This window comes from Nonomuraea helvata, assembly GCF_039535785.1.
Taxonomy (GTDB): domain Bacteria; phylum Actinomycetota; class Actinomycetes; order Streptosporangiales; family Streptosporangiaceae; genus Nonomuraea; species Nonomuraea helvata.
The window spans coordinates 2126066-2356751 of sequence record NZ_BAAAXV010000009.1 but is presented as its reverse complement, the minus strand read 5'-3'; the positions used below and the strand labels follow the sequence as shown (position 1 = coordinate 2356751).

The window sequence follows — 230686 nt, the reverse complement described above, 5'->3', positions numbered from 1 at the left end:
CGAACTCGGCACCGACCCCTCGCCCGAGCTGGCCGACCTGCACCTGGCGATCCTGCGCGCCGACAGGCACCAGGTCCGGCGGGTCGCGCCGCCGGCCCAGCTGAACCGGCTGGTCGGACGGGAGGAGGAGCTCGCGCGGCTGGCCGCTCTGCGCGGCGCCCGCCTGGTGACGCTCGTCGGCCCCGGCGGCATCGGCAAGACCCGCCTGGCCGTCGAGACCGCCACCCGTCACGACCGGGAGGCGTGCTTCGTGGACCTGTCCCTGGTGGAGGGGACCGGGCAGGTGGCGGGGGCGGTGCTGGCGGCGCTCGGGTTGCGCGAGTCGGCGCTGCGCGGGCTCCCCGACCCCACGGAACGCCTGCTGGCCGCGCTGGCCGAGCAGGACCTCCTCCTCGTCCTCGACAACTGCGAGCACGTGCTCTCCGAGGTCGCCGTGCTGGCCCGCCGCCTCCTCGCCGCCTCTCCCGGCCTGACGGTCATCGCCACGAGCAGGGAGCCCCTGGGCATCACCGGCGAGCACCTCGTCCCGCTGGCGCCCCTGCCCACCGACCCGGCCGTCAAGCTGTTCGCCGAACGGGCGGCGTCCGTGCGGCAGGGATTCGCGGTCGGGCCCGGCAACCTGGACGCCGTGCTCCGGATCTGCGCGGCGCTGGACGGCGTGCCCCTGGCCATCGAGCTGGCGGCGGCCCGGACCCGTACGTTCGGGGTGGAGGAGATCGCCACCCGGCTGGCCGAGGACGACAGGTTCAGGCTCCTCTCGCGCGGTGACCGTACCGCGCCCACGCGCCACCAGACGCTGCACGCGGTCGTGGAGTGGAGCTGGAGCCTGCTCGACGCCGAGGAGCAGGCGCTGGCCAGGAGGTTCTCCGTGTTCGCCGGAGGGGCGAGCCTGGAGGCGGTGGAACGGGTCTGCGGCCCGGACAGCGCCGAGCCGCTGGCCGACCTGGTGGACAAGTCGCTGGTCGAGACCGACGGCGAGCGCTATCACATGCTCGACACCATCCGCCTGTTCTGCGCGGAGCGCCTGGGCGAGGCGGGGGAGGAGGGACGGCTGAGGGCGGCCCACGCCGCCTGGTTCCTGGAGTTCGCGTACCGCGCCGACGGCCACCTCTACAGCGCCGAGCAGCTCCAGTGGCTGGCCCTGCTCTCGGCCGACAACGCCAACCTGCAGGCGGCGCTGCGGTGGAGCGTGGAGCACGACAGGGCGACGGCGGCGCGGCTGCTGGGGGCGCTGGCCATGTACTGGTGGCTGAGCGGGCGGCGGGGCGAGGCGACCGAGCACGCCCAGCGGCTCCTTGACGCGATAGGACCCGAGTCGGGCGAAGAGTACGCGCTGGTGGTGCTGCACGCCGTACCCGACACCGGATCGCCGCACTGGAAGCAGGCCCGGACCGCCCTCCACGCGCTCGACCGGCCGATGCGGTGCCGGTTCGGACCGGCCCTGTGGGGGATGCTCGCCGGGCCGCCCGAGCCCGGGGAGCCGGTGTCCGAGCATGTGATGGGGCCCGATCCGTGGAGCAGGGCGCTCGATCGGCTCAGCGGCGCGCTGCTGGCGCTGCTGGGCGGCGGTGTCGCGGGTGCGGAACGGGAGCTGGAGTCGATGCTCGCCGAGTTCGGCGCCCTGGGCGAGCGCTGGGGGATGACGCAGGGGCTCGACCTGCTCGGATTGATCGCGAGCTGGCGCGGTGAGTGGGGCCGTGCCATGGGGCTGTGGCAGGAGGGGGTGCGCCTGCTCGAAGAGCTCGGGGCGCTGGAGGAGCTGGCGGACGTGCTGATCCGGCGGGCCGAGGCGCGCTGGCGGGCCGGGGACCTCCGGGCCGCCCGCGCCGACTGCGAGCGGGCAGAGGATCTGGCGCGCCGGCTCGGACGGCCCGAGTTGATGGCGTCGATACGTCTCCGGCAGGGCGAGATCGCCCGCCACGAGGGCGACCTGGCGGAGGCGTCCCGTCATCTGGACGCCGCGCTCGCCGCCTCCGGGATCGACCTGCTCAAGGCGCACGGGGCCAGGTCGTACGTGCTGACGGCGCTCGGCCGCCTGGCCGAGGCGAGCGGGGACGCCGGTGAGGCCGCGCGCAGGCACGCGGAGGCCGTGGACACGGCGGTGAGGTCGCCGCTGGCCACCGACCTCGCCTGCGCCGCGGAGGGCCTGGCGGGCCGGTGGCTGCTGGACGGCGCGGCGGCGGAGGACGGGGACCCGGCGGAGCGAGCCGCGTTGCTGCTCGGCGTGGGCGTGGCGCTACGGGGCATGGCCGTCGCCGGGGACCGGGACGTCGCCAGGGTCGCCGCCGCCGCCACGGAGGTACTCGGACCGGACGGGTTCGCGGCGGCGTTCTCCAAGGGTGCCTCGATGAGCAGGGACGACGCGCTCGCCGTCCTGGGTAGGGGGCGCTGACAGGGCCGGGCGCGGCTGTCAGCCGGTCGTCTCCCCGCTGTCAGCGCCGCCCGTGAAGCTACAGGGCATGAAGAACACCAACGTCCTCATCTCCGGCGCCAGCATCGGCGGTCCCGCCCTCGCTCACTGGCTCACCCGCTACGGCTTCAACGTCACCATCGTCGAGAAGGCCCCGGCCCTCCGCCTGGGCGGGCAGGCCGTCGACTTCAAGGGCGAGACCCACCGCACCGTCCTGACCCGCATGGGGATACTCGAGGACGTCAAGGCGCTCCAGACCGGCGGCGCCGACCAGGAGATCGTCGACGCGAACGGCCACAGCCTGGCGGTCATCCCCGGCGAGTTCACCGGCGGCGACATCGAGATCAGGCGCGGCGACCTGACCCGGCTCCTGTACGAGAAGACGGCGCCGTACTGCGAGTACATCTTCGGCGACTCGATCACCTCGCTGACCGAGACCCCCAGCGGCGTCCACGTCACCTTCGAGCGCTCCGCCCCCCGCACGTTCGACCTGGTCGTCGGGGCGGACGGGATCCACTCCAACGTCCGCCGCCTCGCCTTCGGCCCGGAGGCCGACTACGTGAAGTTCCTCGGCCACTACTACGCCCTGGTCGACGTGCCCGCGGCCTTCGGCGCGGTGCCGAGGATGTACAACGAGCCCGGCAGGATGGCCGCCGTGGGCGGACCGAAGGCGCCCGCGTTCTTCGTCTTCGCCTCCGAGCGCCTCGACTACGACCGGTACGACATGCGGCAGCAGAAGGACATTTTGGCCCGCGCCTACGCGGGCATGGGCTGGAAGATCCCGGCGGTCATGGAGGAGGTGCGCCACTCCCAGGACGTCTACCTCGACTCCATCAGCAAGGTCACGATCGACCGCTACAGCCAGGGGCGCGTGGTGCTGCTCGGCGACTCCGCGTACGGCAACACCCTGGGCGGCTTCGGCACGGGCCTGGCCATGGTCGGCGCGTACGTGCTCGCGGGCGAACTGGCCTCGGCCGGCGGCGATCACCGCGTGGCCTTCGCACAGTACGAGGAGCAGATGCGCGGGTACGCCAAGGTGGCTGACAGCGGCAACGCCGGCCCCTTCCTCGCCCCCGGCACCCCGGCCAGGCTCCGGATGCGGAACTGGATGTTCAAGTACAGCTTCCTGCTCGGTCTGATGATGAAGCTGACCGACAAGTTCGCGACCGACATCACGCTCAAGAGCTACTGAACCTTTCTCACATCTGTCGCATCCAACTCCGATATGAACAAGATTCAGCGGCTCGCCGCTCTGTCCGTCCTCCCCGTCGCCGCGGCTCTGGTGGCGCTCCCGGCCCAGGCCGCGGAGCGCCCCACCTGCCCCACCCCGACCAAGGCGGACGTGAAGCAGTCGTCCGACAGCAAGGTCGACCAGCCGCCCAGGGGCGCCACCGCCATCAGGGGAGTCCGCGTCAACCACATCCCGAAGGGCTTCACGTACGGCGGAGTCCTCGTCAGCAAGCACGGCGGCATCAGCGAGTACAGCTACCAGTGGGGGGACGACCGCCCCAACGCGGATCCCAAGCAGCGGTCGCTGTGGATCAGGGTGGTGTGCTGGCCGAAGGCGAGCAAGCTGGCACAGCTCAAGAACGGGCCGTTCGACATGGGGACGTTCTCCGGCGACACGAAGACCATGAAGATCGGCAGTCGTCAGGTGCTCACCCAGGAGGGCGACGGCGCGCTGGGCGACGGCCGGTACGCGGGCTGGGTCGAGCGCAAGGGAGTCGTCGTCACCGTGATGGCCAGCACGCCCCTCGTACCCGAGCTGGCGCAGATCATCGAGGGCATCAAGCTCTGAGCCGGCCGACCCCGCCCTCGATGCGGAGCCGCGACATGTCGTCCAGCAGGGGGATGTGGGGCTCCTCGCCGAGGTGCCAGTCCTGGACCGGCACCAGGCCGGGCCCGATCAACTCGAACCCGTCGAACAGCCGCAGCACCTCCCTCCGCGTCCTGAACCGCGCCTGCGCGGGGGTGCCGGCCGTCGACTTCGTGAGCTGGGCGATCGCCTCGGGGTCGCTCTCCGCCATCGCGTGGGTGAGCGCCAGATGGCTGCCCGGCGCCATGCGCTCCCTGAACGCGGCCACGATGCCCTCGGGGTCCTCCTCGTCCATCACGTAGTGCAGCACGCCGACCAGCAGCACGCACACCGGCCGGCCGAAGTCGATCAGATCGCTGACGTGGGGGTCGGCCAGCACGTCGGCCGGGCGGCGCAGATCGGCCTGGATGCTGGCGATGCCGGGCGAGTCGGCCAGCAGCACCTGGGCGTGCAGCCGCACCACCGGGTCGTAGTCGACGTAGACCACCCGGCAGGAGGAGTTCACGGAGCGGACGGTCTCGTGGATGCTGGGCGAGGTCGGGATGCCGGTGCCCAGATCGATGAACTGCCGCACGCCCTGCTGCGCCAGATGGCGGACGGCCTCGACCTGGAACCTGCGGTTCGCCCTGGCCACCATGCGCGTTTCCGGGGCCACCGCGAGCAGCCTCTCGGCCACGGCCCGGTCGACCGCGACGTGGTCCTTGCCGCCGAGCAGATAGTCGTACACCCGGGCGGAGCTGGGAACAGTCGGGTCCACGCCAGGCGGAACGCGTTCTAGCTCGGTCACGGGGGGGCCGTCTCCTTCTGCGCGCACAACTCGAACGCCATACTACTCGCCGCTCATTCGCCAGACGCCTGAATCAGGCGAAGAACGCTCCAAACGGAACGGCAGCCGAAACAGAACACGTTCTCGGTTGCTGCACCTGGTGGTCAGCTGTCCGTGAAGCGCGTCAGGAGCCGCTCGGCGGCGGCGAAGTCGGCCACCACGTCGGCCGCCGTGCGCCGCTCGCGCACCATCCCCACTCCCTGCCCCGCGTAAATGTAGGCGGTGTCGAAGTCCCCCTCGCGCCGCGCCTCCTCCAGCCGGGCGCGAGCGGAGTCGTCCGCGGCCAGCTCGTCCTCGCGGCCCGCCCAACGGTCGAAGAACTCGTTACGCAGCGCCCGCCCGCCGTACTCCGGCGGCCACCCGAGACGCTGGGCGATGTCGAAGACCCGGCCGTACGCGGTGCCTGTCTCCTCCGCGGCCAGCAACCGGTCGCCGGCCGCCGCGGAGAGCGCGGTCTCCACACACCCCATGAACGCCGTGCCCACCCACGCCCCGGCGGCGCCGGCGGCCAGCACGGCGGCGAGCCCGCGCGCGTTCGCGATGCCGCCCGCCGCGAGCACCGGGATCCGCACCGCGTCGAGGACGCTCTGCAGCAGCGGCAGGGTGCCCACCTCGTCGCGCCCGTGCCCGCCGGCCTCGGCCCCGCGCGCCACCACCGCGTCCACCCCGGCCTGCTCGGCGGCGCGGGCCTCGTCGGTGGTGCCCGCCTGGGTGACGACCGTGATGCCCGCCTGCCGGAGCTCCTCGACGTAGCGCGCGTACGGCCCGAAGCTCACGGAGACCATCGGGGGACGGAGCTCGAGCACGGCCTCGAACTGGGCCGGGTTGCCGGGCAGCGCCCAGGCCATGAGCCCGATCCCGTACGGCCCGCCGCCCGCGACGGCGGCCTCCTTCGCGATCCACTCCCCCGTGACGGCGGCGGAGGCCCCGATCACACCCAGCGCCCCGGCCTCGGAGATCGCGGCGGCCAGCCGGCCCGCCCCCACGCCCGCCATCGGGGCACCCACCAGGGGCACCTTCAGGCCGAACCGATCAGTGAGCCAGGTGTGCAAGATCACTACCTCCGTAACCCCTGCTGAAACCAGTCTTCCATGACCATTCCTACCCAGGAACGGAATTTGAGCCGGATGACCGATGCGCTCATGACACACACCTGTGCATCCTGGTGGGGAACGGATTCCGTTCCGCAGCTGAGAGGAGTCACGAGGGCATGGACAATGCGGCAGGCCGCCCGACCGTGATCTTGGATAATGGCGTGGTCGGCAGGGTCATGCTGGCTCATCCGTCCAGGCGCGATCTCGTGCTCGTGCTCGGCATGGACGGCACCTTGCTGAGCTGCCAGCTCGACGACATCGCCTGCGTGGTGGGCGGCAAACCGCTCTGCCGCGACGGCTGACGCCGACGGCCGTCAGCTGGTGGCCGTCCTTTGAAGAGAGGCGGGAGCTCGTCAGGCGGCTTTGACGATGGCGCTGATCAGGGAGACGGCCGCGAAGTCGTTGGTGAGGCGGTTCTTCGTGAGGGCGAACGCGGTGCCGGTCGCCGTGTCGGCCCAGGCCGCGCTGCCGCCCGCGCCCGGCACCCCGAAGACCGTCGGGGTCGCCTCGGCCGTCGAGTCGGGGGCGCCGATGCCGTACCCGAGCCCCCAGGCCGAAGGCATGCCGAACACCTCGTCGATCCCGCTGGAGGCCACCGCCGTCACCTCGCGCAGCCGGTCGGGCGAGATCAGCCGCGTCCCGTCCACCTCGCCGAGCAGCGCCGCGTACATCCGCGCGATGGCCCTGGCCGAGGTCTTGCCGCCAGCGGGGATGTCGGCGGACAGGTAGTCGGGCCTGTTGCCCAGGTCGGCGGTCGGCATCAGGCTCATCGGCCCCGCCTTGAACATCGGCAGGTCCGCCGGCATCTCGCCCCACGCCGACATGTCCATCGGCGCGTCCTCCAGCCTGGCCAGCCGGGCGTGCTCCTTCTCCGGCATCCCGAAGTAGAGCTCGTCGGCCACGCCCAGCGGCCCCGCCACGTCCTCGAGCAGCACCTGCGAGATGGGCTTGCCGGTGACCCTGCGGACGATCTCGCCGACCAGGAACCCGAACGTGTACGCGTGGTAGCCCATCTTGGTGCCCGGCTCCCACCACAGCTCGGCGTCCTCCAGCGCGGCGACCATCTTCTCCCAGTCGCAGACGTCCTCGGGCGTCGTGTCGAGCGGCACGCCGGGCACACCCGCCGTGTGCGACAGCACGTGCCGTACGGTCACGCCCTGCTTGCCGTGTCGCCCGAACTCCGGCCACAGCTCCACCACCGGCGTGTCATAGCCGAACAGCCCCCGCTCGGCCAGGATGTGGGCGATGGTCGCGGTGGCGCCCTTGCCGATCGAGTAGTTGTAGAAGGGCGTGCCGGACGTCACGGGCCGCCCGGTCTCGGGGTCGGCCACACCCGCCACCACGTCCACGACCTGGACGCCGTCTCGATAGACGGCCACCTGGAGCCCGCGTTCGTCGCCTGACTCCACGAGCCTGTCCGCGGCTTCCTGCACCTGCTTCTGAAGATCACTCATAGTCTCAATCCTTGTCCGCCTCAGGAACTAGACGGTACAGTACTCACATCAGTACGGAACTGTCTAGTACTCTTTTCCGTAAGAGGGCGAAGGGGTGGTCATGGCACCGGATGAGGACGGCCGCACGGCACGCAAGCGCAGGCAGATCATGGACGCGGCGCGGCCGGTCTTCCTGCGCAACGGCTACGTGGGCGCGAGCATGGACGAGGTGGCGGCGCTGGCGGCGGTCTCGAAGCAGACCGTCTACAAGCACTTCACCGACAAGGAGCAGCTGTTCACCAGCATCATCCTCGACACGACCGGCCAGGTGGGCGGGCTGGCCACAATGATCGCGAAGGCCCTCGACGAAAGCCACGACCTGGAGAAGGACCTGGGCGCGCTGGCCCGCCAGTATCTCGACGCGCTCATGCGGCCGGACGTGCTCCGTCTGCGACGGCTGATCATCGCCGAGGCCGACCGCTTCCCCGATCTCGGCCGGACCTGGTACCAGCAGGGCTTCGAGCGCTCGCTGAAGACCCTGGCCGCCGCCTTCGAACGCCTCGCGGAGCGCGGTCTGCTCCGCCTGGACGACCCCCAGCTGACCGCCGAGCACTTCGTGGGCCTGCTGCTGTGGATCCCGGTGAACAAGGTCATGTTCTGGGGGGCCGGCGACCACTACACGGAAGCCGACCTGGAGCGGCTCTCCGAGGCCGCCGTCGCGGCGTTCCTGCGCGCGTACGGGACCGCTAGCTCAGGTACTTCGTGAGCCCGCCGGCCAGTGCCTTGGCCATCCGCTCGCGGAAGGCGGGGTCGGACATCTTGGCGGCGTCCCCTCGGTTGCGCATGTTGCCGCACTCGATGAACACCGCAGGTCGCGTGGAGAGGTTGAGCCCGCCCAGGTCGGTGCGGGTCTGCAGCCCGTCCGTGCCGGTGTAGGTGGAGTACGGGAGCCCCGTGCCGGCGTGGTAGGCGTTCCTGACTGCCACGCCGAGCCGGCGGGACGGCTTGATGATCGCGTCGTTGTGCCCCTCGACCGGCCCCGGCATGATCACGTGGAAGCCGTGCCCGCCCGGCGCGGCGCCGTCGCCGTGGATCGACAGGACCGCGTCCGCCCTGGCCTCGTTGCCGATGGCGGCCCGCTCGGTGACGCACGGGCCGACGCCTTTGTCGTTGGGCCGGGTGAAGACGACCTTGGCGCCCATCTTCTCCAGGATCGGCCTGAGCCTCCTGGCGACGTCCCAGGTGAACGCGTGCTCGGGGTATCCGGCGTCGGTCTCGGTGCCGGTCGTGTTGCACGCCTTCCTGCCGGTGATGATGTCGACCTGGCGGTTGATCTCTTTGGGGTGCGCGGCGTTCCCGCCGTTGTGACCGGGGTCGATCACGACGATCTTGCCGGCCAGCGCCTGCCCGGCCTGCTCCGTGGGCTCCGGGCTGTCGGACGGCGACGCGGGCAGCGCCGCCTCCGGTGCGCTGGGCGTGGCACCGCCGCACGCGGCCAGCGCGGCCAGCGCGGCGAGCGCCACGAATCCGGTCCGGTACGCGTGCATGGTCCCGACCGTACCCGGTGCCGCGCGGCAAACCCAGTACCTCATATGACCTGCGCTTTCGCGTCCAACTAGGTGGCCAGCCGGGCTGCCCGTCGGTGGTCGTACGGCGTGGCGAGGCGTTCCGCGGCGGCCATGGCCTGCGCTGCCGCCCTCCTCGCCGCCTTCTCCCTGCCCGCCGCGGCCAGCACGAGGGCGCGGGCCCAGCCGATGCGGGCCGCGGCCCCGGGGTGCCGCGCCAGGTACGCGCCCAGGTGGGCGTGGAGCTGCCGCGTCGTCGCCCGGTCCGGCCGGGGGCCGAGCGACCAGAGCAGCTCGGCCAGCCCCGTCCAGCACTCCAGCATCCCGCGCTGCGCCGACGGCAACCCCCGCGCCAGTTCGAGCGCCCGCGCCAACGCGTCGCGCGCCACGCTCCGGTCGGTGTCAGCGGCGCGCACGTCCAGCCGCACGTCGGCCGCGACCAGCCCGCTCGTGCCCGGGACACGGAGGTCCAGTCGTGCGGACGCCGTGATGATGCGCATCTCCTGGATCGCCCGCGTGACCGGCCCGTCCCGCAGACCCAGCTCCTTCTCGTACGTGCGGCGGCGGTCCGTGGACGAGCGGGCGGCCGCCAGCACCTCCGCGATCCGCTCCGGAGCCACTCCGTCCATCCGCAGCAGCGCCTCGGCCCGGCCGGTCAGGCACCAGTGGCGGCCGATCTCGTCCCCGCCCACCCGGCGCACCGCCAGCTCCTCCGTCTCTGCGAACAGATCCGCCGACGCCGCGAAGTCCCCCTGCCACAGGGCGGTCTCCGCGAGCATGCCGGCGCAGTTCTCCGCCATCCGCGGGTCCAGGGTCCTCGCCCGGCCCTCGGCGAAGAACTGCCGGGCTCTCTCGAACGCGCCCGCATGGAGCTGGTCCAGCCCCCGGGACAGCCTGGCGCGGTTCGCGGCGTCCGTGGGGTGCCGGAGCTCGGCCAGGGCGGTGTCGGAGAGCGTGCCGTAGCGGCGCGCGACGCGGTGGCGGCCGGCTATGCGGGCGATCGCGGCGAAGTTCGCGTACGCCTCGGCCCGCAACGAGGGGTCGGTCGTCCGTTCGGCGGCGTTGAGCTGGCGGAGCGAGGCGGCCAGCATCGTGGGCAGGTCCTGCTCGTGGTAGGCGAGCCTGGCCAGCAGAGCGAGCGCCTGCGCGGCCTCCGTCCCGGCCGCCTCCGAGAGGCAGGAGGGCACGACGCGGCGACCGGCCTGCCGGGCGGCGGCGGTCAGCGTGGCGGTGGCGAGGCCGGTCGGTGCGGCGGGGAGCGGCTCGCCCAGGGCGTCGAGCGCGGCCCTGGCGAACTGCGTGGCCTCCGCCACCCTGGCCAGCTGGTACGCGCTCACCCCTGCCATCCGCAGCCAGCGGGCACGCAGGTGCGGCGCCTGCGTGCCACGCGCGAGGCGGCGCCGGACGATGGCCGCCGACTCCTCATAGAGGCGTAACCGCAGGCAGAGCGTCCAGTAGCGATCGAGGAACCGCGATTCGCCCGACGTCGCCCAGGCCAGGCGGATGTTGTCCATCTCCGCCCCGAGCACGCGGGTCACCTCCGTGTCCGAAGCGTCGTGGAGGGCGGGTGCGTGGTGGTCGAGCAGCCCGGCGAAGTGGGCGGCGTGCCGCTCGCGTACGGACCGGTGGGCCACAGGGTCCTCGCGCAGGTGCGCGGCGGCGAACTGCTGGATGAGCGGGTGGAGGGCGTACCGGCCGGACGGGGTGAGGTGGATCATGCTCTGATCGACCAGGCGGACCAGTACCTGCGGGGTGGTCGCGGCCACCTCCAAGGCCGAGCACAACGTGCACCCGCCCCCGAACACCGACAGCGCGGCCAGCGCCGACCGGCAGGCCGGGTCCAGCAGACGCCAGGAGGTCTCGAACACCGTACGCATGCCGGCGTGCCGTGGCCTGGCGGCGGGTCCGGCGGTGGAGAGCAGGGCACCGGGATCGGCGCGCAGGCGCCGGGCCAGCTCCGCGCACGGTATGGCGCGCAGCAGACCGGCCGCGAGCTCGACGGCCAGCGGGAGCCCACCGGTGACAGCGCAGATCGCGGCCACGTCGGCGGCCTCGCGGTCCGCGTCGAACGACGGTTGCGCCCTGAGCGCCCGCGCCGTGAACAGCGCCTCCGCGGCCAGCCCCGACAGTCCCTCCACCTGGACGACCGCCTGGCAGGCCAGGTCCGGGCGGCGCCTGCTCGTCGCCAGGACCCGCACCTCGGGGGCCGTGCGGAGGATCTCGCCGATGACCCGGTCGAAGGCCGGGAGGTGGTCGAGGTTGTCGAGCACGAGGAGGGTCGTGCGGTGGGCGAGCGCGGCGAGGAGGAGGTCCGTGGCGGGGCGCGGCGGCGAGAGGTCCACGCCGAGGCGGCGGGCCAGCGTGGTGACGGCCGCCTCGGGCCGCACGCCCGCGAAGGACACGAACGCGACCGGGTGTGGGTCGGGGGCGCTCGACGCTGCGGCGACGGCGAGGCGGGTCTTGCCGATCCCGCCCGGTCCCAGCAGGGTGACCAGGCGCTCGCGGGCCATCAGCGCGCGCAGGTCCCGGACGTCGGCGTCCCTGCCGATCAGCTCCGTGCCGGGCACGGGCAGCGCCACGCGCGAGGTGGGCAGCGCCCTGGGCACGAGCTGCCGCCTGACCTCCAGGGTCTCCGGCGCGGGTTCGACGCCCAGCTCGGCGGTCAGCCGGCGGCGCAGCTCGTCGTAGCAGGTCAGCGCCGCCGCCCGGTTGCCCGCTCCGGCCAGGGCTCGCATCAGCAGCCGGTGCGCCTCCTCGTCGTACGGGTCGAGCCCGGCCACGATGCGCGCCAGCCGTACCACGTCGTCAGAGGAGCCGGAGGACCCGGAGGCGCAGGAGGTGCTCGAGTGGATGAGAAGACCGCGCAGCAGCAGCCGCACCCGCCGGCGCTCCGACTCCAGCCAGTCGGCGAAGCCCGGCGCGTCGCCGAAGGAGACGCCGTCCAGGAAGTCGCCCCGCCACAGCCGCAGCGCCTCCGCCACCGTCGGCGCCTGGGTGAGACGCCGGTGGTCCACGAAGCAGGCGTGGTCGGCGCGGAGGCTCACGTGTTCGCGGGTGATGTCGAGCCAGCCGCCCACCTCCTTGCGCAGCTCGGACAGCGCGAGCCGCAGGCTGCCGCGCGCGTTGACGTCGGGGCGCTCGCCCCACAGCAGCGCGGCCAGCTCGGCGCGCGGGCGTGGGCCCGGCGCGGCGGCCAGGTAGCAGAGCAGCGCCCGCGTCTTGGCGGAACGGATGCCCACGGGCGCTCCTCCGACGGCCAGGTCGGGCGTCCCCAGCAGGAGCAGGGTCAGCGAGTCTCCCATGGACCCAGGAGAGTAGGCGCGCAGCTGCGGCCTCGCTGTGGAAAAAGGCGCGGATGGCGCGTGCCGTACATGACTGACGTGGGCTTTAACGATGCACTCACGATGCCCGCCGCAACCTGATGCCGCGCTTCGCGAGGGCCGCGAGGCGTACCGACATCAAGGAGAAGACAGCATGCGCTCTCACAAGCTGATCGCCGGGCTCGCGCTGGCCACCGGTCTCGCCGCGCCGGCGGCGCTGGCCGCGAGCCCGGCGCAGGCCGCGCCCGGGTCGTGCCGCGTGGACCTGCACAAGATCGTGGCCAACAACGTGGCGGAGCGGGACGGGAAGGACGAGCTCCGCTTCAAGGTGGACGGGAACCTGTTCCCGAAGTTCGGCGACAAGTTCCACGCCATGAAGAGCGGTGACTCGGCGGACGGCGCCGACTTCGGCAACCCGACCACGCTCGTCGTCCTGGACAGCGGGAACAAGAGCTTCAACCTGCGCGAGGTCACCCCGCCCATCGTGGGGGACGGCGACAGCCTCGGCTCGGCGACGGCGCACGAGTCCACCTGCCGGGGGCTCTCCACCGGCCAGCACGCCGATGACGTGACCATCATCTCGGGCAGTGACGAGACGCAGTACACCTACACGGTCACGCTCCGGCAGACCCGCCAGTAACCACCACCGTGGAAGTGCCCGCGGCGGGGCTACCCGTCCGCGGGCCGCCACATCGGCCAGAACAGGGTCCCGTCCGGCAGCGCGAACGGCTCCCGCGCCCGGTAGCCGTGGCGCGCGTACAGGTCGCGGTTGCGCGGGTCGCTGGCCTCCAGGTACGCGGGCACGCCGCCCAGCCGGGCGTGCTGGTGCCGCAGCAGCGCCGAGCCGAGCCCCTGGTTCTGGCAGCTCGGGTGGACCGCCAGGAAGGCCAGGTGGTGGTACGGCTCCGCGGGATGGTTCGCCGCGAACAGCGCGTCGAGCACCCGGAAGCGCTCGGCCCAATGGCCCGTGGCCTCGACCAGCCGCCGGTCGTAGTCGGGCGGCTCGGGCAGCGGCGCGGTGTGGGGGAACCAGACCGCGACCGCGGACCCGTCGTCGACGAGGTGGATCTCGCCGTGCTCGACGGCGTGGTCGACGAGGATCCGGAAGTTGGCGGTCATGACCTGGTGACGTTCCCTGCGGACGGGCACGAGGTAGTGCATCGCCCTCAGCCCGGAGAACGCGGTCGCGATGAGCTCCGCCACCTTCGCCGCGTCGTCGGCCGTCGCTCGCCGGATGACCGGCCGCATCGTCCAGGATTCTGCCATCGTGTCACGCCCCATCCCGGATCGCCGCCTTGGCGCCCAATCCAACGAGAGAGTAAACGGCGGGCTGTCCGGCGCGAAGTACCAGAGCCCACATCACTCCGATCACCGCGGCCACGCCGTAGACCGTGGGCAGGATCCACGCCAGCGGATCGCCCTCGGGCACCCCGAGCAGCGCCCCGAAGTTCTCCACGGCCAGCCACACCATCACGGCCAGCGCCAGCGCGGCGGGCACGGGCGCGGCGACCCGCCGCGAGAACGTCTCTCCGCTCGGCTCCCTGGCGAAGAAGACGATGATCGCGATGCTCGTCACGAAGACCAGCAGCAGCACGCCGAACCCGCCGAACGAGCCGCCGTAGAAGAAGAGCTGCACCAGCGGATCGAGCCCCAGCAGCGCGTAGGCCAGGATGACGGCCAGCCCGAACACGCTCTGGGCGATCGAGCCCGCCTTGGGTGCCCCGCTGCGCGCCCTCGTCCTGCCGAAGACCGACGGGAGCACCCGCTCCCGTCCGAGCGCGAAGAAGTAGCGGGCGGTGGTGTTGTGGAACGAGATCATCGCCGCGAAGAGGCTGGTCACGAAGAGCACCCGGGCGACGTCCACCACGGCGCCGCCCAGGTGCGCGCCGGCGAGCTGGAAGATGGTGTCGGCCTGGTCGCGCCTGGCCGTGGCCACGATGTTCGCGGGTCCGGTGGCGACCGTCATCGCCCATGACGACAGCGCGTACACGACCGCGATGATCGCCACCGCCGAGTACGTGGCCAGCGGCACCGTACGGCGCGGCTCCCGGCTCTCCTCCGAGAACACCACGGACGACTCGAACCCGACGAACCCCAGCGTCGCGATCACCAGCAGCGCCCCCACGCCGGGCACGAACAGCGCGCTCGGCGACAGCGTCTCCGCCGAGAACCCGGAGGTCGCCGGGTTGACCAGGTCCGCGAGGTCGAACAGCAGGATGACCGCCACCTCCGCGGTCAGCAGCACGGCGAGCAGGCGTCCGTTGACGTCCACCCGCATCATGCCCAGGGCCGCGACCAGGGCCCAGGCGACCAGCGAGATGATCCACCAGGGCGGCGTGACGCCCAGCCAGCGTTCGATCAGCGGCGTGGCCGCCGTCCCGAACGCGCCGTACAGGCCGACCTGCAGGGCGTTGTACGCGATCAGCGCCACCCAGGCGGCCGCGATGCCCGCGGGCCGGCCCAGGCCGCGGCTGATGTAGGTGTAGAACGCGCCGGCGTTCGCCATGTGCCGGGCCATCGCCACGTAGCCGACCGCGAAGACCGCCAGCACCACCCCGACCACCAGGAACGCGATGGGCAGCCCGGTGATCCCGGTGACCGCGTACGCGGTGGTCACCACCCCGGCGACGACGGTGAGCGGTGCGGCGGCGGAGAGCACGAAGTAGACGACCGAGGGCGCGCCGAGCCGGTCGGCGGCGAGCGCGCCGGTGATCGGGTCGGGCCCGGTCTTCACGAGACGCATCGGGTTCCTTCCGGGGGGGGTGTCGGGGGGTCACGTGCGATAGGTCAGTACGGCGTCGCCGACCGCGGCGCTCACCTGGCGGCTCAGGTCGCCCAGCGGCCGGGGGATCGCCTCCTGCAGCCGTGCGAGGTACTGGCGGGCCAGCCGCCGGTCGGCGGGGTCGTCGAGCACGGTGTCGGTCATGTCGCAGGCGTCCACCAGCGTGGCCAGCGCCATGTCCTGCGGCGACAGCGGCTCCCAGCGGACCAGCGCCAGCCGTAGCCGGGTGGCGGGCCACATGGCCTTGCTGAAGTCGGTGGAGAAAAAGCGACGTTGTTTGCGTTTGAGCAGTTTCGGGGTTTCGCGCTCCAGCAGCCCGGTGGCCACCAGCCGCCCGCTCACGTCGTCCACCGAACGCCGGGCGAGGTACGCCAGCCACGTACGCACGTCGGTATGGTGCGGCGAATTGCCGATATCGGCCAGCGCCCTGTCGGCCACGTTGTCGGGCACGTTCTCCATGGCCTGCCGCGGATCGACCACGGTGAGCCGCATGCCCCGCACGACGACCCTCTGGTGCAGCACCAGCTCGCCGATCAGGGCTCCGGCCAGGCCGAGCGCGATGCCCTGGACGTGCAGACGGGGCCTGCCCGAACCGGTCGTGTCCCACGAGACGAGAAAGAAATCATCGGCAAGCACCTTGAATCGGTCCGCTCACTATCGCCTTTAAAGGACAACCGTCAGGCGACCGGGCGTGGCCACCAGCCGCAATTTCTACCAAGAACATCATCGCCCGGCTAGGCCCATTTCCCGATAAGTTCGAAAACTGACGATATTAACGATGAAATCGTCATTTATCCGCATTGCTTGCGGGCGTTGACGGGGCGGCGGTGAGACAGGAGGATCAGATGGCTCCGCCTCTTGGGAGCGCTCCCACCCCCCGAAGGACCTCCATGCCCCGAAGCCGGGCCGCCATACTGGCCCTCCTCACCATGGTCGCCCTGTCCCCCGCCACCACAGCGCAGGCGGACGAGGGTCCCGAGCAGATCGTCAACGGCACCTTCGACACCGGCACCGCTCCCTGGTGGAGCACCGGCAACCTCACCCTCACGGTGGACGCCGGCCGGCTCTGCGCCGACATCCCCGGCGGCACGGCCAACCCCTGGGACGTCATCATCGGCCAGAACGACCTCCCGCTGGTGGCGGGCGACACGTACGCGTACCGGTTCAGCGCGTCGGCGAGCCCCGCCAAGGTCGGCAAGGCGCTGATCCAGCTCCCCGTGGACCCGTGGACGCAGTACCTGTCGGCCAATCCGGAGCTCAGCGTCTCCGGCAACGCCTACTCCTACACCTTCACCGCCCCCGTGTCGCTGCCCAACGCCCAGGTCGCCTTCCAGCTGGGCGGCAGCGCCGAGCCGTGGCGCTTCTGCCTGGACGACGTCTCGCTCAAGGGCGGCGCGGAGCCCGAGACGTACGAACCGGACACCGGACCGCGCGTCCGCGTGAACATGGTCGGCTACCTTCCGCAGGGCCCCAAGAAGGCCACCGTGGTCACCACCGCGACCACGGCACTCGGCTGGGAGCTCAAGAACGCCGCCAACCAGACGGTCGCCAGAGGCAGGACCACTCCCAGAGGCGTGGACGCCAGCTCCGGCCAGAACGTGCACACCCTCGACTTCGGCACCTACCGCAGGCCGGGCAGGGGTTACACGCTGACGGCGGACGGCGAGACGAGCAGGCCGTTCGACATCGCCGCCGACATCTACGACCAGCTCCCCGCGGACGCGCTGAAGTTCTACTACACCCAGCGCAGCGGCATCGAGATCCTCGACCGGCTCAGGCCGGGCTACGCCAGGCCCGCCGGGCACGCCGGCGTGGCGCCGAACCAGGGTGACGCGAACGTCCCGTGCCAGCCCGGCGTCTGCGACTACTCGCTCAACGTCAAGGGCGGCTGGTACGACGCCGGCGACCACGGCAAGTACGTCGTCAACGGCGGCATCTCGGTCTACCAGCTCATGGCCGCGTACGAACGGGACAGGTCCGCCTTCAAGGACGGCCAGTTGAACATCCCGGAGAGCGGCAACGGCACGCCGGACATTTTGGACGAGGCCCGCTGGGAGCAGGAGTTCCTGCTGAGCATGCAGGTGCCGGAGGGCAAGCCGTACGCGGGGATGGCGCACCACAAGATCCACGACCAGAACTGGACGGGTCTGCCGCTGCTGCCGCACCTGGACCCGCAGCTCCGCGAGCTGCACCCCACCTCGACGGCCGCCACCCTCAACCTGGCCGCGACGGCGGCGCAGGCGGCCAGGCTGTTCGCCCGGTACGACCCGGCGTTCGCCGTCAGGAACCTCAAAGCGGCCCGCAGGGCCTGGGCGGCCGCCAGGGCCAACCCGGCCAGGTACGCCGACCCGAACGACGGCACCGGCGGCGGCGCCTACAACGACAACGACGTGAGCGACGAGTTCTACTGGGCGGCGGCGGAGCTGTACATCACGACCGGCGGGAAGGAGTTCAAGGACTTCCTGCTCGCCTCCCCGCACCACACCGGCGACGTCTGGCGCGACAGGGGCTTCGACTGGGGCAACACCGCCCAGCTCGGCCGCCTCGACCTGGCCACCGTGCCCAACGCCCTCCCCGACCGGGCGCGGGTGCGGCGGTCCGTGGTCGAGGGGGCGGAGAAGTACCTGGCGGTCCAGCGGGCGCACCCGTACGGGCTGCCGTACAACCCGCCGGACTTCGACTGGGGCTCGAACAACCTGGTGCTGAACAACATGGTCGTCCTGGCCACGGCCTACGACCTGACCGGGCACGAGAAGTACCGGGCGGCCGTCCGCGAGGGCATGGACTACCTCTTCGGCCGCAACGCGCTCAACCAGTCGTACGTGACCGGCTACGGCGAGGTGGCCTCGCACAACCAGCACAGCCGCTGGTACGCGCACCAGCTCGACCCCGCGCTGCCCAACCCGCCGCGCGGCACACTGGCCGGCGGCCCCAACTCCGGTATCCAGGACCCGCTCGCGCAGCGACTGCTCAAAGGCTGCAAACCCCAGTTCTGCTACATCGACGACATCGAGTCCTGGGCCACGAACGAGCTGACCATCAACTGGAACTCCCCGCTGGCCTGGGTCTCCGCGTTCCTGGCGGACAAGGGCAGGTGATCCTCGTGAACGGCGTTGCGAACGCTCCGTTCAACGGAATACTGTCTGCGCATGCCCAGGGGAACCTCTGAAGTGAGTGAGCCGATGTACTTCGTGCTCACCGCCCTACGCGCGGGCCCGCTGCACGGCCACGCGATCAGCAAGTCGATCAAGGAGCTGTCCGGGGGCCGGGTCAAGCCCTCGGTCGGCACCCTCTACGGCATCCTGGAGCGCCTGAATGAGCGGGGCGTGATCAGCGTGGACAGAGAGGAGACGGTCAACGGCCGCAACCGGCGCTACTTCCGGATCACCGACGAGGGTCAGGCGCTGGTCGAGGCGGAGGCGAGGCGCATGCACGAGGCCGCCCAGCTCGTGCTGCGCCCCATCACATGACCGCCACCGCGCCCCAGCCCCCGACCGCCCTCGAACGTCGCTACCGCAGGCTGCTGCGCGCGTATCCGCGGAAGTACCGCGCGGCGCACGGCGACGAGCTGCTCGACGTCCTGCTGGAGTCGGCCGACGCCGGCAGGACGGTCCCCGCGCTCAGGGAGGCGTGGGGCCTGCTGACGGGCGGCGTGCGCAGCCGCGTCGCCCACCAGGCGACAGGCAGCGCCTGGGTGGACGGCCTGCACCTGGGCATCACGGCCGTGGCGGCGGCGAACCTCGCGGCGCTGCTCCCCTATGCGGCTGCCATACCGCTGTGGACGCTGCTGTCGGCACTCGCGTTACTGGCCGTCCTGCGCGGACGGGTGCTGGTGGCGTTCCCGCTCTCCCTGGTCACGGGCGTGAAGGCGGTCGCCGTCGCGGGCGGATGGCAGGCGTTCAACCGGACGCTGCTGCCGGTCGAGCCCTCCTTCCTCACTCCCCAGGGCCTGTTCGCGGACAGCAGCCCCTTCGCCGTCGCCGCGACCTACGCGGTGGTGCTGATCGGGCTGCTGGTGCTCGCGTCGAGACGGCGGGAGGCGCTGCGGATCCGGTCGTGGTGGTGGTGGCCGGCCGCCGTGGCCATCGCGTGGGCGGGCCCCCACTGGATGGAGGAGGACACGATTTTCCCGCTCAGCCTGAGCAGGCTGGCGGTGGAGGCGACGGCGCTCGGGCTGGCCTTGGCGTGCTGCTACCTGACGCGCGACCACCGGTGGGCGCTCGCGGCGGGCATCTACCTGCTGGTGACGTCCATTGAGCTGACCACGCACGCCGAGGAGCTGACCAGGCAGCACCTGGCCTACTGGGGCGTGCTGACCGTGCTGACCCTCGGGGCCACCTCCGCGCCGTTCCGGAGGCGGCGGCACTGTCTGGATTGACCATACTTCGTTAAACAGAGTATGGTTCCCCGCCATGACGAGAAAGACGCTGCCTACTGCGCTGCTCGCCCTCGCCGTCCTCTGCGGCTGCGGGGGCGCCGCAGAGACCGCCGCCCCGCCCTCTCCCAGCGCGGCGGCGGCCAAGGACAAGAAGCACCAACTCGAAGCGGCCAAGGCCGACTGCATGAAGCAGAAGGGCTTCAAGTACGTCGCGTGGGTGAAGCCCGAGTTGCCGGAGACCGAAGAGGACCGCAGCCGGGCCGCGGGCGACTACCAAGCCATGCGGAAATATCGCGAAAAATACGGTTTCGGGATCTTCGCCGAGTTCATCTACCCCAAGGAGATGGACACCACGGAGGCCCAGGGCGAACGCGGCGCCGCGGACCCGAACGCGAAGATACAGGAGGCGCTCTCCGACACTCAGCTGGGCGCCTACTACAAAGCCAAGGACGCCTGCATGGTCACGGCGGGCAAGCAGGTCCTCGGCGTGACCCTGAAATCGAACATCGACTACTACAACCAGATAGCGCTGGCCAGGAAGCGGGCGACCTCCAGCACGCTCGACACCGACGCCAAGCTGATGGAACTGGCCGCCACCATGGCCACCTGCCTGAAGGGCAAGGGCTACACCGTCGGTGACACCACGCCGACGGCCATGGCCAAGCGCGGCGAGAACGCGTTCTTCGAGCAGCTGGACAAGGTGGGCCGGGAGCAGGACGACAGCGTGCCCAACGTCCCGCCTCCGACGAAGAAGGGCCAGAGCCAGCCGATCAACATGCCGAGGCTCACCGCCGAGCAGGCCAGGCCGTACCTGGCCAAGGAGATCAAGGCCGCGCTCGACGACCTGGAATGCGGCAAGGACTTCTACCCGGCCTACACGCCGCGGAAGTCGGCGATCGACACACAGATCAGGGCCCAGTTCGCCTACTGACACCGCCGGCCCTGCCCCATGGACTAAGGACGACCTTCGCCATGCTCACCAGACTCCCCGTGACCGCCGCCGCCCTGCTGGCTCTGGCCGCGCTCTCCGGCTGCGGGAGCACCGCAGAGACCGCCGCCCCGCCCTCGGCCGGCGCGACGGCGACCAAGGACAAGAAGCACCAGCTCGAAGCGGTGAAAGCCGACTGCATGAAGCAGAAGGGCTTCAAGTACGTCGCCTTCGTCTATCAGGACCCGCCGGAGACCGAGGAGTCGAAGAAGCGCTCATCCGGCGACTACCAGGAGATGCGGAAATTCCGCGAAAAGTACGGGTTCGGAGTGTTCCGGGAGTTCGTCTACCCGCAGGAGTCGAAAAGCGAAAACGCCACGCCGGAGACCAACCCGAACGGGAAGATCCAGGGCTCGCTCTCCAAAGCCCAGTTCAAGGCCTATGAGAAGGCCATGACTGTCTGCGAGGCCACGTCCTACAAGCACGTGCTCGGCTTGGACGTGAAGTCGGAGATGGACTACCTCGGCCAGGGGAAGAAGGCCCGCGATCGGGCGCTCAAGAGCGGACTCAACGCCGACCCCCAACTGGTCGAGCTGGCCTCGGCCATGGCCACGTGCCTGAAGGGCAAGGGCTACACCATCGGCGACACCACCCCGGTCGCCCTGTCCGATCGCGGCTGGAGAGAGTTCTTCGCCCAGATGGACAAGCTGGGCCGCGCGCAACGCGACGACGTGCCCGACGTCGCGCCCCCGGTGAAGGAGGGCGAGATCGCGATGTCCTACTGGCCGACCCTCACACCGCAGCAGGCCAGGCCGTACCTGGACAAGGAGATCAAGGCGGCGCTCGACGACATCGAGTGCGGCAAGGACTTCTACCCGGCCTACAAGCCGAAGGAGTCGGCGATCCAGCAGAAGGTCAACGAACAGTTCGGTATGTGAGATAAGGACGATCTTCGCCATGCTCACCAGATTCCCCGTGGCCGCCGCCGCCCTGCTGGCTCTGGCCGCGCTCTCCGGCTGCGGGAGCGCCACTGAGACCGCCGCCCCGCCCTCGGCCGGCGCGACGGCGGCCAAGGACAAGAAACACCAGTTCCAAGCGGCCAAGGCCGACTGCATGAAGCAGAAGGGCTTCAAGTACATCCCGTACGTGTATCCGCGGCCGGAGGGCACCGAGGAGGGGCGCCTCCGGGATGCTGGCGATTACCAGGCGATGCGGAAATATCGCGAAAAATACGGCTTCGGGGTCTTTGCCTTGTACGTCTACCCCAAAGAGCTGGGCAACCCGCAGGTCAAACCCGACAAACCCCAAGCAGTGGACCCCAACTTGAAGATCCAGTCCTCGCTCTCCAAGGCGCAGAACCAGGCGTACCGGAAAGCTATGGAGGCCTGCGAGATCACGACGGCCAACCAGCTCTACGGCCTGAATCTGAAGCAGGGCGTCAACTTCTTCAACGAGGCGGGCAAGGCCTCGAACCGGGCCGTCAGGACCACGGTCAACAGCGACCCCAAGCTCGTGGAGCTGGCCACCGCCATGGCCACCTGCCTGAAAGGCAAGGGCTACGCGATCGCGGACACCACGCCGATGGCCATGGCGGAGCGCGGTTCGACGGAGTTCCACGCTCAGGAGGACAAGCTGGGCAGGGCGCAGATGAAGGATGTGCCCGACGTCGCCCCTCCGAAGAAGGCCGACGAGGTCCCGATGTACTACGCACCGACGCTCACTCCAGAGGACGCCAGGCCGTACCTGGCCAAGGAGATCAGGGCGGCACTCGACGACGTGGACTGCGGCAAGGACTTCTACCCCGCCTACCTCCCGAAGGAATGGGCGATCAGGGCGCGGGTCGACGAGCAGTACGGCATGTGAATGAGACCACGTAATCTCCTCGCCGGCGTCATCGCCGGTGTCGTGCTCGTCGCCGGGGCGGGGTGGGCGGTGAGCACCCGGTTACGCTCACCCGCAGACGAGGCGGCCCGCCGGGCCGCGCCCAGAGCGTCGCTGATCACCGCCGCCGTCGAGCGCCGCAAGCTGGTCAGCACCGTCGTGCTCAGCGGCACGCTGGAGTACGGCTCGCCGCTGCCGATCAGCCTGGCCGGTGTGGTCGGCGGCACCTCCGAGCTGCAGCGCGCCACGCGAGCCCCGCACCGGGGCAGGCTCAAGGAGGGCGCGGTGCTGATGGAGGTCAACGGCCGCCCGGTGTTCGCGCTGCGCGGGTCCGTGCCGATGCACCGCACGATCGCCCCCGGCACCAAGGGGGACGACGTCCGGCAGCTCCAGCGGGCACTGCGCCGGCTGGGTTACGGCGCCCCCGCCACGGGCGTGTTCGACCGGGCCACGATCTCGGCGGTCACCCGGATGTACACGAAGAAGGGGTACGAGGCCCAGCAGCCCACGCTGCTCGACCGGCAGCAGTACGACACGTTGCGCAAGGCCGTACAGACCGCCCAGGAGACCTTGGCGACCGAGCAGCAGACCCTCGACCAGGGACGCGACGTCCTGCCTCTCAAGATCAAGCTGACCAACGCCAAGGTGGACCTGAAGTCGGCCGAGCGGGCGCTGAAGGAGGCCGAGTCGCAGGAGGCGACGCCCGAGGACGAGACCAAGCTGGCGGCCGCGGACGCGGCCGTGCGCGCGGCGGAGGAGAAGCTCGCGCAGGCGGAGCAGGAGCTCGCCGCGGCCAGGAACCCGCCGACCCCACCGGCCTCGGGGGCCACCCCGGGGCCCACTGCCGCGCCGCAGCCCACCACCTCCACTGACACGAGCCTGCTGGAGATGCGGGTCGAGAACGCGAGAGCGGACCTGGCGGCGGCACACGAGGCCCGCGACCGGGCCTCGGAGGAGGCGCGGCAGGCCAGGGACAAGCGGCTCGAAGAGCTGCGCAAGGCCGTGCGCACGGCGAAGGAGGCCAAAGCCACCGCCGAGCAGGCACTGCGCCAGGCCAGGCAGCTCTCCCCCACCAGGCTCAAGGTCACCGGCGCCAGGAAGGACGTGGCCGCGGCAAGGGCGATGCTGGCCGAGTTCGCGCGTACGTACGGGACCTCCATCCCGCCCGGCGAGGTGGTGTTCCTGCCGAAGCTGCCGGCACGGGTGGAGAAGGTCTCCGTGAAGGCGGGGCAGCAGGTCCAGAACGAGATCGCCACGGTGACCGGCTCGACGTTCATGGTGACCGGGTCGGTCGAGGCGACGGAGTCCGACCTGCTGCGCACGGGCATGGAGGCGAGCATCGAGCTCGACAGCGGCAAGACGTACAAGGCGGCGCTCACCGCGGTCGGCGACCAGGCCAAGGTGCCCGGCGCCGAGGAACCCGCGAACGGGGCGGAGCCGGTGCTGCTCACGCCTGCCTCGACGAAGGGGCTCAAGGCCGGCACCGCGGTGACGGCCCGCGTGACGGTGGGGGCGACCAAGAGTCCGGTGCTGGTCGTGCCCGTGGCCGCCGTGATCACCGCTGCGGACGGGAAGGCGCGGGTGCAGGTCGAGTACGCGGCCGACAAGACCAAGGAGGTCGAGGTGCGTACGGGCCTGACCGCCGACGGGAACGTCGAGGTCACCGGCGCGCTCAAGGAGGGCGACCGGGTGGTGGTCAGCGGTGCCTGAGCCGGTGATCTCGCTGGTGGACGTCGGCAGGGAGTTCCCCTCGCAACCGCCGGTCCTGGCGCTCGACGGCGTCACGCTCCGGGTGGACAAGGGCGACTACCTCGCCATCGTGGGCCCGTCGGGCTCCGGCAAGTCCACCCTCCTGAACGTGCTCGGCCTGCTCGACCGGCCCACCTCAGGCAGCTACCGGCTCGACGGGACGGAGACCACGGCCCTGCGCGACGGGGCCAGGACCCGGCTGCGCGGCGACCGGATCGGCTTCGTCTTCCAGGCCTTCCACCTGCTCTCCCACCGCAGCGTGGTGGAGAACGTCATGCTCGCCGAGATCTACCGGAAGCAGCGGCGTGGCGGCAGGCGGGAGCGGGCCCTGGCGGCGCTGGAGCGAGTCGGCCTCGGCCACCGGACGGGCTTCCTCCCCGACCGGCTGTCCGGCGGCGAGCGCCAGCGTACGGCCATCGCCAGGGCCCTCATGGGCGAGCCGTCACTGCTGCTGTGCGACGAGCCCACCGGCAACCTCGACAGCCGCAACACGGAGGCGGTGCTGGACCTGTTCGACGAGCTGCGGGGGCAGGGGCTGACGATCGTGGTCATCACCCACGAGCAGGAGGTCAGCGAGCGGGCCGGCCGGCGGGTGCGGATCACCGACGGCCTGCTGGTGGAGGAATGATGCACGTACGCGACCTGATCGGCGAATCCGTCGCCGGCATGCTCGCCAGGCCGGTGCGTTCGGCGCTCACCACGCTCGGGACCGTGCTCGGCATCACCACGCTGGTCATCACGCTCGGCGTGGCCGCCACCGCCGGCAACCAGATCGTCGGCCGCTTCGACGCGCTGGTGGCCACGGCCATCACCGTCGAGGTGCCGGAGTCGCCGGGTGCCCCGCTCGTCGAGTGGGACGCGATCGACCGGCTGACCAGGCTGCGCGGCGTCGAGTCCGCCGCCGCGGTGGCCGACTCCAAGGACGGCGAGAACGTGTCCGTGCGCTCCAACGACATCGTGGACCCGACCCGGGTCACCACGCAGACCCTCACCGTGCTGGCCGCGACGACCGGCCTGCCGGAGGCGGCACGCGGCCGGATGGTGCAGGGCCGCTTCTACGACGCCGGGCACATCGCGCGGCGCGACCGCGTGGCGGTGATCGGCGACCAGGCGGCCAAGATGCTCGGCGTCACCCGGCTCGACCGGGCACCGGCGATCTTCATCGGCAAGCACGCGTACACGGTCATCGGGATCCTGGGTGACCTGCGCCGCGAGCGCAACCTGAGCACCGCCGTGCTCGTGCCGCCCACTGTGGGCAGGCAGTTCGGGCTGAGCGACGTCACCAGGGTGCTGGTCAACACGAGCCTGGGCGCCGCGGGGCTGATCGCCCGGCAGGCGCCCACCGCGCTCAGCCCGGGGAACGGCGACATGCTGCAGGTGGTCGCCCCGCCCAGCCCGACCAGGGCACGTGACCAGGCGCAGGACGACGTCAACGCGCTCTTCCTGATCCTCGGACTGGTCTCGCTCGTGGTCGGGGCGGTCGGCATCGCGAACGTCACGCTCGTCACGGTGATGGAGCGCGTCCCGGAGATCGGCCTGCGCCGCTCGCTCGGCGCCGCCAGGCGGCACATCGCGGCGCAGTTCCTGCTGGAGTCGACGCTGATCGGCCTCACGGGCGGCGTCATAGGCGCCGCCCTGGGCATCGTCACGGTCGTCGCGGTCTCCGCCGCCAAGCAGTGGACGCCCCTCCTGGACCTGCGACTGGCGGTCGCGGCCCCGGTCGCGGGCGCCGTGGTGGGCCTGCTGGCCGGGCTCTACCCGGCGCTGCGTGCGGCCAGGATGGAGCCGGTGGACGCGCTCAGGTAAGGGCCGCTCAGTCCGGAGCCCAGTACTTCTGCATGATCTTCTCCAGCTCCTGCACCACGGGCTGCCAGCTCGGCGGCAGCGTGTAGCGGGTGGCGCGCTGCTTCTTATAAGCAAGCGTGTACTTGAGGAAGTCCGCCCCCTGCGGCGGGGGCTCGGAGCTGCCGATCTTCAGGCTCTTGAGGTACGTCTGGAGCGTACGCTTCTCCTTGCCGGTGAGGCACTTGTCGACGGCCGGCCCGGTACGGCGGCTCAGCCGGACGCAGAAGTTGTCGTAGACGATCACACGGTCGTGGAACCCGACAAACCCCCCTTCCTTGCTGAAGTCGACCAGCACCTTCTTCCGCGCGGCCGCCTGCGCGGGCGTCATGGACGCGGTCAGCGCCAGCAGGAGCACCGGCAGGAGCAGGATTCGCCATATCTTCACATCTCCATTGACGTACAAGAGGGCCGGACGGCTCAAGCGCGACACTCCTCAGCGCACATCACGGTGCGCAACGGCGAGCACCAGGAGCGGGAGCGGCATCGTCGCCAGCCACCATGCGTGGACCGTGTCCCACTCGGCGCTGGTGGGCACCGGCCAGGCGCCGGCGCGCTGCGTCACCACGTACAGGACGAGCACGACGACGGCTCCGGCCAGCCCGGCCGGCCTGGCGTGGTTCCGCCGCACCGCGGGCGCCGCCCCGGCGAGTCCGACGAGCACGCAGAGCGCCGCCTCCACCGCCGCACCGGCCAGCGACGGGCTGCCGGGCGGCACCCGCAGGGCGACGACCGCGTACGTGGCGGCCCAGGCGACACCGACAGCCGTGCCCGCCATGATGGTCCTGGCCCACTGCCGTACCCAGCGGGGCACCGGCACCGCCCCCGTGCTCACTTCCATCCCGTCCACCAGGGCGAACGCGGCGGCCGCCCCGAGCAGCACGCCGGCCATCCTGAGCAGCAGCAGCCCGTGGCCGGCCTCGAGGTCCGCACCCGGACTCACCACGACGGCCAGCAGCAGGGTGAGCGCGGCGGCGACCGCGACCGGCAGCCAGTCGATGGCGCGGGCGAGCGGGCGCAGCAGGGCGATCACGGGCACGGGACCTCCTTCACCGGGAACTCCTCACGCAGGCCCAGCAGCGGCAGCGCCTGCTCGATGGTGGTGCCGGGGGCGGTGAGCGCGTCCCAGTGGGCGCGTACGCGCTCGGCCGCGTCCGGCCGCTCCAGCAGGCGGCGGGCGTACCCGACCTCGGCGGCCCCGTACCGTGAGCCGTGGAGCTGGCCGGGCACGGCGAGCGAGCCGTTGGCCCCCATCGGCACCTCCACCACGTAACGATCCCCGCGGCCTTCCCATGCCTCCGGTGGCGGGGCGTCGAGCAGCGGACCGGCCCGCCCGACCAGATAGAGCGCCACCATCGCCTGGGCCCGGCCGGCGTGGCACCCGGCGGTGTTCAGGCCCGTAAGCGTTCCGGCCACCTCGCCGAGGAGCAACGCCTGGTGCTGGGCGGGATCGGTGGACCAGACGGTCCAGGTGGCAGGCCCTTCCACTTCCGACAAGGCGCGGAGAGTAGGCACCCGCTGGCGGACCACCGGGATCCGGGCCCGGACGCGTTCCGGCACGGCGGACAGGACAGGGTGCAGCGCCCTGCCCCAGACCGGGATCCACGCCACGTAGTCCGGATACACGCAGTAGGAGACGCCCTCGTACGTCCGGCACACCTGTGCGGGCAGCTTGGTTCCGCTCCTGGCCGAGGCGGTGGCCGCCATCCCCGCGGGCACCGCCACGGCCAGCGCCGCCAGCAGCGCCACGGCCCGGACCGGGCGCAGGCCGTGCCTGAGCAGCGCCGCGGCGGCCAGGACGACCCCGACCGCCACGAGATAGGCCAGGTGCTGTCTGGACGGCCTGGGTCCCCACTCCAGGCTGTGGTTCATCACCAGCGGCAGGAACCCGCCCGCGTACTCGCCCCGCGGGTTCACGGCCACGGCGAAGGCCAGCAGGCAGATCAGCAGCGGCGGCATGACCAGCCACGGTGTCCAGCGGGCCAGCGCCGCGCCGACGCCGGCGGCCAGCATCGCCAGGGCCACCCCGCCCAGCGCCTCGTAGACGTCGATCCGCCCGGCCACCGGGCCCGTCGCCCACACGTACCCCAGGTGCGCGGCGATCATCACGGCCGCGACGAGCGCGCCCACGGCGGGAGCCGCCAGCACCACCGCCCTCGTACGGGTCACCGCCCGCCCCGGCAGCGCGCCCAGCGTCTCCGGCAGGCCGTGGCGGCGGTCGCGCCCGGCGGCCAGGTTGGCGGAGATCATGATGGCGGCCCCCACGATCGTCGAGGCCGTGACGGAGCCGATCGTCACCATCGTCATGTCGGGCAGCCAGGCGCTGCCCCCGGCGACCGCCGCGGCCAGCGCCAGCACCGCCGCGCCCCACAGGACAGGGCTGCGCAGCAGCCGCCGCGCCTCGAAGAGCGCCAGCGAGCCGGTCACGCGGTCACCTCCACGGGCTCGTCGAGCAGCAGCAGGTAGCCGTCCTCGACGCCCGGCTCCGCGGGCACGCCGCCCGGTGGCCGGTCGCCGAGCGCGCGGTAGCGGCCGTCTGCCGTCCGCCAGAACAGCCGCGCCGCGTCCGGCGCCCGGTCCGACAGCCAGACCTGCCCCCGCGCGGCCCCGGCCAGCTCTCCCGGCGTGCCTTCGAACACGCTCCTGCCGCCCTTCATCACCACGACCCGCTCGCACAGGGCGGCGACATCCTCGGTCTGATGGGTGGACAGCAGGACGGTACGGCTCTCGCCGAGCCTGGAGACGAGCGCCCTGAACCGCATCCGCTGCTCCGGGTCGAGGCCCACGGTCGGCTCGTCGAGTATGAGCAGATCAGGGTCGCCGAGCAGCGACTGCGCCAGGGCCAGCCGCTGGCGCATGCCTCCCGACAGCTTGCGTACCTTGGTCTTCGCCCGGTCGGCCAGCTCCACCTCCGCAAGCACCCTGCGTACCTCGCGGTGCCGGTCCCGCCTGTCGGTCAGCTCTTTCAGGATCGCGACGTACTCCACCAGCTCGAACACCGTGAAGTGCGGGTAGAAACCGGGGTTCTGCGGCAGGTAGCCGAGGCGGCGGCGCAGCTCGGTGCGCTGCGCGCGGTCGGCGGGATCCAGCCCGAGCGCACACACCTGCCCGCCGTCCGGCGCCAGGGTGGTCGCCAGCGTGCGGAGCAGCGTGGTCTTGCCCGCGCCGTTCCGGCCGAGCAGCCCTGTCACGCCCTTGCCGAAGTCCAGGTCGAGCGAGTCGAGCACGAGTCTGCGGCCGAAGCTCTTGGTCAGGCCGCGAACGGTCAGTTCCATACGGGTCCTCCAGGGTCGAAGCGGGCGCGCCGCAGGTAGACGAGGGGAATCAGGATCAGCGCGGCGAGGGCGTACCCGATCTGGGCTTCGAGCGAGAACGCCAGCTGCTCGCCGCCCACCACCGCGCAGATCCACCCGGCCCCGAACACCGACGCGGAGATCGGCGGCGACACCCACGTCGAGAGCGCGAGCATGGCGACGATCAGGGCCAGCGCGGGCAGCAGCCACGCGGCGGCGAGCCCGGGCCGGCCCGGCAGCAGCGGCGTGGCCAGCCCCGTCAGCACGAGCGCCGTGGTCAGCACCGCGATCGCGCGCAGCAGCAGCGACCTGACGCCGGCCATGGGCGTGGCGGCCTGCAGCTCGTAGACGGGATCGACGTGCCTCCCGTAGGCCAGCGCCACGCCGGCCAGCGGCAGCACGGGCGCGACCGCCAGGAAGGGCAGCATCGCGTACGGCTCCAGGTCCGGGTGGCGGGCGGCCAGCTGCCCGGCGCCCACCGCGAACACCAGCGTCGAGGCGATGGCCACCAGCCATCCCCTGGCCAGCGCGGGTGTGGCCGCGAGGAACACCGCCACGTGCTCGGGCACCCCGACGCGCCGCAGCACCCGCGCGAGCGGTCGCGGCCGCGGCCGGTCGACCACGTCCTCGATCCCGGCCCAGCTCGCGTCGAGCCACTCCACGCTGTACGGGACCGCCGCCCGGCAACGCGCGCATCCGGCGAGATGGCTCTCGACGGACATGACCTGGGCGGGTTCCAGATGGCCGGTGACGTAGTGCTCCATGAGCTCGTCCGGCAGGTGCCATTGACTGTTCATGCCAGAAACCCCCTGAGCTGTGCCTTGGCCCGCATGACGCGGGTCTTCACGGTCCCCACGGGCACGCCGAGCAGCTCGGCGGCCTCTCTGGTGGTGAGCCCGTCGAGTACGGTGGCCTGGATCGCGGCGCGCAGCTCGGGCGAGAGCCTGGCCAGCGCCTCACCCAGGCGGCCGTGCTCCACCCCGACCAGGACCGTGTCCTCGGCCGACTCGGTGATCAGACGGGCGTCGGGCTGAGGAACGGCCGGGGCCGCCGGGCGGCGCAGGGCGGAGATCAGGCGGCGGATCGCGATGGTCCAGATCCAGGCGGCCGCTTCGCCTTCCGAGGCGCGGAAGCGGCGGGCGTCCCGCCAGACGGACACGAACGTGTCCTGCAGCGCGTCGTCCACCAGGTCGGGGTCGGCGCAGCGGCGCGCCAGCCGGGCCCGCAGCCAGGGGGCGTGCCGCTGGTGCAGCAGCCGCAGCGCCTCCACACGGCCGGCGGCCACCCCCGCCAGCAGCTCGGCGTCGTCGCTGTCCGGGCCGATGGGAGGTGGCTCTCGGCGCCGTACCGGGAAGAGGTGCATGTCCGATCTATCGCATCGTGAGGCGGGATCGGTTCATTTGAGTGGCCCGCAGCGTCTCGGGCAGGAGGAACACGTGGCACTACGGATCGGGGCGCCCGTGTCGCTGTCAGGCAGGCACGCCCGTTTCGGCGAGCAGGTCGAGCTCGGGCTCACGACCTGGCGCGCGCTCGACCCGTCCGTGGAGCTGATCATCGAGGACGACCGCAGCGAACCCGGAACCCTGGACGTCGTGCTCCCCCGGTTGGCGGGGCAGTGCGACCTCCTGCTGGGGCCGTACTCGACGCAACTCATGCGGCGGGCGGCCCGCCTCGGCGCCGCACTGAACCACCTGATCTGGAACCACGGCGGTGCCGGGGACGACGTCCAGGCGGCGCGCCCCGGACATGTCGTCTCGGTGCTCACCCCGGCCAGCCGGTACGCCGAGCCGTTCATCCGCCACCTCGTGGAGATCGGCGATCTCAGTCCGCTCCGGATCATGTACGGCAAGGGCGGCTTCGCCCGGCAGGTCGCCGACGGCGCCGCGCGGGCCGCGAACGAGCAGGGCATCCCGGTGGTGCGCGGCGGCCCGGTGGAGGACTCCTGGAATCTCCTGTGCGCCGGGTCCTTCGACGAGGACGTGGCGGCCGTCGGGCGGGCCGGCCGCTCGCGGGTGGTCTGTGCCGTGGCCGCGGGGGTGCGGGAGTTCGGCACGGCCGTGGGTGATCCCCGGGGGGTTTACGGGATCGCGCAGTGGTTCCCCGGTCTTGGGGGCGAGCCGGCCGTGGGGATCTCCGAGCGGGACTTCCTCGACGCGTACCGGGAAAGGGCCGGGAGGCCGCCCGACTATCCCGCCGCCCAGGCGGTCGCCGCCGCGATCATCGCGGCCCACTGCGCCGAACGGGCGGGCGGCACCCGGCGCGCGGAGCTGTGGCCGGCCGCCGCCGATCTGCGGACGGCCACCTTGTTCGGCGATTTCGCGATCGACCCGCGCACCGGCGCGCAGACCGCGCACAGGACGGTGCTCATCCGGTGGGAGAGCGACGGGCCCGTCGCGGTCTGAGGCTCGGGTCAGACTTCCGTCCGTTCCTGGCCGATCAGCGTTGATCGCCCTCGCGCAGTCGCTCCAGCCGTTCTTGGGCGAACGAGCGGATCGCCTCTTCCTCGACCATGGCCGCGTGCTCCAGGAGGTCCGTGTCCTCCTCGCCAGACAGGCTCGCGGCGGCCGCCGCGGCGAACAGCCGGGTCACCGGGTCGCCTGCCTCCAGCCTGATGACGATGCCGGCCAGGTCGGGCTCCTCGCCGTCCTGGAGGATCAGCCACTCGACCAACTCCTTGACCTGGCCGGGGGGCAGACACGACCGCCCTGCCTCGAGTTGCTCGAGCGAGGCATCGGTCAGGAACTCCAGCATCTTGTAGCGGATGGCGCTGTCGGGATCCAGGCACAGGTTCAGGACCTGCGCGATGACGGGCCCGTGACGCTCGTCGGCGTTCTCCAGCGCGACGGTGATCGCGCTGTACCGGGTGTTGCGGACCGGGCTGGACAGCAGGGCCGGGAGCTCGGCCATCATCGGGGCCGCGAGCTCGGCCAGCTCGGAGAGCAGCCACGAGGCTACGCCGACGACCACCTCTTCGCCGCTGTGAAGGAGCCTTGCGAGGTTCTCGACGGGGTATCCCGCATACAGCTCACTCAGCAGGTCGTTGGCGGCCTCGCCCATGATCTTGTCGTGGGCCGGATGCGTGCGAATACGCTCGATCAGAGCGTCGCCTGTTTGCGTCTGCATCGACTACTCCCAGTATTCGCCGTTCCAGTACGGCTTCCGCCCCATACTCTTCTCAAAATCACTGAGATCCTGACCCCCTCCGGCGCTGGGGCTGCTCCCGTGATCCTGGTGGTACTCCCGCCGCTGCATGCTCTCCTTGAACTGCCTGAGGGCGTCCTTTTCTCTCTTCAGTTTCTCCTCGTGCCCGACCTCAGAGCCGAGCCGATCCAGTTCTTTCTCCCTTGTGTTGATGCTCCTCTCTATCTCCCTCCGCGTTCTGTCCGCTTCTGCTTTCGACATTCCCCTCGCGCTGGTGGGAGGGTTGCCGTGAATTCTTCCGTCGTTCGTTACCTCGTACCCCCGCCCCCCATTGCCGCCGTTCCCACCGCGGTTTCTTCTCCAGCCGCCACGGCGGCCGTTGCCGCTCCTGCGGGGAGACATCCGGGCGATGCCGTTCTCGGCCGAGCGGGGGCCGGACGAAGCCCTCATGCCGGCAGGCCGCACGGGCATCCCGCCGCGCGGTCCGGCCAGGGCCAGGCGCCCGCCGGGGCTGCCCCGACGGGGGAGGTCATCCAGGATGCGGCGCATCGGCCCAGTCACCTTCTTGACGATCACCTCCCCCAGCCGCTTGCCGGTGATCTCCATGCCCTCGGCCTGGGCCTTCCTGAGCTGGGTCTGGGCCAGCCTCATCCGCGCCACGGCCAACGAGGCTCCGGCCGCGCCCCCGAACGCCAGCAGCTTCGCCACGGAGACGGCCGTGGCCGCCGCCTGCATGCCTGAGACGACCTTCACCGCCGACACCACGGAGGCGGCGCCTTCCAGGCCCGCGGGTGCCACGTTCAAGGCCTGACTGGCTTGCGCGAGGGATCCGCCGTTGACTCCGAGCCTGTTCCACTGGGTCTGCATGGCTTCGGCGGAGCCGCCGCGGTAGTTCTGCTGCGCGCCGCGGACCGTCGTCTCCGCCTGTGTCGCCGACGCGAGCTGGGCTGCGGCGGCGTTGCGCGTGGCGCCGGCCTCGGCCCGCATGTCGTCCTCGTTGATGTTCGGCCAGTGGCCGATCATCTGCATCATCCCGGCTGCGACCGGGTCGAGCATCACCGCCATATGCCATCGGCGTTCTGCGCGTTGGCGGCCTCAGCTTCGGAGGTGTTCCGGACCACGCGGGCGAGCCCGTCGCCGGTTTCGCCGACCGTCGTGGACAGGGCCGTGAGCGCGGCCATCGAGGTCTCGCGGGCATCCGCGTAAATGGCGGTGAACATGCCGAACATGCCGTCGTCCCCCCAGGACGAGACTCCGTCCCCCCGTTGCACGAGAGGGTTGAGCGCGGCGTTGTGCTCTTCTGCGTGGGTTCTGATCCGGGAGGCGTCCTGCCCCACAGCCCCCAGAGCGATCTCCAATCCCGTCATGCCCATTGACCATACATTGACAAATCTGGACAACAGGCAACTTCCCATTCATGAGATCTACGTCTCACGGAACCGCGTGCGGAACGGAAGAAAAACGGAAGAAGAACGGAAGAGTGGCCTCGTAACATCGTCCGGCATCGGCCACGACCAGGTAGGCGAAGCGATGACCGAGTGCCTGGGTCAGTAGCAGATAGACCACCCGGTTCACCGAGATCGCGCCGAGAGCGTCGTCGGTCAAGCGGAAGCCGGGCCCCCTTCACTGAAATCCGCATGGAGTCGACATGCCTGTACCCGCACCAGAGCAAGACGCGGCATTCCTGGCCGAGTACACGAAACGCTGTCAGGAGGTGATTCGTGACCTGCACGCGGCGCAGACGGCGATCGGCCAGCTCGAGGGGCGGGCGGAGAGCGCCGACGGTCTGGTGTCGGCGACCGCCAACGGTCAGGGCCGGGTGACGGGGCTGAACATCGACCCGCGGGCGCTGCGAATGAACGAGCGGGAACTCAGCCGCGTGGTGACCGCGGTGCTCCAGACGGCCCAGGCCGACGCCACACGGCAGGCGCAGGAGATCGCGGACGAGGCGTCGAGGCGCGCCGACGCCCTCCCCGAGCCGCTCGACGAGACCTTCGTCCGCGCACGCGGCGAGCAGGCCATCCGCGATCTGATCTAAGAGGCACAGCGTGTTCCATCCGGAGAACGACTTCGGCGTCCGGGACGTGGACGGGCCCGCCCGCGAGGGCGCGCAGATGCTGGACGCGTTGGAGGCGACCCAAGAGGACATCGACAAGATCGTCGGTACGGCCAAGGGCCGGTCGGGCCACGTCGAGGCGTCCGTGAATCCCGAAGGCAGCGTGCTGAATGTCTCCCTCGCCCCCCGCGCCCTACGCATGAGCAGCCATGACCTGGGGGAGGAGGTCGTGGCGGCCCTCGACCTGGCATACGCCGACGCCGACCGCCAGGTCGACGCCCTCCTGAGCGAGGCCCTTCCCGGGTTCGACCTGGAGCAGGCCGCCGCCGACCTCCAGCGCATCATCGGCGACTGGCGCTGACCTACGAGGCCGGCAGGACGGCCTCGACGCGGAAGCCTCCGTCGTCGTCCTCGCCGGCCTCCAGGGTGCCGCCGGCCAGCTCCACCCGCTGCCGCAGATCCAGCAGCCCCATGCCAGGCCCGCCGGATGCGATCCAGGCGGCCGGCCGGCCAGGGGTGTTGCGGACGGTGATCCGTACCGATCCGGGGAGGTAACGGACCAGCACCCGCACCTCCGCGCCGGGCGCGTGCTTGCGGACGTTCGCGAGGGCCTCCTGGACCAGCAGGTACGCGGTACGCCCCACACAGCCGGCCACGGGCACCGGCGTCCCGTCCACCGCCAGCTCCACCGGGACCCCCGCCTGCGCCGACTCCGTGACCAGCGGCCGCAGGTCGGGCAGGGGCAGCCCCAGGTCGAACCCCTCTCCTGTGCCGCGCCGGAGCAGCAGCACCATGTGACGCAGCTCCTCCAGCGCCTCGCCCCCGGTGGCGCGTAACTCCTCGGCGACCGCCCTGGCACGCTCGTCGCCCGACGTCATGGCCAGGACTCCGGCCTGCAGCACCATCCGGCTGACCCGGTGGGTGACCACGTCGTGCATCTCACCCGCCAGCCGCTCGCGCTCCAGCCGCTCGGCCCGCTCGGCCAGTTCGCGGCGCAGACGTTCGCTGACGGCCACGTACATGCCGTAGAGAGCGGCCAGCGCGATCGCCGTGTCGGTGCGGAGGATCAGGGGGAGCCGGTCGGGGACGGCCAGGACGGCGAGGGCCAGGACGATCACCGGCAGCCACCGCTGGGCGGCACGCCGGCGCTCCCCCGCGTACGCCATCGCGCCGTACGCGGCGAACGCGCACGTGGGCGGCCAGATCAGCGCCCCGGCCGGCGGCGGCACGCCCACGGCCACCGCCAGCACGAGGAGGGCGACCGCCGTGCCCGCACTGGTCCAGGCGACGGTGAGCGGCATCCTGCGCATCCACAGCACCGGCACCGCCGCCGCCAGCAGGACCACGAGGACCGGACCGGTGTAACCGGTCGCCAGCGTCAAGCCCCCAGCGACGAGGGCCGCGACCGCGTCGATGGGCCGCGGACGGACACCGTCCACCGGCCCATCGTACGATCATCGTCCCCTGACGGCTATGTCTTGGTGATGCGTACGGCGTCGGCGATCACGTAGCCCGTCGTGGAGGTCCAGCGGCTCACCCCGACCACGTTGTACGTGCCCGCCGCCAGCGTGTACGTCCCCAGCACCCGCCACTGCCCGCCGCCGCTGCGCTGGTCCACGGTGACCGTCTGGTTGCCGCCGGAGGCCGCGACGATGTACGGGGTCGCGCTGTTGTACCCGGAGTTGGCCGGATACCACACCTCCACCCGATAGCTCCCGGCGCTCGGAATGGTCGCCTGATACCAGGCGGGGTCGCTGGCCGAGACCGGATTGGCGAAGCGGTAGTCGATGCCGTGCAGCTGCGAGGAGTAGGTGGACGTGCCCCAGTTCGAGCCGGCGGTGAAGCCCGCGTCGGAGTTGTCGACCACCACGCTGAAGGCGGAGCCTCCTCCTCCCACCGCCTTGCCCGCGCTGGGCGAGCTCTCCTGGTGGGTCCCGGTGAGCGCTGTCACGTAGTACGTGTAGGACCCGGACGCGGCGGTCGTGTCCGTGAAGGACGTCTGCCGGGTCGTGGTGATCAGGTTCCGGGCGTCGGCGAAGAAGCACGGGTCCGCCGTGGACTGTGCCCCGGCCACCCGGTACACCGCGTACGACGTGCCCGAGCCCGTCCACGCGAGCTGGACGCCGTTCGAGCCCTGGACGGCCGAGGTGAGCGCGGGCGCGGACGGCGCGGCCGACGAACCCCGGGCCGGTAACAGCGCGGGCCGCGAGTAGTGGGTGTTCACCAGCTTGGTGATCGCCCCGATCCGGTCGGCCTTGACGTCCTTGGCGCTGAAGAAGATGTCACCGACCACCTCGGGATGCTGCCGGTTGTCGGTCAGGTGGTCGCTCAGCTCCGCCGGGTCCTGCCAGGCCGCGTCCTGCCCGGAGGCCCCGGCGCGGTAGGCGGCCTGGCCGACGACGAGCTGCACGCCGGTCCCCCGGACCACGTCGGACCACCAGGCGGTGAGCACCTCGTACGCGGCCGCGGAGTAACCGATGTTCCAGTAGATCTGGGGCGACAGGTAGTCCACCCAGCCCTGCTTCACCCATTGCCTGCTGTCGGCGTAGATCGCGTCGTACGACTGCAGCCCCGAGGTACGCGAGCCGAGCGGGTCCGTCGCGGCGTTGCGCCAGATGCCGAACGGGCTGATCCCGAACGACACGTGCGGCTTGGCCGCGTGGATGCGCTGGTCGAGCTCGCGGACGAGCAGGTTGACGTTGTTGCGCCGCCAGTCGCCGACGTTGGTGAACGAGCCGCCGTACTGGGCGTACGCGGCGGAGTCGGGGATGGTCTGGCCGCTCACCGGATAGGGGTAGAAGTAGTCGTCGAGGTGCACGCCGTCCACGTCGTACTTGGAGACGGCGTCCATGATCGCGTCCTCGATGAAGTCCCGCACCTCGGGGATGCCGGGGTTGTAGTAGAGCTTCCCGCCGTACGCGAAGCGCCAGTCGGGGTGCTGCCGGGCCGGATGCGTGGACACGAGCTTGCTCGGGTCGTCGTTGTTGGCGACCCGGTACGGGTTGAACCAGGCGTGGAACTCCAGGTTGCGGGCGTGAGCCTCGTTGACCATGAAGGCCAGCGGGTCGTACCCGGGGTTCCCGCCCTGGGTGCCGGTCAGCCACTGCGACCAGGGCTCGTACGGTGACGGCCAGAACGCGTCGGCCGTGGGCCTGATCTGCACCACGACGGCGTTCATGCGTTTCTGGACGGCCAGGTCCAGCCAGGCGCGGAACTCGGCCTGCTGCGCCGAAGCGCTCAGCCCGGTGCGGCTGGGCCAGTCGATGTTCGCGACCGATGAGATCCACATGGCCCTGAGCTGCCGCTTCGGGGTGGCGGGATCGGTCGCGCAGGCCATGGCGGCGGCTGGGGAGGCGGTGGGGGCCACGATGCTGACGAGTGCGGCGGTGAGGGCCGCCAGTACGGTACGCACGAGCGCGGTCACGAAGAGAAGTTTCAGCGCGATCACCGGAAAGCGCAATAGTTTTCTTCTCTGAGATCCACCGGCGTCCCAAATGAGGGCGAAAAGTTTCACCTAACTCCCGAGTAATGTCAATTATCGACATATGTCAGGAGATGTCTTACGGTGCAGCCGTCCCCCCTTTACGAGGAGCACCGATGACCCCCGCCCGTACGGGATTAGCCGCTCTCGCTACCTCAACCCTCGCCGCCCTTCTCATCTCCGCAGGCCAGCCCGCGCTGGCGGTGACCAAGGACAGCCCGCTCCAAGCCGCTTTCGCCAAGGCGGCGGCCGCGCAGGACGTGCCCCGCGACCTGCTCGTCTCGCTCGCCTACGCCGAGACCCACCTCGACGGGCACAAGGGCCAGCCCAGTGCCAGCAACGGCTACGGCGTCATGCACCTGGTCAGTAACCCGACCAACCACTCGCTCGAGAAGGCCGCCGAGCTCACCAAGCTCCCGGTCGACAAGCTGAAGGCCGACGACGAGGCGAACATCCTCGGCGGCGCGGCCGTGCTGCGTGCCCAGGCCGACGCGCTGGGCCTCGACGAGACGGCCAGGAAGGACGTCGGCCGCTGGTACCAGGCCGTGGCCAAGTACGGCAACGCCTCCTCGCCCGAGACGGCCCGGCTCTACGCCGACGCCGTGTACGAGCAGCTCGGCCTCGGCATCGACACCAGCGGCGTGCGGGTCAAGCCACAGGAGGTCACCGCCGACCGCGGCGACCTCGCCACGGCCCCCCAGCTGAACGCGCAGGCCCAGGTGGCCAGCGCCGACTACCCGCCGGCGTCCTGGGTGGCCGCCAGCTCCAGCAACTACACCGCCTCCAGCCGGCCGTCGAGCTACGCCATCGACCGGGTGATCATCCACGTCACCCAGGGCTCGTACGCCGGCACCATCTCCTGGTTCCAGAACTCCAGCGCGCAGGTCTCGGCCCACTACGTGGTCAGGTCCTCCGACGGCGCCATCACCCAGATGGTGCGTGAGAAGGACATCGCCTGGCACGCCGGCAACTGGACCTACAACACCAGGTCCATCGGCATCGAGCACGAGGGCTATGTCAGCCAGGCCTCGTGGTTCACCGACGCGATGTACCGGGCATCGGCGGCCCTGACCAGGGCAATCTGCGACAAGTACGGCATCCCCAAGGACCGCACCCACATCATCGGGCACGTCGAGGTGCCCGGTTCCGACCACACCGACCCGGGCCCGTACTGGAACTGGACCACGTACATGAACTACGTGACCGGTGGCAGCACCCCGTCGTGGTCCACGACCATCGACAACAGCACCTCCGGCCAGTTCACCGCCAGCACGAACTGGGGCACCTCCACCTACTCCAGCCAGCGCTACGGCGCCGACTACCGCTTCGCCGACCCCCTCGCCACCAGCGACCCGGCGTGGTACTCGGCCACCATCCCCAGCGCGGGCACGTACCGGGTCGAGGTCTGGTATCCGGACGATCCCGGATACAACAGCTCGGCGCCGTACATCGTGGCGGCGTCGGGCGGCAACCAGACGGTCTACGTCGACCAACGCTCCGGAGGAGGGGCCTGGAAGAGCCTCGGCACCTTCTCGCTCAACGCCGGCACCTACAACGCCGTCGGCGTGAGCCGCTGGACCTCGGGCACGGGCCTCGTGATCGCTGACGCGGTCCGTATCAGCCGGGTCTGAGAATCACCTCGTACGGCCCGCGTCCTCTCCGCAGCGGGGGCGCGGGCCGTACCTCCGCGTCAGGGGCAGCGGCTCGAGCACGCATGTCGAGTCGCACGTCCACCCCTCTTACCCTTGACGCGCGGAAAGTCCGGTGACCGGCTCCGGGGGTGGGAAGAGGCGTAGAAAGCGCTCCGCGGCGGCCCGCGGCCCGGTCAGCGTGAGGTCGCCCTTGGTGAGGACGTCGTCGAGAGTGCGGGCGCGGCCGAGCACGGCGGCCAGCGCCTGCGGGCTGGTCTCGATGACCAGGTCCGCCTGTGCCGGGCTGGAGTCGACGCGGGCCAGGTGGAGGCCATCGCCGTCCATCCGCAGCAGGAAATGGTGCTCACCGAGCCGCAGGCCGACGATGAGATCGAGCGCTTCGCCGGCGGCCGGCGTGAACAGGGCCTTCAGTGACAGGGCGGCGGAGTCGGCGCTCAGCGGGGCGTCATGTGGCAGTGCGGGAGAGCGGCTGCTCCATCGGGCGAGGTTGGTGACGATGGGCTCCAGCTCAGCGCCCCAACCGGTCAGTTCGTAGATCCAGGAGCCGGCGGTGTTCCTACGCGTTTACGGCGTGCTGTGTGTGATCTTCGTGCCGCTCTTCACCGGGTTCATGGAGTGCGGTGGCGGCGCGCTGACTTCAACGCCCAAGCCGCGCACCGGCTCACCCGCAGGTACGGGCACGTGGTCATCGAAGACCTGGACACCAAGGGCATGAGCGCGGCCGTCAAGCCCAAGCCCGACCCCGGCCGACCGGGCAGGTTCCTGCGCAACGGCGCGGCCGCGAAATCCGGGCTCAACAAGGCGATTCTCGACAAGGGCTGGTACGGCCTGGAAGTCGCTCTGCGCGCCAAGGCGCGCTACACCGGCAGCGTCATCCATAAGATCGACCCCGCGTACACGTCCCAGACGTGCCCGGAACCTGCGTGCGGGAAGGTAGACGAGAAGAGCCGCAAGAGCCAAGCGATCTTCTCCTGCACTTCTTGCGGGCACACCGGGCACGCCGACATCGTCGGGGCCAGGAACATCAAGGCCAAAGGACAGGCGGCCGGGCTGGTCGTCTCAGGGCGTGGAGACCCATCTGGGTCCGCGAAACGTCAAGCACCCCGTTCCACAGCACGAGCCGCGCAAGCGGCACGAGCTGCCGCATAGCGGCACGGGAATTCCCGTCCCTTTAGGGCGGGGAGCAGGTCAAAGAGCCAAGGCGTGCTGTAGCGCCCGGCCGACGTCCATCATCGTGGGCATCGAGAGCGCCCCTAGATCGGCGACGATCTGGTCTCGGTACAGAGGGCCAAGGTCGTCGCAGTTGACGTAGCCGGCGAGTGGGTCACCAGCGCGCAGGGCGGCCCAGGATGGCAGATCGCGGCGAGTGGTGGTGATCCGCGCTACCAGGCAATCATCGATGGCGTTGTTGCGGGCATTGTTGGAGACCACGAGCCATGGCTTAAGCCCGAAACCGAGATCGGCTCGATAAATCCGGCCGCGGACGGGGACGATATTGGGGGCAGCGTTCACGCTCGCGTTCCACCGCCCATCGCGTTGCCGCGGTCCCAGCCACGGCGAGCGGTGCGGTAAGCGTGGTCCTCGTCGTCCATCTCGGCCGCCCACGCCGCATACCCGGTGGCTGCCACCTGATGAGTGACGGCATCCCGTCCTGCGCGGACCAACGCGGCGAGGATCTCTGCGTCTGAGGCGCTGGCGCTCAACTCCTGGCCGGTGAGCTGCGCCAGGGCCTGGCGCTCGGGGCTGACAGGAGCGTGCATGCGCTCCAGAGTGTTGACATCCTCAGGTCCCATCGGGACGCTCTTGCGAACACTCATGCAGCCAAATGTACAGCAGAGGGTGCAGCAAAAAATGCTGCACCCTATGTTGCATGAATGTATGAGTGCTGATCGTCATGCCATCAGGCAGTGGCGCCGCCGTCGATCACGTGGTCCTGGCCGACGACGAAACTCGACTCCGGCGACGACAGCCAGAGCGCCGCGGCGGCGACCTCCTCCGGCGTGGCGACCCGGCCGATCGGCAGCGCGCCCTTCATGCGCTCGTCCCGCTGCTCCGGGGTCTCGCCGGGGCGCATCGACATGGGCGAGTCGATCGGGCCGGGGCTGACGGCGTTGATCCGTACCCCGTCGGCGATGTGGTCACGGGCCGCCGTGCGGGTCAGGAAGCTCACCCCGGCCTTCGAGGCGGCGTACGCGGCCGCACCGGGCAGCCGCCAGTGCGCGCCTAGGTTGGAGGAGACGTTGACGATGACGCCCCCGCCGTACGCGCGCATGTGCTCGATCTCGTGCTTCATCGACAGGAACACGCCCTTGAGGTTCACCGCGAGCACCTGGTCCCAGGTGTCCTCGTCGTAGTCGGCCAGCGGCGCCAGCATGCCGAAGATCCCGGCCGCGTTGAGCGCGACGTGGAGCCCGCCGTACCGGGCGAGCGCCGCTTCGACCATGGCGGCTACCTCGGCCGAGCTGGTGACGTCCACGGCGAACGCGCTCGCCCGGCCGCCCTCCTCCTCGATCAGCTTCACGACGTCGGCCAGCTTGGCGGCGTCGCGGCCTGCGGCCAGCACCGCCGCGCCCTCTCGCGCGTACGCCAGCGCGGCGGCACGCCCCAGGACGCCGGTCGCACCGGTGACCACAGCGACCTTGCCTTCGAAACGGTTCATGTATTCCATACCAATCGTTCTCAAATTTGCACGGCAACCATGGCTTGTTCGACCGCGTCACGCAGTCGGCGCGGGTCCGGATCGGCCCTGCCGAGCACCCTGAGGCCCTGAAGGAGCACGAGCAGGAACCTGGCCAGCGCGTACGGGTCCTTCTCCGGCGGGATCTCCCCTTGGGCGCGCGCCCTGACCAGGGTGGCGGCCAGCATGGTCTCCAGCCCCGCCCAGCTCTCCGTCACCTTGCGGGACACGGCGGCGTCGCGCGAGGCGAACTCCACCGCCGTGTTCACCACCATGCAGCCCCGCCGCTGCTCGTCGGCCAGGCACTCCGCGACGTACGAGTCGAGGAAGGCCCGGACGGCGGGCAGCGCGGGCCCCGGCCGGGACAGCCGCTCGACCACGTTGTGCTGCTCCAGGTAGCGCTCCAGCGCCTTCAGGTAGAGCTCGTGCTTGCCGCCGAAGGTCGCGTAGATGCTCGCCCGAGCGATCCCGAGGTGCTCCACGAGGTCCGCCATCGACGTGGCCTCGTACCCGCGCTCCCAGAACAGCTCGAGCGCCTTCTGCAACACGACCTCGGGATCGAACTCCTTGCTTCTCGCCACGGCGACAAGCTAACACATTCGAGAACGATCGGTCTAGTTACCTAGGAGTCAGCACCCATCGCCAGGCGCCGTCCTTCTCGGAGTCACGGTTGGCGCCGAGCTGGGTCATCCGCTTCCCGTCCACGCTCACCAGGACCAGCCCGTTGTTGAACTCGCTCTTGCACGCCCCGGCGCAGCCCAGCGCGATGATGTTGTCGTCGTCCGCCCACGCCTGCAGCTGGAGCACCCGCTGCTGCCCGACGACCTGGCCGGTCGCGGCATCGGTGACCTTGGTCGGCAACCCGTCGGGGCCGAGGACCAGGCGGCCGTTCGGCGAGGTCGCCGAGATGCGGGAGTAATCCACGTACCGGGCCCCCTCGGGCGCTTCGCGCTGCTCGCCGTCGAGGGTGTAGAAGACCCGGTCCGGCATGGTGGCCGTGGGCGCCCAGAGCATGGTGCCGTCCAGGCTCCAGCCGAGGTCCTGACGGCCGTTCATGTTGAAGATCTTCTGGTCGGGGCTCATCTGGTCGGTCATCGGCGGCAGCTCGTGGTAGTCGGCCGTGCCCGCCTCGACGTCCACGATGTAGTAGCCGGTACGCGGGCTGGTCCCGGGCCGGGCGGCCACTTGGCTACCCTTGCCCTCCAGGATGTCGGGGTAGCTGGAGTAGGCGGTGGCCAGGACCTTGGTGCCGTCAGGCGACCACGCGACCGACCCCACCGGGTGCTCCAGGTCGAACCACTTCAGGACCTGCCGGGTGTTCATGTCGAGGATGCCCAGCCGCTTGCTGATCAGGTCCCCCTCCAGCACGGCCGCGACCTGCAGCCCCGGAGCCACGTCCACCCAGGCCCACTGGGTCTCCTCGTAGCCGTCGGTCCGCGGGTCGTACAGCGACCAGGTGCGCCTGATCCGCTGCTCCTTCTCCGAGAGCTGCTCACGCCTGTCGGTGTAGTAGGCGGACACGGCCATGCGACCTGCGGCGATCAGCTTGGCCGGCGGGCTGTGCTCGGTGTCGGTCCGCACGTCGGTCGGCGCGGGCGACGGGCGGGCGGGCAGAGTGATGCCGCTGGCCGGGCGTACGGTGTCCGCCGCGTTCTGTGCGGCTCCCAGGCCCACGGCGGCGGACACGGCGATCGCCGCCACCAGCCCCACGGCCAGCACCACCATGCCGACGGGCTTCCAGGCGCGCCTCCGTAGCGCCCGGTCGGCCAGGTCGTGCGGCACCCTGGTCTCGTCGGCCCATTCATGCAGCGTGTCGCGCAGCAGCCTGGTCACTTGACGACCTCCAGTTCCTGGGCCAGCTCGGGGGCTATCTCGCGCAGGCGGGCCAGCGACCTGTGCGCCGTGCTCCTGACCGTGCCGACGGAGCAGCCCAGCACCCGTGCGACCTCCTGCTCGGGCAGATCCTCGAAATACCTCAGCACCACCACCGCGCGCTGCCGCGCGGTGAGCCTGGCCAGCGCCGTCCGCAGCACCATGCGCAGCTCGCTCTGGTGGTTGGCATCCCGGTCCGCCAGTTCGGGCGGCGTCGCCTGCACCACCTCGCCGCGCCGCGTGCTCGCCCGCCACCAGCTGATCTGCTGGCGGTACATGATCTGCTTGGTGTACGCCTCAGGCGTCTCCACCCGCCGCCACCTGCTCGCCAGCTTCGCCAGCGCGATCTGCACCAGGTCCTCGGCCGCGTGCTGGTCACCACCGGTGAGCAGGAACCCGAGCCGCATCAGGGCGGGAGAGCGGGCAGAGACGAACTCGCGGAAACGTTCTTCGTCCGCGGCGTCCACGGTCACCTCCAGGGGATTGACATCACCCTCTCAGACGCCCGCGCGCGCCCCTCGCTATGCGTCGTCCAGCAGATCGCGAACCTGCTCCGTCACGCTGTCCACCGACACGTCGGTCACCCATGGCAGGTCGTGCGGGCAGCGCTCGGCACGTGGGTCCATGCCGTCGGCGCCGCAGACCGGGCAGGCCGTGGTCCAGGAGATCAGCGGCCGGTGCCTGACCCTGCTGAGCGGCCCGTAGTTGATCAGGTTGCCGCACCAGTAGACGGCCACCGTGGGCGTGCCGACGGCGGCGGCCAGGTGGCGCGGGCCCGTGTCGTTGGCGATCACCAGGTCGCAGCGCTCGTAGAGCGCGGCCAGGCCGCCGATGCCGAGAGCGCCCACGACGGGGATCGCGGGCCGGCGCATCGCGCCGACCACGCCCATGACGAGGTCCTTCTCCTCCGGAGTGCCCGTGACGGCGACGGGGCGGCCGGTCCGGTCGGCCACCTCGGCGAAGCGCTCCACCGGCCAGCGCCGCCGCGGGTCTTTCGCGCCCGGGTGCACGGCCACCAGCCCTCGCGGCGGCTCGCCGAGCGCCTCGGCGAGCTCCGCCCGGTCGGCTCCGGTCACGGCCACCCGCGCCTCCAGGTCGCCCGTGACCGCTCCGACCAGCGCGGTGACCTGGAGGAAGCGCAGGGTCTCGTGGTGGTAGTCCGTGTACGGCACCCAGCGGTCCAGGCTCTCCGCCCCGGGGGCGCGCATTCCGGCGGTCACCCTGGCGCCCAGCCGGCGGATGAACGGGTTGGAGTGGCGGCCGCCGCCGTGGATCTGCACCGCCAGGTCGAACCGGCGCGCCCGCAGCCGCTCGCACAGCTTCTCCGGCGCCGCCCACCCACTGGCCTGTGTCGACACGCCCGAGATCGGGGGCAGCGCCACCACGTCGTCCACCGGCCCCGGGCGGCCCTCGAGGAAATCGGCGTGCCACGGGGTGCCGAGCAGGGTCAGGCTCGCCCCCGGATAGGCGTGCTTGAGCGCCTTCAAGGCAGGGACGGCGAGCAGGAAGTCGCCGAGCGCGTTGGCGCGCAGCACGGCGATCCGTTCGACCTCTTCGATCAGACCGGATGTGCCTCGCATAGCCGCCCGTGCTACCCGGCGGGCTCACAGGTTTAACCCGCCGCGCTTCGGTCGGGACGCCCTGGACGGGCCGCGGCGCGGGGCCGCGAACCTCCGCAGGGGCGGGCGGTTGCGAGCACACCGGGTTTGAGCTGGCCTTTCTCAGGTATTCGCTCCCCATGGCCACTGACAGGACCATCAGCGCCGTGGTCGTCGGCGACGTCATGCTGGACTCCTGGCTGCGCTGCTCGGCCAAGCGCCTGGCACAGGAGGCGCCCGTGCCCGTGATGAGCCTGGAGGCCACCGAGGAGGCCCCCGGCGGGGCCGCCAACACCGCCGCCAACCTCGTCGCGCTCGGCGCCCGCGTACGGCTCCTGGGCGCCGTGGGCGACGACGCCTGCGGGGACAAACTCATGCAGTCGCTCCACCTGCTGGGCGTGGAGACGGACCTGGTGACCGTGCCGGGCCGGCGTACCGCGCACAAGCGGCGGCTGGTCAGCGGCGGCCAGCTCACCGCCCGCTACGACGAGGAGGACCTCGACGTGCTCTCCGAGCAGGCCGAACGGGAGCTGCTCGGCCGGCTGGGCGAGGCCGTGCGCGCCGCCGACGTGGTGATCGCGTGCGACTACGGCGGCGGCGTGTTCACCCCGGCCGTGCGCCGGGCGCTCGCCGGGTCCCCGCTGCTGGTGGTGGACGCGCACGCGGTGGCGCCGTGGGGCGAATGCGCTCCCGCCGCCGTGCTGCCGAACTACGCGGAGGTCGTACACCTGCTGGGCGACGCCGGCGAGCCGGTCGACCGCCTGGCGTACCTGACGGCCCGCTCCGACCGGCTCATGGAGCTGACCCGCGCCGCGATCGTGGTGACCACGCTGGACGGCGAGGGCACGCTGCTGCACAGGCGCGGCCGCCCGCCGTACCGCACCTACGCCCGGCCCGCGCCCCAGCACATGGCCACGGGCGCGGGCGACACCTACACGGCCGCGTTCGCGCTCTGGCTGGCCGGAGGCGCGTCGCCGGAGGAGGCCGCGGAGGCGGGCCAGGCGGCGGCCGGCGTCGTCGTACGCCGCCCGGGGACGGCCGTCTGCACCCGGTACGAGCTGCTGCGCGCCCTGCGCAGCCAGGAGGGCGCCGTGCAGCCGGCCGAGCGCCTGGCCCAGCTCCTGGACGGGCACCGGCGCAGGGGTGAGCGGGTGGTGTTCACCAACGGCTGCTTCGACGTGCTGCACCGGGGACACGTGACGTACCTGGAGCAGGCGGGCCGGCTCGGCGACGTGCTGGTGGTGGCGGTCAACAGCGACGCCAGCGTGGCCAGGCTGAAGGGTCCGGGCCGCCCGCTCAACCCGTGCGACGACCGCATGTCCGTGCTGGCGGCGCTGAACGACGTGGACTACGTGACGGAGTTCGACGAGGACACGCCCGAACGGCTGCTCAGGATGATCCGCCCCGAGCTCTATGTGAAAGGCGGCGACTACACCGCGGAGATGCTGCCCGAGGCGCCGCTGGTCCGCTCGCTGGGCGGCGAGGTGCGCGTGCTCGGCTACCTGTCCGACCACTCGACCACGGCCATCATCGGCCGCATGCGCTCGCTTCCCTGAGACGGCTCAACGGGTTGGGCACGGGCACGCACCGCATGTCCCCGCCGGGGGCGTCCAGCCAGCGCAGCAGGAGATTGGCCTTGGCGGGAATGTGCGCGGCGGACAGCAGGTCACGCAGCTCGTCCGGATCGCCGTGGTCCGCGCCGCACGCCGAGAACACCTCCCTGGCCCGCGCCCACAGCTCCTCCCGCACTCCCGGACGGCGCTCGGCGAGCGCCCCGGCGATCTCGCAGAGGTTGTTGGTCACCAGGCAGTACACCAGCCGCTCCCATGCCCGCGAGCCGTCCATGCCCGGCAGCGGCGGATGCCGGTCCGCGAGCACCTTGACGCCCTCGTGATCGCGGAAGATCGCCTGCGCGGGGCTGCCGTGCCCGTCCACCGCGATCAGCACGTTCTGCAGGTGGCATTCGAGCACGATCCCGTGGCGGAAGTAGGCGTGCAGGACCGGGGGCACCACGTGGTCGAGGTAGCGCTCCCACCACGCGAGCGCCTGGTCCTCGCTCAGCCCGTCGATCGGGTTGCCGGGGAAGCCCTCGCTGATCCCCGCCGCCAGCAGCGGCGTCAGCCCCGGGCGCAGGTGCTCGCGCAGCCCGTCGCGGACGATGACCGCCAGCGCCTCGCCGCCGTCCCGGCCCAGCTCCGCGCTGCGGTAGCCGCGGTCGCGCAGCACGGCGGGGCGGGGCACATGCGCCGGGAGGTCGTCGAACGCGCGCCCCACGAGGTCGGCGATCGCGGCCAGCTTCTTCAGGTCGTGCAGCCAGAGCCGGCGGACGTCGTTCGTGATCCGTACGTCCAGGCTGAACTTGCAGAACAGGTCCGGCTCCGGCAGGTACACCGTGCGGATCGACGAGGTCGGCCACGCCACGACCGGCGTGACGCCCAGGCGGCGCAGCGGCGGGCCGCCCAGCAGCTCCACCTGCCAGGGATGCGCGGGCAGCAGGGCCAGGCCGTCGCCCGGCGGCGGGCCCAGCCGGTCGAGCGCGCTCGCGTCCCCCTCCTCCACCAGCTGCTCCGCGGGCACGCCGAACAGCGGCAGCACGAAGCTCGCGTGCGCCTCCGGCGAGTACCGGAGCCACGCTCGCGGGTCCGAACCGCCGCGGGCCTTGGGCGCGGGGTGGTAGCGGTGGCCCGCGACGAGGGCCTGCTCGGAGCGCAGGTAGACGTCCGCGGGGGGTGTCGCGGACCGCCTGGCGGCCAGCAGGGCGGCCATGACGTCCCGGCTGTGCGTGATCTCCGCCGGCAGCGCGTCGTTGGCGACCCCCGTGCCGGCGCGCAGCTCGGCGGCCGCCAGCGCGACCAGGTCGTCCAGGGACAGCGGGCACCAGCCGTCCGGCGTGTGGAGCGCGGGCCTGCCGGGGAACCGCCCGTCGTCGGCACGCAGGACGTGTCCGGTCGCGGGCAGCAGGAACGTGCCGTCCCACGCGGGACGGGCCACCTCGCGTATGAGGCAGTTGAGCAGTGCCGTCATGGCGAGGGCTGCGGCGTCTCTTCGCGCCTCTCTGGAGAGAGGGAGAAAGCCGTCGGTAGCGGTCATGGCGACCTTATCCATACCCTTTGTCCCCATTGGTGCCAACAAGGGCAGCTATCAGCAGGTCTTATCTGGAAATAGTGTGAAATATGAGGCGCTCTGAGGCGGAGTTCGCGGCCGACCTGGCCCTCGTGCGCCCTGAGCTGTCCGCAGCGTACATGGCGGCCCTTCCGGACGCCCGCGCCGCCGTCCTGGGCCGCCTCTGGCGCAGCCTCCTGTACGAGCCCCTGCCCGGCCTGCTGACCTCCTCGGAGTGGCGCCCGGCCGCGCGGGTCCAGGTCGCGCTGGCGGACGGGCGCAGGCTCATGGGGCGGGCGCGTGAGCCGTACGACCTCGGGCGCGAGCCCGCGCTCTGGCTGAACGGCCACCCGTACACCCACCCGGCCGAGCTCCTGGCTGCCCTCGGCCTGCCGGGCACGGACCAGCTGGTGGCGGACCTGGACAACAGCGTGGCCTCGCTGGCGCTGTCCCGCGCACAGCCCTTCCACACCCCTGGCACCCCGGAGGAGCACGAGCAGAGCGTGGTGGACGGCCATCCGTACCACCCGGGTTGCCGCAGCCGTCCCGGCGTCTCCGTGGCCGAGCAGCTGGCGTACATGCCGGAGCACCGGCCAGTCGTCCACCTGGACCTGCTCGCGGTCCCCGCCGCTGACTGCCTCGTCTCGGGCCCGTGGCCGGACTCCCTCAGGGACGGCGACCGGCTCCTGCTCCCCGTGCACCCCTGGCAGAGCGCCCACGTCCTGCCCGGCCTGGGCCTGCGTCCGCACGTCACCGCCGCCGTCCCGGCCCGTCCGCTCATGTCCGTCCGCACTCTCGCCCCGCTCGACGGCGGCCCGCACATCAAGACGGCGTTCAGCACCCGGATGACGTCCGGCGTCAGGGACATCTCGCCCGGCTCCGTCCGCGACTGCGTCCACCTGTCGCACCTGCTCACCGTCCTGTCCGCGCGGCAGGGGGGACGGCCGCGGATCGCCCGCTACCTGGCCGGGGCCGCAGCCATGGTGAACGGCGAGCACAGCCCCGACCTGGCGGCCATGCTCCGCGAGCCGACAGGGTCCGCCGTCCCCGTCGGGGCGGTCACCGCCGCCATGGTCCGCGACCCGGCGGCGTGGCTGGCCGCGTTCGCCCGGCCGGCCTTCCGTGACCTGCTGGGCCTGCTGGCGCTCGGCGTGGCTCTCGAGGCGCACGGCCAGAACCTGCTGGTGGAGCTGGACCGGGACGGCATGCCGTACCGGCTGGTCTACCGCGACCTGGCCGACGTCCGAATCAGCCCCGCCAGGCTCGCCCGCAACGGCGTCGAGCTCCCGCCGGTCAGCGCCCGGCTCCTCGCGGACGATCCCGGAACCCTGCACGCCAAGCTCTTCGGCGGGCTCGTCGGCACGACGTTCGGCAGCCTGATCGCGCTCTTCGGCCGGGGCGACCGGGCCGAGGAGTCCCGCCTCTGGGACGTCGTGGCCGCCGCGGCCAGGGACGCGTCCGACGAACTGCCGCGCACGGAGGACCGCAAGGCGCTCTTCGGGCCGCACCTCACGGTCAAGGCCCACCTGCTCGCCCGCCTGGAGAGCGCCCCACCCGGCGACAGCTGGACCACCCTGCCCAACCCCCTCGCCACCTGAGTCAGGGGGTCAGCTCGGCGATGGGGATACGGCGGAAGGCGATGGATTCGTACGCTCCGAAGTCGCCGGTCTCGAACAGCAGTCCCACCGTGTCCCCGTCAACCCGCACCAGGTCGGAGTAGGCCGCCGGCAGCCCCGACACCGTGTGCACGGCCCGCCAGGTCACCCCGAGGTCGCCGCTGGCCCGTACGGTCATCAGCGCCCGGGCGTCCGGCGCGGCAGGACCCGAGAACAGCAGCACGTCCGGTGACGAGCACCACAGTGCACTGCCCTCCACCACCGGCCCGACCAGGCCCGCCTGGGGGCGGAAGGGGCGGTCGAGCGTCTGGCCGCCGTCGGAGGAGTACGCGTCGGCCCTGGTGCCGGGGGCGGTGGAGTCGGTGCGGGCGTTGACGTAGAGGCGGCCGTCCGGCAGTTCGGTGGCGGTGGTCTCGTTGACGTTGACGTACCCGTCGGGGTTGTCGTCGACGTACCCGAGGCGCCACGTCTGGCCGCCGTCGTCGCTCAGCAGCGCGTGGCCGCCGTCGTACTTGCCCTCTGTCCCGGTGTCGGACCCGGACGGCGGCAGCGAGTGGTTGCCGGGCACCACGATCCGACCGCTGCGCAGCGCGACGGCGTGCCCGGGAGCGGTCGCGTACCAGCGCCACTCGGCGCGCTTCACGCTGCCGGTGATCTCGCGAGGCGCCGGCCAGGTGATCCCGTCGTCCGAGCTGACCTGTACGAACACCCGCCGCCCGTCGGCCGCGGCCACCTGGCCACGCCGGATCCTGTCCTCCGTGACCGACGGCCCCTGCCTGACGTGGACCAGGACGATCCGGCCGTCGGCCAGTGCCACGGGCGCGGGGTTGCCCGCGGTGCCCCGGCGCGGCTCCGTGGCGACCACCTGGAGCGCGCCCCAGGTCCTGCCGCCGTCCGTGGAGCGCTTGAGCACGATGTCGATGCGGCCGGAGTCCCCGGCCGAGGCGTGCCGCCCCTCCGCGAACGCCAGCACCGTGCCCGCCCCGGTCACCACCGCCGCGGGGATCCGGTACGTGTGATAGCCATCCGTCCGCTGCCGGTACGGCACCGACGTCGGGTAACGATCAACCATGCGGGCACGGTACGGGCCCCGGGTGAACGCGGCGTGAAGTCCGGCGAACGGGGCGCGACGAGGTGGTCCCAGGCCAGGCATGAAAGAGTGCCATGCATAGGCGAGTGCTTCTGGAGGCAGGGTGGCTGACGAGTTCGACGTCATTGTGATCGGCGCCGGTCCCGCCGGCGAGAACGTCGTGGACCGGGCCGTGCGCGGCGGGCTGACCGCGGCGATCGTCGAGGAGCGGCTGGCCGGCGGCGAGTGCTCCTACTGGGCGTGCGTCCCGAGCAAGGCGCTGCTGCGGCCGATCGATCTGATGGGCGAGGTGGCGCGCGTCCCGGGGCTGTCGCTCGGGCCCGTCGACGTGGCGGCCGTGCTGGCCAGGCGTGACGAGGCCATCGGGCACTTCGACGACTCCGGGCAGGTGCGGTGGATCGAGAGCGTGCCGGCCGAGTACGTACGGGGGCGCGGGCGCATCGACGGCCCCAAGCGCGTACGCGTCACCACCGAGGACGGCGGCGAACGCGTGCTGACCGCCCGGCAGGCCGTCGTGCTGGCCACCGGCAGCACGCCCGCCATCCCGCCCACTCCGGGCCTGGCCGAGGCGGAGCCCTGGACCAGCCATGACGTGACCGTGACCGATTCCATCCCCGAGCGGCTGATCGTGATCGGCGGCGGCGTGGTCGCCTGCGAGATGGCCCAGGCCATGCACGGGCTCGGCGCACGCCAGACCACCGTGCTGGTGCGCGGCCGCGGGCTGCTGCCCAGGATGGAGCCGTTCGCGGGAGAGCTGCTGGCCGAGTCGTTCGCGGAGGCCGGCATCGAGGTGCGCGACCAGGTCGAGGCCGTCAGGGTCGAGCGCCCGGAGCCCGGCGGGAAGGTGACGGTGCACCTGCCGGACGGGCCGCCGCTGGAGGCCGACGAGCTGCTGGTGGCGACCGGCCGCCGGCCCGCGACCCGCGACATGGGGCTCAGCACGGTGGGCCTGCCCGACGGCAAGTACGTCGAGGTGGACGACAGCATGCGGGCCACCGCGATCTCCGACGGCTGGCTGTACGCCGTGGGCGACGTCAACGGACGCGCGCTCCTCACCCACATGGGCAAGTACCAGGCCAGGATCTGCGGTGACGTGATCGCCGCGCGGGCCCGCGGTGACGAGCTGCCCGGGATGCGGGATCTGGCGGACGGGTACGGCGCGCCGCAGGTCGTCTTCACCGATCCGCAGATCTGCGCGGTCGGCCGCACCGAGGCGGTGGCTCGGGCCGACGGGTTCCGTGTGCGCGTGGTGGACTACGACATGGGGAAGGTCACCGGCGGTTACCTGATGGGCGACGGCTACCGCGGCCGGGCCAGGGCCGTGGTGGACGAGGACAGGAAGGTGCTGCTCGGCGTCACGTTCGCCGCGCCGGGGGCGTCCGACCTGCTGCACTCGGCCACGATCGCGGTCACGGCCGAGGTGCCGCTTGACCGCCTCTGGCACGCGGTCCCGTCCTTCCCGACGGTGAGCGAGGTGTGGCTGAGGCTGCTGGAGGCCTACGGCCTGTGATGTCTGCCGGCCGCCGCCCTGGCCCCATATGTCGCGGCGGCGGCCGCTCTCGACTGCAGCGTCAGCTCCGCCACCGTGTCGTCGACGCTGCCCCGCAGCTCCACGTGCGACAGCAGGTCGGTCAGCCGTAGCACCGACAGCAGGTGGGAGGAGGGCCGCACCACGATGATGCGCCCGCTGCCCTCTTCCTCCATCCGCTGCATGGCCATCGCGAGCACCCCGATGACGGACGAATCGTAAAAGTCCAGATCAGCGAGGTCGAACACGAGGACGGGCCCCTGCGTCCAGTCCCACACAGCGTTGATGCAGGCGCTGAACCGGACCCGGCCCGCGTGGTCCAGCTCGCCGCTGGCGCGCAGGACCGTGCAATGGACGTGCCGGATGGTCTCGATTCGCAAGCCGCTCCTCACACAGGAGAAACTTCCCGCTGAGCGGCGTTATCACCGGCAATGGCCATTTTTCCCGCCGCATTACACTCACCTGCCCCCAGGGTTACCAAGCGGCGAGCAGCTTGACTAGTGCGCGACGGCCGACTCCAGCGTGGGCATGGCGCCGAGGCAGGGTCCCATGATCACCAGGAACGGCGAGTTGGTGGGGCTGGGCAGGACGAGCTGGGTCACGTTGCCGTCGACCCGCTGCTCGGGCACTCCCATGTTCCCGTCCCTGATGCTGAGCACCCGCTTGACGGGCGGCGCCGCCATGCCCAGCAGCTTCCTGGTGGCGTGGCGCATCCAGCGCAGCTCGCTGTTGACCCGTCCCCACGTCGCGGGGATGACGCTCGCGGGCTCCGCCTTGGTGCCCAGCCTGAGCGTGAGGCGGCCGCTCGACCCGAACGTGTCCTTCAGCGGCGGGTTGACCACGAACAGGCCCGAGCGCAGCACGCGCACGCCCTGCCGGTTGAAGTTCACCAGGCCGCCCGCGCTGATCAGCGAGGAGTGCTCACAGCGGAGGCCGTCGAGAGTGTCCGGGTCGAAGTCCACCGCCGGCGGCTCCTCGAACACCACCTTGTTCAGCCGCACCCCGGCCACCCCGTCGGGCATGACGCGCCCCGACACGGCCTGGCGCACCTCCGGGCAGACTCCGTCGCCCTCCATGATGTCGAGCAGCTCGACGCAGATCAGCCCGTCGTCCGGGATCTCGTCGGGCGACAGGTCGAAGGTCACGCGGGCGTGCGCCCGCTTCCCCCTGAGCACCACGCACTGGCGCAGCCGCCCCTGGGAGCGGACCTGCACCAGCCGGGGCAGCAAGGTCGCGGTCTCGGCCTTGCCGTCGTGCCAGCCGGTCAGGGACCGCTCGTCCAGCGACAGCGTCAGCAGCACCCGCAGCGAGCGCCCCTGCGCGGAGACCTTGAACCCCGCCAGCCCCGAGGTCTCGAACCTGCCCACGATCTGGGTGCCCCGGTGGAACCCGTCGGTCACCTGCAGCGCGGAGACCTGGCCGTTGTTGAGGTGGACGGGCGGGATGGCGGGAAGAATCAGCTGGTCGAGCTCGGTGGCGGATCCTGGGCTGGTCATGGGGTGCTCCTGGGGACGAACGGCCCTTCCGGGTCGGGAAAGTCATGGTGCGGAACGGCGTGGCCGAGTCGGCGGAACCGATCGTGGGCACTCCTGATGTACGGCCCCGCCGGGTCGTGGAAGTCGAAACGGGTGAGCATGGGCTCGCGCCGGTCCCACATGCGTGCGACCGCGCTGTAGAGGGGGTCGCCGTCGCGCTCCACGTGCCAGAGGTTGACGGCGAGCGCCCGCGCGTAGTCGGCGCCGTGCTCCCAGTGCGGCAGGAGCCCGGTGGGCACGTCCGCGCCGCAGCGGCGCAGCCAGAGCCACAGGCGGGCGCGCTCACGCTGCTCCGGCTCGAGGATGGACTCCCCCTTGTCGTGCTTGGCGATGACCTCGTCGAGCAGCAGGCGGATGTCCGACGGCTGCAGCGCGACGTGCGTGGTGCGGCAGGCCCTGCCCACCGACCAGCCTGCCTGGATGACGGGGATGCCGAACGCGGGCAGATCGCTGTTGCCGAACGCGACTCCCGCGTCGGTCATGCTCCAGAGCAGATTCGTGGACAGGGCGCCGGCCACGCACCTGATCCGGGAGTGCGACCTGGTGACGGGGTCGAGGAAGAGCCAGTTCGCCGACACGTCGGATGCGGCGTAGTCCACCGTCGCCTGGAACAGCTCCGTGTCCTGCTCCGGCTGGTGGCCGAGGACCGCGAACGTCGGCAGGCCGGGGTCGAGCCCCAGACGGGCACAGCCGTGCTGGCGGAGCTGGCGGCGCTCGGTGTCCGTACGGACCTGGTAGCCGCTCTTCGCCCGCCAGGCCGTCCGCTCCGCGTCGGGCGCGATCACGTGCCTGTGCGGCCAGACGTGCCGCTCGAAGAAGGCTCCGACCCGGGCCGGCAGCTCCTCGTGGAACGAGCAGGGACCCTGATCGGGGAAGAGCGCGTACGCCTTCAGCGACCCCTTCCCGTGGACCTGCACGACCGGGATGTCCCTGGGCACGCCGGGATCCACCCGGCTGGTGACCAGCGCGGCCGGCGGCACCCGCGGCCCCCCGTCCGCCTCGGCCCCGAACACCTCGGCCAGCCCGCGCCACTCCGGATCGACCAGCGCGAACAGCCGCGCCGACAGCAGCTCGCAGACAGCCTTCGCGACCATGAGCGTGCGCACCACGACCCGGATGTCCTGGTCGAACGCCTCCGCCACGACGCAGCTGTCACCGCCAGGGCTCTCACCCCAGTATGTTCTAGCGGCGGCGAGCAGCCGATCGAAGTGCTCGCCATCCCCGACACGTCGCATATGACCCCCCACCACGACCGGTAGGAACCCGACATTGCCAGAGCTGCCGACACCCACCCGCACGTCAACACGCTTTCTTTGACGAAAACTGAAGATCGCCACGGCTGGCGCCGAGGCCACGGGCAGCCTGAACGCCGATTAAGCGGGCAGAGACGGAGAAACCCCGCCTCCCGCGCGAACAAACCAGCCCCAAGCAGGGTCCAAGATTTTACATAGAGCACGTCATGGCGGGGTTTAGGATGCACCCAAATGCCAAGAAGGGGAGGTTTTACCACCATGGGTTCCCGTGTGTCGAGTATCGCGCGCCTGACCGGGGCAGCGATCGCGGCCGGTGTGGTGGCCGCGGCCATCGCGCTACCCGCGGTCGGTGGGACAGGAGCGATGTTCGTCTCGGCATCGGAGGACCTGGGCATCAAACCCCAGGAGCTCAAGGAACCGCCCCTCGCGCAGAAGACGACGGTGCTGGACGCCAAGGGCAAGCCCATCGCGACGTTCTACGAGGAGTACCGCGAGAACGTCAGGCTCGACCAGATCGCCGACATCATGAAGACGGCGATCATCTCGATCGAGGATTTCCGCTACTACGAGCACGGCCCGATCGACATCGAGGGCACCGTCCGCGCCCTGGCCAAGAACCTCAGCTCGGGCGGCATCGCCCAGGGCGGCTCGTCCATCACCCAGCAGTACGTCAAGCAGGTGCTGCTCAACTCGGGCACCACCAAGAAGGAGAAGAACGCGGCCCTCGAGGCCAGCTACGCGCGTAAGCTCAACGAGCTGCGGTACGCGATGGCGATCGAGAAGAAGTACACCAAGGACCAGATCCTCGAGAAGTATCTGAACATCGTGTACTTCGGCGCCCGCGCCTACGGCATCGAATCGGCCGCCAGGCGCTTCTTCGGGGTGCCCGCCGCCAAGCTGACCCTGCCGCAGGCCGCCACCCTGGCCGGCGCCGTGCAGGACCCGCTGCAGACCGACCCCGACCGGGGCAAGGAGTACAAGGAGCGGCTGCTGGCCCGGCGCAATGTCGTGCTGGACAGGATGGCCGAGCTGAAGAAGATCACGCCGGAGCAGGCCGCCGAGGCCAAGGCCACGAAGCTCGGTTACAAGGGCACCCCGCTGCCCGGCGGCTGCGAGTCCAGCGACTACCCGTACTTCTGCATGTACGTCCGCAACGAGATCCTCAGCAACGTGGACTTCGGCAAGACGAAGAAGGAACGAACCCAGTTCCTCAACCGGGGCGGCCTCGAGATCAGGACCACGATCGACCCGAAGATGCAGGCCGCGGCCGAGAAGGCGATCAAGAAGCACGTGTTCGCCTCGGACAACCCGGTCGCCTCGGAGGCCCTGGTGCAGCCCGGGACCGGCCAGATCAAGGCCATGGCCGCCAGCCGCAAGTACGGCATCCGCAAGAGCAAGAACGAGATGTCCTACAACGTCGTCGCCGACGCGGTGCACGGCGGTGGCGTCGGCTTCCAGGCCGGCTCGACGTTCAAGCCCTTCACCCTGCTCACCGCGCTCAAGCAGGGCATGAAGATCAACGACGGAATCTCGGTGGGCGGCGGTTACCGCGCTCCGGCCTTCTGGTCGTTCAAGAACTGCAAGGGCAACAACGTGGGCGATCCCAGCTTCACCGTCACCAACGCCGAGGGCGGCGACGGGGGCTTCGAATCGCTGGCCACCGGCACCTGGGGCTCGGTGAACACCTTCTTCATGGCGCTGGAGCAGAAGGTGGGCCTCTGCAACGTGGTCAAGACGGCCAAGTCGCTGGGCATCAAGCGCTCCGACGGGCTGGACCTGCAGGAGTACGAGACGTTCACGCTCGGTATCAACGAGATGGACCCCGTGACCGTCGCCACCGCGTACGCCGCCATCGGCGCCCGCGGCAAGTACTGCACGCCGATGGCCATCACCTCGATCAAGGATCGCGACGGCAAGGTCACCAACTACAAGCCCAAGTGCAAGCAGGCGATCGACCCTGAGGTGACCGACGCCGCGGCGAGCATCATGTCCGGCGTGTTCACCAAGGGCACCATGAAGGGCGTCGGCGGCATCGGCCGGCCGGCGGCCGGCAAGACGGGCACCACGGACGCCCAGTCCACCGCCTGGTTCGCCGGTTTCACCCCTGACCTGGCGGGCGCGGTCAGCATCGGCGACCCGCGCGGCGCGGTCACCCACAAGCTGAACAACATCCGCATCGGCGGCCGCTACTACGGCTCGGTCTTCGGCGCCTCCATCCCCGGGCCCATCTGGAACGACACCATGAAGGCCGCCCTCAAGGGCATCCCGGCGACCGACTTCACGCCGGTCAACACCTCTCGCTTCGGTGGCTGCGGATCGAGTTGCGCGCCCCGGCGGCAGGAGCCCAGGAACGACCGCCCGGATAACCAACTGGACGAGGCGGACATCGACACGACGTTTAACCACTGATCAACAGCGGCGGAAAACTGGGAAAACTCAGAAAGGCCCGCCGGGTGCCAATGCCTCCTAGCTGAGGAAATTCGGGGTGCGTCCGCACAAGCGGACGCACTCCTAGCAAAGGCCCTATTAACAGCGACGAAACATTGGTAACGTGGGAGCGCTCCCAGGATCTTCCCGCGAGGTGCTCCATGACCGAGCAGCCCACACTGGCACAGGTGGCGGCCGCTGCAGGGGTTTCCCCCGCGACCGCATCTCGAGTCCTCACGGGCTCGGTGCGGGTCAGTACCTCGACCCGCCGGCAAGTCTACGACGCCGTCTCCCGCATGGGATACGTGCGCCAACGCGCTCCACGGGGAACGGCCGCCAAGACCATCGCCGACGGAGTCACGGCAGTGATCTGCGACCATCTCCCCCGCCTTTTCTCCGAGCCCTACTACGCCCGGCTCCTGTCCGCGGCAGGTGCCGTGCTCGCCGAGCACGGCACCCATCTCATGATTACCACCGTCACCCCCACGTCATCCACCCTGCCGGCGCTGTCCGGCGCGGTGCTCATCGTGGGCGCCAGAGAGCGACATCCTCTGGCGATCAAGTTATCCACCTCGGGCGTCCCCGTGCGCAACATCGGCCGCCCGCCTCACGACCTCAAGCTCCCGTTCGCCGACGTGGACAACCTCGACGGCGGGCGCCAGGCGGCCGAGCACTTCCTGCTGTCCGGCCGCCGCAACGTCGCCGCCATCGGCGGCCCACCGTCCCTGCCCGGCGCCCGAGATCGCCTGGAGGGTCTGATACGCACGCTCCAAGCAGCCGGCCTGCCGGACGTGCCCGTGGCGTACGGCGACTTCACCGCGGCCTCCGGCACGCACGCCATGCAGTGGCTGTTACGCCACGCCCCCGGGCTGGACGCCGTCTTCGTGGCGTCCGACCTGATGGCGGCGGGCGCGATCCAGGCATTACGCAGGGCGGGGCGCAAGGTGCCCGCGGACGTCGCGGTGATCGGATTCGATGACGCGCCGGTCGCGAGGCACACCGTTCCCGCCCTGACCACCATCCGCCAGCCCGTCGAGGAGCTCGCCACGGTCGCCACCCGGCTGCTCCTGACGGGGGCCGCGGGGATCGACCCCATACTCCCCACGGAACTGGTCATCCGTGAGTCGGCTTGAGCCGGGGGATGTGCTGGCCCGCAGGTATCTGTTGCTGGATCCGCTGGCCCGCGGGGGAATGTCGGTCATCTGGCGCGCTTTCGACCAGTCACTGCACCGGATGATCGCGGTCAAGGTGCTCACGGCCTCACTGCACGCCGGCGACTGCGAGCGGGTCAGCGCGCGCAGTGAGGCCCGCGCCGCCGCCAGGTTCATCCATCCCGATTCCATCGAGATCTACGACTACGGCGAGACCGTCACCACGAACGGCGGCGTCGCGGCCTACGTGGTGATGCCGCTGCTCGACGGCCCACCGCTGGCCGAGCGCATCGAGCAGGGCCCGCTGCCGTGGTCCGAGGCGGCGGCCATCGCGCTGAGGCTGGCGCGGGTCCTGATGGCCGGGCACGCCCGCGGCCTGGTCCACCGGGACGTCACGGCCGAGAACGTGCTGCTCACCGCCGACGGCCCCAAGCTGCTCGACTTCGGCATCGCGGCCTGGGCCGGAGATCCCGACGACGACCGCGGCACCCCTCCCTACGTCGCCCCCGAGCGGCTGTTCGGCGCGCCGACCCATCCCGCGGTCGACGTGTACGCCCTGGGCGTGCTGCTGTACGCCATGCTCACGGGGCACACGCCGTACCCGGAGACGACGTGGGAGGAGATCGAGGCGGCCCGCAGGATCTATCCTCCGCCCCGCATCCCCGGCGTGCCGCACTCCGTGGCCTCGCTCTGCCAGCGCTGCCTGGCGTACCGGCCGGAGGCGCGGCCGACCACGGCCGAGATCGTCTCGGCGCTGACCTCAGCGCTCGGCACGGCGACGCTGGGCCGGCAGGTCAGGCGCGGTCTCACGGTCGCCGGGTCGGCGGCCATCGCGCTCTCCGCCCTGCTGTGGCTCCAGCGGACGGGGTTCCAGGACCTGGAGGGAATGGTCATGCCGTCGCCGACGGCGATCATGCCCTCGCCCACGGCGGTCCTGCCCTCGCCTCCGGCCAACCACATCGAGAGCAGGCCGGCGCTCGTGGAGAGCACGCCGGTCACGGTGGACACCGTGGAGCAGGCCGTGGACGACTTCAGGACCGTGCTGGAGGCCAGGACGCCGTGCGGCGCGACCGACGCCGACGTCGTGCTGGACCTCAAGCAGGTGCTGCACGCCGCGGTGTCGCCGCACGGCCCGTCAGCGTCGACGACCGCGGGCGTGCGCAGGAAGCTCTCCGACCGCATGGCCGAGGGCCGGCTCGCGCCCGCCTGCCTGAGCGAGTTGCAGGCCAGGCTCGACGAGATCGACGCCGCGCTCGAGCGGGATTGATGAGGGGTACGGCAGCACCCGCCGTACCCCTCTAACGTCGTCCGCGCCCCTCGCTGGCACGACCGGCGCCATGTCCCTGAATGGGAGCGCTCCCAATCATAGGGCACGGTGACCAAGATCGGATGAAACTTTCACAGCGCGTTGTCGGAGCCGTCCGGGGCGTGATTCAATGCGCTCACCGGGCGGGCAGGTCATGGGGCAGGTTTTTCCTCTGTCGTCAGCGCAAGGGAATCCCCATGAGGTTATTCAAGTCGGCGGCGATCACCGCCGTCACGGTACTGATCGCGACTGTCCTGATCGTGCCCATGCAGGCACAGGCGCACGGGGTGTCGATGTTCCCCGGCGCCAGGACGTTCCTGTGCTGGAAGGACGGCCTGCGGGAGAACGGCCAGATCACCCCCTACAACCCCGCGTGCGCGGCGGCCGTCGCGCAGAGCGGCTCGACCCCGCTGTACAACTGGTTCGCGGTACTGCGCTCCGACGGCGCGGGCCGTACCTCCGGATTCATCCCCGACGGGCAGCTCTGCAGCGGCGGCACCGGAGGTCCCTACGACTTCACGGCCTACAACGCGGTGCGCAGTGACTGGCCGGTGACCCACCTGACCTCGGGCGCGACCATCCAGATGCGGCACAGCAACTGGGCCAAGCACCCCGGCTCGTTCAACTACTACATCACCAAGAACGGCTGGAACCCGAACGGGCCGCTGAAGTGGTCGGATCTGGAGCCGTTCGGCAGCGTCACGAACCCGCCCGACACCGGCCCCGCCGGCGCGCTCAACTACTACTACTGGAACGCCCAGCTCCCGTCCGGCAAGACCGGCCGGCACATCATCTACACGCACTGGATCCGCTCCGACAGCAACGAGAACTTCTACAGCTGCTCCGACGTCGTCTTCGACGGCGGCAACGGCGAGGTCACCGGCGTCGGCCCGGGCCAGAGCACGCCCACCGCCACCCCGACGGTGACGCCGACGGTCACCCCGAACCCCGGCGCCTGCACCGCCACATGGAAGGCCACCGACACCGGCTGGGCCGGCCACTTCCAGGGCGAGGTGACCGTGAAGAACACGAGCGCCTCCTCCATCAACGGCTGGACGGTCAAGTGGACCTACAGCGGCGGCCAGGGCTTCGACGGCTCGCCGTGGAACGGCGTGCTGTCCGGGCAGCCGCCCAACGTGGTGGTCAAGAACGCCACCTACAACGGGCAGCTGGCGCCGAACGCGACGACCACGTTCGGCTTCAACGCCACGGGTTCGATCCCGAACCCGGCCCCGGCCCTGACCTGCACCAGTCCGTGATCAAGTCACGTCGCGGGCTGGTCGCGGCGATCGTCACCCTGGCCGGCCTGACCCTGGCCGGGGTGATGTTCTTCGCCGGCCGGCAGCCGTCGTCGCAGCTGTACAAGGAGCTCGCCGCCCAGGTGACGCTGGTGCTGGAGCAGTCCTCGCTCGACGAGCACCACGCGCACGGCCACGACTTCGACTCGCGCGTCGTGTGCGCCGTGGAGACGTTCGGGACCGAACCGGCGGACGCCACTTCCGTCGTCGAGGTGAAGTGGGTGTACGCGCGCCACATGTGCGCGGTCACCGACGCGGGCACCGACTGGGCGACCTCCGTACGGGCCTCTGGCCCGATCGCCGTCCGCATCGGCATCCCTCCCGTGGTCAGGGTGCCGGAGCCGGGCATGGGCTATCCGGACCGGGTCCGGCGGCTGATCCCGGCCCGCTACCAGGAGCAGGCCTTCGCCGAGTTCGACGACGAGGACGCGATCAACGCTGCCCGACAGAGGTTCACGGAAATCAAGAAAGCCCAGGTCCGGTAAGACAGGCGAGGGAGCGCCGTCGCCTGGACTGAGGAACGCAGGGAGCGAAGCGACCGGAGTGACGAGGGAAGGCGACGGCTTCCAGCGACCGAGCCCGCCTATGCGGAGCAGAGGCCATAGACACGGACGCGGCCGACTGGAGGTATCGGCCGCGTCCGTCCCATCCGGGCGGGATGGTGTCACTAGGCAGGGATGTTGTGTTCTCGCCTCACCTCCTCATACGCAGCGGTACGACTGGCGGTTCAGTTGGCGCAGGTGTAGCCGGAAGGGACGGCTGTGTTGCCGCTCGGACGGCCGGCCTGCACCCCGAAGCCGGTGCTGGCGTTCGGCGCGAGTGAGCCGTTGTAGCTCAGGTTCTTGGCCGTCACGGTCTGGCCGCTGACCGTCACCGCGGCGTTCCAGGAGCCGGTGACCGTGTGCCCGGCCGGCAGCGTGAAGGTCACCGTCCAGCTCGACTTGGTCGAGGTGCTGGTGTTGGTCACGGTCACGGGCTGCAGGACGTACCCGGTGCTCCACTGGCTCTGCACGGTCCCGGCGGCCGTGCACCCGCCGCCGCCGCTGCCGCCGCTCTGCGTGGTGAACGACGCCGTCGGGGACGCGGCGGACTGGTTGCCGGCCGCGTCCCTGGCCTTCACGTAGACCTGGTACGTGGTCGCCGCCGACAGCCCGGTCAGCGTGATCGAGTTCGTGGCGGTCGAGCCGAGCATGGTGCCGGTCGAGGTGTAGACGTCGTAACCGGCCACGCCCACGTTGTCCGTGGAGGCGGTCCAGGTCAGCGTGGCTCCCGACGAGGTGACACCGGAGGCGGACGGCGTGCCGGGCGTGGTCGGCGGGCTGGTGTCCGTGCTGCCGCCGCCGTAGATCGAGGCCTGCTTGGAGGTGGCCGCGATGCCGTTGGCGCCGTTGAACAGCCGCCGGCCCCAATCCGTGAGCTGGGTGACGTCGAAGTTGGTGACCTGGTCGAGGTACTCGACGCCGCCGCCGTTGCCGCTCCACGACCAGCCCAGGTAGCCGAGGCCGCGGCTCACGGACTGGGCCATGATCGTGTCCTCGTCCGGGTTCCCGTCGGAGTGGTTGAACCCGAACTCGCCGACGACCAGCGGCAGACCGGCGGTCTTGAAGGCGTCCATGTACGCGTTGATCTCCGCGGCGGTGTCGAAGACGCCGTACATGTGGATGGAGAAGATCGTGTTCTTGTTCGGGTCGCTGTCGAAGACCGCCCGCGCGTTGTCGCGCATGCCGAACTGCCAGTCCTGGCCCCAGTTGGGCGCGTCCACCATCAGCGCGTGCTCGAAGCCGTTGCTGCGCAGCTTCTGGATCGCGGCCGTGGTGGCGGCGGCCCAGCCAGGAGTGACGGCGTTGTTGCCGATCGGCTCGTTGCCGATGTTGATGATGACGTAGTTCTCCTGGCCGACCAGGGCGGACTTGACGCTGATCCAGTAGTTGGCGGCCTGGTCGAGGGTGTAGGCGCCGCTCTGCTCGCCGTACCCGGTGGTGTCGTGGTTCTCGAGCACGCAGATGAGCTTGTTCTGCTTGCAGAGGGCGACGACGTCGGCCACGTCGGAGGCGGTGTTGGCGGTCCAGCGGCCGCCGCTGAGCACGACCCGCACGGTGTTGGCCTTCAGCGACTTGATGTCGGCGAACGCCTTGGTCTGCGTCGGGTACCAGGTGTGCGCGTGACTGGTGCCGCGCATGACGAACTCCTGGCCGTTGGACTCAAGGATCTTCGTGCCGCTGACGTGGATGCCGGTGGCGGCGTTCGCGGCGGAGACCGGGGCGACGAAGAAGGCGAGGAGGCAGGCCAGCGCGGTCAACAGTGGTCTCATGTGCTGCCTTTCCCTGAGCTGTGGAACCGCCCCCGCCGCTACTGCGACGGGGGCGGGGTCTTCACTCAGGCGGGAGTGCAGGTGATCGGGTCGGGGACGGTGGGCGTGCCGTTCGCGATGAAGCCGAACGTGGTGGTGGCGCCGGGAGCCAGCGCCCCGTTGTAGGACTCGTTCCTCACGGTGACGCCGGACCCCGACTGGGTGTGCTTGCCGCCCCAGAGCTGGGTGATCTGGTTCGCCGACGTCCAGGCGACCGTCCAGCCCGTGGTGGCTGCCGTGCCGTTGTTCTTCACCGTCACCTCGGCCTGGAAGGCGCCGCTCCACGAGCTCGTCACCTTGTACGTCGCCGCGCACCCGCCCGGGGGCGGCGTCGTGTTCGTGGTGGTGAACGAGACGCTGTCGGACGGCGCCGAGGTGTTGCCCGCCGCGTCCCGCGCCACCACGGAGGCGGTGTAGGCCGTGGCAGGGGTGAGCCCGCTCAGGTCGAAGGACGCGCTCGTGGCCGTGCCTACCTTTGTGGACCCCAGGTAGACGTCGTAGCCGCTCACGCCCACGTTGTCCGTGGAGGCGGTCCAGCTCAGCTTGGCGGTCGAGCCCGTGATCCCGGAAACCGCGGGCTTGCCCGGCTTGCTGGGCGCTGTCGTGTCCTGTTCCTCCGGACCCGGGGGCTCACCCCAGATCTTGGTCGCGCCGCTGTAGAGAGTGATGTTCCCGGTCCGCACCGGCGTCGCGCCGGGCGTGGTGGGGATGTTCCGGTACGACCAGTCGTTCGCCGGGTCCCACGTGCCCGAGCTGGCGATCCTGAACTGCACCTCCCTGCGGTGCTGAGACTGTCCCGCCGGGGCGATGACCTGGCCGGAGCAGTCGATGTTCACGTAGTACGTGGTGCCGCTCGCCTGGTTCAGCGTGGGCGCCTTGCACTGCGTGTAGGCCGACGACACGGTGATCTGCGAGGCGGTCGTCGAGCCGTCGAGCGTGAAGTAGTAGCGGAAGGAGCCGTCGGACAGCACCCTGGCGGGCCAGGCCGACTGGTTGCGGACGATGGCCTTGATCTCGGTGAAGTTGGTGCCCGAGGCGTTCACGCCCGCCTCGACGAAGATCTCGGGTCCGTCCGGGGTCTCCCGCGGCGGGAAGTTCGCGGCGGGGGCGCCCCCGTACTCCTTGTAGAGCCGGGCCAGCGCGCTGGTGAAGCCGGCGTTGTAGTCGGTGGCGACCTCGTTCATGACGTAGTCGTCGCGTTTGTCGGTGTAGGCGTCGTTCGGGTCGGGCGGGCCTCCGACGAGCGCGCCGTACAGCGTGTGGCGGGTCTGCTCGGGGTTGGTGATCTGGTCGGTCCACGAGCCGTGCGCCGTGCGGTGATGCGGGTTCTTGGGCGGGTTGGCGCCGAACCCGATCACGTACGAGGAGTTGCGCGGGTTGTCGCCGAGCGCGTAGTTGATCTGCCGGACCGCGAAGTCGTGGTAGCGGGCCTTGCGCGTGGCGTCGGTGATGGTGTCGCTGTGCACGAGCGCCGCGAACGAGGTGTTGGCCGCGTACCGCAGCGAGCCCCACCGGTCCAGCACGGCCTGGCCGCCCGGCGAGTACGCCACCTTGGAGCCGTTCACGCCGACCGTCCACCAGTCGAGCCAGCGGTTGGCGTCGTCCAGGTAGCGCTGCTTGCCGGTCAGCTTGTACAGCAGCACGTACGCGCCGTAGGACTTGTCGTCCCACGCGATCGTCCACTTGTACGACTTGGTGGTGCTCTGCGGCTCGTTGCCCAGGTTGTCGTAGCCGGTCTCGGCCTTGGCCAGGTAGGAGGCGTCGTTCGTGGCCCGGTAGAGCCAGATCGCGCCCCACACCAGCTCGTCGTTGTAGCCGCTCCACGATTGGTAGTAGCCCTGGGCGTCGGTGATGCAGTCGCTGTACTTCTTCCTGACGGTGTCGGCGAAGGAGTACAGCTGCTTGGCGTGCGTGAGCAGCGTGTCAGCATAAGACGGATTTGTCGGGCGGAAGACCATCGACGAGGCCGCCATCGCGGCCGCCGTCTCGCCCGCCAGGTCCGACCCGCCGCACGACGCGTCGATCTTGTACGCGGGCCGCGCCATCTGCATGGCCTCGGCCGGCCCCCACCAGGCGTGGTCCGTGCCGCCGTTGCCGACCTGCCCGTAGAGCACGTTCGGCGACGGGTGCGCCTTGATGAAGTAGTCGTTGACGTACTTGAGGTTGTTGAGCAGGTGCGTGAGCTGGCCGGAGTTCGCGTACGCGTCGCGGTACTCGACCGCGCCCCAGGCCAGCATCGTGGTGGAGGCCGCCATCGGGAGGCCGAACTTGACGTGGTCGCCCGCGTCGTACCAGCCACCCGTGAGGTCCACGCCCACGTCCTTGCCGTCGTTCATGCCCGAGTCGCCGCGCCAGGAGACGCGGTTCCAGTCGGGCAGGTCGCCCGACTGCTGGGCCTCGTAGAACCAGAGCGACTTCTGCAGCGCCTCACCGTAGGCGAAGGCGGGTGCGGCGGCGCGGGCCGCCGGCCCCGACCCCAAGAGGGGCAGGGCCAGCGACACCGCGGCGATCAGTGCTGCCTTTCTCACGGGAAGAGCCGTCCGTACTCGGCCAGGGCGACGGCGACGTCCACCTGCGCCCAGAACCGGTGATAGTTGAAGACGGGCGCGGGGCCGGTGCCGTTGATGTAGGCGTTCACCTTCGCCCAGTCGGGGTCGTTCTTGTAGAAGGACCTGATCGAGATGAACGTCGAGCTGGAGTTGATGGCGTCGCCGTTGGGCATCTTGCCGCTCCAGCCGGACGGCACGTAGACCGGGTCGCCCACGCGCTTGTAGTCGGTCTTGGTCTCGGGGACCGACACGCCCTTGGCGTCGCGGTACTTCCACACGCCGTCGAGCAGCGCCTTGGCCATGTTCTTGGCCGCCGTGTTGTTCGCCTTGGCCGCGTAGTACATGAGCGCCTTGGCGTACGCGCCCGCCACACCCACGTCATTGGTGTAGTCGGCGATCGTCACGTGCAGGCCGGGGTTGGCCGGGGGCATCCCGGAGGTGGCGGTGAAGTCGCCCGCGGGCTGGCCGGTCCACTTCAGCGTGGACGGGATCTGGTACGTGCCGTCCGCGTTGATGGTGGTGTTGTTCATGGCCCAGGTGACCCACTTGTCGAGCAGCGCCTTCGCGTCGGCGTTGCCCGAGGCGTAGTAGAGCTCGGCCACCCGCTCCATCGTCCACGCCTGGAAGCCGAACCACTGGTTCGACGGCGGGTCGTGGTAGACGGGCTGCCAGTCGTAGGTCAGGCCGTGGAACTTCGGCAGGCCGGCCGGCGGCGTCCCGTAGTGGCCCTCCCAGCTGTTGGTCGCGCCACCGGCGATGGCGCCCTCGGCCGACTGCAGCCAGGTGTAGAACTGCAACTGCCTGGTGAGGCTGGTGCTCCAGTCAGCGGCGCCGGTGCTGCTCTTGGGCTTCAGCTCGGCCACGTTGGCCAGCGCCCAGGCCGCGAGCGGGTTCTGGTAGCCGGAGTGGTTGTGGCTGGAGCCGATGCGCCATGCCCAGCCGGCGTTGGAGTCGGTCGCGCCGCCCCAGGCGTAGTACCAGCTCAGCAGGTAGTTGGACGAGTCCTTGCCGGTGCCCGCCGCGCACGAGGGGCTCGTGCAGCCGGGCTTCTTGAAGTACTTGTCGTACATCGCGTAGCGCAGGTAGTCACCCATCTTCGCGGCCTTGGCGACCGACGCGGAGATCTGCGAGTCCTTGCCCTGCGCCTTGGCCCACGTCTCCGCCCAGTACGCGGCCTGCACGGCACGCGCGTCGGCGTCGGGGGCGTTGGTGTACCTCCACTGCTTGGCGTAGGAGTTGTCCTTGATGAACAGGTCCAGGTAGCCGTTGGGGCCGCCGAACTTCATCGTGTCGCAGGACGGCTGCGGGATGGTCTCGAAGACCGACTCCTCGGGACCGCGCTGGTAGGTGTTGATGTAGGCGGGCTTGGTGGTGCCGTCGCCACAGCGGCCGAAGCCGTAGGTGTTGTCGACGTCGAGCAGCCAGTGCATGCCGTAGATGTCACGGGTGCCGTACGCGCTCTGCAACTCGTTCGCGATCGGGTCGCTGCCCGGGGTCACGCCGGTGTCGAGCGGGCTCGGGTAGTTGCTGATCTGGTTCGACTCCGGCGCGTACGTGGCCGGCTTGTTCGGCGTGTAGAAGGAGTTCGTCGGCTGGTCGGCCGTGGCCGGGATGATGTACTTCTCCATCGACGCCCACGCGTTGTTGAACTTCGACCAGTCGCCGGTGGCCTGCCCGTACGCCGCCTCCAGCCACAGGTAGTAGCTGTAGGCCTCGGACGTGGTCTCGTGCCCGTGGTCCGGTGCCTCCACCATGAACGTCTCGATCGAGTGGTAGGGCACGCCCTCGGGCGAGAAGTAGCCGTTCGCCGGGTCGTGGATCTCGTTGTACATCTCGACGAAGCGCTGGACGTACGTGTTGTCGCCGCCGACGTCGTCGTCCGCCTCGCTGGCGGTCACGTCGACCGCGGTGTAGCCGGTGGCGCTCACCCTGAAGACGGCGGAGCCACTGGTGGTGTCGCTGTCGTTGGCCGCCGCCAGCGTGACGTTCTGCGCGGTGTTCCAGTTGGACGGCGTGAAGGTCAGGCTGGCGCCGCCCGAGACCGTGAGGTCGGTGTCGCCGCTGGCGCGCGCCGTGGTGACGGTCACGTTGGCCGAGGGTGCCTGCGACAGCTTCACGCCGAAGCTCGCGGTGCCCGCCTCCGGCACGGACAGGGTCGTCGGGCTCACGACGAGCGCCGGACCCGTGTTCTGCGAGACCGTGATGCCGACGGGCGAAGAGGTGGTGGTCGCGCCGCCGTTGTCGGTGGCCTTCGCGGTGATCGAGTAGCTGCCGGCCGCCACGTTCGTCCAGCTGTAGCTGTACGGCGCCGAGGTGTCGGTGCCGAGCAGCGTGGAGCCCTGGTAGAAGTCGACCTTGGAGATCGTGCCGTCGGCATCGGAGGCGTTCGCCGCGATCGGCACGGTGGCCGGGGCGGTGAACGTCTGGCCCGCGGTCGGAGAGGTCAGCGACACGGTGGGCGGGGTGTTGTTCCCGACGCCGCCACAGGTGGTGCCGTTCACGCTGAAGCTGGTCGGGTTGGGGTTGCTGCCCGTCCAGGTGCCGTTGAAGCCGATGGAGACGGAGCCACCCGTGGAGAGGCTGCCGTTGTACGGCATGTTCGTGGCGGTCACGCGGGTGCCCGACTGGCTCCAGTTAGCGCTCCAACCCGTCGGGGTGTATTTCTGACCCGTGGTGGGGAAGTCGAAGGCCAGCGACCAAGAGGTAATGGGATCACCGGTGTTCTTCAAGGTGATGTTCGCGGTGAAACCGCCCTGACCAGGGCTGCTCGTCCACGAGTTGGCCGCGTATGTCACGTCGCACGCCACGGACGCCTGTGCCGGACTGGCCGCCACGGCCGCGGTCGCGCCCGCCACGAGGACGAGCGTCGTGGCCACGGCGAGCCGCCTCGATAAGCGGGAGAGGAGGGAAGGAGGTCTGTACTTCACGGGATCTCCATGGGATCAGGGGAGTGGGAGCGCTCCCAAACGGGATTGTGGATGCCCTCACGCGTATGTCAACGGAATGGCGGTCCGGTAACCCCTGTGTTTCCTCTCACCAGGCTGCCCGGCATGAAAGTTTCATCCGCGTTCCGGGCCATTCAACGAGCATGTGGGGCGGCGGACACCTTTTGGAGTGACGCCCGCTGTACACGGGTGCGACTGCGACAGACCATGGGAGCGCTCCCAGCCCTCTAACACTGGAGATGATCGCTCGTGAGACTCCAACGCGGCCTCCGCAAATGGGCCGTGACCGTGACCGCCGCGAGTGTCGCGGCCTTAGGGCTCGTCGCCGGCCAGAGCACGGCCGCCAACGCCGCGGTCGGCTGCGACGTGACCTACTCTGCCAACTCGTGGACGAGCAGCCCCGGCCAGGGCGGTTTCACCGCGAACATCACCTTGAAGAACACCGGCGACCCCATCACGTCGTGGAATCTGGCCTTCGACTTCCCGACCACAGGCCAGAAGTACACTCCGACGGGTTGGAGCGCTAACTGGAGCCAGTCGGGCACCCGCGTGACCGCCACGAGCATGCCGTACAACGGCAGCCTCTCCACGGGTGGCTCCGTCTCCATCGGCTTCAACGGCACCTGGACGGGCAGCAACCCCAACCCGACCAGCTTCAGCGTGAACGGCAGCACCTGCGGCGGGGGGAACCCGACGACCCCGTCGGTGGTCACCTCGGCCAGCTCGGTCGCGGTGAACGAGGGCGGCACGGCCACGTTCACGGCCAAGCTCTCCTCGGCGCCGTCCGCCAACGTGACCGTCACCACGACGCGGACCAGCGGTGACACGGACCTGTCCGTGAGCTCGGGCGGCTCGCTGACCTTCACCCCGTCCAACTGGAACACCGCGCAGACGGTCACCCTGGCGGCGGCGCAGGACTCCGACACCACCGCGGGCACCGCCGCCTTCTCCGTCGGCGGCACGGGCGTCACCCCGGCCACGGTCAACGCCACCGAGGTGGACGACGACGCCGTGGTGGAGCAGGCGATCATCGTCACGCCGACCTCGGTGACCGTGCCGGAGGGCGCCACCGCCTCCTACACCGTGCGCCTGGCCGCCGCCCCGACCTCCAACGTGACCGTCACCTCGACGGCGGGCAGCGGCGACACCAACATCACCGTCTCCAGCGGGGCCAGCCTCACCTTCACGCCGTCCAACTGGAACACCCCGCAGACGGTCACCCTGGCCGCCTCTGAGGACTCCGACACGGCCAACGGCACCCGTCCGATCACCGTCGCCTCGACCGGCCTGACCTCCAAGACGGTCACCGCCACCGAGGCCGACAACGACGGCAACCCCAACCCCGGCGGCCACGTCGAGAACCCGTACTCCGGCGCGACCGGCTACGTCAACCCCAACTGGAAGGCCAAGGCCCAGGCCGAGCCGGGCGGCTCCGCAGTGGCCAACACCTCCACGGCCGTGTGGCTGGACCGCATCGCGGCCATCGCCGGCTCCGCCGACGTCATGGGTCTGCGCGCCCACCTGGACGAGGCCGTCAGGCAGGACGCCGCCAACGGCTCCACGCCGCTGACCGTGCAGTTCGTCATCTACGACCTGCCCAACCGCGACTGCTCGGCGCTGGCCTCCAACGGCGAGCTGCTCGTCGCCGAGAACGGGCTCAACCGCTACAAGACCGAGTACATCGACCCGATCGCGGCGATGATGAGCGAGCCGGCGTACGCGGGCCTGCGCATCGTCACGATCATCGAGCCCGACTCGCTGCCCAACCTGGTCACCAACCTCAGCTTCCCCAAGTGCGCCGAGGCCAACTCGACCGGTGCCTACGTGGACGGCGTCCGCTACGCGCTGAACAAGCTGCACGCCATCACCAACGTCTACACCTACATCGACGCCGGCCACCACGCCTGGCTCGGCTGGGACTCGAACTTCAACCCGACGGTCAACCTCTTCTACAACACCGTGGCCGGCACCACCGCCGGTGTGGACAGCGCGGACGGCTTCATCATCAACACCGCCAACTACGGCGCGACCACCGAGCCGTACTTCACGATCAACACGACCGTGAACGGCCAGTCGGTCCGGCAGTCCAGCTGGGTCGACTGGAACTACTACGTGGACGAGTCGAGCTTCGCCACGGCACTGCGTAGCGCCCTGATCAGCAAGGGCTTCAAGCAGGGCCTCGGCATGCTGATCGACACCTCGCGCAACGGCTGGGGCGGCACCGCCCGCCCGAGCGGGCCGAGCACCTCGACCAACGTGAACGACTTCGTCAACCAGTCACGCATCGACCGCCGCCTCCACGCCGGCAACTGGTGCAACCAGAGCGGCGCCGGCATGGGCGTGCGGCCCACGGCCAACGTGCCCGCCGGGTTCGACGCCTACGTCTGGATCAAGCCGCCGGGCGAGTCCGACGGCGCCAGCACGGACATCCCGAACGACGAGGGCAAGAAGTTCGACCGGATGTGCGACCCGACGTACGAGGGCAACGACCTCAACAAGCACAACAAGTCCGGGGCGCTGCCCGGCGCGCCGCTCTCCGGCCGCTGGTTCTCGGCGCAGTTCCAGGAGCTGATGCGGAACGCGTACCCGCCGATCAACTAGCCATCGGTACGGCCGAGGGCCCGGCGCCTCACCCGGGTCCCGGCGGAACCGAGGGGCCCGGACCACCCGGTCCGGGCCCCTCGCAGAAAGCCCGAGCGACCCGCCTGACCCGGGTCTCTCGGAGGGGCCCGCCTGACCCGGGTCCCTCGACCACCCGAAGGGGCCCCGCACTCCGGGGCCCCTTCTTCACCGGGATCTCCGCCACTCCGACACGATCTCGTCCACATCGAACGGCATCAGGTTGAGCGGCGGACCGGACAGCCCCGTCCTGATCGCCTCGCGGATCCTCTTGTTGATCTCCTCGAGGATCTGCCGCACCTGGGTCTCCGACCTGGCCCCGCGCGCCTCGGCCAGCGCCTGCTCGGCGTCCTTGCGCAGCGCCAGCGTGGGCGGCAGGGGCATCGAGAGCCCCTCGCTCTCGATCTTCTGCTTGATCCACCACATCTCGTCGTACGGCCGGTCGGGCAGCGGCTTCCCTGCTCCCGGCAGGTCGTCGAACGCGCCGCGCTCCTCCGCCTCGCGAATCTGCCGGTCGACCCAGCTCTCGAACGGCATGCCCCTGGGTTTCCGCTCGGTCAATTGACCTCCTCAGGCCAGATTGTGACTCGGGGTCCGCGGGCCACGCCAGCCGAGCATGGCCTCGGTCATGCGTACGGACGCGACCGTGGCGGCCACGTCGTGCACCCGGAGGATGCGGGCGCCTTTGAGGATGGCGAAGACGTTGGCGGCGATCGTGCCCTCTTTCCGCTCGTCCTGGGGGCGGTCGAGCGTCTCCCCGATGAAGTCCTTGTTGGACAGGGCCACCAGCGTCGGGTAGCCGATCGCGGTGATCTCCTCGAGCCGGCGCGTGAGCTCGAGCGAGTGGAAGGTGTTCTTGTTCAGGTCGTGGCCGGGGTCGATGATGATCCTGTCCTCGGCGATGCCGGACTTCAGCGCGTACGCGACCCGCTCGCGCAGGAACCCGGCCACCTCTGAGACGACGTCGGCGTAACTCGGCCGGAGGACCCGCTTGCCCGGGCCGCCGAGACTGTGCGTGACGATCACGCTGACCCCTGACTCGGCGGCGAACTCCGCCATGCCGGGCTCGCGCAGGCCGTTGGTGTCGTTGATCACGTCGGCCCCCGCCTCGACGGCCGCCCGCGCCACCTCGGGCCTGTGGGTGTCGACGGAGATGACGGCGTCGGTGGCCTTCCTGACCTCGGCGATCACCGGCACCACCCGCTCGATCTCCTCGTCCACGCCGATCTGTGCCTGAGCTGCGCTGAAGGCGAACCCGCCGATGTCCACCCAGTCGGCCCCGTCGTCCACAGCCCTGCGCGCGGCCGCGACGGCGGTGTCGAGCTCGAACGTGCTGCCCTGGTCGTGGAAGGAGTTGGGCGTCCTGTTGACGATGGCCATGATGGCGACCTGGCGCGCGAAGTCGAACTCCCTCCGCCCGATGCGCCGGACGGGCGAGATCATCCCGGAAGGAAGCGTTTCGCCGCTCACGTTGCGAGCCTACCTGGCCCCTGTCCAGCCCATCCGCCCCGCCCACCCGCCCCGGACCCCAGCCGTCGGGGCCCCGACGCCCGGTGCCCGTGCGTCGCTCGGGGGGCTCGTCCGCGGCGGGTGCCGGGGGCGGGGCGTCAGGCTGTGAAGCGGCCGAAGGGGTGGCGGCCGGCGGAGACCCGGATGCGCTTCATGACCCGATGGGTGGCGCGCTCCGGTAGGTGCGGCAGCCGCATGGTGAGCAGGACCGTGGTGCCGCCGGGACCGGTGTCGAAGTCGGCCATGTCGCACAGCCGGCGGATGAGGTAGATCCCCCTGCCCTCCTGGGTGAGGTCGAGCGGCTTGAGGTCGGCGTTCACGTACCCGCCGGGGATGCCGGAGCCCCGGTCGGTCGTCTCGGAGCGGATCACGCCGTTCACCGTCCACAGCTTGAAGTACCCATGCCCACCGGCGTGCTCCACGGCGTTGACGACGCTCTCATGCACGGCCAGGACGAAGTCGTCGAGCTTGGGACTGCTCAGCCCGCAACTGCCTGCCAGTTCGGCCACTGCACGACGTAGTCGGGTGACGTCGTGGAGGGTGAAGGGCTGGGCCATCAGGGTGCGCATGCACTCCTCCGTGTCGTCCGACACACAGGCCGCGCTTCAGGACCTCGCGTTGTGTCTCCAGTTCCCCGGAGCCGGGACCTTACACACCAGGCTGCACATTACGCACGGCCGCCCACGCCGGTGGCGAGCTCCTTCATCCGCTCGACCGGCCCGCCGTCGGGGGCGAGCGGCGCGGTGTCCATGCCGGCGCCGTCGTGCAGCCCCTCGACCAGCTCCCGCATGGCCTCCCACGAGGAGTACCGGGGCGTCCAGCCCAGCACCTCCCTGGCCCGGTCGGTCTTCATGACCGGGATCCGCAGGATCAGGTCGAGCAGGCCGGGCGCGGCCGGTATGAGCCTCATGTGCCAGCCCACCGCCATGGCCGCCCTGGCCACGGTGGGCGAGACCGGCACCGTACGGGCGTCGAGCAGCTTGGCGAGGTCGGCCGGGTCGAGCACGGGATCGGCGGCGATGTTGAACGCGCCCCGCACCTGCCTGGTGACCGCCAGCCGGTACGCCTCCGCCGCATCCTGGGCGTGCACCACCTGCAGCCGCAGGCCGGGGACGTCCGGCACGAACGGGATGCGCCCCGCCCTGATCAGCCGCCGCGGCACGAACGGCCCGCCGAACAGCCTGCGCTGCTCGGTCGCCGCCACCCGCTGGAAGATGAACCCCGGCCGCATCCGCACCACGCGGGTGCCCGGGTGGTCGTGCTCGAAGACGTCGAGCACGCGCTCGACGTACGCCTTCTCCCGCCCGTACGCGGCCCCCGGCCAGCCGTGCGTGGGCCAGCTCTCGTCCACCGGCCGGTCCTTGGGCCCAGGCGAGTACGCTCCCACGGACGAGGCGTGGACCAGCGCCGGCACGCCCGCCTCGGCGACGGCGCGGAAGACGCGCATGCTGCCCAGCACGTTCGCCCGCCACGTGACGGACGGGTTGCGGGTCGGCTGGAACAGCCACGCGAGGTGCACGACCACGTCCGCCCCGTCGAAGATCCGCGTCAGGTCCGCGGTCCCGATGTCGGCCTGCCGCCAGTCGGTGCGGTCGATCCGCCACCCGGGCAACCGGCGGGCGACCCCCACGATCGAGGTCACGCCGCCGTCCGTGGCCAGCGCGCGCACCACGCTGGTGCCGACGTTCCCGGTTGCTCCCACCACAACGACTCTCATGGAAGCTCCGCTGCCCGTCCTTTGGGCCCGGAAATCCCTACGACCTGGCAAGTTATGGCTGTAGGAGTATCTTGACCGCTCCGTCCGCCTTCTTCTGGAACATCTCGTACGCCATGGGCGCCTGCTCCAGCGGCATCCGGTGAGTGGCCAGGTCCATGACGCCGAGCGGATCGGACTCATCGGTCACCAGCGGCATCAGCACGCCGGTCCACCGCCTGACGTGGGCCTGGCCCATGCGCATCGTGATGCCCTTGTCGAACATGCGCAGCATGGGCATGGGATCGGTCATGCCGCCGTAGACGCCGATGACGGAGATGACGCCGCCACGCCGTACCGCGTCGATGGCCTGGTTGAGCACGGCCAGCCGGTCGACGCCCGCATGCGTCATCAGCGGCGCGGCGACCCCGGACGGCAGCATGCCGGTGAGGGTCTGGGCGACCTTGGCGGCGGGCGAGCCGTGGGCCTCCATGCCGACCGCGTCGATGACCGAGTCCGTGCCGCGCCCGGAGGTCCGCTGCCGGATCTCCCCCGGGACGTCGGGGACCTCGCTCGCGTCGATGACGTCGATCCCGTGGCGGCGGGCCATCTCCAGCCGCTGCGTCACGCCGTCCACACCGATCACCCGGTATCCCAGGTAGCCGGCGATGCGGGTGCACATCTGGCCGATCGGGCCGAGGCCGAAGACGGCGACGCTGCCGCCCTCGGGGACGTCCGCCCAGGCGACGGCCTGCCAGGCGGTCGGCAGCACGTCGGACAGGTACACGAACCGCTCGTCCGGCGGCCCCTCGGGCACCTTGACGGGTCCGAACTGCGCCTCGGGCACCCGCAGGTACTGGGCCTGCCCGCCGGGCACCTGGCCGTAGAGCTTGGTGTAGCCGAACAGCGCGGCGCCCGTGCCCTGCTCGCGCACCTGGGTGGTCTCGCACTGGGCGTAGAGCTCCATCGAGCACATGTGGCAGTGGCCGCAGGCGATGTTGAACGGGATGACCACGCGGTCGCCCGGCTTGAGGTTGTCGATCCCGGGGCCGACCTCCTCGACGACGCCTATGGGCTCGTGTCCGAGGATGTCGCCCTCGGCCATGAACGGCCCGAGCACCTCGTACAGGTGGAGGTCGGAGCCGCAGATGCCGGTGCTGGTCACCCTGATGACCGCGTCGTTGGGCTCCTTGATGGCGGGGTCGGGCACCTCCTCGACCCGGACGTCGCGCTTGCCGTGCCACGTGACTGCCTTCATGGTGTCTCCTCCCGGAAGGGGCGCCCACGAATGCCGCATACCCCCGCATATCGCATCAAACAGCTCGCCCCTCTCGACGCTCCCCGGCCGCTGGGACTGCTGAGGCAAAAGAAGTCATCCGCTACAGAAGACTCTTTACACGCTACGTATTGAGTGGATAACTATTGGTAGCGAACTTCCGACCGAAGGAGCCGCGCGCATGCCGGTGAGCTTCATTCAGCCCGACGTCGGGTCGCGCGTGGACCGGCGCCTGGCCGGCTTCCTCGAGACCTGGGGAGCCCCCGTCGACGATCCCGACGTCCAGGCCGCGTACCGGTTGCTGGCCGACTTCATCCTCAACGGCGGCAAGCGCGTCAGGCCGCAGCTGTGTTACTGGGGCTGGCGCGGCGCCGGCGGCGGCGACAGCGAGGAGATCATCACCGCCGCCGCGGCCCTGGAGCTGTGCCACGCGGGCCTGCTCATCCATGACGACATCATGGACGGCAGCGAGCTGCGACGCGGCCGGACCACCGTGCACAGGAGCCTGGCCGGGCTGCACTCCGGACCGGGCGCGGAGGCGTTCGGGCAGGGGGGCGGCATCCTGCTCGGCACGCTCAGCCTGGTCTGGTCCGACACGATGCTGTCGTCGTGCGGGGTGGAGCCGCACCGGCTGCGCGCCGCGCACCACGTGTTCGACGCCATGCGCACCGAGGTCATCAGCGGCCAGTACCTCGACATCGTGGCCCAGCTCCGTTCGGGCGCGAGCGTGGCCGAGGCGCTGACGGTGATCCGGTTCAAGACCGCCAAGTACACCGTCGAACGGCCGCTGCAGATCGGCGGCGCGCTGGCGGGCGCCTCGATGGAGGTGCTGGAGTCGTACTCCCGCTTCGGCCTGCCGCTGGGTGAGGCGTACCAGCTCCGCGACGACGTGCTCGGCACGTTCGGCTCGGAGCCGGAGACCGGCAAGTCGGCCCTCGACGACCTGCGCGAGGGCAAGCGCACGGTGCTCTTCGCGTATGCCGTGCGGAACGCCTCCCCCGCCCAGCTCGGTCGGCTCGGGAGCTGGTACGGCAACCCGGAGCTGACCGAGGAGCACGCCGCGGAGCTGCGGCAGATCCTGTGCGACACGGGAGCGCTGGCCCGGGTCGAGGAAATGATCGAAGAACGCGTGCACGAGGCCGTGACGGCACTGGCCACGGCGCGGATCGAGCCGGAGGCCGCGAGAGCGCTGGCCCTGCTGGCGGACCAGCTCGCGCACCGCACCAACTAGGGGGTTCCCAGATGGGACGGGTACTTCTCGCTGCCCCGCGCGGCTTCTGCGCGGGCGTCGAACGCGCCATCGCCACGGTCGAGGAGGCGCTGCGGCGCTTCGGCCCACCCGTTTACGTGCGCAAACAGATCGTCCACAACACCTACGTGGTCGACGACCTCACCAGGCGCGGCGCGGTCTTCGTCGAGGAGCTCGACGAGGTGCCCGACGGCTCGCTGGTCGTCTTCTCCGCCCACGGCGTCTCACCGGCGGTCAAGGAGGCGGCGGGGCTGCGCGGGCTGCGGACCGTCGACGCCACCTGCCCGCTGGTCACGAAGGTCCACAAGGAGGCCGTACGCATGGCCGAGGCGGGCTACGAGATCGTGCTGATCGGCCATGCCGGGCACGAGGAGGTCGAGGGCACCTACGGCGAGGCCCCCGACCGCATCCACGTCGTGGACCCGGCCCGCCCGGGCGAGGTGACGGTGAAAGGGCCCGTGACCTGGCTGTCGCAGACCACGCTGGCCGTGGACGAGACCATGCGGGCCGTCACCGAGCTGCGCAATCGCTTCCCCGACCTGGTCGACCCGCCCAGCGACGACATCTGCTACGCCAGCCAGAACCGCCAGGAGGCGATCACCCGGATCGCGCCGGAGTGCGAGCTGGTCATCGTCGTCGGCTCGGCCAACTCCTCCAACTCCCGGCGGCTGGTGGAGGTGGCACTGGGCGCCGGCGCGGACGCGGCGTACCTGGTCGACAGGGCCGGGGACGCCGACGAGCGGTGGCTCGACGGCGTGCGCACCGTCGGGGTCAGCTCCGGCGCCTCGGTCCCCGAGCTACTGGTCGAGGAGTTACTCGGCTGGCTCGCCGCCCGTGGATACGCCGACGTGGAGGGGGTGACCCTGGCCGAGGAGACCCTGACGTTCTCGCTTCCGCTCGAACTCCGATCCGCCCGTAAGTCGAGCTAGACCCCTCTATCGAGATTGGTGGTGCAGCACGATGACCGAAACGACCAACTCAACCGCCCCTGAGGCCGTCAACGGCAACGGACAGCTCAGCCTCAGCACCGAGGCCGCCAAGCAGCTCGCGACCACGACCAAGACGCCGCCGCAGATGCAGGAGATCACCTCGCGCTGGCTGCTGCGCCTGCTGCCCTGGGTGCAGTGCTCGGGCGGCGTGTTCAGGGTCAACCGGCGGCTGACATATGAGCTGGGCGATGGCCGCATCACGTTCAGCAACACCGGCTCTGACGTACGGGTGATCCCTGCCGAGCTGACCGAGATACCCATGCTGCGCGGCTTCGACGACACGGAGGCGCTGCAGGCCCTGGCCGGCGGCTTCGCTCAGCGTGAGATCGAGGCGGGTGAGGAGATCGTCTCCGAGGGCCGGCCCATCGACCGGCTCGTGCTCATCGCCCACGGCCGCGTGAGCAAGGTGTCCCGCGGCGCGTACGGCGACGAGCAGAGTCTCGGCATCCTGGCCGACGGCGACCACTTCGGCGAGCAGACACTGACCGACGGCGGGCGGTTCGCGTTCACCGCGCGCGCCAAGACGGCCACCACCGTGCTCACCCTGTCCAGGCAGGACTTCGAGCAGCTGGCCGACCGGTTCCCCACGCTCCGCGAGCACCTGGACCACTGGCGCGCCAACGAGGAGCACGCCCACAACGACTACGGCGAGGCCGCCATCGAACTGGCGTCGGGCCACACCGGCGAGCCCGTGCTGCCCGGCACGTTCGTGGACTACGAGCTGAGCCCGCGCGAGTACGAGCTGAGCGTGGCCCAGACGGTGCTGCGCGTGCACAGCCGGGTCTCCGACCTGTACAACCAGCCGATGAGCCAGCTCGACCAGCAGCTCCGGCTCACGATCGAGGCCCTGCGCGAGCGGCAGGAGCACGAGATGATCAACAACAGGGAGTTCGGTCTGCTCCACAACGCCGATCTCAGCCAGCGCATCCGCACCCGCACGGGCCGACCCACCCCTGACGACCTCGACGACCTGCTGGCCACCGTGTGGAAGGACCCGGCGTTCTTCCTGGCCCATCCGCAGGCCATCGCCGCCTTCGGCAGGGAGTGCAGCAAGCGCGGCGTCTACCCGCAGTCCATCGACGTACTCGGGCACAAGATGCCGGCCTGGCGAGGCGTCCCGATCTTCCCGTGCAACAAGATCCCGATCTCGGCCACGTACACGACGTCCTTCCTGCTCATGCGCACCGGGCAGGAGAACCAGGGCGTCGTCGGCCTGCACCAGACCGGCATCCCCGACGAATACCAGCCCAGCCTGTCGGTCCGGTTCATGAACATCAACGAGAAGGCCGTCATCTCCTACCTGGTCAGCGCCTACTACTCGCTGGCCGTTCTGGTGCCGGACGCGCTCGGCGTGCTGGAGGACGTCGAGGTCGGCAGGAACGGCTGACCGAGGGACCGGACGCCGGAGGCCGGCACCACATGCAGGGTGCCGGCCCGCGCACTGCGAAGGAGCGACCATGAGCCAGCCGTTCGAACTGCCGGACTTCTACCTGCCGTACCCGGCGCGGCTGAACCCGCATCTCGAAGAGGCTCGCGTGCACTCCAAGCGGTGGGCGCGCGACATGGGCATGCTCGACGACCCCGGCGTGTGGGAGGAGGCCGACCTGGACGCCCACGACTATCCGCTGATGTGCGCCTACACCCATCCCGACTGCGACGGCGCCGAGCTCTGCCTGATCACCGACTGGTACGTGTGGGTCTTCTTCTTCGACGACCATTTCCTCGAGGTGTTCAAGCGCTCCGGCGACCTGCGGGGCGGCAAGGCGTACCTCGACCGGATCCCCCGTTTCATGCCGATGGGCGATGACCTGACCATGCCCGAGCCCGCCAACCCGGTCGAGGCCGGCCTGGCCGATCTGTGGATGCGTACGGTGCCGAGCAGGTCCGCGGACTGGCGGGCGCGCTTCGCCGAGAGCACCCGCAACCTGCTGAATGAGTCGCTCTGGGAGCTGGCCAACATCAACCGGGGGCGGGTGGCCAACCCGGTGGAGTACATCGAGATGCGCCGCAAGGTCGGCGGGGCGCCCTGGTCGGCCGGGCTCGTCGAGCACGCGGTCGGGGCGGAGGTGCCCGCGCGGCTCGCGGGGACGCGTCCGATGCGGGTGCTGAAGGACTCCTTCGCGGACGCGGTGCACCTGCGTAACGACCTGTTCTCGTACGAGCGGGAGGTCGGGGACGAGGGCGAGCTGAGCAACGGCGTGCTGGTGCTGGAGACGTTCCTCGCCTGCGGCACGCAGGAGGCCGCCGACGCCGTCAACGACCTGCTGACCTCACGGATGCAGCAGTTCGAGCACACGGCGCTCACCGAGCTGGGCCCGCTGTTCGCGGAGTACGGGGTCGATCCGGTCAGCGCGGCCGGGGTGCTCGCCTACGTCAAGGGGCTGCAGGACTGGCAGTCGGGCGGGCACGAGTGGCACCTGCGCTCCAGCCGGTACATGAACAAGCGGGCCGCCCCCGCCAGGCCGCTGGGCATGTCGTCGATCGTCGACCTGCTGGGGGCCAAGCGGCTGCGCACCTTCACACACGTGCCGCACCAGCGGGTGGGTCCATCGCGGATCCCTGACCTGTACATGCCGTTCCAGGTCAGGCTGTCGCCCCATCTCGACGCCGCCCGGCGGCACACCGTGGCCTGGTGCGGAGAGATGGGACTTCTCGACTCGGGCCTGTGGGACGAGCAGCAGCTGATCGACATCGACCTGCCTTTGTGCGCCGCCGGCCTCCATCCCGACGGCACCCCTGAGGAGCTGGATCTGGCGTCGTACTGGATGGCCTGGGGAACGTACGCGGACGACTACTTCCCGGCCGTCTACGGCCGGTCCCGCAACCTCATGGCGGCCAGGATCACGGTGGAGCGGTTCTCGGCGTTCATGCCGCTGGACGGCACCCCCGCTCCGCCGCCGGCGAGCCCGCTGGAGCGGGCACTGGCCGATGTCTGGGCGCGTACCGTGGGTCCGATGCCGTTCGAAGATCGCCGCGAGCTCCGCGCACTGATCGAGCGCACCTGCACGAGCTGGCTGTGGGAGCTGGCCAACCAGCTCGGCAACCACATCCCCGATCCCGTGGACTACATCGAGATGCGCCGCCTGACCTCCGGCGCCGAGCTGACGATGAGCCTGGCTCGGCTGCGGCACGGCAGAAGGATCTCCGTCGAGGTGCGCGAGAGCGGGCCGATGCGGGCGCTGGAGAGCGCCGTCGCCGACTGCGGGACGTTGATCAACGACATCTTCTCCTACCAGAGGGAGCTCGAGTTCGAGGGGAACCTGCACAACGGCGTGCTGGTGGTGCAGAACTTCTTCGACTGCGACTACCCGACGGCTCTCGGCATCGTCAACGACCTGCTGACCTCGCGGATGCGGCAGTTCGAGCACATCGTCGAGCACGAGCTGCCGCTCGTGTGCGACGACCTCGGCCTCGACGCGGACGCCCGGCGGGACCTCGACGCGTTCGTGGACGGGCTGCGCGACTGGGTGAGCGGGATACTCAACTGGCACCGGCACTGCTCCAGGTACGACGAGGAGTCGCTGCGCCGCCACAACCGGCCGCCGCAGTTCCGGCTGGGCGGCCCGACCGGCCTCGGCACCTCGGCGGCCTGCTCGCTACGCGGGCAGGTGATGGGCGCGGGGCTCGTAGTACCAGCCCATCATGCGCAGCAGCCGGCGCTGGTGGGGCGTGACGTTGTGCAGGCGGATCCACCGCTGTGAGGGCGGGAGCGTGGGCATGACGAGCACGCGCAGACCCGAGACGTCAATGAAGCTCAGCTTGCCGATGTCGACGACGATGTACGCGCCCTGGCGGCAACTCGCCAGGGCGCCGGCCACCGCAGGGCTGTTGGAGGCGTCGATCTCCCCGATCAGCGCCACGGACGGCGGCCCGGGAGCCGCGCATACCGTAATCTTCAGCTGCCGATCCTGATAGAGCAGCCGGTCTTCGGCGCCGCTCACGTCGCACCCCCCAACACACACGCTCTGGGGGTCGTAGCTCCTGCTCTGACGATTCACCAGGTTACACGAAGTATGTTTCACTATGTAATTTTCGCCGGAAAATGACCGAATTACGGGGAAATTATGAAGGGCCGGGCATGGGCTCCGGGCGCTGGTGCGGTGGGCGTACGGCCGGCCAGGAGCGGGGCTACGGAGCCGGGCCGTCGCGCGGGGCAGCCGCCCGCCCTCGACGAGCCGGATATTCGGGAAACGGCCTCAAGCCGCCGGGCGCGCGAGTTCGACGGGGAACGCCGAAAACTCCATAAGAATGGGGAACCATGGCGGCGCCCGCGTGCCGCGATCGAGATGGCCGGCATCCCATATTCATGGGGCCATGGCCGGAGGATTGGGGGAGAGAATACGTTTGGGGTGGTCGGGGAGCCGGATGTCCGAGGAGGAAGTAGTACCGGGGGGCCGGGGGATCTGGTCTTCTACGACGGCCGTGAACGGCCACGGCCCCGGGCCCAGGTGATCCTGCAGTGATCGACCCGGGCCACGGGGCGCGGATAGCTCAGTGCGCACCAAGCCCGTGCCGTGGCCTCGCGAACGTCCACGGCCCGTTCTTCTGGTTCACCTCAACTACCAGGAAGACGACCTTTGGCCGGGCAGCCCCTCACACGGGAGCCGCGATCGGCTTCCTGCCTACGCCACGTGAGGAGCCTTCAGTCGGTGTCGACCGGGGCCACGTGGCTCATGACCGGGACGGCCAGGACAGGGGCGTCGAGGTCGCTCACGGACACCGGCACGGACACGGGGAGGACGTGGACGTCCTTGGCGGAGTCGTTCAGGATGTTGTTCAGCGCGGTCAGGTCCTCGGCAGCGGTGAGCTGGCTCAGGAGGGTCCATCCGCTGGTCTGCGGGTTGGGACCGACGTCGGCGGAGGCCGCGGTGGCGGAGAAGCCAAGAGCGGCGGCGGCGATTGCTGCACCGGCCAGAATGCGACGGATCATGTGTGCTTTCCTCCATGGATCGGCGCGGAAACATCCAGCGCCATAGTCGTTTCTGCAGGGCTGTGAGGTGCCGGAAATAACAATCGCGGGAGGCCGCCTGAATCGCAACTCATAAAGCCCTCGTGGAGGTCAAGGAGGTGCCTCGATTTCTTGGCACTCGGTTTTCGCGCTCGTCAACCATGCGCGGGGCACACACAACGGAAACAGTCCGGCGAACGAGCTTTATTTTTACCGACCGCACGCGCGATGGGGCAGCCGTTCACCGCTGTTTAGCAAATGATCAACCGAAAATGGAGAACTTCTCTTACGCCGCCGGGCGGGCGCGTGCTGGAGCACGGGACGGGGGCGGCGGTGGGGCTCGCGTGGCTGGTGAGCGCTGGAGCCCCCCACGGCTCCGGCGTCATCCTCGCGACGGCCCGCTGACACAATCGTGGAAGGATGACCTCATGGCAGAGATCGTCGGCGGGGGACATCCGGTCAACGACGCCGAGCGGAGGGTGATCGCCTATCTGCGCGACCACGCGCCCGCCGACTGGCTGCTGCTGCACAACGTCGAGGTCCAGCGCGGCCACGACGTCTTCGAGGTGGACCTGATCGTGCTGACCGGCCACTCGCTCGTGGTCGTCGACGTCAAGGGCACCAGGGGCCGCATCGAGGTGTCGGGCACGCGCTGGTTCCCGCCGCGCAGGGAGGCGTTCGGCTCTCCCGTGGCCAAGCTGCGCGGCACCGCCAAGGCGCTGAAGGGCCTGCTGGTGTCCAAGGCCACCCAGCTGGAGCGGGTCTACGTCGACTGCCTGGTCGTGCTCACCTCGCCCGACGCCGAGCTGGTCGATCCCGCGGGACGCGACGCGGTCAACGTCACCGACCTGCCGGGGCTGCTCACCACCCTGAGCGACGTCTCCAGGATCAGGCGCGGGTGCAGCCCCGACGCGAAGCCGTACCGCACCGCGATTCTCGACGCGCTCAACCAGACGGTACGCCGCAGCACCGCGCCGCCGAGGTTCGGCAACTGGGAGGTCGAGGAGCAGCTCGGCGGCGACACCAAGGTCACCGAATATCGCGCCTTCAACGTGACGCTGCCGGGCAGCGAGACCGTGCTGCTACGGGTCTACCAGGCCGACCCGCTGGCCGACAGCGAGGCGCGGGCGGCCGAGCGGCAGCGCATCGCCAACGCGTACCAGACGCTGGCCAGGATCCCCCCGCATCCGTGCGTGGTGCGCTCGCGCGACTTCTTCGCGATCGACGACGAGAGCCGGTTCGTGCTGGTGCTGGACGACGTGCACGGCGAGGCGCTGCACCTGTCGCTCGGCAGGGGCGCCCGGCTGAGTGTGATCCAGGACCTGCTGCGCGGGCTCGCGCACGCCCATGCCAACGGCGTCGTCCACCGCGCGCTGACCCCGGCCTCCGTGCTGGTCACGGACGAGGGGCACGCGGTGCTGACCGGGTTCGACTACGCCAAGCCGGGGCCGCGTAACTACACCGTCGCCCACGAGCTGGGCAACGTGCTCGACGCCCATTACGTGGCGCCCGAGTGCCAGGAGCGGCCCGACCGGATGACGACCGCCTCCGACGTCTACGCGGCCGGCGCCGTCGCCTATCACCTGCTCACCGGCCGGCTCCCGGACGGCCCCGACGCCCACGGTCCCGACGTGCCCGAGGTCGTACGCAGGATGCTCGACCACTCCCCGGCCAGGCGCCCGACCGCCGCCGAGGCCCTCGACGCTCTTGAGGGAAATGCGGCGCTCCAGGAGTCCCGCCTCAAACGCCTGGTACGTCGGCTAGTGTCCCGATCATGACCATACGCCTGCGTCCAGTCGGAGAAGATGATCTGCCCTTCCTGTACCGGCTCACGAGCGACCCCGACAGCACGGGAGAGTTCCAGTGGTACGGCTTCCAGAACCCCCACCGCCTGCGCGAACGCTGGCAGGACAACGGAATGCTGGGCGACGACGGCGGCATCCTGATCATCGCGGACGGCGGCGACGACATCGGCCTCGTGTCGTGGAGCAAGCAGGTCGCCAACCGCGCCAGCTACTACTGGTCGATGGGGCTGATCGTGGCGCCGGAGCACCGCGGCCGGGGCCACGGCACGGAGGCGCAGCGGCTGCTCGCGCGCTACCTGTTCGACCACTCGACGGCCAACAGGATCGAGGCGAGCACGGAGATCACCAACGTGGCCGAGCAGCGGGCGCTGGAGAAGGCGGGGTTCACCCGGGAGGGCGTCCTGCGCGGCGGCGGCTTCCGCGCAGGCCGGTGGCATGACGGCGTGCTCTACAGCATGATCCGCGCCGACCTCGACGAGACACCCTAGGCACGATCGCGGAGCTTCCGGCAGATCCTGTATCAGTTCTGGACGATTCTTGTGCGCCCTTTCCTGACTCTGTTGTCAGAGATCCCACGGGAAAGGATCACCCCCCATGAAGCTCAGCCGAGCCATGATCGCGTGCCTCGCGTTGGCACTCAGCCTCGGTACCGCCCCCGCCGCCATGGCCGACCCCGTGCCGGGGTCGGATCAGGCGCAGATCCTCGCGACCAACTTCCAGCTGCCGTTCCCCTGCAACCAGAGCTGGACCGGCAACTCCGGCAACAGCAGCGCACACCAGTCATGGGAGATCGACTTCAACCGCGGCAGCACCGCCGACGCCGACCTGGGTGACACCGTGGTGGCCGCCGCCGCGGGCACCGTGGTGATCTCCGCGCACCAGGGCTCGACGAACCGCTACGGCAACCTCGTCAAGATCGACCACGGCAACGGCTGGGCGACGTACTATGCCCACCTGAACACCCGTACGGTCACCCAGGGCCAGACGGTGTCGCAGGGCCAGCAGATCGGCACGGTCGGCAACACGAGCGCACCGGGCAACAACATCAGCCCCCACCTGCACTACGAGGTACGGCTGGGGACCAACTACCCGGACAACATCCAGAAGGCCGTCTTCAACGGCGTCACGTTCGGCTACCCGCAGCAGACCGTGACCTCCAAGAACTGCGGCAACCCCTACACCCCGACGTCGGTCTGCGGCTCGGGCTACGACGTGATCGACTCGGCCACGCTCGGCACCGACGGCGCCGTCTACCTGCTCTACAACAGCTCCAACGGCAACAACTGCGTCACCACGATCAAGTACAAGAACGCCGGTACGGCCACCGCCACCACGGCCTACCTGGAAGTGGAGGGCAGCGCGAGGAAGACGGACTCGGGCAGCTACGGCTACTACGCGGGACCGGTCATCGCGTCGGCCTCCGGCAAGTGCGTCAAGTGGGGCGGCAAGGCCGGCTCCTCGACGTACGACAGCGGGTTCGAACACTGCGACTGACGAGACAGACGGGATGAGGGGCCGGGTGGACACAGATTCACCCGGCCCCTTCACACGTGCGTGAACGTGTCCAACACATCTATCACGTAGAGCGACGGCTCGTCACCGAAACCGGAGACCGCGACCCTGCTGCCGACCCGGCGGCCCACGAGCGCCTCCACCCACCCGTCGGGCACGGCCCCCTCCTTCAGCGTGAACGCGCTGGGCCCGCCCCTCCGGTACGACGAGTCCACGACCGCCCGGGACGGCCAGGACGACTCCAGGTACTGGATCACCACCTTCGAGCCGGCCGCGATCTCGTCCCCCGAGCCGTCGATGAGGACCCGGGGCGGCGAACCCGGCCCGAAATCGGCCGGGACCGCCGGCAGGGTGCGGCCGACGAGCCGGGCGTCGGGCGGGTAACCGCCCAGGATGTCGAAGACCAGCACGAGCGTGTCCCCGGGCGCGACACCGGTCAGCGGCACGTCCGGCCCGAGCGCTTCCGACGCCGGGCCGACCAGCATGACCCGGCTGCCCGCCGGCCGGCCCATGAGCGACTGCCGCCAGGTCTCCGCCACCTGCCTGCCGTCGAAGACCACCGCGGTGGGCTGGTGGCCGTCATAGGTGCTCGTGTACGGCCGGTTGCCCGACCAGCGCCGGATGTCCACGTCGGCGAGCACCACGTCGCCCGGCAGCGTACGCCGGCCGCTGCCCGTCGACAGCACCGTGATGCTCGGTGTGCGGCTCGGCTTGCCCTTGGGGATGGCGACGACCGGCTTGGTGCCGAACGCACCCGTGACAACGGGCTGCGTGCCGTCCTCAGCGAGGCCACACGAGGTGGCGAGCATGAGTACGGCCGGCCAGAACAGACGCACGATTTCCTCCACGACCGGATCCTCGAGGGGCCGGACGTGTTCTTGCCGCAAAGGCCAAAAGGAAAGCTGCGAGGCTCGCCATCTCACGACAAAGGCGCGGGAGACTGGACCCGTGAGCGAGCGCAGGGAGCGAACCAATAGACACAGCAGCATGCTCACGGGGCCGACGCAGGAGGCCCCGTGAGCGAGCGCAGGGAGCGAACCAATAGACACAGCAGCATGCTCACGGGGCCGACGCAGGAGGCCCCGTGAGCGAGCGCAGGGAGCGAACCAATAGACACAGCAGCATGCTCACGGGGCCGACGCAGGAGGCCCCGTGAGCGAGCGCAGGGAGCGAACCAATAGACACAGCAGCATGCTCACGGGGCCGACGCAGGAGGCTCCGTGAGCAAGCCCAATTTGGCGCGGAGGGTCGCGGACGCGGCCGAGATCGCGTTGACCGCGCGGAAGTACGTGACGTTCATCGACGTGGTGACGGGGCTGCGCTGGCTGCACTCCAGACATGTGGACATCTGGCGGCAGGGCCGGGCCGCCACGCTGTCCGAGCTGGCGTCCGTCGACGAGGAGCGCCTGCTCACCACGGCCGGCCTGCTGAAGGAGTGGGCGCTGGCCAAGGGTCTCAAGCCGGTGGACACGCCGTACGTGGCGGGCACGCGCGACCGCCGCGAGCTGCGCTTCACCGCCGGGCACGGGCAGGAGCCGTTCCGCGTGCACTGGCTCTCACCCGACCTCAGCGAGGCCAGGGTCCGCAGGCTCACCGAGCCCAAGGTGCCCGACCTGGTGGCGGTGGCCCCGATCAACGAGTGGACGTGCGCCTCGTGCGGCGACACGGGGCCCTACCTGATCATGGAGGACGACCAGCCCCACTGCCTGACCTGCGCGGACATGGACCACCTGGTGTTCCTGCCGTCGGGTGACGCGGCGCTCAGTCGCCGGGCCAAGCAGCAGAGCGGCCTGTCGGCGGTGGTCGTCCGGTACAACCGGCGGCGCAAGGTCTACCAGCGCGCCGGCCTGCTGGTCGAGGAGGCCGCGCTGGCCGCCGCCGAGGAGCGGTGCCTGGCCGACGAGGAGGTGCGCCTGCGCCGCCGCGAGCGCGACCGGGTCCGCAGGACGGAGCAGGACGTCGAGTTCCAGGCCAGGATGGCGGCCGAGATCGCCAGGCTGTTCCCCGGCTGCCCGGAGCAGCGGGCGCAGGAGATCGCCGAGCACGCCGGACAGCGCGGCAGCGGCCGGGTGGGCAGGACGGCGGCGGCCAGGGCGCTCGACGAGAACGCCATCACACTGGCTGTCATAGCCTCCATCAGACACCTCGACACCGACTACGACCGCCTGCTCATGTCCGGCGTGCCCAGGATGGAGGCCAGGGACATGATCAGGGAAAGCATCGAGCGCAAGCTGGAGGAATTCCGCCGATGAGCGACTGGCACGACGTACGGGAAGAGCTGCGCGCGTATGCGCTCAAGCTGCCCGAGACGCACGAGGACCACCCGTGGGGCGAGACCGTCATCAAGGTGAACAAGAAGGTCTTCGTCTTCCTCGGCATCGACGAGCAGACCGAGAAGTGGAATCCGTCGTTCGGCGTGAAGCTGCTGTCTGAGGCGCACGGCCACGCGCTCACCGTCGAAGGGGCGGCGCCCAGCGGCTACGGGCTGGGCAAGGCGGGGTGGGTGACCGTGCCGTTCCTTTCGCCGCTGCCGGAGACGGACGTGCTGCTCGACTGGGTGGAGGAGAGCTACCGCGCCATCGCGCCCAAGCGGGCGGTCAAGCAGCTCGACGAGCGCCCGGTCAGGTGACCGCCAGGCGGGTGGCGTACCGTTCGTCCCGCCAGAGCTCCTTGTCCAGCACCTCGAGCAGCGTGGTCGCCGCGTGGTGGACGTCGGCGTAACCGATGTAGAGCGGCGCGAAGCCGAACCTGAGGATGTCCGGCGCGCGGAAGTCCCCCTGCACGCCCCGGTCGATCAGCGCCCGCATCACCGGGTAGCCGTCAGGGTGGCGGAAGCTCACCTGGCTGCCGCGTACGGCCGGGTCGGCGGGCGAGGCCAGCTCCAGCGCGTCGCCGACCAGGTCGACGAAGAGCGAGGTCAGCGCCATGCTCTTGGCCCGCACCAGGTCCATCGGCACCCGCTCCCACACGTCGAGCGCCGCCTCCAGCGCCGCGAAGGACAGCACGTGCGGGGTGCTCACCGCGAACCGCCTGACGCCCTCCGCCGGGCGGTAGCCGGGCTCGAACGCGAACGGCTCGGCGTGGCCGTACCAGCCGGACAGCACGTTCTCGGCGGCGGCGTGGTGCCGCGGGTTGACGTAGAGGAACGCGGGGGCGCCCGGACCCGCGTTGAGATACTTGTACGTGCATCCGACCGCGAAGTCCGCCTCTGAGACGTCCACCTCCATGGCCCCCACGCTGTGGCACACGTCCCAGACCATGAGCGCGCCGGCCTCGTGGACCCGGGCGGTGACCGACGGCACGTCGTGGCGGGCGCCGGTGCGGTAGTCGACCTCCGACAGCAGCACCACTGCCGCGTCGTCGAACCGTCCCTCCGAGAAGTCGCGCACCTCGTAGCCGCCGAGCAGCCGGGCCAGGCCCTGGACCATGTAGTGGTCAGTGGGGAAGTTCCGGACGTCGGAGACGATCACCCGGCGCTCGGGGCGCAGCCGCAGCGCCGCCGCCACCGCCTGGAAGACCGCGATCGAGGTCGTGTTGCCCACCACGACCTGGCCGGGTCCTGCGCCGATCAGCGGGGCCAGCCGGTCGCCTACGGTCAGCGGCTGCGCGTACCAGCCGGAGTGGTTCCAGCCGCCGACGAGCTCCTTGCCCCATTCGTCCTCCACCGCCTGCCGCACCCGTTCCGCGGCACGGCGGGGCAGCGCGCCGAGCGAGTTGCCGACGAGGTAGACGACTCCCTCCGGCAGCACGAACTCATCCCGGAAGTCCCGCAGCGGGTCGGCGGCGTCGAGGGCGAGGCACTCGTCCCGGTCCAATGCTTCACTCCTTTTGTGGGGGCATGGTGGCAACCACCCGATTCACCCCATTGTGGTACTCGCGGACGTACCAGTTCTGCACCGGGTTGTGCGTCGCGTCGAGCCGGAACGCCCCGCGCGGCCCGTCCAGCTCCCCCACTGCCGCCATCCCTCCCTTCTCGGCCAGCCCTCTGTCGATGAGCCGCATGGCGTCCCAGCTCTGGAGCGCCACCGCGGACGGGTTCCGGCCGGTCTTCGCCCGCCATCGGGTGACGAAGGCGGTGTTGTCCGGGTCGTCCAGCGCGGGCGAGTACATGCCGACGCTGGTGATGCCCTCGGCGTCCTGGCCGACGGCCCGCAGCACGTCCTCGTCGGCGAGGTTCTGGCAGGCCAGGAGCTTGACCTTGGAGGCGGCGTGCTGCTGGTAGCCCTTCAGGAACTCGACCGCGTCGCCGCCGGCGTAGAAGGCGTACAGGAGCTTCGCCTCCGGCGGGATCTGCGCGAAGTACGGCTCCAGGTCCGTGACCTGACCGTAGGGCGTCAGGATGCGTTTGAGCGGCTGGGCGCCGTACCCCTCGGTGAAGCCCCTGAGCGTCTCGATGCCCGCCGAGTAGTCGGAGGCCATGAGCACCACGCCCTCCTTGCCGTACCGCTCGGCGGCGTAGCGTCCGGCGGCGTAGCCGTGGTCGTGGTTGGTGTACGAGACGCGGAAGACGTTCGGACCGCCCAGCGTGTCGGCGCCCGCGTTGGCGATCACCACCGGCGTGCTGCCGGCCGCCTTGACCACCGACTCGGCGACGGGGGAGGCTATCAGGCCGGTGATCACGTCCACGCCCTCGTCGTCGATGAGCCGCCTGGCCTGCGCCTGGCCCTCCTCCGGGCTGCCCGCGTCGTCGGCCACGACCAGCTCGGCGGGCCTGCCGCCCAGGCGGCCGCCGTGGTCGTCCAGGTAGAGGCGCATGGCGGTCTCCATGTCGTCGCCGAGCACGGCGTACACGCCGGTCTGCGAGATGATCGCGCCGACCTTGACCAGCGGATCTCCCTCGCCGGACAGCGGCACGGCCCCGCCGCAGCCGGCGGCCATCAGCACGACTAACCCCAGCACGGATGCGCGCATGGCTCAGCCCAGGAACGCCTCTGCGTTGGCGGCGAGCAGCTTGGTCCGGGCCGCGCCGGACAGGAAGCCGGCGTTCCGGATCAGGTCGCCCGGTGGCGACTCGCCGAGCGGGTAGGGAAAGTCGCTGCCGAGCATCACGTGGTCCTCCCCGAGAGTGTCGACGAGCAGCCGCAGCGCGCGCTCGTCGAAGACGGCAGAGTCGACGCTGAACCTGCCGAGGTAGTGGGACGGCGGCCGTTCCGAGACGCCGACCAGGTCGTGCCTGCGGTGCCAGGCGTTCTCGAACCGGCCGAGCCAGAACGCGAAGGAGCCGCCGCCGTGCGCGAAGCAGATGCGCAGCGTGTCCGGCACCCGATCGAACACGCCGCCGAGAATCATCGCCAGGATGGACAGGTGCGTCTCCGCGGGCATCCCGACCAGCCACTGCGCCATCCACCGCTCGATGCGCGGGCCCGCGGGCAGGTCCCACGGGTGCACGAAGACAGGAACGTTCCTCTCGGCGCAGTGCTGGAGGAACCGGACGACGCCCGGGTCGTCGAGGTCGCGGTCGCCGACGTGGTTGCCGATCTCCACGCCCCTGTGACCTGAGTCCAGGCAGCGGTCCAGCTCCACGCAGGCCAGCTCCGGGTCCTGCAGCGGCACCTGGCAGAACGGGACCAGCCGCGGGTCCGCGCAGATCTCCAGAGCGAGGTCGTTGAAGACCTTCGCGATCCGCATGCCCTCGACGGCCGGCCGGTCGTAGCCGAAGAAGACGGGCGTGGGCGAGACCACCTGGCGGTCCACGCCGTCCTCGTCCATCCGCGCGAGCCGGACCCGCGGGTCCCAGCAGTCATCCTGAATCTTCCGGAAATCACGGCCGTTGACGAGGATCGTCGCTTCACGCTCCGACTCGATCCTCAGCCGGGGCGCCCCGGGCCAGCCCAGGTCGGGCCAGCCGCTGGGCACGAAATGCGTGTGGACGTCGACGGCCATCTAGCCCTTGCCAGGGTGGAGCGCGCCGCAGTTGCCGCAGGTACGGGCCTGCTCGTCGGCGTAGAACGCCTCGAAGACGGGCGGCAGGTCCTTGACGATGTCGCGTACCTGCAACTCGACCTCGTGCACCCGCTCGCCGCACTCCATGCAGTACCACTGGAACTTCTCCAGCTCGCCCTCCGGCCGGATCTTCTCCACCACGAGCCCCACGGACCCGGCCTCCGGCCGCTGCGGCGAGTGCGGCATGCGCGGGGGCAGCAGCCACATCTGCCCCTCGCGGATGTGCACGGTCTCGGGGCCGTCCTCGGTCACGACGTTGACGTGCATGTTGCCGCGCACCTGGTAGAACAGCTCCTCGTACGGATCGACGTGGAAGTCGGTCCTGGAGTTGGGCCCGCCGACCACCATCACGATGAAGTCGCTCGCCCCCTCGAAGACCACCTTGTTGCCGACCGGCGGCTTGAGCAGGTGAGCGTGCTCGTCGATCCACTTGGTGAAGTCAATGGGCGCAATCATGATCGCTCCTGCGGATGGTAGGCGACGGCTTGCATCTCGATGAGCAGGTGGGGGTGTGGGAGCTGGTGCACGGCGACGGTGGCCCTCGTGGGCCCCTCCTCGTCGAAGAACTCGGCATAGACCTCGTTGTAGCCCTTGAAGTCGTTCATGTTGACCAGGTAGGTGGTGATCTGTACGAGGTCGGCGAGCGAACCTCCGGCCGCCTTGAGGATGTCACCGATGTTCTCGATGACCGCCCTGGTCTGAGCGCGGATGTCCAGGTTCGTCGCCCCGAACTTGTCCACCTCCACGCCCACGAACGTGTCGTCGGGGCGCCGGCAACTCGTACCCGAGACGTACAGGAAGTCACCTGCCCGTTTGACGTGCGGGAACCTGCCTCGGGGGACGGCCTTGCCGGGCACCCTGAGTCCCTTGACGCGTCCGCTCACTTGGGGAACACCGCCCGCACCGAGCCCAGCCCCTCGATGCGTGCCTCGAACACGTCCCCGGGCTCGACGGGCACCACCGGGCCGAGCGCGCCGGTCAGCACCACGTCTCCGGCCCGCAGCGCGTACTCCGTGGGGCCCAGCCGCGAGGCGAGCCAGACGGCGGCGTTGAGCGGGTTGCCCAGGCACGCCTCGCCGGAGCCGGTCGAGACCTCCTGTCCGCCCCGCGTCATCGTCATGGCCGCCGCCCGCAGGTCGAGACCCATCAGCGGGACGGGCGTGCCGCCCAGCACGAACGCGCCGGCCGACGCGTTGTCCGCGACCGTGTCGGCCAGCGTGATGTCCCAGCCGGCGATCCGCGAGTCGGCGATCTCGATGGCGGGCAACGCGAACTCCACCGCCCTGAGCACGTCGGCCACCGTGAACGGCCCGCCGGTCAGGTCCCGGCCGAGCACCAGCGCGACCTCGGCCTCGGCCCGCGGCTGCAGCAACCCGTCCATCGGCACGGGAAGCCCGTCCGAGTACGCCATGTCCCCGAAGAGCATGCCGAAGTCCGGCTGGTCGATGCCGAACTGCTGCTGCAGCAGCGGGTTGGTCACGCCGACCTTCCTGCCGACCAGCCGCCGCCCCGCCTCGATCGCCCGTCGTGTGTTGATCTCCTGTACGGCGTACGCGTCGGCCGCCGTGCTGACCAGGTCTCTGATCGGCGCGCACGGTTTGCCGGAACGCGCGGCCTCGGCCAGTCGGTCGGCTGCCTGGGTCCGCGTGTCCACGGCGTCGGACCATTCGTCATACATCGGGGTGCTCCAGTTTGATGGTGATCGTGGTGGGTTCGGAGTAGAAGTCGAGCGACTGGATGCCACCCTCCCGGCCGATGCCTGACAGCTTCACGCCGCCGAACGGGGTGCGCAGGTCGCGCAGGTACCAGGTGTTCACCCAGACGAGGCCGGCCTCCAGTCGCTGCGCGACGCGATGGGCGCGGTCGAGGCTGGTCGTCCAGAGCGTGGCGGCCAGGCCGTACTCGCTGCCGTTGGCCAGGTCGATCGCCTCGGCCTCGCTGTCGAAGGGGGCGACGTGGCACACGGGACCGAAGATCTCCTCCCGATTGAACCTGGACCATTCCGACAAGCCTGTCACTACAGTCGGTTCTACGAAATATCCGGTATCGCGGGGGTCGCCGAACGTGGGCACGCCGCCCCCCGTGAGCACCTTGGCTCCCTCCGAGCGGGCCAAGGAGTAGTAGGAGAGCACCTTCTCGCGGTGCTCCTGGGAGATCATCGGCTGCGGCTCGATCTCTTGGGCGCGGCTCGCGAGCCGGGCGCAGAACTCCTCGAAGATCGGCCGCTCCACATAGAGCCGCTCGGTGCACAGGCACACCTGCCCGCCGTTGGTGAAGACCGACTTCACGGTCCCGTCGATGGCCCGGTCGAGGTCGCAGTCCTCGAAGACCAGCCCGGCGTTCTTGCCGCCCAGCTCGAACGAGACCGGCTTGACCCGCTCGGCCACCGTCCGCATGATCGCGGTGCCCGTCCTGGTGGACCCGGTGAACGTCACGGCGTCCACCCATGGGTGCTCGACCAGGAGCTGGCCGGCGGAGCCGTACCCGAAGATGATGTTGACGACGCCCGGGGGCAGCCCGGCGTCGGCGCAGATCTCCGCGAACACCGCCGCCGAGCCGGGCGTGTGCTCCGACGGCTTGACCACCACCGTGTTGCCGGCGACCAGCGCGGGCGCGAGCTTCCAGGTCATCAGCAGGAACGGCAGGTTCCACGGGACGATCACCGCGACCACGCCGAGCGGCCTGCGCACGGTGTAGCTGAGCACGCTGGACAGGTGGAAGGCGTCGTCCGGGCGCTGGGCGGCTATCTCGGCGAAGGCGCGGAAGTTCGCGATGCCGCGCGGGATGTCGAGCGTGCGGGTCTGGTCGAGCGGCTTGCCCGTGTCGGCGATCTCCGCCGTCACCAGGTCGTCGAAGCGGGCCTCGATGCCCGCGGCCAGGCGCCGCATCCACCCGGCGCGCTCGCCGACGGGCATCGCCGCCCAGTCGCGCGCCGCCTCCCTGGCCGCGCGCACGGCCCGGTCGACGACCTCGGGATCGGCCTCGTGCACCTGGCTGATCACCGCGCCCGTCACGGGGTCGTGGACCGGGAACGTCTTACCCGCGCCCACCGGCTCGCCACCGATGTAATGGGTCAGCACGACACTCTCCTCTTCTCCCCTGTATAGATCGCTGAGCGATCGGCGGACAACGGGTGATGCCTCGGGACTCTCTGATCGCATCGTCTCGCCGGAACGGCGTCAGCGCTATGAGCGATGCTGTTGCACATGCGAACCAGAACCGATCAAGTCGCTGCCTCCGACGGCACCTTCGACGTCCATCTATGGTTCCCCGACTCGGGGACGGGACCCGGCATCCTCCTGGTCCAGGAGATCTACGGCGTCGGCCGCTACATCGAGAAAGTCGCCCTCGACCTCGCCGGTCGCGGCTACGTCGTCGCCGCGCCGGACCTCTTCTGGCGCCTCCGCCCGCACTGGCAGGGCGAGCACACCCCTGAGGGCACCGCGGCCTCGATCGAGCTCGCGAGCGGGTTCGACTTCGTGAAGGGCGTGGTCGACTGCGCGCTGACGGTCGCGCACCTGCGCTCGCTGTCCGAGGTGCGCGGCGGGGTGGGCGCGCTGGGATTCTGCCTGGGCGGCTCGATCGACTACACGCTCGCCGCGGAGGTGGAGCTGGACGCCGTCCTGTCCTTCTACGGCTCCGCCGTGCCCGACTCGACCGGCCTCATGGAGCGCATCACGGCGCCCCTGCTGCTGGTCTTCGGCGGCAGCGACCCGTTCATCAAGCGTGACCGGGTGGCCGTCGTCGAGCGGGCCGCGGAGGGCCGGCCGAACGTGGTCATGCACATCGAGGAGGCGGCCGGACACGCCTTCCACAACAGTGAGGCCCCGATGTTCCACAACCCGGAGGCGGCCGAGCGTACATGGGAGGTGGCTCTCGGTTTCCTGTCCGAGCACCTGCCGGTGACCCTGTCCAGATAGACAGCTTCCGGTACCCCTGGATCATCGCCATCATGGTCGGATGGCGCGGACGTGGGAATTGTGGGGAACCGTCATTATTGCTGGTACGTTTGCACTTCCTGTCGCCTTGCTAGCAATCCTGCTTCTCTTCCGCCACCGCGTCCGCGCCGGCCATCCGGCTCCCCTGCGCACGGCGATCGCCGACATCGGCATAGTGGTCGGCACGGCTCCGTGGATCTGGATGACCCTCACGCCGTCGAGCGGTCAGACAGGAGTCGGTCTCATCCCGTTCACCGACCTTGCCGACCTGGTCACAGCGCCGTGGGAGGCGGTGTTCGTGCAGGTCGGGGGCAATCTGCTGGTGTTCGCCGCGCTGGGCGCGCTGCTGCCGGTACGCAGTCGCGCGATGTCCTCGACGGCGCGCGTTGCGGCGGTCGCGGCCGCATTTTCGGTCATCGTCGAAGTCCTTCAGTACGTCTTGCGATTGGGTCGTTTCTCGTCCGTCGACGACGTCCTCCTGAACACCGCAGGCGCTGCGATCTTTGCCCTGATTACTCGCCGCTGGTGGGCCGTTCGAATACCGGCTGAGACCGTTCCACGGTAACGGTCTGCTAAAACCCCGTCGAATTCACCACTCGGGCACGATCCGCTCAAAAGAAGCCCACGACCAAGCTTTCTATCTGTGCGATCGTGGACAAGACGGGGCAAGTTCTCTGGAGACGCCACAACCTGGTTGGTGACAGAGGGTGATCAATAGTGTCTGAATCCCCGGTACCCCACGAGCCCCCTATCTATCGCCGCATCGCCGATGGTCTCCGCGCCCGGATCCTGTCCGGCGAACTGCGCGACGGGGACCGACTACCGGGCGAGAACGCGCTGATGGCCGAATACGCAATCGCACGAGCCACCGCCAGGCAGGCGCTTGCCGTACTGATCAATGAAGGGCTGGCGGTACCCAAACGAGGTTCGGGGGTTTACGTGCGGCTGTTCAAACCGATACGCAGGCACGGCTCACGCCGCCTGTCACGAGAGCAGTGGGGTCAGGGCCGGGCCATCTGGGATGCGGACACGCGGGGCCGGCCTTTCACGGTGGACCGGGTGGAGGTGGCTCTGGAGCGGGCCGCCGAGGAGGTGGCGGGCGTCCTGGAGAGCGGCGAGGTATGGGTACGTCGGCGCCGCTACTCGGTCGACACCAGGCCCGTGCAGTTGGCCACCTCCTACTTCCCGGCGCACCTGGTCGAAGGCAGCGCGATCACCCTCGCTGACACCGGCCCGGGCGGCGTCTACGCCAGGCTGAGCGACCTCGGCGTCCCTCCTGCCCACTTCACCGAGGAGGTGCGCGCCCGCATGCCGACGCCACGCGAGATCGCGCTGCTCGACCTGCCCGGCGGGACCCCGGTGATCGTGATCGCCAGGACCGCGTACACGTCGGGCGGGTTGCCCGTCGAGCTCAACGAGATGGTGCTCGACTCGGCGGCGTACGTACTCCAGTACGACTTCGACGCCTAGTTCAAGAGCATCTGTCAAGCGATAGGTTGACCTGTCCATCTCGATCATTGAATTCTCTAGAGAAGTGCCTCATCTTCGAAGGAGATGGAACCTCGCCTGGGCCCGGGAAGGCGGACAGCAATGTCCTTTGATCGGCATCTTGCCGAGATCGCCCGGGAGTACCCCCAGTGGACCATCTGGCGGAGCGACGCGGGCCGCTGGTGGGCCACGAGACACCATCCGCTCAGCGCGGCGCAGCACGCTGCCGGATGTGCGATGACCATCGACGCGGACGACCCGGACGGTCTGCGCGACCAGCTCCGGGACCAGGAGAGGCGGGCCGGCGAGCAGCACCCCTGGCAAGCGGGGCCCGCCCCTCCCTGACGCAGGCCGTTACGCGGCCGGCGTCCACAAGCAGCCCGGTGCCGGGTCCAGCGTCTCGGCGGCCCCGGCACCGGGCCCCCAAATGCAGGAGGGGCCACGATCGCGGAAGCCTCCGACCCTATCGGGGGCGGAGGCTTCCGCCCCGCCCCGTTGCCACACGGCTGGCCCTCACGCTTCCCTCAGGCACACGCCCGGACCCGGCCCCGCTCTGCGGCCCTCCAGCCGCGCGTGACACGCCGCCCCGGGGCGGGTGGTCAGGGCCCCCGCGCGGGGCGGCATCCCGTGCGTGCGTAGCGCCCCGGGGCAAGGTGCCGTCGGAGCGGGTGGCCGGGGTTACTTGTGGACTTCCGTCAGCCGGACGACGTGGACGTCGGTGTCCTCGGAGACGTCCCCCTCGACCTTGAGCTTGACCGTCTCGTCCGGGTCCCCGCCCGTGTCCACGTCCGGGTCCACGATGACCCGCACGTCGTCCTGGGGCGACGCAGGAGGCGTGGCGGTCTCCGGGATCAGCGCCCCGGCCGTCGACTCCTTGCGCATGAGGTCGCCGAGGACGGAGCCGATCTCGGTCAGCCGCCGCACGACCTCCGTGTGCGTGTTGGTCAGGTATTCGACCCGCCGCCCCGCCTGCTCGTCCAGTGCGGCGGTGCGCTGGCGTGCGGAGGTGAGCATGGCCTCGGACTCGTCACGCGCCTCCGACACCAGCTTGTCGGCCTGCGCGTTGGCGGACTGCACGAGCTGCTCCGACTCGGCCTGGGCGGCGGTGATCAGGCGCTCGGACTCGGCGCGCGACTCGCGCAGCAGGTCCTCGGCCTCCGTGCGGGCGGCCGCGAGCTGCTCCTCCGCGTCCGTGCCCGCCTGGGCCAGCATCCCCTCGGCGGCCTGCGTGGCCTCGTTCACCCGGCGCTCCGCCTCCGCCTGGGCAGAGGTGAGGATCTTGTCGGCGGTCTCACGGGAGCTGGTCAGGAGCCGTTCGGCCTCGGACTTGGCCGCGTCGCGCACGCTGGCGGCCTCGGCCTCGGCGTCCTCCCGCTTGGCCGCGGCCTCCTCCTCGCCGAGCCGGAGGATCTGGGCGAGCCTGGGGCTGAGGTCCTCGTAGTTCTGCGGCGTCTCGACCATGCGCCGCCTGGCCTCCGCCAGCTCGATGCGGCCCTGCTCTGCCTGGTCGATGGCCCGCGCCAGCCGCTCTTCCAGATCCCTTATCTGGTTACGGGTGCGGATCATGTAGTCGTGGACCTGACGGCGGTTGTAACCGCGCATCACGACTTCGAAGGTGTCCTCTTGCATCAGATCGGGAATGCTCTCGTGCTGGTTCATCATGGGGGCTACCTAATGGTGGTTTGCGTGAGGCGGGGGAAAACTGCGCGGCTTGTGAGGGTCTGACGACGAGACGTCAGGAAACGACTTTCCTGCCATCTGCCCACGTCCGCAACCGGAACGCCTTAGCCGGACCTGGAATTACGATGTCTCGGATGTACATTGCAGCGTTGGATAACGGCGCAGTCCCGGACATACACCCTGAGGCGTACATAGCCCCTGGCGCCGTGGTGGTCGGCAGCGTGCGCGTGGGACGGGCGTCCAGCATCTGGTACGGCTCCGTTCTCAGAGGGGACGATGAGCGGATAGAGGTCGGGGAAGAGTGCAACGTACAGGATCTGTCCTGTCTGCACGCCGATCCGGGCGAGCCCGCGATCTTGGAGGACCGGGTCAGCCTGGGCCACAAGGCCATGGTCCACGGCGCCCACGTCGAGTCGGGCGCGCTGATCGGCATCGGCGCGATCGTGCTGGGCGGCGCCCGCATCGGCGCGGGCACTCTGGTGGCGGCCGGAGCGCTCGTCGGCCCGGGCAAGCGGATCCCGTCCGGCGTGCTGGTGGCCGGTGTGCCCGGGAAGATCGTACGCGAGCTCACCGACGACGATCGGGCCTCCTTCGCCCGCACGCCGGACAACTACATGGCCAAGGCGCTCAGGCACCGGCAGGCGTCATCGCTTTGATCAGGACCTCGTCCGACACCGATGCGGTGTTGAGCGGGTCGGCGTACTCGGGCAGCTCGGGCCGGAGGAAACGGACGAAATCCACAGTCAGCTTCAGGTCGGGTACCCCCTTGATCTGCTTGGCGTTGGCTTTGGTCGCGTCCTTCTTGAGCACGTTATAGCTGTCCCAGTCGGTATAGGCGGTTACACCCCATTGGAGCACGTCGGGGAGGTTGGACGGCCAGCGCCGGCCGACCTTCCACACGCCGCCGTCCTCCCGGTAGAGGGCGACGAAGGCGCGGCCGACCCTGCCGAGCGCGAGGTCCACCCACCCGGCCTTGACGGCCAGCTCCTGGGGCTTGGAGCTGCCGTCCTGGGTGTACTTCACCTCGACCTGGCCGCTCTCGTCGGCCGTGCCGGTGGTGACCGACACCCAGTTGGGCTTGGCGTACGAGCCGGGCTCACGGGCCATCAGACCCCCGAGCGAGAACTTCCGCTCCGGCTGACCGCCCTTGCCGCCCTCGGCCTTGACCCGGGCGTACATGAGGATGTCCCCCGCCAGCTCCTGATAGACGAAAGGGCCGCGGAAGCCGTCGAACCAGGTCGAGGTCCTGGGCTCCAGATACAGCGAGCCCTTCACGGTCTTGTTCACGTCGAGCTTGGCGATCCTGTCGACGTCCTTCTCCGTGTCGCTCAGCTTGGTCCACATCGACATGTCCGCCGCGCTCTGGAACTCCGTCGAGGCCTCGCCCACCTCGCCACCGGGCGTCGGCGGCTGGGCCCTGTCCAGGGTGAGCACCCCTGGTCCGGTCGGGGACGGCGGTGCGGACGTGGTCACGCCGCAGGCGGAGAGCGCACCGACGACTGTCAGCACCCCCGCCACCTTCCCCCTCATAGCGGACATTCTGCCGTGAAATGCCGATGGATGATCGGAGGCGACCAAGTACGATGACGCCCGTGCGACCCTGGGATGCGTTCACTTCTGCCGAGGCCCAGGTCCGCGCGATGGTCGCGGACCCGCGCTGGCAAGGGCTTTCGGCGCCTGATCGCGCCCACGTACTGGCCGCCAGAATACTTGTGACCCCAGATGGCGACCGGTGGCTCTTCGGCACGCACGCGCGCTGGCACCTGCACGACCCCGCCGACGGCCGCTGGTACCTCGCGCCGCCCCCGAGGGGCGTACGGGCGCGACAGGTACGGCACCCGGCGGCGGAGCTGCCTCCTGAGGTGATCCCGTACGGACCCGACTTCCACGCCGAGCCGGGCTCCACCCAGGCGTTCATCGGCCCGGACGTACCGGAGGGCCTCACCGAGCGGCTCAGGGTGCTGCTGCGGGCCAGCGGGCGCAAGTCGGAGCTGGACTACCCGCTGACGGCCTTCGATGAGATCTTCGCCTCCGACGTGCCGAGCACGGTGGCGGCCATCTGGGGCACGATCATGTGGTGCGCGTACGCGCCGGCGTTCGACGGCAACGAGCGGCTGATCACCGTGTTCGGCGAATACCTGCGCCGCCCGCTGCCGGGCGACGAATGGGTGCGCTGGCTGCCGGCGCCGCCACTGCTGGATCTCGTCACGCTCGTGGCCGAGCGGCGGCAGGCGGGCCACCCGCGCGCCGCGCTGAGGCTCGCCGCCATCATGGCCGACACGGCTCAGATCCTGATGTCCGACACCCGTTTCAGGCCGCGGGCGCTGGCGCTGCTCACGATGGTCGAGCCCCTGTTGCGGCAGCCGGGGCTCGACCTCGGAGCGGCGAGCCTGGGGCGGAGAGCGGAAGCTTGCGTGACCAGCGGAGCCCCGTGCGAGCGCGACCATCAGACATGTGCGGCGAGCCTGGGGCGGAGAGCGGAAGCTTGCGTGACCAGCGGAGCCCCGTGCGAGCGCGACCATGAACACGCCCTCATGGACGCCGAGGCGCTGCGCGCGGAGTGGCTGGAACGCTGCCCGCGGCGGCTGTGCCGGGCCCTGCTCGTCGAGAACGACGTGGCGGCGCACTTCTCACACGCCGTCTACGACCTGGTGGAGGCGCTGGCCTTCATGCCCGACCCGCCCATGGCCGCCGCGACGTTCCTGGCCGATCTGTCCGACTCCAAGGGGACGCTGCCGGCCCGGCTGGACCACCGGCTCAGGCACGCGTACGGGGAGCTGGACCGCGCCGGGCTCACCGGCACCTCCGCGAGCGAGTCGACCGAGCCCGAGGGATTCCCGGTGCCGGGCAGGGTGCTCACCAAGCCCGCGCCGACCCTGGAGGTGGCGCCGCCCGACCGGGCGAGCGCGGCGGCCGTGCTGGGGGCCGCGTACGCCACCGGCCTCGCGTGGGAGAGGCTGACGGGGGCCAAAGTGCCGCAGAGCGGACTGGCCGGGCAGACGGCGCTCGTACGGAGAGTCGTCCACGAACGCGACGACAACCACACAGACCTCACCTAAACCACAAATACCGTTATTTCTCCCTTACTCCCCCCATATCGTTCTGTCACTCGAGGCTCAGGTAATTCGCCGAATTGTGATCTCCGCTTCGGGAAATGATCCTCACGGTGCCTAGGAGGATCGGAAAGGAATGACTCCGATGGGCCATGTCGCCAGAAGGCACGCCGCCGTAACCTCGTAGAGGGTGTGGGCTGCGGAAGGAAGGACGACGCGGTGGGGCACGACGACCTGGACTCTCGGGTCCACGACCGTGTCGCGTTGGACGAGATTGCGCTCTACGCCGAGGTGCTCACGGCCGTGGCTGTCAGCGAGCGGCGGCTGACCTTGGACGAACTCGACGACGCGCTCGGATTGCGGACTTCGGCGAGCCGCTGAAGGATCAATCGCGATTACTAGCCCCGGGGACCTAGTTAACAGGTTTCCGGGGTTTCCTATAACTAGTCAATCGCGCCGACGGTGTCGTTCTCCAGGAGGACTAAGAGCGGACGAGGCGCGCGATGGCCGCCGAAGCCTCCTTGACCTTCGCGTCGGCCTCCGGCCCGCCACTGCTGATCGCATCCGCGACGCAGTGGGAGATGTGCTCCTCCAGCAGCCCCAGCGCCACCGCCTGGAGCGCCCGCGTGGCCGCGGAGACCTGGGTGAGCACGTCGATGCAGTAAGCGTCGTCATCGACCATGCGCTGCAGGCCCCTGATCTGACCCTCGATCCGCCTGAGACGCGTCAGATATGCCTGCTTGTCCCCGCTGTACCCATGCATGGTTCTACGGTACCCGGAACAGATATGGCTGGGCGCGTCCAGCGACCAGCCACAGGCAGCGATGTGTGCGCCTATCAGCGGAGGTCTGTGATCAGTTTCTCCCACTGCTCGGCCACCTCGCCGGCCGCGTGGCGCACCGCGGTGTCAAGTGCGCCCGCCGCGAGGGAGCGCCGCCTGCGCTCATCGTCGATCAGCGCCAGCAGAGCCGCCGCGAACAGCTCCAGCTCGTCCTGGGTCTCGGGCACCAGCACGCCGTTGTAGCCCGTCGCCACGAACTCCTCCGGCCCCCTGGCCCCTTCGAAGGCCACCACGGGCACCCCGCAGCCCATGGCCTCGAGCACGGCCATGCCCAGGTCCTCGGTGCGCGAGGTGGTGGCCACGATCGACGCCTTGGCGAACTCGCCCGCCAGGTCGGGCGTCATGCCCATGAAGTAGACGTGGTTGTGCAGGTCGAGGTCGCGGACCAGCGTGCGCAGCCGCCGCTCCTCCGGGCCGCCGCCGTACAGCCGCAGCCGCCAGTCGGGCCGCTTGTCCGCCACGATCGCGAACGCCCTGATCAGCCGGTCGTACGCCTTGACCGGCACCCACCGCCCGCCGGCCGCCACGATCCTGTTGTCCATGCGCGAGCGGGGCCACGGGCCGTCGGGCAGCGCGTCCAGCACGGAGTGCACGGCGGGCCCGTCGGTGAGCAGCTTGCTCCACTCCTCACCGGCCGACTCGGTGGCCGTCACGACGGCGTCCAGGCGCGGATAGAGGCGTTTCACCGGCCCTGGCACGACGGGCCTGCCCCACTCCCTGGCGATCTTCAGGGTCTCGCGCGGGGCGTGCCTGGCGGCCTGGACACCGAGCCCCGGCCTGGTGGTGATCAGCACGTCGGACTTGAGGTTGCGCAGCAGCCGCCACAGCGCCACCTCCGTGCGTACCTGTCCGCGTGGGAGCAGGTGCCTGACGCCCGGCCTGACGTCGATCACGCTGCGCATGGCCACCCTGGGCGCGACGGGGAAGAACGGCTTCTCCTTCTGCCGCCGTACGCTGATCACCTCGACGTCGTGCCGCTCGGACAGGGCGCCGGCCAGGTTGAGCGCGGCGCGCACGTCGCCGCGCATGGCGTACGCCGAGGTGAGGAGCAGGCTGACCTTCATCCGCCCACCTCGATTCGCAGCTCGTCGTCGGCGGTGTAGCAGGGTCTTATGGGCACGCCGTCCACGGTGGCCGAGGGATAGTGCAGCCGGCGTCTCTTGCCGTCGACGTCGTCGAGCCGCGATCCCAGCCTGAGCGGCGTGGGCACGCCGTCGACCTCCAGCGCGGGCTCCCAGGTCCCCGAGTCCGCCCCGGTGTCGGGGTCGGCCGCGACCACGTCCACCAGCGACACCGCGGCGTGGAAGCGCACCCCCTGCACGGTGGCCGTGGCGCGGAGGCGCGTGTTCGTCTGCCTGCGATCCAGGGTCAGCCTGGCCTCGTGGCGGGAGTCGTCGTCCTCGAGCCCCGTGTACGCCAGCAGGCCCGTCACCTCGAACCGCCCCTCCCTGAACCAGATCGCGCGCACCTCGGCGACCGGCTCGGCGTCGGAGATCTTCAGCGCCAGGTAGCCGTTGCGCGTGCGGTACGAGCGGTAGGCGAGGGTCCGCCTGCACAGGGCGTACGCGTCGAGGTGGTCGAGCGAGAAGCCGGGATCGACGCTGCGCAGCCTGCTGCGTTTGCCGTCGCGCCGCAGGTAGGTGTCCCATCGCCCGGCGGTGAGCTCCAGCGGCGCGAGCGAGACCGCGAGCGTGGCCTCGCGGGCCCGCGCGCCCGGCGTGCCGAGCCGCACGTCGCGTTCGACCCCCGTGGTGCGATGCCTGAGCACGAGCTCGGTGCCGTCTTCCAGTGGTGCGTCGATGGCGAGCCGGAGGGCGAGGACGTCGGCCAAGGTGACTTCGGCGTCCGTGACGACGACGCCCATCACGAGCCCCCTCCCCGTCGAATAGAGCCATGCGACGTTGAGGTTACCGTGATTTTCCCGTTATGTGGATGCCGGATTTCGGACACTTGGGTCGCTGACATGCGATGCTGCCCTACAGCGACGGTGAGGGAGTCCGACAGCCGGGGGTCAGGAAGCTCCCTTGACCGACTTGATCAAGAGCTGTGCCACGTCCACGACTTCGAGCGACTCCTTGGCCTCGCCGTTGTTCTTCTTCTCGTTGATGGCGTCGCCGAGCATCACCATGCAGAACGGGCAGGCGGTGGAGACGGTGTCGGGGTCGGTGGTCAGCGCCTCGTCCACGCGCTCGGTGTTGATGCGCTTGCCGATGCGCTCCTCCATCCACATGCGCGCGCCGCCGGCGCCACAGCAGAAGCCGCGGTCCTTGTGGCGGTGCATCTCCTGGGTCCGCACACCCGGCACCTTGGACATGATGTCGCGGGGCTGGGAGTAAACCTTGTTGTGGCGGCCGAGGAAGCACGGGTCGTGGTAGGTGATCTTCTCCTCGATCGGCGTGATCGGGGTGAGCAGCCCCTCGTCCACCAGCTTCGACAGCAGCTGCGTGTGGTGCACGACCTCGTACGTGCCGCCCAGCTGCGGATACTCGTTGGCCAGGGTGTTGAAGCAGTGCGGGCAGGTGGCGACGATCTTCTTGACGCCGGCCTCGTTGAGCGTCTCGATGTTCTGCTGGGCCAGCATGTTGAACAGGTACTCCATGCCCAGGCGGCGGGCCGGGTCGCCGGTGCACGCCTCCATCGGGCCGAGCACCGCGAACTTCACGCCCGCGATGTGCAGCAGCTCCGCCACGGCCTTGGTGGTCTTCTTGGCCCGGTCCTCGAGCGCGCCCGCGCAGCCCACCCAGAACAGGTACTCGGCGTCCTCGGGCATCTTCTCGTCGACGACCTCGACCTCGAAGTCCAGCTCGCCGATCCAGTCGGCGCGCTTCATCTCGGACATGCCCCAGGGGTTGCCCTTGTTCTCCAGGTTCTTCACCATCACGCCCGCCTCGGACGGGAACGACGACTCCACCATCACCTGGTAGCGGCGCATGTCGAGGATGTGGTCGATGTGCTCGATGTCCACCGGGCACTGCTCGACGCAGGCGCCGCAGTTGGTGCACGACCAGAGCACGTCCGGGTGGATCACGCCGTCCTCGCCGACCAGCGGCTTGTCCAGCAGCGCCAGCACGTCGGTGTCCTTGTGCTCGACGCCCTGCTGGGCCGCCAGCAGGTACGGGGCCACCTGGAAGGCGTGGTCGCGCTGGTCGAGGATGAGCATCTTCGGCGAGAGCGGCTTGTCGGTGTTCCACGCCGGGCACTGCGACTGGCAGCGGCCGCACTCCGTACAGGAGTAGAAGTCCAGGAAGCCCTTCCACGTCGTGTCGGCGATCTTGCCGCGCCCGAGCTTCTCCGGGTCGAGCTCCTCGTCCTCGAAGTCGACCGGCTTGCCGGCCACGCGCATCTCGGGCGCGCCGCCCAGGCCGTCGGGGCGGCGCGAGAACAGCACGTTGAGCGGCGCGGTGAAGATGTGCAGGTGCTTGGAGTTCACCACGATGACCAGGAACACCAGCATGAAGCCGATGTGCAGCAGCAGCGCGATCTCCTCCAGCAGCGCGCTGTGCGGCAGCACGTCACCGATCGCCAGCGAGACGAACGCCCCGGAGGAGTAGGGGAAGTTGCCGTTGGCGGCCGAGGCGCCGCGGGCGAGGAACAGCGTCCAGATGATGTTGAAGATCATGAACAGGACGAGCCACGCGCCGCCGAGGTGCGAGCCGGAGAAGCGGGAGGTACGGCCGAGCGTCTTGGGAGAGTTCTTGATCCGGATCGCGGCGAACGCGACCAGGCCGAGCACGCACGCGACCGCGATGAAGTCCTGCAGGAAGCCGAGGACGCCCCAGGTGCCGATCAGCGGGATGTGGAAGTCGGGCCTGCCGGTGATCGCGCCCTGGATGATCGCGCCGTACGCCTCGATGTAGACGGTCAGCAGGATGAAGAACGCCCACATGACGAAGAAGTGCGCGGTGCCCGACGGTGTCCACTTCAGCAGCTTCTTCTGGCCGAACACCTCGACGAGCTGCGCCTTGAGCTCGTCCCCCGCATGGGTCCTGGCGTACTCGATCCGCTCGGGGGCGGGCGGGCCCACCGTCGCGAGCTTGAACAGGAACAGCACCCTGCGGCCGGCGACGGCCACCGCCAGGACGGTCATCACTAGTCCGATGATGGCTACCCAGAGCACGGGTCCTCCCACAGACGACGTTGGCTGTCAGCGTACGGTCACCCGCTTCGCCGGCATCTCCCGGAAATCCTACCCGCGAGTAATATTCTCTGCATGCGGGACATACCCTAAGGTCATCGGTGTATGCAGAACAATGCTCTAGCCAGTCAAGTACCTCTGGACGGTAGGCGCGAGCAGTTCCACGAGCTCGTCGTGACCTGCGCTCGCCAGCGGCTCCAGCTTGATCACGTAGCGGCCCATGATCACGCCGTACATCTGCGCGAACGCCGCCTCGATCCGCAGGTGCGGCACGTCCAGGCGGTCGGCCACCTGGAAGAGCAGCGCGTTGGAGATGAACTCGCGGAACATCGTGGCCGCCTGCTCGTTGGTCATGGCCGAGCGGATCAGGGCCACCATCGGCTCGCGCGTCTCCGGCGCGGCGGTGACCTGGAGGATCATCCGTACCAGCCGCGCGCCGATCTCCTCGCGCGGGCCTTCGAGCAGCGTCGGGATGATCTGGTCGGGAGTGATCGGCAGCTGCATGGCCGCCGCGAACATGCCCTCCTTGGTGTCGAAGTAGTGGTGCACGAGGGCGGGATCGACCTCGGCCTCACGGGCGATGGCACGCACGGTGGCCTTGTCGAACCCCTTCTCCGCGAACACCTTCCTGGCCGCCGCGAGGATCTCTCCCCGTGTGTCGGCCGACCCCGGCCTGCGCCCGGGCCCCCTCTTGGCGCTGCTCATGGCCTCACTCCGTGAGGCGGCTCGGTCGCTCCGAGCCGCCGCCTTCCCTCGTCGCTCTGGTCGCTACGCTCCCGCCGCTCCTCAGTCCAGGCGACGGCGCTCCCTCGCGTCACCGGCCCACCGCCAGGTAGACCCGCATCGGCACGGGCAGCATGCCCTCGGGGAACTCCCGGCGCAGCTCCACGCGCTGCCGCTCGACCAGCTCGTCCGCGTACTCCGGCGGGAGCGCCGCCATATAGGAGTGTGAGCGCAGGTCGAGCAGGAAGTCCTCGATGCCCACCAGCCTGGTCCAGGGGATCCAGCGCTCTTCGATCACCTCGAAGGCCGAGGCGATGGGCGGCGCCGACCACTGCTCGACCGCGGGACCGTAGTAGGCGGGCACGGCCTCCGCCAGGCGGGCCTCGTAGGCGGCCAGCCATTCGGCCTGGGCCGCGTGGTTGAAGTTCCAGCAGCCCGCGATGGCCCCCTCGGGCCGCAGCACCCGCCTGGCCTCGGCGATCGACGCCACCGGGTCGAGCCAGTGCCACGACTGCGCGTACGTCACCAGGTCGGCCACGCCGTCGGCCAGCGGGAGCGCGTTGCCGTCCGCCAGCACGGCCGCGACGGCGGGCGGGCCGCTGTCCGAGCGTGAGACCAGGCGGGCGAGCATCTCCGCGCCCGGGTCGACCGCGATGACGCGGGAGCCGCGCGCCCTGAGAGCGCGCGTCATGATGCCGGTGCCCGCGCCGACGTCCACCGTGAGGGCGCCGTCGAGCTCGACGCCGGACAGCTCGCCGAGCGCGCGGTACGTCTCGTCGGGATAGCAGGGCCGGCCCGCGTCGTACGCGTCGGCCACCCGGTCGAACACCCTGCCCAGGTCCTTGATCGGCCCCATGTTCATGAGGTGGCCGCCATGTGCAGCCGCGCGAACGCGAGCCCCTCCGCCAGATCGTCGATCCGCTCGGTGCGGCTGGCCGCCTTGCGCGTGTTGACCTCCAGCACCACCAGTCCCGAATAGCCGGTGTTGGCCAGTCGCTCCAGCAGCGGGGCGCACGGCTGGTTGCCCCTGCCGGGCACGAGGTGCTCGTCCTTGTTCGTCACGCCGACGCCGTCGGCCAGGTGCACATGCGCCAGCCTGTCGCCGAGCTTGGTCGCCATCTCCATGGCGTCGGAGCCCGACACCGCCGTGTGCGACAGGTCGAGCGTGACCTGGGGGAAGTCGTAGTCGATCGGGTTCCAGTCGGGCGAATAGGGCACCACGTCGTTGCCCCTGGCCTTGAGCGGGAACATGTTCTCGACCGCGAACGTGACATCCGTCTCGTCACGCATCCTGGCCAGCCCGGCCTCGAAGTCCCTGGCGTACTCACGCTGCCAGCGGAAGGGCGGATGGACCACGACCGTCGCGGCGCCCAGGCGTTCGGCCGCCTTGCGCGCCTTGACCAGCTTGGCCCAGGGGTCACGGCCCCAGACCCGCTGGGTGACCAGCAGGCAGGGAGCGTGAATCGCCAGGACGGGGACGTGATAATGCTCGGAGAGCCGCTCGATCACGTCGATGTCCTGGCTCACCGGATCGGCGCCCACCATGATCTCCACGCCGTCGTAGCCGAGGCGCGCGGCCAGCTCGAACGCGTCAGGAGTGCGTTCCGGATATACCGAGGCGGTGGACAATGCGATCTTCGCATTGGGCACGCGGATGACATCAGCCACGCTGCCAGCCTAAGCCGGTGAAGCGGATCTGGCGCGAAAGCCCCTTTGGTGAGCCGCTTGGTGAGCCGCGTCCGGGGGTGTCTTAACTTTGGGGCATGCCACGGATAGCGAAAGGTGCCATCCCCAGTCCGAACATCTGGAACACGCCCCAGATCTACGAGCTGGAGAACCGCGCCGTCGATCCCGAAGGCGCGGCCGACGCGGAGATGCGCGCGCTGCGCCCCTGGGACGGCGGCACGGTGCTCGACATCGGCTGCGGCACCGGCTACCACCTGCCCGTGCTGTCCGCCACGGCGGGGACGGTGATCGGGGTGGAGCCGCACGGGGATCTCGCGCTGCTCGCCCGCCGCCGCTGCGCCGCGCTGGCCAACGTGACCGTGCACGCCGCCGCGGCCCAGGATCTGCCGCTCCCCGACGCGAGCGTGGACGTGGCCATCGCGCGGTGGGCGTACTTCTTCGGTCCCGGCTGCGAGCCGGGCCTGCGCGAGCTGTCCCGCGTGGTACGCCGCGGCGGCGCCGCCTTCGTGCTGGACCTCGACGCCACGCGCGGGTCGTTCGGCCGCTGGTTCTCGCGTACAGTGCCGACGTACTCGGCCCAGGAGGTCGAGTCGTTCTGGGTCCGCCAGGGGTGGCAGCGGCGGCCGCTCGACCTCAGGATGGCCTTCGAGCGGCGGGCGGACCTGGAGGCGGTGCTGCGCATCGAGTTCGCGCCCGAGGTGGCCGAGCAGGCCATCGCCGAGACGCCGGGCCTTGAGCTCGCCTATCCGAACGTCCTGCGCTGGCGCCACTACTGAGGTTCCGGTCGGCGGCCTTGACATTGACGTCGGTGTCAACGTTTACCGTGGAGGCATGCGCATCGGAGAGCTGGCGGAACGCACCGGAGTGAGCACCCGCTCGCTCCGCTACTACGAGCAGCACGGGCTGCTCAGAGCCCGCCGCGCGGCCAACGGCTACCGCGACTACAGCGAGGACGACGTCAAGCTGGTGTCCGAGATCCGCGCGCTGATCAAGGTGGGGTTCACGCTGGAGGACACGCGGCCGTTCGTCGACTGCCTGCGCCGTGGGCACAGCACGGGCGGTTCATGCGCGGAGTCGGTCGAGGTCTACGAGCGCAAGCTCAGCGAGATCGACGAGGAGATCCGCGTCCTGCTCGCCCGCCGCGCCGAGGTGGCCGCCCAGCTCGCGCAGTCATGCCCAGGTTGCTTCGTAAGGGGATAGACATGATCACGCTGACCACGGAGAACTTCGAGGAGCAGGTGCTCAAGAGCGACAAGCCGGTGCTGGTCGACTTCTGGGCCGAGTGGTGCGGGCCGTGCCGCATGGTGGCTCCGGTGCTGGACCAGATCGAGACGGAGCACGGCCTGACCATCGGCAAGCTCAACACCGACGAGAACCCGGAGATCATGGCCCGCTACGGGGTGATGGGCATTCCGACGCTGCTGCTGTTCGAGAACGGCGAGCCGGTCAAGCAGGTCGTCGGCGCCAAGCCCAAGCGCATGCTCGTCGCGGAGCTTGGCCTGGAGTAACCCCTCGCGGCTGTCGAGGATTGTCGGTGCGGACCGCTAGCCTGCTCGACATGGCCAAGACAGCCCAGAAGCCCGGATACCGCTGTGCCGAGTGCGGGTGGCGCACCACGAAATGGGTGGGCAGGTGCGGCGAGTGCCAGGCGTGGGGCACGGTCGACGAGGAGGGGGCGCGCGCCGGCGTCAACGTCGTCCAGGCGGGCGCCACCACCGCGCCTGCCGTGCCGATCGGGCAGGTCAAGGCCGAGGTGGCGGCCGCGCGCACGACCGGTGTCGGCGAGCTCGACCGGGTGCTCGGCGGCGGCCTGGTGCCTGGTGCGGTCGTGCTGCTGGCCGGCGAGCCCGGCATCGGCAAGTCCACGCTCCTGCTGGAGGCCGCGGCCCGCATGGCCGAGCGCGAGACGGTCCTCTACGTGACAGGCGAGGAGTCGGCGGCCCAGGTGCGGCTGCGCGCCGACCGCATCGACGCGATCCGCGACCATCTCTACCTCGCCGCGGAGACCGAGCTGTCGGCCCTGGTCGCCCATGTGGAGAAGGTCCAGCCCAGCATGCTGGTGGTGGACTCGGTGCAGACGGTCGGCTCCGCGCAGGCCACCGGCGTGCCAGGCGGGGTGACGCAGGTCCGCGAGGTCGCGGCCAACCTGGTCCGCCTGGCCAAGGAGCGCAACATGGCCACCGTGCTCGTCGGTCACGTCACCAAGGAGGGCTCGATCGCGGGCCCGCGCACACTGGAGCATCTGGTCGACGTCGTGCTCAACTTCGAGGGCGACCGCCACTCCAGGCTGCGCATGGTGCGTGCGATCAAAAACCGGTTCGGGCCCACCGACGAGGTCGGCTGCTTCGACCTGCACGAGCGGGGCATCGAGGGCATCACCGACCCGAGCGGCCTGTTCGTCTCCCGGCGCAGCGAGCCGGTGCCCGGCACCTGCGTCACCGTCACCGTCGAGGGCACGCGCCCGCTCCCCGCCGAGGTCCAGGCCCTGGTGGCCCGCACGGAGGCACAGCAGCCCAGGCGCACGTCGTCGGGCCTCGACACCTACCGCGTGCAGATGATCCTCGCCGTCCTGGAGCGCCGGCTCAACGCCCGGCTGGGCGGCTGCGACGTGTTCACCGCCACCGTGGGCGGCATCAAGCTGGCCGACCCCGCCGTGGACCTGTCGGTCATGCTGGCCGTGGCCAGCGCCGCCGGCGACAAACCGCTGCCGCCCGGGCTCGTGGCGCTCGGCGAGGTGGGCCTGGCGGGCGAGTTGCGGCCGGTCAAGGACGTACGCAGGAGGCTGACCGAGGCGGCCAGACTGGGTTTCAAGCGGGCACTCGTACCGGCCGGATCCCTCGAAGAAGGCGGCCGCAGGCGCACCGGGCAGCGGGCATTGGTGCCGGTGGGGCGGGTGGCGTTCGCACCCGGGTTCGAGGTGGTGCAGGCAGAGAACGTCTGGGACGCCCTCACACACGTGACATAGCGCGGCTAAGCTGGGCGTGACCGATCGACACGGGGGTCATGTGGATAGGAGCCTGGACGACCGCCGTCGCGAAGCCCTGGCCGCGGTGGCCCCGGGCACACCTCTGCGCGACGGCCTGGAACGGATCCTGCGCGGGCAGACCGGCGGGTTGATCGTGCTCGGCTACAACAAGGTCGTCGAAGAGGTCTGCAGCGGCGGTTTCGAGCTGGACGTCGACTTCTCGGCCACCCGGCTGCGCGAGCTGGCCAAGATGGACGGCGCCATCGTGCTGAGCGACGACGACAAGATCGTGCGCGCCGCCGTGCACCTCGTGCCCGACCCGGCCATCCCCACCGACGAGTCCGGCACCCGCCACCGCACCGCCCAGCGCGTGGCCAGGCAGACGGGCCTGCCGATCATCGCCATCAGCAAGTCGATGCGCATCATCGCCCTCTACCTCGACGGCATCCGCTACGTCCTGGAGGAGTCGGCGGTCATCCTCTCCAAGGCCAACCAGGCCCTGGCCACCCTCGAGCGCTACAAACACCGCCTGGACGAGGTCTCCGGCACCCTGTCGGCCCTGGAGATCGAGGACCTGGTCACGGTCAGAGACGTGTCCGCGGTCGCCCAGCGCCTCGAGATGGTCCGCAGGATCGCCGACGAGATCAAGGGCTACGTGGTCGAGCTCGGCACCGACGGCCGCCTGCTCTCCTTGCAGCTGGACGAGCTGGTGGCCGGCGTCGACTCGGAGCGCGAGCTGGTCGTCCGCGACTACCTCCCGGCCCCCTCCGGCCGCCGCCAGAGGCGGCTGGTCGACGCGATGCACGACCTGGACAAGCTGTCGGGCAGCGAGTTGCTCGACCTTTCGACCGTCGCCCACGTCCTGGGCCACAACGGCACCGACAATCTGGACAGCCCGGTCAGCCCCCGAGGCTTCCGTCTCCTGGCCAAGGTCCCCCGCCTGCCGGCCACGGTGGTCGATCGCCTGGTCAACCACTTCGGCGGGCTGCAGAAGCTGCTGGCGGCGAGCATCGACGACCTGCAGGCGGTGGGCGGGGTCGGGGAGTCGCGCGCCCGCAGCGTCCGCGAGGGCCTGTCCCGCCTGGCCGAATCGTCCATCCTCGAGCGCTACGTCTGAGCCGGAAAAAAATCCGCGGCGGGGATGTCAAGAACCCGTGGGCGGCTCCGACCCCTCCATGAAAGCGAAAGAGCTGACATGAGGGAGCAGGACATGCGCAAGGTCATCTACTGGGTGCACACGTCGATCGACGGGCACATCGACGGGCCCAAGGGCGAGTTCGACTGGCCGGTGATGGGCGAGGAGCTCTCGGCGTACTCGGACGCGCTCACCGAGCGGGTCGACACCCTGCTGTACGGGCGCGGCGTGTGGGAGGGCATGGTGAGCTTCTGGCCGACCGCCGAGTCGATGTCGGACCACCCGCACGTCCTGAGCTACGCGCCGATCTGGCGGAGCACCCCGAAGATCGTCTTCTCCACCACCCTGGCCGAGAGCGAGTGGACCGCCGCCGTCATCAGGACGAACGTCGCCGAGGAGGTCGCCGAGCTCAAGCGGAAGCCGGGCAAGGACCTGCTGCTGACCGGAGGCTCCCGGCTGGCCGCCACGTTCACCGACCACGGCCCGATCGACGAGTACCACGTCGCCGTGCACCCGGTCGTGCTGGGCGGCGGCAGGCCGCTGTTCCTGCCTCGGGAGGACCGGCTCAACCTGCGGCTCGCCGAGTCACGCACCTGCGACTCGAACGTCGTGGTCATGCGCTACGACCGCGCCTAGGAAGCGCTCAGCGGAGGTGGAAGACGCCCTTGGGGCTGCGGAGGTCGCCCATGTGCACCGTGGCCACGTACGTCCCCGGCAGCGCGGTGGCCGGGGTGGCCCGGCAGTCGGTGCTGGAGCGGTGCCGGTCCCATTCCAGGGCCCGGACGTACGGCACCCCGCGCTGCAGTTTCTTGATCTCCGAGCCCACCCCGCTGACGCAGTCGGCGGTGGACCAGATGCGGTCCTCCCCCGAGGTGATGCGGACCTCCATGGCGCGCGGCCCGACGTCGGTCGTGCACATCACGGGGCCGGTGTTCACCAGCGTCACCATGAACGTGGGGCGGGCGCCGGCCGAGTAGATCTCCTCCTTGCCCCCTTGGAGGCTGAGCACCAGGTCCCCTGTGGCGCAGGGCTCGCCGGGGTGCCTGGGGAGCGCCGCCGAGGTGGCCGTGGGGGTGGGGGTGGGGGTCGGCGACGGGCTGGCCGTGCCCATGGCGAGCGTACGGAGCCCCGCCAGCAGCGGATCGACGACGGGGGTAGCGCTCGGTGATGTCTGCGCGCTGGACGCGCGTTCCGGCCCGCTGCCCCCACTGGAGCACGCCCATGCCACGACGGCCACCACGACGAGGACCGCCACCAGGACGCTCATCCGGCGCCGCCAGTAAACGTCACCGCCGTCGCCACGCATAGTATCCGGATCCATACGCACAGGATGGTTCCCACGGCTGCTACCAAGAGTGACGACACGCCGAAGGCGGCCTTCTACGAATACGCTTGACCGCGTGGTTGAGCCGAACCTCCTACACGCCCCCGTTCTGGACTGGTACGAGGACAACGCCCGAGAACTCCCGTGGCGTGCCGCCGACGCGACCCCGTGGGGCGTGCTGGTGAGCGAGATCATGCTCCAGCAGACCCCGGTCGTACGCGTCCTGCCCGTCTGGCACGAGTGGATGGCCCGCTGGCCCACCCCCAAGGCGCTGGCCGCCGAGCAGCCGGGCGAGGCCGTACGCCACTGGGGCCGGCTCGGCTACCCGCGCCGGGCGCTCCGGCTGCACGCCTGCGCGCGGGCCATCACCGAGGAGCACGGCGGCGAGGTGCCCTCCGACCACGCGACCCTGCTGGCACTGCCGGGCATCGGCGAGTACACCGCCGCCGCGGTCGCCAGCTTCGCGTACGGCGGCCGCCACGCCATCCTCGACACCAACGTCCGGCGGGTCTTCGCCAGGGCCGTACGCGCCGAGGAGTACCCGCCCACGGCCACCTCAGCGGCCGAGCGGCGGCTCGCCGAGGCCCTCCTGCCCGAGTTGGGCGCCGCCCGCTGGGGCGTGGCCGTGATGGAGCTGGGAGCGCTCGTCTGCACGGCCCGCGCCCCGCGCTGCGCCGACTGCCCGATCACCCACCTGTGCGCCTGGCGGCTAGCGGGCAAGCCGCCGCACGCCGGGCCCGCGCGCAAGGGCCAGACGTACGCGGGCACCGACCGCCAGTGCCGCGGCCGCCTCCTCGAGGTGCTGCGGTCGGCCCACGGCCCGGTGCCCAAGGCAGCCCTCGATGTGGTGTGGGACGACGCGGTGCAACGCGAGCGCGCCCTGGACGGCCTCATCTCCGACGGCCTGGCCGAGCACCTGGACGACGGCACGTACCGTCTGCCGGCTACCTGACCCACGGGGGCACGGTGCGCTCCGTGCCCTTGGGTGCGAGGTCGCACGCGTCCGGATCGGAGACCCCGTCCGGGTTGTAGACCTCGATCCCGGGAGGCGCGACCACGATCGACACGAAGCCGCGCACCGGATCGGCGAACATCTGCCTGCTCACGTTCGCGGGCAGCACCATGGTGTCACCCGCGCCCACCTCGACCCGCTCGCCGCCCAGCTCGACGACGGCGCTCCCGTCGAGCCAGGTCCACACCAGCTCGGCGTCGACCGCGTGCACCGGCCCCACCATGCCGGGCCTGGCGTCCACCCGCCACATCGCCTGTCCCGCCCCGCCCTGAGTCGGGGAGGCGAGTGTGGTCATCACACCGTTGGGCGTCTCGGTCTTGCGGGAATCACCGGACAGAACAACAGACATCAGGATCTCCTTTCACGCGATCCACGGCGGGACGCCGTAGTCGGCCCCGTCGGCGGTCATGGCCCGTGCACCGGCCGGTGCCGTGACGATGGCGGTGTAACCGGCGGCGGGGTCGGCGAGGACCCGCCGCACCGTACGGGCGGGCATGACGACCGTGTCGCCCGCGGCCACGCTGAACGTGTCACCGCCCAGCTCCACGGTCGCCGCCCCGGCCACCCAGCTCCACACCTGCTCGCTGTCGAAGTCGTGCACCGGCCCCTCGGCGCCCGGCCGGGCGTCGACCCGCCACAGCGACCGCGAGGCCCCTCCCTGCGTCGGCGAGGCGAACGTCGTCATGACCCCGGCAGGAGTCTCCGATCGCCGCGCTTCCGCCGAACGTATGACAGTCACGCCTGAACCCCTTAAGATAGGCAACTACGTTGTCCATATAGTTAATCAGGTTGTCCATCATGTCAAGCGAAGGCTTCGAACTACCGCTCCGTCTGCTGCTCGCGTTCAGGATGATGATCGACGAGCTCCACGCCGAACTCGCCCGGCAGGGTCATCCGGACGGACGCCCCATGTACGGGTTCGTCATGCAGGCGATCATCCGGGGCGGCGACACGGCCGTCGAGCTGGGGCGCATGCTCGGCGTCTCCAAACAGGCCGCCGGCAAGACCATCGAGACGCTGGAACGCGTGGGCTACGTGGAAAGAACCACCGATCCCCGCGACACCAGACGCAAGATCGTCCGGCTGACCCCGTACGGGATGGACGCCCTGACCCGATCGGCCCGCATCTTCGACACCCTGCGCGCCCGCTGGGCCGAGGAGCTCGGAGAGGAGCGCCTGCAGGCCCTGGAGTCCGATCTGCGCAGGATGACGCCGGCCAACCTCTGGCGCCTCGACATCCCCGGCTGGTTCGGGACGCTCTGAGGTCAGGCGGCCAGCTGGAGGCCCAGGCTGGTGAGGTTCGTACGGGCCCAGTCCAGCTCGTCGGCCAGCAGCGACACCAGCGCCCCCGGCCCCTTGGCGCGCCCGGGCACGGTCAGGTTGTGCGTCTCGACCTCGATGTGCGCGTTCCCGCTGACCGCCCCCGACAGCATCGCCGTGAGCGTGTCGTGGAGCACGGCCCCCGTGCTCGGCGTCTCCCCCGTGTGGTTGTGCACGTGCCCCAGCTTCACCACCGGCGCGCCGGCCTCGGCCAGCCCCTTCAGCGCCGTGCCGCACTCCTCGGCGCCGCAGGCGAGGTGACAGGCGTCCAGGCAGACGCCCAGGTGCTCGGAGTCGATGCCGCACACGCGCTCGAGCGCCTGCTCGGTGGTCTCCAGCACGCATCCGGGCCACGGCTCGAACCCGACCCTGATCGTCTTGCCGGTCACGCTGTAGATGCCGCGCAGCTCGCGCGCCAGGCGCTCGAGGCGGCGGGTCGCGATCGTGTGCAGGTCGGCCGGCCAGTCGCGGCGCCACCCGATCGGGATCGTCGAGATGCTCCCGAACCGCACATCCTCCGGCAGCAGGAACGCCAGGATCTTGGCCAGGGCCATGGTGTAGCGGTAGCGCTCGGGCTTGGCCCAGTCGGGGCCGGGGACCTCCTGGTTGCGGCCTCCCGTGCCGTTGAGGCTCACGACCTCCAGGCCGCGCTCCTCCAGGGAGCGGCGCAGCCGTACGAGCTCGATGCGGTCGGCCGTCAGGTGGTCGGCGACGGTCGGCGAGAGCCACAGCCCGATGCCCATTCGCTCCACGCCCAGCCGCTTGCGCACCGGGACCGCGTAACGGGTCAGGTGGGCGATCAGGTTCTCCAGGTCCTCAGCGGGGTGGACGCCTGCGTTGTAGGCGAGGTGAACGAGCGTTCCGTCATCGTGACGTAGGCGCATCGGTTTCCTCCACGGCTTGCTCTTGGTGTTCCGTCGTCCGCCCTCGGGACGTGCCGGCCCTTGCGAGCATGCCTGCTCGATGGTGGGTCGCGCGTCCGCCCTGAGTTGATTCCGCACTACTCCCCGGGGAGCAGGCCTCAGCCTAGGAACACGCTCTTGTGAGTCGCTTGGATGAGACTTGGCGAAGCTCTACGCAGTGTAGTACTACTCGTGGTGGTGGCGGTACATCCGGTACCCCAACAATTACGCAACGGCCGGAGTGCGTGAGCCGCCGCCCTGAGCGGGCTCTCCCCGTTACGTCGCCATGCCCACTACGGCGGACGGATATCACCGGCCAGGCCGGCTCTCCCGAAGACCCCGCCTGGACAAACGCCCATCACCGAGCAGACCGGAACTCCTGGAGGCCGCCGGGCAGGGCCGCCGCGCCCACGGTAGGGGCAAAAGGGCCTGGGCGTCTTGGCGGGCATACGAAAACCCCCGTGTGAGGCATCTCACACGGGGGTTTCGCGGGATCCGTCAGTGCTGGATCGGTGCGGCGATGGCCGCGGCCGAGTCCGGGACCTGCGAGGCGGACTCGCCCTTGAAGATGAACTTGGCGTTGTCGCCCTCACCCTCGATCGTCACCTTGACGACCTGGCCCGGCCGGAGCTCGCCGTACAGGATCTTCTCCGACAGCGAGTCCTCGAGCTCGCGCTGGATCGTGCGGCGCAGCGGACGGGCGCCCATGACCGGGTCGTAGCCCCTGTCGGCCAGCAGCTGCTTGGCCTCCGGCGAGACCTCGAGCCCCATGTCGCGGTCCTTCAGCCTGGCGTCCACCTGGGCGAGCATCAGATCCACGATCTTGATGATCTCGGCCGGCGTGAGCTGGTGGAAGACCACGATGTCGTCGACACGGTTGAGGAACTCGGGCCGGAAGTGCTGCTTGAGCTCCTCCTGCACCTTGCCCTTCATCCGCTCGTAGTTGGACTCGGTGTCGTTGGACTTCGCGAACCCGACCCCGATGCCCTTGGAAATGTCACGGGTGCCGAGGTTGGTGGTCATGATGATGACCGTGTTCTTGAAGTCGACCACGCGGCCCTGGGCGTCGGTCAGACGACCGTCCTCCAGGATCTGCAGCAGCGAGTTGAAGATGTCGGGGTGGGCCTTCTCGATCTCGTCGAAGAGGACCACGGAGAACGGCTTGCGCCGCACCTTCTCGGTGAGCTGACCGCCCTCCTCGTAGCCGACGTAGCCGGGAGGCGAGCCGAACAGCCTGGAGACGGTGTGCTTCTCCATGAACTCCGACATGTCCAGGCTGATCAGAGCGTCTTCGTCGCCGAAGAGGAACTCCGCCAGAGCCTTGGACAGCTCGGTCTTACCGACACCGGAGGGACCCGCGAAGATGAACGAGCCACCGGGACGGCGCGGGTCCTTCAGGCCGGCGCGGGTGCGCCGGATGGAGCGCGACAGGCCCTTGATGGCGTCGTCCTGGCCGATGATCCGCTTGTGGAGCTCGTCCTCCATGCGGAGCAGGCGCTGCGACTCCTCCTCGGTCAGCTTGAAGACCGGGATGCCGGTGGCGGTCGCCAGGACCTCGGCGATGAGCTCCTGAGTGACCTCGGCCACGACGTCCATGTCGCCGGCCTTCCACTCCTTCTCCCGCCGCTCGCGCTTGAGCTGGAGCTGCTTCTCCTGGTCGCGGAGGGCAGCGGCCTTCTCGAAGTCCTGCGCGTCGATCGCGGACTCCTTGTCGCGACGGACGTTGGCGATCTTCTCGTCGTACTCGCGCAGGTCCGGCGGAGCGGTCATCCTGCGGATGCGCATCCGGGAGCCGGCCTCGTCGATGAGGTCGATCGCCTTGTCGGGAAGGTAGCGGTCGCTGATGTAGCGGTCGGCCAGCTGCGCGGCGGCCACCAGAGCGTCGTCGGTGATGGACACGCGGTGGTGCGCCTCGTAGCGGTCGCGCAGACCCTTGAGGATCTCGATCGTGTGGCTGAGCGAGGGCTCGGCCACCTGGATCGGCTGGAAGCGGCGCTCCAGCGCGGCGTCCTTCTCGAGGTACTTGCGGTATTCGTCGAGCGTGGTCGCACCGATCGTCTGCAGCTCGCCGCGCGCCAGCATCGGCTTGAGAATGCTGGCCGCGTCGATCGCGCCCTCGGCGGCGCCCGCGCCCACGAGCGTGTGCAGCTCGTCGATGAACAGGATGATGTCACCGCGCGTGCGGATCTCCTTGAGCACCTTCTTCAGGCGCTCTTCGAAGTCGCCGCGGTAGCGGGAGCCGGCGACCAGGGCGCCGAGGTCAAGCGTGTAGAGCTGCTTGTCCTTCAGCGTCTCGGGCACCTCGCCCCTGACGATCTTCTGCGACAGGCCCTCGACGACGGCGGTCTTGCCGACGCCGGGCTCGCCGATCAGAACCGGGTTGTTCTTGGTCCTCCTGGAGAGGACCTGCATGACCCGCTCGATCTCCTTCTCGCGGCCGATGACCGGGTCCAGCTTGCCCTCGCGGGCCGCCTGGGTCAGGTTGCGGCCGAACTGGTCGAGCACCAGGGAAGTAGAGGGGGCCGACTCCTGCGGACCGCCCGCCGCGGCCGGCTCCTTGCCCTGGTAACCGTGGAGCAACTGGATGACCTGCTGCCTGACACGGTTGAGATCAGCTCCAAGCTTGACCAGCACCTGGGCGGCCACACCCTCACCCTCACGGATGAGCCCGAGCAGGATGTGCTCGGTGCCGATGTAGTTGTGGCCCAGCTGCAAAGCCTCACGGAGCGACAGCTCGAGGACCTTCTTGGCCCGCGGGGTGAACGGAATGTGCCCCGACGGAGCCGACTGGCCCTGGCCGATGATCTCCTCGACCTGCTGACGCACACCCTCAAGGCTGATGCCGAGGCTCTCCAGAGCCTTGGCGGCCACGCCCTCACCTTCATGGATCAAGCCAAGAAGAATGTGCTCAGTGCCGATGTAGTTGTGGTTGAGCATCCTGGCCTCTTCTTGGGCCAAGACGACAACACGCCTCGCTCGGTCGGTGAACCTCTCGAACATCTCGTCGCTCCTCACAGAGCGGTCAGTCAGGCCGGTAAATCCGGTCCCGTCATCCCGCATGCTAGCCCTGGCTCGGCGAACCGTGCCCACTGCCACTGACACGCTCTATAGCAGAGACGTTCCCCGAGAGCAGGGCGTTCACCCTCCATCCAACTACTGTTCGGGGGTGACGTGTTCCCGATACGCCGCAAGCGAACGATGTTTAAGACGCTTCACCGAAGCGTCAGAAAATTGCCCCTCACGACGCATGCGGATCCACACGGATCGGCCATCGGACGCGCCGGGGCGGAGTAGGCGTTGGGGACCGCCCCTTCGCCCGCACATCTCAGATGCCGCGTCCGTATCGTTGCGTAATCATCCTATGTACGGGAGGGGCCCCCGTCCAAACGGTCGCGCTACGCCGTGAGCACAACGCGGCACGGGCCGCAACGCCAAGAGAATCGTGCCATCTGGTCAGGCCGGTTACCGGGTTGATCTCGCATCATGAGACCACTCCTGCCCCGGGACACCGCATTCGCGGCACTTCTCTGCACGCGAGATGGCCGGGCATTGTGCGAACATGCCGGGGAACGGGCTTTGTGCGAGCCCTGCTCGGGTTAGCGGTTTTTAACCCGGCACCGCGGAGCCGGCGGGCCGCCGGTATTGCCCGGCGGCGTCCATCCGGCCGGCGGCGGGTTTACTTACAGTAGCGGCGCCGGGTTTACGTTCGGGGAGATCATCACTATAGGCGCGGCGGGGGGCCGGAGATCGCCTTCAGCTATAGGCGGCCGTGATTTACGGGGGTGGCGCGTTCCATGAGCGTGCTGCTCACTCGTGACGTACGGACGCGAACGTACGTTGAATGGGGTATGACCGCCCCACCGGCTTTCCGGGCGCAGCACGGGGCGTAACCACATATGCGGGCGCCGGCCGGTGAAACGGTGCCGGACATGGACCGGAGCACCCGACCAAAACGCCCGCATATGCGCAAGGGGAAGATCGCCATCTGGGCGCACGGCATTCGAGAACCGGCCCCAGATACGATCATGCGCTTATGGCGGCCGCCGGGGTCCTAGGCGAACGGCATAAGCGCATGGTCGATAGTCGGCTCGCTCAGTGAGCCGCCTCGTACTTCTCGACGACCGTGGAGGCGATCCGGCCGCGCTCGCTGACCGGCAGGCCGTGAGCCTTGGCCCACTGCCGGATCTCGGAGCTCTTCTCGCGGCTCATCGCCCTGCTGCCGCCGCGACCGCGGCGACGCGCGGAGACGGCGCCTGCCCTGCGCGCGTGCTGCACGAAAGGCGTGAGCGCGTCCCTCAGCTTCTTCGCGTTAAGGTCGCTGAGGTCAATCTCATAGGACGAGCCGTCAATAGCGAAGCTGACCGTCTCATTGGCCTCGCCCCCATCGAGGTCATCGATGAGAATCTCCTGGATCTGCTTGGCCATCTACGCAATCCTTTCGCGGAGCATTGTTTCATTCGCCTGCCCAAACATATACCCGGAAAGGCGCGGAGACAATTCAGCGCTGCGGGGATTCTGCTGACTGGCCGCTCAGTTCTGCCCCCTCGGCCTGATCCTCACGGTTTCGGCGGCCCCCGAGGGCCTCGGATCGGACCAACTTCACTACGCCAAAGATGAAGGCGCCGCCCACCACGAGCGGGGGGATGAGCGCTGACAATACGTCTGTAAGGGCTTCCATTCGTCCTCGCCTCCACGGCTGACAGGGTTTCGGGGGCGCATTATGCGGATGGGAGCGCGACCAGGAGGAGCGACGGTGCTCCTCGTGCCGCACAAGGTGACTACCACCCAGACACGACCATAGCGGCGCAGAGATGCCCTACGGGTCGTGGGACGCCGACATCCGGCAACCCGGACGTCCCATAGCCTAATGCCAGTCTCTCCAGAGTCCTTACCGGATCAAGGGAAAATCTTCAGAATTGGCATCCTGCCTGGTTGCCCATGGCTCAGTGAAGATCTTTTACGACGCGCGTTCCGGCCAGCCTGTCGTGCGGCCCCCGCTCCAGGGGCTTGTCGATCAGGATCAGCAAGCCCACGCAGAACAGGAGCATTCCGGCGAGCAGATTGACCACGGGAATGCCCATCAGCATGACAGGCCCCGGATAGACCAGGGACCGTTTGAGCAGCGCCCCGGACGGAACGTCGTCCGGCGCCAGGCGAATCTTCATGATCGCCTTGCCGAACGTCCTGCCGCTCCTGGAATGGGCCTGCCAGTCGTAGCCCGCATAACCCAGTCCTGCGGCCAACCACGCGAACACACCCGGCAGCCGGCCGTCGAACACCTCCAGCATGCCGACAGTTCGGAAGATGCCCCAGAGCGCGATGAACAGAATGTAATAGAACACTCCGAAGACGAGCGCTTCAATCGCTCGGGCGGCGAGCCGTTCCCACCATTCCGCGGGCAGCGCGTCCGCCCACGACGGCGACCCGGCCATAACCCCCACCTCGCGTCATCAGCGGCCCAGGCTCCTATTTTGGTACGCCCTCCACACATAAAACAGGGGCCGGCACGAAGCCGGCCCCTGCTTTTACCTGGTGCGTGAACTACTTGATCTTCACCACAACGGTCTTCGCCACCTTGTCGGCGAACGACTGCTGCAGCGGCTTGTCCCAGAGCTGCGAGGCACCGTTGAGCCCCACGGCGATGTAGCCGAGCAACGAGCTGATGAAGCCCAGCGGGATAATGTTGAACGCCCAGCCGCCCCAGGTCACCGCGGCACGCTTGAGCGCGACGTCGGTCGGCAGGCCCTTCGGGGGCATGCCCTGGCCGACAGGGACGACCTTGATGCCCATGACCATCTTGCCGACGGTCTGGCCGTTCATCTTCAGCAGGAAGAAGTCATAGGCGATCCACAGCGCGGTCACGACGAGCCCTGTGATCGCGGTCACGGCACGGCCCGAGAGGAAGCCGCTGCTGGAGCCGTCGAGCGAGGAGTAACTGACCGCCAACGCCGCCACCAGGATCAAGCCGACGACGAAGTTCACGATGAAGAGGATGACGAAGTCGATGATCCTCGCCACCAGACGCTGCCACCACTCCGCCAGCGGGGCCGGCGCACCGGGCGGCTGCACGCCCACGGGCCCCGGCTGGCCGTAGGCCTGTCCGTAGCCCGGCTGGCCGTACTGCTGCGGCTGCCCGTAGCCGGGCTGCCCGTACTGCTGGTCGCCGTACTGCTGGCCGTATCCGGGCTGGGAGTAGCCCTGCTGGCCGTAGCCCGGCTGGGACTGCTGCTGCTGTCCGTAGCCCTGCTGACCGTAGTCCGGCTGGGATTGCTGCTGCTGTCCGTACTGCTGACCGTAGTCCGGCTGGGACTGCGGCTGCTGGCCGTACTGAGGCTGCTGACCGTAGTCCGGCTGGGACTGCGGCTGCTGGCCGTACTGAGGCTGCTGCCCGTAGTCCGGCTGGGACTGCGGCTGCTGGCCATACTGAGGCTGCTGCCCGTAGTCCGGCTGGGACTGCGGCTGCTGACCGTACTGCTGCTGGCCGTACTGCTGCTGCCCGTAGTCCGACTGGGGCTGCTGACCGTAGCCCTGCTGGCCCGAGGGAGGCTGCTGGCCGTAGCCGGGCTGCGACTGGGCCTGCTGGCCGTAGCCCTGCTGGCCGTAACCGGGCTGGGACTGCGGCTGCTGACCGTACTGCGGCTGCTGGCCGTAGCCCTGCTGGCCCGACTGAGGCTGCTGCCCGTACTGGGGTTGCTGGCCGTACTGCTGCTGCCCGTAGTCCGACTGGGGCTGCTGGCCATAGCCCTGCTGGCCCGAGGGAGGCTGCTGGCCGTAGCCGGGCTGCGACTGCTGTTGCTGACCGTACTGGGGCTGCTGGCCGTACTGAGGCTGCTGCCCGTACTGCTGCTGACCGTACTGGGGCTGCTGGCCATAGCCTTGCTGGCCGTAGCCCTGCTGGGGGTACTGGGGCTGCTGACCGTAGGCATCGTCCGCCCGGTAGCCGACCACAGTCACGTCGGGGTCGGGCTCGCCTGGGCGGCGACCCGCGTTCTGTTGTCCGTATTCGGGATTGCCGGCGGGGTTGTCGCCGGATTCGTCCTGCGGATACGGCGGCTGTCCGGTGCTCACCGTGTCACCTCGCTTCGAGTGCGCATGTGGCACGTGTCAGGACACATGCCTGTGCTGCCCAACGTATCGACATAGGTATCAACAATCACCTTTCCATCTGGTCAAGATCAACGTCACCCGATGTCAGATGGAGCAGCATGCGGGTGTTGCCCAGGGTGTTGGGCTTGACGTGTTCCAGGTCGAGGAACTCCGCCACACCCTCGTCGTACGAGGCCAGCAGTTCGGCGTAGACCTCGGGTGAGACCGGTGTGCCCTGGATCGGGCGGAATCCGAGCCTCGCGAAGAAGTCGACCTCAAAAGTGAGACAAAATACACGTCGCAGACCAAGATCTTTGGCCTGCTGGATCAATGCGGAGACGATCCGGTGGCCGACGCCCATCCCCCGGCACTCGGGATCCACGGCCACCGTGCGGACCTCTGCGAGGTCCTCCCAGAGCACGTGGAGCGCGCCGCAGCCGACGACCTGCCCGCCCCGCTCGGCCACCCAGAACTCCTGTACGTCCTCGTACAGCGTCACGGTGGCCTTCTCCAGGAGCCGCGGCCCCGCGCCCGCGTAGGTGTCCACGAGACGCCTGACGGTGCGCACGTCGGGCGTGCGGGCGCGCCGGACCACCACCGCGGTCTCGGGCGCTGTCAGCTCGGCCACCTGCTCCATGGTTCTCCAGAGTACAGATCTCATTACGGCTCGGCCCTAACTCCCACGTCTCGGCCCATCCTGTTACATCTCGTGGCCGGACGAGCACGGAGCCGAGCCCGCTCAGGGTTTGTGCAGAAGCATGGACATAGGGGGCATAAGGTCTCTTCTGCCCAGGTGATCACGAGATCCCCTTGTGACCCTTCGGTTGTGAAACCTCTACAGACTTGGCAGTTCTGGTTGAGCAGGAACCCGGAGTGCATTAATGTCCAGCGACAATGTCCCCCGTATGTCGTGCGGGAGACACGCTCAATTCCCGCAAGGGGAGCCGGGGATCCACCGGTGGCGACCTGCGGCGCCATCACAGGGGTGAGTCCGAGTCTCTCGGTAGGGCTGCTCCGGCCCGAACCCGTCAGCTAACCCGGTAGGCGCTCTATGAGAGGAGCTGGTAGGTGAAGCGCACGCGCAACGGTGGGGGGAAGCCGGCGGGCAAGCACGCCCGCCCTCCGGAACGGCCACGGCGGCCGCGCCACGTCGGTGTGGTGAGTCTCACAGTCGCCGCACTGCTGTTCGCCATCCCTGTCGGTTCGGCGTCCGCGGACCCCAAGCCCTCGCTGAAGGAGCTCGCCTCCCAGGCCGAGAAGCTGCACACCCAGATCGAGACGCTGACCGAGCAGTACAACGGCCAGCGGGAGAAGCTCAAGACGGCCAAGAAGGTCTCCGAGACCGCGCAGAAGACGCTGACGACCAGCGAGTCGGACCTGGCCGCCAAGCGCGCGAAGGCCGTCCTGCTCGCCCAGAACGCCTACATCACGGGCGGCTTCACCAAGACCCTGCAGTTCGCGACCTCCACGGATCCCGAGGAATTCCTCAACCGCGCCGCGACCTCGTACGCGCTGGAGCAGGAGCAGGGCGAGGAGATCAACCAGCTCTCCAAGGCCATGGAGACGGCCGCCCACGCCCAGGCGGACGCCAAGGAGCGCATCGCCGAGGTCCAGAAGATCGTCGACGACCTCGACACGAAGCGCGACAAGATCACCAAGCTGGTGACCAAGGTCGAGAGCAGCCTGTTCAAGCGGGCACTCGGCGAGGCGGGGCAGCCCGGCACGCGCGCCGTGCGCGTCAACCTGCCCATCGCGGGCGCCGGCAAGGCGGCGGAGGCCGCACGGTGGGCGCTCACGCAGCAGCTCAAGCCGTACGTCTGGGGCGCCGAAGGTCCGAGCTCGTACGACTGCTCCGGGCTCGTCATGGCGGCGTACCAGCGGGTTGGCATCTCGCTGCCGCACTACACGGGCGACCAGTGGACCGCGGGCAAGCACATCTCGCGTTCGGAGCTACGCCCGGGCGACCTGGTGTTCTTCTACGGCGACCTGCACCACGTGGGCATCTACATCGGCGGCGGCATGATGGTGCACGCCCCGCAGACGGGTGATGTCGTACGGATCGCGTCGATCGCCAGGCGGCCCTTCGCCGGCGCGGTGCGCATCGCCGACTGAGCCCCACCCCCCGACGCTAGATCAGCTGGCGGCGCGCGGCCCAGGCCACGGCCTCGATCGCCGTGGCCACGCCGATGCGGTCGCAGATGCACCGTAATCTCCGGCGTACCGTGCGTCCGCTGATATCCAGACGTCGCCCAACCCGATCGACCGTGACTCCCTTGGCCAGCTCCGCCAGCAGCGCCAAATCAGCATGGCTCAGCTCAACGTCTTCAGTGAGCACATCCATCGGGAGCCCTCCCCCCAACAGCAGAACTTGGACCTCACAGATGGGCCAAAGCCGCTCCTCGCAGACGGTAAACGCATCGCGGAAAGGTCGTCAAGCATGACAATCGCCGCACTTGACGGGCAGTATTGACATGATCAGTTATATATGACGCACTCGCGATATGTTAGGACTCCCGGTAGCCGATGAGTGATCTCTTCGGGCTTCCCAGCCGCCATCAATGAGGCCTTCGGACGTTCCCCATTTCGCTCCGTTCGGGGCGGAGTTTCGGTGTGATCCATAAGCCGGGCATTGCCGGCTGAGCGCCCGATGTGTGATCTTCCACCCGCCCGCCGAACTACCAATCGCTCGCTTTGTACGGTGATTCTCTTCTTATAGGGATATCCAGGTCAGGCCATCGGAATGACCGGCCGGATCGGCGGACCGGATCATTCGGAGACGCATGCTCCGATGGGCCCGCGGGTCACCTGTCGGCCGTCGCCGCGCTTGCCGCGTCACCGCGCGCGCCAAAGGGCCTCGTTTCCGCGTGCGCGTACCCGGTGCCCGCCATGGCGATCATGCTTGCGCTCGGGTGGCCGAGCGGGTGGAACGGCACCGTCACCGGCGACCTTGACCCGATGCTTACAACAGCCCTCCTATCGGAAAGCAGGCGAGCCAGAAGGTAGTTTCGCGACCACATCCCGTGAGGGATCAGGCATTGTCGACGTCGTAGCGTTCCCTGGCCGCCTCGACGTCGCCGATGTGCGTTTCGGCCCAGCTCTTGATCGCGGCCACCAGCGGCATCAGGCTCTCGCCCAGCGGAGTGAGCGCGTAGTCCACCCGTACCGGCACGGAGGGGGTGAGCGTGCGCGAGACCAGGCCGTCGCGTTCGAGGCCGCGCAGGGTCTGGGTGAGCATCTTCTGGCTGACGCCGGCGATGCGCCTGGCCAGGTGGCTGTAGCGGCGCGGGCCGGCCGCCAGCGCGCTGAGCACGAGGGTGACCCATTTGTCGCTGAGGCGGTCGAGGAGCTTCCTGGAGGGGCATTCGGAGAAGTACGCGTCGAAGGCCTGCCTGGCCTCGTCGCGCCGCTCCGCCGCCGTCTTCGTGACCACTCTGTCCGATCCTTCTTGTGGGTGGGTTACGCACTTCCAGGTGCCTACTTACCAGAAGAGAGTAACTCTTCCTACGCTTGCCGGCATGACGAACAACATGCGTGCACTCATCGGCGGCTCCGGCGCTCCCCTGCTGGTGGAGGTGCCGGTGCCCACCGCAGGGCCCGGACAGGTGCGGATCAAGGTCGCGGCGGCCGGGGTGAACCTGTTCGACCTCGCCGTGGCGGCGGGGACGCTCGCGGACTACGGCGTGGCCCGCAAGCTGGACTCGTACGGGCTCGGCTTCGAGGCTGCCGGGACCGTCGACCAGGTGGGCGACGGGGCCTCGTTCCATGTGGGAGACGATGTCATCGCGCTCGTGGCGCGCCTGGAACTGCCGGTGAAGGCGCAGGCCGAGTACGTGGTGGTCGACGCCTCGGCGGTGGCTCTGGCCCCGCGCGGCTGCACGGCGGCGGAGGCGGCCACGATCCCGCTCAACGCGCTCACGGCCTGGCAGTCGCTCGACCGCGCGGGCGTCGGACCCGGCCGTACGCTGCTCGTCACGGGAGCCGCCGGGGCCGTCGGGGGCTACCTGGTCGAGCTGGCCGCCCTGCGCGGCGCCCGGGTGGTGGCCGTCGCGGGGGCCGGTGACAAGGAGCTGGTGCGGAGGCTGGGAGCCGAGTGGTTCGTGCCGCGCGGCGAGGACGTGGCCTCCTCCGTACGTGCGCTTGTCCCCGGGGGTGTGGACGCCGTCGTGGACGCGGCCGTGCTCGGGCTGGCGGCCCTGGACGCGGTGCGGGACGGCGGGGTCTTCATCGCGCTCTCCGCTGGTGTCGCACCGGTGGCGCTGCGCGGGACCGACGTCGCCACGGTGTTCTTCCGGTCCGACGCGGACCAGCTCGCGGAGGTGGTGCGGCTGGTGGAGGCCGGGCGGCTGACGTTGCGGGTGGCGGACACGTACCCCTTGGAGAAGGTCGCCGACGCCCACGCCCGCATTGTCGCCGGCGGCCTCCGCGGCCGCCTCGTCCTCATCCCCTGACCCACCGACACCTTCGGAGCGGCGCTGGAGCGTGGCTGGGCGTCGCGCTCAAGCGCCGAGCACCGTCGCACCGTGGCCCGCCGACCCGGCGCCCCCGCAGCGTGGACGCGCCGGGGGGCCGAGGGCAGATCAGTGGGTGGGCTTGACCAGCGGGAACAGGATGGTCTCGCGGATGTTCCTGCCGGTGAAGGCCATGATCATACGGTCGATCCCCACACCCACACCCCCCGTGGGCGGCATGGCGTACTCCAGGGCCTGCAGGAAGTCCTCGTCCAGCTGCATGGCCTCCAGGTCGCCGCCGGCGGCCAGGAGGGACTGCTCCGTCAGGCGGCGGCGCTGTTCGATCGGGTCGACCAGCTCCGAGTAGGCCGTGCCCAGCTCCGTGCCGAAGCCGATCAGGTCCCACTTCTCCGTCAGCAGCGGGTCCACCCGGTGCTGGCGGGTCAGGGGCGAGGTCTCCAGCGGGTAGTCCATGACGAACGTGGGCTGGACGATCGTGTGCTCCACCAGCGCTTCGAAGAGCTCCTGCACCAGCTTGCCGGCGCCCCACTTCGGGTCCCAGTGGATCTCGCGGCGGTCGGCGAGCTTGCGGAGCTCCTCCAAGGAGGTCGCGGTGGTGATCTCCTCGCCGACGGCCTCCGAGACGGCGCCGTACAGGGTGATGCGGGGCCATGCCGCGATCCCCAGGTCCACCTCCACCCCGTCATGGACGACCACCGAGGTGTCCAGGGCGGCCACCACGGCCTTCTGGTACATCCGCTGGGTCAGGTCGGCCATGTCGTTGTAGTCGAGGTAGGTGCCGTACGCCTCCAGCATCGTGAACTCGGGGTTGTGCGTGGAGTCGGCGCCTTCGTTGCGGAAGTTGCGGTTGATCTCGAAGACCTTCTCGATGCCCCCGACCACGAGCCGCTTGAGGTAGAGCTCGATCGCGATGCGAAGGTAGAGCTCCATGTCGTAGGCGTTGATGTGGGTCTTGAACGGCCGGGCCGTCGCGCCGCCGTGGATGGGCTGCAGCATCGGGGTCTCGACCTCGAGGTAGCCCTCCTCGTGCCAGAAGTCGCGCACCGCGCGCACCGTGGCGCTGCGGAGGCGGGCCATCTTGCGCGCCTCGTCGTTGACGATGAGGTCTACGTAGCGCTGGCGGACGCGTGCCTCAGGGTCGGTGAGGCCGACGTGCTTCTCCGGCAGCGGGCGCAGGCACTTGGCGGTGATCTGCCAGCTGTCGGCCAGGATCGACAGCTCGCCGCGCCGCGAGGTGATGACCTCGCCGGTGACGCCCACGTGGTCGCCCAGGTCGACGTCGCGCTTCCACGCGGCCAGCGACTCCTCGCCCACCTTGTCGAGTGAGATCATGACCTGCAGGTCGGCGCCGCCGTCGCGGAGCGTGGCGAAGCAGAGCTTGCCGCCCACACGGTTGAGCATGACGCGCCCCGCGACCGCGACAGTGTCACCGGTGGCGGTGTCGGGCTCCAGGCCCTGGTATTTCTCCCTGACCTCGGCGTTGGTCGCCGTACGTGGGAAATTCACCGGGTAAGGATCGACGCCCTCGCTGCGAAGGCGGTCGAGCTTCTCCCTCCGGATGCGCATCTGCTCGGGAAGTTCGTCGCTCACACCATCAAAGAGTAGGGGATATGGCGAACTGCAAGGCATCGTCGGTCCGCTGAAGGAGCGCTGCAGGATCTGTGCAAGGGCATTCGCCTATCAATGTCTCACGAGCTCAGGGGGGAGCCGGCAGGGAGCCGGTCCAAGGGCAGCTCAAGGAGAGAAGATGTTGAAGAAGATCGCTACCGGTTTACTCGCCGTCGCCGCCACCGGCGCAGTGGCCCTTTCGCTTCCTTCGGCCGCCAGTGCCAGCACGGCCGACAACGACGACTACTCCAGCTCCTGGGGTCCCGTCTACGCCAGGCACTACCTCGCCAAGTCGCAGGGCTGGATCGGCGTCAACTGGGACGAGGACGGCGAGTCGAACGAGGTCACCGTGCGGGGCCGGCTCTACGACCTGGACAACCGCGACGCCGACGAAGGTGGCAAGTGCGCGTTCGTGAAGTTCGAGGCCAGCGACTTCGACGACGACTGGTCTCCGGTCTACTCCAAGAAGTACTGCGGCTACCCCGGCTACAAGAAGTTCTCCTTCCAGGAGAACGACGTCAACAGCGTGCGGGTGAAGGTCTGCCAGATCGGCCAGTACAGCAGCTACCCGACCAAGTGCGGCTCCTGGGCGTACATCTACACCGCCGAGAGCGAGTGACACATACGAGCGAGCGGCCCCCTCACCCGAGGCGGGGGCCGCTTCTTCGTGTCAGGCCGTGTTCCTGGTGTAGATCAGGCGCAGGCCGATGAGCGTCAGCCAGGGCTCGTGTACGTCGATCGAGCGCGACTCGCCCACCACCAGCCCCGCGTGCCCGCCCGTGGCCACCACCGTCACGTCGTCGGGGTCGTCGGCCAGTTCGGCCGCCATCCGCTCCACGATGCCGTCCACCTGGCCCGCGAACCCGTAGATGATCCCGGCCTGGAGGGCCTCCACGGTGTTCTTGGCGATCACCGAGCGCGGCCTGACCAGCTCGACCTTGTGCAGCTGCGCCCCGGCGGCGGCCAGCGCGTCGACCGAGATCTCGATGCCCGGCGCGGTGACCGCCCCGACGTACTCGCCCTTGGCCGACACCGCGTCGAACGACGTCGCGGTGCCGAAGTCGACGATGATGCAGGGGCCGCCGTACTGGTCGATGGCCGCCAGCGCGTTCACGATGCGGTCGCTGCCGACCTCTTTGGGGTTGTCCATGCGCACGGGCACCCCGGTGCGGATGCCCGGCTCCACGATCACCGCCGTGACGTCGCCGTAGTAGCGGCGGCACATCTCGCGCATCTCGTTGAGCACGCTCGGGACCGTGGAGCAGATGGCGATGCCGTCGATGTCGGCCCCCTTGAGCAGCGGCGACTGCGCCAGCAGGCCTTGGAGGACGACCGCGATCTCGTCGGCGGTGCGGCGGGCGTCGGTGGCCAGCCGCCAGTGCTCGATGACGTCCTCGCCCTCGAACAGCCCCAACACCGTGTGCGTGTTGCCGACGTCGATCGTGAGCAGCATCAATTACCCCCGCAGATCCAGTGCGATGTCCAGGGCCGGCGCAGAGTGCGTCAGCGCCCCCACCGCCAGGTAGTCAACGCCAGTTTCGGCCACACCACGAGCCGATTCCAAGGTCAATCCCCCGCTCGCCTCAAGCGCAACCCTGTTTTTCGCCCGATTTTTCACCACTTGTACGGCATGGGCGGTGTCCTCGATCGTGAAGTTGTCCAGCAGGATCTCCTCGGCCCCCTCGTCCAGCACCGCCTCGAGCTGATCGAGCCGGTCGATCTCCACCTCGATCGGCAGATCCGGGTAGCGCTCCCTGACCGCCCTGAACGCCTCGGCCACCCCGCCGGCCGCCACCACGTGGTTGTCCTTGATCAGCGCGGCGTCCGACAGCGACATCCGGTGGTTCACGCCGCCGCCACAGCGCACGGCGTACTTCTCCAGGGCCCGCAGCCCGGGCAGCGTCTTGCGGCTGTCACGCACACGCGCCGCCGTGCCGCTGATCGCCTCCACCCACCTGCCGGTCAGCGTGGCCACTCCCGACAGGTGCGTGAGCAGGTTGAGCGCCGTGCGCTCGGCCGTCAGCATGGCCCGCACCGGCCCCTCGACCGTCATCAGCACGTCCCCGGCCCGCATCCGCTCGCCGTCCTTGGCCTTCCGCTCCGTACGGGCGGCGCCCAGCCGGACGAACACCGCCTCGGCCACGGCCAGCCCCGCCACGATGCCGTCCTTGCGGGCCACCACGTCGCCCGCGCAGACCTGCTCGGCCGGGATCGTGGCCAGGCTGGTCACGTCGCCCGCCTCCTGCAGGTCCTCGGCCAGCGCCCGGTCGATCAGCGCGTCCACCTCAGCGGGGTCGAGCCCGGCGGCGGTGAGCTCCTGCGCCAGGCGCGACGGCATCGCGTCCTCGTGAGGCGTGTACGTCATGCGGGGCCCCTCCTCGGTCAGGGTCACGTCCAGATGGCCGAGCCAGTCGTTGTCGTCACGGGTGTCGTAGTCCTCGCGCCAGTGTGAGCCACGGGTCTCGAGCCTCGCCGCCGCCGCGCCGGTGAGCACGGTGGCGACGGTGAGCAGGTTCGTGGCCTCCCAGGACTCGGTGCAGGCGGCCACCTCGACCGGTGTCCAGCGGGCGTCACGCAGCGCCTTGGCCGTGGCGAGCAGCGACCCGCGGCTGCGCAGCACGCTCGCCCCCGTGCTCATGTGGGCCTGGATCCTGGGCCTGACCCTCGGATCCACCAGCCCGGTCGCCGCTCGGTCCTCGACCGGCTCGCCGGGCGTCGGGCGTACCGCGTGGACGTCCTCGGCGATGCGTTCGGCGAAGACGAGCCCCTCCAGCAGGGAGTTCGAGGCCAGCCGGTTCGCGCCGTGCACGCCGGTGCAGGCCACCTCGCCGCACGCGTACAGGCCCTCGATCGAGGTACGTCCGTGCAGGTCCGTGCGTACGCCGCCGCTCGCGTAATGGGCGGCCGGGGCGATGGGGATCGGCTCGGTCGCCGGGTCGATGCCGTGTTCGCGGCAGACGGCGTAGATGGTGGGGAAGCGGGACTCCCACGTCTCGCGGCCGAAGTGGCGGCCGTCGAGGTACATGTGGTCGCGGCCCGTCTCCTCTATCCTGCGCATGATCGCCTTGGCCACGACGTCGCGCGGCGCCAGGTCGGCCAGCTCATGCACGCCCTGCATGAACCGGACCCCCTCGTGATCCACCAGGTACGCGCCCTCGCCCCTGACCGCCTCGGAAATCAGCGGTTGCTGACCCGTCGAGCCCTCGCCGAGCCAGAGCACGGTCGGGTGGAACTGGACGAACTCGATGTCGCGCACCACGGCCCCGGCCCGCAGCGCGAGCGCGACCCCGTCGCCGGTGGAGACGGCGGGGTTGGTGGTGGCGGCGTACACCTGGCCCATGCCGCCGGTGGCCAGCACCACCGCCCTCGCGCGCACCGCGCCCACCCCGTCGCGTGCGCCCTCGCCCATGACGTGCAGCGTCACGCCCGTGGCCCGGCCCCTGGCGTCCTTGAGCAGGTCGAGCACCAGCGCGTGCTCGATCACCTCGATGCGCTGCTCGGCGCGGGCCGCCTCGACGAGCGCCCGCTGCACCTCCGCCCCCGTCGCGTCGCCGCCCGCGTGCACGATCCGGCGCCGCCGGTGGCCGCCCTCCCGCGTGAGCTGAAGCTCGCCCTCGGGAGTGCGGTCGAAGCGGGCGCCACGGGCCATGAGCCGCCGCAGCGCGCCGGGACCCTCCGTGACGAGCGTGCGCACGGCCCGCGTGTCGCACAGCCCGACGCCGGCGAGCAGTGTGTCGTTCAGGTGCTCGTCGGGGGTGTCACGGGGATCGAGCACGGCCGCGATGCCACCCTGTGCCCATCGGGTGGAGCCCGCTGAGAGCACGTCCTTGGTGACGACCAGCACCTTGGCGTGCGGCTCGAGCTCGGCGTAGCGCAGGGCCACGGTCAGGCCCGCGATGCCCGAGCCGACGACCACCACGTCCGCTTCCACGGTCCAGCCGGGTGCGGGCGCGGTCAGCCGCAGGGGAATCGCCGGTGCACTCATCAGGGGTCTCCTCACTGAGGCGATTTCGTCAATATGACGATAACGCCTGGCGCGGCATGCCCATGCCCCGGGGTCCGGGCTCTCCAGGAGACGGGATTCAGACGGGATTCAGGGTGAGGGTGACGTTGTCGATCAGCCTGGTCGTGCCGACCTTGGCGGCCACCGCGAGCACGGCCGTCCCCCTGTACGCCTCGTCCACGTCGGCGAACGTGGCCGGGTCGACCAGCGCGAGGTAGTCGACCTCGAGCCCGTGTCCGGCCGCGTCGAGCACCTCCTGCGCCGCCGCGCGGATCCTGGCCGGGGTGAGCTGCGCCGCGCCCGCCCGCAGGGCGCGGGAGAGCGCCAGCGCCACCTGCCGGTCGTCGTCGGACAGGTAGCGGTTACGGCTCGACAGGGCCAGGCCGTCGGGCTCGCGCACGGTGGGCGCGCCCAGGATCTCGATCGGCAGGTCGAGGTCGGCGACCATGCGGCGGATGAGGGCGAGCTGCTGGGCGTCCTTCTGGCCGAAGACCGCGAGGTCGGGCTGGACGAGGTTGAACAGCTTGAGCACGACCGTGAGCACGCCGTCGAAGTGGCCCGGGCGGTACGCCCCCTCGACGATCGTGCCCATGTGGCCCGCCGAGACGCTCACCTGGCGGTCGGAGGCGTACATCACCTCGACGTCCGGGTGGAAGACGACGTCCACGCCTTCCGCCCGGCACACGTCGAGGTCGGAGTCGAACGTACGGGGATAGCGGGAAAAATCCTCGCTTGGACCGAATTGCAGGGGGTTGACGAAAATGCTGACCACGACCTGATCGGCACGGGCACGGGCCTGCCTGATCAGCGACCGGTGGCCCTCGTGCAGCGCGCCCATGGTCGGCACCAGCGCCACCTCACCACCACGACGCGCCTTGACCAGGTCGTCCCGGCTCCTGGCGACGATCAGCTCCATAACCGTCCTTCCGTCACGTCCATATATTGCCCCCGAGCGCGTCGAGCAGCCGCTCCGCCTCCTCCGGCTTGAGCAGCCCCGCGGCCAGCGCCCGGTCGGCCGTGAGGCGGGCCAGCGCGATGTAGGCGTCGGCCGCCTCGGGCGCCGCCAGGATCAGCGCGTCGACGTGCTTGCGCACCGTGCCCGCGTCGCCCCGGACGACCGGCCCGGTCAGCCCGGCGATGCCCAGCCTCAGCACGTTGTCGAGCGCGGCGCCGAGCAGCGGGCCCAGCATCCGTCCCGGGTGCTCGACGCCGATGCGCCCCAGCAGTTCCTGCGACTCGGCGATGAGCGTGACCATGTGGTTGGCGGCCCCGGCCAGCGCCGCGTGGTAGAGCGCGCGGTCGGCGTCGGCGATCCAGACGGGCTCGCCGCCCATCTCGATCACCAGCGCCTCCGCGATCGGCCGCAGCAGGTCGGGGGCGGTCACGCCGTACGAGATGCCGGTGAGCTTGTTGAGGTCGTCGTCCCTGCCCGTGAACGTCATCACCGGGTGCAGCGCCAGCGGCAGCGCGCCGGCCCTGGCCGCCGGGTCGAGCACGGACAGCCCGTACGCCCCGCTGGTGTGCACCAGCATCTTCCCCTGCAGGTCGGCGCCCGTGGCGGCGAGCCCTGTGACCAGGTCGGGCAGGGCGTCGTCGGGCACGGTGAGCAGGACGAGCTGGGCCGCCGCGACCACCTCGTCGGGTCTGGACAGCTTGACGCCGAGCCGGTCGGCCGCCCATCGCTGTGAATCGTCGGATACACCGCTCGCGGCCACGATCCGGTGCCCCGCCTGCGCCAGCGCAGCCCCGAGGGCCGAGCCGACCTTGCCCGCTCCGAGCACGCCGACGGTCAGCCGTGCCGGGCGATCCCCTGCGTCCATGACGTCACACCTCTGTCGATATGGCACCGCCGACCAGCGTAACGGCCTTTGACGACTGCAGATGTGACCGCTGCTTTGCCGCATGTTGAGTTAACGACAAAAGCGACAAGGGCATACAAAACGTGCACCCCCTGTCGGAAGAGATGAGGAGAGGGGTTCCATCGCATGGCAGCGGGCGCCGAGTCCCTCATCCAGGACCGACGCCCGCGCGGATGTGACCTCTTGGAGGTGCGCCGGCTGGCCGCTCGCCGACCGGCCAGCCGGGGTAGGAGCCCGGGCCGGACGAGCGCCGGCCCGGGTTCACTTCTGTCAGTGGTGGCTCGGCGCGTAGACGTGGGCGCCGCCCTTGCAGCCGGCGAACGCGATGCCGATGACGGCCACGGCGTTGCCGCAGACGTTGATCGGGATGTTGATCGGGGCGTGGATCTGGTTGCCGCTGAGCACGCCGCCCTCGCCGCTGGTGATGTCGGCGTGCGCCGGGGCCGCGAGCGACAGCATGACGACGGCTCCCGCGACGACCATGACCTTCTTGAGCACGGTGGCTCCTCTCGATTGAGCGGCCGAAGCCGCTTTGGGTGCTCTGCTCCGGGAGAGCGACAGGCTCCGCCAATTGAGGGTTGGCGGAACGTGATCGCTCAATGACAAGGGGTAAAGCTACCGCAACTCGGCCACCATGAGTAGTCGTTTGATAACGATGCGTGTCACCCAGAAGTCATGAGATAGTCCAGGACATGTGGCTCACCTGGCGCGCCGCGACGGAGCGTGCGCTGTATGGCGAGGAGGGCTTCTACCTCCGCGAACGCCCTTCGGGCCACTTCCGCACCTCGGTCAGCGCCTCGACGGCGTTCGCCGACGCGGTGCTGGCCCTGCTGGCGGAGGTGGACGCCGAGCTCGGCGGCCCCGACGTGCTCGACCTGGTCGACATCGGCGCGGGCGAGGGCACGCTGGTCACCCAGGTGCTCGCCGCCGCCAAGCCCGCGCTGCGCGACCGGCTCCGCGTCACGGCCGTGGACCTCTCCCCCAGGCCCGAGGGCCTGCCCCAGCGGGTGGCCTGGCACCGGAGCGTGCCCAGCGGCATCACCGGCCTGGCCATCGCCAACGAGTGGCTCGACAACGTGCCGCTCGACGTGGTCGAGCAGACCGCCGACGGGCCGCGGCTCATCATGGTCGACGTCCACACGGGCGAGGAGCGCCTCGGCGGCCCGCCGTGCCCCGACGACCGCGCCTGGCTCGACCGGTGGTGGCCGCTGCCGCGCGTGGGCGCGCGCGCGGAGATCGGCCGCCCCCGTGACGAGGCCTGGGCCTCCGTCCTGGTGCGCCTCAACCGCGGCCGGGCGATTGCCATTGATTATGCACATGCTGTGGATAACCGGCCGCTCTGTGGCACGTTGACCGGTTACCGCGACGGCGCGGTCGTTGCCCCGATCCCCGACGGGACCTGCGACATCACGGCTCATGTGGCGCTCGACGCGTGCGCGGAGGCAGGATGCAGGGCCGGTGCGATATCCACAACGTTTTCCACACAGCGCGACGCGCTGAAGGCATTGGGGATCACCGGCACCCGGCCGCCCATCGACCTCGCCCATGCCGATCCGCGGGCCTATGTACGGGCTCTGGCCAGAGCCTCGGAGGAGGGCGAGCTGATCGATCCGGCCGGTCTCGGCGGCTTCGGCTGGCTCAGCCAGCGGCGCTGACGTCCAGTGACTCCAGCCCCCGGATGATGTAGCCGGGCTTCCAGGCCGGCGCGTGCCGCAGCTCCAGCGTGTCCGCCCGGTCCAGCAGCGCGCCGAACGACTCGATGAGCTCGATGCGGGCCAGCGGGGCTCCCAGGCAGAAGTGGATGCCGGCACCGAAGGAGATGTGCGGATTGTCCGCGCGGCCCACGTCGAGCCGGTCCGGCTCCTCGAAGACCGCAGGGTCGCGGTTGGCCGACCCGAACAGCAGCGCCACCTCCGACCCGCGCGGGATCTCCACGCCGTGCACCTCGATGTCCTCCAGCACCCAGCGCTCGAACATCTGCAGCGGCGTGTCCCAGCGCATCAGCTCTTCGACGGCCGTGGGCAGCAGCGAACGGTCCTCGCGCAGCCGTGCCAGCTCCGAGGGGTTCCTGAACAGGGCCCACCAGCCGTTGCCCGTCACGTTCACGGTGGCCTCGTGGCCGGCGTTGAGCAGCAGCACGCACGTGCCGACCAGCTCGTCGTCGGTCAGCTCCGGGATCCCCGCCAGCGCGCTGATCAGGTCGTCGCCGGGGGTCCGCCGCCGCTCCGTGGCCAGCGTCTTGAGGTAGCCGGCGAACTCCGACGCCGCGCGTACCGCCGTGTGCTGGGCCTCGGGAGTCGGGTTGAGCTCGTACATGCCGCAGATCTCCGACGACCAGGGGCGCAGCAGGTGGCGGTCCTGGTCGGGGATGCCGAGCATCTCCGCGATCACCGTCACCGGGAGCGGCTCGGCCACCTCGGCGATCAGGTCGCCGCCGCCCTTCTCCACGAACGCGTCCACCAGGCCCGCGGCGATGGCGCGCACCCGGGGGCGCAGGGACTCGACCATGCGGGGTGTGAACGCCTTGGAGACCAGCCGGCGCAGCCTGGTGTGCACCGGCGGCTCCACGTCGAGCATGCCGGCCCTGATCACGCGCCAGAACGGCTCCTGGAACCCGGGCTCCGGCGGCCTGCCGAACTCCTCGTGCGTGGCCACGTGCAGGTAGGACCTGCCCAGGCGGCGGTCCCTGAGCAGGGCGTTCACGTCGGCGTGGCGCGAGATCAGCCACTGGTCGGTCGGCTCGAAGTAGCTGACGGGCGACTCGCGCCTCAGCTCGTCGTACACGCGGTACGGGTGGGCCACGAAATTCGGATCCCAAGGGTCAAAGCGCACTATTTCATCTTAGAAGCGGAATCCTGCTGCTCCGGGTGGGCGCGCTTACTGCGCACCCGGATGTTCAGCAGCTCGACGACGAGCGAGAACGCCATCGCGAAGTAGATGTAGCCCTTGGGGATGTGCTGGCCGAAGCCCTCGGCGATGAGCACCACGCCGATGAGCACCAGGAACGCCAGCGCCAGCATCTTGATGCTCGGGTGCCGGTCCACGAACCTGCTGATCGGCCCGGAGGCGAACAGCATCACCACCACCGCCACCACGACCGCCGCGATCATCACGCCGAGCTGGTCCACCATGCCGACGGCGGTGATGACGGAGTCGAGCGAGAACACGATGTCCAGCACCATGATCTGCAGGATCACCGAGGCGAAGGAGGCGGCAGCGGCCTTCTTGCCGTCCTTCTCCGCGGGCGCGTCCATGCTGTGGCCGATCTCGGTGACGCTCTTGCCCAGCAGGAACAGGCCACCGAGCAGCAGGATCAGGTCGCGTCCCGATATCTCGTGGCCGAGGACGGCGAACAGCGGCTCGGTGAGCTGCACCACCCACGACAGGCCGAGCAGCAGGAGCAGGCGGGTGATCAGGGCGGCGCCCAGACCCATCACGCGGGCCCTGTCGCGCTGTTCAGGGGGCAGTTTCCCGGCCAGGATGGAGATGAAGATGATGTTGTCGATGCCCAGCACGATCTCCAGGGCGACCAGGGTGAAGAAGCCGATCCAGATCTGTGGGTCCGTCACCCAGTCCAACATCTGCCTACCTCCATGACTACGTGGGCGGGGTTTCCGGTAGCAACGAGTGACGGCGCGCAGAAGTTCGCGACTTGCGATTGAAGGTGGGGTTTCGGTTATAGTGCGGGTCGTAGGTCATGAGTGCCAGCGACAAGCCCCGGCTAGCTGGCCGGCAACCCTCGCGTCCGCGGCGGGGTGCCCCGGGTGAAGACCTGGTCCGTCACGAGGTGTGGCGGGCAAGCGCGGGCTCCGTGGCTGCTTCCAGGGGTCCCGACGACCCTGAGGGAGATGTGCAGTGTCCACCTTGACGATCTTCAGCCCCGCCCCCGCCCAGCACGCCGAGGCGGCTCCCGCCGTCACGAGCAGGCCGATCCCCACCGTGCTCGGAGCCGATCTCGAGGTGCCGGTCAAGGGCGGAAGGCTCGTCGGCTACGCCAACCTCGACTACGCCGCCAGCGCGCCCTGTCTCGAGCCGGTCAGCGCCGCCGTCACCGCCGCGCTCCCGGCCTACTCCAGCGTCCACCGTGGCGCGGGCTACGCCTCCCAGCTCACCACCGCCCGTTACGAGCAGGCCCGCCACACGGTCAGGGCGTTCGTCGGCGCCCGCCCGGACGACGCCGTGATCTTCACCCGCAACACCACCGACGCCACGAACCTCCTGGCCGGCTGCCTGCCCGCCGGCACGACCACGGTGGTCTTCGACACCGAGCACCACGCCTCGCTCCTGCCCTGGAAGAACTCCGTACGGCTGGCGCCGCCCGCCTTCCCCGGCGAGGCCGTCCGCGCCGCCGACGAGGCGCTGGCCGGGATCGACGGCCCGAAGCTGCTCGTGGTCACCGCCGCCTCCAACGTCACCGGCGAGCTCTGGCCCATCGCCGCCCTGGCCCACATCGCCCACCGGCACGGGGCCCGCATCCTGGTGGACGCCGCCCAGCTCGTACCGCACCGCCCGCTCAACCTGACCGCGCTCGACCTGGACTACGTGGCCTTCTCCGGGCACAAGCTGTACGCGCCGTTCGGCGCCGGGGTGCTGATCGGGCGGCGGGACTGGCTCGCGGAAAGTGAGCCGTACCTCAAGGGCGGAGGCGCGGTGCGCTCCGTGGGGGACGACACCGAGTGGCACGACGACCCCGAGCCGCGGCACGAGGCGGGCACCCCGAACGTGCTGGGCGCCATCGCGCTGGCCGCGGCCTGCGACGCGCTCACGGCCACCGGCTGGACCGCGCTGGTGCGGGAGGAGGAGCGGCTGATCGCCCGGCTGCGGGCCGGGCTGCCCTCGATCGAGGGCGTACGCGAGCTGTCGCTGTGGGGGGACGATCACCCGCGCGTGGGCATCGTGTCGTTCACCGTGGACGGCTACTCGGCCCGTGAGGTCGCCGAGGTGCTCTCCGGCGAGTACGGCATCGGGGTGCGCGACGGGAAGTTCTGCGCGCACCCGTTCGTCCGGCACCTGCTGGGCACCTCCGATGGAGGCTGCGAGGACGGCACCGCCTCCGCGGTGCGGGCCTCGATCGGCATCGGCACCACGGAGGAGCACGTGGACCGGCTCGTCGAGGCCCTGCGGGAGCTCGTCGCCCGCTGACCCTCAGCCCCTGTTCGGGGGCTTGTGCGGCGGCGGCGGCTCGTCGGAGACGAGGGCGTCGATGTCCCTCATGTCATCGTCGTCGATCATGCCTGCCCGGCGCTCGCCGGACTGCCTGGGCACCCGTGGCTCCTGGGACGGGTAGGGCCTCGTGGGCTCGCCGCTCACCGGTGTGACGTTCGAGGGCTCCGGAGCGGGCGCGTACCTGGCGAGCTCCTCCTCGGCGGCCCGGCGCTCCCCGCGTCTGCGGAACCTCGCGCCGAACAGGCCGTCGAGTCCGATCCGCCCGCCGCCGAGCGCCAGGAACAGCAGGCTCAGCGCCCCGAGCAGGCCGGGCAGCTCCCAGCCGCCGGTGGTGGCCAGCACGCCGTGCCCGAAGTGCACGAACGCGATCGCGCCGAGCATGTTGAGCAGCAACAGCAGTCCCATCAGCCGTACCAGCAGGCCGAGGATGAGGAGGAGGCCGCCGACGGTCTCGACGACGGTCGCGTAGGTCGCGGCGAACTCGGGCATCGGGACCCCCATACCCCTGAATGCCCGGCTCTGGGCCGCGATGCCGCCGAACCACTTCTCCAAGCCGTGAGCCAGGAAGATCACGCCGGTCACGACCCGCGCGATCAGGAACGCGATATCGAAAACAGCTCTCTTCATGGTGTTTTCTCCCCCCGTTCCCGTTATTTCTCCCCTTGTCCGGCTTAGGGATGCGCTTTCATACGATTCCTTGACCAGCCCCCCGGCTGGATCACCGTTCGGTGCGGTGGCAGCATGGCCATATGACGGAACGTGTGGTCGGAATCGGTGCGGGCGCGAAAGAGCTGGCCACCGAGGACATGATCCTCAACATCGGCCCGCAGCATCCGTCGACCCACGGCGTGCTCAGGCTCCGCCTGACGCTCGACGGCGAGCGCATCACCGCCGCCGAGCCGATCATCGGCTATATGCACAGGGGCGCGGAGAAGCTGTTCGAGGTCCGCGACTACCGTCAGATCATCATGCTGGCCAACCGGCACGACTGGCTCTCGGGCTTCGCCAACGAGCTGGGCGTGGTGATCGCCGCCGAGCGCCTGCTCGGCATGGAGCCTCCGGTCAGGGCCGTGTGGGCGCGCACGCTGCTGGCCGAGCTCAACCGGGTGCTCAACCACCTGATGTTCCTCGGCTCCTATCCCCTAGAGCTGGGCGCGATCACACCGCTGTTCTACGCCTTCGACGAGCGCGAGCGCATCCAGGCCGTCATGGAGGAGGTCTCCGGCGGACGCATGCACTACATGTTCAACCGGGTCGGAGGCCTCAAGGAGGACCTGCCGCTCGGCTGGCTCGACCGGGTGTCGGCCGCGATCGCGGAGACCCGCCGCCGGGTTCCCGACATCGAGGACCTCATCCTGCACAACGAGATCTTCATCGCCCGCACCAAGGGCGTCGGCGTGCTCTCCCGCGAGCAGATCATGCAGTACGGCGTCAGCGGCCCCATCGCCAGAGCCTCGGGGGTGGACTTCGACCTGCGTCGCGACGACCCCTACCTCGCCTATCGCGAGCTGCCCGTCAAGGTGGTCACGCGGCACGCGGGCGACTGTCATGCCCGGTTCGAGGTGCTGTTCGACCAGCTCAAGGTCTCGCTGGACCTGGCCGACGTCTGCGTCGAGCACCTGCGCTCGCTGCCGCCCGGGCCCATCAACCAGCGCCTGCCGAAGGTGCTGAAGGTGCCGGAGGGGCACACGTACGCGTGGACCGAGAATCCGCTCGGCATCAACGGCTACTACCTGGTCTCCAAGGGCGACAAGACCCCGTGGCGGCTCAAGCTCCGCTCGGCCTCGTACAGCAACATCCAGGTGCTGCGGGAGATGCTCCCCGGCCACCTGGTCGCCGACATGGTGGCCATCCTCGGCTCGATGTTCTTCGTCGTGGGTGACATCGACAAGTGAAAGCCGAGCGCGACAAGTACGTCGACTGGCTCCGTGCCCTGAGCCTCTGCGTCGTGGTGGTCTGGCACTGGGCGTTCACCATCCTGCAGTGGAAGCCGACAGGACCCGAGCCCACCAGCCCGCTGGGCTTCACCTCCGGGCTGTGGATCCTGACGTGGCTGCTGCAGGTGCTGCCGCTCTTCTTCTACGTCGGCGGCCACGTGCACCTGCTGTCCTGGGAGCGGGCCCGGGCGCGCGGCGTCGGCATCGGCTCCTTCGTCTGGCGGCGCATCCGCGCGCTGGCTTTACCGGCGCTGTTCCTGTCCGGGGCGTGGATCTCCATCGGCGCGGTGGTCACGTTCACGTTCCGGGTGGACTGGATGTGGCGGGTGGTGCTGCTGGTGCTCAGCCCGCTGTGGTTCCTCGGCGTCTACCTGGTGCTGATCGCGCTGCTGCCGCTGGCGCTCTGGCTGCACCGCCGCTACGACGTGCTGGCGCTGATCTGGCTCGGCGGCGCGTCACTGGTGGTCGACGTGGTGCGCTTCCGGTACGGGGTCGAGTGGGTCGGCTGGCTCAACATGCTCCTCGTCTGGGGGCTCGCCCACCAGGCCGGGTTCTTCTACGACCGGATCGTCATCCTGCCCAGGCGCTATGACGTCGCGGTGCTCTGGACCGGCCTCTTCGCCCTCTTCGGCCTGGTCTACTCCGGCATCTACCCGGGCTCGATGGTGGGCGTGCCCGGCGACAAGTGGTCGAACATGGCGCCGCCCACGTTCGTCATCGTCGCCCTGCTGCTGTTCCAGATCGGGCTGGTGGAGGTGCTGCGGCCGTCGATGGAGCGCGTCCTCGAGCGGCCCGGCTGGCGCCGGGTGAACGACTTCATCAACCGGTACGCGCTACCGCTCTTCCTCTTCCACACGACCGGGATGGCCATCGCGCTGGGGCTGTCGTGGTGGCTCTTCGGCAACCTGGGCACCGAGATCCCGCCTGACCTGAAGTGGTGGCTGGAGCGCCCCATCGCGATCATCGGCCCGCTGATCTGCACCACCCCGGTCATCTACCTGTTCGGGCGCCGACGTGCTTAATCCTGCTCGTCAGAGTCCTTCGGGATGCGGCAGGCGCGCTCCAGGTAGAGGGCGGCGCAGATCAGCGCCACGCAGGCCAAGAACGACCCGGTCGCGATGAAGAACTCCGATCGCGGCGTCTCCCGGTCGAACATCTGCACCGTGTAGAGACCGAACCCGGCGAACAACCCCGCGAACGCCGCCCCCACATACGCCGACGCCTTCGCCAGCGCGGCCAGCCGGGCCACCGCCAGCGGCTCCACCGGCTTGGTGCCCGGTTTCCTGGCGATCCTGGCCTTGGTCGTCCACGCGCTGTAGCCCTCGCCGATGGCCAGCAGCAGCACCGTGGGGATCGCGGTCCACGGCATGAGGGGCAGGTCGGCGTAGACGGGTCTGACCAGCGCCCACGCGATCAGCGCAACGACGATGACGATGCCGACCAGGCGGCCGGGATGGGTGAGCTTCAATCGGGCCTCTGCAGCTTCAGGTCCTCGCGCAGGCGTACCCCTTCCTTGTCGACGCCCTCCAGCAGCTCCGCCACCCGGCCGCGCCCGGGCACCACGCCGTCGGGGTCGGCCTTCACCCAGGGCACCAGCACGAACGCGCGCTCGTGGGCGAGGGGATGCGGCAGCGTCAGCTCGGGGTCGTCGCAGACGGTGTCGCCCACCACGATCAGGTCGATGTCGAGGGTGCGCGGCCCCCAGCGCTCGGTGCGCACCCGGCCGAAGGCGTTCTCCACGCTCTGCGCCCGCTCCAGCAACGTGCGCGGCGCCAGCGTGGTCTCGGCGATCACGACCGCGTTGAGGTACGGCTTCTGCCCGGCAGGACCGCCGACGGGGTCGGTCTCGTAGACCGGGGACGCCTTGACGAACTCCAGCCCGGGGGCGTCGAACAGGGTGTCCACGGCGCCCTGCAACGTCTGGAACCGGGGCCCCAGGTTGCTGCCCAGTGCCAGGACGACTTTCATACGCGGCTCCGCTCGATGGTCACGACCACGTCGTCGAACGGCAGCGGGATGGGCGCCGCCGGTTTGTGCACGCTCACCTCGACCCTGCCCACCAGCTCGCTCGCCAGGCAGACGTCCGCCAGCCGCTGCGCGAGCGTCTCGATCAACGCGACCGGCTCGCCCTCCACGACCTCGACCAGCGCCTGGGCCAGCTCGCCGTAGTGGACGGTCTTGGTGAGATCGTCGCCGGCCGCCGCCGGCGCGGTGTCGAGGAACAGCGTCGCGTCGATCACGAACTCCTGCCCGAGCTCCCGCTCGGCAGCGAGCACGCCGTGCCTCCCCCTGGCCCGCAGGCCCTTGAGAGCGATGCGATCAGCGCTCAAGCTCGCCTTCCTCCTCCTCGTCGTCGTCCCCCTGGAGCACCGGCGAGCCGTGATGCATCCACAGCCGCCAGCCCTGCGAGGTGCGGATGTAGACGTTGCTGGCCACCACCTTGCCCGCGGCGAAGCTGGCCTCGCCCTCCTCGCCGGCGGTGAGGATGTTCTCGACGCAGGTCAGCACGGCCACGTCACCCAGCACGGTCGTGTTGACGTCGGTCAGCACGAACTGGATGTAGGTGGTGTTGGCCATGATCAGGGCCCAGGACCGCAGCACCTCGGACCGGCCGGCGAGCAGCGTCCAGCCCGGATGCACGCAGCTGACCTGGTCGTCGGCGGTGTCCTCGGCCCAGACCTCGGTCATCTTGTCGAGATCGCCGCTCTCGATCGCGGCGTAGAACTCCTGGTTGACCGTCTCGATGGCGGCGGTGTCGACGCTCATGTGCCTGCTCCGGCTCTCTTCCATGCGGCAGCCACGCGCACGGCATCGGCATTGGGGGCCACGTGGTGGACGCGTACGCACCAGGCGCCCGCTTGCGCGGCCAGTGCGGTCACGGCCAGCGTGGCGTCGTCACTACGGCTGAACGGCCGGGGCGTGCCGTCGGAATCGGCCAGCAGCCGCCCGAGGAACCTCTTGCGCGAGGCCCCGATGAGCAGCGGGTAGCCCAGCTCGGCCAGCTGCGGGATCCCGTTCAGCAGCGCCCAGTTGTGCTGGGCGTTCTTGGCGAAACCGAGGCCCGGGTCGAGCACGATCTGCTCCTCCGTGACACCTTCCGCCAGGACCAGGTCGACCCGCTTGCCGAGCTCCTCGCGGACCTCGGTGACCACGTCGGCGTAGACGGCTCGGCTCTCCATGTCGTGGCTGTGGCCGCGCCAGTGCATCACGACGTACGGGATGCCGGTCTCGGCCACCACGCGCGGCATCTCGGGGTCGGCGAGACCGCCGCTCACGTCGTTGACGAGCCGCGCGCCCGCCTCGACCGCGGCCCTGGCCACCTCGGCCCGCATCGTGTCGACGCTGACCGCCACTCCCTCGGCGTCGAGCGCTCTGATCACGGGCACGACCCTGGCCAGCTCCTCCTCCAGCGACACCCTGGCCGCGCCGGGGCGGGTGGACTCCCCGCCCACGTCGACCAGGTCGGCCCCCTCCTCGACCAGGTCAAGGCCGTGCTGGATGGCGGCTCTCTCGTCGAACCACCGGCCGCCGTCGGAGAACGAATCGGGGGTCACATTGACCACACCCATGACGAGGCACCGATCCGCACCTCCCGGCACGTTGATGGGCACGCTAGTCATGGGCCAAGCCTAGGCGCTTCCCCACACATGTTGACATCGTGGGTCCCCGTTCGACCATCAGCGGCCCAGGATCAGCGCCATCGCCTCGGATCGGGTCTTGTCACTCGTGCGGAAGTCGCCGCGGACGGCCGAGGTGACGGTCTTGGCGCCCGGCTTGCGTACGCCACGCATGGTCATGCACAGGTGTTCGGCCTCGACAACCACGATGACCCCGCGCGGCTCCAGGACCCGCATGAGGGCGTCGGCGATCTGGGACGTCATGCGCTCCTGGACCTGGGGGCGGCGGGCGTACACGTCGACCAGGCGGGCCAGCTTGGACAGGCCGGTCACCTGGCCGCGGTCGTTGGGGATGTAACCCACGTGGGCCACGCCGTGGAACGGGACCAGGTGGTGCTCGCAGGTCGAGTAGACCTCGATGTCCCTGACGAGCACCATCTCGTCGTGGTCGACGTCGAAGACCTTCGTCAGCACGTCCTCGGGCGTCTGGCCGAGCCCTGAATACTGCTCGGCCATGGCTCGGGCGACCCTGGCGGGGGTGTCGAGAAGGCCGTCCCTGTCGGGGTCCTCGCCGATCGCGTAGAGGATCTCGCGTACGGCCTTCTCGATCCGGCCCAGGTCTACGTCGTGCTGAGTCACGCACTTTCTCCGGACGGGAGGGCGTCCTGGTGGCCCCCGGTGAGCGAGCCGTTGGCCGACTGCTCCTTGGGGGTCAGGATGGGCGGCCGGTCGGACGGGAGCCGCTTGCCGTAGCCCGCGTAGGACGGGCGGTGCTCCTTGACCACCACGGCGGAGAAGATCTGGAGCACCTGCTCGCGGGAGAGGGTCTCCTTCTCCATGAGCTCGAGCACCAGGTTGTCGAGCACGTCGCGGTATTCGACCAGGATGTCCCACGCCTGGTCGTGCGCCGTCTCGATCATCCGGCGGACCTCCTCGTCGATCGTGGAGGCGATCTTCTCGGAGTAGTCGCGCTCGTGGCCCATCTCGCGGCCCAGGAACACCTCGGCCTGGCCGGTGCCGAACTTACGGGCGCCGAGCTGCTCGCTCATGCCGTACTCGGTCACCATGCGGCGGGCGACGGCCGTGGCCTTCTCGATGTCGTTGGAGGCGCCGGTGGTGGGCTCGTGGAAGACGAGCTCCTCCGCCGCGCGGCCGCCGAGCAGCATCGCGAGCTGGTCCATCATCTCCGACCTGGTGGCCAGGAACTTGTCCTCCATCGGCAGCGTCATCGTGTAACCGAGCGCGCGTCCCCGGGACAGGATCGTGATCTTGTGGACCGGGTCGGAGTTGGGCAGCGCATGCGCCACCAGCGCGTGACCGCCCTCGTGGTAGGCGATCATCTTCTTTTCCTTGTCGGACATGACCCGCGACTTGCGCTCGGGCCCTGCCATGACACGGTCGATCGACTCCTCGAGGACGTCCATCGTGATCAGCTTCTGGTCGGCCCGCGCGGTGAGCAGGGCGGCCTCGTTGATCACATTGGCCAGGTCGGCGCCGGTGAACCCGGGGGTGCGGCGCGCGATGACGTCGAGGTCGACGTTGGGCGCGAACGGCTTGCCGCGACCGTGGACCTTGAGGATGCCCTTGCGGCCCTCGAGATCGGGGCGGTCGACGGTGACCTGCCGGTCGAAGCGGCCCGGACGCAGCAGCGCCGGGTCGAGGATGTCGGGCCGGTTGGTCGCGGCGATGAGGATCACGCCGCCCTTGACGTCGAAGCCGTCCATCTCGACGAGCAGCTGGTTGAGGGTCTGCTCGCGCTCGTCGTGACCGCCGCCCAGGCCAGCGCCGCGGTGGCGGCCGACGGCGTCGATCTCGTCGATGAAGATGATCGCCGGGGCGTTGGCCTTCGCCTGCTCGAACAGGTCACGCACACGCGAGGCACCGACACCGACGAACATCTCGACGAAGTCGGAACCGGAGATCGAGTAGAACGGCACGCCCGCCTCGCCGGCCACGGCGCGGGCCAGCAGGGTCTTACCGGTGCCGGGCGGGCCGTACAGCAGCACGCCCTTGGGAATCTTGGCGCCGATCGCCTGGAACTTGGCCGGGGCCTGCAGGAACTCCTTGATCTCCTGGAGCTCCTCGATGGCCTCGTCGGCGCCCGCGACGTCGGCGAACGTCGTCTTGGGGGTGTCCTTGGTGATGAGCTTGGCCTTGGACTTGCCGAAGTTCATCACTCGCGAGCCGCCGCCCTGCATCTGGTTCATGATGAACAGGAAGAGCAGCACGATGATGACGATCGGGAGGAAGCTGACCAGGATGCTCACCAGGAGGTTCTCCTGCGGCACCTCGGTGTTGAAGCTCTTGGTCTTGCCGGCGTCGTACTGAGCCTGAAGCTCGTCGGTCAGCTTGCTGCCGTAACCCGTGACCCAGTTGGACTGGATCAGCCTCGTCGGTGAATCACCGGGCTTGACCGCGACCGGGTTGACCAGTGTCAACTCGATCCGGTTGTCCTTGTCGACAATCTTGGCGTTGCTGACGTTTCCGGTGCGAATCTGCTGGAGAACCAAGGACGTGTCGGCCTGCTTGAAATTACCGCCGCCACTCCAGAGCTGAGTGACGAGGAGGAGCAGCACGACGATGCCCAGGATCCACAGCAGTGGCCCACGTGTAAATCGCTTGAGATCCATCCGATGCGGAACCCCTTGCGGGCCCGTCCCTTCCTGAACATGGCCTGGAACCCCGGGCTGCCCCGGGGCCGCGGCATCCGACACCGCGACTTCTGACTACCCGAAGGCGACACGCGGTCACCCTTCAAGAGTCTGAAGGTACACCGGCAGAGCGCACGGGGGGACCCGCCCGCTACACCGGTCTTGCCCTATCAACGTACGTCACGTTGCGCGGTGTTCCCGGCCGCGTTCCAGATTGCTACTTGTAAACATGTGGGGCCAGAGTGCCGATGAACGGCAGATTGCGGTATCGCTCGGCGTAGTCCAGCCCGTAACCGATGACGAACTCGTTGGGAATGTCATAGCCCACGTATTTCACATCGATCGGCACCTTCACCGCGTCCGGTTTCCGCAGCGCGGTGCAGATCTCCAGCGACGCGGGATTGCGCGACTTCAGGTTTTCCAGGAGCCAGTGCAGGGTCAGGCCCGAGTCGATGATGTCCTCGACGATCAGCACGTGGCGGCCCATGATGTCGGTGTCGAGGTCTTTCAGCACGCGCACGACGCCGGACGACTTGGTGCCCGCGCCGTACGACGACACCGCCATCCAGTCCATCTGCACGGGCACGTGCAGGGCTCTGGCCAGGTCGGCCATCACCATGACGGCGCCTTTCAACACGCCCACGAGCAGCAAGTCTTTACCCGCGTAGTCCTCGTCGATCCGCCCGGCAAGCTCTTTGATCTTCGCCTGGAGCTCGTCCTCGGGAATGAGGACCTTTTCCAGGTCATTGCCCATGTCGGCAGCGTCCACCTGTGGTTCCTTATGCGATGGGACTGATGGCGACTATCAGGGTGCCATATCGCCGCACGGCGGACAGACCCCCCGGCAGGTCAACGGCTTTCTGCCCGTGCCACCGCGTGACCAGCCCGTCCACGGCAAGGATATGAGCAGCGGACAGAGCTCCTGAGGGAGCCCCGGCCGCGATGGCCGCCCGCCGCAGCACCCGCCGCCTGACGGCGTCGGGCAGCTTTTCCAGCTCCGGTACGGCCAGCGTCACCGAGCCCGGAATATCGCTAAGAGCGCAATTCTGGTACGCCGATTCGGCCCACTCGTCCAGGGCGTCGGCGTCCTCGCGGGCCATCCTGGCGGTCCTGGCGAGCGCCTCGGCCACTCCTGGGCCGAGCTCCGCCTCCAGAACGGGGAGGACCCTGTATCTGACGCGGACCCTCGTGTAGCGGGGGTCCTCGTTGTGCGGGTCGTCCCAGGGGACGAGGTCCAGGGCCTGGCAGGCCCTGACGGTGGTGGCCCTGGGGATGTCGAGGAACGGTCTCCGGTAGCGGCCGCTGCGGGCCGCCATCCCGGACAGCGACCTGACGCCGCTCCCCCTGGCCAGCCCCAGCAGCACGGTCTCCGCCTGGTCGTCCCTGGTGTGGCCGAGCAGGACCACCTGCGCCTGGTGTTTGTCGGCCGCCTCCGCCAGCGCCTGGTATCGGGCCTCCCGCGCCGCCGCCTCGGGGCCGCCCTCGGTGCCCACCGTCACGGTGAGGACCTCGGCGGGGTGGAGGTCCAGCCGGGTCTTCCCGATGTCCACGACCGTCCTCGCCCGCTGGGCCGAGCCCGGCTGGAGCTGGTGGTCCACGGTGAGCAGCCCGGCGCGCAGCCCCATCCGGGGCGCCACGAACGCCAGCGCCGCCGCCAGCGCCAGGGAGTCGGCCCCGCCGCTGCACGCCACCATGACCAGCGCGTCCTTAGGGACGTCGGCCAGCGCCTCACGCACTGCCCTGCGCACGTCGGCTACGGCTGGATGTGGACCCACGGGTGCCATTGTCCCGTGCCGCCACCCCACCACCCGCACCCTGTCCCGCCGACGCGGCGCTCCGAACGCGTGGGTGCTCGCGCGGCCGGCGCGGCGACGCACAGGTCCCGTGCTCCGGGGGCACGCGTCGCTGAGCGCCGTGGTCGATACGGCGCTCAGCGAGGCGGGTGTGGTGGTTCGGGGGGCTAGGCCCAATGCCGCTTAGTTAAGGGCTTGGGCTGAGAGTCAAGGGTCTGTGATGAGGATGTCGATGCTGATGGTGGCCTTGTAGCTGGTCCGATCGACGGTGCCCTTGGCGTTGTACTTGGAGATCGCACGTTTGACGACGCGGGGTCGGGTGCGGACCCGCCGGGCGGGCATGAGGTCGGCCAGGATGTGGCTGCCGATGGTGCCGACCAGGTCGATGACGGTGTCGGCGATGATGCCCGCGGCTTGGATAACCAGGTCGCGGGCGGTGTGCAGGGCGATGGTGAAGCTGGCCCGGTCGGGGTCGATCCCGTGCTGGGTGCTGGTGGCGTCGGCCATCGCCAGGCGCAGGAGCTGGTAGGTGAGCAGCAGGGCGTACATCTCCTGGTCGAGGCCGTCGGGGGTGCGGGCGCGCAGCACGCGTCCGCCGAGGATGGTGGATTTCACCTCCAGATAGGCCGTCTCGATCTCCCACCGCTCGTGGTAGAGCGCGATCAGCTCGGCGGCGGGATGGGTGCGGTGCTCGGTCAGGGTGGTGACCAGCCGGTACAGGCCGGTACAGGCCGGTGCGGCGGCCGGTGGCCGTGGCGATGGCGATCTCGCAGTCGATGACGCGGACCGCGACCGGGCCGAGCATCGACAGGTAAGAGCCGTCGGCCAGGCGGCGCAGCACCGGCAGCCGGCGGCCGTTCTTGACCCGGACCAGCGTCTGGGCACCGGTCGCCGCGATCGCACTCACCAGCGCCTGGGCGGCAAAGTTCCGGTCCAGCAGCACGATCATGCCCGCGTGCAGGCTGCGTACCAGTCGCGGCGCGTATGTCGTCTCCCCATCGGTGGTCGTGCCGAACACCGCGTCCAGCAGGGTGCGGGTGCCGCAGGAAATCAGCACCAGCAGCCGGATCTGCGGATACCCCGAGCTGCCGTGGTTGCAGCGCTGCCGGGACAAGACCCTCAGATTCGCCGCGGTGTCGGGCACCGCGATCGTGGTGCCGTCGATCGCGCAGACCCGCCATCCCCGCCACCACACGCCCGGGGTGGCGATCCCCGCGGCCGGGCCGCGCAGCAGCTCCCACAGCCACCGCACCGGCTCGACCCCCACCCGTCGGCGGGCCTGCACCAGCGCACTGGCCGTCGGAACGGCGACCTTCAGCCCGGTCAGCCCGGCCGTCAGTCTCTGCCATACCTGCCGCCAGCCCAGCTCCGGAAACAAGCACCCGGCCAGCAGTAGGTACACCACCACTCGCGAGGGTAGATCTCGCACGCGCGTCTGCGTCCTGCCCGTCTGCGCCAGCGCCTCATCGACCATCTCGAACGGGATGAGCCGGGTCAGCTCACCCAGATGACCGGGCGCGAACGCTCCTGCGGCAACCACCACATCACGACGCATGACAGACTGGACATCCAACGGAGCTCCTGCCGAACAGTGATCTTGGTCGACACCGTTCTAGCAGGCGCTCCGTTGCTGTCTCCGCTGGCTTGACCGACTCGTCACAACGCTAACTAAGCGGCATTGGGGCTAGGCCGGGAGTGCCGGGGTGCCGATGACGCGGTTGATCCAGGCGTCCGGGTCGCCGATCTCCGGCGTCGTGGGCAAGGTCTCGGGCGAGGTCCAGATGCGGTTGAAGCCATCCATCCCCACCCGGTCCACCACCTTCCGCACGAACGCCGACCCCTCCGCGTACTGCTTCATCTTGAGCTCGATCCCCAGCAGCCGCCGCACCGTGCGGTCGAGCCGGGAGCCGCCCTCACGGCGCTGGGCGAACTTGGCGCGGATGTCGGCCACCGAAGGCACCACGGACGGGCCCACCGCGTCCATGACGTAGTCGCCGTGCCCCTCCACCAGGGTCATCACGGCCGTCAACCGGTCGAGGATCTCCTTCTGGCCGGGCGACTGGATGGCGTCGATGAGGTTGCCCTCGCCGCCGCGCACCACGTCGGCCACCGTGTCGGCGGCGTTGCGGAGGCGTTCGAGCAGCGTGGGCAGGTCGAGGTCGGACGCGAGCAGGAACTCGGTCATCTGCGACCGGACGTATTCGCGCAGCCACGTGACGCCCGTGAACTGCACCCGGTGCGTCTCCTCGTGGAGGCACACCCACAGGCGGAAGTCGTGCGGGTCGACGCCCATCTCGCGCTCGGCGTGGACGATGTTGGGGGCGACGAGCGTCAGGCGCCCCGCGGGCTCCTGGCCCGTGGGGTCGGGCGGGAGGAACAGCTCGTACTGCCCCAGGACCCGCGAGGCGAGGAAGGCGAGGACGGCCCCCACCTCCACGCCCGTGATGCGGGAGCCCACGGCCGTGACGATGGCGGGCGGCTGGTTGGCGCCGCTGCTCATGCGCTGGGTCAGCGGCTCGAGCACCACGCGGAAGCCCTCGACGTTCGCCTTGATCCAACCGGGCCGGTCGACGATGGTCGCGGCCTGCGGCGCGGTCTCAGTATGGATCTTGGTGAAGCTGCGCACGTGGCCCTCGGCCTCGCGTGACAGGGTGCGGAGCTCGGTGACGGCCTGCCTGGCCTCCTCCCGGCTCACCTGAGGACCGGGGCGCACCAGGCGCGTGCCGGTCGTGACGGCCAGATCCCAGTCGATCACCTGCATACCGTCCACCGTACGTGCTCGATGCTCAACCCGCGAAGGAGCATCCTTACGACCTTGCGACGATGGCCGCCAGGCGGTCGAGTACGGGCTCGGCGGTTACCGGTACGCGGTCCGCCATGAACGCGAACGTCACCAGCCGCCCGTCCTTGGTGGTCGCCATGCCCGCCAGCGTGTTGACGTTGTTGAGCGTCCCGGTCTTGGCCCGTACGAGCCCCACCTGCCCCCGGCTGTCGCTCTCCGTGAACCGCCGGCCGTTGCCCAGAGTGCCGGAGAAACCGGCGATCGGCATGCCCGAGGCGATGGCGTGAAGGTTGGGCTGGCTCGCGGAGGAGGACAGGGCGATCGCCTTGGCCAGGGCGCTCGGGCTGATGCGGTTGCGGGGGGACAGGCCGCTGCCGTCGGAGAGCGAGACGCCCTGCGCGGCGCCGATCCGCTGCAGCACCGCGATCACGGCCTTGGTGCCGCCCTCGAACGACGCCTCCTGCCCTTCCTTGATGGCGACGTGCCTGATCAGGGCCTCGGCCATGTCGTTGTCGCTGCGGGTGAGGGTGTGCTCGACGAGGGAGTAGAGCGGGGCGGAGTCCACCCGGCCCAGCTCCGGGGCGCCCGCCGGCGCCTTGGCCGGCCGTACGGACTTCGACACCGCGATGCCCTGCCTGGCCAGCAGCTTGGCGAAGGCCGCGGCGGCGTACTGCGCCGGGTTGGAGACCCGGGGCTGGCGGTTGCGCGGATTCTGGCGGCCTTCGTCGATGGCCAGGGCGTAGACGGGCGCCACCTCGCCGTCCGGGACGTAGTTCGGCTTCCAGCCGGGAGCGATGGCCGTACCGACAAAAAGCGACGTGTCGTACGAAAGCGTGATTTTGCGAATGTTTTGCGACTTGAGGTTGGCGGCGGTGCGGGCCGCCAGCGTGGCGAGGCTGGCCTGCTTCGGGTACGTGGGCTTCGCCGACGGGCCGGCGAGCAACGGGTCGCCGCCCCCGATCAGGACGGCCGTGCCCGGGCTCGCACCCTGGACGACCCTGGTGGAGAAGCGGGTGTCCGGCCCCAGGGACGCGAGGGCGGCGGCGCAGGTGACGACCTTCGTGGTGGAGGCCGGGACGATCGGGGTGTCGGCGTTGGAGGCGAAGATCCGCTCGCCGGTGGCCGCGTCGAGGACCACCGCGCCGACCCGATCGCCGAGCGCTTCGTCACCCAGCGCGTCGGTGAGCTGCCGCGTCAAAGTACCCTTAGTCGGGAGAGGTCCGTCTCCTGGCTTCACCGAAAGCTGGGCCAGCACAGGCCCCGAGGTGACCACGGGGACGGAAGGAGACCCTTCCGGCGGGGACGCCGTCGGCTTGGTCGGTGAAGACTGCCTCGTCAACGCGCCCAGGCTGAAGTCGGTGGTCATCGCGTAAACGCCGATGACGATCGTCAGGGCCTGCAGCACGGCGAGAGTGGTCAACATCACCCACCGGTCGTGCCGCGCCACGTCGCCTGCCCTCTCTTGTGTGTTCGCCTACGAGACATTAACGCCCACCCGGGGGTGCCGGGGGGCTTGAGTGCGGGAGACGATGCCGGACCAGGCGCCGCCTGGCAAGGCGGGATCGACCCATGAGAAAGGACCGCGGTGGAGTTCGACGTCGTCGTTGAGATTCCGAAGGGGCAACGGAACAAGTACGAGGTGGACCACGAGACCGGGAAGATCAGGCTCGACCGGCTCCTGTTCACCTCCACGCAGTACCCCGCCGACTACGGCTTCATCGAGAACACCCTCGGCGAGGACGGCGACCCGCTCGACGCGCTGGTGCTCCTGCAGGAGCCGACGTTCCCCGGCTGCTACATCACCTGCCGGGCGGTGGGCATGTTCAGGATGACCGACGAGAAGGGCGGCGACGACAAGGTCCTCTGCGTTCCCTCCACCGACCCGCGGATGCACCACATCCAGGACATCCATCATGTCTCGGAGTTCGACCGGCTGGAGATCCAGCACTTCTTCGAGGTCTACAAGGACCTGGAGCCGGGCAAGTCCGTCGAAGGCGCCAACTGGGTGGGCCGCATCGAGGCCGAGGCCGAGATCGAGCGCTCCTTCCAGCGGCTCAAGGAGTCCGGCGGGCATCACTGACGCCTCACTGGGGCCTGGTGGCGCCCACCAGGTCCCCTCGCCAGATCGAGGCCACCCGCACCACGTCGCCGGTCTGCGGGGCGTGCACCATCTGACCGTCGCCGACGTAGATCCCGACGTGGTGGATGGTGCTGGGATCGTCCTTGACGTAGCCGAAGAAGAGCAGGTCGCCCCGTTTCAGCTGGTCCAGCGGCACGTGCGGGCCCGCCGTCCACTGGGTGCCCGTCCAGTGGTCGAGCTGTATGCCCGCCCTCTCCCAGGCCCGCATCGTCAGCCCCGAGCAGTCGTAGGTGTCCGGGCCGGCGGCCGCCCACACGTACGGCTTGCCGAGCTGGGTCAGCGCCCAGTTGGCCGCCACGTCCCCCGTGGCCGAACCCCCTGAGACCAGCCTTGGCAGCGCCGCGGCCCGCTGCTGGGCCAGCAGCTTCGCGTGGCTGCGCGCCTTGTCCACCTGATGGCGCAGGACCACCGTACGCGCCCTGAGCTCCTTCGTCTGCTCCTGCTGCCTGGCCACGGCCGCCTCGGCGGCGCTCTTGGCCGCTCCGGCGCGCTCCGAGGCGGCCTGCTGGGCGTCGTAGGCGTTCGCGGCCTCGGTACGCAGGATGGCGGCCACCTGCTGGGCGTCGTCCATCCGGCTGAGCACCGCCGCCCGCTCACCCCAGAGCTGCGCGAGCATCCCGGCCCGGTGCAGGGCGCCCTCCCTGTCTCCCCGGTCGGTGATCATGCCGATGATCGGCGCCATGGGAGCCATCCCGCCGTAGCTCTCGGTGGCCAGCAGGGCGACCTCCTGCCTCACCCGCTCGGCCTCCGCGTCCGCCGCCGCCAGGCGCGCGCTGGACTGCGCGTACACCCGCTCGGCCTGCCGGAGCCGGACCAGCTCGCCGTTGTACGCCTCCACCAGCCGCTCCACCTCGGCCGCCAGCCCGTCCAGCTGCGACTGCGCCGTGGCCAGCTTGGCGGTGACCGCCCCCAGCTCCTTGGAACGGTCACGTGCCGTCTGGCGTGCCTTTTTCACGTCCCGCGAGGTGGGGGGTTCGGCCCCCGCGGGCGGACATAGGGCGACTATCAGGCAGCAAGCCAGCAGCCCTGTCCGAAATGCACGCATTGGTCCCCCTGGAAACACATGGCTACTCTATGCACACGGTTCCCAGCAGTCCGCTTACGTAACGTAGTCAGCCCCCGCGTGTCGGGGATCAGCCGGTCGTGGTGGGCGACGGCTCCTCACTGGTGGGGGTGACCGTCTGCGTGGGCGTCGCGGCCGGGGTGGTGGGAGGAGGAGGCTGCGTCGCCGTGGGCGTGGGGCAGGGAGTGCGGGTGGGAGTCGCGGGCGGGGACGGGTGGCCGGACTGGTGGCCGGGCGGGTGGTCAGACGGGGGGCCGCCGTCCGGTGGGGCCTGCGTAGGAGGCGGAACGTACGTGGGCGGCGGGACCTGCGACCCGGGCGGCTGCTCATGGGGCAGGGGCGGCCCGGAGGACGGCTGTCCGCCATCGGGGGGGGCGGACCACGTCGTTGACCGGCACGACGGGAGGCACGAGCATCGGGGCGCGGGTCACGCCGATCGGCTGGGTGGCCCTGCTGTCCAGCACCGGCTCCCCGGTCACCTGGGCATCCGGCGACTCGGAATGCCAGGGCAGCTGGATGCCGGGCGGCTGGCCCGTCGCGGGAAACGCGGCCGTCGCCACACCGGACACGCCGCCGCCGCCCTCGTCGAACTGCTGGAAGATCGTCACTATCGCCACCACGGCCGCGACCGCCGCCACCGCGCTCGCCAGCGCCTTAGTCCACCCCTGAGCGCCGCTCTGCGCGGAAACGGGAAACCCGGCGGCGCCCAGGCCGGCCGTACGCCTGGCGACGTAGCGGCGGTAGGGCAGCAGCTCCGGGTCGACGAAGCAGCTCATCACCCGGATGCGGAGCGAGTCGGGCAGCGCCTCGCCGGGCAGCAGCCCGAAGACCTTGGCGGGCGACACCTCGCGATGGCGGTGCGGGGCGCAGATCTCGCACCGCGGCAGGTGTCTGACCAGCCGCTCGCGCATGTCCGGAGTCAGCTCGCCGGAGAAGCCGGCCAGCATCGCGGCCCGCCGCGGGCAGTCGTACGGGCCCTTCCTGGCGAGGATCTCGGCGGTGATCGCGTCGCTCAGCAGCTCGCGGGCCTCCTCCAGGAGCGGCTCCACCTGCCGCGTGCCGAGCACCAGGGCCAGCTCGGACGCGGACAGCGCGTGCCGGTAGGTGAGCTCCAGGACCTCGCGCTCGGCGACGGGCAGGCTCTGGACGGCGTTCCAGGCCATGATCCGCAGGTCGCCGTCGGCGGGGTCGTCGAGGGGCGGAGCCTCGGCCAGCGCCTCGGCGGCGCCCGGCGGCGCGGCGGCGCGGCGGCGCATGCACTCCGCGCGGGCCAGCGCGTACAGCCAGGCGCGCAGCCTGTCGGGGTCGGCCAGCGCGTCCGCGTGCGCCTCGGCGGCGATCAGCGTGTCGCGGAGCGCCACCTGGGCGCCGTCCGCGCTCAGGAGGAGGGACCAGCAGTAGCGGTAGACGCTCTCCGCGTACGTGTCATAAAGCGCGGAGAGCGCATCGGGATCACGGGCGCGGAGTGCTTCGACCAGGACGCGGTCATTCATATGACCGAAGGTAATTGATTGGTAACTAGTAGTTCTACCGGTTTACGCCTACGGCATAGCGGCGCCCCTGAATTTGCGGAGATTTATTGCTTATGTTCGTTAACGACCTGGGTGCTCCGGTCCACCGCGAACGGCTCGGTGGCGGGCTTCACCGTGTGGATCGGCACGGCGCCGGCGAGCGCCAGATCCTCGTAAGGCCGGCCGGTGGATCCCCAGGTCCTGGCCGTGATGTCGGTCCTCGCCACGGTGGCCCCCGCGGGCAGCCCGGAAACGGTGAGAATGAATCGCGGCGGGCTGCCCGCTTTGACGTCATCCACGAACGTGCTGCCACCGCCGAGGAGTTTGCCCGCTTTGTCGCGCAGCAACGCGTTGACCACCAGACTACTGGCCGGCATTTGATAGGGATTTCCGACATATCCAGTAATAAGGTATGAGCCATCTTTCTGGCGCAAAGTCTGGCTTCGCGTAATAGGAAAGCTCTGGAACGCCGAAGGAATGCGCGCCGCCATCCGCCAGCGCGCTGGACGGTACTGGATCGTCACCTTCGCCGGCTTCTCCACGGAGGTCGCCTGGCCGGTGAAGGCCAGGGACCCGCCCGGCGGCACGGCGTCGAGCGGCTGGTCCATCCTGACCACCTCGGCGCCCTTGTCGTCGTGCCCGACGATCGTGGCCACCACGTGCTCGCCGAAGTGCCACGGGTTGGCGTTGCTGAGCACGCCTGCCCAGGTGACGGCGTACCCGTCGGCGGATTTGACGATATTCGAGACCTGTTCCTTGAGAGCCAGGGGCTTGAGCTCTTGTACTGGTCGTTTCTCGCTGGAGCACCCGGAGAGGCAGATCGCCCCGAGTGCCCCGAGTGCGAGCAGGCTGGCGGTTCGGCTACGCGGGATCACTTTGCCGTGATAACCCGTGCATGGGCACGGATGGCGGGTGACACGCGCCGGGCGTACCAACTCTTTAACGCGGGATCTTCAGCGGGGGCGGACGACCCTGGCCTCGTCCCAGACCGCCTCCGGCGACTCGTAGACCGTGCCGTCGGAGCCGAAGACCAGGTAGCGGTCGAAGTCCGCGGCGAACCAGCGGTCGTGGGTGACCGCCACCACCGTGCCGTCGAACGCGTCCAGCCCCGCCTGCAGCGCCTCGGCGCTGGCCAGGTCGAGGTTGTCGGTCGGCTCGTCGAGCAGCAGCAGCGTGGCCCCGGACAGCTCGAGCAGCAGGATCTGCAGCCGCGCCTGCTGCCCGCCCGAGAGCGAGTCGAAGCGCTGCTCGGCGGTGCGCCCCGCCAGCTCGTAGCGGGCCAGCGTCTTCATCGCCTCGTTCTTGAGCCTGGCGTGCTCGGTCATGACGATCTCGACCGGCGTGCGGCCCAGCAGGTCGGGCCTGGCGTGGGTCTGGGCGAAGTGGCCGGGCACCACGCGGGCGCCCAGTCTGGCGACGCCGTCGTGGGCGACCGGCTCCCCGGCCAGCAGGCGCAGGAAGTGGGACTTGCCCGAGCCGTTGGAGCCGAGGACCGCGACGCGCTCGCCGTACCAGATCTCGAGGTCGAACGGGCGCATGAGCCCGGTGAGCTCCAGCCCCTCGCAGATGACCGCGCGCTTGCCCGTGCGGCCGCCTCTGAGGCGCATCTTGATGTTCTGGTCGCTCGGGGCCACCTCGGGCGGCCCGGCCTCCACGAACTTGCGCAGCCTCGTCTGGGCGGCGTGGTAGGCGGCGGCCATGCCGTCGTTGTACCTGGCCTTGTTCTTCAGCATGTTGACCAGGGCCTTGAGCTTGGCGTGCTCCTCGTCCCAGCGCCTGCGCAGCTCGTCGAGGCGCTCGTTGCGGGCCTTGCGGGCCTCCGCGTACGTGGCGAACCCGCCGCCGTGGATCCAGATGTTGCCGGACTCGACGGTCACGATGCGGTCGGCCGCGTTCGCCAGGAGCTGGCGGTCGTGGCTGACCAGCAGCACGGTCTTGGGCGTCTCCCTGAGCTGCTGCTCCAGCCACTCCTTGCCGGGGACGTCGAGGTAGTTGTCGGGTTCGTCGAGAAGCAGCGTCTGGTCGGGGCCGCGCAGCAGCGCCTCCAGGACGAGCCGCTTCTGCTCGCCGCCGGACAGCGTGGCCACGTCCCGATATTTCACCTTCTCGTACGCGACGCCGAGCGCGGCCACCGTGCAGGTGTCCCACAACACCTCGATGTCGTAGCCGCCCGCGTCGGTGTAGTCGCTGATCGCCTGCGCGTAGCGCATCTGCGTCTTCTCGTCGTCGCGCTCCATCATGGCCAGCTCGGCGTCGTCGAGCCGCTCGGCCGCCGCGCGCACGGCGGGCGGGGCGACGCCGAGCAGCAGGTCACGCACGCTGCTGCCGTCGCGCACGCTGCCGATGAACTGCCGCATCACGCCGAGCCCGCCGGAGCTGGCCACGCTGCCGTCGACCGGCTGTGCGTCGCCGGCGATCAGCCGCATGAGCGTGGTCTTGCCCGCGCCGTTGGGCCCGACGAGCGCGGCCTTGACGCCTTCACCGATCCTGAAGGACACGTCGTTGAGCAGAGGCCGCCCGTCGGGCAGCACGTACGTGAGATGTCCTACTTCGACGTGGCCCATTCCGGCAGCGTAACCGTCCCCTTCCGGCGTGGGCACCACATTTTCCGTCGCTCAGGCGGACACCACGCCTTCTCGAAGCTGGTCCAGCTCCTCATCGACACCCGTCACACCGCGCATCCGCTCACGGATCATCTCCAGGGTCGCGGCTGCCTGCGTCCGGCGGCTCGCCAGGAGATTTTCACGGACGAGCGCGATCACCGGTTGCACCCGATCGTCGGGGAGCTGATCGACCAGGGAGTGAAGTTCTTCACGCATCGCGCTCATACAGGCAGTCTACGTCCGCCCACTCTTGCGCCATTGGCATTTCCCATCGAGGCCCCGCTCGACCACTTGCTCCGCCGAGGACGGTTCAGACGAGGGCGTCCTTGTAGAAGATGCTGGCCTTGCGCGCCCCAGCGGTGCCCGAGGCGAGGCCGAGGCACAGCCTGGGCCGTCCCGACGCGATCTGGATGGCCAGGCCCTCCGGCTCGCGGTAGTCCAGGGACTTGCCCGCCTGGCTGAGCGAGCGCTGGACCTTGGCGCCCGTGCGCAGGTCGACGCAGGTGAGGTACGTGTTGCCCGGCGCCGGGTTGGAGGCGCCGTAGGCCGTGCCGTCGAGCAGGTAGAGGTAGTCGCCGTAAGCCGTGTAGCCCTGGAAGACGCCCAGGCCGGACGGCTGCGCGACGTCGTACAGCTTCTTGGGCGACCCCGCCTTGACCGCCGCCAGCGAGTACGCCACGAACCGCGCCTGGTCGCCGACCCGGCAGCGCATGATCAGCCGGTTGGTCGACGGGTCGATCGCGCACGTGGTGCTGGTCGCGCCCGAGATCAAGGTGTACTTGGTGAGCGCCGAGGACGACGGCCTGAGCGTCTGACCGTTGACGAACTTGAACCTCGCCAGCCGCCTCCCCCACGCGTTCCCCGCGCCGTCGCTCACCGCGTCGGTCTCCGTCCACAGGTAGGCGGAGCCGCCCGACGGCTCGACGCCGATCTGCACGCCGTGTCCGAAGCCCAGGAGGTACATGTGGCCGAGCACCGACCCGGACAGGCTCAGCTTGGTCACGCAGAGATCACCGGCCGCCGCCGAGCCCGAGCCGTTCTTCAACTGGGCCACGTAGATGTGCCCGTGAACGTTGTCGAAGGCGAACGACTGCAGCACGGTCTCGTCGTACAGCGCCTTCTTCCAGATCAACGGGTCTGCGGACGCGGCCAGGTCGAACCGTCCGGCGGAGGCGGCCGCAGCCGTCTCCGTGCCCGCCACAACCGTCGCCGCGACTCCGGCGCCCACCTTGAGCAGATCTCGGCGAGTGACCGTCATACGACCTCCATAACGGATATTTCAGGAAGTCATCACCATAGTGCAGGCCGCTGAGAACGATCGCTGGTTCCCTCACAATCCTCGCAGAGGGCCCTGGACAGTAAGTGATCTAATGACTAGAACTGTAGGGAACTCGCCTCCCCCAAGGACCAGTGATGACGCGATTCCGCTCCGCCTTAGCACCCCTGGCCATCGCGTTGGCCGGCCTGACCGCCGCGCCGCAGCAAGCGTGGGCAGCCCCGCCCAAGCCCGTCCCGTCGGTGGCCCAGCAACAGCAGCAGCAGGCCACGCCGACCGCCGCCTGTACCGTCCCGACGGTCAAGGGAACCACGACCGACGCCCGGCTCACCAGCCTCTTCACCAACTACGGCAACGACAACAGCCGGCTGGACGACTGGACGGGCGCCGACGGCACCTACTCGGTCAAGCTGCCCAACGGCAAGGAACTGTGGATCTTCTCGGACACGTTCCTCGGCCGGGTCAACCCCGGCGGCACGCGGCCGCCCGTGGTCGGTGAGGGCGGCGACACGGTCTTCCTCAACAACTCCTTCGCCGTCGAGCGCGACGGCAGGCTCTCCACGATCCACGACGGCACCACGCAGCAGCCGACCGCCGTGATGCCCCCGCGCGACCAGAACCACTGGTTCTGGGCCGGTGACGCGACGGTGGCCGGCGGGCTCGTGGAGGTCACCTACCAGGAGTACGAGCGGTACGGCACCGGCGCCTGGGACTGGCGCTGGCACCGGAACGTGGTGGCGAGGTTCGCCCCCGGCCGGCTGAACGAGCCGGTCAGCGTGACCGACCTGCCGTCCGCGCACGGCATCTCGTGGGCCTCCGCGATCCTCAAGGACGGCGGATACACCTACGTGTACGGCGTCGAGGACCTCGGCTCGCCCAAGTACATGCACGTCGCCAGGGTCAAGGGGCAGAGCCTGCTGGGCGCGTGGGAGTTCCTCAAGTCCGACGGCACCTGGTCGAAGAGCGAGGCCGACTCGGCGCGGATCATGAGCGGGGTGGCGAACGAGTACAGCATCACCAAGGTCGGATCGGGATATGTCCTGATCACCCATGACACGACCGAGGTGCTCAGCCCGAACATCGTGGCCTACACCTCCTGCTCCCCTGCAGGCCCGTTCACCGCCAAGCAGCACGTCTACACGACCCCCGAGACCAGCGGGAACATCTTCACGTACAACGCCCACGCCCACCCCGAGGTGGCCGGCAACGGGCTCGTCATCTCCTACAACGTCAACAGCTTCGTGAACACCGACCACTACCGGGACGTGACCATCTACCGGCCGAGATTCCTGGATGTGACCTTCCAGTGAGGCGTAACTGGGCGGCCCGCCTGCGGCACGTCACGTTCGACGGGCTGCGGGCGGTCGTGCTGGAGAACGAGCGGCTGCGCGTGACCGTCGTGCCCGACAAGGGCGGCGACGTGGTGGAGTTCCTGCACAAGCCCACCGACAAGGACTTCGTCTGGCTCTCCCCGCAGGGCCTGCGCAACCCGCACGACCACCTCCAGGGCGCGGCCGACGACGTCGCCCAGTTCGTCGACCACTACGAGGGCGGCTGGCAGGAGATCTTCCCCAGCGGCGGCGCGCCGAGCGAGTACCGCGGCGCCCGGCTGGCGCAGCATGGGGAGGTCTCCGGGCTGCCGTGGCGGTCTGAGGTCGTGGCCGACTCCGAGGAGGAGGTCGCGGTACGGCTCAGCGTGCGCACGCGGCGGCTGCCGTGCCGGATGGAGAAGGTCTTCAGGCTGAGGTCGGGGACGGCGGCGCTCGAGATCGAGGGCCGGGCGACCAACGAGGCCGACATCCCCCTGCACGCCATGTGGGGGCAGCACATCGTGTACGGCCTGCCGTTCCTCCGCCCCGGAGCCAGGATCCGGCTGCCGGACGGCGTCAAGGTCATCCCCCACGAAAGCGCGATAAATCCGGCGAAGGGCCGCCGGGTGAAAGCAGGCGGCCCCTGGGACTGGCCGCGGGTGCCCGCCGATCAGGGCGGGGAGACCGATCTGAGCGTGGTCCAGGAGCCGGGAGCGCCGAGCGACATCGTCTACCTGACCGGCTTCGACGAGGGTTGGTACGAAATTTCAGGGGATATCGGTATCCGAGTGGAATGGGAGGCGTCTCTCCTGCCGTACCTGTGGATGTGGCAGGAGCTCGGCGCGTCCACCGATTATCCCTGGTGGGGACGGGCGTACACGGTGGGTCTCGAGCCGTTCTCCAGCATGCCGACCGACGGCCTGGCCGCCGCCGTGGCCAACGGCACGGCCCTGACCCTGGACCCCCACGAGACGAAGGTGTTGCGCTTGCGCGCGGAGGTGCTGGCATGAGTGAGTTCAGTGGGAAGGTCGCGCTCGTCACGGGCGGTTCGATGGGCATCGGGCGGGCGGTCGTCGACCGGCTGGCCGACGGCGGGGCGTCCGTGGTGTTCTGCGGGGTCGACAAGGACGCGGCGCTTAACAGCGAGAGCGTCACCGGTGTGGTCGCCGACGTGCGCAGGGCCGACGAGATGAGCGGCCTGGTGGACCTGGCGGTGGCGAAGTACGGCGGGCTCGACATCGTGGTCACCTGCGCGGGCGTGCAGCGTTACGGCACGGTCGAGGACACCCCTGAGGACGTCTGGGACGAGGTGCTCGACATCAACCTCAAGGGCGTCTACCTCACCTGCAAGGCGGCCGTCCCCAAGCTGAGGGCCAGGGGCGGCGGCTCGATCGTGATCATGTCGTCGGTGCAGGCGTTCTCCTCGCAGGCGCAGGTGGCCGCCTACACGGCGAGCAAGGCCGCGCTCAACGGCCTGACCAGGGCCATGGCGCTCGACCACGCCGCCGACGGCATCCGCGTGAACGTGGTCTGCCCGGGCTCGGTGGACACCCCGATGCTGCGCTGGGCGGCGGACCTGTGGCGGGGCGAGCTGTCGCAGGAGGAGCAGATCCAGCAGTGGGGCCGCTCCCACCCGCTGGGCCGCGTGGGCCGGCCCGAGGAGGTGGCCGAGCTGGTGGCGTTCCTGGCGGGGCCGCGCTCGTCGTTCATCACGGGCGCCGAGCACCGCGTGGACGGCGGCCTGCTCGCGCAGAACCCGGCCGCCCTCCCCGAATAGCCCACGGACAGCCCACGGATCACCAAGGTCACGCAGCAAGCCGGCAAGAGTTGCGCCAACGCGGCGATCTCGCAGGTCGTACCGCTGATACCAGTGGTGCTCGGCGTGCCGGGCGAGCAGCCCCTGCACGGCCCCTCGAAACGACCCACTGATCGAGGAGAGACCTGTGAGGCTATCCAGAAAGGCGGCCGGCCTCGTCACCGCGGCCGCGATGCTCACCGCGCTCGCCCCCGCGGGCGCCGCGGTGGCGAGCACGGTGGCGAGCACGGTGGCGAGCACGGCGGCGAGCCCCCGCTCGACGTGTTACGGCGGCCGCGTCTGCCTGTACGCCGGCTTCGACTTCAACCGCGGCCACGCCGACCTGTGGCGCGACTTCATCCAGGACGACGCCGACTTCGCCGACAACAACTGGCTGAACTGGGACTTCACCAACTCCTGGCACAGCATGAACAACGAGACCAGCTCCATCAGGAACCGCATCGGCTGCAGCGCCACTCTCTGGCAGCACCCGGGGTACACCGGCGCGCACAGCACGTTCACGCACGACTCGAACGACGGCTTCCTGGTCAACAACGCCGTCTCCAACAACCGCGCCAGCGCGCTCGATATCTGGTGTCGCTGAACAGCCGGGCCTGGCCGCCGGAGGCCGGCTGCCGCGGAGTCCTCGCGGGCACGCTGCTGCTGATCTCTGTCGCCGCCTGCGCCGCCGACGAGCCCGCGTCACGGGCGCCCAAGAAGGGCGTCTCCTCGGTGTCAGAACTGGTGCTGCCGTTCGACGCCTACAAGTCCACTCCCGAGCAGCGGGCCATCCTGGGCAACGCCCACAACCAGCTCGTCGAACGCTGCATGCGCAAGAAGGGGACCGTCATCGACCTCCCCGATGAGGATCCCGTCACCATCGCCGCGGTGGACCCCGGCAACTCCCGCCGCTACGGCGTCGCGGACACCGTGGCGACCAAGAACTTCGGCTACCACCTGGCCCGCCTGCCCTCTCCCGACACCACGGGCGCCTGGACGGGCAAGCTCTCCAAGCCGACCCGGCACCGCCTGTACGGCAACGCCGTCGACCGCGGCTGCCTGGACCGGGCCACGCAGACGCTCGGCAAGGGCGCCCAGAAGGCGGACTGGCCGTGGCTGACCCTGCAGGACTCGCTCACGCTGGAGCAGGCCGCCAAGGACCCGTCCGTGACGGCGGCGGCGAAACGCTGGCAGTCGTGCATGAGCCAGGCGGGCCATCCGTACCCGGCTCCGGAGGCCGCCATCGCCGACGGCCGCTGGAAACTGGACAAGCCGGCCATCAGCGAGGAGGAGAAGCAGGTCGCGTACGCGGACACGACCTGTAAGTGGTCGTCGGGCCTGATCGCCGCCTGGTTCGCGGCCGACGCGGAGCTCCAGCGGACGCTCATCCGGGACAACCCCGAGCGCTTCGCCGAGCTCCGCGCCAACCTCAAACAGCGCCTGGCCCGCGCGTCAGGCCTGCTGGCCGAGCACGAACGCGGTCAGGTCCGCTGACTGGCGCAGCCTGCTCGGCTCGTGGACGTACATCATGTGGCCTGCCTCGTAGTACCTGAACTCCACGTTCGCGGCCAGCTCCGCGGGCACGGGCAGGTGGGCGAAGGCGTGCTCGGCGGCGTAGTACGGCGTCGCGCCGTCGTGGTAGCCGCAGGCCACATGGACACGCAGGTGGGGGTTGGCCCGCATGGCCGCGCCCAGCTTGTCGACCACCTGGACGTGCACGCCCTCGAACTCCTTGTACGACCACGGATGCACCCGCGAGGTGAGCACCTCGTACGGCAGGTCGTTGGCGTAGCCCAGCTCGGTACGGAGGTAGTGGTTGAGCGCGGCGCTGTAGGGGCCCATGATCGCGTTCATGCTCGGGTCGGCCGAGAAGTGCTCGCGCCCCGAGTCGGGGTCCCAGCCGAGGAACCGCCCGTCGAGCCGCCCGACGACCTGACGGCGCGAGCGCAGCACCTCGGTGAAGAACCGGATGTGCTCGATCCGCAGGTCCACGCGGTCGACGTAGTCCTCGCTCAGTCCCGTCAGCGCGGCGACCGTGGAGACGGCGGCCGAGCGCTCCTCGGCGCTGAGGCGGTTGCCGCGCGCCAGCGCCCACGGGTAGTCGCGCTCGGCGAACGCCTCGGCCTCGCGGAGCACGTCGGCCAGCGGCCGGTCCCCATGCAGCCCGTGATAGTGCGCAATAGCGGCATAAGTCGGCAAATAGAGGGCGTAGCCCAGGTCGTTGCCCTGGTTGAAATCCCCGGTGATGAAGTCGAGCACCGAGGAGATCAGCATCACGCCGTTGAGGTACATGCCGTACCGCGACTGCAGGTGATCGGCCAGCGCGGCCGCCCTGATCGTCCCGTACGACTCCCCCGCCAGGAACTTCGGCGACATCCACCGCCCGTTCCTGGTGGTCCACAACCGGATGATCTCGCCGACCGACTCGATGTCGCCGGTGAAGCCGTGGTACGGCTCCGCCTTCTCACCCTCGGCGGCCCGCGAGTAGCCGGTCGAGACCGGGTCGATGAAGACCAGGTCGCTCACGGCCAGCAGGCTCTCCTCGTTGTCGGCCAGGCCGTACGGAGGAGGCAGGAGCGCTCCCGCGTCCCCCATCACGACCCGGCGCGGCCCGAGCACGCCCAGGTGCAGCCAGACGCTCGAGGAGCCGGGGCCGCCGTTGAACGCGAACGTGACCGGCCGGCTCAGCGGGTCGGCCCCGTCGAGCGTGTACGAGGTGACGAACATCTCGGCCTTCGGCCGCAGTCCCTCGAACTTGCCGTCGTCGATCACCTCCTCGCGCAGCACCATGGTGCCGGTGGTGGCGGTGTACGCCTGCCCCGACGGCAGGGCGTGCGACGTGGTGACAAGGTTGTCGGCCGGGGGCGCCGGCTGGGTAGCTTCAGACATATCGCCCAATTATGGAGCTACATCGATGGAAACGGACGGATCCGCGAAACGCTCGTTCGGCACGGTGGCGTACCAGCCGGGCCGCCCGGGGTCGCGGTCGTACGGATAGCCGCCCGTCTCCCGGTAGTACTCGGCGTAGCGGGCGACCTTCTCCGGGTCCAGCCGCACCCCCAGCCCGGGCCCCGGCGGGACGGCGATGGCGCCCTCCGAGTACGCCATCTTCCCGCCCTCGATCACGTCGTCCGTGAGCTGGTGGTAGTGCGCGTCGGCGGCGTAGGTGAGGTTCGGCAGCACCGCGCCGAGGTGCAGCATGGTCGCCAGCTGGATGCCCAGCTCCCCTGACGAGTGCACGGCCACCCCGAGCTGGAACGTCTCGCACACGCCCGCCGCCTTCACGCACGGCCTGATGCCGCCCCAGAACGTCGTGTCGAGCAGCACCACGTCGGCGGCCCTGCGCATGACGTTCGAGGCGAGCTGCTCGAAGTTGACCACGACGGTGTTCGTCGCCAGGGGCACCCTGACCTGCTCGCGGATGGTCCTGAGCCCTTCCAGGCCCCAGACCGGGTCCTCCAGGTAGTCGTTGTTCAGCCCCTCGATGGCCCGGCCGAAGCGCAGCCCCTCGGCCACCGAGAGCACGGCGTTCGGGTCGTACCTGAGCCGGTCGTCAGGGAACGCCTCGGCCAGCGCCCGGTAGCACTCCAGCTCGTAGTCCGGCGGGAACACGCCGCCCTTGAGCTTGTGAACGGCGAACCCGTGCGCCTTCTTGAGATGCCTGGTGTGCTCGACGAGCTGCTCGGGCGTGCGGATCTCGCCGTGGCCCTCGGCCGCGTACCGGAAGAACAGGTACGAGGCGAACGGCACGGCATCGCGGATCCGCCCGCCGAGCAGGTCGTGCGCGGGCACGCCCAGGTGCTGCCCGATGAGGTCGATGCAGGCGAACTCGATGGCCGCGAGAAGCTGCGTCCTGTTGTTGTAGAGCGAGGCCGTCGGGTTGGCGATCTTGAAGCGCAGCGCCTCGAGCTGGAAGGGGTCATGGCCCTTCAGGTACGGCATCAGCGCGCGGAACGCTGCTTCCGCGCTCTCCCCTCCGCCGCCCATCTCGCCCAGGCCGACCAGCCCGTTGTCGGCCTCGACCTCGACGATCGTGCGGACGAACCTGCCCCAGTGCGCGCCGTTGCTGTGCCGCAGCGGCGCCTCCAGCGGGACCGCGACCGTTGTGGCCCTGATGTCGACGATCTTCACGAACACGTCCCCCAAACAGCGGCCACCCCGCAGGCGGGCAGCCGTACCTTGACCGTCTCATCCACCACGTCGAGCCCGCGGGCCGCGCGCAGCCCCGGCAGGCGGACCGACACCTCGACCGGCTCGGACGCGAGCGACTGCAGTCGCACCACGCGCTCGTCCCCCGACCGCCCGATCGACGTGATCAGCACGTCGGGGTGGTCGACCGACGCGTACGTCTCGGTGACGTCGGGGCTGTCGGTGATCAGCGCGCCGACGAACGGCTCGGTCAGCCCCGAGGCGGCCGCCGCGCCGAGTCGGCGACCCTGAGCCCCCACAACCGTCGCGGACCCGGCGACATTGGGAGTCGAGGTGACCGCGTAGCGGAAGGTGGTCTCGCCCTGCTGCTGGGCCGGGAAATTGGTGTCCCAGATGTTGTTGAGCGCCCAGGAGTAGACCGTGCCGTCCTCCTGGTCGAGCGTGGGCGGGAAAGGCGCGTACGGCATGTGGATGGTGCCGAGCTGCACGAGCGGCGCCTCCAGCGTGGCCCAGGCCACGGTCAGTTCGGGGTCCTCGAACGCGATCCAGTGCCTGATCGGCAGCATGTACTCGGCCGAGCCCGGCACACGGGGCACAGCTGGGCCGCCGACGCCGCCGGTCAGCTCCCAGACGCTGGGCGGGCCGGCCGCGAACGGGAAGGCCAGGAAGACGGCCTCCTTGGCCGGGGTGCCCTGCTTGGCGAGCTGGTAGGTCAGGTCCAGCCGGGGCACGCCCCTGTGCAGCTCGATCGTCGTGCGGATCCAGTCGACGCCCTTGCCGTGCAGCTCCACGACCAGCTTCTCGCCGACGGCCGTGCGCTGGGCCTTGGTGATGGTGGCGCCCTTGCCGATGGCCCGGTCGCCCAGGAGCGTACGGTCGTGCGCCCCAACGTGTCCCGACAAATGGTTGAAATGCGGGGCGGTGGCGTACTGGTCGTAGACGTACTGGCCGAAGCCGGCCGCCGCGTCGCCGTTGACCAGCTCGCGGCCGGCCCGCTTGTCGAAGATCGAGCTGATGTAGCCCTCGCGCACGTCGTAGGCCACGCGGTAGAACTCGTTCTCGATCGCCCCGCTGAGGTCCAGCTCGACCGGCTCGGGGGCCTGGGTCTCCCCCGGCACGACGTCGACGCGCGCGTAGCCGAAGCCGGGAACGTCGGGGACGACCGCCTGCACGTGCCGCCCGATCGGCCGGGTCGGCCAGTCCTCCGGGTGCACGAACTCCTCGTGGTGCGCGAGCGTCTCCCCGGTCCGCGCGTCCACCAGCGCGATCGGCACGTCGATGCCCACCACGTCTCTCGGCAGGAACGCGCGGACGACGTCGGTCCGCGCCCACGTGCCCGGGTTGAAGACGGCGAACGAGGCCAGCGCCCCGCCCTCGGTGCCCGCCTCGGAGAGCGCGGCGGCGAACCTGCGGGTCGCGGCGTGCAGCAGGTCGGCGGCGTCGTCCTGGGCGTCGTAGGCGCCGGACGACTTGCGCGTCCACTGCAGGCCGCCCGAGTCGCCCGCCTCCTCGGCGTCCTCCCACGGGTTGGCCGCACCCCAGGTGTGCTCGTTGAACAGGGCGACCTTGTCGTAGGCCGCGTCGATCTTCTCGGTGGCGTCCACGCCCGCGATCGTGTGCAGGGTCTCGGCCACGCGCAGCGCGGACTGCGCCCTGCGCACGTAGCCGAGCGGGCGCGCGCCCGAGCCGAGCCCGTCGGCCCACCAGTCGGTCCAGTCACCCTCGTGCACGGCCAGCCGGTCGTGGTAGCGCTCCTCGACGTGCTCGAAGAAGTCGCTGTTGACGGCTGAGCGCAGGCGCGGGTAGGCCCACTTCTCGTTCCACCGGCGCGCGATCGTGGCGGGCACGATCGAGGGGCCCGCGTTGTCCGCGTGCGCCCCCTGTACCCGCAGGTGCAGCACGTCCAGCTCGTACGGCTCCTTAGGCGCGTCGGGCCCCTGCCAGCCGAACGTCCCGGGCCCGTACGGGTACCCCCGCGTGGCCAGCGCGGACAGGTACCGCGGCAGCAGGTCGTCGGCCAGCTCGTAGGAGTCGGTCAGGCCGACCGTGTTGCCCTCCATGTACGCCATGCCGTGCGGCGTGTCGGTGAACCAGACGATGACCTCGTTCCCGCTCGGCGCCCGCCACCGGAACGGCCTGGTCAGCTTGTCGCCGCCGTGCAGGTAGGGCACCGACCGCCCGGCCCAGTTGTGGGCCGCGGCCAGGTAGCGGACGCCGGCCGCGTTGAGCGCGTCCACCAGGCCGACGACCGCGCCGGGCACGTCGGTGTGCATGGCCGACTTCGTGGCGAAGCCGTACCGCTCCTTGAGCTGCCCGGTGAAGCGGAGCTGGCGGTACAGCTCCTCGGTCGAGCACGCCTCCGTGTGGAGCTGGAACGGCAGCGCGGTCACCTCGATCACGCCCTCGCGGGCCTTCTGCGCGAAGGACTCCACCATGTCGGCGGGCCGCGCGTCGAGCCACTTCAGCGCGGGCATCGACGACTCGACCGTCCAGCGGAACTTCGCGTCGTCCGGCCAGGACTCGGTCTCCTCGGCCAGCCGCAGCGCCGCGTCGAGGTAGTCCAGGTGGTGGCGGAGCACGGTGCCCTGCGGATCGGTGTAGCCGATGTCCAGGTGCGAGTGGTGCACGACGAAGACGCTCCACTTGCGCTGCGGGGTCACCGTGACCTGCGCGCTGCCGACCACCCCGGCGTCGTCGCGGCACTCCAGCGTGAGCACGCGCGGCGCCTGCACCTCGGGCACCAGCAGCGTCACGTCGCTGCCCGACGCGCTGTCCACGCCCACCAGCACGTGGGTCAGCGGCTCGGTGCTCGACACCCTGACCGCCTGGCGGCCGTCGTGGGTGAACAGCGGCAGCACCGAGACCCGCACCTCCAGCCCGCGCACGCTGATCACCGGTGTCGAGGTGTCGTCGCGCAGCGCCTGCCTGATCCCGTCGTAGTCGGGACTGCCCAGGCTCCGCTGGAGCAACCGGCTCGTCATCAAACACTCCCTAGAGACAGGCCCCTGGCGAAGAGGCGCTGGGTGGCGAGGAACAGCACGACGGTCGGCAGCGAGACCACGAGCCCCGCGGCCAGGCCGACGGGGACGGGCGTGCCCGCGTACACGTCGGTCATCAGGCCGGCGATGGCCGTCATCACCGGCCGCACGTCCTCGGTCTGGGTCAGGGTCAGGCCGAAGATGAGGTCGTTCCAGACGAAGGTGAACTCCAGGATGAACACCGCCGTCAGCGCGCTGAGCGAGATCGGCAGATAGATACCCCAGAAGATGCGCCAGGTGGAGGCGCCGTCCATCCTGGCCGCCTCGAAGATCGAGAAGGCTACGCCGGTGTAGAAGTTGCGCAGCACGAACGCGGCCAGCGGCACGCTGATCGCCGTGTAGATGAGGATCATGCCGAGGCGGCTGTCGTACAGGCCGGCGTCGCTGTAGCCGACGAACAGCGGCACGAGCAGCATCTGCGAGGGGAAGACCGTGCCGCCGAAGATCAGGATGAACCAGAAGAAGCCGTAGCGGAGCCGGAGCACCACGATGGTGTACCCGGCCAGCGCACCGATGATCACTCCGAGCAGGGGCGAGACGACGGCGTACAGCGCGGTGCTGGCCAGGCTCTGCGTGAGGTTGGCGCTCTCCAGGGCCCGCCCGAAGTTCTCGAACAGCGCGAAGTCGGGTGAGGGCACCCACGCGCGGCCCGGATCGTACGAGCCGGCCGGGCGCGCGGCGTTCACGAGCAGCAGGTACGTCGGCCCGAGCCAGACCAGCCCGAGCACGACGAGTACGGCACGCCGGATCACGAGGCCACCTGCCGCTTGAGGTAGAGGTAGGACGCCAGCCCGGTGACGACGGTCAGCATCACCGCCACGGCCGAGCCGTAGCCGTAGTCGCTGGCCACGAACGTCTCCTTGTACATGGTCACCGCCAGCGTCTCGGAGTTGCGCCCAGGGCCGCCCTGAGTCAGCACCCACACGATGTCGAACGTCTTCAGGCTGGCCACCAGCGCGAGCCCGACCACGACCGCCGTCAGCGGCCTCATGAGCGGCCAGATGACGAGCCGGAACAGCTGCCAGCCCCCGGCCCCGTCCAGCCGGGCCGCCTCGATCGGCTCCCTCGGGATGGACTGCAGCCCCACCACGAACAGCAGCATGTTGACGCCGAGCTGCTGCCACGTCCAGACCAGCAGCATCGCGACCGTGTTGACCGGCGCGTCCTGCAGGAACGCGGTGTCCACGCCGAGCAGCGTGTTGGCGATGCCGCCGTGCGACAGGATCGGGCTCCACACCATGGCCAGGCCGGCGCCGCTCAGCGCGTACGGCAGCAGGAACGGCACCCGGAACCACACGCCGCCCTTGATGTCGTACGACAGCACCGCCACCAGCAGGCCGAGCCCGACGGGCAGCACCATGGTGCCGACGACCCACAGCAGCGTGTTGCGGATCGAGGTGAGCAGGGCCGGGTCCTCGATCAGCTTGCCGAAGTTGTGCCCGCCGATCCACTGGGCGGGCTCGAGGCCGTCGTACCGGGTGAAGCTGAGGTAGGCCGTCCACAGGAACGGCGCGTAGAGCAGGCCCGCGACCAGGAGCACCGCGGGCGCCACGTACCCGTGACCGAACCGGCCGAGCAGCACCTCACCCCGAGGGCCGATTCGACGCCTGGCTCCGCTCACTGATGCGCACTCCAGTACTCATCAGCGGCCTTCTGGATGGTCTCCAGGACCTCCTTGTAGCTCCCCGGCTCCGTCACGAACTTGCTGAACCCGTCCAGCGCGGCCGTCAGCACCGGCGGCGGCGTGGCCTCGAAGTACCTGTTGACCAGGCGGTACTGGCCGCCGCCCGCGTCCTTCGTGACGGTGCCGAGCGCCTTGTCCGCGATGCTCACCTTGGGGTTGGCGCTCACGTCGCCCCTGCTGGACGCCCACTTCCCCTGGGCCTCGGACGTGGTCCACCACTTCAGGTACTTCTGGTTGGCCGCGGGGTCGGCCGCCTTGGTCAGCGAGCAGAGCGGGCCGCTCTCGAAGATCATCGAGGTCTTGGGCAGCGCGGGATTGACGTTGGGGATGACGAAGAAGTCGTAGTCCTCGCCGGACTTCATGTTCCGCTGGGTCATGCTGGTGTTGAACCAGGTGCCGAAGGAGACCATCGCGGCCTTGCCGTTCTTCAGCACGTCACCAGGGTCCGTCTTGTCCCCCGGATTGATGAAATATCCGGCGTCAATGAGGGACTTCCACTTCTCCATCACCTGGACCACGCCCGGGTCGGTGTACTTCGCCTTGCCGGTGGCCAGGCGGTCGTACAGGTCGGGGTCGGTGCCGGCCATGAGCTGCTCGAACCAGACGAAGGAGAAGAGCACGCTCGTGTGGTAGAAGGCCTTGACGCCGTTCTTCTTCAGCGTGTCGGCCACCTTGATCAGGTCGTCCCACGTCTTCGGGGCCTCGAGGCCGTACTTGCCGAAGATCTTCTTGTTGTAGAACATGCCCCAGTACGCGACGTTCATCGGCACGCAGTACTGCCTGCCGCCGATCGTGTAGTACGGCGCGAGGTCCTTCGACAGGTCGCCCGCCTGGATCGCCTGCTGCCAGATGTCCGTCGTGTCGGCCACCTGCTTCTGCTTGACGATCTCCTCGAGCATCCCCCCGGTCTGCCAGGTGAACAGGTCAGGCTTGACATTGGTACGGAACGACGCCTTGATGAACGCCTGGTACTGCGCCGAGTCCGTGTATCCCGTCGGCTTCATGCCCAGGCCGATGCTCTGCTTGGACAGGGCGCCCATCTCGTCGAAGTACTTCGTCCAGGCGCCCTTGTCGTTGTACAGGGTCAGCTCGGTCTTCTTCTGCGGCTGCGCGCCGTTTCCGCCGCAGGCGGTGAGGACAAGCGCCGCCACGCCGAGCGTGACCACACGTGACCGGAACATGGACCGGCCTCCTTGTTTCTTTCAGGGGGATTGCAACCTGTGCTCTATTACGGTCTTCACGTCCACCAGGTGGACACGCATGCGCTCCTCGGCCTGCGCGGTGTCGCGTGCTTCGATGGCCTCCAGGATCGCCAGGTGCTCCTCGTAGTCGCGGCGCCGGTCATCGAAGATCTGCAGGATCTCCCGCTGCTCGGGTCCGTGGATGGTGAGCAGCGAGTCGACGACCTCGTGCAGCACGCTGTTGCCCGCCAGCCGGGCCGTCGCCCGGTGGAAGGACATGTTGGCCTCGTGCAGCAGTGCGTCGTCGCCGCGCAGGTGCCTGCCCGCCTCGTCGAGCACCCGCTTGAGCGGGGCCAGCTCGTCGGGGTCCGCGTGCTGGGCGGCCATCGCGGCCAGCGGCGGCTCGATCAGGATGCGCGCGCCGAGCAGCTCAAGGAGCCGGGCGGCGTGCAGCTCGCGCACGTTGGGGTTGGGCAGGACGACCCGCTCGATATCGGCTCCGACGTAGATGCCGGAGCCGTGCCGCATCTCGATGGCCCCGGTGGCCTCGAGTCTGCGTAGCGCTTCGCGTAGCGTCGGAGTGGTGACGGCGAAGCGCTGGGAGAGCTCCCTGGTCGAGGGCAGCCTGTCGCCCGGCCGGTGCCCGCCCGTACGGATGAGCTCCAGCATGCGCTCGGTCAGAGCGTCGGACAGCGTCGGCCGCGTTACCTCGGACATATCAAGTGATCTAATCACTTCTCGGCTTCGGCGTCTATGATTTCGCCATGAAGCGTGCGGTGGCGTGGATCGCGGCCGTCCTGGCGGTCCTGGCGGTGGTCGGGGTGGGCGGCGCGGGCTGGTACTACTCGGGCCTGGTGATCGACCCGTCGCACGGGGGATCGTACCCCCTGGAGGTGCTGGCCTTCGACGGCTCGAAGGTCACGCTGAAGGGCGGCTCCGACACCGCGGCGCCCGGCACGTACGGACTGACCTGGCGTGACGGCAACGCCACGCTGGGGCCGGTGATCTCGGCCTCGGGCTCCACGGTCGTCAGGCAGGTGACCCGCGTGCGGCGGGGCACGCTCGCGCCCGGGGTTCGGGCGTACTTCGACCGGTGGATCTGGGGTCACGAGGACCCGCGCTCGGCGCTCGGCCTGCCGTACGAGACGGTCTCGATCCGGAGCGAATTAGGCGACTTCCCCGCCTGGCGCATGCCGGGCACCTCGAAGACCTGGGTGATCGCCGTACACGGCCGCAACGCGAACCCGTCGGAGGCGCTGCGCTTCCTGCCGGTCTTCCACGCGCTCGGAGTGCCGGTGCTGGCCATCAGCTACCGCAACGACGAGGGGGCGCCGGCCGGCGACGACGGCAAGTTCCACCTCGGCGCCACCGAGTGGCGGGAGGTCGCCGCCGCCATCGCCTACGCCCGCGGCCAGGGGGCGACCGGGGTGGTGCTGTACGGGTTCTCGATGGGCGGGGGCATCGTGCCGATGGCGGCGCGCGAGCTACCCGGCGAGCCGATCAAGGGCCTGATCCTGGACAGCCCGGTCATGGACTGGAACGCGCCCATCGACCTGGGGGCGCGGCAGCAGGGGGTGCCGCTCTGGCTGGCCTCGGTGGGCAAGTTCACGGTGGAGCGGCGTACCGGGATCTCGCTCGACGACCTCGACCACGTGCGGCACGCGAAGGAGTTCAGGCAGCCGATCCTGCTCTTCGTGGACGACGACGACGCCAGCGTGCCCATCGAGCCCTCGCTGCGGTTCGCCCATCTCAGGCCGGACCTGGTGACGCTCGTACGCACCCGCGGCGGCGGCCACGTGGGCTCGTGGAACGTCGACCAGGCACGCTACGAGCAGGCGCTGCGTACCTTCGTCACCGCTTCAGCAGCTTCGTCATGATCGCGATCTCCCCCTCACGCGAGTCCCGCACCTGGCCGGCCCACTTCTGAACGGCCGGATCGGCCCCGCCCTTCACCTCGGCGACGGCCATCCCGACGGCGTCGCCCTGATGCGCGATGAGCAGGTTGAGCAGGTCGTACTCGAAGTTCTTCGACTTCTTCAGCGCCTGGATGCGCCTGACGTCGGTCTCGGGCACGGCGGTGGGTTTGGTCGAGATTCTGTGCAGTCCGCCGGTTATGGCGTCCGGTGCTGTCATGATCGCGGTGCACCTCACCGATGGGATCCGCGATGTCTCCTCGCTCACTCGTGCTGCCGGCCGCGTCGCTCTGCGCGGGCGGCCTCGCCGCTCTGGTGTACTTCCACGACTCCGATCTGGTCCTCTTGAGGGAACACCTGAACCATCCTTTCGCGCTCGGTGCGCTGGCCTGCCTCCTGATGGCGTGGGCCGCCCTCGGGCTGCGGTGGAGGTGGCTACGCGTCCTGATCGGCATCCTTGCCGGGCTGGGCGCGGGTGGCGCGCTGTTCGTGGGGTTGATCGCCCTTGCGTTCACCGCTACCAAGGATGTCGGCTTCGTCGACGGACCGGCCCCGTACCGGATCCGGCTCCAGCAGTCGCCGGCGGGCCTCGGGCCGGACAGGGTGATGTGGCTCAGCGTCCGCAGGGACGGTGGGCTGCTCAGCAGGGAGTGGGATCTCGGCTGCTTCAACGACGACGACCCCGACGACGGCTTCGAGTCGGTCAAGTGGACGGGGCCACGTTCGGTTGAGATCCGGGTGGCCGACGGGCGAACGTTCCCCATGACCTTGGATCCCCTCTCGGGTCGTCCCCAGAGCACCGCCGCCCTCAATTGCTGACAGCCGCCGATGACAAGACTCTGGGTGCGGCACGTTGGCTTTGAGCAGCGCCAATAGTGGGGGAAGCAATTCCGGTCGTAGATCCATGCCGGACATTGTTCCTGTGCGACACGACGATCTCGCGGCCGTCGGACCACCTGCCGGGCGCGGAGTGTCACGATCGGTCCATGCCGGCCGCAGAAGCGGTCGCTCAACGACCACGCACATCGGCGCGCCCCAGACAGCGAGGAGGCGCGCCGCGCTCCCAGGGGCCTTCCGCCCGGCTCAGGACCCCGACGTGGGTGTCGGCTCCGGTGCGGCCGACGGCGGTGCGCCGGCGTCGTCGATCTTCTTCATGATGTCCGACGGCACGGGTCCAGCAGGTTTGATCATGAGCATGACCTGCCCAGACGCGTATGGGTCCACGCTTGTGACCCGCCACGTCGGGTCGACCTTCGACCGAGATGTGAGATCGCCGTAGCCTCGCCCGTCCGGAAGAGACCATTGGACGTTGTAGTGCGCGATCGTCAGGTGCTTCCGGGCGATCAGCGCCTCCACCTCCGCGACGGTGCGCCCCTTGACCGAGACGCCTTCCAGGGCTTCGCCCTTCGCCGTCGAGGTGTTGGTGGAGCTGTAGGGCTCACCGGGGCGGGCGGCGCGCCCGAGGACCACCGCGGCTTTACCGGTGAACCCAGCCTCGATGCGCAGGCCGATCGGGCACTGGGCGCCGCTCGCCGTCCTGCAGGAAGGGTCGTCAATCGTGTGGATCTTCTGGTTCCCTTCCATCATCACGATGCTGCCCACCACGCTGGGCGAGACGGGGACCAACTTCAGGTCGATGTCGAAGCCGCACGCCCGGAAGTCGTTCCTGAGCCGCTGCTGATCGGCGAGCGGGTCCCTGATGCGGGCGACCACATAGTCATGTTCCTTGGAGCAGATGACCGCGGCCTGAGCCGTGGACGCGTTCTGTCCGATCACCACGGTCCCCACCACCGCGGCCACGGTCACTGCGGCGGCGACGGCTCCGATGGCCAGGCGACCCCCGAGTCGTGGCCGCAGCCAGGCCCGCCGGGGAGACCCTGGCTCCTGGGGCAGCGTCAGAGGGTGCGGCGACGCGCCATGGGCGTTCTGGGAAGCTCTGGTCATCTCGGCCATGAGGTGGGCCCTTCGTTGCGCATGGCGGCCGCCCGGAAGGTCACGCTCGTTGGGGATGAGCGGATCGGTCATGAGTCCTCCACTGAGGGCCGGAGCGCGGTGTGGCGCTCACCCTGTCTGTGTGCCGTGGCGCCTGGCAGTTCCTGCGCATTGCCAGAAAATGAGGCCGTCAGCTTCCTGAGCCGGGCGCGAGCCCGGGACAGGCGCGAGCGCACTGTTCCCACCGGTAAGCCGAGCGCGATCGCGGCATCGTCGTAGCTGAGTCCCGCCCACACGCACAGGGACAGGACTTCCTGATCGGCGAGAGGGAGCCGGTTCACGGCCGTGAGCACACGGCGCATCTGGTGCTCATCGTCGATCCGTCCGGCGATGTCATCGGCCGGATCGGGCTCTGCGGACATGGCGGGCATTCGGTCCAGGGCATCACGATAACTGCGTTTGGCGCGGTAGCGGTTGCGCAGGACGTTGTTGGCCACGCCGAGGAGCCAGGGCAGCACCGAGTCGCGCTCGGGACTCAGCTCCCCGTGCCGCCGCCACGCCTCCAGGAACACCACCGAGGTGATGTCTTCGGCCTCCGACCAGTCAGCCGTACGGCGGAAGCAGTGGTTGTAGACGGCGCGCGCGTGCCGGTCGAAGAGGACGCCGAAGGCCTCGGTGTCCCCGTTCGCCGCTCGCGTCCACAGCTCGGCGTCCATGGGAAGGCTGTCCATCACATTAAGACTGTGTCGGCGGGTGAGCACTGGTTCCCGTGATCCGCGGTATTTCTCTGTACGGCGGCTGCCCCTCGCCCCCTTTCGAAGCTGCCGTACGACCATGCAAAAGGCCCTCCCGGATGATCCGGGAGGGCCTTCGAAGTGGCGCCGCCTTGGGGATTCGAACCCCAGACCCCCTCATTACGAGCAGAATCAAGGACCTGCTCGTCCTCCCCCACCGAGGAGGTGACCTGCCTTTTGCCGTCCGTCAGAGTCCGTGGACGTCCATGATCGAACTTCCTCGTTGTCACCCACTTCGTCACCCAGTCGGGTTGGCAAGACCTTCGGGTGCCAGGAACAAAGACGCGGCTCAGCGCGGCTTTGCCGACCCGATCACTCCCAGGCCGCATGCCTGGTGGGCGGCAGGCGCACGGCTGGGTGGCGGCGCCCAGCGCCGCCGCCCCTTGATCCCCATGAGATCCATTCGGCAGGGCGCTGGACGCCGTTTGGACTCATTCCTTCAGTTCGGTCTTGGCGGCGAACAGAGTTCCCCGTTCGGTGCCCTGCCCCCGGCGAATGTTCAGGCCCTCCTTGCGGAAGCTGATCCATCCTTCACCGTCAGTCAGTCCCCGCACGATTCTGGTTTTCACGATGTCGTGGGTCGCATAACCGACGTCCAGATGAGTCAGGTGGCTGTTGTCCTTCCGGTGGACTTTGAGCCCCTCCACGGGGAAGGTGATCCATCCGTCGTCGGCGCTTCGTCCTTGCACCCATTCGGTGTTGATGCCGTTGAGGTCAGCCTTGTCGGCGTGCACGGTTCCCCAAGCTCCGCTTCCGCTGCGGACATCGAGCCCGTCCTTGGGGAAGGTGATCTTTCCGTCGTCGGCGCTTCTCCCCTGTACCCATTCGGTGTTCACGCCGTGCAGGACGGCCTTGTCGGCGTGCACAATTCCCTCAGCTCCGCTTCCAGTGCGGACGTCCATCCCGTCCTTGAGGAAGGTGATGCGCCCCTTGGTCGCGTTCGCCGCCCCCTGGACCCAGGGTGTGTCGATGCCGGTAGTGGCGGTGAGTGTTTCCAGGACGGGATGGCGCACCTGAACGGTCGTGGTGAGGAAGTGTTCCTGCTTGGGCGTGGTGCCGGAGGTGGCGACGAGGGTGTAGGTCGTGGCCCGCTTCGGCGGGTCGGCCAGGGTCCAGGTACGCGTGCCCACGGAGAAGGGCACCTCCCCGCCGGGGAACCGGATCTTGTAGGTGAAGTCGTCGGAGCCCTCCCAGCTCAGCGTGAGGGACTCTCCGACGTCCAGCATGGCCTTGTCCGGACGGAAGTCGCGCGGCGCCGGAATCTCCTTCGGAGTGGCCTTCACCAGCGGTACTGCCGCGAAGCTGACTTCATACCCCCGCCGCGTTGGCCTGGTCTCCTTCACTATCAGCACGGCCAGCCCGGCGACCTTGGCGACAACGATGTCCTCCAGCGCCAGCACCATGTAGTCGCCGGGGGAGAAGCTGTCGGCACCCCCCGGAGGGGTGGCCTGGAAGACGTTGGTGTTCTGCAATCGCTGGAATGTCACCGACCGGGCGGCCGGCGAGGTGAGCAACTGGTCGTTCACATGGGTGTGGGTGTACGTGCCCCTGGGCGTGATCGCGTCGATATTCGGCGTGAGGTCTGCGGGCACCGTTACCTCGATCGTGGACCATTTCACATTCTTGTGGGTGTTGGTCACGACCAGATACACCTTTCCCTTGGATGGGGACTGGTCGGCCTGTGACGCCTCCAGATGCGCCGGGTCGGTGAGGAGGGTGTAGGTCAGCATGGTCACGGTCATGACTCCTTTTTCTGGGAGGACGGCGCAGTCCGATGACCTGTCCACGACGAGAGGACAGTGCAAGGCGGGACCGGCGACACGGGTGACGCATCCGGAAGCGCCGCTTACAGCGCACTGCGGAAGATCACCCCTAGATCCAAACGCCAGCATTGGAGCGCGACAAGAGCACTCAAGGACGCCATAAGGGGGCGCTTCGGCAACATCTTCAGCGTCTTGACACAAATCCGGACAATCTGTCACTGTGCTGCTACAGAAAGTAAGCACGTCTCGTCACGCTGTGGCCTGTCCGGGGGAAACCTGCTGCAACACCTGGAAGCCCCCGGGTGTCCCGTCGCACTCTGGCGCTCCCACAGCGCTGTGTGGAAGCGCTCAAAGCGCAGAGGGCTCAGCAGGAGCCGGACAAGGAAGTGGCGGGCAAGCGGTGGGTGGAACACGGGCTCGTGTTCGCCGCGACCGTGGGCACACCTCTCGACTCCCACAACGTACGGCGCCTTCCGCGCGGTCATCGCCAAGACCGAACCTCGACCCCGACAAGTGGACGCCCCGAGAGCTACGGCACAGCTTTTTGTCCCTGCTCTCAGGCCAAGGCATCCCCTTGGAGGAGATCGCCCGGTTGGTCGGCCACAGCAGCACGGCGGTGACCGAGCTGGTCTACAGGAAGCAGATCCGCCCCGTACTCCAGGAGGGCGCGGTGGCCATGGATCGAATCTTCAAGACATGAGATCGGGAGGCTTGGTCACTCACTTAGACACCCAAAAGCCCTCCGCGATCTTGCGGAGGGCTTTTGACTTGGAGCCGCCTTGGGGATTCGAACCCCAGACCCCTTCATTACGAGTGAAGTGCTCTGGCCGACTGAGCTAAGGCGGCGCGCTCTGTAGCTTCGAAGAGTCTACAGGAGCCCAAGGGGTTCTCGCTCCCGTCGATCTACCACCACCCCGAACCGGGCGGCCTCGCTCGGGTATTCACCGGTCCGCCGCGCCGTAGTACCGTGACCGTACTGTCCGGGCACGCGAACGTCCGGTTGCTCGGGGTTCTCCAAGTGAAGACAGATCGCCGCAAGAATCTGTGACGGGTTTCTCCCAAGATCAGACGGAGGATGTCTTGCCCCGTATCGTGGTCGCACCCGATGGCAGAAGGCTGGCGGTCGAGGAGCGCGGTAAGCCCGACGGCACCCCCGTCTTCTACCTGCACGGCACCCCAGGCAGCAGGCTCGGCCCCTCTCCGCGCGCGCAGGTGCTCTATCGGCTGGGTGTCCGGCTGATCACCTTTGACCGGCCGGGATACGGGCTGTCGGACAGGATGCCGAACAGGACGGTGGCCAGCATCGCCGCGGATGTGGCGGCGATCGCGGACGCGCTCGAGGTCGACGGTTTCTCGGTCGTGGGGCGGTCGGGCGGCGCGCCGCACGCGCTCGCCTGCGCCGCGCTGCTTCCCGAGCGCACGAGGAGAGCGGCCGCGCTGGTCAGCCTCGCCCCGCACAGCGCCGAGGGGCTCGACTGGTTCGCGGGCATGGCGGAGTCGAATGTCTTCGAATATCTGGTGGCGCGGGCGGGCCCGCACCTCGCCGCCACCCGCCTGGCCTCGCTCGCGAGCCAGATCCGGGCGGATCCTGAGAGCAAGGTGCTCTCCATCGGCCAGGAGGGCGGGCGGGCCGACCGCCGGATCGTCTCCGACCACGGGCTGCGCCGGATGATGGTCCGCAACTTCACCGAGGCCCTGCGCCACTCGGCGGACGGGTGGGTGGACGACGTGCTGGCGTTCAGCTCGGATTGGGGGTTCGACCCGGCCGTCATCCGGGTGCCGACCCTGGTGTGGCACGGCGAGAACGACGTGTTCGCCCCCGTGGGGCACGCCCGATGGCTGGGCCGGCGCATCCCGAACGCGACGGTCTGCATACAGCGCGGGCTGGCGCATCTCGACGCGCTGAGCGTCCTGCCCCGGGTGCTGCCGTGGCTCACCCGGGAGCTCGTCGAACCGGCCCGCTGAGCGGCAGACGGGCCGGCCGAACGGCAGACAGGCCGGCCGAGCGTCAGGTGGGCTGTGGTTCGAGGTCTCTGTTGACGCGTCGCCATTTCTGCAGTGCCTCGGTGCACGGATGCGTCTCGCCCAGCTTGGCGGTCACCGCGGCGAGAGTCCTCCTGCGTAGGTCGTCCGCCTCCCTCTCCTTGCCGAGCGCGCGCCAGGTGATCGACAGGTTGGCCTGGCAGGCCAGCACATCAGGATGGTCCTTGCCCAGCGTGGCGATGAGGCCGATCAGCGTACGCTGCTCCATGTCCTCGGCCGTCTCCAGCTCCCCCTGATCCGCGGCGCAGTTCGCCACGTTGATCGAGCAGATCAGCGTGAACGGGTGCGTGTCCCCGAGATGGCCGCGCAGCGCGCCGAGACTGCCCTCGCCCATCTTGCGGGCCTCGCCGAGGCTGCCGAGCCCGCGCAGGTACGAGCAGAGGTTGTTGGCCGCGGCCGACGTGTACGGGTGCTCAGGACCGAGCAGCTCGCTGTAGTCCTTCATCACGTTGCGCGCCATGTCCCTGGCCGCCGCCTTGTCACCCGCGGAGGACATGCAGCAGGCGAGCTCCAGCGCGGCCGCCTTGGCCTCGGGATCGGCCGGGTAGAGCCGGATGTAACGGTTGTAGACGTCACGGGCGTGCTCGCCCGCCTCCTTGCGCTGCCCGGCCCGGCGCAGCGACACCGCGAGGCTCTTCGTGGCGCGCAGCGCGACGGGATAGTCGTCGTAGTTCAGGTCCACGTAATGCTGGAGCGTCTGTCGCAGCAGCGCGATCGAGGCCTCGAGATCCCCGGCCTCACGCATGTCCCTGGCGAAGTTCTGCGCCGAGTTGAGCGTGTCGGGGTTCATCGGCCCCAGCGCCTGGAGCATGCGCTGATAGATGTCGCCGTCCAGGTCCTTCGCGTTGCGCCAGTCGCCGACGAGACGGTAGGAGACGGCCAGGTTGTTGGCCGACCGCAGCGCCCGCGGGTGGTCCTCGCCGTACATCTCCTTCCAGCGTTCGTAGACCTCCTTGTCCTGTGCCAGCGCCTCGCGGTACTGCCCGAGCGCCCGCAGGTCCGCGGCGACCCCGCTGGCGGTCAGCAGCGTGTGCGGGTGGTTCTCGCCGAGCAGCGCGCGCTGATGGCCCCAGACCCACTGCTCCAGCTCGTACGCCTCCTGCAACATGCCACGCGAGCGCTGCACGTTGGCGATGTTGGTCAGCAGATGCAGCCGTTGCCGTTCCAGCCGGCCGAACCTCTGCTCCCAGAAAGTGGACAGGCGCTCGCCGAGCTGCAGGGCGTTGTCGTAGTCGCCGCGCTTCCACCAGTACCGCACGCGTTCGGTCAGGAGCTGCTTGGTCTCCTCCTCCACACACGTCTCGGCGTTCGACGGGAGGAGGTGAGGCCAGATGAGGTCGTACTTCTCCCAGTTCTCCGGATCGTCCACCTCACCCTGGCGGGGCCGGGCGCCCACGAGGATGCGGTGCACCTCGTGCGAGACCTTGTCTCGCTCCTCCTGCGTCATCTGGCCGCGGATGACGGCCTGGACGAGGCGGTGGACCTGCAGCGTGTTGCTGCCCTGATCGATCTTGGCCAGCGCGAACCTGCTGATCTCCCTGATGACCCGGCCGAGTACGAGCTTCTCCCCCCGGAGCGACTCGTCGAACGGCACGAGCACGTTCATCGTCTCGTTGCTGTAGAGGAGCGACAGCGAGATGGGGTCGGGCGAGCAGAAGGTGCACAGCTGCAACAGCCGCTCGGCGGCGGGCGAACGCTCCTTGAGCTGGCTCAGCGAGACGTTCCATGTGGCCGCCACCGGGCTCGGGTAGTCGGCGGCCTGGTTCGCCGACAGCACGACGGCCGCCTGGCTCTGCAGCAGCTCGACGTAATCGGAGGCGGGCTGGCCGGTCTCCCTCAGCCACGCCGCGGCCTGCGCGATGGCGAGCGGCAGGTAACCCAGCGCCTCCGCCACCCGCAGGGCCTCTTCCGGGTTGAGGCCGGGCACCGTACGCATCAGGTGCTCCAGGCTCTCCTCCCGGCTGAACACGTCCACTTCCAGCGGCTTGGCAATGCTGACCCAGGCCGGGTTCCGCGAGGTGACGATGATGTGCCCGGAGCCGCCGGGCATGTACCTCCGCAGGTCCTCCGGGTCGCCGGCGTTGTCGAAGATCAACAACCAGCGCTTGTACGGCTCCCCGCGTCGCAGCGCCTCGCGTACCGTTTCGGCCACTTCCACGATGCTCTCGCTGACGGACAGGTGGAGCCGCCGGCCGAGTTCGGCCAGGGCGGGGTTGATCAGATCAGGCTGCTCCGCCGCGATCCACCACACCACGTCGTAGTCGGCCTGGAACCGGTGGGCGTACTCCAGCGCCACCTGCGTCTTGCCGACGCCGCCGAGCCCGTACAGCGCCTGCGGGAGCACGACCGCCTGGTTGCCGCCGACGAGCTGGTCGCGCAGGCTCTCCAGCGCCTTGTCCCGCCCCGTGAACACGGCGTTCCTCGGCGCGACGTTCCAGACAGCAGGCACCGTGCCGGGGAAGCGGGCGCTCAGCACCGCCGGGTCGTTGACCACGGTGGTGGGCTTGCCGACCGCGCGCAGGATGGCCTCGGCGGCCTGCGAGGGAGAGAGCCTGAAGAGATCGACGGCCGGCTGCTCCGAGAAGGGCGGGTCCAGCCGCAGGTCACCCGAGACCCGCAGGATCGTCAGCCTGGGCGCCAGGTTCAGCTCGTCCCCGGTGGACGTCGCCCAGGCGGCGGCCTGGAAGTCCTGCAGATACGCCGCGGACACCACGGCCACGACACCGTCCGCGGACCTGGCTCCATTGCCGTCCCCGACCGCCGACAGCGCCTGCGGGGTGACCCGGAGATTGGCCTGCCGGAGCACGATCGCGATCCAGTCGGCCCACATGCGGTCTTCCGGCGCGTAGCTGAGCAAGATCTCCTCCTGCAGGGCGGGCTCTCTCCTCGTGAACGACTCCAGCCAGCGCAGCCGTACCGGCTCCTCCATCGGCATCAGGCCGGTGACCTCGCCCTGCGTGATCACCTCCGTCAGCCGCTCGAAGGACGCGAGCAGCGACCCCGGCGACTGCGGGGCGTCGCCGAAGACGGCCAGGGTCTCCTCGAAGGCGTAGAAGCGCTTGTACGGCACCTCCACCGCCCCCCAGTAACGCTCCCGGTCCTCGGCGGGCACGTCCACGAGGAAGCGCTCGAACCGTGAACGCGCGTACGCCCGGCCGGCGTCCGCCTTCTTCTTCTCGCCGTCGTCCACCCGCATCGGGACGGGGAGGATCCTGCGATGCCGGTCGTGACGCTCGCTGATCGCCCCCGCGACCCGCGCCGCGCCGTCGATGCCCTGATCGCTCATCGTGAAGCAGTCGACGACGATGTCCGGCATGTCGATCGTGCAGATGTCGGCGATGTCGCTCAAGCCGGTCCTGCTGTCGATCAGGCAGTAGTCGTAGTTGCGCTTGATGTCGGCCCGTAAGGCGTCCAGGAAGCTGCCGCCGGCCAGCCTCTCGTAGAAGGTGTCCCAGTCGAAGGCGGACACCAGCGAGGAGTAGTCGCGGTTCTGCTGGCCGGCGGAGAGGAAGTCCAGGGTGCCCTCCCGCGGGAAGCGCCACTCCAGCGACACCGCGTGCGGCACCACCTTGGCGTACTCCAGATGCCAGTCGGCGTCGTGCCGGCGCGAGCTCGCGGCCTCCCACCTGTACTCGTTGACGATGTCGATCACGCCGGTGGTCGCGCTCATCACGCTGTCGTCGAGGAACGGCCGGAAGAAGCGATGCAGCCCCGGGGACTCCAGATCCCAGTCCATGGCCAGCACGCGCAGCCCGTTGCTGGCCAGCACCCAGGCGACGTTGGCCACCGCCATCGTCCGTCCGGTGCCTCCCTTGTAGGAGTAGAACGTGACGATCCTGCCTTCACTTTCGTCCTTGGGCATCGCCGTCTCCTGGCTCTATCAGTCTTGGTCGCCTGCCCGAGGGCGGCGAGTTCACCTGGGCCGTCTGCAGGAAGCGCTCGGACGCGCGCGCCAGCATCTTGGGCATCTTCTGACGCAGGTCGTCGAGGGATCGAACGTCATGGGCGGCGGGCTCTCCGCAGTCGCCCGGAATGACCTGGGCGAGCGAACGGCGCAGCTGGGGCTCCGCGCTGCTCGTCTGCGCGTCCTCGTCGTTCCACGGCACCATGACGGGGAACCAGCGCGCCCCCGAGCTGCCGAACTTGCTGAGCGTGTCCCGCATGTCGGGGACCTGTGTGGCCCATGGATCCACCAGCACCACTCCGGGCGCGTCGGGCTGCTCGCCGTCGGGCATGTCGAGGGGCGCCACCTCGGTGTCGATCCCGCGGATCCTCGCGAACTCGGCCAGCTCGGACACGAGCGGCCGGTGGTTGCCCTCGCGCCGGTACGGGCTCCATTCATGGGGCATTTTGCCGTAGTAGTACGGGGTACGCCCCTCGGGAAGATGATCGATATCGGGCGCCACCACCGTGACCTTGATTGTCCGCGAGGATTTGTAGCCGACGAAGGCATTGGGCAGCGTCGTGTAGTCGGGAAAGTCCCTCGCCTCCAGCAACGGGGACGACTCGGCGACTTCTCTGATCCGCCTGGCGAGCTGCAGTATGACCTTCTCGCGTGCGGCGCGCCTCGATGAGACCTTGATGATGCCGTACAGGCCGCCCTGGAGGTCATGAGAGCGCATGCCGTTTTCGTGAAATTGGATCTTAGTTGCGCACTCCGGCATGCTCGACGATTCGATCGTGGTCCACATGATGGGGATGATCACCGGCGGCGGCTCCGCCGGGTGGGCGGCCAGTCGCAGCTGGATGGCCGACCATTCCTTGCCGCAGTGCTCACTGGAGAAGTAGCGGGGCGAGTAGAGGGGAACGAACACCCGGCACGTGGCCAGGGCCCGCGAGACCTCGTGGGACCACTGCTCGCCCAGGCGCAGCCTGCGGTCCATGAAACCCGCGTGCGAGGCCTTCTCCAATCCGGTGATCTGGAGAAGATCAGTGCATAACTCGAGAAACAGCCGGTGCACCCATCGGTCCGGGTCACCGCCACCCATGCTGTCGTCGTCGGGCGCGTGCGCATAACTAAGGAAAAAATATGGCACTTGCCCGATGCCCCCGGAAGGCGACATTCTTGACATCAACCTCCCTCACTGCGGAACGATTCACTATACACTCGGGCAGCTTCGGAGAAAGCTCCTATCTCACACCGATTCACCTGACCGGCACACCGCGTGGGGACGTAATGCAGGCTGTCCATCGAATGGGACATCAAGCACGCGCCCTTACCAGGCGCGTCCAACTGTCACATATTCGGGCTTTTCTTCACTCACATATCGCCGCGCAGAATACCTCGCGCGAAGTCCCGCCTTTAGCCGGTCACGACCACGGGGCTTCCTCGCCCGCCTGCCACGCCGCCACCGTCTGCCGCATCCGGGCGACGAACCTCTCGCCCAGCGGGGTCAGCGCCTTGCTGTCGGCCAGCGTGCCGGTGGCCGCGAGGGTATGGGCGCACCAGCGGGCGAACTCCTCCTGCGCCTTGACCCGCGCCGCGCCTCGTACCGCGTTTCGCCGCGTACGCCAGAAATCGGTCACCCCGATGTGTGCGTACGTCCCCTGGAACAAGCCCTCCAACGGCCTGGCATCCGTCCGCCAGGGCGCGTGGTAGAGCCGGGTGTCGTTCTTGTCGAACAGATCGAACAGGTCGAACACGGCGCCCAGCTTGACGTGCTGGTACTCGTGGATGAGCAGCAGGGCGAGCGTCGCCGGGTCACCGGGCAGCGCCGCCGCGACGGCGCCGAAGGCGTGGCGGGCGGTGGAGCTCACGTCGCGCCCGGCGGGAGCGGGGGCCAGCGGGGTCAGCGTGGTGAGCCCGCCGCGCAGGCCCTGGGCGTATTGGGGGTATTCCTTCTCGATGAGGCACCACGCCGCCTCGAACGACCGCTGCCACGCGCTCAGCGCGCTCCCGTCCAGCCGGTCGGCCGCCGGCCACTGGTGGCAGTCGCGATGGGGATCGGCGTCCTCCAGGACGAGCGAGAAGTCGCCACAGCTCACCGTCCGCACCGGAAGCCACTCCGGCGCGGCATGGCCACTGTGGATCCCGATGTCGCCTGCCCTCGCGACGAGCGTCGCCATGTCCCCCTCGACGCCGTGCAGCGTGCCCACGGTCGGCAGGTGGACGGCGCCGCCCTCGACGGCCACCTGGAGCGTCACGTCCTGGCCCGCGCGGATCAGCGCCGCCGCCGCGATGTTCGCCAGGTACGTGGCCTCGCCCTCGCCTCCCAGGCACTCCACCGCCCACACCCGGACGTACGGATGCGCCAGCACCGCTTCGAGCGCTTCGCGATGGTGCCGGTCCAGCCGGGTGAACAGCTCCCACACCCCGTCGGCGGCACGCGGGCGCAGTGCGGCGATCAGCGCCCGGCGCAGGCTGAGCTGCGCGTCCGCCAACCGCTCGATGTCGGCCGCGCCGCCGAAGCCGGTCGCGAGCGAGTCGAGGGTGGCGTAGGGGAGCTTGTGCGCGGGCATCTCGGTCTCGTCCCGTATGTGAGAGATCAGCTTGAAGAGATCCGCACAGTAGACGCTGGGATTGTCGAACGACCCCGCCCGGAACCTGTGGGTGTAGAGCCCGCCCCCGCAACTGGTGACGATGGGGCATTCGCGGCAGGTGGCCGACAGGCTTTCCAGCCCGCCCTGCCTGGCGAGGACACCGGGATGGACGGCGACCTCGTCGAGGGCGTGCTGGTGGACGTCATAGCCGGTCGCCGGGGCGCCGTCGTACGCGACCTTCAGCGAGTCGACGAGTTCGTACGAGCCGTCGGTGTCGATGACGATCATCGTGCTCGGCTCGAGCCCGACCGCCTCCGACAGACTCGCCTCGCCCCTGGCCGTCCGGATGATCGACTCGAAGAGGCGCACGGACATCGGCCGGCCGTCCGCGTTCCAGCGTTCGAACATGGCGATCAGCCAGTCGGCGTATGCCGTCGTGGACGGCCGCTCAGGCGGGTTGTCCCAGGTGGCGTAGGGGAGCAGGAAGTCTGTTCTGGGCGGCTGGAGCTCCCGCAGCGCCTCGTACACCCTGATCGGTTCGTTGGCCACGTCGATCGTGCAGAGCAGGCCCGCGTAGATCTCCGGCCGCTTCCTGAGCAGTTCGACGGCCCTGATGACCTGGTCGTAGCTGCTCCTGCCGGACGCGTACAGGCGATGGCGGTCGTTGGCGGCCCTGTCGCCGTCCAGCGAGACACCGACCTGGATGCCGTGCTCGGCGAACAGATCACAGTAGCGCTCGTCGAGCAGGATCCCGTTGGTCTGGATGTGGAGGTCGAGCCGGCATTCTCCGTCGAGCGCGCCACGCAGCTCGCGAGCGACCTCGTCCAGACGCTCATGCCCGGCGAGCAGCGGCTCGCCACCGTGCAGCACGACATCGATCCCGTCAACGTCGTGCCGTCGCACGTGCTCCGCTATCCGCGCGGCTACGCGGCCAACGATTTGTGCGGATATGACCTTGGGACGGCTACGCCAGCTCTGATCGGCATGCTCGTATACATAACAGTGGTTACAGGCGAGATCGCATCTACTGTGTAGTTTTAGAACGAACTGCCGGAAAGGAGTAACCACTCCACTCAGCCGTCCCTGGCTAGAAGCTAGACGAAGTTGGAGAAGGCCGCGACCGGCACCGTAGGCGTTGCGGAACGGTCTGGCATGATTCGGCGGAGATTATCTTCGAGCATCCGCTCCCCCGGGGCCCCGATTTCACCAAAGGGAACGTCACGAAGATCCCTGACCTCGGAGACCAGCTCCCCGCCCTCAACCGTGATCATTTTCATCCGATCCTGTACGTGCTTCGGGTGCCGACGGGATAAGTGTCATGCCCGCTCGAAGATACTCCCACACGACACGACGTACAGGATTAGGACCGTGGAAACTTTTTTGGCCACGCTGTCATAGGGCTCCCATCCAGTTGAAGGAAGCCCTCCGACTTATGCCTGATCGTGCTGTGACCCCTGCTCCTTGCCGTACATCGTGTCGTGCTGGATGCGGGGCGAGCACACCGAGGCGGACGGGCACGCGCAGCGCCTGCCACCGTCGTCCAGGCGCACTGTCACCGTGTCGGAGGGGACGTTGTGCCCGACCACGGTCCCGTCGCCCTGCGGCGTGCTCACGCGGCTTCCGTTGCGGGGCATCCGGTAACGCGTCTCGACATACAGCGGGTGCTCGTACTTGAGACAGCACATGAGCCGCCCGCACGCCCCCGCGATCCGCAGGGGATTGACGGGAAGGTCCTGATCCTTGGCCATCCGCACCGAGACCGGCTCGAAGTCCTTCAGGAACGTGGCGCAGCACAGGTCACGGCCGCAGGGGCCGATGCCGCCCTGCAGCCGCGCCTCGTCCCTCGGCCCGATCTGCCGCAGCTCGACCCTGGCCCGGAGATTACGGGCCAGATCGCGTACGAGGGCGCGGAAGTCGACCCGGTGCGGGGCCGAGAAATAGACCGTGTAGACGTTGTCCTCGTCGAGGTAGTCGATCCCGACGACCTTCATCGGCAGCGTGTGCCGCTTGATCAGCCGCTTGGCCACACTGCGCGCCTCGGCCCTGCGCCGCTTGTTGGCCTCGTCGCGGGCGAGCTGCTCCTCGCCCGCGAGACCCGCGCACACCGGCAGCCCGTCGATGTCCTCGCTCGAGTACTGCGGCGCCCACACGCACTCCGCCACCTCTGGACCCGAGTCGGTCGGCACGAGCACTTTGTCGCCCACCTTCGGGCTGTGCTCGCCGGGATCGAGGTAGTAGAGCCTCCCGTAGCGGGTGAAGCTCACGGCCATGATCATTCCCATGGGCTCGAGCTCGCCTCCTGACGGCCTAGGGGTCGTACAGCCACATTACGTGTGCCACGGGGGGAGAGTGAGGGGGGAGCCGGATCACTTGCCTACCGGGCACACCTTCTCGTCCGGCAAGATCAGCCCGAAGGCGGTCGCCAACTCCGTGTTGTCGGCCGCGCATGGGACGTAGAAGACTTGACTCACCCCCGGCTGCTTCCTCAGTTTCCGGACCACCGGCGCCCACTCCACCTCGGGCTTCATCATCACTGTGAACGTTTCCGGCATGTCCCCTACCTTGACGGCATCGAGGAGCCTCTTGTTGTCCCGGTACTGGCGCCGGAACCTCTCGTACGCCACCGTCTGGTCTTCGAAGACGACCTCCTTGACCTCAGGCATGGCCTTGATCGTTCTCTCGATGGCTTGCTTCTGGGCGGTCGTCACTGCCTTTCCGCCCTTGGTGACCTTGAAGTCGCCCTTCTCCTGGGACTCGCGCTTGGCACCACACGCCGGTAGGGGAGACGCCTTGCCGCAGAGGAACACGTTGATCTGCGGCTTCAGCGGCTCCGTCATGGGAGGAGCCTGCTCCACGACGCCCAGCACTCCGGGCACGCCCCGAAGCGCCTTCTCCACCTCCTGCGTTCTGGCCCCCTTTCTGAGCTTCAGCCTGAACGACGTCGGCAGATCGGTGGCCTCCACCGCGTCCAGCACCGCCTTGTTGTGCGCGAAAGCGGCTTGGAAATTCTTGTAGGCGGTCTTCTGATCTGTGAAGGATATTTCTTCGAGCTGTGGCAGCTCTTTCAGCGTCCGCTGGATCGCCTCCGTCTCCTCAAGGCTGACGTCGCGCCCCTGGCACTTCGGCTCCGTCGCCGACTTCGTACACAAGAAGACGGCCGCCTCCGTGCTCTCGGCGGACGCGGGGTCTGCCGCCACCGCACGGTTCTCGTCGCCCGAACCGACCAGCCACACGGCCGTCGCCGCCCCCGCGAGCACCACGACCGCCGCCGCAGCAGCCACCAGTCGGAAGTCCACCCGGAACCGCCGCCCCTGCGGCTCTCGCAACGGCGCGAGCGCGCTGATGTCCACCGTCTCCCCCGCCTCGACGAGGGCCTCGCGCAGTCTGTCTTCCACGCGGCTGGTCATGAATCCTCCCCAAGCACCCGGCCGAGAGCCGCCAGCCCTCGTGCGATCGTGGACCTGACCGTGCTGGCGCCGATCCCCATGGTGTCGGCGATCTCCTGGTCGGACAGGTCGAAGTAGTAGCGCAGCGTGAGTGCCTCGCGCTGCCTGCGCGGCAGGTCACGCAGGGCCAGCAGCACCTCGCGGTGCTCCTCGCCCATGAGCGCGGCGCTCTCCGCCGACCAGACAGGCGGCTCGTACGGCACCGCGCGCCGGAACACCGTCGCCCGCCTGCGCAGCACCGACCGGCACCCGTTGAGCACCGCGGAGCGGACGTAGGCCAGCGCCTTGTCGGCGTCGCGTAACCGGCCGCGGCCCGCGTGGGTGCGCGCGAACGCCTCCTGTACGACGTCCTCTGCGCTCGCCCGATCGCCGACCATGATCAGGGCCAGCCTGACGAGGCCCACGTGGTGCTCGGCGAAGATCGACGCCACGTCGACCCGCCGCCGCGCCAGGGCCTCTTGTTGGGTGAGTAGTTCGACTTCCACGTATCAGAGACGCCTCACAGCCTCATCTGCTGCTCGCGTCACCCGACCGGTCTGTCAACGCGGTGCGCAGACCTTGCTCTCAGGGAGGTCACCGCGTCCGTACTCGACGTCCAGTTTGAGCTTGGCGTCCATACATCTCTGGTTGTACACCTGGCTCACCCCGCGCAGCCGCGCCAGCCTGCGGCTCACGGCATTCCAGTCGGCCTCGGACCGCAACTTCAGTCGGTACGACTCGGGCATGTCCGAGAGCAGGGTGGCGTCGATGAGGGCCTCGTTGTCGGCGTAGAGCTCGCGGAAGTTCCGGTACGCCGTCGCCTGATCCTCGTAAACGTACGACTCGACCGCAGGCGTCCGTTTGATCGCCGCGACGATCGCCTTCCTCTCCTCGGGCGTCACCACTGCGCCGTTCGCCTTGCCGCGGCCTGACAAGCAGGGCCGCATGGCCGAATCTTCCACGCACAGGAAGACGCTGGCGTCCCATTCCGACGTACGGTGTGGATCGTCATAGATCTCGGCGAGGTCGATGGCCATGTCCACCCCCGTCCGCCGTGCCGCCGCGATTCTCACCCTGTCCCGGTCAGCCCCCTGTTTCACCTTCAACCGGAACGACTCCGGCAGGTCCTTCGCCCACACGGCCTTGAGCAACGTCTTGTTGGATGCGAAATCCTGGCGGAAGTTCCCATACGCGCCGGCCCGATCGACGAACCGGACGTCGCTCAGCTCCGGCATGCCCTCCAGGAACATTCGCAGCGCCCGCTTCTGCTTCTCGGTGACGCCTCGCTTGTGACAGCCGTAGGCGGCCGGCGTGCAGAGGAAGACGACGATCTCCCACTGATCGGTCGCGCTGACCTCCGAGGAGGGCACCGGATCGAGCGTGGCCGCCCGGGCGGCCCCCTGCCCGGTGAGAAGCGACGCACCGACAACTACCGACCATAACGCCCGAGCGCGCACGGAACCCCCTCAGGAATGCGATCAACCCGGGCAGCCTAGCGCTCCAGGCGCGGCTCAGGGGCGGAGCGCCAGCATCATCGCCTCGACGGCCATCTGCGGATTGACGCTCGCCGCCAGCCGTTCCCGGCACTGCATGATCGCGTCGATCCGCCGCAGGGTCTCCTCCGGCGTGGAGGCCTTGGCCAGCTGGTCGAGGTCGAAACGGAGGTCGTCGTTGGCCAGCTCGACACCCGCCCCGAACTGCATGGCCAGCACGTCCCGATAGAACGACACCAGCTCCAGCAGCGCCGAGTCCAGCGAATCGCGCTTGATCCGCGTGGCCCTCGACTTCTGCCGGTCCTCAAGCTCCTTCAAGGCCCCGGCCCCGCCGCGTACCAGCCCTCGGTTGAGCCCCTTGCCCGTGGACCCTTCGCCGTAGAGCTTGCGCAGCTCGGCGGTCTCACTCTCGTTGAGCGCGGCCGTGGCCGCGGCGGCCTCCTCCTCGGCCGTCTTCACCAGCCGCTCGGCCGCCGAGACGCACTCTCCCACCCCGGTCAGCGAGCGGGGAATGCTCAGCACCGCCTCACGACGCCGCCTGACGCCCTCGTCAAGCGCCAGCGCCCGCGCCCTGCTGACGTGCCCCTGGGCGGCCCTGGCGGCGAACCTGGCCACCTCCGGCGGCACGCTGTCACGCGTGGCCAGCACGTGGGCGACGGCCTCCGCGGCGGGGGTGGTCAGGTTGACCACCCGGCAGCGCGACCTGATGGTGATCATCATGTCGTCCGGAGCCGGCGCGCACAGCAGCCACACCGTACGGGGCGGCGGCTCCTCGATGGCCTTGAGCAGGGCGTTCGCTGCCGACTCCGTGGCCCGGTCGGCGTCCTCGAACAGGATGACCCGCCACCGCCCCTGCGTCGGCGCCCCGGCCGCCCGCAGGATGAGCTCCCGGGTCTGCTTGACGCTGTAGGACAGACCCTGGGGGCGTACGGACTCGAGGTCGGGGTGCGAGCCGATGAACACCTGGTGGCACTGGTCACAGTGGCCACAGCCCCCGTCGGGGCAGAGCAGCGCCGCGGCGAAGGCGCGGGCGGCCTCCTCCCGACCCGAGCCCGGCGGACCGGTGAACAGCCACGCGTGGGTCATGCCCGCGCCGCGCCCGCCCTCGACGACCTCCTTGGCCGCCGCCGCGGCCCGTGACAGCACGGCCGCCGCCTGGTCCTGCCCGATGAGGTCGTCGAAAACTGCCACGACGTAAGGCTAGCTGCACATAGCCTCACGCCCACACACAATCACACTCCGGTACAGCACCGCCGCGGCGCCTCCCCGAAAGGACCTCTGCCGAAGCGCAGCCCGCCCGCGCCGGTGCCCGTGCTCGTGCCGGTGCCCGTACTCGAGTCGGTGCCAGTGCCAGCGTCGGCGTGGATGTGCCGCCGGCGCCGACCAGGTGCACCTGCCCCGGGCAGGGCGGGCAGGTCAGTCGCGCCGGCGTGTGGAGAACATGGTGTCGGTGATGGCGGGCATCGTGCCCGTGGCATCCTCCGACTCCTCCGGCACCGGGTCCGGCAGGATCTCGCGGATCCGGTCCTGGATCTGGTGGGTGATCACCTCGGGCGGCAGCGTGCCGTCCACCACGAGGTAACGCTCGGGCGCCGCCGCGGCCAGCGCGCGGAACTCCTTGCGCACCCGCTCGTGGAACTCCAGCGGCTCCGACTCGATCCGATCGGCGGCCCCGCCCAGCCGGGTCAGCCCCACCTGGGGCGGCGTGTCGATGAGCACGGTCAGATGCGGCACCAGCCCGCCGGTGGCCCAAGCGTTGATCTTGGACACGTCCTTGGGGTCGAGCGCCCGCCCCGCTCCCTGGTAGGCCAGCGAAGAGTCGACGTAGCGGTCGGTGATCACGAGCGAGCCCCGGTAGAGCGCGGGACGGATCACCTTCTCCACGTGCTCGGCCCGGTCGGCGGCGTAGAGCAGCGCCTCAGACCGCGCCGACAGCCCGCGCTCGGCCGCGTCGAGCAGGATCGCCCGCAGCCGCATCCCCACCTTGGTCGAGCCAGGCTCGCGCGTCTGCACCACGTCGTAGCCCTGGTCGCGCAGCCAGATGGCGATCAGCCGCGACTGGGTCGTCTTGCCCGACCCCTCGCCGCCCTCGAACGCCAGGAACAGGCCGGGCACGTGCTCGGCCGCCTCCGCCGGGAACCGCTCGCCCCGCACCGTCGCGATCAGGTCGGCCGACAGGGAGATGCCCTTCCTGTCGTCCATGTGCCGCAGCGCCAGGATGCCCACGACCGTCGCGAGCACGCCGCCGATCACCAGCACCAGGTTGGAGCCGTCGAACCGGTAGGCGAACTCGCCCATCCGCAGCACGTGCACGCCGAAGATCGCCGCCAGCGGGTTGGCCACGGCGACCACCAGCAGCAACGTCACCCGCGCCGTCGACTGCAGGAACGAGAACGTACGGCCGCGCAGCCCGTCCTCGACCTCGAGCCCGATCAACGTGTAGCCGATGATCCAGGCGATGCCCGCGCACGCTCCCAGCAGCACGGTCAGCATGACCACGATCACCAGGTTGTGGATCAGCGCTGTGGCCACGAGCACCAGCCCCGCGACCGTGATGGCCAGGCCGAACAGCCGCCGCCGCGACAGCTCGCGGAGCAGCCTGAGCCCGAAGAACATGCCCAGCGCCATACCGGAGAACACCGCGCCGAACACCACGCCGTAGGCCGCGTCGCCGCCGCCGAGCGCCCCCACGTAGATCTTCGCGACGCCGACCACGGCCCCGCCCGCGGCGAACGCCCCCAGCATGCCGATGATCAGCCCGCGCACCAGCCGGTTGCCGCCGACGTACCGCCAGCCCTCGACGATCTGCTTGAGGACGGAGGGCGTGGAGATCGCGCCGTCGCGCTTGGGGATGTCACGCAGCGTGAAGATCAGGAAGGCCGAGACGAGGTAGGCGCAGGCGTTGACGATCAGCGCCAGCCCGGTGGCGTCCGTGCCGACCGCGAACGGCATCAGGCCCCCGAACGCGTCGCCCACCACGGACAGCGCCGCGAACAGCAGCGCCGCGACCGGCGCGGTGCCGTACGTGACCAGCAGGTTGAGCCGGTTGGCCGACTCCAACTGGTCCTTGGGCACCAGGTTGGGGACGGTGGCCTCCTTGGCCGGGACCCAGAACAGGTTGACGCACTCGACCAGGATGGTCGCGATGATCACCCACTGATAGCCGATCATCCACTGGAAGCTGAGGACCAGCGGGATCGACAGCACCACGGCGAACCTGACCAGATCGGCCACGAACATCGTCAACCGCCGGTCGAACCGGTCGGCGAACACGCCCGCAAGCGGCCCGAGCAGCACGGCAGGCAGCATCTTGGCGACGAACACGCCGCCGACGGCGAGCGACTGCACGCGGTAGTCGCCCTGCGTGATGTTGGCGGCCAGGGCGGTCAGGGCCAGGAGGTTGAGCCAGTCACCCAGACTGCAGACCGACATGGCCGTCCACAGCCGTCTGAACGGCGCAATGGTCAGCACATGGGTCGGGTGGCGTCGGCCAAGGGCAGTCATCGGGCCTCTCCATGGATACTCCGGCCTTCAGGCCGGAGAGGAAACGTACTACCGCAAAGCGGAACAAGGAAATGGCGGCTGGCCGACAGACGCACGCTCGTCAGAGGGTCGCACGGGCGATCTTCCTGCTTGGTCGTGTAGGTGTAGCCATCGGCTCGCTGGAGCAGGCGCAGATGCTTGTGTGAGGTCTTGACTGGGCCGGTGGGGGTCTGCACGGTATGGCTGCCAGAGGTGCGGACGGCGACCCTGCCAGTGTGCGTTCCGGTGTGCTTGCCTCTCGGCACGATCGCGCGTACGAGGTCTCCGGTCTGGTATCGGAAGATCTGCTTGGTGCGGGGCATGCGCAGCCGGGGGAAGCCGAAGGCGTCGGTACGGGTGCGGCAGTAGGTACCTCTCCCGGTGGCGGCGACCACCAGCACCTGGCCAGGCCAGGACTCGACTCCGTGAAGTTCGCCCACATGGAGGGCGTCCAGGGTGTGAGACTTGGGAGCACCGGTGCGGTGCCGATTCCATTTGGTACGGCCGCCGCTGCCGCAGCGCACAGGCAGGCCGGCCGCCTTCAACGCCTCATACAGCGCCCGGCGGGTGGCGTTGACTGCGGCGGCGTCCCTCAGCGATGCCTTGGCGTGTGCGAGCACCCGAGCCAGGACTGCCGGACGGTCGGCCAGGAACTCGGCGACCGGCATGCTGTTCTTGGCTTGATTGCAGGGCACGCAGGCCAGGCACAGGTTGCTGATCCGGTCCGAGCCGCCCCGGGAGCGAGGCTGGATGTGGTCGATGGTCAACGGGATGCCACGTGCCGCGCAGTAAGCGCACGCCCGCCTCCATTTCTCCAGCAGGTATTCGCGCACCTCAAAGCCGTGCAACGTGCCGTGCTGGTACTCGACGCCGGCCAGCGGCCTGCCCGCAGCCAGGGCATGGACGTCGAACCGCACGGTCTCCAACTGGATCGCGCGTACCGGGACCAGGCGTCGCAGGCGCTCCATCCAGCTCATCACGGTGACCAGGCGATGCTTAAGGCTCGGCGGCAACCAGCCCTGCGGTCGGGCGCGATTGGCGAACCGGGGGGCACGATAGCGCAGATTCCGCGACCGCCTGCCGCGCCGGTAGGCGGCGCGGGCCGTGAGCTTGTCACGGATCTTGCCGCCGCGGTGGTTGAGCTGAATGCCGTACAGGCCATACCGGGTGCCGTCGTGGGCGCGGAACACGCTGATGCCGGTATGCCTGCTACCCGGATCCAGGGACACCTCCACGCCCTCGACCTCGCACTGCTCAGAAGTGCGGTCCTTCAACCGGATGACGAACGGGGTGTGCCGGGCCACCACCGCCCGCCCTGCGGCGAGAAGCTTGCGGGCACGGGCGGGATGGCATGGATCCAGCGGCGTGCCGTCCGATGCCAGGACGAACACGCGGGGTGCGGTCTCACGACCGGCTTCTCCGCTTACGCGGGTGACGCCCGCCGCGCTGGGTGAAACGTGGCGGGTCTCCCCTCGACCATGTTGGGCACTCCGCTGCCCGAAGGCGTCCGCCCCCCGTTTCGTCCCTGCTCCGAGGTTGTCTGCTGGCGCGGATTCCAGGGTCCGCCGCTGAGGAAGCACGGCGGAGTGGATCTGCTGGCGTGTGTCCAACGTAGCCACCAAGGTCACCTCCTTGCCGGTGGTGGCTGGGTCTGGTCACTCCGGCCCGCCCCGATTCGCGCGGAGCAGGCCCCGGCCTTTGCCAGGGAGCGAGTGACGATTTCAGCGTATCCAGTGTCAGGCGAAGCGGTCAGACCAGAGACCCGATGGATATTCCAGACGGCTTGTGGCAGAGGGTATTACGCACGCCCCGTCGTGGGGTGTCCCACACCCGAATGGGCCCGAAAACGTCATCATGTGCTAACTCCAACCCCATGTTGCGCGCCTTCCATCAATGGCCGCCACTCGGCACGGATATAGGGCGGTAGATCCAGCTCATCCCAGAGCTCGGCCAGCAGCACCGCGTCCACGTGATCGAGCAGTTCCTGAGGACCGCCCTCACACAGAAGCAGCACGTACGCCGCCCGACGCTCCTCCCGGTCGGCCAAGTCGTAGTCACGATCGCGCAGCCGCGCCACTCCAAGTGCGGCCGCGACCGGCAGTCGCGGCAGCCGGCTCGGCACGTGGAACCGGTGCCCGTCGCCGCTCTCCCGAATGGCGAACTCCACCTTCGGCTCCAGCGCCAGCCGGAACCCCGCCGCGTCGAGAATGCGCCCCGCGGTCTCGAGCGTCGGCGACTTCCTGCCGTGCTCGTAGGCCGAGAGCGTGGTCCTCGACGTGCCGCTCACGCTGGCCAGGGCCCGCTGGTTCATGCTCGCCGCATGCCTGGCCTGCCTGAACAGCAGCCCGCCCCGCTCGGCCCAGAAGGCGGCGTGCGCCGCCTCCATCGGCGAAGAGACCATGCCCACCTCCGAGAAGTATCCGGTCGGATACTCTACGCCACGATGACAGTCTGTGGCTACCGGATCGCGGAAAGTCAGGCCCGCAACTCCAGCATCGTGATCTCCGGCGGCGCCCCGACGCGTACGGGCGGGCCCCAGAACCCCGCGCCCCTGGTGACGTAGACCTGGACCCCGTCGACTGTGGCCAGGCCGGAGACCACGGGCTGCTGCAGCCCCACCACCAGGTTGAACGGCGCGATCTGCCCGCCGTGCGTGTGTCCGGACAGCTGCAGGTCGACGCCGTGGCGGGCGGCCTGTTCCACCTGGACCGGCTGGTGCGCGAGCAGCACGGTGGACCGGCTGGTGTCCCGGCCGCCCAGCGCCTTGTCGAAGTCGGGGCCGTCGCCCGCGGACTCGCCGTTGAGGTCGTTGACCCCGGCCAGGTCGAGCACGGCGCCCTGGTGCTTGATCTCCACGCGCTGGTTCCGCAGCGAGCGTACGCCGAGCTGGTCGAGCTCCTCGATCCACTCCAAGGGCCCGCTGGGGGCGAAGTACTCGTGGTTACCGGTCACGAAATATGCCCCGTAGCGGGACTCCAGGCTCTTCAGCGGCTGCGCCAGCGCCCCCAGCTGGGCGACCGACCCGTCCACCAGATCGCCCACGATCGCCACCACGTCGGCCTCGAGCCCGTTGATCATGCGGACGATCCGCTCGGTGTGCCCCCGGCCCGTCAGCGGCCCCAGGTGGATGTCGCTCACCACCGCGAACCGCAGGCCGCTGAGCCGCGCATCCAGCTTCGGCAGCGCCACCTTCACGCGTTCGATCACGGGGTCGCCGAGTGCGCTCGACATGCCGTACCCGACCGTGCCCAACGCCCCCACGCCCGCGACGGTCGCGGTGGCCCGCCCGAGAAAGAGCCTCCTGCTCATCGGCGGCGCCTCAGGCGCGGGCTCGGGAATCGCCGGGGCGCCGCCCGCCATGGCCGGCACGGGCTCCGGCTCCGGCGCCGCCCGCCGCTCGACCCTGCGCACGAAGAACGCGGCCACCGCGCGCGGCACCTCCAGCACCACGAGGAAGACCAGCAAGTAGAACATCAGGGCCAGCCAGACGTATCCCGGCCAGGCCAGCCAGTGGCCGAACTCCATCCGGCTGCCCACGAACGTCGCCACGACCAGGGCGGCCAGGCCCACCACGCCCCAGCTCAGCACCTTGCGGAGGCGCCCCGGGCCGGTCGTGGAGCGCACCATCCGATGCCACAGATAAAAGTGCGCAAGCAGGACCAAGCCCGCGAACACCAACACGATCACGTCATTGATGCTACTTCCGGCGGCGGCGTCCGGCGGCCCCCGGAAGTGACAAGCCACCTGCGGCAGGACCCGCGACCCCGAAGCGGCGGCCTCCCTATGGCTGGACCCGCGACCCCGGAAGCGGCGACCTCCCTACGGCTGGACCCGCGACCCCCGGAAGTGGTGACCTCCCGGAAGTCGCGGACCGTGCGCTACGGCTTGGCCGCCGGCTTCTTCGCCGCGGGCTTCTTCGCGGGCGCCTTCCTGGCAGTGGTCTTCTTCGGCGCCGGCGCCCGCTCACGCCGCTCGGCCAGCAGCTCGGCCGCCCGGTCGATCGTGATGTCCTCGACCGTGTCGCCCTTGCGCAGCGACGCGTTCGTCTCGCCGTCGGTCACGTAGGGGCCGAACCGCCCCTCCTTCACCACGACCGGCTTCTTGGAGTTGGGGTCGTCGCCCAGCTCGCGCAGCGGCGCCGCGGCGGCCGCCCGCCGCCCGCGCGTCTTGGGCTGCGCGAACAGCTCCTTGGCCTGGTCGATCGTGACGGTCAGCAGGTCTTCTTCCGAAGCCAGCGACCGGGAGTCCGTCCCCTTCTTCAGGTACGGGCCGAACTTCCCGTTGTACGCCACGACCTCCTCGCCCTCCAGCTCGCCCACGAGCCTGGGGATCGCCAGCAGCTTGAGCGCGTCCTCCAGCGTGATGGTGTCCAGCGACATCGTCTTGAACAGCGAGCTCGTGCGCGGCTTGGGCGCGTCGGCCTTCTTCGTCCGCTTCTTCGGCGCCTCGTCCTCCGGCGCCTCGGGCAGGATCTCCGTGACGTAAGGCCCGTACCGGCCGTCCTTGGCCACGATCATGTGGCCGGTCACCGGGTCCTGCCCCAGCTGCCGGTCGCCCGTCGGCCGGGAGAACAGCTCCTCGGCCTTCTCCGCCGTCAGCTCGTCGGGCGTCATGTCCTCGGGCACATTGACCCGCGCGCCGTCCCTGTCGAGGTACGGGCCGTACCGTCCGACCCGCAGCACGATGTCCGAGCCCTTGACCGGGAAGGAGCTGATCTCCTTGGCGTCGATCTCGCCGAGGTCGGTGACCATCTCCTTCAGGCCCTCGTCGCCGTCCGCGCCGTAGTAGAAGCGCTGCAGCTCCGGCACCCGCTCCGCCCGGTCGTTGGCGATGTCGTCGAGCACCTTCTCCATCTCGGCCGTGAAGTCGTAGTCGACCAGGTTGCCGAAATGCTGCTCGAGCAGGTTGACCACGGCGAACGCCAGGAAGGACGGCACCAGCGCCGTGCCCTTCTTGAACACGTAGCCGCGGTCGAGGATGGTCCCGATGATCGAGGCGTACGTCGAGGGCCGCCCGATCTCCCGGTCCTCCAGCTCCTTGACCAGCGACGCCTCGGTGTAACGCGCGGGCGGCTTGGTGGAGTGGCCCGCGACGTCGAGCCGGGTCATGCTGAGCGCGTCGCCTTCAGCCAGGTTCGGCAGCCGCTTCTCCGAGTCGTCGCGGTCGGTCGCGGGGTCGTCGGCCCCCTCGACGTACGCCTTGAGGAACCCGTAGAACGTGATCGTCCGACCGGAGGCGCTGAACTCGACGTCCTCGCCCGCGGACGACCTGCCGGCCACCTTGACCGTGATCGACTCGCCGACCGCGTCCTTCATCTGCGAGGACACCGTCCGCTGCCAGATCAGCTCGTACAGGCGGAACATGTCGCCGGACAGCCCGGTCTCGCCCGGCGTGCGGAACTCCTCGCCTGACGGCCGGATCGCCTCGTGCGCCTCCTGCGCGCTCTTCACCTTGCTGCTGTAGACGCGCGGCTTGTCGGGCACGTACGCGGCGCCGTACAGCTTGATCGCCTGCGACCGCGCGGCCGCCACGGCGGTCTCCGACAGCGTGATGCTGTCGGTACGCATGTAGGTGATGAAGCCGTTCTCATAGAGCCGCTGCGCCACCTGCATCGTGTATTTCGCGGAGAACCCCAGCTTCCGGCTGGCCTCCTGCTGCAATGTGGTCGTCCGGAACGGCGCATACGGCTTGCGCGTGTACGGCTTCCGCTCGACGGACTTGACCGCGAACGACGAACCCCTGAGCCTGCCGGCCAGCTCGCCCGCGGCGGCCTCGGAAAGGTGGAGGACGTCGGCGTTCTTGAGCTGCCCCGTGCTGGCGAAGTCGCGGCCCTGCGCCACCCGCTTGCCGTTCACCCCGGTCAGCGTCGCCGTGAAGTCGCGCGGCCGCTCCTCGGTCTTGTTGGTGTCGAAGAGCGCCTGCAGGTCCCAGTAATGGGCCGGCGTGAACGCCATGCGCTCGCGCTCCCGCTCCACCACCAGCCTCGTCGCCACCGACTGCACGCGACCGGCCGACAGCCGGGGCTTGACCTTCTTCCACAGGACCGGGCTGACCTCGTAGCCGTAGAGGCGGTCGAGGATGCGCCGCGTCTCCTGGGCGTCCACGAGGCGGAGGTTGAGGTCGCGCGGGTTTGCCACGGCGTCCCGGATGGCCTGCGGGGTGATCTCGTGGAACACCATGCGGTGCACGGGGACCTTGGGCTTGAGCACCTCGCGCAGGTGCCAGGCGATGGCCTCGCCCTCGCGGTCCTCGTCAGTGGCCAGATAGAGCTCGTCAGCGTCCTTCAGCAGCTGCCGCAGCTTGTTGACCTGCGACCGTTTGTCGGGGTTGACGACGTACAGCGGCTCGAACTCGTGCTCGACGTTGACCCCGAGCCGCGCCCACGGAGCGCCCTTGTACTTCTCGGGAATGTCGTCGGCCTTCTCCGGCAGGTCGCGGATGTGACCGATGCTCGATTCGACGATGTAGCCGCGCCCGAGGTACCCGGCGATCGTCTTCGCCTTGGCCGGCGACTCGACGATGACCAGGCGTGTTCCGCCGGCGCTGCCGTTGTTGGCTGGCACGCTGCTTCCTACCTCGCTGTTCGCTTGCAAATCCCCCTACCGGGAGTCGGCACAGACTGAAAGGTAACCCGACTCGCGGAAATTTCCTTCCCCCGCGGGCTACCCACTACCTTCCGGGTCCACCCACAAGCACGCAGAATAAGGCCCATCGAGCGGCATGGCGCCCTGACTCACCCTGGAGACTAATCGTTGTGCTCGACTACTCCTACATGGATATCTTCATTCCACGCGATCTCACTCGTGAAGCAGCACGTCAGCTGCTGACCGAACACGCAGAGTACGGCAAGTGGGAGCTCGCCCGCGTACGTGTGCACCCCGACGGGAGCCGTCACGTACGGCTACGTCGCAAGGTCATGCGGGTACGCAGCACGCTCTGAACGTGGGTATGGCTTTGCCCGTCCCAGGCCGCGCCCCCGGAACGGGCAAAGCGTCTATCGCCGGCTACTCACAGGCTGTGAGCAGTTGCCGCACCTTGTATTCGTACTGTCTGATTCCCTTACTTGCGGCCGAACCGGAACCGGCGGGCGGTCCCGAACAGCGCGGCCGAGGCGGCGAACATCGAGCCGAGCATGAGGGCCAGCAGGGAGCTCGAGTTCATCCCCGTGAGGCCGGCGGGCTGCTCGGCGCTCATCAGGCTGCCGACCGGCAGGCCGTGGGCGGCCGAGGTGACCACGCCGCCGGCGGGGGTGGAGGCCACCAGGTCGGTCGCCGGGCTGAGCACGGACACGGGGCCGGCCGGGGCGGCGGGGCGCCGGGCGCCGTCAGCCGGGCCGGCGACGCGGGTCTTCTTCGTGTGGGCCGGGGCCTGCGCCTGGGCCGGGGCCTGCGCCTGGGCGGGCAGGCCGGGCAGCTCGGGCAGCTGCGGCAGGCCGAACGTGCCGGCGACGTCGTCAACCAGCGGGAGCGAGGTCACGCCCAGCTGCTGCGGAACCCCGCCGACACCGTGCACCTTCTGGGTGACCCCGGCGACGTCCTGCATGCCGCTCATGGCCGGGACGGCGGGGAGCATGGGCAGCAGCCCGCGCTTGGCCTCCTTGGCCGCGGCGACGCCGGCGAAGTGGCCGTACCCGGGCCGCGGCCTGCCGACGTTGGCCCCGCCGAGGCACCCGGCCGCGGCGTCGCCCAGCACGGCGACCGCGTTGCCGCAGACGTTGACGGGAACGGCGATCGGCGCGATGACCTGGTTGCCGGCGAGCACGCCTCCGCGACCGGAGGTGTGGTTGCCGCCACCACCGGTGCTGTTGACCTTGGCGCCGCCCTTGCAGTGGGCTTCGGACCTGCCGAGCACCGCGGCCGCGTTGCCGCAGATGTTGATCGGAGCGGTGATCGGGGCGATGACCTGGTTGCCGGCGAGCACGCCGCCCCGGCCGGAGGTGTAGTTGCCGCCCGCGCCCTTGCCGCCGTTCGTCACTCGGGCGCCGCCCTTGCAGCCGGCGAACGCGTGGCCGAGCACGGCCACCGCGTTGCCGCAGATGTTGATCGGAGCAGTGATCGGCGCGACCACCTGGTTGCCGCTCAGCACACCGCCCCGGCCCGAGGTGACGTTGCCGCCCGCACCGGAGCCGCCGCCGCTGTTCTCGACCTTCGCGCCGCCCTTGCATCCGGCGGAGCCGTTGCCGACGGCGTTGCCGCAGACCGTCACCGGCACGCTGATCGGGGCGATGACCTGGTTGCCGCTGCCGACCCCGAAGCGCCCGTCAGTGTCGTTGCCGGTCGAGCCCGCGACCTTGTGGTAGCCGTGCGAGCCGCCGTTGTTGGTCACGCTCGAGCCGCCCTTGCAGCCCGCGAACGCCCGGCCGACCACCGCCACGGCGTTGCCGCAGATGTTCACCGGCGCGGAGATGGGGGCGATGACCTGGTTGCCGCCGAGCACGCTCCCCCTGCCCGAGGTGCGGTTGCCGCCGGCACCCACCCCGGTGTTGTGGACGCTCGCCCCGCCCTTGCAGCCGGCCACGGCACCACCGAAGATCGCCACCGCGTTGCCGCAGGCGTTGATGGGGGCCGAGATCGGCGCGGTGATCTGGTTGCCGCCGAGCACGCTGCCGTCGCCCGAGGTGCGGTTGCCGCCGGCGCCGCCCTTGCCCTTGTTGACGACCGTCGCGCCGCCCTTGCAGCCGGCGTCGGACCTGCCGATCAGCGAGATGGCGTTGCCACAGGCGTTGATGGGAGCGCTGATGGGCGCGTTGACCTGGTTGCCGCCGAGCACGCTGCCGTCGCCCGAGGTCCGGTTGGAGGAGTTGCCGCCCTTGTTGACGACCGTCGCGCCGCCCTGCGAGGAGGCCTCGGACGAGCCGACCGCGCCGACGGAGTTGCCGCTGATGTCGATGGGGAGCGAGATCGGCAGGTTGACCTGGTTGCCGCCGCCGACGGACCCGTCGCCCGAGGTGTCGGCCAGCGCGGTGCCGCTGCCGAAGGACATGACGGCCACCGCGAGGAGGGCCGCAGGAGTAGATGCCTTTGCCCACGTACGCATGATGAATGCTCCTAGTGGTCTTCTTGGGGGGATACCTGAACACGGTTCGCGGGCAGCCGAGGCCGTACGAGGTTTCGCGCACAGCGGAGACCTCGGATCAACTTCACGAACCAGCTGAACTGACGTGTTTCACCCGCTGGCGAAGGGGTGTCAGACCACGCTCCGCCGCATTACTTCGTGATTCGTGGCCGGCTGTGAAGAAGACCGGCACCAGAGGGGCGGGGATCAGTCAGGCGAGAAGGAGGGGTCGTCCGCCGCTGTGCGGACGACAGGGGGAAGCACACGCGCCAGGATGGCGCGCCGAGCCTGCAGCCGCGGGTCGAACACGGACCTCGCGACGTCCCCCGCAGCGGCCCCGAACAGGCCGCCGGCACCGCCGTTGGGCACCAGACCATTGGTGTCCAGGATCTTTCCGGCGGTGGATGGTGCTGGCAGGCCAGGATCCTGCTGGCTGTTGAGCCCGTCGACCGTACGCCCGGCCATGGCCTCGGCGTTGTCGGACTCCGAGACACGGTCCGGGCTGGTGAGGGATTGAAGCGCCGCGGCGTCACTCACCGCTGTTTTGGCCGCCGCCATCGCCGGGGCAGTCGCCGCAGTTTCGGCAGTGGCCTCGGCTTCGGCAGTGGCCTTGGCCTCGGCGCTCGCCGTGGTCGCGGCAGCCGCCGTAGCGTCGGCAGTCGCCGTAGCTTCAGCAGTCGCCGTAGCGTCGGCGGCGGCCGGGTCGGCGGTGAGCATGCCGAACACGACAGCGAGCAGCCACCCGGCGGCCACCAGGGAGCCGACCGTCACCGCCCGCATGACGAGCCGACGGGCACCGGCCGCGAACCGCGCCATCCGGTCAACCCGATCGGTGGTCGCGCCCTGTGCCGGGTCGGCCACGGGCAGGCGATGCGCACCGAGGGCCATCGCCCTCAGCCGCCGCACCACCGCTCGTGCCACGTGACCTCCCGAAATTCCAGAACCGGCCTCACATCATGAGGCCGGTCCGTGGACTCACCCCTCAACGGTCCGTAACCGTAGCAGCACCCAAGGTTGCCGCAAGGGCTTTTCACTTGAGAGCCAGAAATTCACCAACTCCCCTGCGAGCAAACCGCCCCCAACTGCCTCAATACCCTCTGCCGTACCCCAGCCAGACGTCAGCCGTACGCCACCGAAGCCCCATCCGGAGCCCCCACCGCCCCGTTCCTGACCCGCTTCGGGGGCCTCGAGGATTCTTGGTATGACGCACCCCTCAGAGTTTGCTAACCTTACTGAGCCGACGCGGGATGACGGTCCCGCGTGCAGGCACCAAGTCCGGGTGGCGGAATAGGCAGACGCGCTAGCTTGAGGTGCTAGTGCCCAGTGATGGGCATGGGGGTTCAAGTCCCCCCTCGGACACCATGAAGGCCCTGAGAATGTGCAGGTCACAGGCTCGGGGCTTTTTCATTTCAGCCTCCAGAACGAGCCGTGATACTCCGCTGATACTTGTGGGCCTGAGCACGAGGATCACGCGCTCTCGACCAGGGCCGCGAACCAGTCGGCGGCCTCTCGCTGATTGCCGGGCATGACATGAGCGTAGACCCGGAGAGTGATGGCGGGGTCGGCGTGGCCGAGACGCTCGGAGACGACCTTCACGGGCTTGCCGCCCATGAGGAGGATCGTGGCGTGGGTGTGGCGGAGGTCGTGAACGCGGATGCGGGGCAGCGCCTCGCGGCCAGCCTTCTCGAAAGCCCTCGCGCAGCGCCCGAGCTGATCCTGGAAGCCCCGCGAGAACCGCTCGGGGTGTCGGTGGTTGCCCTCCTGGTCGCCGAAGACGAGCGCGTCGTCCCGGGCGAGCTGTAGGGCCAGCCCGCCCCGCTCGCGCTTGTACGCCCTGAGTAACGTGATGGTGGCCGCGTCGAGATCGACCACGCGGGGTTTGGCGGTCTTGGTGTCGCCCTCCTTTACAACGGCTCCCTCCCCCTTGATCCGCACGACGCCCACCGACCGGCGGACGCTGATCGTCCCGGCCTCCAGATCGATGTGCCGCCAGCGCAGCGCGAGCAGTTCGCCGCGGCGCATGCCGGTGTGCGCCAGAAGGTGCCAGGCGACGTGCAAGTGGCTGTGGTCGCGCGACCAGGCCAGGAAGTCCTTGAGCTGGACAGTCGTCCACGGGTGCATCTCCGGGGCTTTGGCCTGCTTGGCGGTGGGCGGCTTGGCCTTGTCCGCCGGGTTGCGGGCCAGCAGGCCGGCGTCCACGGCCTCCGACAGCGCAGCGCTCAGGATGGTGTGGACGTACCGCACGGTGCGGGCCGACAACCCTTCGCCGGCTTTGTGATCCTTCCGGCCGCTCTCCTCCAGGTACCGGTAGTGCGCGGTCAGCTTCGGCCCGGTCAGCGCCGCGATCGGCGTCTTGCCGAGGTCGTACGGCTTGAGGTGGAGCCGGATGTTCTTCTTGTAGCTCGCCAAGGTGGAGGGTTCGAGCCTGAGCCCGGCCACCCACTCGTCGAGGTACGTCCCAAAGGTCTGCTTACTGGGCTGGACGAACTCGCCCTTGTCCACCTTGCCGAGGGCGTCGCGCAGGGCCTTCTGCGCCTCTTTCTGCGTGAGCCACGGCTGGTTGTTCTCGTCGCGGCGGCGCAGGACGGGCTTACGGCTTCCGTCCGGCAGCTCGGCCGTGAACTTGATGCCGTACCGCACCTGCCCGTTGGCCAGGCTGTAGCTGAAGACCGACCCCTCGCCGGGGGATCTCCTGCGCTTCGGTGAGTCCTTCACGTATCTCCTTTAGGTGTTCGGGTCCGGTGGAAGCACATCCACACGTTTGAGCTCGGTCGGGATCTCGGGAAGGTGGGTGACGCCCAACTGGCGCATGCGCTGACGCACCTGGGCCAGGTCCTGCGCGGTCTTCTCCAGCAGCCGCTCGTTGGCCGTGACCACGTATGTCAACGTCTCTTTCTCGCCGGCGGTGGCCGCTGCGGCCTCCTTCCGCTGCTCGACGAGAAGTTTCCAGGTCGCCGACCATTCCTCCAGGTAGCGGCGGTGCCACCGGAAGTTCAGGACGATCGGATCGGGGCTACGCCAGGTGTTCGGGTCCCACCCTTCCGCCTCAAGCGCCGAGTCGTCGGTTCCGTCGAACCACTCCGCGGCTCGCCAGACCGCAACCTCCATGCCTGGCAGAATCTCGACCTTTTCCTGTTCTTCGAGAGGGAAGAGAAGCCTGACCGGAGCAACGTCCAGGGCTTTCGCCAGGACGATCAGCTCGGCGATGGTGATCGACTGCCTCAGCCCTTTTTCGAGCTTGGCGATCACCGATCGGTCCATCGGGAGCCCCAGTTCCCCACAGCGATCGGCGAGGGCCTGGGCGGTCGTCCGCCTCCCATCCGGGCCTGGCCGTGCTCGAAGACGAGCTACTTGGGCTCCCACCTGCCTGGTCATGCGCGTCATCCACTCTCTTTGTTCCACAGCAGAACGTTAAGCCGCCAGAAGGCGACTTGACAACACAGAGACTACAAAGCTAGATCTTGTTCCGCAACAGCCCGACTTAGAGAGAGAAACGAACATGACGGAACAAACATTGTTGTCACGGTCGGTGGTCGCCGAGAGGTGCGGCATCTCGATCAGAACCTTGGAGCGTTGGGCGGAGCTGGGGATCGGCCCGCGTCCCATTCGGCTTGGGCCGCGGCTTATCCGCTATCGCGACGCGGACGTTGAGACGTGGCTGAACAGTGCGGCCGAGGGCGAGGTGTCCGCATGAAGACCGACGAGATGAACGGGCGTCTGTTCGCCACGGTGCCCGAGGTGAGTCGCCTGCTACGGGCCGACGACCGCACCATCAGACGGGCTATCGCGGATGGTCAGATCCCTGCGGTCCGGCTGGGTGCGACTTGGCGTATCCCGGTTGCCTGGCTCCGGGTGCAGGCCCTCCTTGACCCGCCAGCCGACTCGGACGAGGCCGCCGTCGATGCAGCGTGACATGACGGAGGCGGGCCCGTTCGCGGCGGACCCGCCTCTCACCTCGGTGCCAAACGCTGAAACCAAGATCTCCAACGTACACCGCACCCTCGCCCACGCGCTTGCCGCAGCCGCACGCGGCTGGCATGTCTTCCCGCTGCTGCCCGGTGGGAAGCGTCCGCTCAAGGGGTTCACGGACTGGGAACGGGCGGCTACGACGGACCCGGACCTGATCCGCCGATGCTGGGCGCGGGCGCCGTACAACCTCGGCATCGCCTGTGGCCCGTCGGGGCTGGTCGTGGTGGACCTCGACACGCCCAAGACGAACGAACTGCCGCCTTCGCCTTGGGATCGGCCCGGGGTCAACGAGGGCGCGGACATGCTGGCGCTGATCTGCCTGGAAGCCGGACAGCCGCTCCCGTTCGACACGTTCACCGTCCGCACCCGGCGCAACGGCACGCACCTGTACTTCGCCGCACCCGCCGAGCTGCCTCTGGGCAATACCGCCGGGCGGCTCGGCTGGCTGATCGACACCCGGGCGCAGGGCGGTTACGTCGTCGGGCCGGGCAGCTTCGTGGATCTCCCGGACGGCGTCGGCTCGTACGACGTCATCCATAACGGTCCGGCGGCTCCTCTCCCGGCATGGCTCGCCGCGCTGCTGACGCCGCGCGAAGTCGAAAACAAGCGCAGTCCGGTGTCGCCGCGCGAGATGTTGGCCAGGCTCGGCGGGCGTTCGACGGGATACGTGTACGCCGCGCTGCGGAGCGAGGTACAGCACGTGCTCGAAGCCGTGCCCGGCGTCCGGAACCACACGCTCAACGCCGCCGCCTTCGCGCTGGGACAGCTCGTCGCCTCCGGGCTGCTCCCCTCCGAGCTTGCCGAACAGGCACTCATGACCGCCGCCCAGGCCATCGGCCTGCCCTGGCGCGAGGCGGCCACCACCATTCGCTCCGGCCTCACCGCCGGGGCCCTGCAACCCCGAGGGATCGCATGACCGCGCCGCTTGAGGCCGACGCCATCTTGAACGACCTGGACGCTCCCGCCTCCATCGCCCATCTGCATCAACACCTGCGGGCCGTCGCCTCGGGCGAAGACCCTCGGGTGTGGGAAGACCCGATCCCGATAGACGCCATGGCGTCGCTGCCGGAGTTCCCGACCGAGGTGTTCCCCGAGCCCATCGCGGCGATGGTGCTCGGGGTGGCCGCCGAGATGCAGGTCCCGCCGGACATGCCTGGCTGTCTGGTTCTGGCCGCGCTGGCCACGGGCGCAGGCGGGCGTGCCGAGGTGCGGGTCCGAGGTCAGTGGCGCGAGCCGCTCAATCTGTACACCGCGGTTGCGGCGGCTCCTGGTATGGGAAAGTCTCCGGTCTTCAACGCGGTCATGGCGCCGGTCTTCGCAGCCGAGTCCCGGCTCCAGGATCGAGTGCGGCCGAAGATCAAGGAACTGGAGGCCGAGCAGCGCCGCGCCAAGGCACGTGCGGAGGCCGCCCGGCGCAGAAGCAAGTCGCCGGAGGATGAAGAGGCCGCGGCGGACGCCCTGCAGCAGGCCGAGGAGATCGAGATTCCCGTCCTGCCCAGGCTGTACGTGGACGACGTCACTCCCGAGACAGGCACGACAGTGCTCGCCGAGCAGGGCGGGCGCATGGCGGTCCTGTCGTCCGAAGGTGCCTTCCTGGAGAACATCATGGGCCGGTACAGCAGTGGAAAACCCAACCTCGAACTCGCCTTGAAGGGGCATGCCGGCGACCGACTCCGTGTTGACCGGCGCGCCCGCGCAGAGTCCGTTGAGCGGCCCGCTCTTACCGTGGGCGTCTGCATCCAGCCACAGATGCTGGAGGACTTGTCCGGGTCCAAGCAGATGCACGGCAGGGGCGCTCTCGCGCGGGTGTTGTTTTGCCTGCCTCCCGACCTGGTCGGACATCGAAACGTTCGCCACGAGGCGAATCTCGACGAGGACGTGCTCCGCACGTACATGGACCTCATGACGAATCTGATCGCGGACCTGGCGGATGTAGACGAGATGGTGACGGTCGAGCTTTTGCCCGAGGCTGTGGAGGCTCACCTCCGCTTCAGGGAGGAGATCGAGCCTCGTCTTCGCCGGGGCACGGGCGACCTGGAGTCGCTGCGCGAATGGGCGAGCAAGCTGGGCGGGCACACCGTCCGGCTGGCGGGCCTGCTGCACCTGGCCGAGAACACCATGGACGGCCTGCAGAAGCCGATCAGCGCTGACACCATGCGCAAGGCCATCAGACTCGCCAGGTACTTCACGGACCACGCCATGGCCGCCTTCGGCATCATGCGGGCGAATCCGCTCCTGGACCCCGCGCGAGCGGTACTCGCCTGGATCCGCAAGGCGTCACACGCCGAGATCACTGTCCGGCAGGTCCAGCGCGGGTTCCAGAAGCGGTTCGGCACCTCCGAGGACGTCGCCCGCGTGCTCTCCCTCCTGGAGGAGTACGGATATCTCCGGTTCATCGAGGCGGCCCCAACGGGAGGGCGCAAGTCCCTCCGATACGCGGTCAATCCCCAGATATTCGGTGACACGGTGACAGAAGCCTCCTAGAGGCGTGCTGACCTGGGTGTCAACGACGGCCGAATTCTGACCCCCTGACGACGGTTGAATCTTGACCCCCTGATGTTGTCGTTGGCTACTGCTCGTGCTCGGATCGGGCTGGTGGAACCCGGCCCAGGTCGCGGTTCTTCAGCCGGTAGCTGTCTCCCTTCAGTGAGATCACTTCGGCGTGGTGGACGAGGCGGTCGATCATGGCGGCGGCGACCACGTCGTCGCCGAATACCTCGTCCCCAGCGTCCGAAGGGCTTGTTGGACGTGACGATCAAGCTGGCGCGTTCGTAGCGGCTCGAGACCAGCTGGAAGAACAGGTTGGCGGCCTCGGGCTCGAATGGGATGTAGCCGACCTCGTCCACGATCAGGACCGGGATGCGGGCCAGCTTGACCAGCTCGTCCTGCAAGCGGCCGACGGTGTGCGCGTCGGCCAGGCGGGCCACCCACTCGGCCGCGGTGGCAAAGGCGACCCGGTGACCGGCCTGGCATGCGCGGATCCCCAGCCCGATCGACAGGTGCGTCTTGCCGGTGCCGGGCGGGCCGAGGAAGACCACGTTCTCCCGGGCGGTGACGAAGTCCAGCGTGCTCAGATGGGCGATGGCCTCGCGTTTGAGTGAGCGCTGGTGGTCGTAGTCGAAATCTTCTAGAGCCTTGCGGGCCGGGAAGCGGGCGGCGCGGATGCGGGCCTCGCCGCCGTGGGAGTCGCGGGCGGCCACCTCGCGTTGCAGGCAGGCGGCCAGGAACTCCTCATGCGTCCAGGACTCGGCGCGGGCTCGTTCGGCCAGCCGTTCGACGGCCGCGGCCAGCGACGGCGCCTTCAGCACCCGGGTCAGATAGGCCAGCTCGGCGGCAAGGTTGCGGCCATTCGCGGCCGCCGCCGACGCGGTGCTGGTGGTTCGTGTGGCCATCACGCCACCGTCTCGATGCCGAGCAAAGCGTCGTAGTCGCTGAGCTGGCGTTGTTCCACCTCAGTGTCGATCGGCGTGGCCACGGCCTGCAGCCTGGCTGAGCGCAGCGCCGCCGCGGCCCGGGCGTGAGCGGGGTCGGTGAGCGTCTGGTGGGCGTCCCAGCAGCGCTCGTGCCGGGCCATCACCTGGCCGGCGCAGGTCACCGTGACGTGCTCCAGGTCGGCGACGACCTCGACCAGGCGGCCGATCGCGGACGGGTGAACGGAGTAGTCGTTGGAGGCGACGCGCACGTAGTGATCGCGCGCCAGCCGGGTCGCGCTGCGCCAGCCCACGGTCGGCGGCACTGGCGGCAACGCGACCATCGCCGCCCGATCCGCGCCGATCCGGTCCGCCGGACGGCAGTCCAGACGGCGATGATGGCGCTGGTTGGCTCGCTGCAGCCAACCCTCCAGCTGGGTGTTGAAGTCGTGCGGGCCGGTGAAGGCGCGGCCCGGCAGGAATGAGGTCTCCAGATAGCCGTTGGCCCGCTCCACCAGCCCTTTGGCTTCCGGATCGGCCGGCCGGCACTGCAGGATGCGAGCGCCCAACGTGCCGCGGAAGGCTTCGGCGTCGCGGGTGAGCTGCGGGCGGCCGCCTTTCCATGCCCCGATGGCGCCCTCGTTGTCCCACACGAGAGTCTTCGGGGTGGCGCCGAGCAGGGACAGCAGCGCCCACATCCCAGCGAACAGATCCCCCGCTGCGCGGGAAGGCAGCATCCGGGCCAGCAGCCAGCGCGAGTAGCCGCAGACCAGGACCAGCACCGGCAGGCTCATCCCGCGGCCGGGCCCGACCGGGATGCGGGCCGGCGGGAACCATAGATCGCATTGAGCCAGCTCGCCCGGCTGGTAGCTGGTGCGCGAGGCCGGATCGACGGGCCGGTACTCCGGCCGGATCTGCCGGATGCGGTCCTTGAGCACGGTTATCGACCGCTGCCAGCTGATCCGCTCGGCGATCACCGTCGCGGGCATGTCCGGCCACTGCCGCAGCAGCTGGCGGATCTGCGGTTCTACCGCATCCACGATCGACTTCTTACTTGGCCGTTGATACTTCGGCGGCTCCTCGGCCGCCAATGCCCGCCGCACCGTGTTCCTGGCGATGCCCAGATGCCGCGCGATCGCTTTGATCGGCATGCCCTCGGCCCGGTGCAACCGGCGGATCTCCGCCCAGTCCTCCACCTTGATCACCCTCCAGAGTGAACTGCAAGGGGGGTCAGATTTCGGCCGTCGCCTGGGGGTCAGTATTCACGCGTCGTCGACACTGGGCTGATGAATGTCATCGGCAGGAGTGACAAAGGCGGTGACGGTGGGCTGCCCGGGATGACAAAACCGTGGTCGCCGAATGTCATCTAGCCCGGATGACATTCGTTCGCCCAGGTCAGCCTCGCTCTCTCGGTCCGCGTCATCCGATTGTCATCTCGGCAGATGACACCGTTGGCGCAGGTCGGAGGGCGCATAACCTCTTCTGTCACCGCTTTCCCGTCCTGGAAGGACGTCGGCCCCTATAGACCTGGGCAGGCGCTAAGCCGGTTAATCCTGTAGGTATCGGCCCGTGACGACCACTCAGCTTCCCGAACGGCCCACCATGAGCGTGGCCGAAGCAGCCGCTGCCCTCGGGCTCCACCGCGATGCCGCCTATGACGCGGTGCGCCGCGGGGATCTGCCCTCCATCCGTATCGGGCGGAAAATCCTCATTCCCACGGCCAAGCTCGCCTCGATGCTCGGCCTCCCGTACGCCTCGGAGGAGGTCGCCGAATGACCGGTGCCCAGGCCACCACCATCACGGCCGCGGAACGGGCCCTCGCCGTTCTCCTGGCCGAGTGGGGCGTGCCCGACCCCGGCCGTCGAGCCGCCGACGCCATCAGCGTGGTCATGCGTCACGGCCTGCGCCCCACCGCCGCCCGGTCGGCAATTCCTACGCGCGCGCTCCGTGGCGTACCCAACGCCACCATCGCCAGGCGAGGCGCCGAGCACGCCCGCGAACTGCTGGCCGCCCGACCCAGAGGGGATGCGTGATGGGGCGCCCCACCAAGCTCACTCCAGACCTTCAGGATCAGCTCTGCCGGCATCTGGCGGCCGGCCACTTCCTGGGCATGGCGGCCGAGTTGTGCGGCGTGGGCCGCTCGACCGTTCACCGGTGGATGGCCGAAGGCGAAGGGGAAGACGCTCCCACCGAGTTGAGGGCGTTTCGCGAGGCAGTTACACGCGCGCGTGCGAAGGCCGCCGACGTCCTGATCGCCGCCGCGTTGGCGGACGCTGTCGGCGGTGTGCTCGTCCGAGAGGCTGAGCGACCGGACGGTACGCGAGAACGCGCCTGGAGCCAGCCGAACGGCCGGATCGCGCTGGATCTCCTCTCGCGGATGTTCCCCGACGATTGGCGTCCGGTGAAGGCGGTGGAGGTATCCGGCCCTCAAGGTGGCCCCGTCAACCTGACCCACAATGAGGCCGTCATCGAGAACATTCGCGCCCGGGTCGCCAAGTCAAGGGCGCGGCGGCAGGCCGAGACCGGGACGGAAGGTCTACGAGAGCCGACGCCCTGAGATCGATCCACCGCTCTAGGGATCCCTAGCAGCCGTCTGACCTGCCGATACGACGTTAACGAAAAAAGTGTCTAGCTTCCCTCCTCCATCATGAAGAGGAAGCAGGACCACATGGATCAGCCCCCCACCTCCTGGGCGCTCCCTGAATGCACCCGACCCGTAGGGCACCACCGCATGAGCGAATCAGGCGCCGAACTGCCTACAGCAGGGTGGGACGAGATCGTGCGTATCACCGAGAACGTCTATGAGAGCGCCCCTCAGAGAGGCGGGAACCCTTGGAGGGGTGGGCAGAGACTGCTCTTCCCGCGAGGCGCGGTGGTCTACCAGGCGCAACTCCACGCCTTGGCCATCGGAAGGGCAGACCGAGCCGAGATCGATGTCACGGAGCGCGCGGCAAGCGTACGCCGAAGCGGGAGTTGGGCCCCAGAGGGCAGGAGCTGAGGTCTGATGCCGGCGCTTACTTCGACCGGATTCCCAGCATGTTCACGCCCACGCCGAAAGGCATCCGCAGCGGGTTTCGGGACTTTTGGGAGTCGCTACGCGCGTACGCGCGCGAGGCCATCGCCGAAGTCACCGAGTACCTCGCCCCGCCTCGACGCCGACACTGATCTGGCCGACCGGCCTCCCCCTCTCCTGGACCACGGACGCCACACCGTCCCGAAACCGTCGGTCCCCGCCGCTACCGTGTCCGCATGCCCGCACGGTCCAATGACTTCCAAGCGGTCGTCTACTTCATCAAGAAGAACCTCGCCGCTGACGCCACCGTCACCGAATCAGCGCAGCTGCGCGATCGCGTCACCGGTCAGCTGCGCGAAGTCGACGTCGTAGTCGCCGGCCACATGGCTGGCCACCCTACGGTGATCGGCATCGAGTGCCGCGGCCGGTCCAGAAAGGACGCCGTGTCCTGGGTAGAGGAGATGCGCGCCAAGCACGACGACCTGCCCACCGACCAGCTGGTACTGGTCTCGGCATCGGGATTCAGCAAGGCCGCAACCCTCAAGGCCAGGCACTACGGGATCCAGATCGTCACCCCGGGCAGCCCGATCGCCGACGACGGCCCCCTGGCCAGGCTCAGAGACCCGCAGGTGGACTTTCTCGGCGTCACCCATGACCGGCTGGTCGCCTTGCACGGCATGGTCGAGCTCGACGGCCAAACGCACATCAGCGAGCTCACCCCCGATCTCGTCCTGTTCGCCGCTGACGGAACCGAACTCGGGCCATTGGCCGACCTCGTCAGAAGCACCTATGACGGGCTGGACCTCCGCTCGGCGCTCGCCGCAGCGCAAGGCGGCGACCAGTACCTGGTCATCGACGTGCGCCGGCCGCGCCTGCCGCAACCGGGGTCCGAGGCGATCGAGGTGTACCTCCTGCGCGAAAGCCATCCACCGCACCTACTTCCCCTACGCGGCCTTCGCATCATCTGCGCAAGCCGCGTCGATGTCCGTCCCGTGCAGATGTCGGCCGGAGAACTGCACGGCCCAGGGTTCCAGGATGCAGCGTTCGCTTACGGATCAGGCCAGGTAGCTGGGGTTGATGCGCTGCTGGTCTTCACCCACGCCAGCGGCCGCGAACACCTCTCCGTCCGCTTCACCGATGCCACTGGCGTCACCACGGACTGGACAGCCGATCCGGAAAGTCAAGAACTGATTCCTCAGACCTCGGCACTGGAAGCAGGCGGCGGCTGATCCCCCGGCGCAGGGAGCGTTGGTGGACAAAGAGCGCCGCTGGAACCCTGCCACCAAGCGCCGCCGGTCACATGGAGGTCGTCATGCCGGACGCGAGGGTGGCACTCTCTTCCGCGAGGTGCAGCGGCCGGACGGCAGTGCCGAACAGCAGAAGGCACCGCCGAATGGGAAGATCGCTTGGAGGACTTCGCGCATGAACCGGACACACTGGCGGCCAGGGGCTGTAGAGGCCACTGGGTTGAACAGAGGTCGGGTCAAGCTCGACCGCCAGGACCAGGCGATCGAGAACGTCATCGCGAGAGTGGCAGTGGCCGACGCGACGCCAAGGCCGCCTTGGGCCCTACGAGGAACGCTTGGTGAGAACGCGGACGGCCGTCGTCACCAAAGCGGCCTTCGGCCGGGTCGGTCATCAGGGCGTGTGCCTGGCCGGGGTGTTCGAGGCAGTCTGTTGGAGCAGAAAGAAGATCAACCAGCCGAGGTGTCCGGCCTCGGCTGGACGCGTCAGTAGTTGGGCTGTTTGCCGAAGTCCGGAGCCCTAGGGAGGGCTATCGTGAGTGGGCGCCCGCGCAGGGAAGTACGACGCCCGCCGGTCCATGGCGGGCACGCCCCGAAACTGGGTACCAGCAGGAGCTCTACGGCCTTCGGGTCGCCACCTTTGACGAGCAAGGACACCCCCAATTGATGGCAGTGACCCAGCAGGAGATTGAGAACCGCTTGTGGGATGCCGCCGACGAGCTGCGCGTGGCGATGCCCGAGGCGCAATACTCCTCCGTCATCTTCCCGCTGATGTTCTGGAAGTACCTGTCGGATACCTGGGAGCACCAGCACCAGGAGTTCCTGGCCGACAACGAGGGCTTGGACGACCTGTCCGCCGAGGAAGCTCACGAGATCGAGTACCGCGACTACCAGTCGTTCGAGATCCCGTTCATCCACCCCGGTACCGTCCAGCAGCGTCGCGCCTCCTGGACGTCCATCCTCGCCACCATCACCCAGCCCGGCCTCGGCCAGCGCGTCCGTGCCTCCCTGCAGGCCATCGAGACGGCCAACCCTGACAAGTTCTCCCGCCTGTTCGGGTCCATGACCTGGACCTCCGAAGAGGTGCTGTCGGGGGAGGTGCTGGCGGCGGTCATGCAGACGATGGACCGCACCCCGAAGATGCACGAGGGCAACATGTCCCACGACGTCCTCGGTGGGGCGTACGAGTACCTGCTGAAGCGGTTCTCCGACGGGTCCGGTACCCGAGCCGGCCAGTTCTTCACCTCCCGCGAGGTCGTCGAGCTGATCGTCGAGGTCCTGGACCCCAAGGGCTACGAGTCGGTGTACGACCCGACCTGCGGCTCGGGCGGCATGCTCATCGCCTCCGCGAACCTCCTGAAGGTCCGCGGCGGGCGTGGCTACACACTCAAGTTGTACGGGCAGGAGGCCGTACCGGACACTGCGGGTGTGGCCCGCATGAACCTCTTCATGCACAACCTCACCCAGTTCAAGGTGGAGGTTGGGGACACCCTGAAGGACCCGCGGTTCAAGAAGCCGGACGGGTCCGTCGCGCAGTTCGACGTGATCGTCGCCAACCCGCCCTACAGCCTGAAGTGGAAGCCCTGGAGCAATGACCCGCGCGCCCTCGGCGGGGTCGCCCCGCCGTCGACGGCGGACTGGGCGTTCGTGCAGCACATGATCGCCAGCATGGGCCCGAAGAAGGGGCGCGCTGGGGTCGTCTTGCCGCACGGCGTCCTCTTCCGAGGTGGCCAAGAGGCAGCCATCCGCCAGCGCGTCCTGGACGATGACCTGCTCGAAGCGGTCATCGGCCTGCCTGCCAACCTCTTCTACAACACCACCATCCCCACGGCGATTCTGGTGTTCCGCGCACCCGGCACCAAGGACCCAGAGCGGCAGGGCGGCGTCCTGTTCATCGACGCCTCCAAGCGGTTCACCAAGGCCAAGAATCGCAACATCCTCACCGACGCCGACATCGCCGACATTGTGACCGCCTACCACTCGAAATTGGACGCCGACGGCAACCCGGTGGACCCCGACGGAGAAGGCGGACTCGCGGCGCGATTCGTCCCTGCCACGGAGATCGCGGCGAACGGATACGACCTCAACATCGGGCGGTACATCAAGCAGGCCGCCGCCGAGCAGGAAGACCTCGGCACCCTCATCGACGCCTACAACATCGCCCGAGCTGAGCGCCAGAAGGCCGAACAGCACATGCTCGCCATCCTCGCTGCCGCCGGGATCGAGGGCTTCGATGAGTGACTGGGAGCAGATCACCCTCGGTGACCTGCTGGCCCGCGTGCGCCGCAAGGTGGCCTTGGAGGATGGCGTCCCCTACCCCGCAGTCAGTGTCCAGATGCATGGGCGCGGCCTCGGCGAGAAGGAGCCATTCGTCGGCGGAGTCTCGAAATACACGACGCTGAACACGGTGCGAGAGAACGACGTCGTCCTCCGCACGATCACGGCGTTCGAGGCCCCTGCAGGCGTCGCGCGGGCGGAGCATGACGGCACCCACGTCTCCGGTGTGTTCATCACCTTTGAGGTGGATCAGAGAGCTCTCCCGGAGTTCCTGGGGCTGTACTTCCAGACGCCAGTGTTCTGGGACGAGATGCAGAACCGTGCCTCGGGAACGGTCTTGCGCCGCAAGACCATCTCCGAAACCTCGTTCCGTGCCATCCCGTTCGCTTTGCCCCCGCTGCCGGTGCAGGAGCGGATCGTCGAGGTGATCCGCGCAGTCGACGACCAGATCAGCGCACTCGACGCCGAGGCGGGGGCGCTGGCAGCGCTTCTGCGTCGCCGACGAGCCGACTTCGTCACCGACGACTCATTTGAAGCCGTGACGGCCGAGCACGCCTTCGACTTCTCCACTGGCGTGCGCCGGACACCCGACAGGGCGACCGGCCGGTACATGACGCCCTACCTCCGTTCCGCGAACGTCGGCTATGGGACGCTCGACCTGTCCGACGTGCTGGAGATGAACTACGACCCAGTGGAGCGCGAGAAGTTCGGCCTCCGCTACGGCGACGTCGTGGTGTCCGAGGGCAGCGCAAGCGCGAATGCCGTTGGGATGCCCGCCATGTGGCGAGACGAGCTGCCGGGGCCTGTCTGCACCCAGATGACCCTGCTTCGTCTCCGGGCGCTGGAAGGGGTATGCGTTCCTGGGTTCGTCTTCCACTGGAGCATGTGGGCCTACGAATCCAGAGCCTTCCTCGACGTCGCGGGCGGTACCAACATCAAGCACATCAGCGCCAAGCGGGCGAAGGGCATGACCGTGCGCCTACCGTCGCTCGGTCGCCAACGCGAGATGGTGGTCGAGCTCGACGCGATGGAGTCTGCGTTGAAGGCGACCCGCGCGGAGGCCGCCCGTCTCCGTGGCGTTCGAGCAGGGCTGCTGGCGGGACTGCTGGACCGCACCATCGAGATTGAGTCGGCCAAGCTGGAGGTCTGAGCCGTGGCGAAGGGTATTCGCGAGCGTGAGTTCCAGAACCTGATGATCCAGTGGTCCCTCCCCATGGGCTGGACCTTCACCGCGGGCAGGTCGCTGCCGCGTGAGATGACGCAGACGGTGGTGGCCAGCCTGTTGCGGGACGCCATCGTCCAGTTCAACCCCGGGGTGATCGACGGGTTCGACGTGGATGCGGTGGTCGAGGAGATCGTCGCCACGGTCAACGCCGTCGAGGGCGGGCTGGTGCGGGCCAACGAGCAGGTGCTGCGCCTGCTGCGAGGGCACAAGGAGTTCCGGGACGCCGACGGCGTGTGGCACGCCCTGAAGGTCATCGACTTCGAGCACCCGACCGCCAACACGCTGGTCGTGTCGGACGAGGTGACCATCACCGTCCCCGGCAAGACCTCCCGCCGGTTCGACCTCGTGTACTGGGTCAACGGCCTGCCCCTGGTCGTGGTTGAGGTGAAGTCGCCGACCGCGAATTCTGGTTGGGCGGACGCCGCCCGCGAGATCAACGACGTGTACGCCACCGAGTACCCGTGGTTCTTTACCCCCAACGTCTTCGCCGTCGCCTCCGATGGGCTGAAGGTGCGGTTCGGTGCCGCCGGTGCTCCCACGAACCTGTGGCAGCCGTTCCGGTCCACTGCCGACGACGAGAACCTGTCCGGGCAGGCCGACGTGCAGCGCTCCGTCGAGCTGCTGCTCAACCCGGCCACCGTCTTGGACATGCTGGCGAACTTCGCCTTGTTCGACACCTCCGGGGGCGGGGTGGACATGAAGTACCTGCCCCGCTACCCACAGATGGAGGCCGCCCACCTCATCCACGAGCGAGTCCTAGCCGGCGGCCAGAAGGGTCTGATCTGGCACCACCAAGGGAGCGGAAAGACGCTGCTGATGGTGTTCGCCGCCTCGCTGCTGCTGGCCGACACCCGCACCGAGTCGCCCACAATCATCCTGCTCTCGGACCGAACCCAACTCGTCCGCCAGACCTCCGGGGTGTTCACCTCCGCCATGGGGGGCGCCTACTTCCACCAGCCCGCCACCAGCCAGGAGTTGCGTTCCCTGCTGGCCGACGACGTGCGCGGCGTCATCTCCACGACCGTGCACAAGTTCGCCGACGCCGGCAAGAACCTGTCGACCCGGGGCAACATCATCGTGCTGGTCGACGAGGCACATCGCACTCAGTCCGATAGGTCGGAGTCCCTGGCCGGCCAGATGCGCGCAGCGTTACCGCACGCGAAGTTCTTCGGCATGACCGGTACCCCCGTCAGCAACCTCGCCACTGACACCTTTGCCCTCTTCGGCGAAGAGACCGACCCGGGCAGGGTTCTGCATCGGTACTCGGTGTCCCGGTCTCTGCTGGACGGGGCCACCGTTCCGGTCATGCTGGACCCGCACCCGGTTGCCTTCGATTTGGACGACCAGGCGTTGCAGGCTGAGTTCGACCAGTTCGCCGACGACTTCGACCTCGATGATCCCGACCGTGAGCTCCTGTCCCGCAAGTTCGGGCGCCTCACCTCGGTGTTCGCCAACCCCGACCGCATCCACGCGGTCTGCCAGGACATCGTGGACCACTACCTTGCCGGCGCCTACCGCAACGCCCTCAAGGCCCAGGTCGTCGCCTACAACCGTGAGCTGGCCGTGGCCTACACCAACAAGATCAACGAGCTGCTGGCCGGCTTCGAGGCATCACAGGTGCTCGCCGAGGTCGGCAAGCACGGCCGGATCACCGCCGAGGTGAACATCTCCGTCTCCGACGCCAAGGGCGAAGACCCCGCCATGCGGCCGTTCCAGCTCTCGGAGGCCGAGGAGGAGGACCAGAAGCGGCGGTTCCTCACCCCGGACGACCCACTCTGCTTCCTGGTGGTGACCGCGAAGCTGATGACAGGATTCGACGCCCCCAACGAGGGCGTCCTCTACCTGGACAAGCCGCTGAAGGCCCACACCCTCTTCCAGACGATCACCCGCCCCAACCGCACCTGGGTATCCCCGACCGGATTCGTGAAGACCTCCGGCGTGATCGTGGACTACATCGGCCTGGCCGAAGAGGTCCAGCGGGCCGTCGTCGACCCCGCCTCGCCGGGGGCCGGCAAGGGCGGCGGGTTCGTCACCGACCTGTCCGAGCTGGTCGACGAGTTCCGCACCACCTTCGCCCGTATCGAAGACCTTCTCGTGGATGTGGACGGCCTGGACCTCACGGTCCACGGATACGAGTCCGTGCGGGCCATCAACGCCTTCCTGGACGCCAACCCCGGCACCGCCGAAGTGTTCACCAAGGACTACCGGCTCCTGGCCCGCCTGTACCCGCTCATCAGCACCGACAAGCGGGTGGCCAAGTACCGGGACGGTTTCGGGCTGTTCGGGTCCGTGTACACGACCCTGTTCAAGAAGTCCTCCGACGAGGAGAGGAAGGAGCGGCTGAGTGAGCTGGGGCCGATGGTCCTGGAGATCATCAATGCCCACGTCCACTCCTTCTCTGTGGTCGCCTCTCAGGAGGAAGCCCTCGTCCTGGACGCGCAGGGCATCGCCATCCTCAAGGAGCTGCTGGCCCTTGTCCGTCCCAAGCCCGGCAAGGACGGCGAGGACAAGAGGCCGCCGTCCGCGGCGGAAATCTTGGACCACATCAAGGCCGCCCTCGAAAGGGGCGTCGAACCGGGGTCCGCGAAGTACACCGCCCTCGCCGAGCGGATCAAGCTGCTGCGGGACCGGATCATCCAGAACTCCCAGGACGCCCTGGAGTTCCTGTCCGAGGCGCTCCGGATCGCTCGCGCCATCGTGAACGCCGGGAAGCACCCCGACGAAGCCGTGGTGCTGGACGACGACCACGTGGGTGTCCTGTCGCGGATCATCCACGACCATGCACCGCCCGGCCTCACAATCACGGAAAGGAACCTGGCCGAGGAGATCGACCAAGTGGTCACCCGCACCCTCGCTCGGTCATGGGACAACGCCGACGCCCGCAACCGAGGCGTCCGTCGCGCCACCGCCGCGGTCTTCCGCCGGTACATGCTGAAGCCGGTGGGGGAGCCATATGACTCCACCGTCGCCTACATCGAAGCCCATTACCTAGTTGACTGACGAATGGAGGCCCGGCAAGCTCTGGCGACTGTCGGGCCTCGTCGCGCTGCTCGGGCCATGATTCACACCTGCTGGCGCAGCCGATCCTCCGCTCGCTTCTGCTCGGATGGCCGTAGCGCACCCCCCGCCACCTTGGAGGCAGCCACCGAGTACGTCACCCACCTGGCCGCCACACCCACGCGGAAGGGCACTCTTCCCGCGCCCTCGGACCATCAAGCGCGCGTTGGCCTGGCTGGCCTCCCCTCAACGCCGAGTTTGCCCGGCTCGCCCTGTGCAACTACCACGAAGAACGCAGCTCCGCCGGGCGCCGGACCGACCAGCCAACACGCGAGAGCCCTCGCCGGCAAGGCCGGCGAGGGCTCTCGGGCCGCCGCCCACGCGTTCGGGTCATCACTCCCGAGGGCCGGCGACGAAGTCCCAACCACGCACGATCAAGGACGTCTACAAGACTACGCGGCGGGCTCGGCGAGAATCTGTGACATGCGCTGGTGAGACATAGACAGGGCGCTGCCCGAGTCGCGCGTGTTCCAGCCTTGCGCCTTGAGGAGGCGGGCGGTGCGGCGGACTGCGTCACGCTCGGCCTGCTCGGCGAGGACGCGCGCCTGGCGTGCGTCATACACGGCCGCGATGGCGGCCGCGGCATCGGGGTCGGCGGGGGCAAGGTGGACGCCAACCGTGCCGGGCTCGGCCTTCAGGGTGTCGAAGATGAGTCCAGCGATGTTGCTCCTGACGTCGGCCCACGTCGCGCCCTGGGCCTGGACGGTATGTCCGCCAGGGAGTTCAGCGATGGCGGTCCACAGTTTGCCGGTGCGGGTGGCGGTGGCGTGGTAGGTGGTGGCGACTGGGAGGTCGGTGTCTTCGCCCGAGGGAATGAGGTCGGGCTGGTCGAAGATCGCTTCGTGGTTCATCATGGCGTTCAACCTAGGGACCCAAGCGAGATTTGTCTAGTGTGCTAGACAAATTTTGTCTAGCACACTAGACAACTCCTCGCAAGGACGCCCACGCCTGCACCGCACTCAGCCCGGATGTACCCGTTGGACGACAGGCGATTTGTCCGACCAGCAGCCGCGGCTGACAAGCGGCGGGACAGCCCGATGCGCGGTGTGGGGCTCTGAGAGCCTCCAGGAGGGGCGCAACTGCTCGGGTGGAGATGATCAAGCAGTGGTGGGGTCCTGCCCCTCTCCGGCCATCCTGCTACCGAGGAGGGGACTCTCTTGGTAAGGCCCTCGGCCAGTCAGGGCATCAGGAGCCTGCTGTCGAATCCGGCGCGGAGGAGAACCTGGTAGGCGTCATGGACCGCTCCTGGGACGTGCTGCTCGATGGCGTAGCCGAGCTTGGGGTACTCGATCACGCGCTGGAGGTCGCCGACGAGCATGTCGATGACCAACTTCGGATCACCGATCGAGTTGACGTAGTCGTCCAGCTCAAGCGGCTCGGAAGCGCACACCACCTCGACCTCGGGCCACACCTTCCGTGCCGTGGCGTACGCCCGGCGCTCCATGTAAGGCTTGGAGACCAGTAGCACCGAGGCGGGACGGTGCCCCGCCTGGGTCAGCACCTGGCGGGACAGGGTGATGTTCTGCCCGGTGTTGCCGGCATTGGGTTCGAGGAGGATCGCCTCGTTCGGGACTCCGAGCGCGAGGGCGTGCTCGCGGTAGTGGATGGCCTCACCGCGGGGAAAGCGTGCCGCGGTGGTGGGGCTGGTGGCGCCGGTGAAGA

At 69.5% G+C, this 230686-nt stretch carries 209 protein-coding genes, 2 tRNA genes, 2 pseudogenes and 2 riboswitches (2 of these 215 cut by a window edge); of the genes and pseudogenes, 81 read left to right on the top strand and 132 right to left on the bottom strand.

Annotation, left to right across the window (positions count from 1 at the left end; all coding sequences use genetic code 11):
• The 3 genes from ABD830_RS44370 to ABD830_RS44360 form a co-directional block, all read left to right on the top strand.
• A protein-coding gene (locus tag ABD830_RS44370; RefSeq protein ID WP_345000877.1) for an AfsR/SARP family transcriptional regulator crosses the window boundary here: on the top strand, positions 1-2392 show its 3' portion. The gene continues 662 nt to the left of window position 1, outside the view; the window shows 2392 of its 3054 coding nt (coding positions 663-3054); its start codon lies off the left edge, out of view; it ends in the stop codon at positions 2390-2392.
• A gap of 67 nt (positions 2393-2459) precedes the next feature.
• A complete protein-coding gene (locus tag ABD830_RS44365; protein ID WP_345000874.1) occupies positions 2460-3602 on the top strand; it encodes an FAD-dependent monooxygenase in 1143 nt (380 codons plus the stop codon).
• 33 nt (positions 3603-3635) lie between these two features.
• Complete coding sequence (locus ABD830_RS44360; protein WP_345000872.1) at positions 3636-4208, top strand: hypothetical protein; 573 nt, start codon at positions 3636-3638, stop codon at positions 4206-4208.
• Here the strand turns inward: ABD830_RS44360 and ABD830_RS44355 are convergent.
• Both ABD830_RS44355 and ABD830_RS44350 read right to left on the bottom strand, forming a co-directional pair.
• Positions 4198-5013: an SAM-dependent methyltransferase gene (locus ABD830_RS44355; RefSeq protein WP_345000870.1), complete on the bottom strand. Its 816-nt coding sequence runs from the start codon at positions 5011-5013 to the stop codon at positions 4198-4200. The genes ABD830_RS44360 and ABD830_RS44355 overlap by 11 nt on opposite strands.
• A 143-nt stretch (positions 5014-5156) precedes the next feature.
• Complete coding sequence (locus tag ABD830_RS44350; RefSeq protein WP_425567239.1) at positions 5157-6104, bottom strand: NAD(P)H-dependent flavin oxidoreductase; 948 nt, start codon at positions 6102-6104, stop codon at positions 5157-5159.
• 158 nt (positions 6105-6262) lie between these two features.
• Here ABD830_RS44350 and ABD830_RS44345 point away from each other — a divergent pair, with 158 nt between their 5' ends.
• Positions 6263-6448 (top strand): hypothetical protein, encoded by a 186-nt coding sequence (locus ABD830_RS44345; RefSeq protein ID WP_345000866.1) that lies wholly within the window; start codon positions 6263-6265, stop codon positions 6446-6448.
• Between the two features lie 51 nt (positions 6449-6499).
• On the opposite strand, the gene ABD830_RS44340 is transcribed toward ABD830_RS44345, so the two are convergent.
• Positions 6500-7600, bottom strand: coding sequence for a serine hydrolase domain-containing protein (locus ABD830_RS44340; RefSeq protein WP_345000864.1), 1101 nt, complete (start codon positions 7598-7600; stop codon positions 6500-6502).
• 100 nt (positions 7601-7700) lie between these two features.
• Here ABD830_RS44340 and ABD830_RS44335 point away from each other — a divergent pair, with 100 nt between their 5' ends.
• Entirely contained in the window at positions 7701-8345 is a 645-nt protein-coding gene (locus ABD830_RS44335; RefSeq protein WP_345000862.1) for a TetR/AcrR family transcriptional regulator, read from the top strand.
• Here the strand turns inward: ABD830_RS44335 and ABD830_RS44330 are convergent.
• Together ABD830_RS44330 and ABD830_RS44325 are read right to left on the bottom strand one after the other, a co-directional pair.
• Positions 8326-9126 carry an N-acetylmuramoyl-L-alanine amidase gene (locus ABD830_RS44330; protein WP_345000860.1) on the bottom strand — a complete coding sequence of 267 codons (801 nt, stop codon included), beginning with the start codon at positions 9124-9126 and terminating at the stop codon, positions 8326-8328. The genes ABD830_RS44335 and ABD830_RS44330 overlap by 20 nt on opposite strands.
• Positions 9127-9194: 68 nt before the next feature.
• On the bottom strand, positions 9195-12446 hold the full coding sequence (locus ABD830_RS44325) for an ATP-binding protein (RefSeq protein WP_345000858.1): 3252 nt from the start codon (positions 12444-12446) through the stop codon (positions 9195-9197).
• A 172-nt stretch (positions 12447-12618) separates the two neighbouring features.
• Between ABD830_RS44325 and ABD830_RS44320 the strand changes: the two genes are divergently transcribed.
• Positions 12619-13104 carry a hypothetical protein gene (locus tag ABD830_RS44320; RefSeq protein ID WP_345000856.1) on the top strand — a complete coding sequence of 162 codons (486 nt, stop codon included), beginning with the start codon at positions 12619-12621 and terminating at the stop codon, positions 13102-13104.
• A 29-nt stretch (positions 13105-13133) separates the two neighbouring features.
• On the opposite strand, the gene ABD830_RS44315 is transcribed toward ABD830_RS44320, so the two are convergent.
• The 3 genes from ABD830_RS44315 to ABD830_RS44305 are packed head-to-tail and all read right to left on the bottom strand — an operon-like array spanning position 13134 to position 15882.
• Entirely contained in the window at positions 13134-13712 is a 579-nt protein-coding gene (locus ABD830_RS44315; protein ID WP_345000854.1) for a GNAT family N-acetyltransferase, read from the bottom strand.
• A gap of 22 nt (positions 13713-13734) precedes the next feature.
• On the bottom strand, positions 13735-15207 hold the full coding sequence (locus ABD830_RS44310) for an APC family permease (protein WP_345000852.1): 1473 nt from the start codon (positions 15205-15207) through the stop codon (positions 13735-13737).
• 30 nt (positions 15208-15237) lie between these two features.
• Positions 15238-15882, bottom strand: coding sequence for a GOLPH3/VPS74 family protein (locus ABD830_RS44305; protein ID WP_345000850.1), 645 nt, complete (start codon positions 15880-15882; stop codon positions 15238-15240).
• A 254-nt stretch (positions 15883-16136) separates the two neighbouring features.
• Here ABD830_RS44305 and ABD830_RS44300 point away from each other — a divergent pair, with 254 nt between their 5' ends.
• The 9 genes from ABD830_RS44300 (at position 16137) to ABD830_RS44260 (ending at position 25988) form a co-directional block, all read left to right on the top strand.
• Complete coding sequence (locus ABD830_RS44300) at positions 16137-18344, top strand: glycoside hydrolase family 9 protein (RefSeq protein WP_345000848.1); 2208 nt, start codon at positions 16137-16139, stop codon at positions 18342-18344.
• Between the two features lie 72 nt (positions 18345-18416).
• Positions 18417-18716, top strand: coding sequence for a PadR family transcriptional regulator (locus ABD830_RS44295; RefSeq protein ID WP_345000846.1), 300 nt, complete (start codon positions 18417-18419; stop codon positions 18714-18716).
• On the top strand, positions 18713-19624 hold the full coding sequence (locus ABD830_RS44290) for a hypothetical protein (protein ID WP_345000843.1): 912 nt from the start codon (positions 18713-18715) through the stop codon (positions 19622-19624). The genes ABD830_RS44295 and ABD830_RS44290 overlap by 4 nt, the downstream gene beginning before the upstream one ends.
• Positions 19625-19658: 34 nt before the next feature.
• The gene (locus ABD830_RS44285) at positions 19659-20555 is read left to right on the top strand and encodes a hypothetical protein (RefSeq protein WP_345000841.1); all 897 of its coding nucleotides are present in this window, start codon (positions 19659-19661) and stop codon (positions 20553-20555) included.
• Positions 20556-20596: 41 nt separating this feature from the next.
• Entirely contained in the window at positions 20597-21490 is an 894-nt protein-coding gene (locus ABD830_RS44280) for a hypothetical protein (protein ID WP_345000839.1), read from the top strand.
• Between the two features lie 19 nt (positions 21491-21509).
• The gene (locus ABD830_RS44275) at positions 21510-22415 is read left to right on the top strand and encodes a hypothetical protein (RefSeq protein WP_345000838.1); all 906 of its coding nucleotides are present in this window, start codon (positions 21510-21512) and stop codon (positions 22413-22415) included.
• Positions 22416-24143: a peptidoglycan-binding protein gene (locus tag ABD830_RS44270; protein WP_345000835.1), complete on the top strand. Its 1728-nt coding sequence runs from the start codon at positions 22416-22418 to the stop codon at positions 24141-24143.
• Positions 24136-24810 (top strand): ABC transporter ATP-binding protein, encoded by a 675-nt coding sequence (locus tag ABD830_RS44265; protein WP_345000833.1) that lies wholly within the window; start codon positions 24136-24138, stop codon positions 24808-24810. The genes ABD830_RS44270 and ABD830_RS44265 overlap by 8 nt, the downstream gene beginning before the upstream one ends.
• On the top strand, positions 24807-25988 hold the full coding sequence (locus ABD830_RS44260; protein WP_345000831.1) for an ABC transporter permease: 1182 nt from the start codon (positions 24807-24809) through the stop codon (positions 25986-25988). The genes ABD830_RS44265 and ABD830_RS44260 overlap by 4 nt, the downstream gene beginning before the upstream one ends.
• Before the next feature lie 7 nt (positions 25989-25995).
• Here ABD830_RS44260 and ABD830_RS44255 read toward each other — a convergent pair whose 3' ends face one another.
• The 6 genes from ABD830_RS44255 to ABD830_RS44230 are packed head-to-tail and all read right to left on the bottom strand — an operon-like array spanning position 25996 to position 30680.
• A complete protein-coding gene (locus ABD830_RS44255) occupies positions 25996-26412 on the bottom strand; it encodes a hypothetical protein (RefSeq protein WP_345000828.1) in 417 nt (138 codons plus the stop codon).
• 48 nt (positions 26413-26460) lie between these two features.
• A complete protein-coding gene (locus ABD830_RS44250; protein WP_345000826.1) occupies positions 26461-27063 on the bottom strand; it encodes a hypothetical protein in 603 nt (200 codons plus the stop codon).
• Positions 27054-28451, bottom strand: coding sequence for a hypothetical protein (locus ABD830_RS44245; protein WP_345000824.1), 1398 nt, complete (start codon positions 28449-28451; stop codon positions 27054-27056). Before ABD830_RS44245 ends, ABD830_RS44250 begins: the two co-directional genes overlap by 10 nt.
• Entirely contained in the window at positions 28448-29299 is an 852-nt protein-coding gene (locus tag ABD830_RS44240) for an ATP-binding cassette domain-containing protein (protein WP_345000822.1), read from the bottom strand. Before ABD830_RS44240 ends, ABD830_RS44245 begins: the two co-directional genes overlap by 4 nt.
• A complete protein-coding gene (locus ABD830_RS44235) occupies positions 29290-30114 on the bottom strand; it encodes a zf-HC2 domain-containing protein (RefSeq protein ID WP_345000820.1) in 825 nt (274 codons plus the stop codon). The genes ABD830_RS44240 and ABD830_RS44235 overlap by 10 nt, the downstream gene beginning before the upstream one ends.
• Positions 30111-30680, bottom strand: a complete 570-nt coding sequence (locus tag ABD830_RS44230) for an RNA polymerase sigma factor (RefSeq protein ID WP_345000818.1) — start codon at positions 30678-30680, stop codon at positions 30111-30113. The genes ABD830_RS44235 and ABD830_RS44230 overlap by 4 nt, the downstream gene beginning before the upstream one ends.
• 73 nt (positions 30681-30753) lie before the next feature.
• On the opposite strand from ABD830_RS44230, the gene ABD830_RS44225 reads away from it, so the two are divergent.
• Positions 30754-31719, top strand: coding sequence for an ABC transporter substrate-binding protein (locus ABD830_RS44225; RefSeq protein ID WP_345000816.1), 966 nt, complete (start codon positions 30754-30756; stop codon positions 31717-31719).
• 34 nt (positions 31720-31753) lie between these two features.
• On the opposite strand, the gene ABD830_RS44220 is transcribed toward ABD830_RS44225, so the two are convergent.
• From ABD830_RS44220 to ABD830_RS44205, 4 genes are all read right to left on the bottom strand, one after another.
• Positions 31754-32440 (bottom strand): hypothetical protein, encoded by a 687-nt coding sequence (locus tag ABD830_RS44220; RefSeq protein ID WP_345000814.1) that lies wholly within the window; start codon positions 32438-32440, stop codon positions 31754-31756.
• 3 nt (positions 32441-32443) lie between these two features.
• A complete protein-coding gene (locus ABD830_RS44215) occupies positions 32444-33514 on the bottom strand; it encodes a WXG100-like domain-containing protein (RefSeq protein ID WP_345000812.1) in 1071 nt (356 codons plus the stop codon).
• Positions 33514-33825 (bottom strand): hypothetical protein, encoded by a 312-nt coding sequence (locus ABD830_RS44210; RefSeq protein WP_345000810.1) that lies wholly within the window; start codon positions 33823-33825, stop codon positions 33514-33516. The genes ABD830_RS44215 and ABD830_RS44210 overlap by 1 nt, the downstream gene beginning before the upstream one ends.
• A gap of 64 nt (positions 33826-33889) precedes the next feature.
• Complete coding sequence (locus ABD830_RS44205; protein WP_345000808.1) at positions 33890-34063, bottom strand: hypothetical protein; 174 nt, start codon at positions 34061-34063, stop codon at positions 33890-33892.
• Between the two features lie 43 nt (positions 34064-34106).
• Here ABD830_RS44205 and ABD830_RS44200 point away from each other — a divergent pair, with 43 nt between their 5' ends.
• Both ABD830_RS44200 and ABD830_RS44195 read left to right on the top strand, forming a co-directional pair.
• On the top strand, positions 34107-34496 hold the full coding sequence (locus ABD830_RS44200) for a YbaB/EbfC family nucleoid-associated protein (protein WP_345000806.1): 390 nt from the start codon (positions 34107-34109) through the stop codon (positions 34494-34496).
• A gap of 10 nt (positions 34497-34506) precedes the next feature.
• Positions 34507-34875 carry a YbaB/EbfC family nucleoid-associated protein gene (locus ABD830_RS44195; RefSeq protein WP_345000804.1) on the top strand — a complete coding sequence of 123 codons (369 nt, stop codon included), beginning with the start codon at positions 34507-34509 and terminating at the stop codon, positions 34873-34875.
• Between the two features lies 1 nt (position 34876).
• On the opposite strand, the gene ABD830_RS44190 is transcribed toward ABD830_RS44195, so the two are convergent.
• Both ABD830_RS44190 and ABD830_RS44185 read right to left on the bottom strand, forming a co-directional pair.
• Complete coding sequence (locus ABD830_RS44190; protein WP_345000802.1) at positions 34877-35953, bottom strand: sensor histidine kinase; 1077 nt, start codon at positions 35951-35953, stop codon at positions 34877-34879.
• A gap of 32 nt (positions 35954-35985) precedes the next feature.
• A complete protein-coding gene (locus ABD830_RS44185; protein WP_345000800.1) occupies positions 35986-37938 on the bottom strand; it encodes a family 10 glycosylhydrolase in 1953 nt (650 codons plus the stop codon).
• Between the two features lie 173 nt (positions 37939-38111).
• Here ABD830_RS44185 and ABD830_RS44180 point away from each other — a divergent pair, with 173 nt between their 5' ends.
• The gene (locus ABD830_RS44180; protein ID WP_345000798.1) at positions 38112-39626 is read left to right on the top strand and encodes a golvesin C-terminal-like domain-containing protein; all 1515 of its coding nucleotides are present in this window, start codon (positions 38112-38114) and stop codon (positions 39624-39626) included.
• A gap of 108 nt (positions 39627-39734) precedes the next feature.
• On the opposite strand, the gene ABD830_RS44175 is transcribed toward ABD830_RS44180, so the two are convergent.
• Entirely contained in the window at positions 39735-39971 is a 237-nt protein-coding gene (locus ABD830_RS44175; RefSeq protein WP_345000796.1) for a hypothetical protein, read from the bottom strand.
• Between the two features lie 291 nt (positions 39972-40262).
• Here ABD830_RS44175 and ABD830_RS44170 point away from each other — a divergent pair, with 291 nt between their 5' ends.
• A complete protein-coding gene (locus tag ABD830_RS44170; RefSeq protein ID WP_345000794.1) occupies positions 40263-40796 on the top strand; it encodes an RNA-guided endonuclease InsQ/TnpB family protein in 534 nt (177 codons plus the stop codon).
• Between the two features lie 39 nt (positions 40797-40835).
• Here ABD830_RS44170 and ABD830_RS44165 read toward each other — a convergent pair whose 3' ends face one another.
• From ABD830_RS44165 to ABD830_RS44135, 7 genes are all read right to left on the bottom strand, one after another.
• Positions 40836-41159, bottom strand: coding sequence for a type II toxin-antitoxin system PemK/MazF family toxin (locus ABD830_RS44165; protein ID WP_345000792.1), 324 nt, complete (start codon positions 41157-41159; stop codon positions 40836-40838).
• Complete coding sequence (locus ABD830_RS44160) at positions 41156-41464, bottom strand: molecular chaperone GrpE (protein WP_345000790.1); 309 nt, start codon at positions 41462-41464, stop codon at positions 41156-41158. The genes ABD830_RS44165 and ABD830_RS44160 overlap by 4 nt, the downstream gene beginning before the upstream one ends.
• 83 nt (positions 41465-41547) lie before the next feature.
• Positions 41548-42306 (bottom strand): SDR family NAD(P)-dependent oxidoreductase, encoded by a 759-nt coding sequence (locus ABD830_RS44155; RefSeq protein ID WP_345000788.1) that lies wholly within the window; start codon positions 42304-42306, stop codon positions 41548-41550.
• Between the two features lie 20 nt (positions 42307-42326).
• Entirely contained in the window at positions 42327-42905 is a 579-nt protein-coding gene (locus ABD830_RS44150; protein WP_345000786.1) for a TetR/AcrR family transcriptional regulator, read from the bottom strand.
• A 37-nt stretch (positions 42906-42942) separates the two neighbouring features.
• Positions 42943-44157, bottom strand: coding sequence for a hypothetical protein (locus ABD830_RS44145; protein ID WP_345000784.1), 1215 nt, complete (start codon positions 44155-44157; stop codon positions 42943-42945).
• Positions 44154-44663, bottom strand: a complete 510-nt coding sequence (locus ABD830_RS44140) for a SigE family RNA polymerase sigma factor (protein ID WP_345000782.1) — start codon at positions 44661-44663, stop codon at positions 44154-44156. The genes ABD830_RS44145 and ABD830_RS44140 overlap by 4 nt, the downstream gene beginning before the upstream one ends.
• Before the next feature lie 54 nt (positions 44664-44717).
• Positions 44718-45776, bottom strand: a complete 1059-nt coding sequence (locus tag ABD830_RS44135; protein WP_345000780.1) for a glycosyltransferase family 9 protein — start codon at positions 45774-45776, stop codon at positions 44718-44720.
• 158 nt (positions 45777-45934) lie between these two features.
• Between ABD830_RS44135 and rfaE2 the strand changes: the two genes are divergently transcribed.
• The gene (rfaE2, locus tag ABD830_RS44130) at positions 45935-47350 is read left to right on the top strand and encodes a D-glycero-beta-D-manno-heptose 1-phosphate adenylyltransferase (protein WP_345000778.1); all 1416 of its coding nucleotides are present in this window, start codon (positions 45935-45937) and stop codon (positions 47348-47350) included.
• Here rfaE2 and ABD830_RS44125 read toward each other — a convergent pair.
• A complete protein-coding gene (locus ABD830_RS44125) occupies positions 47322-48884 on the bottom strand; it encodes an IucA/IucC family C-terminal-domain containing protein (protein WP_345000776.1) in 1563 nt (520 codons plus the stop codon). The two genes, rfaE2 and ABD830_RS44125, sit on opposite strands and share 29 nt — an antisense overlap.
• A gap of 83 nt (positions 48885-48967) precedes the next feature.
• Here ABD830_RS44125 and ABD830_RS44120 point away from each other — a divergent pair, with 83 nt between their 5' ends.
• The gene (locus tag ABD830_RS44120; RefSeq protein WP_345000774.1) at positions 48968-50494 is read left to right on the top strand and encodes an IucA/IucC family protein; all 1527 of its coding nucleotides are present in this window, start codon (positions 48968-48970) and stop codon (positions 50492-50494) included.
• A 1-nt stretch (position 50495) separates the two neighbouring features.
• Here the strand turns inward: ABD830_RS44120 and ABD830_RS44115 are convergent, their stop codons facing one another.
• On the bottom strand, positions 50496-51584 hold the full coding sequence (locus ABD830_RS44115) for a sialidase family protein (protein WP_345000772.1): 1089 nt from the start codon (positions 51582-51584) through the stop codon (positions 50496-50498).
• 121 nt (positions 51585-51705) lie between these two features.
• Between ABD830_RS44115 and ABD830_RS44110 the strand changes: the two genes are divergently transcribed.
• Positions 51706-53112, top strand: a complete 1407-nt coding sequence (locus ABD830_RS44110) for a dihydrolipoyl dehydrogenase family protein (RefSeq protein ID WP_345000770.1) — start codon at positions 51706-51708, stop codon at positions 53110-53112.
• Here ABD830_RS44110 and ABD830_RS44105 read toward each other — a convergent pair.
• From ABD830_RS44105 to ABD830_RS44095, 3 genes are all read right to left on the bottom strand, one after another.
• Complete coding sequence (locus ABD830_RS44105) at positions 53100-53510, bottom strand: STAS domain-containing protein (RefSeq protein WP_345000767.1); 411 nt, start codon at positions 53508-53510, stop codon at positions 53100-53102. The genes ABD830_RS44110 and ABD830_RS44105 overlap by 13 nt on opposite strands.
• 117 nt (positions 53511-53627) lie before the next feature.
• A complete protein-coding gene (locus tag ABD830_RS44100) occupies positions 53628-54626 on the bottom strand; it encodes a hypothetical protein (protein WP_345000766.1) in 999 nt (332 codons plus the stop codon).
• On the bottom strand, positions 54623-55900 hold the full coding sequence (locus tag ABD830_RS44095; RefSeq protein WP_345000764.1) for a hypothetical protein: 1278 nt from the start codon (positions 55898-55900) through the stop codon (positions 54623-54625). Before ABD830_RS44095 ends, ABD830_RS44100 begins: the two co-directional genes overlap by 4 nt.
• A gap of 288 nt (positions 55901-56188) precedes the next feature.
• Between ABD830_RS44095 and ABD830_RS44090 the strand changes: the two genes are divergently transcribed.
• The 5 genes from ABD830_RS44090 to ABD830_RS44070 all read left to right on the top strand — a co-directional run bounded on the left by ABD830_RS44090 (position 56189) and on the right by ABD830_RS44070 (position 62585).
• A complete protein-coding gene (locus ABD830_RS44090; RefSeq protein ID WP_345000762.1) occupies positions 56189-58327 on the top strand; it encodes a transglycosylase domain-containing protein in 2139 nt (712 codons plus the stop codon).
• A gap of 179 nt (positions 58328-58506) precedes the next feature.
• Entirely contained in the window at positions 58507-59478 is a 972-nt protein-coding gene (locus ABD830_RS44085) for a LacI family DNA-binding transcriptional regulator (protein ID WP_345000760.1), read from the top strand.
• Positions 59465-60763 carry a serine/threonine-protein kinase gene (locus tag ABD830_RS44080; protein WP_345000758.1) on the top strand — a complete coding sequence of 433 codons (1299 nt, stop codon included), beginning with the start codon at positions 59465-59467 and terminating at the stop codon, positions 60761-60763. The genes ABD830_RS44085 and ABD830_RS44080 overlap by 14 nt, the downstream gene beginning before the upstream one ends.
• Positions 60764-60999: 236 nt before the next feature.
• The gene (locus tag ABD830_RS44075; protein ID WP_345000756.1) at positions 61000-62061 is read left to right on the top strand and encodes a lytic polysaccharide monooxygenase; all 1062 of its coding nucleotides are present in this window, start codon (positions 61000-61002) and stop codon (positions 62059-62061) included.
• Positions 62058-62585: a hypothetical protein gene (locus ABD830_RS44070; protein ID WP_345000754.1), complete on the top strand. Its 528-nt coding sequence runs from the start codon at positions 62058-62060 to the stop codon at positions 62583-62585. Before ABD830_RS44075 ends, ABD830_RS44070 begins: the two co-directional genes overlap by 4 nt.
• Before the next feature lie 242 nt (positions 62586-62827).
• Here ABD830_RS44070 and ABD830_RS44065 read toward each other — a convergent pair whose 3' ends face one another.
• The 3 genes from ABD830_RS44065 to ABD830_RS44055 all read right to left on the bottom strand — a co-directional run bounded on the left by ABD830_RS44065 (position 62828) and on the right by ABD830_RS44055 (position 69926).
• Positions 62828-64411, bottom strand: coding sequence for a cellulase family glycosylhydrolase (locus tag ABD830_RS44065; RefSeq protein ID WP_345000752.1), 1584 nt, complete (start codon positions 64409-64411; stop codon positions 62828-62830).
• A gap of 65 nt (positions 64412-64476) precedes the next feature.
• Positions 64477-67032, bottom strand: a complete 2556-nt coding sequence (locus tag ABD830_RS44060; protein ID WP_378520900.1) for a glycoside hydrolase family 9 protein — start codon at positions 67030-67032, stop codon at positions 64477-64479.
• Positions 66975-69926 carry a glycoside hydrolase family 48 protein gene (locus ABD830_RS44055; RefSeq protein ID WP_345000747.1) on the bottom strand — a complete coding sequence of 984 codons (2952 nt, stop codon included), beginning with the start codon at positions 69924-69926 and terminating at the stop codon, positions 66975-66977. The genes ABD830_RS44060 and ABD830_RS44055 overlap by 58 nt, the downstream gene beginning before the upstream one ends.
• A gap of 267 nt (positions 69927-70193) precedes the next feature.
• On the opposite strand from ABD830_RS44055, the gene ABD830_RS44050 reads away from it, so the two are divergent.
• The gene (locus ABD830_RS44050; protein WP_345000745.1) at positions 70194-72545 is read left to right on the top strand and encodes a glycoside hydrolase family 6 protein; all 2352 of its coding nucleotides are present in this window, start codon (positions 70194-70196) and stop codon (positions 72543-72545) included.
• A gap of 186 nt (positions 72546-72731) precedes the next feature.
• Here ABD830_RS44050 and ABD830_RS44045 read toward each other — a convergent pair whose 3' ends face one another.
• From ABD830_RS44045 to ABD830_RS44025, 5 genes are all read right to left on the bottom strand, one after another.
• Positions 72732-73124: a DnaJ family domain-containing protein gene (locus ABD830_RS44045; RefSeq protein ID WP_345000743.1), complete on the bottom strand. Its 393-nt coding sequence runs from the start codon at positions 73122-73124 to the stop codon at positions 72732-72734.
• Positions 73125-73133: 9 nt separating this feature from the next.
• On the bottom strand, positions 73134-74033 hold the full coding sequence (folP, locus tag ABD830_RS44040; protein ID WP_345000741.1) for a dihydropteroate synthase: 900 nt from the start codon (positions 74031-74033) through the stop codon (positions 73134-73136).
• 137 nt (positions 74034-74170) lie between these two features.
• Positions 74171-74641, bottom strand: coding sequence for an ATP-binding protein (locus tag ABD830_RS44035; protein ID WP_345000739.1), 471 nt, complete (start codon positions 74639-74641; stop codon positions 74171-74173).
• Positions 74642-74739: 98 nt separating this feature from the next.
• Positions 74740-75789 carry an NAD-dependent epimerase/dehydratase family protein gene (locus tag ABD830_RS44030; protein ID WP_345000737.1) on the bottom strand — a complete coding sequence of 350 codons (1050 nt, stop codon included), beginning with the start codon at positions 75787-75789 and terminating at the stop codon, positions 74740-74742.
• Positions 75790-75841: 52 nt separating this feature from the next.
• Positions 75842-77023 (bottom strand): zinc-dependent alcohol dehydrogenase, encoded by a 1182-nt coding sequence (locus ABD830_RS44025; RefSeq protein WP_345000735.1) that lies wholly within the window; start codon positions 77021-77023, stop codon positions 75842-75844.
• A 205-nt stretch (positions 77024-77228) separates the two neighbouring features.
• Here ABD830_RS44025 and ABD830_RS44020 point away from each other — a divergent pair, with 205 nt between their 5' ends.
• The 4 genes from ABD830_RS44020 to ABD830_RS44005 all read left to right on the top strand — a co-directional run bounded on the left by ABD830_RS44020 (position 77229) and on the right by ABD830_RS44005 (position 82980).
• On the top strand, positions 77229-78272 hold the full coding sequence (locus ABD830_RS44020) for a polyprenyl synthetase family protein (protein ID WP_345000732.1): 1044 nt from the start codon (positions 77229-77231) through the stop codon (positions 78270-78272).
• A gap of 11 nt (positions 78273-78283) precedes the next feature.
• Positions 78284-79219 carry a 4-hydroxy-3-methylbut-2-enyl diphosphate reductase gene (locus ABD830_RS44015; RefSeq protein ID WP_345000730.1) on the top strand — a complete coding sequence of 312 codons (936 nt, stop codon included), beginning with the start codon at positions 78284-78286 and terminating at the stop codon, positions 79217-79219.
• A 31-nt stretch (positions 79220-79250) separates the two neighbouring features.
• On the top strand, positions 79251-80666 hold the full coding sequence (locus ABD830_RS44010) for a family 2B encapsulin nanocompartment shell protein (RefSeq protein WP_345000728.1): 1416 nt from the start codon (positions 79251-79253) through the stop codon (positions 80664-80666).
• A 70-nt stretch (positions 80667-80736) separates the two neighbouring features.
• Positions 80737-82980, top strand: coding sequence for a terpene synthase family protein (locus ABD830_RS44005; protein WP_345000725.1), 2244 nt, complete (start codon positions 80737-80739; stop codon positions 82978-82980).
• Here ABD830_RS44005 and ABD830_RS44000 read toward each other — a convergent pair.
• Together ABD830_RS44000 and ABD830_RS43995 are read right to left on the bottom strand one after the other, a co-directional pair.
• Positions 82876-83220, bottom strand: coding sequence for an STAS domain-containing protein (locus ABD830_RS44000; protein WP_345000722.1), 345 nt, complete (start codon positions 83218-83220; stop codon positions 82876-82878). The two genes, ABD830_RS44005 and ABD830_RS44000, sit on opposite strands and share 105 nt — an antisense overlap.
• A gap of 701 nt (positions 83221-83921) precedes the next feature.
• Complete coding sequence (locus ABD830_RS43995; protein WP_345000720.1) at positions 83922-84209, bottom strand: hypothetical protein; 288 nt, start codon at positions 84207-84209, stop codon at positions 83922-83924.
• A gap of 446 nt (positions 84210-84655) precedes the next feature.
• Here ABD830_RS43995 and mads6 point away from each other — a divergent pair, with 446 nt between their 5' ends.
• From mads6 to ABD830_RS43980, 3 genes are all read left to right on the top strand, one after another.
• Positions 84656-86005 carry a methylation-associated defense system protein kinase MAD6 gene (mads6, locus tag ABD830_RS43990; RefSeq protein ID WP_345000718.1) on the top strand — a complete coding sequence of 450 codons (1350 nt, stop codon included), beginning with the start codon at positions 84656-84658 and terminating at the stop codon, positions 86003-86005.
• Positions 86002-86520 (top strand): GNAT family N-acetyltransferase, encoded by a 519-nt coding sequence (locus ABD830_RS43985; RefSeq protein ID WP_345000715.1) that lies wholly within the window; start codon positions 86002-86004, stop codon positions 86518-86520. The genes mads6 and ABD830_RS43985 overlap by 4 nt, the downstream gene beginning before the upstream one ends.
• A gap of 106 nt (positions 86521-86626) precedes the next feature.
• Complete coding sequence (locus ABD830_RS43980) at positions 86627-87526, top strand: M23 family metallopeptidase (RefSeq protein ID WP_345000713.1); 900 nt, start codon at positions 86627-86629, stop codon at positions 87524-87526.
• A gap of 50 nt (positions 87527-87576) precedes the next feature.
• Here the strand turns inward: ABD830_RS43980 and ABD830_RS43975 are convergent, their stop codons facing one another.
• The gene (locus ABD830_RS43975; RefSeq protein ID WP_345000711.1) at positions 87577-88392 is read right to left on the bottom strand and encodes an FKBP-type peptidyl-prolyl cis-trans isomerase; all 816 of its coding nucleotides are present in this window, start codon (positions 88390-88392) and stop codon (positions 87577-87579) included.
• A gap of 372 nt (positions 88393-88764) precedes the next feature.
• On the opposite strand from ABD830_RS43975, the gene ABD830_RS43970 reads away from it, so the two are divergent.
• Positions 88765-89796, top strand: coding sequence for a DUF2293 domain-containing protein (locus ABD830_RS43970; protein WP_345000709.1), 1032 nt, complete (start codon positions 88765-88767; stop codon positions 89794-89796).
• Positions 89793-90173, top strand: coding sequence for an MmcQ/YjbR family DNA-binding protein (locus ABD830_RS43965; RefSeq protein ID WP_345000707.1), 381 nt, complete (start codon positions 89793-89795; stop codon positions 90171-90173). Before ABD830_RS43970 ends, ABD830_RS43965 begins: the two co-directional genes overlap by 4 nt.
• Here the strand turns inward: ABD830_RS43965 and kynU are convergent.
• From kynU to ABD830_RS43930, 7 genes are read right to left on the bottom strand one after another with little or no spacing between them, the layout of a single operon-like run.
• On the bottom strand, positions 90166-91359 hold the full coding sequence (gene kynU / locus ABD830_RS43960) for a kynureninase (RefSeq protein ID WP_345000705.1): 1194 nt from the start codon (positions 91357-91359) through the stop codon (positions 90166-90168). The two genes, ABD830_RS43965 and kynU, sit on opposite strands and share 8 nt — an antisense overlap.
• Positions 91360-91363: 4 nt before the next feature.
• On the bottom strand, positions 91364-92443 hold the full coding sequence (locus tag ABD830_RS43955; RefSeq protein WP_345000703.1) for an ABC transporter substrate-binding protein: 1080 nt from the start codon (positions 92441-92443) through the stop codon (positions 91364-91366).
• A 15-nt stretch (positions 92444-92458) separates the two neighbouring features.
• Entirely contained in the window at positions 92459-93427 is a 969-nt protein-coding gene (locus ABD830_RS43950) for an amidohydrolase family protein (protein WP_345000701.1), read from the bottom strand.
• A complete protein-coding gene (locus ABD830_RS43945) occupies positions 93428-93943 on the bottom strand; it encodes a 3-hydroxyanthranilate 3,4-dioxygenase (RefSeq protein WP_345000699.1) in 516 nt (171 codons plus the stop codon). It lies immediately after the preceding gene.
• On the bottom strand, positions 93940-94371 hold the full coding sequence (locus ABD830_RS43940) for a RidA family protein (protein ID WP_345000696.1): 432 nt from the start codon (positions 94369-94371) through the stop codon (positions 93940-93942). The genes ABD830_RS43945 and ABD830_RS43940 overlap by 4 nt, the downstream gene beginning before the upstream one ends.
• Positions 94368-95165: a 2-keto-4-pentenoate hydratase gene (locus tag ABD830_RS43935; protein ID WP_345000694.1), complete on the bottom strand. Its 798-nt coding sequence runs from the start codon at positions 95163-95165 to the stop codon at positions 94368-94370. Before ABD830_RS43935 ends, ABD830_RS43940 begins: the two co-directional genes overlap by 4 nt.
• Positions 95158-96567, bottom strand: a complete 1410-nt coding sequence (locus tag ABD830_RS43930) for an aldehyde dehydrogenase family protein (protein ID WP_345000691.1) — start codon at positions 96565-96567, stop codon at positions 95158-95160. The genes ABD830_RS43935 and ABD830_RS43930 overlap by 8 nt, the downstream gene beginning before the upstream one ends.
• A gap of 126 nt (positions 96568-96693) precedes the next feature.
• Here ABD830_RS43930 and ABD830_RS43925 point away from each other — a divergent pair, with 126 nt between their 5' ends.
• From ABD830_RS43925 to ABD830_RS43910, 4 genes are all read left to right on the top strand, one after another.
• Positions 96694-97407, top strand: coding sequence for a dienelactone hydrolase family protein (locus ABD830_RS43925; protein WP_345000689.1), 714 nt, complete (start codon positions 96694-96696; stop codon positions 97405-97407).
• A gap of 40 nt (positions 97408-97447) precedes the next feature.
• A complete protein-coding gene (locus tag ABD830_RS43920; protein ID WP_345000687.1) occupies positions 97448-97990 on the top strand; it encodes a VanZ family protein in 543 nt (180 codons plus the stop codon).
• 152 nt (positions 97991-98142) lie between these two features.
• Positions 98143-98895 carry a GntR family transcriptional regulator gene (locus ABD830_RS43915; protein WP_345000685.1) on the top strand — a complete coding sequence of 251 codons (753 nt, stop codon included), beginning with the start codon at positions 98143-98145 and terminating at the stop codon, positions 98893-98895.
• Between the two features lie 120 nt (positions 98896-99015).
• Positions 99016-99258, top strand: coding sequence for a hypothetical protein (locus ABD830_RS43910; RefSeq protein ID WP_345000683.1), 243 nt, complete (start codon positions 99016-99018; stop codon positions 99256-99258).
• A 333-nt stretch (positions 99259-99591) separates the two neighbouring features.
• Here the strand turns inward: ABD830_RS43910 and ABD830_RS43905 are convergent, their stop codons facing one another.
• On the bottom strand, positions 99592-100575 hold the full coding sequence (locus ABD830_RS43905; protein ID WP_345000681.1) for a hypothetical protein: 984 nt from the start codon (positions 100573-100575) through the stop codon (positions 99592-99594).
• A gap of 152 nt (positions 100576-100727) precedes the next feature.
• Here ABD830_RS43905 and ABD830_RS43900 point away from each other — a divergent pair, with 152 nt between their 5' ends.
• Positions 100728-101249 carry a gamma carbonic anhydrase family protein gene (locus ABD830_RS43900; protein WP_378520897.1) on the top strand — a complete coding sequence of 174 codons (522 nt, stop codon included), beginning with the start codon at positions 100728-100730 and terminating at the stop codon, positions 101247-101249.
• Here the strand turns inward: ABD830_RS43900 and ABD830_RS43895 are convergent.
• Positions 101221-102123, bottom strand: a complete 903-nt coding sequence (locus tag ABD830_RS43895) for a hypothetical protein (protein WP_345000677.1) — start codon at positions 102121-102123, stop codon at positions 101221-101223. The two genes, ABD830_RS43900 and ABD830_RS43895, sit on opposite strands and share 29 nt — an antisense overlap.
• 62 nt (positions 102124-102185) lie before the next feature.
• On the opposite strand from ABD830_RS43895, the gene ABD830_RS43890 reads away from it, so the two are divergent.
• Positions 102186-103652, top strand: coding sequence for a hypothetical protein (locus ABD830_RS43890; protein ID WP_378520898.1), 1467 nt, complete (start codon positions 102186-102188; stop codon positions 103650-103652).
• 475 nt (positions 103653-104127) lie between these two features.
• Here the strand turns inward: ABD830_RS43890 and ABD830_RS43885 are convergent, their stop codons facing one another.
• The 7 genes from ABD830_RS43885 to ABD830_RS43855 all read right to left on the bottom strand — a co-directional run bounded on the left by ABD830_RS43885 (position 104128) and on the right by ABD830_RS43855 (position 111013).
• The gene (locus tag ABD830_RS43885) at positions 104128-104409 is read right to left on the bottom strand and encodes a metal-sensitive transcriptional regulator (RefSeq protein WP_345000673.1); all 282 of its coding nucleotides are present in this window, start codon (positions 104407-104409) and stop codon (positions 104128-104130) included.
• Between the two features lie 74 nt (positions 104410-104483).
• Positions 104484-105551: a glycosyltransferase gene (locus ABD830_RS43880; protein WP_345000671.1), complete on the bottom strand. Its 1068-nt coding sequence runs from the start codon at positions 105549-105551 to the stop codon at positions 104484-104486.
• Entirely contained in the window at positions 105548-106351 is an 804-nt protein-coding gene (locus tag ABD830_RS43875) for a hypothetical protein (protein WP_345002248.1), read from the bottom strand. Before ABD830_RS43875 ends, ABD830_RS43880 begins: the two co-directional genes overlap by 4 nt.
• A 147-nt stretch (positions 106352-106498) precedes the next feature.
• The gene (locus ABD830_RS43870) at positions 106499-108604 is read right to left on the bottom strand and encodes a (Fe-S)-binding protein (RefSeq protein WP_345000669.1); all 2106 of its coding nucleotides are present in this window, start codon (positions 108602-108604) and stop codon (positions 106499-106501) included.
• Positions 108605-108742: 138 nt separating this feature from the next.
• Positions 108743-109327 carry a TetR/AcrR family transcriptional regulator gene (locus ABD830_RS43865; RefSeq protein ID WP_345000667.1) on the bottom strand — a complete coding sequence of 195 codons (585 nt, stop codon included), beginning with the start codon at positions 109325-109327 and terminating at the stop codon, positions 108743-108745.
• A gap of 109 nt (positions 109328-109436) precedes the next feature.
• A complete protein-coding gene (locus ABD830_RS43860) occupies positions 109437-110207 on the bottom strand; it encodes a class I SAM-dependent methyltransferase (protein ID WP_345000665.1) in 771 nt (256 codons plus the stop codon).
• On the bottom strand, positions 110204-111013 hold the full coding sequence (locus tag ABD830_RS43855; RefSeq protein ID WP_345000663.1) for a sugar phosphate isomerase/epimerase family protein: 810 nt from the start codon (positions 111011-111013) through the stop codon (positions 110204-110206). The genes ABD830_RS43860 and ABD830_RS43855 overlap by 4 nt, the downstream gene beginning before the upstream one ends.
• A gap of 95 nt (positions 111014-111108) precedes the next feature.
• On the opposite strand from ABD830_RS43855, the gene ABD830_RS43850 reads away from it, so the two are divergent.
• The 6 genes from ABD830_RS43850 (at position 111109) to ABD830_RS43825 (ending at position 115767) form a co-directional block, all read left to right on the top strand.
• Positions 111109-111807 carry a class I SAM-dependent methyltransferase gene (locus ABD830_RS43850; RefSeq protein WP_345000661.1) on the top strand — a complete coding sequence of 233 codons (699 nt, stop codon included), beginning with the start codon at positions 111109-111111 and terminating at the stop codon, positions 111805-111807.
• A 55-nt stretch (positions 111808-111862) separates the two neighbouring features.
• Positions 111863-112231 (top strand): MerR family transcriptional regulator, encoded by a 369-nt coding sequence (locus ABD830_RS43845; protein ID WP_345000659.1) that lies wholly within the window; start codon positions 111863-111865, stop codon positions 112229-112231.
• 2 nt (positions 112232-112233) lie between these two features.
• Complete coding sequence (gene trxA, locus ABD830_RS43840; protein WP_345000657.1) at positions 112234-112539, top strand: thioredoxin; 306 nt, start codon at positions 112234-112236, stop codon at positions 112537-112539.
• A 50-nt stretch (positions 112540-112589) separates the two neighbouring features.
• Positions 112590-113996: a DNA repair protein RadA gene (radA, locus tag ABD830_RS43835; protein WP_345000655.1), complete on the top strand. Its 1407-nt coding sequence runs from the start codon at positions 112590-112592 to the stop codon at positions 113994-113996.
• Positions 113997-114036: 40 nt separating this feature from the next.
• On the top strand, positions 114037-115113 hold the full coding sequence (gene disA / locus ABD830_RS43830; RefSeq protein ID WP_345000653.1) for a DNA integrity scanning diadenylate cyclase DisA: 1077 nt from the start codon (positions 114037-114039) through the stop codon (positions 115111-115113).
• A gap of 78 nt (positions 115114-115191) precedes the next feature.
• Positions 115192-115767: a dihydrofolate reductase family protein gene (locus tag ABD830_RS43825; RefSeq protein ID WP_345000651.1), complete on the top strand. Its 576-nt coding sequence runs from the start codon at positions 115192-115194 to the stop codon at positions 115765-115767.
• A 7-nt stretch (positions 115768-115774) separates the two neighbouring features.
• Here ABD830_RS43825 and ABD830_RS43820 read toward each other — a convergent pair whose 3' ends face one another.
• On the bottom strand, positions 115775-116452 hold the full coding sequence (locus ABD830_RS43820; RefSeq protein ID WP_345000649.1) for a hypothetical protein: 678 nt from the start codon (positions 116450-116452) through the stop codon (positions 115775-115777).
• 79 nt (positions 116453-116531) lie between these two features.
• Here ABD830_RS43820 and ABD830_RS43815 point away from each other — a divergent pair, with 79 nt between their 5' ends.
• Positions 116532-117407, top strand: a complete 876-nt coding sequence (locus tag ABD830_RS43815) for an HhH-GPD family protein (RefSeq protein WP_345000647.1) — start codon at positions 116532-116534, stop codon at positions 117405-117407.
• Here ABD830_RS43815 and ABD830_RS43810 read toward each other — a convergent pair.
• Entirely contained in the window at positions 117400-117816 is a 417-nt protein-coding gene (locus ABD830_RS43810) for a cupin domain-containing protein (protein WP_345000645.1), read from the bottom strand. The two genes, ABD830_RS43815 and ABD830_RS43810, sit on opposite strands and share 8 nt — an antisense overlap.
• Before the next feature lie 12 nt (positions 117817-117828).
• Positions 117829-118206 carry a cupin domain-containing protein gene (locus ABD830_RS43805; protein ID WP_345000643.1) on the bottom strand — a complete coding sequence of 126 codons (378 nt, stop codon included), beginning with the start codon at positions 118204-118206 and terminating at the stop codon, positions 117829-117831.
• A gap of 59 nt (positions 118207-118265) precedes the next feature.
• Between ABD830_RS43805 and ABD830_RS43800 the strand changes: the two genes are divergently transcribed.
• The gene (locus ABD830_RS43800) at positions 118266-118730 is read left to right on the top strand and encodes a MarR family winged helix-turn-helix transcriptional regulator (RefSeq protein ID WP_345000641.1); all 465 of its coding nucleotides are present in this window, start codon (positions 118266-118268) and stop codon (positions 118728-118730) included.
• Positions 118731-118732: 2 nt separating this feature from the next.
• Here the strand turns inward: ABD830_RS43800 and ABD830_RS43795 are convergent, their stop codons facing one another.
• The 6 genes from ABD830_RS43795 to ABD830_RS43770 form a co-directional block, all read right to left on the bottom strand.
• On the bottom strand, positions 118733-119671 hold the full coding sequence (locus ABD830_RS43795; RefSeq protein ID WP_345000639.1) for a sugar phosphate isomerase/epimerase family protein: 939 nt from the start codon (positions 119669-119671) through the stop codon (positions 118733-118735).
• A 516-nt stretch (positions 119672-120187) separates the two neighbouring features.
• A complete protein-coding gene (locus tag ABD830_RS43790; protein ID WP_345000637.1) occupies positions 120188-122689 on the bottom strand; it encodes an ATP-dependent Clp protease ATP-binding subunit in 2502 nt (833 codons plus the stop codon).
• 1092 nt (positions 122690-123781) lie between these two features.
• Entirely contained in the window at positions 123782-124114 is a 333-nt protein-coding gene (locus ABD830_RS43785; RefSeq protein ID WP_345000635.1) for a histone-like nucleoid-structuring protein Lsr2, read from the bottom strand.
• Positions 124115-124632: 518 nt separating this feature from the next.
• Complete coding sequence (locus ABD830_RS43780; RefSeq protein WP_345000633.1) at positions 124633-125121, bottom strand: RDD family protein; 489 nt, start codon at positions 125119-125121, stop codon at positions 124633-124635.
• A 109-nt stretch (positions 125122-125230) separates the two neighbouring features.
• On the bottom strand, positions 125231-126757 hold the full coding sequence (locus ABD830_RS43775) for an RDD family protein (RefSeq protein WP_345000631.1): 1527 nt from the start codon (positions 126755-126757) through the stop codon (positions 125231-125233).
• A gap of 85 nt (positions 126758-126842) precedes the next feature.
• Positions 126843-127412, bottom strand: coding sequence for an amino-acid N-acetyltransferase (locus ABD830_RS43770; RefSeq protein WP_185069324.1), 570 nt, complete (start codon positions 127410-127412; stop codon positions 126843-126845).
• Between the two features lie 275 nt (positions 127413-127687).
• A riboswitch (cyclic di-AMP (ydaO/yuaA leader) is annotated at positions 127688-127838 on the top strand.
• A 95-nt stretch (positions 127839-127933) separates the two neighbouring features.
• On the opposite strand from ABD830_RS43770, the gene ABD830_RS43765 reads away from it, so the two are divergent.
• Positions 127934-128887: a C40 family peptidase gene (locus ABD830_RS43765; RefSeq protein ID WP_345000627.1), complete on the top strand. Its 954-nt coding sequence runs from the start codon at positions 127934-127936 to the stop codon at positions 128885-128887.
• Positions 128888-128903: 16 nt separating this feature from the next.
• Here the strand turns inward: ABD830_RS43765 and ABD830_RS43760 are convergent, their stop codons facing one another.
• Both ABD830_RS43760 and ABD830_RS43755 read right to left on the bottom strand, forming a co-directional pair.
• A complete protein-coding gene (locus tag ABD830_RS43760; RefSeq protein WP_345000625.1) occupies positions 128904-129116 on the bottom strand; it encodes a LuxR C-terminal-related transcriptional regulator in 213 nt (70 codons plus the stop codon).
• Between the two features lie 687 nt (positions 129117-129803).
• Positions 129804-130205, bottom strand: a complete 402-nt coding sequence (locus ABD830_RS43755; RefSeq protein ID WP_345000623.1) for a winged helix-turn-helix transcriptional regulator — start codon at positions 130203-130205, stop codon at positions 129804-129806.
• Between the two features lie 85 nt (positions 130206-130290).
• Between ABD830_RS43755 and ABD830_RS43750 the strand changes: the two genes are divergently transcribed.
• The gene (locus ABD830_RS43750; RefSeq protein WP_345000621.1) at positions 130291-131223 is read left to right on the top strand and encodes an NADP-dependent oxidoreductase; all 933 of its coding nucleotides are present in this window, start codon (positions 130291-130293) and stop codon (positions 131221-131223) included.
• Positions 131224-131352: 129 nt separating this feature from the next.
• Here the strand turns inward: ABD830_RS43750 and lysX are convergent, their stop codons facing one another.
• On the bottom strand, positions 131353-132873 hold the full coding sequence (gene lysX / locus ABD830_RS43745; RefSeq protein ID WP_345000619.1) for a bifunctional lysylphosphatidylglycerol synthetase/lysine--tRNA ligase LysX: 1521 nt from the start codon (positions 132871-132873) through the stop codon (positions 131353-131355).
• Between the two features lie 118 nt (positions 132874-132991).
• On the opposite strand from lysX, the gene ABD830_RS43740 reads away from it, so the two are divergent.
• Positions 132992-133471, top strand: coding sequence for a hypothetical protein (locus ABD830_RS43740; protein WP_345000617.1), 480 nt, complete (start codon positions 132992-132994; stop codon positions 133469-133471).
• Positions 133472-133522: 51 nt separating this feature from the next.
• On the opposite strand, the gene ABD830_RS43735 is transcribed toward ABD830_RS43740, so the two are convergent.
• The 5 genes from ABD830_RS43735 to ABD830_RS43715 form a co-directional block, all read right to left on the bottom strand.
• Positions 133523-134305, bottom strand: a complete 783-nt coding sequence (locus tag ABD830_RS43735) for a type III pantothenate kinase (RefSeq protein ID WP_345000615.1) — start codon at positions 134303-134305, stop codon at positions 133523-133525.
• 3 nt (positions 134306-134308) lie between these two features.
• On the bottom strand, positions 134309-136837 hold the full coding sequence (locus ABD830_RS43730; protein ID WP_345000613.1) for an L-aspartate oxidase: 2529 nt from the start codon (positions 136835-136837) through the stop codon (positions 134309-134311).
• 97 nt (positions 136838-136934) lie between these two features.
• Entirely contained in the window at positions 136935-137771 is an 837-nt protein-coding gene (gene panC / locus ABD830_RS43725; protein WP_345000611.1) for a pantoate--beta-alanine ligase, read from the bottom strand.
• Positions 137772-137784: 13 nt separating this feature from the next.
• Positions 137785-138675, bottom strand: a complete 891-nt coding sequence (locus ABD830_RS43720) for a Rossmann-like and DUF2520 domain-containing protein (protein WP_345000609.1) — start codon at positions 138673-138675, stop codon at positions 137785-137787.
• A 309-nt stretch (positions 138676-138984) separates the two neighbouring features.
• Complete coding sequence (locus tag ABD830_RS43715; protein WP_345000607.1) at positions 138985-139212, bottom strand: chaplin; 228 nt, start codon at positions 139210-139212, stop codon at positions 138985-138987.
• Positions 139213-139406: 194 nt separating this feature from the next.
• Between ABD830_RS43715 and ABD830_RS43710 the strand changes: the two genes are divergently transcribed.
• On the top strand, positions 139407-140369 hold the full coding sequence (locus ABD830_RS43710) for an SAM-dependent methyltransferase (protein WP_345000605.1): 963 nt from the start codon (positions 139407-139409) through the stop codon (positions 140367-140369).
• Here ABD830_RS43710 and ABD830_RS43705 read toward each other — a convergent pair.
• Positions 140353-141546, bottom strand: coding sequence for a cytochrome P450 (locus ABD830_RS43705; protein ID WP_345000603.1), 1194 nt, complete (start codon positions 141544-141546; stop codon positions 140353-140355). The genes ABD830_RS43710 and ABD830_RS43705 overlap by 17 nt on opposite strands.
• Positions 141546-142295 (bottom strand): TerC family protein, encoded by a 750-nt coding sequence (locus ABD830_RS43700; protein WP_345000601.1) that lies wholly within the window; start codon positions 142293-142295, stop codon positions 141546-141548. Before ABD830_RS43700 ends, ABD830_RS43705 begins: the two co-directional genes overlap by 1 nt.
• A 112-nt stretch (positions 142296-142407) precedes the next feature.
• Positions 142408-142523, top strand: a riboswitch (SAM riboswitch).
• Between the two features lie 46 nt (positions 142524-142569).
• On the opposite strand from ABD830_RS43700, the gene ABD830_RS43695 reads away from it, so the two are divergent.
• Entirely contained in the window at positions 142570-143856 is a 1287-nt protein-coding gene (locus ABD830_RS43695) for an aminotransferase class V-fold PLP-dependent enzyme (RefSeq protein WP_378520899.1), read from the top strand.
• Positions 143857-143859: 3 nt separating this feature from the next.
• Here ABD830_RS43695 and ABD830_RS43690 read toward each other — a convergent pair whose 3' ends face one another.
• Entirely contained in the window at positions 143860-144507 is a 648-nt protein-coding gene (locus ABD830_RS43690) for a DoxX family protein (RefSeq protein WP_345000599.1), read from the bottom strand.
• A 122-nt stretch (positions 144508-144629) separates the two neighbouring features.
• Here ABD830_RS43690 and ABD830_RS43685 point away from each other — a divergent pair, with 122 nt between their 5' ends.
• Positions 144630-145775, top strand: coding sequence for an NADH-quinone oxidoreductase subunit D (locus ABD830_RS43685; protein WP_345000597.1), 1146 nt, complete (start codon positions 144630-144632; stop codon positions 145773-145775).
• The gene (locus ABD830_RS43680) at positions 145772-146839 is read left to right on the top strand and encodes an acyltransferase family protein (protein WP_345000595.1); all 1068 of its coding nucleotides are present in this window, start codon (positions 145772-145774) and stop codon (positions 146837-146839) included. The genes ABD830_RS43685 and ABD830_RS43680 overlap by 4 nt, the downstream gene beginning before the upstream one ends.
• On the opposite strand, the gene ABD830_RS43675 is transcribed toward ABD830_RS43680, so the two are convergent.
• The 13 genes and pseudogenes from ABD830_RS43675 to dacB all read right to left on the bottom strand — a co-directional run bounded on the left by ABD830_RS43675 (position 146836) and on the right by dacB (position 158083).
• On the bottom strand, positions 146836-147285 hold the full coding sequence (locus ABD830_RS43675; RefSeq protein ID WP_345000593.1) for a DUF3180 domain-containing protein: 450 nt from the start codon (positions 147283-147285) through the stop codon (positions 146836-146838). The two genes, ABD830_RS43680 and ABD830_RS43675, sit on opposite strands and share 4 nt — an antisense overlap.
• A complete protein-coding gene (folK, locus tag ABD830_RS43670) occupies positions 147282-147785 on the bottom strand; it encodes a 2-amino-4-hydroxy-6-hydroxymethyldihydropteridine diphosphokinase (RefSeq protein WP_345000591.1) in 504 nt (167 codons plus the stop codon). Before folK ends, ABD830_RS43675 begins: the two co-directional genes overlap by 4 nt.
• A complete protein-coding gene (gene folB, locus ABD830_RS43665; protein ID WP_345000589.1) occupies positions 147782-148147 on the bottom strand; it encodes a dihydroneopterin aldolase in 366 nt (121 codons plus the stop codon). Before folB ends, folK begins: the two co-directional genes overlap by 4 nt.
• On the bottom strand, positions 148137-148583 hold the full coding sequence (locus ABD830_RS43660) for a nuclear transport factor 2 family protein (protein ID WP_345000587.1): 447 nt from the start codon (positions 148581-148583) through the stop codon (positions 148137-148139). Before ABD830_RS43660 ends, folB begins: the two co-directional genes overlap by 11 nt.
• A complete protein-coding gene (gene folP, locus ABD830_RS43655) occupies positions 148580-149437 on the bottom strand; it encodes a dihydropteroate synthase (protein ID WP_446686106.1) in 858 nt (285 codons plus the stop codon). Before folP (ABD830_RS43655) ends, ABD830_RS43660 begins: the two co-directional genes overlap by 4 nt.
• A 57-nt stretch (positions 149438-149494) precedes the next feature.
• The gene (folE, locus tag ABD830_RS43650; protein WP_345000585.1) at positions 149495-150073 is read right to left on the bottom strand and encodes a GTP cyclohydrolase I FolE; all 579 of its coding nucleotides are present in this window, start codon (positions 150071-150073) and stop codon (positions 149495-149497) included.
• Positions 150070-152064 carry an ATP-dependent zinc metalloprotease FtsH gene (gene ftsH, locus ABD830_RS43645; RefSeq protein ID WP_345000583.1) on the bottom strand — a complete coding sequence of 665 codons (1995 nt, stop codon included), beginning with the start codon at positions 152062-152064 and terminating at the stop codon, positions 150070-150072. Before ftsH ends, folE begins: the two co-directional genes overlap by 4 nt.
• 238 nt (positions 152065-152302) lie before the next feature.
• Positions 152303-152854 carry a hypoxanthine phosphoribosyltransferase gene (gene hpt, locus ABD830_RS43640; protein WP_345000581.1) on the bottom strand — a complete coding sequence of 184 codons (552 nt, stop codon included), beginning with the start codon at positions 152852-152854 and terminating at the stop codon, positions 152303-152305.
• Between the two features lie 10 nt (positions 152855-152864).
• A complete protein-coding gene (gene tilS, locus ABD830_RS43635) occupies positions 152865-153869 on the bottom strand; it encodes a tRNA lysidine(34) synthetase TilS (RefSeq protein WP_345000579.1) in 1005 nt (334 codons plus the stop codon).
• Positions 153870-154085: 216 nt separating this feature from the next.
• Positions 154086-154634: pseudogene (locus ABD830_RS43630) on the bottom strand (transposase); the annotation flags it as partial.
• A pseudogene (locus ABD830_RS54505) lies at positions 154588-155352 on the bottom strand (IS4 family transposase); the annotation flags it as partial. The pseudogenes ABD830_RS54505 and ABD830_RS43630, both read right to left, overlap by 47 nt.
• 210 nt (positions 155353-155562) lie before the next feature.
• Positions 155563-156639 (bottom strand): zinc-dependent metalloprotease, encoded by a 1077-nt coding sequence (locus tag ABD830_RS43620; protein WP_345000575.1) that lies wholly within the window; start codon positions 156637-156639, stop codon positions 155563-155565.
• A gap of 46 nt (positions 156640-156685) precedes the next feature.
• Entirely contained in the window at positions 156686-158083 is a 1398-nt protein-coding gene (gene dacB, locus ABD830_RS43615) for a D-alanyl-D-alanine carboxypeptidase/D-alanyl-D-alanine endopeptidase (RefSeq protein WP_345002245.1), read from the bottom strand.
• A gap of 162 nt (positions 158084-158245) precedes the next feature.
• Here dacB and ABD830_RS43610 point away from each other — a divergent pair, with 162 nt between their 5' ends.
• On the top strand, positions 158246-158740 hold the full coding sequence (locus ABD830_RS43610) for an inorganic diphosphatase (RefSeq protein ID WP_345000573.1): 495 nt from the start codon (positions 158246-158248) through the stop codon (positions 158738-158740).
• A gap of 4 nt (positions 158741-158744) precedes the next feature.
• On the opposite strand, the gene ABD830_RS43605 is transcribed toward ABD830_RS43610, so the two are convergent.
• The 6 genes from ABD830_RS43605 to ABD830_RS43580 form a co-directional block, all read right to left on the bottom strand.
• Positions 158745-159755, bottom strand: coding sequence for a C40 family peptidase (locus ABD830_RS43605; RefSeq protein ID WP_345000571.1), 1011 nt, complete (start codon positions 159753-159755; stop codon positions 158745-158747).
• A 434-nt stretch (positions 159756-160189) separates the two neighbouring features.
• A complete protein-coding gene (locus ABD830_RS43600; RefSeq protein ID WP_345000569.1) occupies positions 160190-161356 on the bottom strand; it encodes an RNA polymerase sigma factor in 1167 nt (388 codons plus the stop codon).
• Positions 161357-161439: 83 nt separating this feature from the next.
• Positions 161440-162249, bottom strand: a complete 810-nt coding sequence (locus ABD830_RS43595; protein WP_345000567.1) for a hypothetical protein — start codon at positions 162247-162249, stop codon at positions 161440-161442.
• A gap of 78 nt (positions 162250-162327) precedes the next feature.
• Positions 162328-163938, bottom strand: a complete 1611-nt coding sequence (locus ABD830_RS43590; RefSeq protein ID WP_345000565.1) for an ABC-F family ATP-binding cassette domain-containing protein — start codon at positions 163936-163938, stop codon at positions 162328-162330.
• Between the two features lie 51 nt (positions 163939-163989).
• Positions 163990-164202 (bottom strand): hypothetical protein, encoded by a 213-nt coding sequence (locus tag ABD830_RS43585; protein ID WP_345000563.1) that lies wholly within the window; start codon positions 164200-164202, stop codon positions 163990-163992.
• A gap of 85 nt (positions 164203-164287) precedes the next feature.
• Positions 164288-165235 carry a phage baseplate protein gene (locus ABD830_RS43580; RefSeq protein ID WP_345000561.1) on the bottom strand — a complete coding sequence of 316 codons (948 nt, stop codon included), beginning with the start codon at positions 165233-165235 and terminating at the stop codon, positions 164288-164290.
• 155 nt (positions 165236-165390) lie between these two features.
• On the opposite strand from ABD830_RS43580, the gene ABD830_RS43575 reads away from it, so the two are divergent.
• From ABD830_RS43575 to ABD830_RS43555, 5 genes are all read left to right on the top strand, one after another.
• Complete coding sequence (locus ABD830_RS43575; RefSeq protein ID WP_345000559.1) at positions 165391-166563, top strand: glycoside hydrolase family 183 protein; 1173 nt, start codon at positions 165391-165393, stop codon at positions 166561-166563.
• The gene (locus ABD830_RS43570; protein WP_345000557.1) at positions 166560-167573 is read left to right on the top strand and encodes a DUF4432 family protein; all 1014 of its coding nucleotides are present in this window, start codon (positions 166560-166562) and stop codon (positions 167571-167573) included. Before ABD830_RS43575 ends, ABD830_RS43570 begins: the two co-directional genes overlap by 4 nt.
• The gene (locus tag ABD830_RS43565; protein WP_345000555.1) at positions 167570-168340 is read left to right on the top strand and encodes an SDR family NAD(P)-dependent oxidoreductase; all 771 of its coding nucleotides are present in this window, start codon (positions 167570-167572) and stop codon (positions 168338-168340) included. Before ABD830_RS43570 ends, ABD830_RS43565 begins: the two co-directional genes overlap by 4 nt.
• Before the next feature lie 166 nt (positions 168341-168506).
• On the top strand, positions 168507-168962 hold the full coding sequence (locus ABD830_RS43560; RefSeq protein ID WP_345000553.1) for a peptidase inhibitor family I36 protein: 456 nt from the start codon (positions 168507-168509) through the stop codon (positions 168960-168962).
• The gene (locus ABD830_RS43555) at positions 168953-169852 is read left to right on the top strand and encodes a hypothetical protein (protein WP_345000551.1); all 900 of its coding nucleotides are present in this window, start codon (positions 168953-168955) and stop codon (positions 169850-169852) included. Before ABD830_RS43560 ends, ABD830_RS43555 begins: the two co-directional genes overlap by 10 nt.
• Here the strand turns inward: ABD830_RS43555 and ABD830_RS43550 are convergent.
• The 7 genes from ABD830_RS43550 to ABD830_RS43520 are packed head-to-tail and all read right to left on the bottom strand — an operon-like array spanning position 169811 to position 179127.
• Entirely contained in the window at positions 169811-171247 is a 1437-nt protein-coding gene (locus ABD830_RS43550) for a S10 family peptidase (RefSeq protein ID WP_345000550.1), read from the bottom strand. The genes ABD830_RS43555 and ABD830_RS43550 overlap by 42 nt on opposite strands.
• Positions 171248-171256: 9 nt before the next feature.
• Positions 171257-172489: an enolase C-terminal domain-like protein gene (locus ABD830_RS43545; RefSeq protein ID WP_345000549.1), complete on the bottom strand. Its 1233-nt coding sequence runs from the start codon at positions 172487-172489 to the stop codon at positions 171257-171259.
• Positions 172486-175488, bottom strand: coding sequence for a glycoside hydrolase family 38 N-terminal domain-containing protein (locus tag ABD830_RS43540; protein ID WP_345000547.1), 3003 nt, complete (start codon positions 175486-175488; stop codon positions 172486-172488). Before ABD830_RS43540 ends, ABD830_RS43545 begins: the two co-directional genes overlap by 4 nt.
• Positions 175488-176297, bottom strand: a complete 810-nt coding sequence (locus ABD830_RS43535) for a carbohydrate ABC transporter permease (protein WP_345000545.1) — start codon at positions 176295-176297, stop codon at positions 175488-175490. The genes ABD830_RS43540 and ABD830_RS43535 overlap by 1 nt, the downstream gene beginning before the upstream one ends.
• On the bottom strand, positions 176294-177166 hold the full coding sequence (locus ABD830_RS43530) for a carbohydrate ABC transporter permease (protein WP_345000543.1): 873 nt from the start codon (positions 177164-177166) through the stop codon (positions 176294-176296). The genes ABD830_RS43535 and ABD830_RS43530 overlap by 4 nt, the downstream gene beginning before the upstream one ends.
• Entirely contained in the window at positions 177163-178410 is a 1248-nt protein-coding gene (locus ABD830_RS43525; RefSeq protein WP_345000541.1) for an ABC transporter substrate-binding protein, read from the bottom strand. The genes ABD830_RS43530 and ABD830_RS43525 overlap by 4 nt, the downstream gene beginning before the upstream one ends.
• Before the next feature lie 21 nt (positions 178411-178431).
• Positions 178432-179127 carry a FadR/GntR family transcriptional regulator gene (locus ABD830_RS43520; RefSeq protein WP_345000539.1) on the bottom strand — a complete coding sequence of 232 codons (696 nt, stop codon included), beginning with the start codon at positions 179125-179127 and terminating at the stop codon, positions 178432-178434.
• 47 nt (positions 179128-179174) lie between these two features.
• Here ABD830_RS43520 and ABD830_RS43515 point away from each other — a divergent pair, with 47 nt between their 5' ends.
• Positions 179175-180287 carry an alpha/beta hydrolase gene (locus tag ABD830_RS43515; RefSeq protein ID WP_345000537.1) on the top strand — a complete coding sequence of 371 codons (1113 nt, stop codon included), beginning with the start codon at positions 179175-179177 and terminating at the stop codon, positions 180285-180287.
• Here ABD830_RS43515 and ABD830_RS43510 read toward each other — a convergent pair.
• Positions 180262-180543 (bottom strand): DUF305 domain-containing protein, encoded by a 282-nt coding sequence (locus ABD830_RS43510; protein ID WP_345000535.1) that lies wholly within the window; start codon positions 180541-180543, stop codon positions 180262-180264. The two genes, ABD830_RS43515 and ABD830_RS43510, sit on opposite strands and share 26 nt — an antisense overlap.
• Before the next feature lie 32 nt (positions 180544-180575).
• On the opposite strand from ABD830_RS43510, the gene ABD830_RS43505 reads away from it, so the two are divergent.
• Entirely contained in the window at positions 180576-181142 is a 567-nt protein-coding gene (locus ABD830_RS43505; protein ID WP_345000533.1) for a hypothetical protein, read from the top strand.
• A gap of 264 nt (positions 181143-181406) precedes the next feature.
• Here ABD830_RS43505 and ABD830_RS43500 read toward each other — a convergent pair whose 3' ends face one another.
• The 3 genes from ABD830_RS43500 to ABD830_RS43490 all read right to left on the bottom strand — a co-directional run bounded on the left by ABD830_RS43500 (position 181407) and on the right by ABD830_RS43490 (position 184791).
• Positions 181407-182348, bottom strand: coding sequence for a hypothetical protein (locus tag ABD830_RS43500; protein ID WP_345000531.1), 942 nt, complete (start codon positions 182346-182348; stop codon positions 181407-181409).
• Positions 182345-182986 carry an RNA polymerase sigma factor gene (locus tag ABD830_RS43495; protein ID WP_345000529.1) on the bottom strand — a complete coding sequence of 214 codons (642 nt, stop codon included), beginning with the start codon at positions 182984-182986 and terminating at the stop codon, positions 182345-182347. Before ABD830_RS43495 ends, ABD830_RS43500 begins: the two co-directional genes overlap by 4 nt.
• A 494-nt stretch (positions 182987-183480) precedes the next feature.
• Positions 183481-184791 (bottom strand): hypothetical protein, encoded by a 1311-nt coding sequence (locus tag ABD830_RS43490; RefSeq protein ID WP_345000527.1) that lies wholly within the window; start codon positions 184789-184791, stop codon positions 183481-183483.
• A 241-nt stretch (positions 184792-185032) separates the two neighbouring features.
• Here ABD830_RS43490 and ABD830_RS54500 point away from each other — a divergent pair, with 241 nt between their 5' ends.
• Positions 185033-185512, top strand: coding sequence for a tyrosine-type recombinase/integrase (locus tag ABD830_RS54500; RefSeq protein ID WP_378520968.1), 480 nt, complete (start codon positions 185033-185035; stop codon positions 185510-185512).
• A gap of 69 nt (positions 185513-185581) precedes the next feature.
• Here the strand turns inward: ABD830_RS54500 and ABD830_RS43480 are convergent.
• Positions 185582-185658, bottom strand: a tRNA-Thr gene (locus ABD830_RS43480).
• A gap of 234 nt (positions 185659-185892) precedes the next feature.
• Here ABD830_RS43480 and ABD830_RS43475 point away from each other — a divergent pair.
• Positions 185893-186777, top strand: coding sequence for an alpha/beta fold hydrolase (locus ABD830_RS43475; RefSeq protein ID WP_345000523.1), 885 nt, complete (start codon positions 185893-185895; stop codon positions 186775-186777).
• Between the two features lie 43 nt (positions 186778-186820).
• Here the strand turns inward: ABD830_RS43475 and fxsT are convergent, their stop codons facing one another.
• The 13 genes from fxsT to topA form a co-directional block, all read right to left on the bottom strand.
• Positions 186821-190717, bottom strand: a complete 3897-nt coding sequence (gene fxsT / locus ABD830_RS43470; RefSeq protein WP_345000522.1) for an FxSxx-COOH system tetratricopeptide repeat protein — start codon at positions 190715-190717, stop codon at positions 186821-186823.
• Positions 190698-191918, bottom strand: a complete 1221-nt coding sequence (locus tag ABD830_RS43465) for a TIR-like protein FxsC (protein ID WP_345002244.1) — start codon at positions 191916-191918, stop codon at positions 190698-190700. The genes fxsT and ABD830_RS43465 overlap by 20 nt, the downstream gene beginning before the upstream one ends.
• A gap of 247 nt (positions 191919-192165) precedes the next feature.
• The gene (locus tag ABD830_RS43460) at positions 192166-194403 is read right to left on the bottom strand and encodes an FxsB family cyclophane-forming radical SAM/SPASM peptide maturase (RefSeq protein ID WP_345000520.1); all 2238 of its coding nucleotides are present in this window, start codon (positions 194401-194403) and stop codon (positions 192166-192168) included.
• 362 nt (positions 194404-194765) lie between these two features.
• A complete protein-coding gene (locus tag ABD830_RS43455) occupies positions 194766-195617 on the bottom strand; it encodes a PSP1 domain-containing protein (protein WP_378520967.1) in 852 nt (283 codons plus the stop codon).
• A gap of 84 nt (positions 195618-195701) precedes the next feature.
• Entirely contained in the window at positions 195702-196742 is a 1041-nt protein-coding gene (locus tag ABD830_RS43450; protein WP_345000518.1) for a permease-like cell division protein FtsX, read from the bottom strand.
• Positions 196739-197266, bottom strand: coding sequence for a SigE family RNA polymerase sigma factor (locus tag ABD830_RS43445; RefSeq protein ID WP_345000516.1), 528 nt, complete (start codon positions 197264-197266; stop codon positions 196739-196741). The genes ABD830_RS43450 and ABD830_RS43445 overlap by 4 nt, the downstream gene beginning before the upstream one ends.
• Positions 197267-197320: 54 nt before the next feature.
• On the bottom strand, positions 197321-198130 hold the full coding sequence (locus ABD830_RS43440) for a permease-like cell division protein FtsX (protein WP_345000514.1): 810 nt from the start codon (positions 198128-198130) through the stop codon (positions 197321-197323).
• Between the two features lie 141 nt (positions 198131-198271).
• Positions 198272-199444 carry a DNA polymerase III subunit delta' gene (locus ABD830_RS43435; protein ID WP_345000511.1) on the bottom strand — a complete coding sequence of 391 codons (1173 nt, stop codon included), beginning with the start codon at positions 199442-199444 and terminating at the stop codon, positions 198272-198274.
• A gap of 225 nt (positions 199445-199669) precedes the next feature.
• Positions 199670-201757, bottom strand: a complete 2088-nt coding sequence (gene tmk, locus ABD830_RS43430) for a dTMP kinase (RefSeq protein ID WP_345000509.1) — start codon at positions 201755-201757, stop codon at positions 199670-199672.
• Positions 201754-203166: an RNA-guided endonuclease IscB gene (gene iscB / locus ABD830_RS43425; protein WP_345000507.1), complete on the bottom strand. Its 1413-nt coding sequence runs from the start codon at positions 203164-203166 to the stop codon at positions 201754-201756. Before iscB ends, tmk begins: the two co-directional genes overlap by 4 nt.
• Before the next feature lie 461 nt (positions 203167-203627).
• Positions 203628-204176 carry a helix-turn-helix transcriptional regulator gene (locus ABD830_RS43420; RefSeq protein ID WP_345000505.1) on the bottom strand — a complete coding sequence of 183 codons (549 nt, stop codon included), beginning with the start codon at positions 204174-204176 and terminating at the stop codon, positions 203628-203630.
• Between the two features lie 74 nt (positions 204177-204250).
• Positions 204251-205462, bottom strand: a complete 1212-nt coding sequence (locus ABD830_RS43415) for a metallophosphoesterase (RefSeq protein ID WP_345000503.1) — start codon at positions 205460-205462, stop codon at positions 204251-204253.
• A 191-nt stretch (positions 205463-205653) separates the two neighbouring features.
• Positions 205654-208338, bottom strand: a complete 2685-nt coding sequence (gene topA, locus ABD830_RS43410) for a type I DNA topoisomerase (protein WP_345000501.1) — start codon at positions 208336-208338, stop codon at positions 205654-205656.
• 209 nt (positions 208339-208547) lie between these two features.
• Between topA and ABD830_RS43405 the strand changes: the two genes are divergently transcribed.
• Complete coding sequence (locus ABD830_RS43405) at positions 208548-208715, top strand: DUF5703 family protein (RefSeq protein WP_378520966.1); 168 nt, start codon at positions 208548-208550, stop codon at positions 208713-208715.
• Positions 208716-208834: 119 nt separating this feature from the next.
• On the opposite strand, the gene ABD830_RS43400 is transcribed toward ABD830_RS43405, so the two are convergent.
• Together ABD830_RS43400 and ABD830_RS43395 are read right to left on the bottom strand one after the other, a co-directional pair.
• Positions 208835-210811, bottom strand: a complete 1977-nt coding sequence (locus tag ABD830_RS43400) for a chaplin family protein (RefSeq protein ID WP_345000497.1) — start codon at positions 210809-210811, stop codon at positions 208835-208837.
• A 225-nt stretch (positions 210812-211036) separates the two neighbouring features.
• Entirely contained in the window at positions 211037-211750 is a 714-nt protein-coding gene (locus ABD830_RS43395) for a hypothetical protein (protein WP_345000495.1), read from the bottom strand.
• A 352-nt stretch (positions 211751-212102) separates the two neighbouring features.
• Here ABD830_RS43395 and ABD830_RS43390 point away from each other — a divergent pair.
• A tRNA-Leu gene (locus ABD830_RS43390) sits at positions 212103-212191 on the top strand.
• A 105-nt stretch (positions 212192-212296) separates the two neighbouring features.
• Here ABD830_RS43390 and ABD830_RS43385 read toward each other — a convergent pair.
• Positions 212297-213544 (bottom strand): tyrosine-type recombinase/integrase, encoded by a 1248-nt coding sequence (locus ABD830_RS43385; RefSeq protein ID WP_345000493.1) that lies wholly within the window; start codon positions 213542-213544, stop codon positions 212297-212299.
• A 9-nt stretch (positions 213545-213553) separates the two neighbouring features.
• On the bottom strand, positions 213554-214204 hold the full coding sequence (locus tag ABD830_RS43380) for a helix-turn-helix domain-containing protein (protein ID WP_345002242.1): 651 nt from the start codon (positions 214202-214204) through the stop codon (positions 213554-213556).
• 315 nt (positions 214205-214519) lie between these two features.
• Between ABD830_RS43380 and ABD830_RS43375 the strand changes: the two genes are divergently transcribed.
• Genes ABD830_RS43375 through ABD830_RS43365 form a run of 3 tightly spaced genes read left to right on the top strand, consistent with a single transcriptional unit; the run spans position 214520 to position 217282 of the window.
• Positions 214520-214741, top strand: a complete 222-nt coding sequence (locus ABD830_RS43375; RefSeq protein WP_345000491.1) for a helix-turn-helix domain-containing protein — start codon at positions 214520-214522, stop codon at positions 214739-214741.
• A 46-nt stretch (positions 214742-214787) separates the two neighbouring features.
• Positions 214788-215714, top strand: a complete 927-nt coding sequence (locus ABD830_RS43370) for a bifunctional DNA primase/polymerase (RefSeq protein WP_345000489.1) — start codon at positions 214788-214790, stop codon at positions 215712-215714.
• Positions 215711-217282 carry a YfjI family protein gene (locus ABD830_RS43365; RefSeq protein WP_345000487.1) on the top strand — a complete coding sequence of 524 codons (1572 nt, stop codon included), beginning with the start codon at positions 215711-215713 and terminating at the stop codon, positions 217280-217282. The genes ABD830_RS43370 and ABD830_RS43365 overlap by 4 nt, the downstream gene beginning before the upstream one ends.
• Here the strand turns inward: ABD830_RS43365 and istB are convergent.
• Together istB and istA are read right to left on the bottom strand one after the other, a co-directional pair.
• Positions 217279-218190, bottom strand: coding sequence for an IS21-like element helper ATPase IstB (gene istB / locus ABD830_RS43360; protein ID WP_345000485.1), 912 nt, complete (start codon positions 218188-218190; stop codon positions 217279-217281). The genes ABD830_RS43365 and istB overlap by 4 nt on opposite strands.
• Positions 218190-219413: an IS21 family transposase gene (istA, locus tag ABD830_RS43355; RefSeq protein ID WP_344987496.1), complete on the bottom strand. Its 1224-nt coding sequence runs from the start codon at positions 219411-219413 to the stop codon at positions 218190-218192. The genes istB and istA overlap by 1 nt, the downstream gene beginning before the upstream one ends.
• Before the next feature lie 364 nt (positions 219414-219777).
• On the opposite strand from istA, the gene ABD830_RS43350 reads away from it, so the two are divergent.
• From ABD830_RS43350 to ABD830_RS43320, 7 genes are all read left to right on the top strand, one after another.
• Positions 219778-219984: a helix-turn-helix domain-containing protein gene (locus ABD830_RS43350; RefSeq protein ID WP_345000483.1), complete on the top strand. Its 207-nt coding sequence runs from the start codon at positions 219778-219780 to the stop codon at positions 219982-219984.
• Positions 219981-220241, top strand: coding sequence for a hypothetical protein (locus ABD830_RS43345; RefSeq protein ID WP_345000481.1), 261 nt, complete (start codon positions 219981-219983; stop codon positions 220239-220241). Before ABD830_RS43350 ends, ABD830_RS43345 begins: the two co-directional genes overlap by 4 nt.
• Complete coding sequence (locus ABD830_RS43340) at positions 220241-220765, top strand: hypothetical protein (protein WP_345000479.1); 525 nt, start codon at positions 220241-220243, stop codon at positions 220763-220765. The genes ABD830_RS43345 and ABD830_RS43340 overlap by 1 nt, the downstream gene beginning before the upstream one ends.
• A gap of 692 nt (positions 220766-221457) precedes the next feature.
• On the top strand, positions 221458-222450 hold the full coding sequence (locus ABD830_RS43335) for a hypothetical protein (RefSeq protein WP_345000477.1): 993 nt from the start codon (positions 221458-221460) through the stop codon (positions 222448-222450).
• A 681-nt stretch (positions 222451-223131) separates the two neighbouring features.
• The gene (locus tag ABD830_RS43330; RefSeq protein WP_345000475.1) at positions 223132-224706 is read left to right on the top strand and encodes a type I restriction-modification system subunit M; all 1575 of its coding nucleotides are present in this window, start codon (positions 223132-223134) and stop codon (positions 224704-224706) included.
• Complete coding sequence (locus ABD830_RS43325; protein ID WP_345000472.1) at positions 224699-225892, top strand: restriction endonuclease subunit S; 1194 nt, start codon at positions 224699-224701, stop codon at positions 225890-225892. The genes ABD830_RS43330 and ABD830_RS43325 overlap by 8 nt, the downstream gene beginning before the upstream one ends.
• A gap of 3 nt (positions 225893-225895) precedes the next feature.
• Complete coding sequence (locus tag ABD830_RS43320; RefSeq protein WP_345000470.1) at positions 225896-228967, top strand: type I restriction endonuclease subunit R; 3072 nt, start codon at positions 225896-225898, stop codon at positions 228965-228967.
• A gap of 449 nt (positions 228968-229416) precedes the next feature.
• Here ABD830_RS43320 and ABD830_RS43315 read toward each other — a convergent pair whose 3' ends face one another.
• Together ABD830_RS43315 and ABD830_RS43310 are read right to left on the bottom strand one after the other, a co-directional pair.
• Complete coding sequence (locus tag ABD830_RS43315; protein ID WP_345000467.1) at positions 229417-229878, bottom strand: hypothetical protein; 462 nt, start codon at positions 229876-229878, stop codon at positions 229417-229419.
• 323 nt (positions 229879-230201) lie between these two features.
• On the bottom strand, positions 230202-230686 hold the 3' portion of the coding sequence (locus tag ABD830_RS43310; protein ID WP_345000465.1) for a YdcF family protein. It continues 184 nt past the right edge of the window; only the last 485 of its 669 coding nucleotides appear in the window; its start codon lies off the right edge, out of view; it ends in the stop codon at positions 230202-230204.

What these genes read in the sequence shown, in the direction of transcription:
- ABD830_RS44365 (WP_345000874.1), top strand. Translation starts at nt 2,460, where the DNA reads ATGAAGAACACCAACGTCCTCATCTCCGGCGCCAGCATCGGCGGTCCC.
- ABD830_RS44360 (WP_345000872.1), top strand. Translation starts at nt 3,636, where the DNA reads ATGAACAAGATTCAGCGGCTCGCCGCTCTGTCCGTCCTCCCCGTCGCC.
- ABD830_RS44345 (WP_345000866.1), top strand. Translation starts at nt 6,263, where the DNA reads ATGGACAATGCGGCAGGCCGCCCGACCGTGATCTTGGATAATGGCGTG.
- ABD830_RS44340 (WP_345000864.1), bottom strand. Translation starts at nt 7,600, where the DNA reads ATGAGTGATCTTCAGAAGCAGGTGCAGGAAGCCGCGGACAGGCTCGTG.
- ABD830_RS44335 (WP_345000862.1), top strand. Translation starts at nt 7,701, where the DNA reads ATGGCACCGGATGAGGACGGCCGCACGGCACGCAAGCGCAGGCAGATC.
- ABD830_RS44330 (WP_345000860.1), bottom strand. Translation starts at nt 9,126, where the DNA reads ATGCACGCGTACCGGACCGGATTCGTGGCGCTCGCCGCGCTGGCCGCG.
- ABD830_RS44325 (WP_345000858.1), bottom strand. Translation starts at nt 12,446, where the DNA reads ATGGGAGACTCGCTGACCCTGCTCCTGCTGGGGACGCCCGACCTGGCC.
- ABD830_RS44320 (WP_345000856.1), top strand. Translation starts at nt 12,619, where the DNA reads ATGCGCTCTCACAAGCTGATCGCCGGGCTCGCGCTGGCCACCGGTCTC.
- ABD830_RS44315 (WP_345000854.1), bottom strand. Translation starts at nt 13,712, where the DNA reads ATGCGGCCGGTCATCCGGCGAGCGACGGCCGACGACGCGGCGAAGGTG.
- ABD830_RS44310 (WP_345000852.1), bottom strand. Translation starts at nt 15,207, where the DNA reads ATGCGTCTCGTGAAGACCGGGCCCGACCCGATCACCGGCGCGCTCGCC.
- ABD830_RS44300 (WP_345000848.1), top strand. Translation starts at nt 16,137, where the DNA reads ATGCCCCGAAGCCGGGCCGCCATACTGGCCCTCCTCACCATGGTCGCC.
- ABD830_RS44290 (WP_345000843.1), top strand. Translation starts at nt 18,713, where the DNA reads ATGACCGCCACCGCGCCCCAGCCCCCGACCGCCCTCGAACGTCGCTAC.
- ABD830_RS44285 (WP_345000841.1), top strand. Translation starts at nt 19,659, where the DNA reads ATGACGAGAAAGACGCTGCCTACTGCGCTGCTCGCCCTCGCCGTCCTC.
- ABD830_RS44280 (WP_345000839.1), top strand. Translation starts at nt 20,597, where the DNA reads ATGCTCACCAGACTCCCCGTGACCGCCGCCGCCCTGCTGGCTCTGGCC.
- ABD830_RS44275 (WP_345000838.1), top strand. Translation starts at nt 21,510, where the DNA reads ATGCTCACCAGATTCCCCGTGGCCGCCGCCGCCCTGCTGGCTCTGGCC.
- ABD830_RS44270 (WP_345000835.1), top strand. Translation starts at nt 22,416, where the DNA reads ATGAGACCACGTAATCTCCTCGCCGGCGTCATCGCCGGTGTCGTGCTC.
- ABD830_RS44260 (WP_345000831.1), top strand. Translation starts at nt 24,807, where the DNA reads ATGATGCACGTACGCGACCTGATCGGCGAATCCGTCGCCGGCATGCTC.
- ABD830_RS44240 (WP_345000822.1), bottom strand. Translation starts at nt 29,299, where the DNA reads ATGGAACTGACCGTTCGCGGCCTGACCAAGAGCTTCGGCCGCAGACTC.
- ABD830_RS44235 (WP_345000820.1), bottom strand. Translation starts at nt 30,114, where the DNA reads ATGAACAGTCAATGGCACCTGCCGGACGAGCTCATGGAGCACTACGTC.
- ABD830_RS44230 (WP_345000818.1), bottom strand. Translation starts at nt 30,680, where the DNA reads ATGCACCTCTTCCCGGTACGGCGCCGAGAGCCACCTCCCATCGGCCCG.
- ABD830_RS44220 (WP_345000814.1), bottom strand. Translation starts at nt 32,440, where the DNA reads ATGCAGACGCAAACAGGCGACGCTCTGATCGAGCGTATTCGCACGCAT.
- ABD830_RS44215 (WP_345000812.1), bottom strand. Translation starts at nt 33,514, where the DNA reads ATGCTCGACCCGGTCGCAGCCGGGATGATGCAGATGATCGGCCACTGG.
- ABD830_RS44210 (WP_345000810.1), bottom strand. Translation starts at nt 33,825, where the DNA reads ATGACGGGATTGGAGATCGCTCTGGGGGCTGTGGGGCAGGACGCCTCC.
- ABD830_RS44200 (WP_345000806.1), top strand. Translation starts at nt 34,107, where the DNA reads ATGCCTGTACCCGCACCAGAGCAAGACGCGGCATTCCTGGCCGAGTAC.
- ABD830_RS44180 (WP_345000798.1), top strand. Translation starts at nt 38,112, where the DNA reads ATGACCCCCGCCCGTACGGGATTAGCCGCTCTCGCTACCTCAACCCTC.
- ABD830_RS44175 (WP_345000796.1), bottom strand. Translation starts at nt 39,971, where the DNA reads ATGGACGGCGATGGCCTCCACCTGGCCCGCGTCGACTCCAGCCCGGCA.
- ABD830_RS44160 (WP_345000790.1), bottom strand. Translation starts at nt 41,464, where the DNA reads ATGAGTGTTCGCAAGAGCGTCCCGATGGGACCTGAGGATGTCAACACT.
- ABD830_RS44155 (WP_345000788.1), bottom strand. Translation starts at nt 42,306, where the DNA reads ATGAACCGTTTCGAAGGCAAGGTCGCTGTGGTCACCGGTGCGACCGGC.
- ABD830_RS44135 (WP_345000780.1), bottom strand. Translation starts at nt 45,776, where the DNA reads ATGCGAGGCACATCCGGTCTGATCGAAGAGGTCGAACGGATCGCCGTG.
- rfaE2 (WP_345000778.1), top strand. Translation starts at nt 45,935, where the DNA reads ATGGCCACTGACAGGACCATCAGCGCCGTGGTCGTCGGCGACGTCATG.
- ABD830_RS44125 (WP_345000776.1), bottom strand. Translation starts at nt 48,884, where the DNA reads ATGACCGCTACCGACGGCTTTCTCCCTCTCTCCAGAGAGGCGCGAAGA.
- ABD830_RS44120 (WP_345000774.1), top strand. Translation starts at nt 48,968, where the DNA reads ATGAGGCGCTCTGAGGCGGAGTTCGCGGCCGACCTGGCCCTCGTGCGC.
- ABD830_RS44115 (WP_345000772.1), bottom strand. Translation starts at nt 51,584, where the DNA reads ATGGTTGATCGTTACCCGACGTCGGTGCCGTACCGGCAGCGGACGGAT.
- ABD830_RS44100 (WP_345000766.1), bottom strand. Translation starts at nt 54,626, where the DNA reads ATGACCAGCCCAGGATCCGCCACCGAGCTCGACCAGCTGATTCTTCCC.
- ABD830_RS44095 (WP_345000764.1), bottom strand. Translation starts at nt 55,900, where the DNA reads ATGCGACGTGTCGGGGATGGCGAGCACTTCGATCGGCTGCTCGCCGCC.
- ABD830_RS44085 (WP_345000760.1), top strand. Translation starts at nt 58,507, where the DNA reads ATGACCGAGCAGCCCACACTGGCACAGGTGGCGGCCGCTGCAGGGGTT.
- ABD830_RS44075 (WP_345000756.1), top strand. Translation starts at nt 61,000, where the DNA reads ATGAGGTTATTCAAGTCGGCGGCGATCACCGCCGTCACGGTACTGATC.
- ABD830_RS44065 (WP_345000752.1), bottom strand. Translation starts at nt 64,411, where the DNA reads ATGAGACCACTGTTGACCGCGCTGGCCTGCCTCCTCGCCTTCTTCGTC.
- ABD830_RS44035 (WP_345000739.1), bottom strand. Translation starts at nt 74,641, where the DNA reads ATGCGCACCCTGATGGCCCAGCCCTTCACCCTCCACGACGTCACCCGA.
- ABD830_RS44030 (WP_345000737.1), bottom strand. Translation starts at nt 75,789, where the DNA reads ATGAGAGTCGTTGTGGTGGGAGCAACCGGGAACGTCGGCACCAGCGTG.
- ABD830_RS44025 (WP_345000735.1), bottom strand. Translation starts at nt 77,023, where the DNA reads ATGAAGGCAGTCACGTGGCACGGCAAGCGCGACGTCCGGGTCGAGGAG.
- ABD830_RS44015 (WP_345000730.1), top strand. Translation starts at nt 78,284, where the DNA reads ATGGGACGGGTACTTCTCGCTGCCCCGCGCGGCTTCTGCGCGGGCGTC.
- ABD830_RS44010 (WP_345000728.1), top strand. Translation starts at nt 79,251, where the DNA reads ATGACCGAAACGACCAACTCAACCGCCCCTGAGGCCGTCAACGGCAAC.
- ABD830_RS44005 (WP_345000725.1), top strand. Translation starts at nt 80,737, where the DNA reads ATGAGCCAGCCGTTCGAACTGCCGGACTTCTACCTGCCGTACCCGGCG.
- ABD830_RS43995 (WP_345000720.1), bottom strand. Translation starts at nt 84,209, where the DNA reads ATGATCCGTCGCATTCTGGCCGGTGCAGCAATCGCCGCCGCCGCTCTT.
- mads6 (WP_345000718.1), top strand. Translation starts at nt 84,656, where the DNA reads ATGGCAGAGATCGTCGGCGGGGGACATCCGGTCAACGACGCCGAGCGG.
- ABD830_RS43985 (WP_345000715.1), top strand. Translation starts at nt 86,002, where the DNA reads ATGACCATACGCCTGCGTCCAGTCGGAGAAGATGATCTGCCCTTCCTG.
- ABD830_RS43980 (WP_345000713.1), top strand. Translation starts at nt 86,627, where the DNA reads ATGAAGCTCAGCCGAGCCATGATCGCGTGCCTCGCGTTGGCACTCAGC.
- ABD830_RS43965 (WP_345000707.1), top strand. Translation starts at nt 89,793, where the DNA reads ATGAGCGACTGGCACGACGTACGGGAAGAGCTGCGCGCGTATGCGCTC.
- ABD830_RS43950 (WP_345000701.1), bottom strand. Translation starts at nt 93,427, where the DNA reads ATGGCCGTCGACGTCCACACGCATTTCGTGCCCAGCGGCTGGCCCGAC.
- ABD830_RS43945 (WP_345000699.1), bottom strand. Translation starts at nt 93,943, where the DNA reads ATGATTGCGCCCATTGACTTCACCAAGTGGATCGACGAGCACGCTCAC.
- ABD830_RS43935 (WP_345000694.1), bottom strand. Translation starts at nt 95,165, where the DNA reads ATGTATGACGAATGGTCCGACGCCGTGGACACGCGGACCCAGGCAGCC.
- ABD830_RS43925 (WP_345000689.1), top strand. Translation starts at nt 96,694, where the DNA reads ATGCGAACCAGAACCGATCAAGTCGCTGCCTCCGACGGCACCTTCGAC.
- ABD830_RS43920 (WP_345000687.1), top strand. Translation starts at nt 97,448, where the DNA reads ATGGCGCGGACGTGGGAATTGTGGGGAACCGTCATTATTGCTGGTACG.
- ABD830_RS43910 (WP_345000683.1), top strand. Translation starts at nt 99,016, where the DNA reads ATGTCCTTTGATCGGCATCTTGCCGAGATCGCCCGGGAGTACCCCCAG.
- ABD830_RS43905 (WP_345000681.1), bottom strand. Translation starts at nt 100,575, where the DNA reads ATGATGAACCAGCACGAGAGCATTCCCGATCTGATGCAAGAGGACACC.
- ABD830_RS43900 (WP_378520897.1), top strand. Translation starts at nt 100,728, where the DNA reads ATGTACATTGCAGCGTTGGATAACGGCGCAGTCCCGGACATACACCCT.
- ABD830_RS43895 (WP_345000677.1), bottom strand. Translation starts at nt 102,123, where the DNA reads ATGAGGGGGAAGGTGGCGGGGGTGCTGACAGTCGTCGGTGCGCTCTCC.
- ABD830_RS43885 (WP_345000673.1), bottom strand. Translation starts at nt 104,409, where the DNA reads ATGCATGGGTACAGCGGGGACAAGCAGGCATATCTGACGCGTCTCAGG.
- ABD830_RS43880 (WP_345000671.1), bottom strand. Translation starts at nt 105,551, where the DNA reads ATGAAGGTCAGCCTGCTCCTCACCTCGGCGTACGCCATGCGCGGCGAC.
- ABD830_RS43875 (WP_345002248.1), bottom strand. Translation starts at nt 106,351, where the DNA reads ATGGGCGTCGTCGTCACGGACGCCGAAGTCACCTTGGCCGACGTCCTC.
- ABD830_RS43865 (WP_345000667.1), bottom strand. Translation starts at nt 109,327, where the DNA reads ATGAGCAGCGCCAAGAGGGGGCCCGGGCGCAGGCCGGGGTCGGCCGAC.
- ABD830_RS43860 (WP_345000665.1), bottom strand. Translation starts at nt 110,207, where the DNA reads ATGAACATGGGGCCGATCAAGGACCTGGGCAGGGTGTTCGACCGGGTG.
- ABD830_RS43850 (WP_345000661.1), top strand. Translation starts at nt 111,109, where the DNA reads ATGCCACGGATAGCGAAAGGTGCCATCCCCAGTCCGAACATCTGGAAC.
- ABD830_RS43845 (WP_345000659.1), top strand. Translation starts at nt 111,863, where the DNA reads ATGCGCATCGGAGAGCTGGCGGAACGCACCGGAGTGAGCACCCGCTCG.
- trxA (WP_345000657.1), top strand. Translation starts at nt 112,234, where the DNA reads ATGATCACGCTGACCACGGAGAACTTCGAGGAGCAGGTGCTCAAGAGC.
- radA (WP_345000655.1), top strand. Translation starts at nt 112,590, where the DNA reads ATGGCCAAGACAGCCCAGAAGCCCGGATACCGCTGTGCCGAGTGCGGG.
- ABD830_RS43825 (WP_345000651.1), top strand. Translation starts at nt 115,192, where the DNA reads ATGAGGGAGCAGGACATGCGCAAGGTCATCTACTGGGTGCACACGTCG.
- ABD830_RS43820 (WP_345000649.1), bottom strand. Translation starts at nt 116,452, where the DNA reads ATGGATCCGGATACTATGCGTGGCGACGGCGGTGACGTTTACTGGCGG.
- ABD830_RS43810 (WP_345000645.1), bottom strand. Translation starts at nt 117,816, where the DNA reads ATGTCTGTTGTTCTGTCCGGTGATTCCCGCAAGACCGAGACGCCCAAC.
- ABD830_RS43800 (WP_345000641.1), top strand. Translation starts at nt 118,266, where the DNA reads ATGTCAAGCGAAGGCTTCGAACTACCGCTCCGTCTGCTGCTCGCGTTC.
- ABD830_RS43795 (WP_345000639.1), bottom strand. Translation starts at nt 119,671, where the DNA reads ATGCGCCTACGTCACGATGACGGAACGCTCGTTCACCTCGCCTACAAC.
- ABD830_RS43790 (WP_345000637.1), bottom strand. Translation starts at nt 122,689, where the DNA reads ATGTTCGAGAGGTTCACCGACCGAGCGAGGCGTGTTGTCGTCTTGGCC.
- ABD830_RS43785 (WP_345000635.1), bottom strand. Translation starts at nt 124,114, where the DNA reads ATGGCCAAGCAGATCCAGGAGATTCTCATCGATGACCTCGATGGGGGC.
- ABD830_RS43780 (WP_345000633.1), bottom strand. Translation starts at nt 125,121, where the DNA reads ATGGCCGGGTCGCCGTCGTGGGCGGACGCGCTGCCCGCGGAATGGTGG.
- ABD830_RS43770 (WP_185069324.1), bottom strand. Translation starts at nt 127,412, where the DNA reads ATGGAGCAGGTGGCCGAGCTGACAGCGCCCGAGACCGCGGTGGTGGTC.
- ABD830_RS43760 (WP_345000625.1), bottom strand. Translation starts at nt 129,116, where the DNA reads ATGGATGTGCTCACTGAAGACGTTGAGCTGAGCCATGCTGATTTGGCG.
- ABD830_RS43750 (WP_345000621.1), top strand. Translation starts at nt 130,291, where the DNA reads ATGACGAACAACATGCGTGCACTCATCGGCGGCTCCGGCGCTCCCCTG.
- lysX (WP_345000619.1), bottom strand. Translation starts at nt 132,873, where the DNA reads ATGCCTTGCAGTTCGCCATATCCCCTACTCTTTGATGGTGTGAGCGAC.
- ABD830_RS43740 (WP_345000617.1), top strand. Translation starts at nt 132,992, where the DNA reads ATGTTGAAGAAGATCGCTACCGGTTTACTCGCCGTCGCCGCCACCGGC.
- ABD830_RS43735 (WP_345000615.1), bottom strand. Translation starts at nt 134,305, where the DNA reads ATGCTGCTCACGATCGACGTCGGCAACACGCACACGGTGTTGGGGCTG.
- ABD830_RS43730 (WP_345000613.1), bottom strand. Translation starts at nt 136,837, where the DNA reads ATGAGTGCACCGGCGATTCCCCTGCGGCTGACCGCGCCCGCACCCGGC.
- panC (WP_345000611.1), bottom strand. Translation starts at nt 137,771, where the DNA reads ATGGAGCTGATCGTCGCCAGGAGCCGGGACGACCTGGTCAAGGCGCGT.
- ABD830_RS43720 (WP_345000609.1), bottom strand. Translation starts at nt 138,675, where the DNA reads ATGGACGCAGGGGATCGCCCGGCACGGCTGACCGTCGGCGTGCTCGGA.
- ABD830_RS43710 (WP_345000605.1), top strand. Translation starts at nt 139,407, where the DNA reads ATGTGGCTCACCTGGCGCGCCGCGACGGAGCGTGCGCTGTATGGCGAG.
- ABD830_RS43700 (WP_345000601.1), bottom strand. Translation starts at nt 142,295, where the DNA reads ATGTTGGACTGGGTGACGGACCCACAGATCTGGATCGGCTTCTTCACC.
- ABD830_RS43690 (WP_345000599.1), bottom strand. Translation starts at nt 144,507, where the DNA reads ATGAAGAGAGCTGTTTTCGATATCGCGTTCCTGATCGCGCGGGTCGTG.
- ABD830_RS43685 (WP_345000597.1), top strand. Translation starts at nt 144,630, where the DNA reads ATGACGGAACGTGTGGTCGGAATCGGTGCGGGCGCGAAAGAGCTGGCC.
- folK (WP_345000591.1), bottom strand. Translation starts at nt 147,785, where the DNA reads ATGAAAGTCGTCCTGGCACTGGGCAGCAACCTGGGGCCCCGGTTCCAG.
- ABD830_RS43660 (WP_345000587.1), bottom strand. Translation starts at nt 148,583, where the DNA reads ATGAGCGTCGACACCGCCGCCATCGAGACGGTCAACCAGGAGTTCTAC.
- folP (WP_446686106.1), bottom strand. Translation starts at nt 149,437, where the DNA reads ATGACTAGCGTGCCCATCAACGTGCCGGGAGGTGCGGATCGGTGCCTC.
- ftsH (WP_345000583.1), bottom strand. Translation starts at nt 152,064, where the DNA reads ATGGATCTCAAGCGATTTACACGTGGGCCACTGCTGTGGATCCTGGGC.
- tilS (WP_345000579.1), bottom strand. Translation starts at nt 153,869, where the DNA reads ATGGCACCCGTGGGTCCACATCCAGCCGTAGCCGACGTGCGCAGGGCA.
- ABD830_RS43620 (WP_345000575.1), bottom strand. Translation starts at nt 156,639, where the DNA reads ATGCAGGTGATCGACTGGGATCTGGCCGTCACGACCGGCACGCGCCTG.
- dacB (WP_345002245.1), bottom strand. Translation starts at nt 158,083, where the DNA reads ATGTTGACCACTCTCGCCGTGCTGCAGGCCCTGACGATCGTCATCGGC.
- ABD830_RS43600 (WP_345000569.1), bottom strand. Translation starts at nt 161,356, where the DNA reads ATGAATGACCGCGTCCTGGTCGAAGCACTCCGCGCCCGTGATCCCGAT.
- ABD830_RS43590 (WP_345000565.1), bottom strand. Translation starts at nt 163,938, where the DNA reads ATGGGCCACGTCGAAGTAGGACATCTCACGTACGTGCTGCCCGACGGG.
- ABD830_RS43585 (WP_345000563.1), bottom strand. Translation starts at nt 164,202, where the DNA reads ATGAGCGCGATGCGTGAAGAACTTCACTCCCTGGTCGATCAGCTCCCC.
- ABD830_RS43580 (WP_345000561.1), bottom strand. Translation starts at nt 165,235, where the DNA reads ATGACGGTCACTCGCCGAGATCTGCTCAAGGTGGGCGCCGGAGTCGCG.
- ABD830_RS43575 (WP_345000559.1), top strand. Translation starts at nt 165,391, where the DNA reads ATGACGCGATTCCGCTCCGCCTTAGCACCCCTGGCCATCGCGTTGGCC.
- ABD830_RS43565 (WP_345000555.1), top strand. Translation starts at nt 167,570, where the DNA reads ATGAGTGAGTTCAGTGGGAAGGTCGCGCTCGTCACGGGCGGTTCGATG.
- ABD830_RS43550 (WP_345000550.1), bottom strand. Translation starts at nt 171,247, where the DNA reads ATGTCTGAAGCTACCCAGCCGGCGCCCCCGGCCGACAACCTTGTCACC.
- ABD830_RS43540 (WP_345000547.1), bottom strand. Translation starts at nt 175,488, where the DNA reads ATGACGAGCCGGTTGCTCCAGCGGAGCCTGGGCAGTCCCGACTACGAC.
- ABD830_RS43525 (WP_345000541.1), bottom strand. Translation starts at nt 178,410, where the DNA reads ATGTTCCGGTCACGTGTGGTCACGCTCGGCGTGGCGGCGCTTGTCCTC.
- ABD830_RS43520 (WP_345000539.1), bottom strand. Translation starts at nt 179,127, where the DNA reads ATGTCCGAGGTAACGCGGCCGACGCTGTCCGACGCTCTGACCGAGCGC.
- ABD830_RS43515 (WP_345000537.1), top strand. Translation starts at nt 179,175, where the DNA reads ATGAAGCGTGCGGTGGCGTGGATCGCGGCCGTCCTGGCGGTCCTGGCG.
- ABD830_RS43510 (WP_345000535.1), bottom strand. Translation starts at nt 180,543, where the DNA reads ATGACAGCACCGGACGCCATAACCGGCGGACTGCACAGAATCTCGACC.
- ABD830_RS43505 (WP_345000533.1), top strand. Translation starts at nt 180,576, where the DNA reads ATGTCTCCTCGCTCACTCGTGCTGCCGGCCGCGTCGCTCTGCGCGGGC.
- ABD830_RS43500 (WP_345000531.1), bottom strand. Translation starts at nt 182,348, where the DNA reads ATGACCGATCCGCTCATCCCCAACGAGCGTGACCTTCCGGGCGGCCGC.
- ABD830_RS43495 (WP_345000529.1), bottom strand. Translation starts at nt 182,986, where the DNA reads ATGGACAGCCTTCCCATGGACGCCGAGCTGTGGACGCGAGCGGCGAAC.
- ABD830_RS43490 (WP_345000527.1), bottom strand. Translation starts at nt 184,791, where the DNA reads ATGACCGTGACCATGCTGACCTACACCCTCCTCACCGACCCGGCGCAT.
- fxsT (WP_345000522.1), bottom strand. Translation starts at nt 190,717, where the DNA reads ATGCCCAAGGACGAAAGTGAAGGCAGGATCGTCACGTTCTACTCCTAC.
- ABD830_RS43465 (WP_345002244.1), bottom strand. Translation starts at nt 191,918, where the DNA reads ATGTCGCCTTCCGGGGGCATCGGGCAAGTGCCATATTTTTTCCTTAGT.
- ABD830_RS43455 (WP_378520967.1), bottom strand. Translation starts at nt 195,617, where the DNA reads ATGGGAATGATCATGGCCGTGAGCTTCACCCGCTACGGGAGGCTCTAC.
- ABD830_RS43450 (WP_345000518.1), bottom strand. Translation starts at nt 196,742, where the DNA reads ATGACCAGCCGCGTGGAAGACAGACTGCGCGAGGCCCTCGTCGAGGCG.
- tmk (WP_345000509.1), bottom strand. Translation starts at nt 201,757, where the DNA reads ATGACTGCCCTTGGCCGACGCCACCCGACCCATGTGCTGACCATTGCG.
- ABD830_RS43420 (WP_345000505.1), bottom strand. Translation starts at nt 204,176, where the DNA reads ATGGTCTCTTCGCCGATGGAGGCGGCGCACGCCGCCTTCTGGGCCGAG.
- ABD830_RS43405 (WP_378520966.1), top strand. Translation starts at nt 208,548, where the DNA reads ATGGATATCTTCATTCCACGCGATCTCACTCGTGAAGCAGCACGTCAG.
- ABD830_RS43400 (WP_345000497.1), bottom strand. Translation starts at nt 210,811, where the DNA reads ATGCGTACGTGGGCAAAGGCATCTACTCCTGCGGCCCTCCTCGCGGTG.
- ABD830_RS43380 (WP_345002242.1), bottom strand. Translation starts at nt 214,204, where the DNA reads ATGACCAGGCAGGTGGGAGCCCAAGTAGCTCGTCTTCGAGCACGGCCA.
- ABD830_RS43375 (WP_345000491.1), top strand. Translation starts at nt 214,520, where the DNA reads ATGAAGACCGACGAGATGAACGGGCGTCTGTTCGCCACGGTGCCCGAG.
- ABD830_RS43365 (WP_345000487.1), top strand. Translation starts at nt 215,711, where the DNA reads ATGACCGCGCCGCTTGAGGCCGACGCCATCTTGAACGACCTGGACGCT.
- istB (WP_345000485.1), bottom strand. Translation starts at nt 218,190, where the DNA reads ATGGCCACACGAACCACCAGCACCGCGTCGGCGGCGGCCGCGAATGGC.
- ABD830_RS43345 (WP_345000481.1), top strand. Translation starts at nt 219,981, where the DNA reads ATGACCGGTGCCCAGGCCACCACCATCACGGCCGCGGAACGGGCCCTC.
- ABD830_RS43340 (WP_345000479.1), top strand. Translation starts at nt 220,241, where the DNA reads ATGGGGCGCCCCACCAAGCTCACTCCAGACCTTCAGGATCAGCTCTGC.
- ABD830_RS43335 (WP_345000477.1), top strand. Translation starts at nt 221,458, where the DNA reads ATGCCCGCACGGTCCAATGACTTCCAAGCGGTCGTCTACTTCATCAAG.
- ABD830_RS43330 (WP_345000475.1), top strand. Translation starts at nt 223,132, where the DNA reads ATGGCAGTGACCCAGCAGGAGATTGAGAACCGCTTGTGGGATGCCGCC.
- ABD830_RS43325 (WP_345000472.1), top strand. Translation starts at nt 224,699, where the DNA reads ATGAGTGACTGGGAGCAGATCACCCTCGGTGACCTGCTGGCCCGCGTG.
- ABD830_RS43315 (WP_345000467.1), bottom strand. Translation starts at nt 229,878, where the DNA reads ATGATGAACCACGAAGCGATCTTCGACCAGCCCGACCTCATTCCCTCG.